Origin of the sequence: Pararhizobium antarcticum (genome assembly GCF_001885585.1) — a bacterium.
GTDB lineage: Bacteria > Pseudomonadota > Alphaproteobacteria > Rhizobiales > Rhizobiaceae > Pararhizobium > Pararhizobium antarcticum.
The window spans coordinates 57,058-220,182 of sequence record NZ_LSRP01000096.1; the positions used below are offsets into that span (position 1 = coordinate 57,058).

At 61.5% G+C, this 163,125-nt stretch carries 159 protein-coding genes, 2 tRNA genes and 1 pseudogene (1 of these 162 only partly in view); 93 read left to right on the plus strand and 69 right to left on the minus strand.

Annotation, left to right across the window (positions count from 1 at the left end):
• Nucleotides 1-6: the start of a hypothetical protein gene (locus tag AX760_RS15770; protein WP_071833880.1), read on the minus strand. It extends 315 nt beyond the left edge of the window; only the first 6 of its 321 coding nucleotides appear in the window; the start codon lies at nt 4-6; its stop codon lies off the left edge, out of view.
• Between the two features lie 158 nt (nt 7-164).
• On the opposite strand from AX760_RS15770, the gene AX760_RS15775 reads away from it, so the two are divergent.
• Both AX760_RS15775 and AX760_RS15780 read left to right on the plus strand, forming a co-directional pair.
• The gene (locus AX760_RS15775; RefSeq protein ID WP_071834030.1) at nt 165-434 is read left to right on the plus strand and encodes a hypothetical protein; all 270 of its coding nucleotides are present in this window, start codon (nt 165-167) and stop codon (nt 432-434) included.
• 117 nt (nt 435-551) lie between these two features.
• Nucleotides 552-1,034 carry a DUF2938 domain-containing protein gene (locus AX760_RS15780; protein ID WP_071833881.1) on the plus strand — a complete coding sequence of 161 codons (483 nt, stop codon included), beginning with the start codon at nt 552-554 and terminating at the stop codon, nt 1,032-1,034.
• A gap of 70 nt (nt 1,035-1,104) precedes the next feature.
• Here the strand turns inward: AX760_RS15780 and AX760_RS15785 are convergent, their stop codons facing one another.
• The gene (locus AX760_RS15785) at nt 1,105-1,419 is read right to left on the minus strand and encodes a hypothetical protein (protein ID WP_071833882.1); all 315 of its coding nucleotides are present in this window, start codon (nt 1,417-1,419) and stop codon (nt 1,105-1,107) included.
• Between the two features lie 261 nt (nt 1,420-1,680).
• Between AX760_RS15785 and AX760_RS15790 the strand changes: the two genes are divergently transcribed.
• A complete protein-coding gene (locus tag AX760_RS15790) occupies nt 1,681-3,981 on the plus strand; it encodes a transglycosylase domain-containing protein (RefSeq protein WP_175552076.1) in 2,301 nt (766 codons plus the stop codon).
• Nucleotides 3,982-4,426: 445 nt separating this feature from the next.
• On the opposite strand, the gene AX760_RS26770 is transcribed toward AX760_RS15790, so the two are convergent.
• Nucleotides 4,427-4,795 (minus strand): hypothetical protein, encoded by a 369-nt coding sequence (locus AX760_RS26770; protein WP_139276070.1) that lies wholly within the window; start codon nt 4,793-4,795, stop codon nt 4,427-4,429.
• Between the two features lie 1,070 nt (nt 4,796-5,865).
• Here AX760_RS26770 and dnaK point away from each other — a divergent pair.
• The 3 genes from dnaK to dnaJ all read left to right on the plus strand — a co-directional run bounded on the left by dnaK (nt 5,866) and on the right by dnaJ (nt 10,428).
• On the plus strand, nt 5,866-7,791 hold the full coding sequence (dnaK, locus tag AX760_RS15800; protein WP_071833885.1) for a molecular chaperone DnaK: 1,926 nt from the start codon (nt 5,866-5,868) through the stop codon (nt 7,789-7,791).
• Nucleotides 7,792-8,025: 234 nt separating this feature from the next.
• Nucleotides 8,026-9,129, plus strand: coding sequence for an acyltransferase family protein (locus AX760_RS15805; protein ID WP_071833886.1), 1,104 nt, complete (start codon nt 8,026-8,028; stop codon nt 9,127-9,129).
• 168 nt (nt 9,130-9,297) lie between these two features.
• Nucleotides 9,298-10,428, plus strand: a complete 1,131-nt coding sequence (dnaJ, locus tag AX760_RS15810; RefSeq protein WP_071833887.1) for a molecular chaperone DnaJ — start codon at nt 9,298-9,300, stop codon at nt 10,426-10,428.
• A gap of 99 nt (nt 10,429-10,527) precedes the next feature.
• On the opposite strand, the gene AX760_RS15815 is transcribed toward dnaJ, so the two are convergent.
• Nucleotides 10,528-12,138 (minus strand): CRTAC1 family protein, encoded by a 1,611-nt coding sequence (locus AX760_RS15815; protein WP_071833888.1) that lies wholly within the window; start codon nt 12,136-12,138, stop codon nt 10,528-10,530.
• Nucleotides 12,139-12,141: 3 nt separating this feature from the next.
• The gene (locus AX760_RS15820; RefSeq protein WP_071833889.1) at nt 12,142-13,467 is read right to left on the minus strand and encodes a vanadium-dependent haloperoxidase; all 1,326 of its coding nucleotides are present in this window, start codon (nt 13,465-13,467) and stop codon (nt 12,142-12,144) included.
• Nucleotides 13,468-13,664: 197 nt separating this feature from the next.
• Here AX760_RS15820 and recF point away from each other — a divergent pair, with 197 nt between their 5' ends.
• Genes recF through AX760_RS15835 form a run of 3 tightly spaced genes read left to right on the plus strand, consistent with a single transcriptional unit; the run spans nt 13,665 to nt 16,030 of the window.
• Nucleotides 13,665-14,789, plus strand: coding sequence for a DNA replication/repair protein RecF (recF, locus tag AX760_RS15825; RefSeq protein WP_071833890.1), 1,125 nt, complete (start codon nt 13,665-13,667; stop codon nt 14,787-14,789).
• 12 nt (nt 14,790-14,801) lie between these two features.
• Entirely contained in the window at nt 14,802-15,566 is a 765-nt protein-coding gene (locus AX760_RS15830) for a molybdopterin-synthase adenylyltransferase MoeB (protein ID WP_071833891.1), read from the plus strand.
• Complete coding sequence (locus AX760_RS15835; RefSeq protein WP_071833892.1) at nt 15,563-16,030, plus strand: GNAT family N-acetyltransferase; 468 nt, start codon at nt 15,563-15,565, stop codon at nt 16,028-16,030. Before AX760_RS15830 ends, AX760_RS15835 begins: the two co-directional genes overlap by 4 nt.
• Here AX760_RS15835 and AX760_RS15840 read toward each other — a convergent pair.
• Entirely contained in the window at nt 16,027-17,028 is a 1,002-nt protein-coding gene (locus AX760_RS15840) for a 2-hydroxyacid dehydrogenase (protein WP_071833893.1), read from the minus strand. The two genes, AX760_RS15835 and AX760_RS15840, sit on opposite strands and share 4 nt — an antisense overlap.
• Nucleotides 17,029-17,224: 196 nt before the next feature.
• Between AX760_RS15840 and AX760_RS15845 the strand changes: the two genes are divergently transcribed.
• Nucleotides 17,225-17,758, plus strand: a complete 534-nt coding sequence (locus tag AX760_RS15845) for an SH3 domain-containing protein (protein WP_071834031.1) — start codon at nt 17,225-17,227, stop codon at nt 17,756-17,758.
• 24 nt (nt 17,759-17,782) lie between these two features.
• Here the strand turns inward: AX760_RS15845 and AX760_RS15850 are convergent, their stop codons facing one another.
• Entirely contained in the window at nt 17,783-18,775 is a 993-nt protein-coding gene (locus tag AX760_RS15850) for an adenosine kinase (protein ID WP_071834032.1), read from the minus strand.
• A 140-nt stretch (nt 18,776-18,915) separates the two neighbouring features.
• Here AX760_RS15850 and AX760_RS15855 point away from each other — a divergent pair, with 140 nt between their 5' ends.
• A complete protein-coding gene (locus AX760_RS15855; protein WP_245295035.1) occupies nt 18,916-19,539 on the plus strand; it encodes a TetR/AcrR family transcriptional regulator in 624 nt (207 codons plus the stop codon).
• Between the two features lie 94 nt (nt 19,540-19,633).
• The gene (locus tag AX760_RS15860) at nt 19,634-20,794 is read left to right on the plus strand and encodes an MFS transporter (protein WP_071834034.1); all 1,161 of its coding nucleotides are present in this window, start codon (nt 19,634-19,636) and stop codon (nt 20,792-20,794) included.
• Between the two features lie 3 nt (nt 20,795-20,797).
• Here AX760_RS15860 and nth read toward each other — a convergent pair whose 3' ends face one another.
• The gene (gene nth, locus AX760_RS15865) at nt 20,798-21,562 is read right to left on the minus strand and encodes an endonuclease III (RefSeq protein WP_071833894.1); all 765 of its coding nucleotides are present in this window, start codon (nt 21,560-21,562) and stop codon (nt 20,798-20,800) included.
• Between the two features lie 22 nt (nt 21,563-21,584).
• On the opposite strand from nth, the gene AX760_RS15870 reads away from it, so the two are divergent.
• The 3 genes from AX760_RS15870 to AX760_RS28070 all read left to right on the plus strand — a co-directional run bounded on the left by AX760_RS15870 (nt 21,585) and on the right by AX760_RS28070 (nt 24,067).
• A complete protein-coding gene (locus AX760_RS15870; RefSeq protein ID WP_071833895.1) occupies nt 21,585-22,082 on the plus strand; it encodes a DUF2244 domain-containing protein in 498 nt (165 codons plus the stop codon).
• A 66-nt stretch (nt 22,083-22,148) separates the two neighbouring features.
• A complete protein-coding gene (locus AX760_RS15875; RefSeq protein WP_071834035.1) occupies nt 22,149-23,021 on the plus strand; it encodes a methylated-DNA--[protein]-cysteine S-methyltransferase in 873 nt (290 codons plus the stop codon).
• A 113-nt stretch (nt 23,022-23,134) separates the two neighbouring features.
• Entirely contained in the window at nt 23,135-24,067 is a 933-nt protein-coding gene (locus tag AX760_RS28070; protein WP_071833896.1) for a GNAT family N-acetyltransferase, read from the plus strand.
• Nucleotides 24,068-24,166: 99 nt separating this feature from the next.
• On the opposite strand, the gene AX760_RS15885 is transcribed toward AX760_RS28070, so the two are convergent.
• The 6 genes from AX760_RS15885 to mepA form a co-directional block, all read right to left on the minus strand.
• Nucleotides 24,167-24,802 (minus strand): 2,3-bisphosphoglycerate-dependent phosphoglycerate mutase, encoded by a 636-nt coding sequence (locus tag AX760_RS15885; RefSeq protein ID WP_071833897.1) that lies wholly within the window; start codon nt 24,800-24,802, stop codon nt 24,167-24,169.
• A gap of 25 nt (nt 24,803-24,827) precedes the next feature.
• Nucleotides 24,828-25,646 carry a 4-hydroxy-tetrahydrodipicolinate reductase gene (dapB, locus tag AX760_RS15890; RefSeq protein WP_071833898.1) on the minus strand — a complete coding sequence of 273 codons (819 nt, stop codon included), beginning with the start codon at nt 25,644-25,646 and terminating at the stop codon, nt 24,828-24,830.
• Between the two features lie 21 nt (nt 25,647-25,667).
• Entirely contained in the window at nt 25,668-27,473 is a 1,806-nt protein-coding gene (locus AX760_RS15895) for an ABC transporter ATP-binding protein (RefSeq protein WP_071833899.1), read from the minus strand.
• Nucleotides 27,474-27,575: 102 nt separating this feature from the next.
• Nucleotides 27,576-28,595, minus strand: coding sequence for a glucokinase (locus AX760_RS15900; protein ID WP_071833900.1), 1,020 nt, complete (start codon nt 28,593-28,595; stop codon nt 27,576-27,578).
• Nucleotides 28,596-28,647: 52 nt separating this feature from the next.
• Nucleotides 28,648-29,028, minus strand: a complete 381-nt coding sequence (locus AX760_RS15905) for a methylglyoxal synthase (RefSeq protein ID WP_071833901.1) — start codon at nt 29,026-29,028, stop codon at nt 28,648-28,650.
• 165 nt (nt 29,029-29,193) lie between these two features.
• Entirely contained in the window at nt 29,194-30,282 is a 1,089-nt protein-coding gene (mepA, locus tag AX760_RS15910) for a penicillin-insensitive murein endopeptidase (protein ID WP_071833902.1), read from the minus strand.
• Nucleotides 30,283-30,480: 198 nt separating this feature from the next.
• On the opposite strand from mepA, the gene AX760_RS15915 reads away from it, so the two are divergent.
• The 7 genes from AX760_RS15915 to AX760_RS15945 all read left to right on the plus strand — a co-directional run bounded on the left by AX760_RS15915 (nt 30,481) and on the right by AX760_RS15945 (nt 38,214).
• Nucleotides 30,481-32,349 carry an extracellular solute-binding protein gene (locus tag AX760_RS15915; protein ID WP_071833903.1) on the plus strand — a complete coding sequence of 623 codons (1,869 nt, stop codon included), beginning with the start codon at nt 30,481-30,483 and terminating at the stop codon, nt 32,347-32,349.
• A gap of 177 nt (nt 32,350-32,526) precedes the next feature.
• Nucleotides 32,527-33,618, plus strand: a complete 1,092-nt coding sequence (locus tag AX760_RS15920) for a microcin C ABC transporter permease YejB (protein WP_071833904.1) — start codon at nt 32,527-32,529, stop codon at nt 33,616-33,618.
• The gene (locus AX760_RS15925) at nt 33,618-34,757 is read left to right on the plus strand and encodes an ABC transporter permease (RefSeq protein WP_071833905.1); all 1,140 of its coding nucleotides are present in this window, start codon (nt 33,618-33,620) and stop codon (nt 34,755-34,757) included. Before AX760_RS15920 ends, AX760_RS15925 begins: the two co-directional genes overlap by 1 nt.
• Before the next feature lie 64 nt (nt 34,758-34,821).
• The gene (locus tag AX760_RS15930) at nt 34,822-35,124 is read left to right on the plus strand and encodes a hypothetical protein (protein WP_071833906.1); all 303 of its coding nucleotides are present in this window, start codon (nt 34,822-34,824) and stop codon (nt 35,122-35,124) included.
• The gene (locus tag AX760_RS15935; RefSeq protein WP_071833907.1) at nt 35,121-35,618 is read left to right on the plus strand and encodes a type II toxin-antitoxin system VapC family toxin; all 498 of its coding nucleotides are present in this window, start codon (nt 35,121-35,123) and stop codon (nt 35,616-35,618) included. The genes AX760_RS15930 and AX760_RS15935 overlap by 4 nt, the downstream gene beginning before the upstream one ends.
• Entirely contained in the window at nt 35,615-37,243 is a 1,629-nt protein-coding gene (locus tag AX760_RS15940) for an ABC transporter ATP-binding protein (protein WP_071833908.1), read from the plus strand. The genes AX760_RS15935 and AX760_RS15940 overlap by 4 nt, the downstream gene beginning before the upstream one ends.
• Nucleotides 37,244-37,254: 11 nt before the next feature.
• Nucleotides 37,255-38,214, plus strand: coding sequence for a 2-hydroxyacid dehydrogenase (locus tag AX760_RS15945; RefSeq protein WP_071833909.1), 960 nt, complete (start codon nt 37,255-37,257; stop codon nt 38,212-38,214).
• Between the two features lie 12 nt (nt 38,215-38,226).
• Here AX760_RS15945 and AX760_RS15950 read toward each other — a convergent pair whose 3' ends face one another.
• The 4 genes from AX760_RS15950 to xseA form a co-directional block, all read right to left on the minus strand.
• Complete coding sequence (locus AX760_RS15950; protein WP_071833910.1) at nt 38,227-39,081, minus strand: C40 family peptidase; 855 nt, start codon at nt 39,079-39,081, stop codon at nt 38,227-38,229.
• 6 nt (nt 39,082-39,087) lie between these two features.
• On the minus strand, nt 39,088-39,438 hold the full coding sequence (locus AX760_RS15955; protein WP_071833911.1) for a MarR family transcriptional regulator: 351 nt from the start codon (nt 39,436-39,438) through the stop codon (nt 39,088-39,090).
• Nucleotides 39,439-39,567: 129 nt separating this feature from the next.
• Nucleotides 39,568-40,158 carry an NAD(P)H-dependent oxidoreductase gene (locus AX760_RS15960; protein WP_071833912.1) on the minus strand — a complete coding sequence of 197 codons (591 nt, stop codon included), beginning with the start codon at nt 40,156-40,158 and terminating at the stop codon, nt 39,568-39,570.
• Nucleotides 40,158-41,756, minus strand: a complete 1,599-nt coding sequence (xseA, locus tag AX760_RS15965) for an exodeoxyribonuclease VII large subunit (protein ID WP_071833913.1) — start codon at nt 41,754-41,756, stop codon at nt 40,158-40,160. The genes AX760_RS15960 and xseA overlap by 1 nt, the downstream gene beginning before the upstream one ends.
• 137 nt (nt 41,757-41,893) lie before the next feature.
• Here xseA and AX760_RS15970 point away from each other — a divergent pair, with 137 nt between their 5' ends.
• Together AX760_RS15970 and AX760_RS15975 are read left to right on the plus strand one after the other, a co-directional pair.
• The gene (locus AX760_RS15970; RefSeq protein ID WP_071833914.1) at nt 41,894-42,157 is read left to right on the plus strand and encodes a spike base protein, RCAP_Rcc01079 family; all 264 of its coding nucleotides are present in this window, start codon (nt 41,894-41,896) and stop codon (nt 42,155-42,157) included.
• Nucleotides 42,158-42,367: 210 nt separating this feature from the next.
• Complete coding sequence (locus tag AX760_RS15975; RefSeq protein ID WP_071833915.1) at nt 42,368-42,598, plus strand: hypothetical protein; 231 nt, start codon at nt 42,368-42,370, stop codon at nt 42,596-42,598.
• Nucleotides 42,599-42,699: 101 nt separating this feature from the next.
• Here AX760_RS15975 and AX760_RS15980 read toward each other — a convergent pair whose 3' ends face one another.
• Nucleotides 42,700-43,686, minus strand: a complete 987-nt coding sequence (locus tag AX760_RS15980; RefSeq protein ID WP_071833916.1) for a Gfo/Idh/MocA family protein — start codon at nt 43,684-43,686, stop codon at nt 42,700-42,702.
• A 279-nt stretch (nt 43,687-43,965) separates the two neighbouring features.
• Between AX760_RS15980 and AX760_RS15985 the strand changes: the two genes are divergently transcribed.
• Entirely contained in the window at nt 43,966-44,916 is a 951-nt protein-coding gene (locus AX760_RS15985; RefSeq protein ID WP_071833917.1) for an aldo/keto reductase, read from the plus strand.
• 29 nt (nt 44,917-44,945) lie between these two features.
• The gene (locus AX760_RS15990; protein WP_071833918.1) at nt 44,946-45,389 is read left to right on the plus strand and encodes a GNAT family N-acetyltransferase; all 444 of its coding nucleotides are present in this window, start codon (nt 44,946-44,948) and stop codon (nt 45,387-45,389) included.
• Here the strand turns inward: AX760_RS15990 and AX760_RS15995 are convergent.
• Both AX760_RS15995 and AX760_RS16000 read right to left on the minus strand, forming a co-directional pair.
• Nucleotides 45,371-46,006: a hypothetical protein gene (locus tag AX760_RS15995; protein WP_071833919.1), complete on the minus strand. Its 636-nt coding sequence runs from the start codon at nt 46,004-46,006 to the stop codon at nt 45,371-45,373. The two genes, AX760_RS15990 and AX760_RS15995, sit on opposite strands and share 19 nt — an antisense overlap.
• A 145-nt stretch (nt 46,007-46,151) precedes the next feature.
• Entirely contained in the window at nt 46,152-47,543 is a 1,392-nt protein-coding gene (locus tag AX760_RS16000; protein ID WP_071833920.1) for a pyridoxal phosphate-dependent aminotransferase, read from the minus strand.
• A 127-nt stretch (nt 47,544-47,670) separates the two neighbouring features.
• On the opposite strand from AX760_RS16000, the gene AX760_RS16005 reads away from it, so the two are divergent.
• Entirely contained in the window at nt 47,671-48,372 is a 702-nt protein-coding gene (locus tag AX760_RS16005; protein WP_071833921.1) for a GntR family transcriptional regulator, read from the plus strand.
• Between the two features lie 28 nt (nt 48,373-48,400).
• Here AX760_RS16005 and AX760_RS16010 read toward each other — a convergent pair whose 3' ends face one another.
• On the minus strand, nt 48,401-49,291 hold the full coding sequence (locus AX760_RS16010; protein WP_071833922.1) for a LysR family transcriptional regulator: 891 nt from the start codon (nt 49,289-49,291) through the stop codon (nt 48,401-48,403).
• A 145-nt stretch (nt 49,292-49,436) separates the two neighbouring features.
• On the opposite strand from AX760_RS16010, the gene AX760_RS16015 reads away from it, so the two are divergent.
• Nucleotides 49,437-50,429: an aldo/keto reductase gene (locus AX760_RS16015; protein ID WP_071833923.1), complete on the plus strand. Its 993-nt coding sequence runs from the start codon at nt 49,437-49,439 to the stop codon at nt 50,427-50,429.
• 912 nt (nt 50,430-51,341) lie between these two features.
• Here AX760_RS16015 and AX760_RS16020 read toward each other — a convergent pair.
• Complete coding sequence (locus AX760_RS16020) at nt 51,342-52,235, minus strand: helix-turn-helix transcriptional regulator (protein WP_071833924.1); 894 nt, start codon at nt 52,233-52,235, stop codon at nt 51,342-51,344.
• Nucleotides 52,236-52,325: 90 nt separating this feature from the next.
• Between AX760_RS16020 and AX760_RS16025 the strand changes: the two genes are divergently transcribed.
• Complete coding sequence (locus tag AX760_RS16025; RefSeq protein ID WP_071833925.1) at nt 52,326-53,270, plus strand: alpha/beta hydrolase family protein; 945 nt, start codon at nt 52,326-52,328, stop codon at nt 53,268-53,270.
• A gap of 405 nt (nt 53,271-53,675) precedes the next feature.
• Here AX760_RS16025 and pheT read toward each other — a convergent pair whose 3' ends face one another.
• From pheT to infC, 6 genes are all read right to left on the minus strand, one after another.
• Entirely contained in the window at nt 53,676-56,102 is a 2,427-nt protein-coding gene (pheT, locus tag AX760_RS16030; RefSeq protein ID WP_071833926.1) for a phenylalanine--tRNA ligase subunit beta, read from the minus strand.
• A 54-nt stretch (nt 56,103-56,156) separates the two neighbouring features.
• Nucleotides 56,157-57,242 carry a phenylalanine--tRNA ligase subunit alpha gene (gene pheS / locus AX760_RS16035; protein ID WP_071833927.1) on the minus strand — a complete coding sequence of 362 codons (1,086 nt, stop codon included), beginning with the start codon at nt 57,240-57,242 and terminating at the stop codon, nt 56,157-56,159.
• A gap of 55 nt (nt 57,243-57,297) precedes the next feature.
• Nucleotides 57,298-58,134, minus strand: coding sequence for a BUD32 family EKC/KEOPS complex subunit (locus AX760_RS16040; protein WP_083531212.1), 837 nt, complete (start codon nt 58,132-58,134; stop codon nt 57,298-57,300).
• An 85-nt stretch (nt 58,135-58,219) separates the two neighbouring features.
• Complete coding sequence (gene rplT / locus AX760_RS16045; RefSeq protein WP_071833929.1) at nt 58,220-58,624, minus strand: 50S ribosomal protein L20; 405 nt, start codon at nt 58,622-58,624, stop codon at nt 58,220-58,222.
• A 37-nt stretch (nt 58,625-58,661) separates the two neighbouring features.
• On the minus strand, nt 58,662-58,865 hold the full coding sequence (gene rpmI, locus AX760_RS16050) for a 50S ribosomal protein L35 (protein WP_071833930.1): 204 nt from the start codon (nt 58,863-58,865) through the stop codon (nt 58,662-58,664).
• Between the two features lie 199 nt (nt 58,866-59,064).
• On the minus strand, nt 59,065-59,601 hold the full coding sequence (gene infC, locus AX760_RS16055; RefSeq protein ID WP_083531213.1) for a translation initiation factor IF-3: 537 nt from the start codon (nt 59,599-59,601) through the stop codon (nt 59,065-59,067).
• 222 nt (nt 59,602-59,823) lie between these two features.
• Between infC and AX760_RS16060 the strand changes: the two genes are divergently transcribed.
• Both AX760_RS16060 and AX760_RS16065 read left to right on the plus strand, forming a co-directional pair.
• Nucleotides 59,824-60,630 (plus strand): alpha/beta hydrolase, encoded by an 807-nt coding sequence (locus AX760_RS16060; protein WP_071834036.1) that lies wholly within the window; start codon nt 59,824-59,826, stop codon nt 60,628-60,630.
• A 226-nt stretch (nt 60,631-60,856) separates the two neighbouring features.
• Nucleotides 60,857-61,477 (plus strand): transglutaminase-like cysteine peptidase, encoded by a 621-nt coding sequence (locus AX760_RS16065; RefSeq protein WP_071833932.1) that lies wholly within the window; start codon nt 60,857-60,859, stop codon nt 61,475-61,477.
• Nucleotides 61,478-61,534: 57 nt separating this feature from the next.
• Here the strand turns inward: AX760_RS16065 and mbfA are convergent, their stop codons facing one another.
• Complete coding sequence (gene mbfA, locus AX760_RS16070; RefSeq protein ID WP_071833933.1) at nt 61,535-62,518, minus strand: iron exporter MbfA; 984 nt, start codon at nt 62,516-62,518, stop codon at nt 61,535-61,537.
• 145 nt (nt 62,519-62,663) lie between these two features.
• On the opposite strand from mbfA, the gene AX760_RS16075 reads away from it, so the two are divergent.
• Nucleotides 62,664-63,509: a C40 family peptidase gene (locus AX760_RS16075; protein ID WP_245295036.1), complete on the plus strand. Its 846-nt coding sequence runs from the start codon at nt 62,664-62,666 to the stop codon at nt 63,507-63,509.
• On the opposite strand, the gene AX760_RS16080 is transcribed toward AX760_RS16075, so the two are convergent.
• Both AX760_RS16080 and AX760_RS16085 read right to left on the minus strand, forming a co-directional pair.
• Nucleotides 63,493-64,734 (minus strand): SAM-dependent methyltransferase, encoded by a 1,242-nt coding sequence (locus AX760_RS16080; protein WP_071833934.1) that lies wholly within the window; start codon nt 64,732-64,734, stop codon nt 63,493-63,495. The genes AX760_RS16075 and AX760_RS16080 overlap by 17 nt on opposite strands.
• Nucleotides 64,735-64,856: 122 nt before the next feature.
• Nucleotides 64,857-65,732, minus strand: coding sequence for an EamA family transporter (locus AX760_RS16085; protein ID WP_071833935.1), 876 nt, complete (start codon nt 65,730-65,732; stop codon nt 64,857-64,859).
• A gap of 188 nt (nt 65,733-65,920) precedes the next feature.
• Between AX760_RS16085 and AX760_RS16090 the strand changes: the two genes are divergently transcribed.
• Both AX760_RS16090 and AX760_RS16095 read left to right on the plus strand, forming a co-directional pair.
• Nucleotides 65,921-66,172, plus strand: coding sequence for a GlsB/YeaQ/YmgE family stress response membrane protein (locus AX760_RS16090; protein ID WP_071833936.1), 252 nt, complete (start codon nt 65,921-65,923; stop codon nt 66,170-66,172).
• Nucleotides 66,173-66,208: 36 nt separating this feature from the next.
• On the plus strand, nt 66,209-66,535 hold the full coding sequence (locus AX760_RS16095) for a hypothetical protein (protein ID WP_071833937.1): 327 nt from the start codon (nt 66,209-66,211) through the stop codon (nt 66,533-66,535).
• A gap of 108 nt (nt 66,536-66,643) precedes the next feature.
• Here AX760_RS16095 and efp read toward each other — a convergent pair whose 3' ends face one another.
• Nucleotides 66,644-67,213 carry an elongation factor P gene (gene efp / locus AX760_RS16100; RefSeq protein WP_071833938.1) on the minus strand — a complete coding sequence of 190 codons (570 nt, stop codon included), beginning with the start codon at nt 67,211-67,213 and terminating at the stop codon, nt 66,644-66,646.
• 197 nt (nt 67,214-67,410) lie between these two features.
• On the opposite strand from efp, the gene epmA reads away from it, so the two are divergent.
• Both epmA and AX760_RS16110 read left to right on the plus strand, forming a co-directional pair.
• Nucleotides 67,411-68,472, plus strand: a complete 1,062-nt coding sequence (gene epmA / locus AX760_RS16105; protein ID WP_071833939.1) for an EF-P lysine aminoacylase EpmA — start codon at nt 67,411-67,413, stop codon at nt 68,470-68,472.
• Nucleotides 68,469-69,521, plus strand: coding sequence for a lysine-2,3-aminomutase-like protein (locus AX760_RS16110; protein ID WP_071833940.1), 1,053 nt, complete (start codon nt 68,469-68,471; stop codon nt 69,519-69,521). Before epmA ends, AX760_RS16110 begins: the two co-directional genes overlap by 4 nt.
• Nucleotides 69,522-69,609: 88 nt before the next feature.
• Here the strand turns inward: AX760_RS16110 and AX760_RS16115 are convergent, their stop codons facing one another.
• Nucleotides 69,610-70,275 carry a YiaD family glycine zipper/OmpA-like lipoprotein gene (locus tag AX760_RS16115; protein ID WP_071834038.1) on the minus strand — a complete coding sequence of 222 codons (666 nt, stop codon included), beginning with the start codon at nt 70,273-70,275 and terminating at the stop codon, nt 69,610-69,612.
• Nucleotides 70,276-70,441: 166 nt separating this feature from the next.
• On the minus strand, nt 70,442-71,227 hold the full coding sequence (locus AX760_RS16120) for a DUF4394 domain-containing protein (protein ID WP_071833941.1): 786 nt from the start codon (nt 71,225-71,227) through the stop codon (nt 70,442-70,444).
• A gap of 257 nt (nt 71,228-71,484) precedes the next feature.
• Between AX760_RS16120 and AX760_RS16125 the strand changes: the two genes are divergently transcribed.
• Nucleotides 71,485-72,039 (plus strand): sigma-70 family RNA polymerase sigma factor, encoded by a 555-nt coding sequence (locus AX760_RS16125; RefSeq protein WP_071833942.1) that lies wholly within the window; start codon nt 71,485-71,487, stop codon nt 72,037-72,039.
• Entirely contained in the window at nt 72,036-72,743 is a 708-nt protein-coding gene (locus AX760_RS16130) for an anti-sigma factor (protein ID WP_071833943.1), read from the plus strand. The genes AX760_RS16125 and AX760_RS16130 overlap by 4 nt, the downstream gene beginning before the upstream one ends.
• A gap of 45 nt (nt 72,744-72,788) precedes the next feature.
• On the opposite strand, the gene AX760_RS16135 is transcribed toward AX760_RS16130, so the two are convergent.
• The 3 genes from AX760_RS16135 to AX760_RS16145 form a co-directional block, all read right to left on the minus strand.
• A complete protein-coding gene (locus AX760_RS16135) occupies nt 72,789-73,118 on the minus strand; it encodes a hypothetical protein (protein WP_087149276.1) in 330 nt (109 codons plus the stop codon).
• A gap of 226 nt (nt 73,119-73,344) precedes the next feature.
• On the minus strand, nt 73,345-73,881 hold the full coding sequence (locus tag AX760_RS16140) for a GNAT family N-acetyltransferase (RefSeq protein ID WP_071833945.1): 537 nt from the start codon (nt 73,879-73,881) through the stop codon (nt 73,345-73,347).
• On the minus strand, nt 73,878-74,465 hold the full coding sequence (locus AX760_RS16145) for a helix-turn-helix domain-containing protein (RefSeq protein ID WP_071833946.1): 588 nt from the start codon (nt 74,463-74,465) through the stop codon (nt 73,878-73,880). Before AX760_RS16145 ends, AX760_RS16140 begins: the two co-directional genes overlap by 4 nt.
• 261 nt (nt 74,466-74,726) lie before the next feature.
• Here AX760_RS16145 and lepA point away from each other — a divergent pair, with 261 nt between their 5' ends.
• The 14 genes from lepA to AX760_RS16225 all read left to right on the plus strand — a co-directional run bounded on the left by lepA (nt 74,727) and on the right by AX760_RS16225 (nt 90,461).
• On the plus strand, nt 74,727-76,553 hold the full coding sequence (lepA, locus tag AX760_RS16155; RefSeq protein ID WP_071833948.1) for a translation elongation factor 4: 1,827 nt from the start codon (nt 74,727-74,729) through the stop codon (nt 76,551-76,553).
• Between the two features lie 447 nt (nt 76,554-77,000).
• Nucleotides 77,001-78,029 (plus strand): substrate-binding domain-containing protein, encoded by a 1,029-nt coding sequence (locus AX760_RS16160; protein ID WP_071833949.1) that lies wholly within the window; start codon nt 77,001-77,003, stop codon nt 78,027-78,029.
• Between the two features lie 69 nt (nt 78,030-78,098).
• The gene (locus AX760_RS16165) at nt 78,099-79,634 is read left to right on the plus strand and encodes a sugar ABC transporter ATP-binding protein (RefSeq protein ID WP_071833950.1); all 1,536 of its coding nucleotides are present in this window, start codon (nt 78,099-78,101) and stop codon (nt 79,632-79,634) included.
• A 28-nt stretch (nt 79,635-79,662) separates the two neighbouring features.
• Nucleotides 79,663-80,655 (plus strand): ABC transporter permease, encoded by a 993-nt coding sequence (locus tag AX760_RS16170; RefSeq protein ID WP_087149271.1) that lies wholly within the window; start codon nt 79,663-79,665, stop codon nt 80,653-80,655.
• A gap of 1 nt (nt 80,656) precedes the next feature.
• Nucleotides 80,657-81,673 carry a sugar-binding transcriptional regulator gene (locus AX760_RS16175; RefSeq protein WP_071833952.1) on the plus strand — a complete coding sequence of 339 codons (1,017 nt, stop codon included), beginning with the start codon at nt 80,657-80,659 and terminating at the stop codon, nt 81,671-81,673.
• Nucleotides 81,670-82,665, plus strand: a complete 996-nt coding sequence (locus AX760_RS16180) for an aldo/keto reductase (protein ID WP_071833953.1) — start codon at nt 81,670-81,672, stop codon at nt 82,663-82,665. The genes AX760_RS16175 and AX760_RS16180 overlap by 4 nt, the downstream gene beginning before the upstream one ends.
• Nucleotides 82,666-82,677: 12 nt before the next feature.
• Nucleotides 82,678-84,426, plus strand: a complete 1,749-nt coding sequence (locus AX760_RS16185) for a glycerol-3-phosphate dehydrogenase/oxidase (RefSeq protein ID WP_071833954.1) — start codon at nt 82,678-82,680, stop codon at nt 84,424-84,426.
• The gene (locus AX760_RS16190; protein WP_071833955.1) at nt 84,399-85,241 is read left to right on the plus strand and encodes a class I fructose-bisphosphate aldolase; all 843 of its coding nucleotides are present in this window, start codon (nt 84,399-84,401) and stop codon (nt 85,239-85,241) included. The genes AX760_RS16185 and AX760_RS16190 overlap by 28 nt, the downstream gene beginning before the upstream one ends.
• Before the next feature lie 157 nt (nt 85,242-85,398).
• A complete protein-coding gene (locus tag AX760_RS16195) occupies nt 85,399-86,940 on the plus strand; it encodes an FGGY-family carbohydrate kinase (RefSeq protein ID WP_071833956.1) in 1,542 nt (513 codons plus the stop codon).
• A 434-nt stretch (nt 86,941-87,374) separates the two neighbouring features.
• Complete coding sequence (locus tag AX760_RS27765) at nt 87,375-87,545, plus strand: YegP family protein (RefSeq protein WP_245295041.1); 171 nt, start codon at nt 87,375-87,377, stop codon at nt 87,543-87,545.
• 282 nt (nt 87,546-87,827) lie between these two features.
• A complete protein-coding gene (locus AX760_RS16210) occupies nt 87,828-88,475 on the plus strand; it encodes a lysophospholipid acyltransferase family protein (protein ID WP_071833958.1) in 648 nt (215 codons plus the stop codon).
• Nucleotides 88,472-89,422, plus strand: a complete 951-nt coding sequence (locus tag AX760_RS16215; RefSeq protein WP_071833959.1) for a phosphatidate cytidylyltransferase — start codon at nt 88,472-88,474, stop codon at nt 89,420-89,422. The genes AX760_RS16210 and AX760_RS16215 overlap by 4 nt, the downstream gene beginning before the upstream one ends.
• Nucleotides 89,419-89,811 (plus strand): hypothetical protein, encoded by a 393-nt coding sequence (locus AX760_RS16220; protein WP_071833960.1) that lies wholly within the window; start codon nt 89,419-89,421, stop codon nt 89,809-89,811. Before AX760_RS16215 ends, AX760_RS16220 begins: the two co-directional genes overlap by 4 nt.
• On the plus strand, nt 89,808-90,461 hold the full coding sequence (locus AX760_RS16225; RefSeq protein ID WP_071833961.1) for a CDP-alcohol phosphatidyltransferase family protein: 654 nt from the start codon (nt 89,808-89,810) through the stop codon (nt 90,459-90,461). Before AX760_RS16220 ends, AX760_RS16225 begins: the two co-directional genes overlap by 4 nt.
• A 1-nt stretch (nt 90,462) precedes the next feature.
• Here the strand turns inward: AX760_RS16225 and AX760_RS16230 are convergent, their stop codons facing one another.
• Nucleotides 90,463-91,161, minus strand: coding sequence for a type 1 glutamine amidotransferase (locus AX760_RS16230; RefSeq protein WP_071834039.1), 699 nt, complete (start codon nt 91,159-91,161; stop codon nt 90,463-90,465).
• A 176-nt stretch (nt 91,162-91,337) separates the two neighbouring features.
• On the opposite strand from AX760_RS16230, the gene AX760_RS16235 reads away from it, so the two are divergent.
• The 10 genes from AX760_RS16235 (at nt 91,338) to AX760_RS16280 (ending at nt 100,458) form a co-directional block, all read left to right on the plus strand.
• Nucleotides 91,338-91,520, plus strand: coding sequence for a hypothetical protein (locus AX760_RS16235; protein ID WP_071833962.1), 183 nt, complete (start codon nt 91,338-91,340; stop codon nt 91,518-91,520).
• Between the two features lie 226 nt (nt 91,521-91,746).
• On the plus strand, nt 91,747-92,184 hold the full coding sequence (gene rbfA, locus AX760_RS16240) for a 30S ribosome-binding factor RbfA (RefSeq protein ID WP_071833963.1): 438 nt from the start codon (nt 91,747-91,749) through the stop codon (nt 92,182-92,184).
• Nucleotides 92,184-92,639 (plus strand): hypothetical protein, encoded by a 456-nt coding sequence (locus tag AX760_RS16245; RefSeq protein WP_071833964.1) that lies wholly within the window; start codon nt 92,184-92,186, stop codon nt 92,637-92,639. The genes rbfA and AX760_RS16245 overlap by 1 nt, the downstream gene beginning before the upstream one ends.
• Nucleotides 92,640-92,642: 3 nt before the next feature.
• Nucleotides 92,643-93,578 (plus strand): tRNA pseudouridine(55) synthase TruB, encoded by a 936-nt coding sequence (gene truB / locus AX760_RS16250; RefSeq protein WP_071834040.1) that lies wholly within the window; start codon nt 92,643-92,645, stop codon nt 93,576-93,578.
• A 184-nt stretch (nt 93,579-93,762) separates the two neighbouring features.
• Nucleotides 93,763-95,478, plus strand: a complete 1,716-nt coding sequence (locus AX760_RS16255; protein ID WP_071833965.1) for a sensor histidine kinase — start codon at nt 93,763-93,765, stop codon at nt 95,476-95,478.
• A 79-nt stretch (nt 95,479-95,557) separates the two neighbouring features.
• Nucleotides 95,558-95,890 carry an SH3 domain-containing protein gene (locus AX760_RS16260; protein WP_087149277.1) on the plus strand — a complete coding sequence of 111 codons (333 nt, stop codon included), beginning with the start codon at nt 95,558-95,560 and terminating at the stop codon, nt 95,888-95,890.
• A gap of 193 nt (nt 95,891-96,083) precedes the next feature.
• Complete coding sequence (gene rpsO, locus AX760_RS16265) at nt 96,084-96,353, plus strand: 30S ribosomal protein S15 (RefSeq protein ID WP_071833967.1); 270 nt, start codon at nt 96,084-96,086, stop codon at nt 96,351-96,353.
• Between the two features lie 382 nt (nt 96,354-96,735).
• Nucleotides 96,736-98,868 carry a polyribonucleotide nucleotidyltransferase gene (gene pnp, locus AX760_RS16270; protein ID WP_071833968.1) on the plus strand — a complete coding sequence of 711 codons (2,133 nt, stop codon included), beginning with the start codon at nt 96,736-96,738 and terminating at the stop codon, nt 98,866-98,868.
• A gap of 132 nt (nt 98,869-99,000) precedes the next feature.
• A complete protein-coding gene (locus tag AX760_RS16275) occupies nt 99,001-100,017 on the plus strand; it encodes a class I SAM-dependent methyltransferase (protein WP_071833969.1) in 1,017 nt (338 codons plus the stop codon).
• A gap of 210 nt (nt 100,018-100,227) precedes the next feature.
• Nucleotides 100,228-100,458, plus strand: a complete 231-nt coding sequence (locus AX760_RS16280; RefSeq protein WP_139276054.1) for a hypothetical protein — start codon at nt 100,228-100,230, stop codon at nt 100,456-100,458.
• Nucleotides 100,459-100,518: 60 nt separating this feature from the next.
• Here AX760_RS16280 and fabI read toward each other — a convergent pair whose 3' ends face one another.
• From fabI to fabA, 3 genes are read right to left on the minus strand one after another with little or no spacing between them, the layout of a single operon-like run.
• Nucleotides 100,519-101,325, minus strand: a complete 807-nt coding sequence (gene fabI, locus AX760_RS16285; protein WP_071833971.1) for an enoyl-ACP reductase FabI — start codon at nt 101,323-101,325, stop codon at nt 100,519-100,521.
• A 4-nt stretch (nt 101,326-101,329) separates the two neighbouring features.
• Nucleotides 101,330-102,553 carry a beta-ketoacyl-ACP synthase I gene (gene fabB, locus AX760_RS16290; protein WP_071833972.1) on the minus strand — a complete coding sequence of 408 codons (1,224 nt, stop codon included), beginning with the start codon at nt 102,551-102,553 and terminating at the stop codon, nt 101,330-101,332.
• Nucleotides 102,554-102,600: 47 nt separating this feature from the next.
• Nucleotides 102,601-103,116, minus strand: a complete 516-nt coding sequence (gene fabA / locus AX760_RS16295) for a 3-hydroxyacyl-[acyl-carrier-protein] dehydratase FabA (RefSeq protein ID WP_071833973.1) — start codon at nt 103,114-103,116, stop codon at nt 102,601-102,603.
• 318 nt (nt 103,117-103,434) lie between these two features.
• Here fabA and irrA point away from each other — a divergent pair, with 318 nt between their 5' ends.
• Entirely contained in the window at nt 103,435-103,851 is a 417-nt protein-coding gene (gene irrA, locus AX760_RS16300; protein ID WP_071834041.1) for an iron response transcriptional regulator IrrA, read from the plus strand.
• Between the two features lie 11 nt (nt 103,852-103,862).
• Here irrA and AX760_RS16305 read toward each other — a convergent pair whose 3' ends face one another.
• From AX760_RS16305 to AX760_RS16320, 4 genes are all read right to left on the minus strand, one after another.
• The gene (locus AX760_RS16305) at nt 103,863-104,498 is read right to left on the minus strand and encodes a trimeric intracellular cation channel family protein (RefSeq protein WP_071833974.1); all 636 of its coding nucleotides are present in this window, start codon (nt 104,496-104,498) and stop codon (nt 103,863-103,865) included.
• 79 nt (nt 104,499-104,577) lie between these two features.
• Entirely contained in the window at nt 104,578-105,366 is a 789-nt protein-coding gene (locus AX760_RS16310; protein ID WP_071833975.1) for a YdcF family protein, read from the minus strand.
• Between the two features lie 108 nt (nt 105,367-105,474).
• Entirely contained in the window at nt 105,475-106,653 is a 1,179-nt protein-coding gene (locus AX760_RS16315; RefSeq protein WP_071833976.1) for a TMEM43 family protein, read from the minus strand.
• 285 nt (nt 106,654-106,938) lie between these two features.
• Entirely contained in the window at nt 106,939-107,952 is a 1,014-nt protein-coding gene (locus AX760_RS16320) for an NAD-dependent epimerase (protein WP_071833977.1), read from the minus strand.
• A gap of 268 nt (nt 107,953-108,220) precedes the next feature.
• Between AX760_RS16320 and AX760_RS16325 the strand changes: the two genes are divergently transcribed.
• Nucleotides 108,221-109,396 (plus strand): acyltransferase family protein, encoded by a 1,176-nt coding sequence (locus tag AX760_RS16325; RefSeq protein ID WP_071833978.1) that lies wholly within the window; start codon nt 108,221-108,223, stop codon nt 109,394-109,396.
• 42 nt (nt 109,397-109,438) lie between these two features.
• On the opposite strand, the gene AX760_RS16330 is transcribed toward AX760_RS16325, so the two are convergent.
• Nucleotides 109,439-109,514: transfer RNA gene (locus AX760_RS16330), tRNA-Ala, on the minus strand.
• A 202-nt stretch (nt 109,515-109,716) separates the two neighbouring features.
• The gene (locus AX760_RS16335; RefSeq protein WP_071833979.1) at nt 109,717-110,103 is read right to left on the minus strand and encodes a TIGR02300 family protein; all 387 of its coding nucleotides are present in this window, start codon (nt 110,101-110,103) and stop codon (nt 109,717-109,719) included.
• A gap of 369 nt (nt 110,104-110,472) precedes the next feature.
• Here AX760_RS16335 and cmk point away from each other — a divergent pair, with 369 nt between their 5' ends.
• Both cmk and rpsA read left to right on the plus strand, forming a co-directional pair.
• Complete coding sequence (cmk, locus tag AX760_RS16340) at nt 110,473-111,105, plus strand: (d)CMP kinase (protein ID WP_071833980.1); 633 nt, start codon at nt 110,473-110,475, stop codon at nt 111,103-111,105.
• Between the two features lie 126 nt (nt 111,106-111,231).
• The gene (rpsA, locus tag AX760_RS16345; protein WP_071833981.1) at nt 111,232-112,935 is read left to right on the plus strand and encodes a 30S ribosomal protein S1; all 1,704 of its coding nucleotides are present in this window, start codon (nt 111,232-111,234) and stop codon (nt 112,933-112,935) included.
• A 71-nt stretch (nt 112,936-113,006) separates the two neighbouring features.
• Here rpsA and AX760_RS16350 read toward each other — a convergent pair whose 3' ends face one another.
• Nucleotides 113,007-114,923, minus strand: coding sequence for a hypothetical protein (locus AX760_RS16350; RefSeq protein ID WP_139276503.1), 1,917 nt, complete (start codon nt 114,921-114,923; stop codon nt 113,007-113,009).
• A 354-nt stretch (nt 114,924-115,277) separates the two neighbouring features.
• On the opposite strand from AX760_RS16350, the gene AX760_RS16355 reads away from it, so the two are divergent.
• The 6 genes and pseudogenes from AX760_RS16355 (at nt 115,278) to AX760_RS16380 (ending at nt 122,973) form a co-directional block, all read left to right on the plus strand.
• Entirely contained in the window at nt 115,278-116,660 is a 1,383-nt protein-coding gene (locus tag AX760_RS16355) for a nicotinate phosphoribosyltransferase (RefSeq protein WP_071833983.1), read from the plus strand.
• A 472-nt stretch (nt 116,661-117,132) separates the two neighbouring features.
• Nucleotides 117,133-117,711 (plus strand): TRAP transporter small permease, encoded by a 579-nt coding sequence (locus tag AX760_RS16360; RefSeq protein WP_071833984.1) that lies wholly within the window; start codon nt 117,133-117,135, stop codon nt 117,709-117,711.
• Nucleotides 117,712-117,721: 10 nt separating this feature from the next.
• A complete protein-coding gene (locus AX760_RS16365; RefSeq protein WP_071833985.1) occupies nt 117,722-119,002 on the plus strand; it encodes a TRAP transporter large permease in 1,281 nt (426 codons plus the stop codon).
• Nucleotides 119,003-119,075: 73 nt separating this feature from the next.
• Entirely contained in the window at nt 119,076-120,092 is a 1,017-nt protein-coding gene (locus tag AX760_RS16370) for a TRAP transporter substrate-binding protein (RefSeq protein WP_071833986.1), read from the plus strand.
• An 81-nt stretch (nt 120,093-120,173) separates the two neighbouring features.
• The gene (locus tag AX760_RS16375; RefSeq protein WP_071833987.1) at nt 120,174-121,055 is read left to right on the plus strand and encodes a shikimate dehydrogenase; all 882 of its coding nucleotides are present in this window, start codon (nt 120,174-120,176) and stop codon (nt 121,053-121,055) included.
• 27 nt (nt 121,056-121,082) lie between these two features.
• Nucleotides 121,083-122,973, plus strand: a pseudogene (locus AX760_RS16380) (bifunctional sugar phosphate isomerase/epimerase/4-hydroxyphenylpyruvate dioxygenase family protein).
• Nucleotides 122,974-122,992: 19 nt separating this feature from the next.
• On the opposite strand, the gene AX760_RS16385 reads toward AX760_RS16380, so the two are convergent.
• Nucleotides 122,993-124,027: a hydroxyacid dehydrogenase gene (locus tag AX760_RS16385; protein ID WP_071833988.1), complete on the minus strand. Its 1,035-nt coding sequence runs from the start codon at nt 124,025-124,027 to the stop codon at nt 122,993-122,995.
• Between the two features lie 92 nt (nt 124,028-124,119).
• A complete protein-coding gene (locus AX760_RS16390) occupies nt 124,120-124,413 on the minus strand; it encodes a hypothetical protein (RefSeq protein WP_071833989.1) in 294 nt (97 codons plus the stop codon).
• 127 nt (nt 124,414-124,540) lie between these two features.
• On the opposite strand from AX760_RS16390, the gene AX760_RS16395 reads away from it, so the two are divergent.
• From AX760_RS16395 to AX760_RS16405, 3 genes are all read left to right on the plus strand, one after another.
• The gene (locus AX760_RS16395; RefSeq protein WP_071833990.1) at nt 124,541-125,167 is read left to right on the plus strand and encodes a ribonuclease D; all 627 of its coding nucleotides are present in this window, start codon (nt 124,541-124,543) and stop codon (nt 125,165-125,167) included.
• A gap of 9 nt (nt 125,168-125,176) precedes the next feature.
• Nucleotides 125,177-126,043 carry a DUF817 domain-containing protein gene (locus tag AX760_RS16400; RefSeq protein WP_071833991.1) on the plus strand — a complete coding sequence of 289 codons (867 nt, stop codon included), beginning with the start codon at nt 125,177-125,179 and terminating at the stop codon, nt 126,041-126,043.
• Between the two features lie 83 nt (nt 126,044-126,126).
• A complete protein-coding gene (locus AX760_RS16405) occupies nt 126,127-127,431 on the plus strand; it encodes a hypothetical protein (RefSeq protein WP_071833992.1) in 1,305 nt (434 codons plus the stop codon).
• Nucleotides 127,432-127,526: 95 nt separating this feature from the next.
• Here the strand turns inward: AX760_RS16405 and AX760_RS16410 are convergent, their stop codons facing one another.
• Both AX760_RS16410 and AX760_RS16415 read right to left on the minus strand, forming a co-directional pair.
• A complete protein-coding gene (locus AX760_RS16410; RefSeq protein WP_083531216.1) occupies nt 127,527-128,252 on the minus strand; it encodes a hypothetical protein in 726 nt (241 codons plus the stop codon).
• A 203-nt stretch (nt 128,253-128,455) separates the two neighbouring features.
• Nucleotides 128,456-128,542, minus strand: a tRNA-Leu gene (locus tag AX760_RS16415).
• Nucleotides 128,543-129,017: 475 nt separating this feature from the next.
• Between AX760_RS16415 and AX760_RS16420 the strand changes: the two genes are divergently transcribed.
• Nucleotides 129,018-129,395, plus strand: coding sequence for a BA14K family protein (locus AX760_RS16420; RefSeq protein ID WP_071833994.1), 378 nt, complete (start codon nt 129,018-129,020; stop codon nt 129,393-129,395).
• 92 nt (nt 129,396-129,487) lie between these two features.
• Here AX760_RS16420 and AX760_RS16425 read toward each other — a convergent pair whose 3' ends face one another.
• Nucleotides 129,488-129,769 carry an Rdx family protein gene (locus tag AX760_RS16425; protein ID WP_071833995.1) on the minus strand — a complete coding sequence of 94 codons (282 nt, stop codon included), beginning with the start codon at nt 129,767-129,769 and terminating at the stop codon, nt 129,488-129,490.
• Nucleotides 129,770-129,947: 178 nt separating this feature from the next.
• Here AX760_RS16425 and AX760_RS16430 point away from each other — a divergent pair, with 178 nt between their 5' ends.
• Nucleotides 129,948-130,397 (plus strand): DoxX family protein, encoded by a 450-nt coding sequence (locus tag AX760_RS16430; RefSeq protein ID WP_071833996.1) that lies wholly within the window; start codon nt 129,948-129,950, stop codon nt 130,395-130,397.
• A gap of 110 nt (nt 130,398-130,507) precedes the next feature.
• Here the strand turns inward: AX760_RS16430 and infB are convergent, their stop codons facing one another.
• The 4 genes from infB to rimP all read right to left on the minus strand — a co-directional run bounded on the left by infB (nt 130,508) and on the right by rimP (nt 136,289).
• Nucleotides 130,508-133,198: a translation initiation factor IF-2 gene (gene infB, locus AX760_RS16435; RefSeq protein WP_071833997.1), complete on the minus strand. Its 2,691-nt coding sequence runs from the start codon at nt 133,196-133,198 to the stop codon at nt 130,508-130,510.
• A 104-nt stretch (nt 133,199-133,302) separates the two neighbouring features.
• Nucleotides 133,303-133,986, minus strand: coding sequence for an RNA-binding protein (locus AX760_RS16440; RefSeq protein WP_071834042.1), 684 nt, complete (start codon nt 133,984-133,986; stop codon nt 133,303-133,305).
• A 28-nt stretch (nt 133,987-134,014) separates the two neighbouring features.
• A complete protein-coding gene (gene nusA / locus AX760_RS16445) occupies nt 134,015-135,622 on the minus strand; it encodes a transcription termination factor NusA (protein ID WP_071833998.1) in 1,608 nt (535 codons plus the stop codon).
• A 49-nt stretch (nt 135,623-135,671) separates the two neighbouring features.
• Complete coding sequence (gene rimP, locus AX760_RS16450) at nt 135,672-136,289, minus strand: ribosome maturation factor RimP (protein ID WP_071833999.1); 618 nt, start codon at nt 136,287-136,289, stop codon at nt 135,672-135,674.
• 368 nt (nt 136,290-136,657) lie between these two features.
• On the opposite strand from rimP, the gene AX760_RS16455 reads away from it, so the two are divergent.
• Entirely contained in the window at nt 136,658-138,307 is a 1,650-nt protein-coding gene (locus AX760_RS16455) for an MFS transporter (RefSeq protein WP_071834000.1), read from the plus strand.
• Between the two features lie 61 nt (nt 138,308-138,368).
• On the opposite strand, the gene hemN is transcribed toward AX760_RS16455, so the two are convergent.
• Nucleotides 138,369-139,721 (minus strand): oxygen-independent coproporphyrinogen III oxidase, encoded by a 1,353-nt coding sequence (gene hemN / locus AX760_RS16460; RefSeq protein WP_071834001.1) that lies wholly within the window; start codon nt 139,719-139,721, stop codon nt 138,369-138,371.
• 299 nt (nt 139,722-140,020) lie between these two features.
• On the opposite strand from hemN, the gene AX760_RS16465 reads away from it, so the two are divergent.
• The 3 genes from AX760_RS16465 to fixJ all read left to right on the plus strand — a co-directional run bounded on the left by AX760_RS16465 (nt 140,021) and on the right by fixJ (nt 142,724).
• Nucleotides 140,021-140,428, plus strand: a complete 408-nt coding sequence (locus tag AX760_RS16465; RefSeq protein WP_245295037.1) for a pseudoazurin — start codon at nt 140,021-140,023, stop codon at nt 140,426-140,428.
• 228 nt (nt 140,429-140,656) lie between these two features.
• Complete coding sequence (locus tag AX760_RS16470; protein ID WP_087149272.1) at nt 140,657-142,117, plus strand: PAS domain-containing sensor histidine kinase; 1,461 nt, start codon at nt 140,657-140,659, stop codon at nt 142,115-142,117.
• The gene (gene fixJ, locus AX760_RS16475) at nt 142,104-142,724 is read left to right on the plus strand and encodes a response regulator FixJ (protein WP_071834003.1); all 621 of its coding nucleotides are present in this window, start codon (nt 142,104-142,106) and stop codon (nt 142,722-142,724) included. The genes AX760_RS16470 and fixJ overlap by 14 nt, the downstream gene beginning before the upstream one ends.
• Before the next feature lie 6 nt (nt 142,725-142,730).
• Here the strand turns inward: fixJ and AX760_RS26785 are convergent, their stop codons facing one another.
• The gene (locus AX760_RS26785) at nt 142,731-143,222 is read right to left on the minus strand and encodes a hypothetical protein (protein ID WP_139276149.1); all 492 of its coding nucleotides are present in this window, start codon (nt 143,220-143,222) and stop codon (nt 142,731-142,733) included.
• 34 nt (nt 143,223-143,256) lie between these two features.
• On the opposite strand from AX760_RS26785, the gene AX760_RS16485 reads away from it, so the two are divergent.
• Entirely contained in the window at nt 143,257-143,898 is a 642-nt protein-coding gene (locus AX760_RS16485; protein ID WP_071834005.1) for a helix-turn-helix domain-containing protein, read from the plus strand.
• Nucleotides 143,899-143,970: 72 nt separating this feature from the next.
• Here AX760_RS16485 and AX760_RS16490 read toward each other — a convergent pair whose 3' ends face one another.
• The 7 genes from AX760_RS16490 to AX760_RS16520 all read right to left on the minus strand — a co-directional run bounded on the left by AX760_RS16490 (nt 143,971) and on the right by AX760_RS16520 (nt 150,430).
• On the minus strand, nt 143,971-144,366 hold the full coding sequence (locus tag AX760_RS16490) for a RidA family protein (RefSeq protein ID WP_071834006.1): 396 nt from the start codon (nt 144,364-144,366) through the stop codon (nt 143,971-143,973).
• Nucleotides 144,367-144,370: 4 nt separating this feature from the next.
• Nucleotides 144,371-144,952, minus strand: a complete 582-nt coding sequence (locus AX760_RS16495; RefSeq protein WP_071834007.1) for an NAD(P)H-dependent oxidoreductase — start codon at nt 144,950-144,952, stop codon at nt 144,371-144,373.
• Nucleotides 144,952-146,358, minus strand: coding sequence for an FAD-binding oxidoreductase (locus AX760_RS16500; RefSeq protein ID WP_071834008.1), 1,407 nt, complete (start codon nt 146,356-146,358; stop codon nt 144,952-144,954). The genes AX760_RS16495 and AX760_RS16500 overlap by 1 nt, the downstream gene beginning before the upstream one ends.
• Before the next feature lies 1 nt (nt 146,359).
• Nucleotides 146,360-147,673: a cytosine deaminase gene (locus AX760_RS16505; protein WP_071834009.1), complete on the minus strand. Its 1,314-nt coding sequence runs from the start codon at nt 147,671-147,673 to the stop codon at nt 146,360-146,362.
• Nucleotides 147,673-148,515 (minus strand): ABC transporter permease, encoded by an 843-nt coding sequence (locus tag AX760_RS16510; RefSeq protein ID WP_071834044.1) that lies wholly within the window; start codon nt 148,513-148,515, stop codon nt 147,673-147,675. The genes AX760_RS16505 and AX760_RS16510 overlap by 1 nt, the downstream gene beginning before the upstream one ends.
• A gap of 5 nt (nt 148,516-148,520) precedes the next feature.
• Nucleotides 148,521-149,345 (minus strand): ABC transporter ATP-binding protein, encoded by an 825-nt coding sequence (locus tag AX760_RS16515; protein ID WP_071834010.1) that lies wholly within the window; start codon nt 149,343-149,345, stop codon nt 148,521-148,523.
• Nucleotides 149,346-149,413: 68 nt separating this feature from the next.
• Nucleotides 149,414-150,430 (minus strand): ABC transporter substrate-binding protein, encoded by a 1,017-nt coding sequence (locus tag AX760_RS16520; protein ID WP_071834011.1) that lies wholly within the window; start codon nt 150,428-150,430, stop codon nt 149,414-149,416.
• Between the two features lie 183 nt (nt 150,431-150,613).
• On the opposite strand from AX760_RS16520, the gene AX760_RS16525 reads away from it, so the two are divergent.
• Nucleotides 150,614-151,552: a LysR family transcriptional regulator gene (locus AX760_RS16525; protein ID WP_071834012.1), complete on the plus strand. Its 939-nt coding sequence runs from the start codon at nt 150,614-150,616 to the stop codon at nt 151,550-151,552.
• Nucleotides 151,553-151,564: 12 nt separating this feature from the next.
• Here AX760_RS16525 and AX760_RS16530 read toward each other — a convergent pair whose 3' ends face one another.
• The gene (locus tag AX760_RS16530; RefSeq protein ID WP_071834013.1) at nt 151,565-152,362 is read right to left on the minus strand and encodes a creatininase family protein; all 798 of its coding nucleotides are present in this window, start codon (nt 152,360-152,362) and stop codon (nt 151,565-151,567) included.
• A 268-nt stretch (nt 152,363-152,630) separates the two neighbouring features.
• Between AX760_RS16530 and AX760_RS16535 the strand changes: the two genes are divergently transcribed.
• Nucleotides 152,631-153,359 (plus strand): Crp/Fnr family transcriptional regulator, encoded by a 729-nt coding sequence (locus AX760_RS16535; RefSeq protein ID WP_071834014.1) that lies wholly within the window; start codon nt 152,631-152,633, stop codon nt 153,357-153,359.
• On the opposite strand, the gene AX760_RS16540 is transcribed toward AX760_RS16535, so the two are convergent.
• Nucleotides 153,337-153,870, minus strand: coding sequence for a hemerythrin domain-containing protein (locus tag AX760_RS16540; RefSeq protein WP_245295038.1), 534 nt, complete (start codon nt 153,868-153,870; stop codon nt 153,337-153,339). The two genes, AX760_RS16535 and AX760_RS16540, sit on opposite strands and share 23 nt — an antisense overlap.
• Nucleotides 153,871-153,999: 129 nt before the next feature.
• On the opposite strand from AX760_RS16540, the gene ccoN reads away from it, so the two are divergent.
• The 9 genes from ccoN to AX760_RS16585 all read left to right on the plus strand — a co-directional run bounded on the left by ccoN (nt 154,000) and on the right by AX760_RS16585 (nt 162,920).
• Nucleotides 154,000-155,610, plus strand: a complete 1,611-nt coding sequence (gene ccoN / locus AX760_RS16545) for a cytochrome-c oxidase, cbb3-type subunit I (RefSeq protein ID WP_071834015.1) — start codon at nt 154,000-154,002, stop codon at nt 155,608-155,610.
• Nucleotides 155,611-155,619: 9 nt separating this feature from the next.
• Nucleotides 155,620-156,351 (plus strand): cytochrome-c oxidase, cbb3-type subunit II, encoded by a 732-nt coding sequence (gene ccoO, locus AX760_RS16550; protein WP_071834016.1) that lies wholly within the window; start codon nt 155,620-155,622, stop codon nt 156,349-156,351.
• A gap of 11 nt (nt 156,352-156,362) precedes the next feature.
• On the plus strand, nt 156,363-156,512 hold the full coding sequence (locus tag AX760_RS16555; RefSeq protein WP_071834017.1) for a cbb3-type cytochrome c oxidase subunit 3: 150 nt from the start codon (nt 156,363-156,365) through the stop codon (nt 156,510-156,512).
• 1 nt (nt 156,513) lies between these two features.
• Nucleotides 156,514-157,380, plus strand: coding sequence for a cytochrome-c oxidase, cbb3-type subunit III (gene ccoP, locus AX760_RS16560; RefSeq protein WP_071834018.1), 867 nt, complete (start codon nt 156,514-156,516; stop codon nt 157,378-157,380).
• 108 nt (nt 157,381-157,488) lie between these two features.
• Complete coding sequence (gene ccoG / locus AX760_RS16565; protein WP_071834019.1) at nt 157,489-159,048, plus strand: cytochrome c oxidase accessory protein CcoG; 1,560 nt, start codon at nt 157,489-157,491, stop codon at nt 159,046-159,048.
• Nucleotides 159,045-159,539, plus strand: coding sequence for a FixH family protein (locus AX760_RS16570; RefSeq protein ID WP_071834020.1), 495 nt, complete (start codon nt 159,045-159,047; stop codon nt 159,537-159,539). The genes ccoG and AX760_RS16570 overlap by 4 nt, the downstream gene beginning before the upstream one ends.
• Complete coding sequence (locus tag AX760_RS16575) at nt 159,536-161,806, plus strand: cation-translocating P-type ATPase (protein ID WP_071834021.1); 2,271 nt, start codon at nt 159,536-159,538, stop codon at nt 161,804-161,806. The genes AX760_RS16570 and AX760_RS16575 overlap by 4 nt, the downstream gene beginning before the upstream one ends.
• Nucleotides 161,806-161,943, plus strand: coding sequence for a cbb3-type cytochrome oxidase assembly protein CcoS (ccoS, locus tag AX760_RS16580; RefSeq protein ID WP_071834022.1), 138 nt, complete (start codon nt 161,806-161,808; stop codon nt 161,941-161,943). The genes AX760_RS16575 and ccoS overlap by 1 nt, the downstream gene beginning before the upstream one ends.
• 143 nt (nt 161,944-162,086) lie before the next feature.
• Nucleotides 162,087-162,920 (plus strand): universal stress protein, encoded by an 834-nt coding sequence (locus tag AX760_RS16585; RefSeq protein WP_071834023.1) that lies wholly within the window; start codon nt 162,087-162,089, stop codon nt 162,918-162,920.
• The last annotated feature ends 205 nt before the right edge of the window (nt 162,921-163,125 follow it).

Genomic DNA, 163,125 nt, shown 5'->3' on the forward strand with positions numbered 1-163,125 from the left:
AGCCATGGTGGTTCTCCACGTTAAATGATGCTGCACCAACGCCTGGCGACGGGATTTGTTCCGCAAGGACGATCGCCTGTGCAAATCCGGGACGGGAGATGTTGTGCCTGTCACGGTGATGGTAGATGCTTGATTCCAAGCGCACGGATCAACAGGACAGACAGATGAACGACAACGAGCCGAACTACGAGCATTCGGACTATGCCGGCGAATTCACGGCCGACGGCATCACGGTGCTTGTCGATATTTTTCGGATTGCCGGCAGCACCGGTGTCTGGTCGCTGGAGGTCATCGATCAGGATGAGGGTCTGACCGTCTGGGAGGAGCCCTTTCCGACCGACAAGGATGCCTATGAGGAATTCCTGGCCACGGTCGAGCGCGACGGTATCGAGTCTTTTCTCGATGATCCGGATCCCGAGCCTACCGTCCAGTAGCGCGGGACCATTGGCTTGCAGGATCTCCGATCCGGCAGAGCATGAGCGGACGGCATTGCAACAACGTCATCCTTGATCTTTCTATTCATCGTGAACCCCCGGGAAAGTGGAATTGCCGTGTTTGACCTTTTATCGCGTGGTGTAGTGATCGGTGTCGGCGCAACCATCCTCATGGATGTCTGGGCGATTGTCCTTTGGAAGGTTTTCGGCGAGCCACGACCGAACTGGGGGCCCGTCGGTCGTTGGTTCTGGCACCTGCCCAAGGGGACGGTTTTTCACGACACGATCGCGCAGGCCGAACCATACGCGCATGAAGTGGCCCTCGGCTGGATCAGCCACTACGCCGTCGGCATTCTCTATGGCATCCTTCTGGCATTGTGGGGCGGCGCGGCGTGGTTTGCGGCGCCGACCTTCCTGCCGGCCTTTGTTCTTGGCATACTGACGGTCGGTGCCGGATGGTTTCTCCTGCAGCCTGGGCTCGGCATCGGCTGGGCCGCGTCGAAACTGCCGCATGCCAACAAGGTGCGGATGCTCAACCTCGTCGCCCACACCGTCTTTGCGGCCGGGCTCTACGGCACCGCGTTGCTGCTCTTGGCCTGAGCGTTCATGTCGCTATGTGTCGGGGTAACGGTTGATCCGGCGACTGCGCCAGCCTGTGGCGCCGTTCGGGTCAGCGCCTGTAGAACAGGAAGGACAGGGCCAGCAGGACAAGGGCTGCAGGCCAGAAGTCTGTCATCTGGTCCCAGTTCCATTGCCACATCAGATAGCCGTCGAGATGCGGCGGCGGCATGTCGACGCTGATTTCATAGTCCCTTTTCTCGCGTCCGTGAAAATGGCCGGCGGCGAAGGCAAGGCCAAGGAGGATGGCGATGCGGCGTTCGTAGAGAAGAGCGGCCGCAAGCGCGAAGATCGCCGCCATCACGATGGCTTCAATGATGTGGCCGAGCCAGTCGAAGTTCTGTTGCAGATAGGTCCAGTCGATCATCCCGCAGCTATCGACTGTCTGGCTGCGTCAGGCAACCGTCACGGCGCCTGATTCCGCGCGCGCGACCGTGAAAGCGACGGACAGGGGCGATGGCGAAGGGCTTGGCAGCGGTCTTTGCTGATCGTTAACGCCCCCTTAAATTGCCGCATTTACAGTGCACCGCACGTTCGAAGGTGGCCTGCGCGTCGCATCGACGTCGGCCGGTCTCGCGGCCGGCAAACAGACACAGAAACCCGACAGATGGGGCAGCGCCGATCCGGCATGGCAGGTCAACGCAAATCAGGTCAGAGAATTGAACCTTCCTTCGAAGGCGGGCGTGGTCGTGGCGACGATGATCTGCACGTTTCGGCAGGCGATCGCATCGGTGGCGGTGGAAAATCGGGTCGCTCCGCATCCTCTTCTGGCAAGGCATCGACAGCCAGGTCCGCCGCATCGAAATCAGCCGGTGATCGCGAGCCCGTCAGGAAGTCAGCGCGCAGGCGCGGTGGCGGCTCGCGGCGTGGTGGTTCCGGCGGTGGACTGTTCGGCCTCGTCCGGTCCCTCTTCTACTGGTGTTTCGTGCTCGGAATCTGGGGCGGTATCGGTATTGCCGGGCTCGTTCTTTATTATGGCGCGCGCATGCCGAACGCCACCAGCTGGACGATCCCCGAGCGTCCACCCAACGTCAAGATCTTGGCCGTCAGCGGCGACATCATCGCCAATCGCGGCGCCACCGGCGGCGAGGCACTGTCGCTCGAAAACATGTCGCCCTACATCCCGCAGGCGGTGATTGCCATCGAGGACCGGCGGTTCTACTCGCATTTCGGTGTTGACCCGCTGGGCCTCGCCCGCGCCATGATCACCAATATCAGCACCGGCCGCATGGTGCAGGGCGGCTCGACGATCACCCAGCAGCTGGCCAAGAACCTGTTTCTCTCGCCGGACCGCACGCTGGAACGCAAGGTTCAGGAAGTCCTGCTCTCCGTCTGGCTGGAGCAGAAATACACCAAGGACCAGATCCTTGCGATGTACCTCAATCGCGTCTTCTTCGGCTCGAACGCCTATGGCGTCGAGGCGGCCTCGCGCCGCTATTTCAACAAGTCGGCGCGCGATGTGAACCTTGGCGAGGCAGCGCTTCTGGCGGGCCTCCTCAAGGCACCCTCACGGCTCTCGCCGGCGCGGGATCCGCAGGCGGCGGAAGCGCGTGCGCAGGTCGTTCTCGGCACGATGCGCGAGGAAGGCTTCGTCACCGATTCTGAAATCAAGACGGCCATGTCGCAGACGCCGACACGGGCCAAAAGCTTCTGGTCCGGCTCGGAGCATTATGTTGCCGACATGGTGATGGACCAGCTGCCGGCGATGGTCGGCGATATCAAGGAAGATCTGATTGTCGATACGACGCTCGATCTCGATCTGGAGAAAAAGGCTGAAGCCGCCATCGCCGCCAGCCTGGGGGAGGACGGCGCAAAACTGAATGCCTCGCAGGCGGCTCTGGTGTCGATCGACGGGACCGGCGCCATTCGCGCGCTGGTCGGCGGCAAGGATTATGCCGAAAGCCAGTTCGATCGGGCCTCAAAGGCCAGGCGCCAGCCGGGATCGGCCTTCAAGCCCTTTGTCTATGCCGCGGCGATGGAGATCGGTCGGACGCCGATGTCGGTGCGCAACGATGCGCCGGTTCGCATCGGCAAATGGACACCGGAGAACTACGATCAGAAATATCGCGGCGAGGTGACGCTGACGCGCGCGCTGGCCGATTCGCTTAACACCATCGCCGCCCAACTGGTGATGGAGGTCGGGCCGCAGAATGTCGCCAAGCTCGCCCACCGTCTCGGCATCGAATCCGAACTCCAGGCCAATGCCTCGATCGCGCTCGGCACCTCGGAAGTCAGCCTGGTCGAGCTGACCTCAGCCTACGCCCCCTTCATGAATGGCGGCTTCAAGGCAACGCCGCATGTCATCCGGCGGATTTCGACGGCCGATGGCAAGGTTCTCTACGAAAACACCTATGATAACCCACCCCGCGTTCTCGATCCGGCAATCGTCAGCGAGATGAACCAGATGATGGTCAAGGTGATCACCTCGGGCACCGGCAAGAATGCCCGGCTGAAGGACTGGGACGCGGCCGGCAAGACCGGCACCACCCAGTCGTTCCGCGATGCGCTTTTCGTTGGCTACACCAGCAACCTGACGACCGGCATCTGGTTTGGCAATGATGATGGCAAGTCGATGAAAAAGGTCACCGGCGGCGGTCTTCCGGCCAAGGCGTGGAATGTCTTCATGACCGCAGCGCACGAGGGCCTGTCGCCATCGCCGCTGTTCGGCACGGTGGGCGTCCAGCCGGTGTTCGAGGACCAGCCCGTCGCTGGCCAGCCCGTCCCCGAAAAGGGCGGCGACGAACTCTTCGACATCATCTCCCGCACGCTCGATGGCAATGAGGCGGGCTCCCGCGACGGACAGGCCGTCACGGCTGAACAAACCGGCGCCGTCCCGCTCAATGACGGTCTCGTTCCACCTGCTGACGTGGGTAAACAGCAGACCGGCACGCGCCGCACGACGCTTCTCGACATTCTTTTAGGTGGGTGAGTTCACCTAACCCCATGCGACAACCACGTTTCGGATGGTCGATCCAAACGCGAACGCGGGTTTTTGCGTACGGTACATGCGCGATGGAAAATTGCGGTTCAAGCGCATCAAACAAGATAAGCTCTTGGTTTGGGGTGTTCAAAATGCCGTCGTAGTCCGGCTCCCTGGCCTCAGTGATCTCGGACGCAGGTCCGAAAGTCACATGCGTGTCTCCATCATTCCAGTAAAGTGCGGGAATATTAATGCAATCCCGTGAGGCGAATATTCCATGCCTATCCCTATGAAGGGGGATATCTACCTTTCGATGTCCCGCGACGTATATGCTTAAATATTCCGAGGTTATCGTGAATGCTTGAGCAGACATAGTTCAGGCCTCCTCTTTAATGATCAACCGCTCTGCAATGGGCGGGCTCCACTTACAGCGTCCGGTGGCCGCCTGGCATGGCTAACCCCAAGCGATAACGACGTTGGACGGCTCCCTTGGGTGATCGATCCATACCCGAATTCGCGTTTTGATCGTCGGCACCGGCAGGCGGGCAAATTCCGGCTCATTGGCGTCGAAAAAAACGAGCCTCTTATCAGGCGTGTTGAGATGGCCGTCGAAGGTCGGTGGTGTCGACATTGGTATCTCCGACGCCTCCCCGACCGTAAAATTGGTGTCTCCGTCATTCCAATATGTGCATGGAATGCTGATGCAGTCAGGAGTGGAAGGAATGGTCCTCTCCCGGAAATTGTGCGGAACATCGCGAATATTCCGGCTTGCCAGGTAAACGCTGTTGTATTCCGGCGCGATGCTAAAGCGAAGAATAGCCATTTCAGAGCCTTCCGCCTTTTATGAGGCCGCCTTGCGAATTGCTACAAAACAGGCAATGAGGATATACGCGCGTAGGCGGACCGAGTGAAGTTGGCATCTGGTGGTCTCCTACGAAATTTCCCCTCTTGGTGCCCGGCACCTTTGTGCCGCATCGGTGGCAGCCGAACTTGCGACCGATTCGGTTGATCTCCTCCTGTTCGGCCCGTGTCAGCTTCCGATTGACCGCGGGCGCCGGTATCCATTCGGACGCAAACGGTCCCGGGCCAACTCGTTTGGATGTCAACTCATATACTCGAAAATGTGCTTCTCGCGCTATTGCCTCATTTGCCCGGATAAGGCCCTCGACGGTTTCGTAAATCTGCGACGGCGGCTTCCAGCTAGGATCGACTTTCCTGACAGCTCGCAATGCTTCCTGCATCCGGCCGGTGCTCACCGCCAGCCGTGCTTCCTGTGCGGGCGTGACGGTCTGCCATCGGCCGAGAACACGAACCTGTCCGCCGCCACGCGGTCCCCGGCGGCTGACGAGGATCGGCCGGGTTTCAGAGCCTTCGCTGGCCCATTGTCCGCCGTCGGGATTGCCCGCGGGGATGCGCGGCTGCTCCGGGCGGAAGCCGGCCTTCAATCGAAGGCGCAGCGTCAGGGCGCGAAGCTCGAAGGCTATCGCCGCAGATCGATAGCGCGATTGTAAAAGGCTTGCTTCCGTCGGGTCCGTCGAGATTATGGGTCACGCAATCCGCTTTCCATTTCGTCGGACAAGTCTGCGCGCAATATCGGGGACGGGGAAAAATTGACGCCGAAATAACGGCAAGCAGGCATACGGTGGCTCGAATCATGTAGGATCAAGCGGTTTGATTGCGGATGACGGCGGCGGGGCGCAAATTTCCGTCTCGGAGGCGCTGATTTCGCAAGCTTTGCGGTTCTGCGGTGTCTTGCAGTCGCAAACGCCGGTCCTTATATAGCCCCTATCACCGCAGCCACCGCTGCGATAACATCCACAGACCCATCCCGTTAGGGGCTGTCAAATGAATGCCTGACCGGGTTCTGACAGTCCGCTGCAAGGAGAGAACGACATGGCTAAAGTAATTGGTATCGACCTTGGAACGACCAACTCCTGCGTCGCCGTCATGGACGGCAAGGACGCGAAGGTCATCGAGAATGCAGAAGGCGCGCGCACGACCCCTTCGATCGTCGCCTTCAACGAGGATGGAGAGCGTCTGACCGGCCAGCCGGCCAAGCGTCAGGCTGTGACCAACCCGGAAAACACGCTGTTTGCCGTCAAGCGCCTCATCGGCCGCCGGTATGACGACAAGTTCGTCGAAAAGGACAAGGGCCTCGTTCCCTACAAGATCGTCAAGGGCGACAATGGCGACGCATGGGTCGAAGCGCACAGCGAAAAATACTCGCCGTCGCAGGTCTCCGCCATGATCCTTCAGAAGATGAAGGAAACCGCCGAATCCTATCTCGGCGAAAAGGTCACGCAGGCCGTCATCACTGTTCCCGCCTATTTCAACGACGCCCAGCGTCAGGCCACCAAGGATGCAGGCCGCATTGCCGGTCTTGAAGTGCTGCGCATCATCAACGAGCCGACGGCGGCAGCGCTTGCCTACGGTCTCGACAAGAAGGACGGCAAGACAATCGCTGTCTACGACTTGGGCGGCGGCACGTTCGATATTTCGGTTCTGGAAATCGGCGACGGCGTCTTCGAGGTGAAGTCCACCAATGGCGACACCTTCCTCGGCGGTGAAGACTTCGACATGCGTCTGGTGGAATATCTCGCCAACGAGTTCAAGAAAGACCAGGGCATCGACCTGAAGAACGACAAGCTCGCCCTGCAGCGCCTCAAGGAAGCTGCGGAAAAGGCTAAGATCGAGCTGTCGTCCTCGCAGCAGACCGAAATCAACCTGCCGTTCATCACGGCAGATGCGTCCGGTCCGAAGCATCTGACGATGAAGCTGTCGCGCGCCAAGTTCGAAAGCCTGGTCGACGATCTCGTCCAGCGCACGGTTGCACCCTGCAAGGCCGCGCTCAAGGATGCCGGCGTCACCGCAGCCGAAATCGACGAAGTCGTTCTGGTCGGCGGCATGAGCCGCATGCCGAAGGTCCAGGAAATCGTCAAGCAGCTGTTCGGCAAGGAGCCACACAAGGGCGTCAACCCGGATGAAGTCGTCGCTCTCGGCGCCGCCATCCAGGCCGGCGTTCTGCAGGGCGACGTCAAGGACGTCCTGCTTCTCGACGTCACTCCGCTGTCGCTCGGCATTGAAACGCTCGGCGGTGTCTTCACCCGCCTGATCGAACGCAACACGACGATCCCGACGAAGAAGAGCCAGACCTTCTCGACGGCCGAAGACAGCCAGAACGCCGTGACCATCCGTGTTTCGCAGGGCGAACGCGAAATGGCCCAGGACAACAAGCTGCTTGGCCAGTTCGACCTGGTCGGCATCCCGCCGGCACCGCGTGGCATTCCGCAGATCGAAGTCACCTTCGATATCGATGCCAACGGCATCGTGCAGGTTTCCGCCAAGGACAAGGGCACCGGCAAGGAGCATCAGATCCGCATCCAGGCATCGGGCGGTCTGTCCGATGCGGATATCGAGAAGATGGTCAAGGACGCCGAGGCCAATGCCGAGGCCGACAAGAAGCGCCGCGAGGCCGTGGAAGCCAAGAACCAGGCCGAAAGCCTGATCCACTCCTCGGAAAAGTCGCTGAAGGAATTCGGCGACAAGGTGACCGAAGTCGAGCGCACTGCGATCTCCGATGCGATTGCCAGCCTGAAGACGGCCGTCGAAGCCTCCGAGCCGGATGCGGAAGACATCAAGACCAAGACCCAGACGCTTCTGGAAGCGTCGATGAAGCTTGGTCAGGCGATGTACGAAGCCCAGTCGGCGGAAGCCGCCAATGCCGATGCCGCAGCAGATGCGGCCAGCGATGGCGACAACATCGTCGATGCCGACTACGAGGAAGTCAACGACGAGGACGACCGCAAGAAGTCGGCATAAGTGTTGCCTGATTTTATTTGAAGAACACAGGATTAAAAACCCGGAACGCATGTTCCGGGTTTTTTCGTTTGCCCGGCCCGTCGGTCTGCGCACGCTGCGCGACGTTTACCGTGTTCGTTCACTTTAACGGTTGATTTGTGAGATCCTGCTAGGATTTGCCGCTAGAGAGAGCCCGCGCCGATAAAGAGGCGCGTGCTGCGGCGTGGTTGACTGCGTCACGGACGGAGATGGCGCATGTACTTCAGACTGTTTGAATCCTGGCGCCTCTTCGCCGCCCTGCTGGTCATGAGCTATCATTTCCTGCGGTTTGGCCCCGGCGATGCGTTGCAATACAATGCCAGCCATATCCTGGAGCGGCTTTTGCCGCTGATGGACATGTTCTTCATGATATCAGGCTTTCTCATCCTTCTTCGTTATGGCGACAGGCTGAAGGACTGGACGAGCTACAGGATCTTTCTCGTCAAGCGCCTGGCGCGCTTCTACCCGCTCTATCTCGTGACGCTCCTGATCTTCATCGCGGTCGGTGTTGCCGTCCATCTTGGCGTGGTCACCTCGACCGTGCCCGAACGTTATGATTTCGCGCTGCTGCCCCAGAATATCCTGCTGCTACAGGGTTGGGGAACGACGCCGGACCTGAGCTTCAACTACGTGTCCTGGTCTCTGTCCGCCGAATGGTTCTGCTATCTTCTGCTGCCGGTCTATGTGTTTGTTATCCAGCGCGGCGGCGTCAAGGGTCTCGCCCTGCTCGCCATTGCCAGCGTTGCCCTGCTCGAGGTGGCGACGCAAGCCGGCATCATCCCGTTCAACAGCTGGCTTGCCGCCGATACCTGGGGTGCCTACAGGGCTTTTGCCGATTTCGCGATCGGCGGCGTGGTCATGCTGCTGGTGCGCGACAGCAAGCTGCAATGGCGCTCGCATGGGCTGGCCTGGGCAGCCTTTGCGCTGGCGATCGGTGCCATGCTGATGCTCTGGCCATCCTATCTGATCGTCGGCCTTCTCGGGCTTGCCATGTTTCTGGGCGCGCTGGTTGAGAGAAACAATCCGAAGGGCGCCCGCTTCCTGGCGCTCCTGTCGCCGATCGGCCGGGTGTCCTTCGGCATCTATCTCTGGCACCCGATCGTCGAAACCGTTCTTCTCGCCGTAGTCTGGCGCCGGCTGGTCGAGCCGACCGGCCTTCTCACTTTCTACCAGTTCCTGATCGTTCCGATCGTCGTCACGTGCCTGGTCGCAATGGCGTCCGACCGCTTCTTCGAAAAGCCGGTCAGCGAAGCACTGAACCGCCTGTTCGGCTGGGGCAGCGCATCTGCCAAGGTGCCAAAGGCGCCGGCTGCAGCCTGAACTGGCGTTTTTCTGACAAAAAACGGCTAGGCCGGACAAAAAACGATCATGATTCTGTCTTGCCTATGGTATCGCGCTTGAAGGTTTACTAAATCCTGTCGCAGGGAAATCGGGCGACCTCCGCGCAGCCGGTTTTGGCGCGCCTATTCAACAGGGCAATCTGCAAGCATGAAACGTGATCTTTACGAAACGCTCGGCGTTGCGAAAACAGCGGACGAGAAAGAGCTGAAAAGCGCTTTCCGCAAACTGGCGATGAAATATCACCCGGACAAGAATCCCGGCGATGCCGAATCGGAAAAGACCTTCAAGGAAATCAATCAGGCCTATGAGACCCTGAAGGACCCTCAGAAGCGCGCTGCTTACGATCGTTACGGCCATGCTGCCTTCGAGCAGGGCGGCATGGGCGCCGGTGGCGCCGGCATGGGCGGCAGTGCCGGCGGCTTCTCCGACATTTTCGAGGATATTTTTGGCGAGATGATGGGCGGCGGTCGCCAGCGCCGGTCTGCCGGTGGCCGCGAGCGCGGCGCAGATCTGCGCTACAACATGGAGATCAGCCTCGAAGAGGCCTATGCCGGCAAGACCGCGCAGATCCGCGTGCCGACCTCGATCACCTGCGACCTCTGCAGCGGCAGCGGTGCCAAGCCCGGTACAAAACCGACGACCTGCGCCACCTGTCAGGGGTCTGGCCGTGTTCGGGCCGCCCAGGGCTTCTTTTCGATCGAGCGGACCTGCCCGACCTGTCAGGGACGCGGCCAGACGATCGCCGATCCCTGCACCAAGTGCCACGGCCATGGCCGGATCACCGAGGAACGGTCGCTGTCGGTGAATATTCCCGCCGGGATCGAGGACGGCACCCGCATCCGCCTGTCCAATGAAGGGGAGGCCGGCATGCGCGGCGGCCCGTCCGGCGATCTCTATATTTTCCTGTCGGTCAAGCCGCACGAGTTCTACCAGCGTGATGGGGCCGATCTCTATTGCAGCGTGCCGATTTCGTTCACGACGGCAGCGTTGGGCGGCAAGTTCGATGTGGCGACGCTCGACGGCACCAAGTCGCGCGTCACGGTCCCGGAAGGCACCCAGGCCGGCAAGCAGTTCCGCCTCAAGGGCAAGGGCATGCCGGTGCTGCGCTCCAGCCAGGTCGGCGATCTCTATATCCAGATGCAGATCGAGACGCCGCAGAAGCTGACCAAGCGCCAGCGCGAATTGCTCAAGGAATTCGATGAACTCTCGTCGAAGGACAACAATCCGGAATCAGCGGGTTTCTTTTCCCGCATGAAGGATTTCTTCGACATCGAGTGACAAGGCTTGCGAGAAAGCAGGCAGATCGAAGATGCAATTGAAAACCGGAGGCAGGATCCTCCGGTTTTTTGTGCGCGATTGTCCCGATGCCGGGGCCTGCTATCGTGGCGTCCAGATCTTTGCCGGCGTTCCGCGTTCGAGCACGTAGAAATTGTTCCCCTCAAGGCTTTCCCAGTCGCCTTCGGTGCCGTCCGGCCAGATGACGCGGACATCGGCTGTGGTGGTGTCGCCAAGCCCGAAATGATGCCATCCTGCCTGGCCGCCGGCATGGCCGCCACCCAGCGTGATCTCGCGGCGCATTACGGTCTCGCCGCGCCGGACTTCGATCCAGGCGCCGATCGCCGCGCGGTTGACGGGCTTTTGCGCAAGCGCGAATTGTATCCAGCGGCCTGTGGTCGTGCTTGCATTGCGCCAGAGCTGCGCCGTCTGCCAGCGGTTCACCACGACGAGGTCGACCAGGCCGTCGAGATTGAGATCGGCAAGCGCAGCGCCCCGCGCGGTGGCCATGCTGGCGACACCGGCCGTGTCACCGACCTCGGCAAACTTGCCGTCCGGTCCCTGCACAAGAAGGTTGTTGGGGTCCTTCAGGGCAAAGTCCGGCATTTCGGCAACATTGCCCTTGGCGATGAACAGATCCACAAGGCCATCATTGTTGACGTCCTCGAACTGCGTATGCCAGGCCGTGCTCGGCTGTACTTCGCCGCCGATATAGGGACGATGCGCGGTCACGCCCCTGGCAAAGGCGATATCGGCATATCCGGGCTTCGGCTTGCCATCGGCAGGGCGCTCAGTCAGCGATTGCAGCTTGTTGTCGGCCATGCTGGTCAGGAAATATTCCGGATAACCGTCGAAATCCAGATCGTAACTGGCAATGCCCATGCCCCAGATACGCAGGTTCTTCCAGCCCTCGTCGGCGGTATAGATGCGCGGCGGCTGACCCGCTTCCACGTGCCAGAGCTGCTCCTGGCCACCCTTGTAGTATTCCCGGTCGTTGGAGATCCGCAGGCTCGGCGTGCCCGATCGGTTCCAGTCGGTAAACAGCATCGACAGCGGACAGAAGCTGGGTTTAAGCGAAAGCGGCGCTGCAAAACGCCGCTCCTCGGTGCCGGCGGGCCGGTGCAGGCGATTGTCCGTGCAGGTTCCCCAGGGGTACATTTCCTCGTATCGGTTGACATAGTTGCCGATCGCGATCGTCGGCCAGTCGGCGCCGCGCTCGAAGGTCGCCGCCAACGCTGTTGACCAGCCGTCACCGCCCCAGAAGCCCCACGTCTCGTTGGCGCGCTCGAAACGGCACCCGCCCAGCCCGCGCATCACGACGTTTTCCCCGACCCGCAACAAAACGAGATCGACAATGCCGTCGCTGTCGATGTCGAGCGGATAGGCGCCGGTGAGCTTGTCGATCTCAAGCCCGCTTTGCTCCTCGGCAAAATGCAGGTCGCCGCCCTGTTTGCTGATGTTTCGATAGAATTTTGCCGGAACCTCGCCTCCTGGAAGCAGCATGTCCGGATAGCCGTCGCCGCTGCAGTCGAAGGTCGCGAGCCCGCCGCCGACCATGTATTGCCAGTCGCCAGCATAGACGCTGCCGACGCCGGCCGTGGCTGTTTCCTCGTGAAAGATGGGCAGCGGCGCTGGCATGTTCGCGGCACCAAGCGGTGTTGCGCCGGCAAGGCAGGCAACCATCAGCGCCAGTCCGAAATATCGCGCCTGCATGGCCTATCTCCGGGTTTTCAGGGCATTGGCATAGGCACCGATGCAGCGGCCCTGATCGAGCCCGCGCTCGATTGCCGAGCGGAAATGAATGCCGCCATAGAGCCGCGATATGCCGGCCTCCTCCGCCGCGTCCCAGAAACTCGCGAAGCTGCGCGGTGGCAGTCCGTCGGCTGCGTGCGTGGCGTCCTCGAAAGCGAAGTTTTCGCCGAACATATGTGCCAGCACGACCGCCGCCGCGCCGGACTGCGTGCTGTGGCCGCTTGGATATTCGGGAAAGGGCGGCGTGTTGAGGGGTGCCTCCCACTTCGGATCGATGACCCGGTGGATATAGGTCAGCGGTCGGACCAGATCGAATTTGAATTTGGCATCCCAGCAGCCGATGAACGCATCGGCCAGCGTGATCCCGAGCCGGGCAAGCACGTCGGCGGTTTTTTCCGCATCGTGCTTGTCGCGGGCAAGGACATGAAGCGCGATCGAAATCCAGTGGCCGGGGGGCGTCGGCGACAGCATCGGGTCATCCGACCAGAAGCGGGCGATGATGCGCTGATCCGCCGTGATGTCGTTGACAGCGGTATAAACTTCCAGCGCTTCCCTGTAGAAATCGGATGCCATGTCTTCGGAATAGGCGGGTGGGTTCGGCAGGCCGCAGGCGGCGCCATCCGGCGTCGCGAAGGTGCGGTTCCTCGCCCAGTTCGGTAAAAGCGGCAATTGCTGCTGCGCCACAAGGCTGGTCGGCACCCAATGTTCGGGCCCTTCCGTCAGGGTATATTCGAGCGGAAATCCCATGTTCTCGACGACCGCGCCGCCGTCATCGAGTGACCATGCGAGAATATGCTGGCCAATCGCCAGCCCATGGGCTTCGCTGCGGGCAAGCACATCCGACGGTAGCCCCGATGCGCTCTTCTCCCGCATCCTCGCCGCCATTGCCTTCAGCGCGCGCTGTCCGGTCGGCCCGGTATTGCTGAAGAAGCTCTTTGCCGCAAAGGCCATGGCGCTGTCGACGACCCGCGCATCATCGTAGAGCGTGCCAGCCTCGCGTTGCGGCAGCGGTGTCAGCCCGTTCAATTGTCCCGCCAGAGATTGCAGCCTGTTCGAACCGCTCGCCACGGCCTCGAACGCGGTCACCCCGAGATAGGCGAAGGCCCGGCTCGCAACCGGTGGCGAATAGGTCGGCGTGTGACGCACGAGTTCGAGAACCAGCCGGTACCAGTGTCGCATCACCTCGTCTGACGTGATCTCACCGGATCCCGTTGCCCGCACCTGCGGCGCCACACCCAGTGCCACGGCGGCAAGCGCCATCCTGATGATCGTTCGACGACTTGCCTTCATGCTTCCCCCAGATCTGCCACTTTGCGTCCCCCGCCGGCAGAGTGCGATAAAACATCTTGCGCGCAGTCTTCGCAAGGGGCGTCTGGCGGTTGCGATCCCGCTTTTGAAACCTGTGTGGCGGCAAACGGCGGCCTGTCGCCTTGCCATCCCCGGCCGTTAGGCTTAGCTCTCTGGCGTCAATCGAATCCGGATGCCGAATGCCGCACAAGGTCTTTCTCTCTCGTCTCAAGCTGACGGACTTCCGCAACTATGCGGCCCTGTCGCTCGACCTCGATGAGCGCCATGTCGTGCTGACCGGAGACAATGGCGCCGGCAAGACCAACCTGATGGAGGCCGTGTCGTTCCTGACGCCCGGTCGTGGTCTGCGCCGCGCGGCCCACGCCGACGTTTCCAGGGTAGGGGCGGACGGCGGCTTTTCGGTCTTTGCCGAGCTGGAAGGCATGGAAGGTTCGGTCGAGATCGGCACGGGAACCCTGGGGTCCGAGGACGGGCAGGCGCGCCGGCTGAGGCTGAATGGCACACCGGCAAAAACCGTCGACGAACTGCTCGATCATCTGCGCGTGCTCTGGCTGACGCCGGCCATGGACGGCCTGTTCACCGGTCCCTCCGGCGATCGTCGCCGTTTTCTCGATCGGCTCGTCCTGTCGCTCGATCCCCAGCATGGTCGCCGTGCGACCGATTACGAACGTGCCATGCGCAGCCGCAACAAGCTCCTGTCGGAGCCACGGCCGGATCCGTCCTGGCTGACGGGTCTGGAGCGCCAGATGGCCGAGCTTGGCATTTCCATGGCGCTTGCCCGGCAGGAAATGCTGGGTCTGCTTGCCGCCCTGGTGGAAAAGAACAATGAGGGCAGCGTCTTTCCCGCCGCCGATCTCGCACTTTCCGGCTTTCTTGATGGTCAATGGCATCGCCCGGCCTTCGATCTCGAGGAGGATTATCTGGTCATGCTGAAAGAGGGCCGCTGGCGCGATGCCGGAGCCGGCCGCACGCTCGATGGTCCGCACCGCAGCGATCTTCTCATCCGGCACCGCGCCAAGGACATGGAGGCGGCGCGCTGCTCGACCGGCGAGCAGAAGGCCTTGCTGGTTGGACTGGTGCTGGCCCATGCCCGGCTCGTCGCCAACATGACCGGCCATGCGCCCGTCCTGTTGCTGGATGAAATCGCCGCCCATCTCGACGAAGGCCGGCGGGCAGCGTTGTTCGACCTTGTCGATGATCTCGGTGGCCAGTCCTTCATGACGGGCACGGATCAGTCGATGTTTTCGGCACTCGGCGACCGCGCCCGCTTTTTCGCCGTTGCCAACGGCACCGTTTCAGGATGAAGGGACGCAAGCATGACCCGGGAACCGCTGACCACGTCTGAAATCGAGCGTTATGCGCGCCATATCGTCCTGCCCGAAATTGGCGGGGCCGGGCAGCAGGCGCTGAAGGCAGCCAGGGTGCTGGTGGTGGGATCCGGCGGGCTCGGTGCGCCCGTGTTGCAATATCTCGCTGCCGCCGGGGTGGGCACGATCGGAATGGTCGACGACGACACGGTGTCCCTGTCGAACCTGCAACGTCAGGTGATCCACGGAACACCCGACATCGGTCGCCCCAAGGTCGACAGTGCCGCAGATGCGATCGCCCGTCTCAACCCGCATGTCCGGATCATCGCCTACCAGCACCGGCTGGACGAGAGCAATGCGGACGACGTGCTGTCCCGCCACGACATCGTTGTCGATGGCTCCGATAATTTCACGACGCGTTACCTTTTGGCCGATACGGCCGAGCGGCTGGAGGTCAGCCTGGTCACCGGCGCCGTTGGTCGGTTCGATGGCTCGCTGACCGTGCTGCAGCCGTGGAAGCAGACCGCCGATGGCCGACAGAATCCGCGCTACCGCGATCTCTTTCCGGAACCGCCGCCGGCCGGTGTCGTTCCCGCCTGCGCCGAGGTCGGCGTTGTCGGCGCGCTGACGGGCGTGATCGGCACATTGCAGGCTATGGAAGTCATCAAGCTGATCACCGGCGCTGGCGAACCGCTGGTCGGACGGTTGCTGATGTACGATGCCCTCGCTGCCCGGTTCGAAACCATCCGCTATCGCCGTTCGGAGACGAAATGAAGCTCGTCCGGCTCGATGAAGACTTTGCCGACTGGCAGGGTTTGTTGTCGCTGGTGGTCGACGCCTTCGCCTTCATGAACGGGCGCATCGATCCGCCGTCCTCGGCCCTTGCCCTGACGATCCCATTGCTGCGCGCCAAGGCCATGACAGAGATCGCCTATACGATCATCGACGAGGGACGGTTGCTGGCTTGTGTCTTCTGCAAGCCGGAACCCGATTGCGTTTACATCGGCAAGCTGGCGGTGGCGCCGTCTTGCCAGGGAGAGGGCCTTGGCCGCAGCCTGTTGAACGCGGCCATGACATGCGCTCGCGAGCGTGGCCTGAGCAGGCTTCGGCTTCAGACCCGGATCGAACTTTCCGAGAACCACGCGGTCTTTTCCGCCTGGGGTTTTGCAAAGATCGGCGAATACAGCCATCCCGGCTATGACCGGATCACCTTCATCGAAATGAGCAAGGCTCTCTAGCGGTTCGGCAGAACGCGATCCGGCGGGCGGTGACCGTCGAAGAAGGCGCGGATATTGATCACCACCTTGTCGCCCATGTCGATGCGGCCTTCAAGGGTTGCCGAACTCATGTGCGGCAGAAGCACGACCTTGCCCTCGCTCGCCAGCTTGATCAGCTTCGGATTGACGGCCGGTTCGTTCTCGTAGACATCGAGGCCGGCGCCGGCGATCTTCCCCTCGCGCAGATATTTGATCAGTGCCGTCTCGTCGACGATACCGCCGCGGGACGCGTTGACGATGTAGCTTGTCGGCTGCATCAGGGCCAGCCGCCGGGCCGATAGGAGATGGTAGGTGGCCGGCGTCGACGGACAGTTGACCGAAACGAAGTCGACGCGCGCCAGCATCTGGTCAAGGCTGTCCCAATAGGTCGCCTCCAGTGTTTCCTCGGTCTCGGCGCTTACCCGCTTTCGGTTGTGATAGTGGATAGAGAGCCCGAAGGCCTTGGCGCGGCGCGCAACAGCGGTGCCGATTCGACCCATGCCGACGATGCCGATGCGCTTTCCGGAAATGCGACGTCCGAGCATCCAGGTCGGCGACCATCCTGCCCATTCGCCCTTGCGGTCCATAAGGATCTGGGCGCCTTCGGTGAGCCGCCGCGGAACCGCAAGGATCAGCGCCATGGTCATGTCGGCGGTGTCTTCGGTCAGCACATTCGGGGTGTTGGTGACGGTGATGCCGTGCCGTGCCGCAGCATCTATATCGATATTGTCGACGCCATTCGAAAAACTGGCGATCAGTTTCAGTTGCGGGCCAGCCTGCTCGATCAGCGCCGCATCGATGCGGTCCGTCACCGTCGGCACCAGCACGTCGGCGCGCTTCACGGCGGCGACCAGTTCCGGCTGGCTGCGTGGCGTGTCATCGATGTTGAGTTCTGCGTCGAACAGTTCCCGCATGCGGGTTTCCACGACGTCAGGCAGTTTTCGGGTGATGTACACCTTGGGCTTTTTCTTCGCTGTCATCGCTGCTGGTCTGGCCTTGTTGACGGGTTTTTAACCAAGATGGGGGATCGTGATCCCTGCAGTACATTTTCTACCAGACCCGGTGGGGAAGACAAACAAAACTCGCATGTCTTCCATGGGATTTGCCGCAGTCCGGTTGGGTCTGTCACGAGGTAAGCTGCAAGTTCCTGATTTGGTTCAGAAAACGGATTTCGTCATGCGTCACTTTGTTTTCAGGTTCATCCTTTCCGCTGTCGCGGCCCTGACCGTGCTCGTTCCGGCCATCGCGCATGCGCAGGCGGCCAAGGGCGCAAGCGGCCTGCCGCTGCCGCGCTTCGTCAGCCTGAAGTCGAAGAGCGTCAACCTGCGTGTCGGCCCCAGCCTCGACTATGCGGTGGCCTGGCGCTATCTGAAAACCGGAATTCCGGTCGAGATCATCCAGGAATACGACAACTGGCGCCGTGTCCGCGATGCCGATGGAACGGAAGGCTGGGTCAATCAGGCCTTGCTATCAGGCGATCGCACGGCGGTTGCTGCGCCGTGGATGCGCGGCAAGGGCGAAAGCATCTTCGTCAACATGCGCCGTGATCCGCAATCGACCGGCGCCATCGTCGCCCGCATCGAGCCGGGCGTCGTCGTGCATGTCGGCGAGTGCAATGGCGACTGGTGTCACGCCGAGGCACAGGGCGTCGACGGCTGGATCTCGCAGGGCGAGATCTGGGGCGCCTATCCGGGCGAAGCCTTCAAATAGACGATTTACAGGGGCAGCCTGGCCTCAGGCGAGGCCCGCTTCCCGGGCCGCAGCCGAAAGCGACACCATCGGCCTTGGGCCAATCTGCTCGATGACGATGCCGGCGGCGAGGCTTCCCAGCTTGCCGCAATCCGATAGCGACCGGCCCGTCGTGTAGCCGAACAGGAAACCGGCGGCATAGAGATCGCCGGCGCCGGTCGTGTCGACGACACGGCTGACCTTCGTCGCCTCCACCTTCACCCGCTCGTCACCCTTGAGGATGATCGAGCCTTCTTCGCTCATCGTCACGGCGGCCAGCTTGCAATCCCTTGCAATCATCGACAGGGCCTGTTCGAAATCTTCCGTCTCGTAAAGCGCCAGGGCCTCTGCGCGGTTGGCGAAGACGATATCGACGGTCCCCGAGCGCATCAGGTCGAGAAATTCAGCCCGGTAGCGGTGGACGCAGAAGCTGTCAGACAGTGTCATTGCCACTTCACGACCATTGTCATGGGCGATTTTCGCGCATTCGCGGATGGCATCCTTGGCCAGAGGCGGGTCCCAGAGATAGCCTTCGAAATAGGTAACCTTGGCATTCGCTACCACTGCGGGCTCGACATCCCTGGGGCCAAGTTCGACGCAGGCGCCGAGATAGGTGTTCATCGAGCGCTCGCCGTCGTCGGTGACGAAGATCATCGAGCGGGCCGTCGGCGGAGCGGTGTCGAGCGGCTGCGTCTGGAAATGCACGCCCTGCGCGCGAATGTCGTGGGCAAAAATCTCGCCCAGCTGGTCGTTGGCCACCTTGCCGAAATAGGCGGCCTTGCCGCCGAGGCTGGCAATGCCGGCAGCCGTGTTGCCGGCGCTGCCGCCCGAGGCTTCGAGGGCCGGTCCCATGCGGGAATAGAGAAGCTCGGCACGGTCGGCATCGATCAGGTTCATGGCGCTCTTGATGATGCCATTGTGCACCAGGAAGGCGTCGTCGCACCGCGCGATAATGTCCACGATGGCATTGCCAATCGTCAGAACGTCGAATGTCGTCATCAGGAACCGCCCGGAATGTTGCCTCAGTCGGTTTCCGGTCATAGCGGATTTCCTGAAGTTTGGAAGGAAAAAGAACAAAATCAACCGCGCAGGAAAATAACACTTGAATTCGGAAATGATCATTTCCTATATGAATCTGCATGATCGAACAAAAAACACGCCCTATGCCGAAAAGCAGGGCACGCGGCCGACCGCGCGAATTCGACCCGGACAGGGCGCTCGATGCCGCGATAGAAATCTTTTCCGAGCGAGGCTATCACGGGACTTCGATCACAGATCTTGCCGACGCGACGGATCTGACAACTGGCAGTCTCTACAAGGCCTTCACCGACAAGCGCGGCATCCTGCTCGCAGCCTTTGATCGATACCGATCGGTTCGCAGCGCAAAGCTCGAGACAGCCCTGGCGCAAGGCGCCAACGGCCGCGAAAAGATAAAGGCCGCGCTCGCCTTCCACGCCGGCGCAGCGCACGGTGTATCGGGCCGGCGCGGCTGCCTGGTGGTCTCGATGGCCAATGAACTTGCGGCCCATGATCCCGTCATTGCCGAGCGTGTGGCAAAGGCGCATGCCGCCAACGAAGCGATCATGCGCGAACTGGTGATTGCCGGCCAGGCGGATGGATCCGTTTCGACATCACTCGATCCCGTTGCGGCCGGGCTTCTGCTGCTTTTCCTGTTGCAGGGCCTGCGGGTGGTCGGCAAGACCAGCCGGCCGGAAGCGCAGATGCTGGCCGCCGCCGAGCTCGCATCCCGCATTCTCGATTGAAATCAATCCGCATGTTCAGACTATGGATTTGGAGACCAAGGTGACCGGTATTGCACCCCCCGATGACGGCACTGTCGCGCCGCACCTGTCGTCGATGATGACGCTTCTTCTCGCAACGGCCTGTGGCCTGATCGCTGCCAATCTCTATTACGCCCAGCCCTTGATCGGGCCGATCAGCCTGTCGCTCGGCCTGAGCCCGGGTGCTGCCGGCCTGATCGTCACGCTGACCCAGATCGGCTACGGTCTTGGGCTGCTGTTCATCGTGCCGCTCGGCGACCTGTTCGAAAATCGCAGGCTGATCCTCTTCGTCATGGGGCTGGGAACGCTGGCCGTCGTCTGGGCCGGTGTTGCCTCGACCCCGGTGCCGTTTCTCGCCTCCGCCTTCTTCATCGGCCTTGGTTCCGTCGCCATCCAGATCATCGTGCCCTATGCGGCGCATATGGCGCCGGAGGCGCATCGCGGCCAGGCGGTCGGCAATGTCATGAGCGGGTTGATGATCGGCATCATGCTGGCACGTCCGGCCGCCAGTGTCATCGCCGAATTCCTGCCCTGGCACATGGTGTTTTTCCTCTCGGCCGGTGTTCTCGTGCTCTTGGCGATCGTGCTCTCCCGCGCCTTGCCGCCGCGCGTCCCGAAAACCGGAATGACCTATGGCGCGCTCCTTTTCTCGATGGCGGGCCTTGTTGCAACAATGCCGGTCCTGCGTCGCCGCTCGGTGTACCACGCCTTCATGTTCGCGGCCTTCAGTCTGTTCTGGACGACGACGCCGCTTTTGCTCTCCGGCCCCGATTTCGGCCTGTCGCAGGGGCAGATCGCCCTGTTCGCGCTGGCCGGTGCAGCCGGCGCGATCGCGGCACCGATTGCCGGACGATTGGCCGATCGCGGCTGGAGTTTCGTCGCGACACGGCTTGCAATGCTCTCGGTTGCCGTCGCTTTCCTGATCACCCACATCGCACAGAGCGGCTCTACCCTCGCATTGCTGCTGCTGACCGTCGCGGCCATCCTGCTCGATTTCGGCGTCACGACCAATCTCGTTCTCGGCCAGCGCGCCATTTTTTCGCTTGGGGCGGACTATCGCAGCCGTCTCAACGGGCTTTACATGGCGACGTTCTTTGCCGGGGGCGCCGTCGGTTCGGCCCTGGGGGGCTGGCTTTATGCCGAAGGCGGCTGGCTCTCCGCATCGCTCTTCGGCCTCTCCTTGCCCGCGGCTGCACTGCTTTATGCCTTGACGGAGCGTCGGCCGGCTCCGCGCTGACGATCAGGTGATCTGCGCGGGCAGTTCGACCAAAGGGGCCGGGATCGCATTGGTCTTTTCCGCCGCCTTGCAGATGTCGGCGATGACGCAGCGCTGGCATTCCGGCTTGCGCGCCTTGCAGCAATAGCGCCCGTGCAGGATCAGCCAGTGATGCGCGTGGTAGAGATACGGATCCGGAATGATCCGCATCAACTGGTCCTCGACCGCATCAGGGGTTTTCCCCGGCGCCAGGGCGAGCCGGTTGGCGATGCGGAAGACATGGGTGTCGACGGCCATGGTCGCCTGACCATAGGCCATGGAAAGCACGACATTGGCGGTCTTGCGGCCAACGCCGGGCAGGGTGATCAGCTCTTCGAGCGTGCGCGGCACTTCGCCGCCAAACTCCGCGATCAGTTTTTCGCACAGCGCAATGACGTTTTTTGCCTTGTTGCGGTAGAGCCCGATGGTCTTGATGAAGTCGCGGACCCTGTCCTCGCCGAGCGCCAGCATCTTTTCCGGCGTGTCGGCGATGGCAAACAGCGCCCGTGTCGCCTTGTTGACGCCGGCATCCGTCGCCTGCGCCGACAGCGCCACGGCCACCACCAGCGTGAACGGGTTGACGTGTTCGAGTTCGCCCTTCGGCTCCGGTCGCTGGATCGAGAGGCGGCGGAAGATTTCGGCAATTTCGGCCTTGCTGTAGGCGCTCTTCGGGCGCCTGACGGCGCGACCGACTGTCGCGCTTCGGGGTTTGGCGGCAGGCAGCGCGGATTTGGGCTTCACGTTTTTCATGTCGCATCTATAATCTCATGCCATGAACCCTGGCAACGCCGAGAGAGTGCCCCATGAACAGCCCGTCTTTTCGGCGGAGCTGACACCCCATCGTTCGCTCGGCCTGCGCGGTATCAGGATCTTTCTGTTGATCGCCGCCCTCTTGACCCTCGTCCACGGTGTGTTTTTCTGGATCATCGGCGCGTGGCCGGTCATGGTCTTCTTCGGGCTCGATTTCGGGCTGCTGTTCGGTGCCTTCTGGCTGAACGACCGTGCCGCCCGTGCCCGCGAGGAGGTCAGCGTCTCGCGGCTGGATGTCTCGGTGCGCAAGTTCACGCCGGCCGGGCGGATGACCGAACATCGCTTCAATCCCTTCTGGACCCGGTTTCATGTTGCGCGCCACGCGGAGATCGGCATCGTGTCGATGTCGCTCAGCGACCGACGCAGGGCGACCGATATCGGTTCCTTCCTCAACCGCGACGATCGCGAAAGTTTCGCCAAGGCCTTTACCGGCGCGCTGGCGACGGTGAAGCGCCGATAACACAAGAAACGGGTGGCCTGGACGGTGTCCGGATGATTATCTCCTCCCATGAAGGAGACGGCAATCATGAGCATCACCATATCCGTTCCAACCGACGTCACGCCGCAGGGCAGCGACTACGAAACCGTCAGCCGCGTTGTCGAACTCCTGACCGAGGACTATCGCGAGCAGCCGTCGCTGGAGAGGATCGCCCACCAGCTTGGCCAGTCGCCGACACAGCTGCAGAAAACCTTCACGCGCTGGGCGGGCCTGTCGCCCAAGGCCTTCCTGCAGGCTGTCACGCTCGATCACGCCAAGCGGCTGCTTGGGCACGAAGGATTGCCGCTTCTCGAAACCAGCTATGAACTCGGCCTGTCGGGCCCTGGCCGCCTGCATGACCTGTTCGTGACGCATGAGGCGATGTCGCCGGGCGAATGGAAGGCGCGGGGTGCTGGCCTCACCATCCGTTATGGTTTCCATCCATCCCCCTTCGGCGTCGCGCTCGTGATGATCACCGATCGCGGTCTTGCCGGCCTTGCCTTCAACGATGCCGGCGCGGAAAAGGAAAGTTTCGCCGATATGGCGGGGCGGTGGCCGAATGCACTTTATGTCGAGGACAGTGCAATGACAGCCGGCTATGCAACGCGCATCTTCAATTCCGACCAGTGGCAACCGGGCGAACCCCTGCGCGTCGTGCTCATCGGCTCGGATTTCCAGATCCGCGTCTGGCAGGCGCTTCTGAAAATCCCGATGGGCAAGGCCGTCACCTATTCGCAGGTCGCCAGCGATATCGGCCAGCCGTCCGCATCCCGCGCCGTCGGCGCTGCGATCGGCCGCAACCCGATCTCCTTCGTTGTTCCCTGCCATCGCGCGCTCGGCAAGAGCGGCGCGCTCACCGGCTATCACTGGGGCCTTACCCGGAAAAGAGCAATGCTCGGCTGGGAAGCGGGGAAGGTATGAAAATGGGCAGCTGAGGTGCTGGCCACCTAGCGCAATGTGGAATCAAGGTGGTCTAGCATCACCGAAAGCGTTAAAATACGGGCCTTGGATGAGGTTTTTGCGAAGGTCTATTGATGGCTGATGAGATGGATTTCGAGTTATTTCTTAAACTCGAACAGGATTTGCATAGACCCGAGGTTCGTTCTTCGCGGGACGCTGTTTCCGCACACTTGGCAGACGATTTTCTGGAGTTTGGCAGGTCCGGCCATGTTTACAGCAAAGCCATAGTCGTTGATGCTTTGGCGGAAGAAACCCTTTCGGGCGACGCTACCTTGCCAGAGCTCCGTGATTTCACCGTTAAGCGGATCGCCAACGACACTGTGCTGGTTCTGTATCGCAGTGTGAGGCGGTCTGGTGGTTCGATCTCGCCCAACGCTACCCTCCGAAGTTCGATCTGGAAGCTTGAAGACGGACGATGGAGGATGGTCTTTCATCAAGGAACGGCGGTGCCACAAGTTGCGTCGCACACAACTGCCGCGATTAGAGGACAGAATGTTGTTCTTCGAACTGCTGGCCCTGATGACATGGAGGCGCGCTTCATACTCGGAAATGACCCTGAAATCTTTCAGATGTTCGGAGTGAGCAGGAACGATGTGAAGCCGATGAGTAGAGAAAGGGCTGGGGGATGGGTCCAAAGCATAATTGAGAATCAGTACGCATGGATCGTTGAGATCGATGGTGCACTCGTCGGCGAAATCAGGCTCAACAATGTGGATCGGACCGACCGACGGGCGAGCATGGCCATCGGCATATATGATGCTAAGGTGCTCAGCAAAGGCTTTGGGAGCGAAGCTATCCGCCTGCTTCTGCACTATGCTTTTACCGAATTAAATCTGCATAGGATTGGCATTCGTGTTCTTGCATTTAACCATAGAGCCATACGTGCTTACGAGAAATGCGGCTTTATCTTCGAGGGGAGGGAGCGGGAGGCTGCCTTCGTCAATGGAGAATGGCACGACGACTTGATGATGGGAATCATTGGTCGGGAGTTCCTGTCGCAAAACTGACTGAAAGTCAGAGTTTCGCGACAGATGTTTACAAACAGTGATTATCCAAACCTCAGCACGGGTTGGTGCCGAGGTGCATTTTTTCCGAAACCGGCCGCTTCAGTGCGCAGCCGACATGTCGCCCAGCACGTCCTTGGACGCGACGGTGGAATCGGCGTTGAGCTTGTAGACCATCGGCACGCCGGTCGCGAGATTGAGGGCAAGGATCTGTTCCTTGCTCAGACGGTCGAGCACCATCACCAGCGAGCGCAGGGAGTTGCCATGGGCGGCAACCAGAACCTTTTCGCCGCGCAGCACGCGGGGCAGGATTTCGGTCAGGTAATAGGGCCAGACGCGGGCGCCGGTGTCGCGCAGGCTTTCGCCACCCGGCGGCGGCACGTCGTAGGAACGACGCCAGACATGCACCTGTTCCTCGCCCCACTTGGCGCGGGCGTCGTCCTTGTTGAGACCGGATAGATCGCCGTAGTCGCGTTCGTTCAGGGCCTGATCCTTGATCGTTTCAAGGCCCTGTTGCCCGAGATTGTCGAGAATGAGTGTCAGCGTGTGCTGGGCGCGCGTCAAAACCGACGTATAGGCGACATCGAACTTGATGCCGTAATCGGCGAGCGCCTTGCCGCCGGCATTGGCTTCCTCGATGCCGAGTGCCGTCAGGTCAGGGTCCTTCCAGCCGGTAAACAGGTTCTTCAGGTTCCAGTCGCTCTGGCCATGCCGCACAAGGACGAGGGTTCCGCTCATGTTGATTTTCCTCCGGGGTGATTGTTCAGGATAGCCCGAGCACGTCGAGCATGGAATAGAAGCCGGGTTTGCGGTCGCGCGCCCAAAGGGCGGCGGTGACCGCGCCGCGCGCAAAGATCGAGCGGTCTGTGGCGCTATGCGACAAGGTCACCTGCTCGCCTTCGCCGGCGAGGATGACGGAATGTTCGCCGATGACCGATCCGCCGCGCAGCGTCGCGAAGCCGATCGTGCCGGCGGTGCGCGCACCCGTATGGCCGTCGCGCACCCGCACGGACTGTGCATCGAGGTCGACGGCGCGGCCTTTTGCTGCGGCCTGCCCGAGAAGCAGCGCCGTGCCGGAGGGGGCATCAACCTTGTGCTTGTGGTGCATTTCGAGAATTTCGATGTCCCAGTCGGCGGCGCCAAGCGCGCGCGCAGCCTGTTCTGTCAGCACGCCCAAAAGATTGACGCCGAGGCTCATATTGCCGGATTTGACGATCCGTGCATGGCGCCCGGCTGCAGAAAACCTCTCTTCGTCGGCCGCCGAGCAGCCGGTGGTGCCGATGACATGGACGATGCGCGCCTGTGCCGATAGCACGGAGAATTCGACGCTTGCCGCAGGAGAGGTAAAGTCCAGGACACCTTCCGCCTCGACGAAGGCTTCAAGGGGCTGGTCGGTGATCGCTATGCCGATCGGTCCCAGACCAGCGACGTCCCCGGCATCGCGGCCGACAAACGGCGAGCCGGCGCGCTCGACGGCGGCAAACAGACGAACGCCCTGCATGGCATGGATGGTGCGGATCAGGGTCTGGCCCATCCGGCCGGCTGCGCCGACCACCACGAGTTTCATATCCTCACCGCTCATCGTTCCTGCCTGTCCTGCGCGTCATTCAAAAGTTGCATCTTCCACGGTCTGCACCGTCTTGTCGTGCAGATTGTGGAGGCGAGCGTAAAGACCGTCGCTGCGCTGCGCAAGCGCCTCGTGCGTTCCTTCCTCGACCACCAGCCCGTCCTTCATGACGATGATCTTGTCGGCGTTGACGACTGTCGACAGGCGGTGGGCGATGACCACCACGGTGCGTCCGTCCATGGCATAGTCCAGCGCCTTCTGCACGGCCGCCTCTGATTCGGTGTCGAGTGCCGATGTCGCTTCGTCGAGAAGCAGGATCGGCGCCTTGCGCACCAGCGCGCGGGCGATCGACAGACGCTGCCGCTGGCCACCCGACAGGGTGATGCCGTTTTCGCCGACGGGGGTGTCGTAGCCCTGGCGTTGGGCAATGATGAAATCATGGGCGAAGGCGAGCCGTGCGGCGTCCTCGACCTCGGCATCCGTGGCGCTGGGCCGACCATACCGGATGTTGTCGCGGATCGAGCCTTCGAACAGATAGGGTTGCTGCGAGACATAGGCGAGGCCGTTGCGCAGAGACTGCTTTGTGATCCCGGCAATGTCCTGCCCGTCGATCAGGATTTCGCCCTGGGACGGATCATAGAAGCGCGGGATCAGGCTGATGACCGTCGACTTGCCCGCGCCGGAAGGGCCGACGAGCGCCGTCGTCTTGCCGCCTTCGGCAATGAAGCTGACCCCCTTGAGAATGTCCTCGTTCTCATTGTAGCCGAAGCGGACATTGTGAAACTCGATCTGCGCGCCCTGAAGCACGAGTTCGCGGGCACCGGGCTTGTCGCGCTGATGCGGAACGGTATCGAGGATTTCGTAGATCATGCGGGCATTGACGACGGCACGCTCGAGCGACACCTGCAGGCGGGCGAGCCGTCGCGCCGGATCGTAGGCCATCAAAAGGGCCGTGACGAAGGCGAAGAATGCGCCCGGCTGCACGCCGCTGTAGATCGAACGGAAAGCGGCATAGGCGAGCACGCTGGAAATCGCGAAACCGGCAAAGGTCTCGGTCATCGGCGCCGTGCGCTCGCTGAGCCGCGCGATGCGGTTGGCGCGGTTTTCGGCCCGGTCGATGATCGTCTCGACCTTGGTTTTCAGCTGGTCTTCCATCGTGAAGGCCTTGACGATGGTAATGCCCTGGATGGTCTCCTGCATGGCGCCGAGGACGTGGCTGTTGATTTCCACGGCTTCGCGTGTCGCCTGCCGCAGACGGCGCGAGATATAGCGCAGGCCGATCAGAAGCGGCGGCGCGATGACGAAAACGATCATCGTCAACAGCCAGTCCTTGCTGATCATCACGCCGATGAGCGCCACCAGCGTCAGCAGGTCGCGGGCGATCGACGTGACGGTCATGTTGAGAACGTCGCGAATGCCCGAGACGTTCTGGCTGATCTGGGCGGAGATGCGGGCCGAGCGGGAATCGGAGAAATAGCCGACGCTCAGGGCCATCAGGTGCGAATACAGCCGCCGCTGATAGCTGGCGACGATGCTGTTGCCGATTTTCGACAACGCCACGGCCTGCCCATAGGTTGCGAAACCGCGCAGCACGAAAGCCGCAAAAATCGCGCCGCAAATATACAGCACGACATCGGCCCGCTTGTTGGCAAAGGCTTCGTTGACAACGGCTTCCATGATCCAGGCGGTAAAGCCGGTGGTGGCGGCCACGACCGCAAGGCAGGCGATGGCGAAGGCATAACCCCGGATATGGGCGCGCCCGTTTTCAGCAAAAACGCGTTTCAGCACGCTTGTGATCGTCTCGCGATCGACCGCCGGCAGCTTTGACTTGGCTTTATTCAACCTGATTTCCTTAACGCGCGGCGCACGGGGACATGGTCGCGTTCCAGCGGGCTCTATAGTCCCTTGATGCCGGTTTGGCGAGTCTGCGCGCTTCCGGCGCCGTCAACTTCTCCAGCGGCGTCCCTCTGTTGCCACACCGAAGCGCACGGGTGTGCGGGCATAGGCGGCAAGGCCGGAAAGGGCGGCGGTCGGATGGGTGACGACGAATGTCGGAATGGTCCGCAGCAGGTCCGAATGCGGCGCCTTGTCCTCGAAAGCCCGACGAAACTCCGGTTTCCGGAGCGCCGGCAGGATCTTTTGCGAGATGCCTCCGGCCAGGAAAACCCCTCCCCGCGCCATGAAGATCATCGCCATGTCGCCAGCCACGCGGCCGAGATAGGTCGAAAACAGCGAGATGGCTTCGACCGCCGCCCCGTCGGTGCCTGCCATCGCATGGGTCGTCACTTCAGCCGGATCGGTAAGCGGCGATTCACGGGCATCGGCCGCGCAGACGGCCTGGTAGATGTTCATGATGCCGCGACCGCAAAGAAGCTGTTCGGCCGAGATGCGACCTTCGATCGGATCGAGGAAGGGCCAGATGCGATAGTCCCGTTCGCTGCGCGGCCCGACATCGACATGGCCGCCTTCGCCGGGAACCGGAAACCAGGTGTGGCGCGCATGCAAAAGGCCGGCGACGCCAAGCCCGGTTCCGGGGCCAAGAACCGCGCAGGACGCCGATTCCAGCACCGAGCCCGGTCCGATCTGCTCGCGCCCGTCATCGCCGAGCGACGCGACGGCCAGCGCCTGCGCTTCGAAATCATTGATGATGATTACATCTTCCAGCGACAACGCGCTCAGCATGTCCTTCGGTTTGATCACCCAGCCGGCATTGGTCAGCGGGATCTCGTCCCCCTTCACCGGGCCCGCGACGGCAATGATCGCCGAGCGCGGCTGCACCGAGGTCTTGTCGAGGATGCTGGTCTGCAGCGCTTCCTCGATGCTGGCATAGTTGGTCGTTGGCAGGATTGGAAACAGTTTTGGCTCTGCAAAGGCATCCAGCAGCAGCGCGAAGCGTGCATTGGTGCCGCCGATATCGCCGATGAGGATGGGAAAGGTGAGGTGGCTGTCGGTATCGGTGAGCATGATGGCGTTCCGTTTTGGTCGTCCTGTATGACGCGCGGCGCTGGTAGCTGTATCAGGGATGCTGGAAGTCGATCAACCGTTCCGCAGTGGCGCGGTTGAGCGCCATCGGAATATCGTAGACCGTTGCAAGGCGCATCAGCGCCTTGACATCCACATCGTGTGGCATGGCGGTCAGGGGATCGGTAAAGAAGATCAGCATATGCACGTTGCCGGTGGCGATCATCGCGCCGATCTGCTGGTCGCCGCCGAGCGGGCCGCTTTTCAGCCGGGTGATGTCGAGGCTCGGACAGGCCTCCTGCACACGCCCACCGGTTGTTCCCGTCGCAACGATCTTCCAGAGGCCAAGCTCCACTTCGTTGGCTTGGGCGAAGGCGGCGAGATCGTCCTTCTTCTGGTCATGCGCAATCAGCGCAACACATTTCCGACTGTCCATATCGAATCCCCCGAATCTGTTCCAGAAGTTGGTCCCAGAGCGTGGGCCCGGACGTCGCCCTGTTCAAACGGGCGGGCGACCCGGCGTTGATTTAAATCGATTTGATCGCCGTGTCCAGCCGAGCGCAGCTGGCTGGCAGTGCTGGCCATAGGCGTGTCGTCGTGCCTACTGGACGGCCGGCCGCGCTTTCGGGACTGGAATATTGCCGGCCGGCAGCACGTCCCGCTGTGCCTGATCGGCCTGGGCATTGATGACCTGCTGGATCGCTGCATCGCTGCCCTGCGTGACCGGCGCGGCGCTATAGGCGGCAGCTCCGAAGGTTGCCGTTCGCGCCGATGCGGCAGGGGCGGCAAGCACGGCGGCGCAGGCCCTTGGCAGGTCGGAGAGCATAACGAAGCGCGGCTTTACCGGCTTTGTGTCCGGTTTCTTGACGGGTTTGGCCCAGGGCTCCTTGGAAAACCACCAGGCAAGCGATTTGTCACAGCCGTCACCGGCGGTCACGGCCGCCTGCGCCTTGCAATTGGCGGCGCCCGGCGGGCAGTGCATCCGGATATGGAAATGTTCGTCATGCCCGTAGACCGGGCGAACCTTGCCGAGAAGCCCGCGATCGCCGGTCCAGGTCTCGCAGAGCTTCTTCTTGATCGCCGGATTGACGAAAACCCGCTCCACCTGGGGATAGCTGGCCGCCTGCATGACAAGGTTTGCATGCGTCCCGGTCCAGCGCTTCGGGTTGACCGTCAGGAACTTGCTCTTGTCGAGCATCGAGACGAAGGGCATGTCCTCGCGCGCTTCGGCCGACAGAGGCTGCGCCGGTTTTGGCTGGAACCAGATATCCGCGTCGAGGCCGATCTGGTGCGAGGCATGGCCGGTCAGCATCGGGCCGCCGCGCGGCTGCGAAATATCGCCAATCAGAATGCCGGAACCCCAGCCGAGCCTGACGGCGTCCTGCGAAAACTGCTCGAGCAGCGAGATCATCGCCGGATTGCCCCAGCGCCGGTTGCGCGAAAGTCGCATGGCTTGCCATGTTGGCCCGTCGGTCGGAATTGCCACGGCTCCGGCCATACAGCCCTTGGCATAAAAGCCGATCGGCGCTGCTGCCGCATTGCTCGGCAATTGCACCTTGCCGAAAAGCTGCTTGGCGGGTGTGCCATCTGCGGCGCGCGCGGCATCGGCTACAACAAGGCTCGATCCAATCGCCAAGCCCAATGCTGCTGCGCCGATCTGCCGCAAAAATCCCCGTGTCGCCAAAGCCATGTCCTGCCATTTCCCGCAATAAGTCGAATCGGTGCGCCGTTTCAGGCACTGTCGCATCCCGCCTTTGTGTCAGCCTTGCGGGTTCACCCGGATGTGATGCAAAAATATGGCCTGTTTTGAGGCAGCGCCTGTCATTTGCCCGTATTTTGCCTATTCTTGCCGTCAAGCATCAAAAACACAAAAACGGGGAATGGCGGAATGCAGCACATTGGCTGGAGACTGAGATCGGCTTTCATGGCGCTGCCCTTCCTGCTTTTTGCGCTGCCGCCCTCTACTTCAGCCCAGGAGCAGCCGGCATGGCAAGTCGGGACCGCAACCGTCGGAGAGCTGAAATACAGGCAAGGCTTCCAGCGCTTCGATTACGTCAATCCCGATGCCCCCAAGGGTGGCGAGCTGAAGCTCACGGCGTCCGGAACCTATGATACCTTCAATTCGCTTCTCGCCAAGGGCGAGATTGCGGCCGGCCTGGCGTCGCCGCCCGCCGCCAATCTCGTCTACGAAACGCTTTTGAAAGGCTCGATGGACGAGATTGCCTCCGACTATGGCCTGCTTGCGGAGGCGATCGCCTATCCCGCCGACTTCGGTTCCGTCAAATTCCGGCTGAATGCCAGGGCGCAATGGGCCGATGGACAGCCCGTCACGCCGGAGGACGTGATCTTTTCCTTCGACATGGCCAAGGCGCACGATCCGCAAAAGGAATTCTACTATAAACACGTGATCAAGGCTGAAAAGACCGGTGACCGTGAAGTCACATTCTCCTTTGACGAGACCAACAACCGCGAACTTCCGAAGATCGTCGGCGAGTTGCTGATCGTGCCGAAACACTGGTGGGAGGGCAAGGACGCCAGCGGCAAGCAGCGGGACATTTCCAAGACCTCGCTCGAAATCCCGATGGGCTCCGGCCCCTACCGGGTTGCAAGCTTCAGCCCAGGCGCCACGATCCGCTACGAACTGCGCGATGACTATTGGGGCAAGGACCTCAACGTGAATATCGGCCAGAACAATTTCGGCTTCCTGTCCTACACCTATTACGCCGATCTCGACGTCTCGTTCGAAGCCTTCCGTTCTGGCAATGCCGACTACTGGTGGGAAAACCGCGCCAAGCGCTGGGCGACGTCCTATGATTTTCCGGCCATGAAGGACGGCCGCATCAAGCGGGAAGAGCTTGAAAACGACAGCCGCAACAGCGGCGTGCTGGTTGGCTTCATCCCCAATCTGCGGCGTGAAAAATTCCAGGATGTCCGGGTCCGCAAGGCGCTCAACCACGCCTTCGATTTCGAGGAACTCCGCCGCACGATCTTCTTCGACCAGTACAGCCGCATCAACAGCTTTTTCTACGGATCGGAGCTTGCCTCCAGCGGTCTGCCGCAGGGGCGGGAACTGGAGATCCTGAATGAGGTTAAGGACAAAGTGCCGCCGGAGGTGTTCACCAGCGAATACGTCAACCCCGTGGGTGGCAACCAGGCCAATGTGCGAAACAATCTCCGGCAGGCCATCGCCCTCTTCAAGGAGGCCGGCTACGAGATCCGCAACAACCGGATGACCAATATCAAGACCGGCGAGCCCTTCGGCTTTGAAATCCTTCTCGATGGCCCGACGATCGAGGTCGTGGCGCTGCCCTATGCACAAAGCCTCCGGAAAATCGGCGTTGCGGTCACGGTGCGCTCGGTCGATGATTCGCAATATACCAATCGCTGGCGCAACCGGGACTTCGACGTGATGTATAGCGGCTGGGGCCAGTCGCTCAATCCGGGCAACGAGCAGGCGGAATACTGGGGTTCGGAATCGGCCAAACGCGATGGCTCGCAGAATTATGCCGGCATCAGCGATCCCGGCGTCGATGCGCTGGTCCGCAAGGTGATTTTCGCCAGGGATCGTGACGATCTGATCGCCGCCACCAAGGCGCTCGACCGGGTGCTGCTCGCCCATCAATATGTCATACCGAGCTACACTGCCCGCATCTCCCGCATTGCCTATTCGACAAAGCTGGTCCGCCCTGAAACCCTGCCCGAATATTCGACCGGTTTCCCGCTGATCTGGTGGTCAAGGTCGGCCGAAGCGCAATGAAAGCCTTGCGCATCGCGCGCCCTGTACACCAAATGCGCAGACGCGAATCAGTTTAGCCATCCGCGCCCGCAGCGACGGGACGTCGAGGGAGACCAGCAGATTGACCGGACAAAGGTACGACGCCAGCGATAGACGGGATCGGCAATCCGCCGGAACCGACGTCCGGGGGTGTTTCTGATGGGTGCCTATATCCTTCGCCGCCTGCTCCTGATGATCCCGACCATCGTCGGCATCATGGCGATTTCCTTTGCCGTCATTCAGTTTGCGCCGGGTGGTCCGGTCGAGCAGGTCATTTCCGACCTGACGGGCCAGAGCCAGGGCGGCGACCGGCTCTCCGGCGGCGGCGGCGATCTGGCCGGGGGTGCCTTCAACGACGAGACATCGTCGAAATATCGCGGGGCGCAGGGGCTCGATCCCGATTTCATCGCCAAGCTCGAAAAGCAGTTCGGCTTCGACAAGCCGCCGCTGGAACGCTTCGGCGACATGATGTGGAACTATATCCGCTTCGATTTCGGCGAGAGCTTCTTTCGCAACACGTCCGTGATTGACCTCATCCTCGACAAGATGCCGGTTTCGATCTCGCTCGGCCTCTGGATCCTGCTGTTTTCCTACGTGATCTCCATCCCGCTCGGTATCAAGAAGGCGATTTCGGACGGATCGAGCTTCGACGTCTGGACCTCGGGCATCATCATCGTCGGCTATGCGGTGCCGGGTTTCCTGTTCGGCATCCTTTTGATCGTGCTGTTTGCCGGCGGTTCGTTCCTCGACTGGTTTCCGCTGCGCGGCATCGTCTCGGACAATTTCGCCCAGCTCAACTGGTGGCAGAAGATCCTCGATTATTTCTGGCACATGACGCTGCCGCTGATCACGCTGCTGCTTTCGGCCTTTGCCACGACAACGCTTCTGACGAAGAACTCCTTCATCGACGAGATCAAGAAGCAATATGTGACGACGGCCCGCGCCAAGGGGCTGAACGACCGGCAGGTGCTCTACGGCCACGTCTTCCGCAATGCCATGCTGATCATCATTGCCGGCTTCCCGAGTGCCTTCATCTCGGCCTTCTTCACCGGCTCTTTGTTGACCGAATACATCTTCTCGCTCGATGGTCTCGGGCGTCTCGGCTATGACGCCGTGGTCAAGCGCGACTATCCGATCGTTTTTGCGACGCTCTACATCTTCTCGCTGATGGGCCTGTTCGTCAGCCTTCTCTCGGATCTGGTCTACACCTGGGTCGATCCGCGCATCGATTTCGAGCGGAGGGATGTCTGATGACCGATCTCGCCTTGACGGGTGCCGCCGTCGTGCCGAAAAAGGGCCTGCTGTCGCCGGTCAACAAGCGGCGCTGGCAGAATTTCAAGGCCAACCGTCGCGGCTACTGGTCGTTCTGGATTTTCCTTCTGCTGTTCGGGCTCAGCCTCTGCGCCGAGTTCATCGCCAATGATCGGCCGGTGATCGCCTCCTACAAGGGCGAAATTCTCGTGCCGGTCCTGGTGAATTATCCGGAAGAGAAATTCGGTGGCTTTCTGGCCGAAACCGACTATCGCTCGGACTTCATTCGCGACGAGATCGAGGCCAATGGCTGGATGATCTGGCCGCCGATCCGCTATTCCTACCAGACGGCCAATTCCAACATTCCGCATTCCGCCCCGACCGCGCCCTTCTGGCTGATGGACGAGACAGAACGGTGCTCGGCCTATCCGCTGGGCAAGGATGATCCGGGCTGCACGCTCGGTAATCTCAACTGGCTCGGCACCGACGACCAGGCGCGCGACGTCATGGCGCGGATGATCTACGGTTTCCGGATTTCCGTCCTGTTCGGTCTGGCGCTGACCATTGCTTCGGCCGCCGTGGGCGTGTCGGCTGGGGCGGTGCAGGGCTATTTTGGTGGCTGGACCGATCTTTTGCTGCAGCGGTTCATCGAAATCTGGTCGTCGATGCCGGTGCTCTATATCCTGCTGATCATTGCAGCCATCCTGCCGCCCGGTTTCTTCGTGCTGCTCGGCATCATGCTGCTGTTCTCCTGGGTCGGCTTTGTCGGCATCGTCCGGGCGGAGTTTCTGCGTGCCCGCAATCTGGAATATGTTCGTGCCGCGCGGGCGCTCGGCGTCGGCAATGCGACGATCATGTGGCGCCATCTCCTGCCGAATGCGATGGTCGCGACCCTGACCTTCCTGCCCTTCATCCTCTCCGGCTCGATCACCACCCTGACCTCGCTTGACTTCCTCGGTTTCGGCATGCCGCCCGGTTCGCCGTCGCTGGGTGAACTGATCAGCCAGGGCAAGTCGAACCTGCAGGCGCCGTGGCTCGGCCTTACGGCCTTCGTCGTGATGTCGGTGATGCTGTCGCTGCTGATCTTCGTCGGCGAAGCCGCCCGCGACGCGTTTGATCCGAGAAAGACCTTCCGGTGATCTCGTCATTTGGCTGCAAGGTACGTATGATAGGCGCAACAGGTTCAGTGTCGAAAGATCTGCAATGAACAAGATTGTCCGCGATCATTATCCAGTCTCTCAGTTGCCTGATGATCTGCGCACCGGGTTCGACAAGGATGCGACCGTGCGTATCGTGATCGAAGAACAGGGGCCGCAAGAGCCCAACGGAAATGCAGATGGCTTGGCGCCGTCTTTCTTTGAATATCGCAAACCTGGAGCTCCGATAAAAGCAGCTGATCTGTTGGAGAGCATCCGCATCTTCAAGGCTAGCCGTCCCCCTTCCACGGACGAGCAGGAAGCAGTCCGGCGGATTCGCGACCTGCGCGATGAGTGGGATGAAGAATGACGGAGGTGCCGAGAATTTATCTCGATACGAACGCGTTCATTTTTGCAGTCGAGGAGCAGTCGGAGCGATCGGACCTTCTGACCAGACTCTTTTCGGTATCGGAAGAGACAGATCGCGTCATTTTCGTAACCAGCGAACTGACGCTTGCCGAAGCGCTTGTAAAGCCATATCGCAACTTGGATGACGACCTGATCACGCGCTACGACAACATGATCAGAGACAGCGCATGGCTGGATGTTCAGGTCGTTGCTCGCCCAGTCTTGTGGTATGCTGGGGTTCTTCGGTCTCAATCACGGATTAAACTGCCCGACGCCATTCATCTGTCGACAGCTCTCGGATCCAACTGCACTCATTTCCTCACGGCTGACAAGGCCTTGAGCACGATCGATGGTCTCCGCCACACCCGCTTTGGCATGAGCAAAATGAGGTCTATCGAAATGCTGCCTGTGGACGTTCCCACGCTCACCACAATTCTGCAAAGCCTCGCCTCATGACAAATCCCATTCTTTCCGTCCGCGATCTCTCGGTTGCTTTTCATCAGGGTGGCAATACATCGCTGGCTGTCGATCGTGTGTCCTTCGATATAGGGCGTGGCGAAGTCGTGGCGCTGGTCGGTGAATCGGGCTCTGGAAAATCGGTTTCCGCCAATTCGATCCTGAAGCTCCTGCCCTATCCGGCGGCAAGCCATCCCGGCGGCAAAATCCTGTTCAAGGGCAAGGACCTGATGACGGCATCTGATGCGGAACTGCGCCAGGTGCGCGGCAACGACATCACGATGATTTTCCAGGAGCCGATGACCTCGCTCAATCCGCTGCACTCGATCGAACGACAGATTGCCGAGATTGTCGAGCTGCATCAGGGGCTCAAGGGACAGGCAGCGCGCGGTCGGGTTCTGGAGCTTCTGCATCAGGTCGGTATCCGCGAGCCGGAAAAACGCCTGGCCGCCTATCCGCACGAACTCTCGGGCGGCCAGCGGCAGCGCGTGATGATCGCCATGGCGCTCGCCAACCGGCCGGAACTGCTGATTGCCGATGAGCCGACGACGGCGCTCGATGTGACGGTGCAGGCGCAGATCCTCGAACTGCTGAAAAAACTCAAGGACGAGCATGGCATGTCCATGCTGTTCATCACCCATGACCTTGGCATCGTGCGCAAGATCGCCGATCGCGTCTGCGTCATGACCAAGGGCAGGATCGTCGAGACCGGGCCGACGGCCGAGATCTTCGCCAATCCGCAGCATGCCTATACCCGCCATCTGCTCGCCTCCGAGCCGAAGGGATCCCCACCGGTCTCCGATGCGTCGAAGCCGGTGGTGATGCAGGCAAAGGACATGAAGGTCTGGTTCCCGATCAAGGCCGGTTTCCTGCGCAAGGTCGTCGACCATGTGAAGGCCGTGGACGGCATAGATCTGACCCTGCGGGCCGGCCAGACACTCGGTGTCGTCGGGGAATCGGGGTCGGGCAAGACGACGCTCGGCCTCGCGCTGACCCGGCTGATTTCCTCGAAGGGCCGCATCAGTTTCGTCGGCAATGACATCGACAGCTTCACCTTCCAGCAGATGCGGCCGTTCCGCAACCGCATGCAGGTGGTGTTCCAGGACCCCTATGGCTCGCTCAGTCCCCGCATGGTGGTGGCCGATATCGTTGCCGAAGGTCTCAAGGTTCATGAGCCGTCGCTGTCGGAAAAGGATCGCGATGCGCGTGTCGCCGCGGCCATCGAGGAGGTCGGTCTCGATCCGGCCACCCGCTGGCGCTATCCGCATGAGTTTTCAGGCGGCCAGCGGCAACGCATCGCGATTGCCCGTGCCATGGTGCTGAAACCGCAATTCGTCATGCTCGACGAGCCAACCTCGGCGCTCGACATGAGCGTGCAGGCGCAGGTGGTCGATCTCCTGCGTGACCTGCAGGCCAAACATGCTCTGGCCTATCTGTTCATCAGCCATGACCTGAAGGTCGTGCGGGCGCTGGCCAATGACATGATCGTCATGCGTCTCGGCAAGGTGGTCGAGCAGGGGCCATCGGAGCGTATCTTCACCGCACCGCAGGAAGAATATACCAAGGCCCTGATGGCCGCCGCCTTCGACATGAAGGCGGTCAATGTGCCAGCCGTCAGCCAGTAGAGACGTGAATCATGCCTGAAAACAGCCCCGTCCTTGTCGACCTGAAATTCATCCCGCGGGAAGTCGAGGAGGGCCTGAAGTGCGCCTTTCCCGGTCGCGAGGTGATCAATCTTGCCGATCCCGCGCAGAAAACTCGCGATCTCTCGAACATTGCCTATGCCGTCGTCTGGAAGTCCGATCCCGATCTCTTCTCCCGCGCGCCCGATCTCAAAGTCGTCTTTTCGGGCGGTGCCGGCGTCGATCACGTGCTGACCCTGCCGGGCCTGCCGGATGTGCCGCTGGTCCGTTTTGTCGATCGCAGCCTGACGACGCGGATGAGCGAATGGATCGTCCTGCAGTGCCTGTTGCATCTGCGCCAGTACAGAGCCTATGAGGCGCAGGCAAGCGCCCGTGTCTGGCAAGACCTCAGCCAGCCGGAAGCGGCAGACATCACCGTTGGCGTCATGGGGCTCGGCGTGCTCGGGCAGGATGCGATCCGCAAATTGCAGGTGATGGGGTTCAAGGTCGCCGGCTGGTCGCGTTCGGCAAAGGCGCTCGACGGGGTCGAAACCTTTGACGCGACGCAACTGGACACGTTCCTTACAAAAACCGATTTCCTCGTTGGCCTGCTGCCGCTGACTGCGGAGACAAGGGGCCTCTTCAACGCGTCGCTGTTTGCAAAACTCAGCCGCAAGGGACCGTTCGGTGCGCCGGTCTTCATCAATGGCGGCCGGGGCGGTAGCCAGGTCGGCGCCGACATCGTCGCCGCGCTTCGGGACGGCACGCTTTTTGGCGCGTCCCTGGATGTGTTCGAAGAGGAGCCGCTGCCCTCAGACAGCCCGTTCTGGGACATGGCCAATGTTTTCGTCACACCGCATGTCGCGGCGTCCTCGGACGTCAGGGCGCTGTTTACCCATGTGGAGGAACAGATCGACCGCTTTGAACGTGGCCAGCCGTTGCAGCATCTCGTGGATCGCAAAGCCGGCTATTGAAGCTCCGCTGCTTTACGGGCGGCGATAGCCCGTCGGCTGGTCGTAGAGCCAGCCGATCCTGTCGATCGCTTCGTTCAATCCCTCATGCGAAACCGTCATCGTGTGGCCATTGGCATGCAGCAGCGTCTTTTCGTCTTCCATGATCGCCACATGCCCGTTCCAGAAGACAAGGTCGCCGCGACGCAGTTCGCTTCGGTCGATCGGGGTGCCAAGACCCGTTGCCTGCATGTCCGTGTCGCGCGGCGCCGTTCTCCCGGTCATCATCATCGACAGTTGCACGAGGCCCGAGCAATCGATCCCGAATCCCGAGCGGCCGCCCCAGAGATAGGGGGTTTCCAGAAAGCGGGATGCGATGCTGACATAGTCGCCACCCAACGGCAGCGACGCTTCGGCGCAATGATTGGCAATCACCGCCTCGCCGCCTTCCAGCAGGAAATAGCGTGTGCCGCGCATGTCGCGCTGGTCCACCACCTTGATCCGGTTCCCCATGGACAGCGCCTGAACCGTCGGCAAACGCAGATCCGGCCCCGAATAGACGAAGGTTCTGGGCGCGGTGATGATGTGCGTCAGGCTGCGCACCACGGGCGTGAATGCATAATCCGGGACATAGCCGACATAATCATCGAAATCCGCCTTGACCCAGGCCCAGCCGCCACCGCTATCCAGCACACGAACAGTTTCGCCAAGCAGGAGCTCGGTATCCGTGCCGCATTCCAGCTCAGGTCTGGACCGCAGCTGAACCACGGGAATGCAGACGACGCAGGTCGTGCCGGTGACATAGTTTGCGGCCTCGACGACACCGCGAAGGCGCTCCTCGGCAAGGTCGGGGCGATAGGCATTCAGCCGGCGGTCGGGGAGATCAGACATCTGTCCTCAAATAGGCAACTTGCGTCCCCGATCAATGATCAGGTCGCCGAGTTTTTCAAGATAGAGCGCGCCGTCCACAGTGCGCCGGATGATGACATTGCGCTTGTCGCGCTCGTCGCGAACCCGCGTTACCAGCCCGAGGTCCCCCATCGTGTCCAAAGCCCGGGTGATCACCGGCTTAGTGACGCCGAGAATGGTTGCCAGCCCCCGCACCGTATGCGGCGGCGGCACAAGGTAGATCTGCAGCAGGATCGAGATCTGCCGCAGGGTCAGGTCGCGCTTGTCCACCCGCACCTGTTCCAGCGATACGGCATGCCAGAGGCCAAGAGCCTGCGAGGGAGACAGTTCGACAGGCACGGAGCACTCCTGACACAGTGATGCTGCAAGACGAGACCGCTGCGCGTTCAACAGAACGCGCAGCGGTCGCTCTAGACTTTAGAATGTAGTCGTCGATCATTACGTAAGCGTTTCGATTTCGGCCAGAATTCAAATTCGCCGGACGGCCTGGCGAACCCGCTCCAGATGCGCCTTGCGGCGCTTCTCATCGGTCCGGTCCATATCGTGCAGCGTGATCATCCGGAAGCCGACGTTTTTCGCGCAGAAGGCAGCGATCCCGCGCTTCAGAAGCCGGCGAACCGGGTTGCCCATGTAGAGCTTCACCACCCACCAGGGTGATCCGGTCGTGGTGAGCGCCCAGAACAGTCTGATATTCGTCAGTCGCGGCACGATGCGACCGCCGGTAAGCTCGTGGTTGAAGGCGACGCCGGGGGCAAAGATGCGGTCGAAGAAGCCCTTGAGGATCGCCGGAAAATTGAACCACCATTGCGGAAAGACAAGAATCAGCCCCTCTGCGGCCTGTAGCCGTGCAACGATGTCTGCAACGGCAGAGACGTCATAGGGCACGTCGAAATAGCCGCGCCGTTCGGCGTCAGTCAGGCGCGGGTCGAAATCCTCGCCGTAGAGATCAAGCAGATCGACACTGTGCCCGCTCTGCTCCAGCGCTTCTCTTGCAGCGCTTGCGACGCTGGCGGCAAAGCTGTCTGACAGCGGATGGGCAAGCACCATCAGGATGTGCATCAGAAAAGGCTTCCCTGCTTGGGTGGCGTCGATGGTACCGGCTTGTCCGCGCGCTTGCGGGAGTGTGGTGCGGGTGCCGGCGGGTCTGTGCCGTTGTCGCCCGTCACTGCGTTGACGGAGCCATCGGCAAATTGCAGGGAGACCGCCATGCCATTGGTCATTGAGGCCGCTTGTTTGATCAACATGCCTCTGTCGTCGCGGACCAATGCAAATCCCCGTTTGAGGACGTTGTCATAGGACAGCGACTGGAGGATGCGGTCTTGGGCAGCCACGGCAATGCGCCGCCGTTGGATGTCCGACACGACAGCCTTGTCGGCGCGCGCCGTCAGGCCGGCGAGGCGATCCTGTGTGCGGTGGATCTGTCCGGAAAGCCGCGCGGGCAGGGCCCGCAGCGAGGCATCCGCCGTCGAAATCCGCGTCCGGCCTCGTTGTAGCAGGCGCTCGACGACGCGGTCTGCACGCATCATCCGCTCCTGCAGGCGCTGGCGCCGGTCGTTGAGCCGGGTAGAGAGCATGTCGGGCCGCAGTTGCAGCGCGGTGCGTTCGAAGTGCCGACGCTTGTTGGCCGTGTTCATCGTCAGGCCACGACCCAGCCCGGCCGAGGCCTCGTCGAAACGGCGGCGCGGCAAGGCCAGCAGCTGGTCCAGCGAGGGCAGGGCCCGCGCCAAAGCGCGCAAGTCCTGCCGCCGTGCATCCATTCGGCGCGTCATGGCTGCCTTCAGCCGGGCGGAAAGCCCGGACACGGCCGCTTCGAGGTCGGCCTTCACGGGCACGGCCATTTCGGCGGCCCCGGTTGGCGTCGGCGCCCGCTGGTCACTGGCATGGTCGATCAGCGTCCAGTCTGTTTCGTGGCCGACGGCGGAGATCAGCGGAATGTTGGACGCGGCGGCTGCGCGGACAACCGCCTCGTCGTTGAAGCTCCAGAGGTCCTCAAGGCTGCCACCGCCCCGGGCGACGATCAAAACGTCCGGCCGTGCGATCGCGCCGCCCGGTTCGAGCGCATTGAAGCCCTCGATAGCGGCTGTCACCTCGTTGCCGGAGCCTTCGCCCTGCACCCGGACCGGCCAGACGATGACATGGACGGGAAAGCGGTCGGCGATGCGATGCAGGATATCGCGAATGACGGCGCCGGTCGGCGAGGTGATGACGCCGATGACCTTCGGCATATAGGGCAGCAATTGCTTGCGGGCGGCATCGAACAGGCCTTCGGCGGCGAGCTTGCGCTTGCGCTCCTCGATCAGCGCCATCAGCGCGCCGGCGCCGGCAGGCTCCAGCGTCTCGATGACCATCTGGTATTTGGACGAGCCGGGGAAGGTAGTGATCTTGCCGGTGGCAATCACCTCCATGCCTTCCTCTGGCCGGAACTTCAGCCGTCCCATCGTGCCTTTCCAGATGACGGCGTCGATGCGCGCCTTGTCGTCCTTCAGGGCGAAATAGGCATGGCCTGAGGAATGCGGGCCGCGATAGCCGGAAATTTCGCCGCGCACGCGCACCTGGTCGAACGCCTGCTCGACCGTCCGCTTGATCGAGCCTGACAGCTCGGAAACCGAATATTCGGTCAGGTTGCTCGGCGAATCTGTTTCGGAGAAAAAGCTCATATCCGCACATTGCCGCGTTCATCGAGCGATTGCCAGCCTTCGCGCGGCGCCCTCAACAGGCCTTTGTTGATCCCCGCGCGTCCCCGGCTGTGCGTGCGGGCGCATCATGGGGCATCGTCAATCAAAGAGGACATCCGATGCCAGACCGTTTTTCCAGCAATGCGCCGTCGCTGACCGGCCCTGCAACCCACGCCTTCGATGTCACCCCGAGTGACACGCTTGATCTCGCTGACGTCACCCGCGCCGTTTATGTCGGCGTTGGCGGCGCGCTTGCAGTCCGCATGCTGTCGGGCCAGACCATCACATTGTCTGGCGTCACCGGCGGCAGCACGCTTCCGCTGAGGATCGATCGCGTGCTGGCCACGGGCACCACGGCGACCGGCATCGTGGGGCTGGTCTGAAAGCCACGTTCCGCCCGTCAATCGCCTGCATGGGTCCGCAAATCACTTAAAAGGGCGGAGCCTTCAAAGGCGGTTTACGGCGAAGAAGGCGGCGATTTTGTCATGAAAACAGCGATATCGGAGATCGCTACAATTTTAGCAATTGACTTAAACCAACTTTAGAAGGCCGCGTGCAATCTTGCGGATGAGAGACATCCACAGGAGAAGCAAATGCTTATTTTGACCGCAACCGCGATTGGCATGCTGGCCGTCGGCACCCGTTCGGTCCTGGGATGCATGATGTGCGGCTTTCTGATCGTCGCAGCCTTTGGTTTTGCAGCTCTGCTCGGCGCGGGATCGGTGTCCTGGGTTTCGCTGGTGTTTGCTCTGCTCGCATACAATGCCGGCATCGCCAGCATGCTTGGCGTGTCAATGCTTTCCGGTTCGCGTCGGCACGCCTGAGCGGCGTCAAAGCATAGGACGCTCGCGCGAAAGCAAGCGTCCATCGATACATGATATTATTGAAACCCATCCCTTGAAAAAAGGGATGGGTTTTCTTTTGCTCAGACCGTTTCCCAACCGTCCTTTTCGCTCGCCCTGTAGATGGCGTCGATCAGCTTCTGGTTCAGCACGGAGCTTTCCAGCGGTACGATCTCCTCCTGTTCGCCAAGGGCAGCCTTCGAGAAGGCTTCGACCTGAAGCTTGTACTGGCGGGCGTCCTGGAAGCGGAAAATCTGCGATTGCGCGTGGCTCTGGTTGGTCAGTTCCACCTCTTCGGCGCCGTAGCGGTCGGCGTTGAACGGCGATTTGACTTCGATGAAACCCTGGTCGCCGTGGAACACCATGACCTGGCGGGCAGCAAGCTGCGTCGAGATATAGAAGCTCAGCTCGAAATCGCCGAAATCCGCCCGGACGCTGGAATAGATGTCGGTGCCGAATTCCGGATCGCGATCGGTCGTGGCTTGAACCCGGATCGGCTCCTTGCCCGTGACGAAACGGGTCGAGATCGAGGGATAGACCCCGATGTCAGGCAGTCCGCCGCCACCGAGCGCCGGCACGTTGCGCATGTTGTCGGGATCGCGATTGAAATAGGTGAACGCGCCCTGCACATGCCGCAAGCGGCCGATTGCACCGTCCGCCAGCAAGGCGCGGACCTTCCGCCAGACGGGGCTGTAGGTCACCATATAGGCTTCCGAGATCAGCACCTTGTTGCGGTCGCGCGCCTCGATCAGCGCGTCGATTTCAGACGCTTTCAGCGAGATCGGCTTTTCGCACAGGACATGCTTGCCGGCATCGGCGGCCTTGATCGTCCACGCCACATGCTGCGAGGTCGGCAGCGGGATGTAGACGGCGTCGATCGTGTCGGAAGCCAGCATCTCCTCATAGGATCCGAAGGCATGCGGAACCGAAAACCGGTCCGCCATCGCCCGGGCCTTGGCGAGGTCCCGGCTTGCGACAGCCGTGACGACGCAGTTTTCCGCATCCTGAATGGCGGGAACAACGAGTTCGCGACCGATCTTGGCCGTCGACAGAATACCGAAACGCAACATGGATTTTCCTCCTGGTAGAAACTGCGCGCACACTAGCGCATAAAACTGGTGAGCGGAATCGATTCCGCAATAAAATTATGCAGCAGATTGAATGTGTTACAGTCGTGTTTACTGATAATCGCTGCGTGCCGGAAGTCTATCGAGGTACGTACCCGGAAAGCCAGCCCGCTTGAAAAGAATATCCGTCGCACCGGTATCAAAACCCATTATCCTGCCTTATGTCAGGCGGAGGCAATCCGGGTTCTGCCGCTCAGATCCCGTGTCAGGGAGGAAAATCAATTGGAAAAGCGCACATTGGGCCGCACCGGCCTTTCAATCGCGCCGCTCGTTTTCGGCGGCAATGTGTTCGGCTGGACGGCGGATGAAAAAACCTCCTTCGACCTGCTGGACGCTTTCTTCGATGCGGGCTTCAACACGATTGATACCGCCGACGTCTATTCGTCCTGGGCGCCGGGAAACAGCGGTGGCGAATCCGAAACGATCGTCGGCAAGTGGCTGAAGCGCTCGGGCCGGTCGCGCGACGATGTGGTTGTTGTCACCAAGGTCGGGTCCGACATGGGACCGGGCAGGAAGGGTCTTTCTGCCCGCTGGATCATCGAAGCTGTCGAGGATTCGCTTCGCCGGCTACAGACCGACCACATCGATCTGTATTTGTCCCATTGGCCCGATGCCGATACACCCTACGCGGAAACAATGGGTGCCTATGACAGGTTGCGTGCACAGGGAAAAGTCCGGTCCATCGGCTGCTCCAATCTCGATGCGGCCCAGTTGCGCGCAGCGCTCGATGTCGCGCGTGCCGCCGACCGGCCGCGGTATGACGTGCTGCAGCCGGAATACAATCTCTACGATCGCAGCGGCTTCGAGGGTCCCTTGCGCAATCTCTGCATGGCCGAGGATATCGGTGTCATCACCTATTACAGCCTGGCTTCCGGTTTTCTCACCGGCAAGTATCGATCGCACAAGGATCTGGGTGGCTCCGTGCGCGGCGGCGGGGTCGAAAAATATCTGGATGGGCGCGGCATGCGTATCCTGGGTGCGCTTGATGAAGTCGCTGCCGATCTCGCTTCAAAACCGGCGGAGATCGCGCTGGCCTGGATCATGGCCCGCAAGGGCGTGACCGCGCCGATTGCAAGTGCCACCAGTCTCGAACAACTGGCGAGCTTGACGAGGTCGGCTGCGCTGGTGCTCTCGGAAGAGCAGATGCAGCACCTCAGTGAAGCCAGTGACTGACCCGTGACAAGAGCCTTTGGAGAATGTGCATGACCATCGAGATCCGTGATGTCCGGCCGGGCGACGAAGCCGAATGGCGCCGTCTCTGGGCGGCCTACGTCGCCTTCTACAAGGTTGCCGTCAGCGACGAGGTGACGGCTGCCACCTGGGCAAAGGTCATGGATCCGGCCGTGCCGCTGTTCATGCGGGTTGCAACAGAGAATGGTGCAGTGCGCGGGTTCGCCAACTGCCTGATCCATGAGGCAACCTGGGTGAAGGAGCCGGTCTGCTATCTGGAAGACCTGTTTCTGGACGAGGCATCCCGCGGAAAGGGCATCGGGCGGGCCCTTCTGGATGACCTCGTCTCGCTCGCGAAGGCAAAAGGCTGGGCGCGCCTGTATTGGCACACGGACGAGGGCAACAGCACGGCGCGGCGGCTCTATGACCACTATACCAAAGAAGACGGACACGTTCGTTATCGCATCAGTTTCTGAACAATGGCCGGTTCGGGATACCCGCGGTAGAGCTCCGCGTGGCTGCCGGCGTGGTTGGCCATTGAGGGCTTGGTCAACAGGCCTCTGGGTTCGACATAGCTGCGGATTTCCCGCCGCGGTCGCTCGTGCCACTGGATGTTGAAGGCCCAGAGCTTTGGAAAGAAGCAGAGTGAGGCATAGGGCAGGTGGTCATGGATCCACCAGGCCAGCGACTGCCAGCCAGCGACAGTGTCCCTGCGGTCCCATGACCAGGGCACAACGATGCAGGCCGTGGCGCCCATGCAGCCATCCGCGTCGCGCAGGTCCCAGATATGATCGGCAGCGCTTGCCGCATTGGTCGCGCAATTCAGCCCGTTGCGATTGCCGAACGCGTTGACCTGCCGCGATCGGTAGCCGGAGCGGATATGCAGCCGCCCGAACGTCGCCTGCAGCGGTTCCAGCAAGTCTTCACAAAGCCATGTGCCGGCTTCAATCGCAAGCTTGGGATCATCGGGAATATTGGCCATGCCTTGAATGCTGGCGATCTCGGAATGCAGGAAATCGCGCAGGAAGAAATTTTGGGACAGGCGCACCCGCCCCAGATCTTCCAGACCGCGCATCGATCTTGGTGCTTTCATCGGTGCTTTCCCCGAAAAGCCCAAGTGTAGCTGCAAAACGCCGGCCCGCCACCCGATCCTTGTCAGTCGTCGGTGTTCCCGCTTGCCGCAGAGGAACAGGAAAACGGCCCGCCATCCCGATGTGCGCGTGCCGTTCTTTGGGTCGTTATTCCGCCGCCTGCAACTGCGCCGCCTGCGCCCGCCGCACGGCAATCTGGTCGATGATGACGCGGCCGCGCGCTGTGCCGGCCTTTTCGAAAAACTGCGCAACGGCCTCGACATACAGACCGGCCTGCGCTTCGGCGATCGCCTTGGGCAGCGCCGTGCGGAAGGTCTCGAAGCAAGCGATGTCGGGATGCGAATAATTGAGCCGCAGGTAGTCCGCCGCCTTGACGTCGCCGAGCCCGTCGCCGGGAATGACGGCAATCTTTTCCTTGAGCAGGCCGACGGTGATTTCCTGTGCCGTCACCCCCGTTCCCGAGACATCGACCATCATGCAGAAGCCGTAGGATGGTGTTACGGGGATCGAGACGCCCTCGGTCATGGCGATGGTCTCGGCGATATGGGCGTAGTTGCGCCGGATCGTCTGCGTGCTCGTCGCCAGATAGTCCGTGTCCTGCATGGCGGCAAGCGCTGCATACTGGCCGGGATAGTTGATGTGGATCTTGGTGATTTCCATCTTGGTCAGGAATGCGCCGCGCAAAAGCGCCGGGTGGCCGGCCATGAAGCCGACGCGGATCGCTGGCATGCCATAGCCCTTCGACATGCCGCTCACCGAAATAACATGGTCCATTGGCGTCTCGTCCGAATGCAGCGAGGCCATCGGGATCTGCTCGGCGGCATCGTCCGTCTGGTGCGTGTTGTGGGTGACGTTGTTGAAGATCACCAGATCATGGCGCCTTGCAATATCGGCGAGCGCCAGAAGTTCCTCGCGGGTCTGCACCGTGCCGAAAGGGTTGATCGGATCGCAGACGACGATCATCTTGGTGCGCGGGGTAATCTTCGCCTCGACCTCGGCCGGCTGCAGCCGGTAGCCGTTGCCGGCGTTGAGTTCGATCGGCACGACCTTGGCGCCGCAGGCTTCGGCTGCGGGCACGAAATGGAAATAGCCGGGATCGGTGACGATCACCTCGTCGCCCTCGTCGAGGAAGGTCAGGTAGGTATAGCCGATGCCGCCCTGCGCGCCCTCGACGCCCATCACCTCGAAGTCAGGCCCGAGGCTGCGCCCGAACTTCTTCGTTGCGACCAGCACCTTCAGTTCCGGCATGCAGTCCGGCGGGTAGATCGCCAGCTTTTCATGCGTCGATGCTTTCAGGAAGGCGTCCAGCGCCGATTTCGAGGGCCCGATATGGTTGGCCATATAGCCCATGTCGAAATAGCCTGACCCCGTGACATTGTAGACGCCGCCTGGTGCGACATCGTTCCAGTCGAGGCCAAGAATGTCGATCGCCGTCTTGAAGGTGAAATAATTGCCCATGCCCTGCGGATGGTGGAGAAGCGTCTTGGCGCGCCTGGACAGAAGTTTTTCCTGGAGGGCAGCGACATTCTCAGGTGACATGCGGGTTCCCTTTCACGATCGGCTTATCTGCCGACCAGGCTGTCGACAGCGCTGACGAATGATTGTTCGATTTGTTGTGTGAGTCAAGCCGCCGTGATACTCGGAAGAGACAAGCATCGGAAACGCCATGAACGACGATACGAAGTCCGCCAAGCCAGTCCCTGAAAATACCGTCGAGCGCGCCTATCTCCATCTGCGCGACCGGACCGTAAGCTTCGGTTACCGCCCCGGCGAGCGGATCAATGAGGTGGAACTCGCGGCGTCGCTTGGCATGAGCCGGGCGCCGGTGCGCGAGGCGCTGAACCGGCTGATCGCCGATGGTCTCGTCGTGATGGAGCCGGGGCGCGGTTTCTTCTGCCGGAAACTAAGTGCCAAGGAAATTGCCGACCTGTTCGCCGTGCGGGCCGATCTCGAAGTGTCTGCCGTGCGCGCCGCCTGCGGTCATGCCGATCCCTTGGCCTTGGAGACCCTGACGAAAGACTGGGAGGAGGTCCTTGCCAAACAGGCCGGTCTGTCGGTGGATGCGCTGGTGACGGCGGACGAGGATTTTCATATCCGGCTGGCAGGCCTTGCCGGCAATGCCGAGCGCCTGCGTTATCTCGGCAATATCAATGCCCGCATCCGCTTCGTCCGGCGCATCAATCTGGAGGAGGAGGGCCGCCGCGCCGCCTCGCTTGCGGAGCACGCCCTCATTCTTGCAGCCGTCAGGGCGGGGGATGCGCAGGCTGCGGGACATCTGGTCGCCCGACACCTGTCGATCAGCGCCGAGGAGGTGCTGGCCCATATCCACACCGGGCTTGCCCGCATCTATGCCAGCGAAGTCGCGTGAGGCACCTGCCGGCAATTCATCCCTGATATCAGTCGGAAAAGCGGAAAAACTCTATGAAGGCCCGAAGCGCCGGGCGCATCTGGCGGCGGCTGGGATAATAGAGGCAGGGTCCGGGATAGGGCTCGCACCAGTCGTCCAGCACCCGCACTAGCCGGCCATCGGCCAGTTCGCTGCGGACCCGGGTTTCAAACGAGAAGGCCAGGCCCGCGCCGGCCATGGCCGCAACGATGATCGGCCGGTCCTCGCCAAGGATCAGCGGGCCGGTGATCGGCACGGTGATCTCCTGGCCTTGCTTTTCGAACTCCCAGTTGTAGATCGTGCCATTGGAAAAGCGCCGCCGGATGCAGCGGTGCTGCAGCAGGTCACGCGGATGCAGCGGCCTCGCATGGCTCTCGAAATAGGAAGGCGCTGCGATGATGGCGCTGCGCATCGGCGGACCGATCCGCACGGCGATCATGTCGCCCTCGACGCTTTCTTTGAGCCGGATGCCGGCATCATAGCCGGCCGCGACGATATCGGTAAAACCGTCTTCATCCGTCAGTTCTAGCGTGATGTCCGGAAAGGCCGAGAGAAAGTCGCCCAGCCGCGGCGCAATCAGAAGATCTGCTGCAAAGCGGGGCGCGGTGATGCGCAGATTGCCGGCCGGCCGGTTGCCGGCCTCCGTCACCGCATCGAGCGCAAGATCGATTTCGTTCAGGGCCGGCCCGAGACGCGCAAGAAGCAGGGTGCCCTCCTCGGTCAGCGAGACGCTGCGGGTGGTGCGGGCCAGAAGCCGGACGCCGAGATGCTGCTCGAGGCTCGAAACCGCATGGCTGACCGCCGAGGGCGCAATCGCCAGTTCCTGCGCTGCCGCACGAAAGCTGCGATGCGCAGCGACGGCGGAAAAGACGGCCAGATGGGTGAGCTGATTCCGGTTCATTGTTCTATCTCATAGATCAACCTGTTGGGATTTGCACCCATTATCAAACGATGCGCAGGGCGTTAGGTTTGCTCCTGCCGGACATGACGCGGTGAAGCACAAGCAAGCCCGTCCGGCCTGCACGATTTCCCGAAAGGACAATCCCATGAAAAAACGAAATCTCGGATCAGACCTCAGCGTCTCCGCCATCGGCCTTGGCTGCATGGGCATGAGCCATGCCTATGGCGGTGCCGAAGAGGCGGACTCCATCAAGGCCATGCACCGGGCGATCGAGATCGGCGTGAGCTTTTTCGATACCGCCGAGATCTACGGTCCCTTTACCAACGAAATCCTCGTCGGCAAGGCGCTCGGTCCCTATCGCGACAAGGTGACGATCGCCACCAAGTTCGGTTTCCGGGTCTCGACCACGGACAGCCTGATCAAGCAGCTGACCGGCGTCAACAGCCGCCCGGAAAACGTCAGGGCGGTTGCCGAAGCCTCGTTGAAGCGGCTCGGCATCGAGGTCATCGACCTCTATTACCAGCACCGCGTCGATCCCGACGTGCCGATCGAGGAAACCGTTGGCGCAATGGCCGATCTGGTCAGGGCGGGCAAGGTCCGGACCCTCGGGCTTTCGGAGGCGAGTTCTGCAACGATCCGCAGGGCCCACGCCGTTCATCCGATCGCTGCCGTGCAGAGCGAATACTCGCTGTGGACCCGCGATCCCGAAGAAAACGTGCTCGACACCTGCCGCGAACTCGGCATCGGTTTCGTGCCCTTCAGCCCGCTCGGGCGCGGCATGCTGACGGGCACGCTCAAGGTCGACGACCTCGGACCCGACGATATGCGCCGCGGCCTGCCGCGCTTCCAGGGGGAGAATTTCGACGCCAATGCGGCGCTTGTGGCCAAACTCGGCGAGATCGCCTCGGCCAAGGGCGTGACGGCGGCGCAGCTGGCGCTGGCCTGGGTGCTGGCCCAGGGCGATTTCATCGTGCCGATCCCCGGCGCCCGAAAAATCCGCCACATCGAAGACAATGCAGCAGCCGCCGAGATCGTCCTGTCCCCGGATGAGGTTGCGACGCTGGGCGCGATCATTTCGCCTGATATGGCGGCCGGCGCACGCTATACCGAGGCGATGCAGGCGATGACCAATCGATAGGGCGCGGCAGCAAACCGAACTCCGCCCTCCGGGGTGCCGTCTTCTTCCGTCATCCCGGACCTGTTCCGGGATCCAGCGCGCCGCGTCTGCGGCGCAAAAACCCTTTTCGGCAGGACATGGTTCTCTCACCGCGCCGACGCGCGGTGGGTGGTTCCCCGCCACAAGGGCGAGGAAGACGGCGTGTGAGGAAAGCGCACCGCAAAACAATGATCTTCTGGAAATTCGTGGCGGATGCAAATGCCTCAGAGGAGGCCCCACTTCACCGAGCCTCATCCATCCATGTTCAAAGAACACGCGTTCACGTCCACGCCGGTGGCGGCGCGGTTCAAACGTTCAGTCGGAGGGCGCACGCAGATGCGGAGCCGGATTGGATTTTGAGTATGGGGCTCCGCAGCTGCGTGGCCTCGGTGTCTTCAGGGCTTCCGGCCCCTTGCAATGCCCGCACTGTCTCGCTGCACAGGAACACTTGCTCCTGCTTGCATGGACGTCCCAAGCCGGAACCTTGGAAGGCCCGGGGGAGACATATCAGGGAGAACACCCTGGCGAACATCGCCCCGGCATCGGCCGCACGTTACGGCTTCAGGCACGAGGCACCGGCTTCCCCCTGCCCGCGACCGTCTCGCGCAACACTCCGGCGGGGGAAACAGCGCCAGTATGCGACAGGATGTCAGGGCGGGGAAAACGGGGGTGAGTTTTTTGGGGAGGCGAAGGGCGGATGGCGTAATGTCGCCTTCTGTCCTCGCTGCTGAATATGCGGCTGCTTTGCGCCTCCAATTCAGACGTCGAGGTCATCACCTCGCGTCCCCGAAAGCGGACATGCTCCACGGCGGTCTTGTGTCGCCTGTGCGCCTTCGAAGCGGACATTGCAGGGCAGAACCAGCGCAAAATGGGCGGCGAGGCAGGCTGTCGAGGTCAGTCTGTTCGGGCGAAAACGCCCGGCGTCACGCCGACATGCCGTGTGAATGCGACGCTGAACGCGCTGGCGGAAGCATAACCGATCCGTGTTGCGATCTCGACCAGCGGCGCCTCCTGCCGAACCAACAGGTCTTTTGCAAGCGCCATGCGCCAGCCCGTCACGTATTCCATCGGAGGGACGCCCACCTGCCTTCGGAAGCGGTCGAAGAATGCCGACCTTGACATTGCGGAGGTCTCTGCCAGTTCCTCGACGGACACGCCTGTGCTCGGGTCATGATGAATGCGTCGCAGCGCTGGAGCCAGCCGGATGTCGGAAAGGCCACGCAACAGTCCGGGAGATGTCTCGGCCCCTCCTGTACTCCGCAGAGCGTCGATGAAGAGAACTTCCAGCAACCGGCTCAGGATCATGTCCCGCGCTGCAAGTCCGCCGACCATCTCGGCGTGAATCATCCCGACGAGAGCCATGAGCCGCCGCTCGCCGCGGGCATGAACGATGTCCGGCAGCAGCGAGCTCAGCAACTGCGTGTCGTTCGCCAGGAAGGAACAGTGACCCACCATGGCCGTTACGTCGGCCGGTGCGTCCGGATCGCCGAGGCGGAAGACGCCGGGACCGGTCTCCAGCCGTCGCGGTAACGTGCCCGGCGGAGGCGGTTGAAAGCTGCTCATCGTGAATGCGTGGATTTGCGGCACGAGAACGAAATCCCCGGACTCAAGGATGATCGGCGATCTGCCGGCGATGGTCAGCAGGCAGCGTCCTTCCACAATCGCACAATAGAACGGACTACCAAGCTCGCGACGCTCGACCGACCATGCCCCGCCGGCCGTAACCAGCTTGGCGATCGATGGCACGGGCTTGAGAAGCGAGACGATCTCGGCGAGTGGGTCGGGCATTTCTGGACCTTTACTAAATAGGTGCGTACGTTCAGATATAGATAATCCTGTTTCCGTCGTCCATCCTAGTGCTGCACAAGGAGACCACACATGACGACGAACAATCTGATCGACACCGCGCGCCGTATCCCGACCCCCGAAGGAGCCCTCACGATAGCCTACTCGCCGATCCGCCTCGAAATCGACGGACGGCCGCCTCTGGAACTGCGTTTGACGGCACCCGCAGAAGGCGATCGCCTTCCCGTCGTCATTCTGTCGCATGGATTGGGACCGTCATTCTACGTACCGTCGAAGGACGGCTACGCGCATTTGGCGCAGTTCTGGGCGGAGCGCGGCTTTGCCGTCATCCAGCCCACCCATGCGAGCTCCCGCGTCGGCGGCCTTTCTGAAGACGCCGAAGGAGCGCCCTTCTTCTGGCGCGAGCGCGTCGCTGAGATACGGACAGTCATCGACCGGCTGTCAGAGATCGAAGCGCGCGCGCCGGCCGTCTCTGGCCGACTTGACCATGACCGCATCGCGGCGGCAGGACATTCTTTCGGTGGCCACACCGTAAGCCTGCTATTGGGTGCACGACTGCACGGAGAGACTTTTCGCGATCCACGCATCAAGGCCGGGATTCTTCTCACCACTCCCGGACGTGGTGGAAAGGATCTAACGGAAGAGAACGCCGCACGCTTTCCGTTCTTCGACCTCGACTTCGCACACCTGACGACGCCAAGCCTGGTCGTTTGCGGGGCAGACGACAATCCGCATTTTACGCCCCGTGGCCCGGATTGGCACGCCGATGCTTACCATGACGCTGTTGGTGGGCATGCGCTTCTGACCCTTCACGGAGTAGGCCACGGCCTTGGCGGCATCGCCGGGCTCGACGCCAAGGAGACCGAGGTCGAGGCGCCGGATGCGCTGGAAGCGACGAAGCGCATGACGCTGGCCTGGTTGAGAACTGCCCTTGGCGATGACGCCAATGCCTGGGTCTCAGCATGTACGGCGCTGAAGGCTCCGGCAAGCAGCCTTGGAACCGTCGTCGAGAAGTAACCGGATAGTTGAGACCACGTAATTGGATAGGCTTCCGGCAGTATCGGTGTGTCATCGAGGCGGGAGCTAGACGTTGCTTACGCTTCGTTAGCTCTCCGCGACGCCGTTCACTAGAACAGCCTCACCCGATGTCACTGCGGGGAATGGTAGGGCCTCAAGTCGAAATGACTTCAATGGGTTGAACGCGGACAGTTGCGCATGATGCGCGAACGTCGGCTCTTCCCCTACTACACTCCAACATCGGATAGTCTGCTCCCGGCTCCAAATCGGTCAGTCATTTGAGCCGTGCCAGTGTCTGCCTCTGGTGCAACAGACCTTTGCTCCGTGGTCATCGCGACAGCACGGCGGCGAGTCGCAACCAGAGTATCGAGAGGGGCGAAAAATCGCCCCTCTTAACTAACTCACTTACCCCCGCAGAACCCCACCCGTGTTCTTCGTCACATTGGCAATGATCTTGGCCGTCAAAGCTTCGAAATCCTCGTCCGTCAGGGTGCGGTCCGCCGGCTGGATGACGACTTCGATGGCGACCGATTTCTTGCCGTCGCCGAGCGAAGCGCCCTCGAAGATGTCGAAGACGTTGACGCCGGTGACCAGTTTGCGGTCGGCGCCGGAGGCGGCTTTGAGGATGGCGCCGGCTTCGACGGACTTGTCGACCACGAAGGCAAAGTCGCGCTTGACGGCCTGGAAGGGCGAAAGCTCCAGCGCCGGCTTGGTGCGGGTCGCCTTCTTCTTCGGCTCGGGCATGGCGTCGAGAAAGACTTCGAAGCCTGAGAGCGCGCCGGAGACGTCGAGCGCTTCCAGCACCTTCGGATGGAACTCGCCGAAATGGCCGAGAACGATCTTCGGGCCGAGCTTGATCGTGCCGGAGCGGCCGGGATGATACCAGGACGGGCCGCCGGCTTCGAACTGGACATTGCCCATCGGCACGCCGCAGGCTTCGAGAACCGCAATCGCATCGGCCTTGGTGTCGAAGACGTCGACCGGCTTGCCGCCGCCCTTCAGGCCGTTCGACCAGGAGCGACCGGCCCCGGCGAGCGAAGCCGTGCCACGGCGGATGCCGCCGGCAACGCGGCGCTGGCCCGAGGGTGTGTCGTTTTCATAGGTGCCGGAGACTTCGAAGATCGCCACGTCGCCAAAACCCTTGTCGGCATTGCGCCCGGCTGCCGTCAGCAGGCCCGGCAGCAGCGACGGCCGCATGTCGGACATGTCGGCGGCGATCGGGTTGGCAAGCGACAGCGCGGCGGAACCGCCGCCGAACAGTTCGGCCTGCGCCTTGGAGATGAACGACCAGGTGACGGCTTCCAGCATGCCGCGCGCGGCAAGCGCCCGCTTGGCGACGCGCGTGCGGATCTGCAGCGTCGTCAGGATCTTGCCGCTGACGGCGCCGTGGCTTTCGAGCGGCGTCGGCGCGATCTTGTCAACGCCGTGGATGCGCAGAACTTCTTCGACCAGATCGGCCTTGCCATCGACATCCGGGCGCCAAGAGGGCACGGAAACGCTCACCGTCTCGCCCGAGCCCGAAACCCCGAAACCGAGGCTTTTGAGAATCGCGATGCTCTCATTCGCATCGACCGTCAGGCCGGTCAGGCGCTTGACCTCGGAGATCGGGAAGTCGATCTGTTTCGGCGTGTAGCCTGCGTAACCGGTGACATCGGCTTTTGCCGCCGTGCCGCCGCAAAGGTCGAGCACCAGTTCGGTGGCGCGCTCGAGACCGGGCACCATATATTCAGGATCGACGCCGCGCTCGAAACGGTAACGCGCATCGGTGATGATGCCGAGGCCACGGCCGGATTTCGCGATGTTCATCGGGTCCCAGAGGGCCGATTCGATCAGCACGTCGACGGTGTTTTCGTCACAGCCGGAATGTTCGCCGCCCATGATGCCGCCGATCGATTCGATGCCGTTCTCGTCTGATATCACGACATTGGCCGGCGACAGCGTGTATTCCCGGGTATCGAGCGCCAGAACTTTTTCGCCTTCGACGGCACGCCGCACGACGAGATCGCCCTTGACCTTGGCGGCATCGAAGACGTGCAGCGGCCGGCCCTGGTCGAAGGTCATGTAGTTGGTGATATCAACCAGCGCATTGATCGGGCGAAGGCCGATGGCAATCAGCCGCTGCTGCATCCAGCGCGGGCTTGGGCCGTTTTTCACGCCGCGCACGAGGCGAAGGGCAAAGCCGGGGCAGAGATGGGTATCTTCGCCGAGGTCGAGCTTGACCTTGACTGGCGTCTCGCCGGAAACCGTGAAGGATGGCGTCTTTGCGGCCTGCAGCGTGCCGAGGCCGGAGACGGCGAGATCGCGGGCGATCCCGAAAATGCTGGTGCAGTCCGGACGGTTCGGCGTCAGGTTGATCTCGATGATCGGATCGTCCAGACCGGCATAGGATGCAAAGCTGGTTCCAACAGGCGCGTCCTGGGGAAGATCGATGATGCCGTCGTGACTGTCGGACATGTCGAGCTCTTTTTCCGAGCACATCATGCCACGGCTCTCGACGCCGCGGATCGTGCCGACCGACAGCGTCACAGCGATGCCGGGCACATAGGCGCCGGGCGCCGCAAAGGCACCGACGAGGCCGGCGCGCGCATTCGGCGCACCGCAGACGACCTGCACCGGGCTGCCGGCACCGGTATCGACCATCAGCACCTGCAGCTTGTCGGCCTGCGGATGTTTTTCCGCCGAAACGACCTTGGCGATCACGAACGGCTTGTAGGCCGCCTTGTCATCGACATGCTCGACCTCCAGCCCGATCGCCGTCAGGCGCTCGCAGATCTGTTCGAGGGTGGCATCCGTGTCGAGATGCTCTTTCAGCCAGGAGAGTGTGAATTTCATCGGTCTTCTCTTCTCGTCAAACAGGCGGCCTGGCGGCCAGAAATAGCGCTGCGGTTAAACGCTCAACCCACCGAACAGCGTCGGCATGTCGAGTGGCCTGAATCCGTAATGGGTCATCCAGCGCACGTCGGCGTCGAAGAAGTTGCGCAGGTCCGGCATGCCGTATTTGAGCATGGCGATGCGGTCGAGACCCATGCCGAAGGCAAAGCCCTGGTAGACGTCGGGATCAAGCCCGCCTGATCGCAGCACGTTCGGGTGCACCATGCCGCAGCCGAGGATTTCCATCCAGTCGGTGCCTTCGCCGAACTTGACGATCGGCCCCGACGATCGGTCGCACTGGATGTCGACTTCGAAGGATGGCTCGGTGAAGGGGAAGAAGGACGGGCGGAACCGCATCGTCACCTTGTCGACCTCGAAGAAGGTCTTGCAGAATTCCTCCAGCACCCAGCGCAGATTGGCGACATTGGCCTTGGTGTCGACCACCAGACCTTCGACCTGGTGGAACATCGGCGAATGGGTGGCGTCCGAGTCCTGCCGGTAGGTCTTGCCGGGAATGATAATGCGGATCGGCGGCTTTTGCGCTTCCATCGTGCGGATCTGCACCGGCGAGGTGTGGGTGCGCAGCACCTTGCGGTCTCCATTCTCGTCCGGCTGGAAGAAGAACGTGTCGTGCATCTCGCGGGCCGGATGGCCCTCGGGGAAGTTGAGCGCGGTGAAATTATAATAGTCTGTCTCGACGTCGGGACCCTCCGCCATGGCAAAACCCATGTCGGCGAAGATTGCCGTGATCTCGTCGACGATCTGGCTGATCGGGTGGATGCGGCCGCGCTCGGCCGGCGAGGAGCGGACGGGAAGGCTGACATCAACCGTTTCGCGCGCCAGCCGCGCGGTGATCGCGGCATCCTTGAGGTCCGCCTTGCGCGCCGTGATCGCCTCGGTCACCAGCGTCTTCATCGCGTTGATGGCCGCGCCCCGGGTCTGGCGTTCCTCCGGCGTCATCGTGCCCAGCGTTTTCAGGAGATCGGAAATCGAGCCCTTCTTGCCGAGCGCTGCGACGCGCACCGCTTCGATGGCCGCCTCGTCGCCGGCTTCGGCAATCTCGGCCAGCAGTGTCCGTTCAAGTGTGTCCAGTTCGCTCATGCTTGTCGTGCCTCGATGCGGGAAGAGGAAATCATCCGTCAGTGTGTTTGTGCGATTATTGCGTTTGGGGTCGGGACGCCGTGGCGGACGCCAGAAAATCGGTGGCCGCGATAAAGCGGACAAGGTCGTGGCCGCGCCGCAGCCGCAGCAGAAAACGGGCCAGCGGCAGAAAGCCTGCAAACAGCGGCATGACCTGGCGCAGCGCGGTTTCCGCCTCGGCCGGGGCGACGGTCTTCCACGCGGCATAGGCACGCTGTGGCGTTTCCGGCTTCAGGCAGCGGCTGGCGATCTGCAGGAACAGCAGCCAGACATCGCGCGCCTGCGCCACCGCAAGCGGCATGACGGCGGCCGGCTCTTCCTCGAAATCGAGAAAGCCGAAGCGCCCGTCGTCCAGAATGAAATCGCGGGGATGCGGGCGGCCATGGCAGAGACCGGCGGCATGCAGATGGCCGAGTTCCAGCGCGCAGCGCACCAGGAGTTCGTCATGGGCGTCGCTGTCTGCAGCCGCCAGCATGCCCATCTGCTTGCTGATCGGGCGTCCGAGATGCGAGAGGATGAGCGCGGTTTTGCTGCGGTAAAAGATGGTCGGGGTGAGGAAGCCGGCGCGGCTGAAGGCTGCGATCTGGCGCACTTCGCGGTCGATTGCCTGTTCGGGTGTCAACAGTGGCGACGAGCGAAGGATAGGCTGTCGCGTCAGAGCCGCGACAAGCCCCTGCAGGCGTGCGCCCAGCCTCAGGCCCGATCCGCGATAGCGCTTGATCCAGACGATCCGGTCCGACAGCTGAACCCGTTCGACACGCAGCGACCCGCCGGCAAGCGCTGCCAGCATCGTCGCTATATCGCCGTCGCTGAGTTCGGGCACCCTGACGGCACCCTGCGATTTGTCGTCCACGTCCGGTCTCATCCCATAAAAAAACCCGCGCTAGCCCTGCCAGCGCGGGTTTCCCAATACTAAATCAAGGTTGGGAAGCGCTGACTTACTTGATCGCGCTTTCAAACTCGTTGGTGGTGCCTGCGTCCTTGAGGTATTCAAGCGCCTTCTTTGCAGCGGCGACGAGCGCGCCGAAAGCTTCTGCTTCATGGATCGCCATGTCGGAGAGAACTTTGCGGTCGACTTCGATGCCAGCCTTCGACAGACCATCGATGAAGCGGCCGTACGTCAAGCCGTGTTCGCGAACGGCAGCGTTGATGCGCTGGATCCAGAGGGCGCGGAAGTTGCGCTTGTTGACCTTGCGGTCGCGGTAGGCGAATGCCTTCGAACGGTCCACAGCAGCCTTGGCGGCGCGGATGGTGTTCTTGCGGCGGCCGTAAAAGCCCTTGGCCGCCTTCAGTGTCTTTTTGTGCTTGGCGTGAGCAGCTACGCCGCGTTTTACACGTGCCATGTCATGATCTCCTTAATAATCCAAAAAGCCGATGATCTCAGAGACCGTTGGGCAGGTAGTTCTTGATGACCTTCTTGCCATCAGGCTCAGCCAGCACCATGGTTCCGCGCGCATTGCGAATGAACTTATTGGACCGCTTGATCATGCCGTGACGCTTGCCTGCGGCAGCTGCACGGACCTTGCCGGTCGCGGTGATCTTGAACCGCTTCTTGGCAGAGGATTTCGTCTTCATCTTGGGCATTTTGCTACTCCATTTTTCTTGATATCGAGATCGACTGACGAGGTCGTCTCCAGCGTAAAGAACGGCCACGGCATGCCCTGCCGGACCGTTCGGACGGCGGCTTATACCCGCGCTGTCCGAAAAGTGCAATGGGATTCTCCGAAAACGCGAAAAGCCGCCCTGCGGCGGCTTTTCAATCCTGTCGGTCCGGTCGCCCGGTTTATTTCGGCGCGAGCACCATCATCATCTGGCGGCCTTCGAGCTTTGGCTCGGCTTCCACCTTGGCAATGGTCAGCGTGTCTTCCTTGACCTGCAAGAGAAGCTTCATGCCGAGTTCCTGGTGGGCCATTTCACGGCCACGGAACTTCAGCGTCACCTTGACCTTGTCGCCTTCTTCGAAGAAGCGGTTCATCGCCTTCATCTTCACGTCATAGTCATGCGTGTCGATGTTGGGACGCATCTTGATCTCCTTGATCTCGATGATCTTCTGCTTCTTGCGCGCTTCGGCCGCCTTCTTCTGGGTCGAATATTTCAGCTTGCCAAGATCCAGGATCTTGCAGACTGGCGGTTCTGCATTCGGCGAGATTTCCACAAGGTCGAGGCCAAGTTCTTCCGCCATGCGGATGGCCTCGTCGGTCGGAACGATGCCCTGGTTGTTGCCTTCGGCGTCGATGAGCTGAACCCGGGCAGCCCGGATGTCCTTGTTTGAGCGGGGCCCGTCTTTTGTCGGGGCGTCCGTTTTGAACGGTCTGCGAATGGTCGTACTCTCCTCGAGCTGTTTCGATATGTCGATGTCGTGAGCAATAGGCGCGTTTTTCGGAAAAAATCCCGAATATCTGCCGTTGTTTGCACTGTCTGAATTACTGCGGTCGAGTCAATAGCACAGCTCTTCTTGAAAATCACCACCTGTCAGATAGGTCGCGAATCTGTTTTAGAAAGAAATTCAGCAAGAAACGTCATTTTTGAAGAGGAAATGCCGATGTCCGCATCGTTTCCGGCCCCAGCACTCTCCCATATCGACGTTGCCGGCGGCGGTTCGCCCCGACGGATTGCCCTGTATGTGCTACCGGCTGCGGCAGGCAACGATCTGCCCTGCCTCGTCTGGTTCGGCGGCTATCGCTCGGATATGACGGGCACCAAGGCAATCGAACTGGAAAGCCATGCGGCTGCGATCGGGGCCGGCTGCATCCGTTTTGACTATTCCGGCCATGGATCCTCCGGCGGCGCTTTTTCCGAGGGAACGATCTCGCGCTGGCTGGAGGAAAGCCTGGCGGTTCTCGATCATGTCGGGGCGGCGCGCATGCTGTTCGTCGGCTCGTCCATGGGCGCCTGGATCGCGCTTCGGGCGATCGCCGAGCTGCGCAAGCGGGGCGAGGGTGGGCGGATCGCCGGCCTTGTGCTGATCGCGCCGGCACCGGACTTCACGATCGACCTGATCGAGCCGGCGCTGACCGAGATCGAACGAAGCTCGCTGGTCGAGCGCGGCTATTTCGAGGAGCCGTCCGAATACAGCGCCGAGCCCAACATCTTTACCCGGGCCCTCATCGAGGACGGGAGAGACAACCGGGTTCTGACCGGGATCGTCGAAACGGGATGCCCGGTCCACATCCTCCAGGGCATGGCGGATCCGGACGTGCCCTATACCCATGCCCTGAAACTGATGGAGCATCTGCCGTCCGACGATGTCGTCATGACGCTCATTCGCGATGGCGATCACCGGCTGTCGCGCCCGCAGGATATATCAAAGCTCAAGGAAGCGGTGAGCGCGATGCTGGGCATTGCATGACCGCCGCCGAACCTCCGATGATGCGGTTTTTGCCGCAGTTCTTAACCATATAAATCAATCCCCATTTCTCAAGATTGACTCAAACGCCGCAAAGTCATTAACTCTTTGTTAACGAATAGAGCAGTGCCCGGACCAAGTTCGCGGAAGCTGGCGTCGAAACTGAAGAGACTGCGCGGCGTTAAACAGGGGCATGAACGCCCCTTTAGCCGAGCCACAGGGGACGTGGATGGCGAAGGTTACAGGGATCAAGGGGACCGTTGCAGCGCTCGCTGCCGTGTTCGCATCGGCCGGCGCCGCCGTTCCGGCGCAAAGTGCAACATCCCTCTGGATGCAGACCGGCAGCGTGACATCGCAGCCGATCGGACATTACGAATTCTGCCAGGCATACAAGTCCGAATGCCAGATCAAGTCCCGGTCCTCGGTTGCGCCGCGGGTCACGGATTTCGGTTGGGACACCATTCGCGCGGTCAATACCGCCGTCAATCGCGAAATCACCCCGATCACCGACATGGACCTCTATGGCCGCGACGAAGTCTGGGCCTATCCCGACGGTGCCGGCGACTGCGAGGATATTGCCCTTCTGAAACGCAAACGTCTGCTGGAAAAGGGTTTTTCCATCGGTGATCTCTTGATCACCGTCGTCCGCAAGCCCGACGGCGAAGGCCATGCGGTCCTAACGGTGCGCACCGCGCAGGGCGACTACATCCTCGACAATCTCGAAGATGACGTGAAAATCTGGACCAAGACACCCTACCGCTTCCTGAAGCGCCAGGCCTCCTTCAACACCGGCCGCTGGGTCACGATCGAAAATGGCGCCGAAGTTCTGGTCGGTTCCGTCGGGAACTGATCGATCCGGAAGACATGGCTGAAAATGCGCCCATTCGGGCGCATTTTGCGTTGCGGCTCAAGCGTTGCCGATCAACACGCCTGCTGCCAGCACCAATCCACCACCGAGAACAACCTGGAAAGCTGCCCTAAGAAACGGCGTCTCCATATATTTGTTCTGGATGAAGGCGATGGCCCAGAGTTCGACGAAGACGACAACAGCGGCAACGATCGTTGCGGTCCAGAAATGCGGAATGAGATAGGGCAGGGCATGACCGAGACCGCCGAGTGCGGTCATAATGCCGGAGGCCAGTCCGCGCTTGAGCGGCGAACCGCGACCGGAGAGTTTGCCGTCATCATGGGCAGCTTCGGTAAAGCCCATAGAAATGCCGGCACCGACAGAGGCCGAGAGGCCGACGAGAAAGGTCTGCCAGGTATCCTGCGTCGCGAAGGCGGCAGCAAAGATCGGCGCGAGCGTCGAGACGGAGCCGTCCATCAGGCCGGCAACCCCCGGCTGCACATAGGTCAGCAGAAACTGGCGCCGCGCGGTCTGGTCCTCTTCTTGCTTGACATCCACAGGCGTGTGCTCTTCGCCAAGCCTGCGCGCGAGCGATTCATGGGATTTTTCGGCAAGTGCGAGGTCCCCGAGCAGCTTGCGTGTCGTGGCATCGCCGGTGCGGCCGGCGGCCTCGAGATAGAAACGGTGCGCCGCTTCTTCCATCGCTTCAGCCTGCGTCCGCGCCGTCTCGATCGACATGTTGGCGATCAGCCAGTCGGGCTTGCGTTCGGGAAAGTCACGGATGTATTCGCGCCGGATCAACGGAATACGGTCGCCGAAGCGGGCGATATGCAGGTCGATCAGCATCTGCCGATGCTGGCTTTCCTCTGCAGCCATGTCCTCGAAGACCCTGGCGGAGTTCGGGTAGGCGGCGCGCAGGGCGTCGGCATAGGCAAGGTAGATCCGCCCATCGTCCTCCTCTGCGGAAATGGCGAGGCCGAGGATTTCCTGCTCGCTCAGCGATTGCAGCGGGCGCTTGGTGGGGCGAAGGACGCGTGAGAGCATGGCCGAATTCCTGAATTTAGAATAATTCTAAACTAGGAACTTCGCGCGCGCCTGTCAATGCCGGGGCGCCCTGAAACGAGCACTGCTCTCGACTCGCCGGGGTGGCGGTGGATAGAATGACCTGCAACGACCGGGAGGCTCCTTTTTGACATCCGCCATCAAGCCGTTTTCCTCGGGCCGCGACACCTTGCTCGATTGTTTCGGGCGCGTGGTCGCGGGGCGGCTCGAAACCAAGACGTCCGGCTATGAGCCCTATACGCCGTCGGATCCGGAAACGCTGGCGCGAACGCTGCGGCCCGGCGATGTCCTGCTCGTCGAGGGCAATCAGAAAGTATCCGCGTCGATCAAGTACCTGACGCAGTCGACATGGTCGCATGCGGCCTTCTTTGCCGGCGACCAGATTCCCCTGACGCTTGATCAGGCGGCTTTGCCGATCATCGATCGACCGCAACTGATCGAGGTCAATCTGGGCGAGGGCTGCGTCGCCGTGCCGCTGCACAAATATGCGACCTACAACACCCGCATCTGCCGGCCGATCGGCCTGACGCCGGACGACCGCACCATGCTTGTTTCCTTCATGATCGCGCGGCTTGGCCTCAAATACGATCTCAAGAACATCTTCGACATGCTGCGCTATTTCCTGCCGACGCCACCTGTGCCGGTGCGCTGGCGCCGCCGCATGCTGGCTTTCGGGTCCGGCGATCCGACGCGGGCCATCTGCTCGACGCTGATCGCGCAGGCCTTCGAGGGTATCCGCTACCCGATCCTGCCAGAAGTGACGCGGGCGCCGGGACGCGCGGCAGCGACCTCGACCTATTCCCGCTCGGAGATCCTGCACATCCGCCACCACTCGCTCTATACGCCGCGAGATTTCGATCTCTCGCCTTACTTTGCAGTGGTCAAGCCGACGCTCGAATACGGTTTCGATTACAAGCGGTTGCAGTGGTCCGCACAGCCGCATGGCGCGGACGCGGTCACAGGGACAGATTGAGCGTCTTCTCGCGCACCCTGTAGGCCTTCTGCCGGTCGGTGATGTAGTCGCGCACGATCGGTGCTGCATCGCGGTTGCGCGACAGCTGCATGTGGAAGACCAGCTGGCTGCCGGTGCGGAACATCATCTCGCAGCTGATCAGGTAGAACTCCCACATGCGGGCGAACCGCTCGTCGTAGAGTTCGACCACCTTGTCTCGGTTTTTCTCGAAGCGCTCGACCCAGTGCTTCAGCGTCGTTGCGTAATGCACCCGCAGGAATTCCAGATCCGTTACCCACAGGCTGTTCTGCTCGACCACAGCAAAGACTTCCGACAGGGCCGGCGAATAGGCGCCGGGGAAGATATATTTGCGCAGCCAGGCGCTGGCCATGCCCGGCGGGCTCATATGGCCGATCGAATGAAGGACCGCGACGCCGTCGTCGGGCATCAGACTGTTCAGCTTCTTGAAGAATTCGTCGTAATGGCTGACGCCGACATGTTCGAACATGCCGACCGAAACGATCCGGTCGAAGCGTTCATCGACGTCGCGATAATCGCGAAGCTCGAAACGCACGCGGCCCTCGAGCCCGGCATCCCTGGCCCGTTGCGAGGCCAGCGCCTGCTGCTCCTTCGACAGGGTGACGCCGAGAACCTCGACATCCTCGAGCTTGGCCAGGTAAAGCGCGAGATCTCCCCAGCCGCAGCCGATGTCGAGCACTTTCATGCCCGGCCGCAGGCAGAGTTTCGCCGCCAGAAGCCGGAGCTTGTTGCGCTGCGCCTGCTCCAGCGTCTCGCCGTCCTCGCAAAAATAGGCACAGGAATAGAGCATGTTCTCATCCAGGAACAATTTGTAGAATTGATTGCCGACATCGTAGTGATGGGCGACGTTCTGCTGGGCCTGTCCCTTGCGGTTGGCTTGCTGCCGGTTGCGAAAGCGCATCTTGACGGCACGCAGCGCCTTCTGGATCGGGTAGGAGCCAAGCGACAGGCGGTTCATCGAAAACAGCGCCAGGAAATCGCGCAGGTTAGATCCGTTTTCGAAACGCATCGTCCCGTCCATATAGGCTTCGCCAGCGGCCAGTTCGGCATTGAAGACCAGGGTGCGGTAGAGCTTTTTGTCGGTCAGCCGCATGGTGACTTCGGGTCCCGGCTCTCCGGAAAAGACATGGGCCTTGCCGTCGGCATCGATGACCGTCAGCCGGCCCTTCCTGATAAACGCTTTCATCATGTGGGACAGCAGGAACATGCGCACCTCAAAGCGGGAAAACGGACCTTTCGGCCATATCCTAGCATCGGCTCTGCAAAATGCGCGCGCTAAATGCACCTGTCCGTGGTGGTGGCGTTAGACGGTGATCTCAGAGGTTGGCTTCAGGCGGTGGTGGCCGTTGCGCCGGCCGAGGCTGCGACAACCAGGACCGTGCCGGCGATCTGCGCCATCGTCATCGGCTGGCTCAGCACCAGAAAACCCGCCAGCGCGCCTATGGCCGGCTCCAGGCTCATCAGAATACCGAAAGCCGACAGGGTCATGCGCCGAAGCGCGATCATTTCCAGCGCATAGGGCAGGAGCGGCACGAGGATCGCGAGCCCGACGATGCTGAGCGAGCCCTCCACAGTCATCCGTGCGCCGTCCAGAAGCCCGAACGGCGTTGCAACGACGGCAGCGATGATCAGCGACATCGACAGGCCCTGCAGCCCTTCGAAGGCTTTCCCCGCCTTTTTCATCAGAACGATATAGAGAGCCCAGCCGATGGCGGCACCGAAAGCAAAGAGGATGCCGGTCGTATCGCCGATCCAGCCCTCGCCATCGTGCGCAAGCATCAGCACCCCGGCGCCGGCAACCAGCGGCCAGGCCAGCCGCCAGCCGAGCCCGAAGGCAAAGGTCGCGACCGCCAGCGGCCCGAGAAAATCGATCGCGACGGCCAGCCCAAGCGGGATGCGCTCGATGGCGGAGAAGAAGCAGAGCGTCATGCCGGCCATGGCGGCACCGAGAAGCCCGGCTGCCTGCCATTGCGCCCGGGAATAGCTTGAAATCGGCGGACGCACGATAATCGCCAGGATCACGGCCGCCCAGAGAAGCCGCATCCATGTCGTGCCGAAGGCGCCATGGGCGGTGATCGCCGGGGCCGAAAAGGCGGAGCCGAACTGGACGCTTGCCATGGCCAGAAGACAGAGCAACCCGCCGGTCAGCGCGCCAGCGGTGCCGACGCCGCGTGTGACCGGTTCGATCTCAATCCGCTGTTCCATGCTGTTTCGCCTGCGTTTGCGCGTCGTTTCGTTGGATCGCTCTAGCGGAGCAGGGCAGGCGCTACAAATTCAATTTCGTGGTCCTTAGCATCAGTGGCGCTTATGCAGCGGCGCGGCCGCTGGAACAAAATCCGGACCAGTTCGTTTTAATGCTGAAGAAAATCATTGGTTGAACCCAGGAGACAAGTATGGACGTGAATGGTGTGGGCTGGATTGCAGCCATTATTATCGGCGGTTTTGCAGGCTGGATGGCCGAGCAGTTCATGAAGTCCAATATGGGCCTGTTCATGAACATCCTTCTCGGCATCATCGGTGCCGTGGTGCTGAACGCGATCCTGACATTTGCCGGCATGAACTTCACCGGCTGGCTCGCCTATCTGATCATCGGCTTCATCGGCGCATGCCTGCTGATTGCCGTCGGACGCGCCGTCAAACGTTAGGCGTGACCGCGCCGATCCGCGCAAGGAGAAATGACAATGCTGACTTTTGCAGACGAAGGTAACGGGAGCGGAATGCTCGAAATCAACGGTCATTCCCGGCCCGTTTCCTACGAACTGGTCGTCGCCCGCGAAGAGGACGACACGAAGCAGGTTCGCATTCGCCTCAAGGCGCCGCGGGACTGGCTGCTGGAGCAGGGCTTCAACGGCGAGGCGATCCTGGTTCGGGACAATGGTGCGCGCATCCCGGTTCGCCGGGAAGGCGGGTTGAGCGTCGAGGACAATGTCGCCGTCACGCTCGAGGGCTACGATGAGACCGAAGCGGGCGTTGCCGCCACTGAGGAATATCCCGAGCTCAAAAACTGACATGCGGGCATCGAACCAAGATGGTTCGGACCTCAAGGCCTGGAAATGAAAGGGGCGCCCTGCAATCTGCACGGCGCCCTCTTTCGTTCGGCAATGTCTGTCAGACGGTCAGTCCTTGGCGCGCTCGACGTAGGATGCGTCTTCGGTCAGGATCACCACCCGGGTGCCGACGCCGATATGCGGGGGCACCATGGTGCGCACGCCGTTCGACAGGATCGCCGGCTTGTAGGAGGAAGAGGCCGTCTGGCCCTTGACGACCGGTTCCGTCTCGATGATTTCGAGCGTCATGCGGGTCGGCAGTTCCAGCGCCAGCGCCAGGCCTTCGAACATCTTCAGCTGAACCACCATGCCTTCCTGAAGATAGGCCTTGTCATCGCCGATCACGTCAGGCGAAACCGCGACCTGGTCGTAGGTCTGCGGGTTCATGAAGTGGTAGCCTTCGCCGTCTTCATAAAGATACGTATGGTCGCTGTCCTCGACAAAGGCGCGCTCCACCTGTTCGGTCGTGCGCCAGCGCTCGGAGACCTTCACGCCGTCGGAGATGCGGCGCATGTCGACCTGGGTCACAGGCGTTCCCTTGCCGGGGTGGAAGTTCGCGGCGGTCAGAACGGCATACAGCTTGCCGTCCACTTCGAGAACGTTGCCCTTGCGGACAGAGGAGGCGATTACCTTGACCATAAGTCTTCCTTGTAACTGTGCGGGATGCGTCGTAGAGGAGCGCACGAAATATGCGCGTCAAGGACGCCAGAATATGTTTTCGGGCCGCAACTAACCTATATTTGCGCAAATTGCCAGTGTGACGGCGGCGACACGTCGAAGAATCCGTCGATGCCGGGCAAGGCCGAAAATGCGAAAGAGTTGAACACAGGACTGCCATGCCCGTCGCCTCTCCCTGGTGGACACCCGATGTCCATGCCGATCGCCGTGGTTTTCTTCTCGGGCGCAACCGGATTCAGGCGGCCCTGCGCGGATTTCTGGCGGATCGCGATTTCATCGAGGTCGATACCGCGACGCTGCAGGTCTCTCCGGGCAACGAGGCGCATCTTCATGCCTTTGCGACAGAAGCCATCCATCACGACGGCAGCCGCACCCCGCTCTACCTGCACACATCGCCGGAATTCGCCTGCAAGAAACTCCTGTCGGCCGGCGAAACACGCATCGCCTGTTTTGCCCATGTCTATCGCAATCGCGAGCGCGGGCCGCTGCACCACCCGGAATTCACAATGCTGGAATGGTACCGGGCCGGCGAGCCCTATGAGGCGCTGATGCGGGATGCCACGGAGTTGCTGGCGCTCGCGGCTGAGACCGTCGGGTCGAAACACCTGTCCTTCAAGGGGCGTCAGGCGGATCCGTTCGTCGAACCGCACCGCCTTTCCGTGGCCGAGGCCTTCCAGCGCTTCGCCGGGATCGATCTCCTGGCCTCGATCGGCGCTGATGGTGCAACCGATCGCGGTCATCTTGCTGCGAGCCTGAAGGTTGCCGGCCTCCGGGTGGCCGATGACGATATCTGGGCGGACCTGTTCAGCCGGGTGATCGTCGAGAAGATCGAGCCCAATCTCGGCATTGGCCGCGTGACGATCCTGGATGAATATCCGGTTGCCGAGGCAGCCCTTGCCCGGCCGACGCCCCATGATCCACGGGTGGCCGAACGGTTCGAGCTCTATGCCTGTGGTGTCGAACTCGCGAATGCCTTTGGCGAACTGACCGATGCGGCGGAGCAACGCCGCCGCTTCACAATGGAAATGGCCGAAAAACAGCGCGTCTACGGCGAGACCTATCCGCTCGACGAGGATTTCCTCGCGGCACTGGCGATCATGCCGCAAGCCAGCGGTATCGCGCTCGGCTTCGACCGTCTGGTGATGCTGGCAACCGGCGCGCCGCGCATCGAGCAGGTCATCTGGGCGCCGGTGCCTGACATGGCTGGCGAGGTTTCATGAACGCCATCCGACCGCTGCGCACCGCAACCGACCTGCGCGATGCCCGCCTGATCGATACGGACCAGATGCAGGCTGTCGATGCGGTTGCTGCGCGCTACGCTGTCGCGATCACACCGGCGATGGCGGCGCTGATCGATCCGTCCGATCCGAACGATCCGATTGCCCGCCAGTTCGTTCCGGATCCTGCCGAACTGACGCACCTGCCGGAAGAGTTGCAGGATCCGATTGGCGACGCCGTCCATAGCCCGGTCGAAGGCATCGTGCATCGCTATCCGGATCGCGTGCTCCTGAAGGCGGTGCATGTCTGCCCGGTCTATTGCCGTTTCTGCTTTCGCCGCGAGATGGTCGGTCCGCAGGGGCTTGGCACGCTGACGCCGGATGCCATGGATGGGGCTTTCGCCTATATCGCCTCGCGCCCGGAAATCTGGGAGGTCATCCTCACGGGCGGCGACCCGCTGGTGCTGTCGCCGCGCCGGCTTGCCGAGATCATGCAGCGTCTGGCGTCAATCGATCACGTCAAGGTCGTGCGGTTTCACACCCGCGTGCCGGTGGTCGAGCCGGCGCGCATCGACGAAGACCTGATCCATGCCCTGAAGGCGAGCGGCAAGGCGACCTATCTGGCGCTGCACGCCAATCATCCGCGCGAACTGACGGCCGCGGCGCGCGACGCGATTGCAAAACTGGTCGATGCCGGGATTGTCCTGATCAGCCAGTCGGTGCTGCTCAAGGGCGTCAACGACGATGTCGAGACGCTGGCGGCCCTGATGCGCGGTTTCGTCGAAAACCGCATCAAGCCCTATTATCTGCACCATCCCGATCTGGCACCCGGTACCGGTCATTTCCGCCTGACGATCGCCGAAGGGCAGGCGCTGGTCGCCGCCCTGCGCGGCCGCATCTCCGGCCTCTGCCAGCCCAGTTACATTCTCGATATCCCGGGCGGTCACGGCAAGGCGGTGGTGAGTTCGGCCAGCATCGCCGACCAGGGCGGCGGCTGTTTCACGGTGACGAATTTCAGGGGCGAAGAACACGCCTACCCGCCGACAGTCTGAACTCCGGCCGCGTCGCTCCTCAAAGCAAAAAAACCGGCCACCTTTCGGGGGCCGGTTTGGTGAGAAGGCGAAAAGGCAAAAAGAGCCGTCAGCCCTCCTTGATTGGTGCGATCGAGATTTCGACGCGGCGGTTCTGCGCGCGGCCTTCCGGGCTGGCATTCGAGGTGATCGGGCGATCCGGGCCATATCCGACGGCCGACATGCGGCGCTGGTCGACACCCCGCGAGCCGAGATAGTTGGCGACCGAAATGGCGCGCCGTTCCGAAAGGCCCTGGTTGTAGCCGGCACCGCCGGTCGAATCCGTATGGCCATCGACATCGATCAGCGTCTTGTTGAACTTGCGCAAGACGATCGCGACTGAATCGAGCGTCGGGTAGGCGCGCGGGTTCATCTGGTCCTGGTCGGTGGCGAAGGTGATGTTTTCCGGCATGTTGAGAACGATGCGGTCACCGACGCGGGTCACCGATACGCCGGTGTTCTGCAATTGTGCGCGCAGTTCGGATTCCTGGCTGTCCATGTAGTTGCCGATCAGGCCGCCACCGAGCGCGCCGATGCCGGCGCCGACAAGCGCTGCATCGCGCCGTCCGGCAGCGCTGCCACCGACGAGCAGGCCGGTCGCGGCACCGAGGCCAGCGCCGATCAGCGCGCCACCGGCCGTGTTCGACATCTTCTGTTCACCGGTATACGGGTCCGTCGTCGTGCAACCGGACAGATAGACGGCGGCGATCGCCAGGACGGTAAATCTCTTGATCATGGAATCGATGGTCCCCATTGTGCTCACTTTGCTTCATACTACCGATTGCGGCGGGAAGATGAAGGGCCAGGGACGGACAGTCCGAAAATTTTGATTTTTGTTGAAAAGCCCCGGGATCGTCCGGAACCGGCGTCAGATGTCGCCGATCCCGGATGATTGCGATCGTTTACATGGCAGGCAGGACCGCGATATCGCGAATGTCGCCGCTGGCGCCGGTGATGTCGCCGGCAGCGGTGGCTGCTCCGGTTTCGAGGTTCACCGTGTACAGCTTCGCGCCGTTGACCAGCCAGGCCGTGTTCGTGCCGTCCTCTGTCGTCTGGACGTCGAAGGCGTAGTTGGCTGCGGCGCTTTCGATGCCGAGCTTGCCGATGGCCTTCAGCGTGCCGTCATTCGGCTTTGTCTGCTGGATCAGCCCGCCGATCGTCGCGTCGATATTGAACATGCCTGTTTTCTCAGGCTTGCCGAAGGAATTGATATAGGCGGCGGCGACAATGTTCGGGGTCTCGCCCTTGTGCATGTCGGTGTCCTCGAAGGCGAGCGAACCATCCACGGTGACTTCGCCCGTATCGGGATGCACCCGGTGGTTGGTCGTGCCGGTCATGTAGCGCAGGCGGTCGGCCATCGGGTTGAAATCGACGACGACAGCGGCATCATCGATGGACAGCGGCGTGTTCATCTTCGCGACCTCCGTCGCTGCACCGGTGGCAAGGTCGATAGAGACGATCGTGCTGTCCGGCGTGACGCCGATGACGGTGTTGTTCGCAGGGCGGAAATCAATGCCGACGAGGCTGTCGACGCCGGTCACATCCATCGTCTTGCTGACAGCCGGGCTTGCGGTATCGAACATCACAATCGTCTTCTCGCCCGTCAGGCCGAGAACCGGAGCGGCGAAGCCTACGCCGGCGCTGCCGGCAAGAAGGGTGGATGCGATCAATGCGGTCTTGAAGGTCATCAGAGGTCTCCGTTTTGGTTTTGAATTCTTCGGGTGGAAGCAGGCCCTCCGACATGCTTCCATGGTGTAGACACACGGGCGGTGCGATCTGGATGCAGCGGCAGAAGATTTATTTTCATTTCCCGCATCCGTCGGACCTGTTGGCGTGTAAACCTGTCATGAACAGCGCCCAGACAATGCCCTGCTTGCCGATGTGCGACCCGCGCACTAGTTTTGCGCGGGGGATATGCCCGCCACGGGGAGACAGCGGAAAATCGATGCAGCAGAATGACCAGACGATACTGGCGGATGCGCTGAGCGCCTGTGCTCAGGGCAAGCGCGATGCATTGCGGCTGATCTTCGAGCGCGAAGGCGGACGGATGATCGCGGTTGCCCAGCGCATTCTGCGTCGGCGCGAACTCGCCGAGGACGTCGTGCAGGAGGCGTTTATCGTGATCTGGACGAAGGCCGACCAATATGCGCCAGAGCGTGGATCGGCGCGGGGCTGGATTTATGCCATCGCCCGCAACCGCGCCCTCAACATGCTTCGCGATGGACGGCGACTGGAATTGACCGATGCCGACAGCCTCGCGGATCTCCAGGATGCCGCCAGTCTCGATCATTCTCTCGATGTCTGGAGCGATCTCGAACAGCACGATCGTTTGCGCGAATGTCTGTCGCGCCTTGACGAGGCAAAGCGCCAAAGCATCCTGATGGCCTATATGTCGGGCTATACCCATGGCGAGATCGCCGGCCGTCTCAGGGTGCCACTGGGCACGGCCAAGGCCTGGGTGCGCCGCGGCCTCGCCTCTCTGCGGGAGTGCATGGTATGAGCACCGCAATCGAAAACATCAACGAGCTTGCCGACGAATATGTGCTCGGTCTGCTGGACGCCGCAGACCACGCGCTGGTCGACGAGCGCATCGAACACGAGCCGGAATTGAGAGCGGCAGTGGCCGCGAGCCGCGACAGGTTCCTCGCCCTCGATCTTCTGTCTGCCGCTGGCGCCGGGCCTGATGGATTGTGGGACCGCATCGCCTCCGGGCTGGACGAAACAAGGGCCCCGGCTTCAGGCGGCCCGGCCAAAGTGGCGGCAAACGACAATCGCGAAACAGTGTGGCGCCTGGCAGCGCTGGCCGGCATGGCCGCGTCCCTGCTTCTTGCGATCGGCCTTGGTTTCAGCCTCCTGCTGCGGCCGGAGCCGCAGGTCATCGCCGTGCTTGTGAATGATGCGGGAGAGCCCCTCGTTTTGGTCGAGGATTTCGGCGATGCTTCGGCGCGGATCACCCCGCTTGTCGCGTTCGACGTCCCGGAAAATCAGGTCATGCAGGTCTGGACCTTGCCCTCGAAGGAGATGGGGCCGGTGTCGCTCGGGCTCTTGCCACGGTCCGAGACCATCACGCTCGATGGTCCCGACCTGCCGCAACCGCAGGAAGCGCAGCTTTACGAGATCACGATCGAACAGGCTGGCGGCTCGCCGACCGGCCGTCCGACAGGGCCGATCCTGGTCAAGGGCTTTGCAAAGCAGCCCCGCTAGGAAAACGACCGGAGCACCCGCTAGCGGCGTGCTCCGGTCTATCCGCTATTCCGTCAGGTTGATTTCTTCGGTGCTGCCGCCTTCGCAGGTGTAGCAGCAATCGTCGCATGTTTCGGCGTTTTCAGGGCCCGTGCCCCAATAGGTGGCCTTGTCGCCGGAAACCCAGGCGCCGTAGCAGATTTTCTCGCCCTCGTCGCAGGACAGCGGGATCTGCTTGGTTTCGCCGTCATCGAGATAATAGACCTGGTTGTTGCCGGGCCAGATATGGTTGCGATCCTGGCTGTAGAGTTCGACCTCGACGGCGTTCGGATGGCTGTTCATCATCTGGAAGGTGACATCCGCGGCTGTCGCCGACTGCAGGCCGCCGGCCAGCATGAAAACGGACAGGGCGAAAAGCCGCGCGCGGTTGGAAATGTTCGTCATGGGGTCCCCTCTGAATACAAGCCTCTCGGCTAATATTCGCCTATCACGAACCCCTGGCCCAAGGAATGGCAGAGCGTCTGAAAACCTGGCTTGTTCCGCCTGCCGATGCGGACATTTTTGGGGAAAAGCAGAGGTGGCACCGGCGTTCCCGCCTATGGGTTTACGTGCACTTTGCTGTCTAGCCGCTTGTAAAAGCCAGTCGCTTGTAAAAAAAGGTCGAGCCGCAATAGCTGCCATCCGGCATCATCGCATAGTCCGGGATAATGCCGGCCCGGCTCCAGCCGAGCCGCTCATAGATGGCTTCGGCTGGGCTGTTTGTCGCGGTGTCGAGGACAAGGATATGCTTGCCGATCCGCGCGGCCTGCGCTTCGGCGGCTTCCATCAGGGCGCGCCCGAGGCCCAGGCCGCGCGCCTTCCGGTGCACCAGAAGCTTCTTGAGATCGGCGCGATGCGGCTGGTTCGGCGGCAGCCTGATGCCGAGCTGCACCGTGCCGAGCATGGCGCCATCGACTTCGGCGACCAGAAGCACCGTTGCCTGCTCCCCGACGGCTGTGCGCACGCCGTCCCAAAACGCGAGGGCGTCCGCCTCCGTATAGGGAGACAAAAACCCCACGGACGCGCCGCCATCGACGCAATCGACGAGGATCGACGCGAGCGCCGGCAGCGCCTGGCGGGTCTGGTCTTCGGTGAGAATTCGGATGCGGATTTCGGTCATCGTGTCTTGACGGTCCTGCGGTTGAGAATGACGGCGTAGCGCGCCGTCTCGGGATACGGATTGGAAAAGCTGTGACCCCTTCCAAGCGTCATGAACAGGCAGTCGCCGGGCGCGAGCGCGTGCGTTTCGCCTTCGCTGGTCATCACCAGCCGGCCTTCGAACAGCCAGACATGCTGGGTCATCTCGGTCTCCGGCGGGTGTGGGTCGAAAACCACGCGGGCGCCCGGCGGAAAGTCCACGGCCACGATATCCACCGGCGTGGGCATGCCCTCCGGCGAGACCGCGCGGCGGATATAGCCCGAGGCCGGATCCTGCCATCGGCGCTGGTCGGCTTGCCGCGACAGCGGGTTTGCAGTCGTCTCCTGGAAGGCGAAGAACCGCGACAGCGTCGTTCCCAGCGCGCTGCAGAGCCGCGCCAGCAATTGCGCCGTGGGACTGGCCTCCCCCCGTTCGATGCGCGAAATCATCGCCCGGCTGACGCCGGACTGCCGTGCCAGATCATCCAGGGTCAAGCCCTTTTCCAGCCGGTTGAGCCGGACCCGCGCGCCGATATCGGTTTCGAAAGCAGGGCCTGTATTTTCCATTATCAGAGATCTAAATGATCTTATAGTGGAGTCAACGAGAAAGAGGCTGTCTCGTTGCAAAATCGGGCCGACGCTTCGGCGCGTGCCGGGCGGCCCCAGCCCAGGCCCCACGAAAGCAACAGGGTGCAAATGCGGAACGCCGGGGCGCTGTTGGACCGGTCGGAGCCGGCCGATCCGACGAACGCCTGACCGCCAATTATAGTGAACAAAGCCTGCATTTCCCGCTTTGCGGCTTGGGTCCGCGCTGCTATATGCGGGCCCATGAGCACAACACCTTCAAAGACGCCCCTGTCGCACATTCGCAATTTCTCGATCGTTGCCCACATCGACCACGGCAAGTCGACGCTCGCCGACCGGCTGATCCAGTCGACCGGCGGCCTCGCCGATCGCGAGATGTCGGAACAGGTTCTCGACAGCATGGACATCGAGAAGGAGCGCGGCATCACCATCAAGGCGCAGACCGTGCGCCTGCACTATGTCGCCAACAATGGCGAAGCCTATGTGCTGAACCTGATCGACACGCCCGGCCATGTCGACTTTGCCTATGAAGTCTCGCGCTCGCTGTCGGCCTGCGAAGGCTCGCTTCTGGTCGTCGACGCCAGCCAGGGCGTGGAAGCGCAGACGCTCGCCAATGTCTATCAGGCGATCGACAACAATCACGAGATCGTCACGGTCTTGAACAAGATCGACCTGCCGGCTGCCGAGCCCGACCGCATCCGCGAGCAGATCGAGGAAGTCATCGGCATCGACGCATCCCAGGCCGTGCTGATTTCGGCCAAGACGGGCCTCGGTATTCCCGACGTTCTGGAAGCGATCGTCCATCAATTGCCGGCGCCCAAGAGCGAAGGCGGCGAGAACGGGCCTTTGAAGGCGCTGCTCGTCGACAGCTGGTACGACACCTATCTCGGCGTCATCGTGCTCGTGCGCATTCTCGACGGCGTGCTCAAGAGGGGCCAGACCATCCGCATGATGGGCACGGATGCCAAGTATCAGGTCGAACGTGTCGGCGTCATCACGCCGAAGATGGTCACCGTCGATGCGCTCGGCCCGGGCGAGATCGGCTTCATCACCGCCTCGATCAAGGAAGTGGCCGACACCCGCGTTGGTGACACGATCACCGAGGACAAGCGCCCGACCGCCAACATGCTGCCAGGCTTCAAGCCGGCGCAGCCGGTGGTGTTCTGCGGCCTGTTCCCCGTCGATGCTGCCGATTTCGAGGACCTGCGCGCCGCCATGGGCAAGCTGCGTCTCAACGACGCGTCGTTCTCGTTCGAAATGGAATCCTCCGCGGCTCTGGGCTTCGGCTTCCGCTGCGGCTTCCTCGGTCTCCTGCATCTTGAAATCATCCAGGAGCGCCTCGAGCGCGAATTCGACCTCGACCTGATCGCGACCGCCCCGTCCGTCGTCTACAAGCTGTTCATGAATGACGGCACGGAGCGCGAATTGCACAATCCGGCCGATATGCCTGACGTGGTCAGGATCGCCGAGATCCATGAGCCGTGGATCCGCGCCACCATCCTGACGCCGGATGATTATCTCGGCGGCATCCTGAAGCTTTGCCAGGACCGCCGTGGCCTGCAGATCGAGCTCACCTATGTCGGCAAGCGCGCCATGCTGACCTACGACCTGCCGCTCAACGAAGTCGTCTTCGATTTCTACGACCGGCTGAAGTCGATCTCGAAGGGCTATGCTTCATTCGACTATCACCTGACCGATCACCGCGAAGGCCAGCTGGTCAAGCTGTCGGTCCTCGTCAATGGCGAGCCGGTCGATGCACTGTCGATGATGGTGCACCGCATGGCCGCCGAACGGCGTGGCCGCGACATGTGCGAAAAGCTCAAGGAGCTGATCCCCAAGCACATGTTCAAGATCCCGATCCAGGCGGCCATCGGCGGCAACGTGATCGCCCGCGAAACCATCTCGGCGCTGCGCAAGGACGTCACCGCCAAGTGTTATGGCGGCGATGCATCCCGAAAGCGCAAGCTGCTCGACAAGCAGAAGGCCGGCAAGAAGCGCATGCGCCAGTTCGGCAAGGTCGACATTCCGCAGGAAGCGTTCATTGCTGCGCTGAAGATGGGCGACGAGTAGCGGGGGGCAATTGCTCCTCAGACTCCAACACCTATTTTTCGGCCAGCTGCGATGACTGTCAGTTGACCCGACGGACGTCGGGTCGCTGGATCCCCGCCACAAGGACGAGGAAGACGCAGAGTGCGGTTGCCGCATCGGTCGCCAGGGCATCCACGGGTTTTCAGCGGTCTGCGCGCCAGCCTCTTCACCTTCATCCGGAATGCAATTGTTGCCCGAGTCCGCTCGTCGCTGCGCACATCCGTGCGTATCCAATATGAGGCAGCTTATTTCCCGACCACTTCACGTGAAATATATTTCTTTGTATGAATTATATTGACACGACGCTTCCGTCGCGGTTATCTCCCCCTATCGGACTTCGAGGAGGAAGTTCGGTCTTCATGGGATCATCGGCCGCCCAAAAGCGCGCCACCGGATAGTTGGGAGGGGCTTCGGCCTCGAGGAGGAAACTTGCGCAATTTTCTAAGCACGACCGCATTGGCGGTCCTTGCAACCACGCTGTTTGCCGGCGCAGCCGCTGCTGAAACGGAAAATCCGTTCCGCTGCAAGCCGGGCGAAAAATATGTCATGAACGTTATGGTCTCGGGCGTCGAATACTGGTTCCCGGTCTATGAAATGTTCAAGCAGGCCGGCCAGCAGCTCGGCTGCGAGACCGCCTATACCGGCACGCCGGAATATGACGTCAACAAGCAGATCGCCACCTTCGACCAGGCGCTCGCCCAGAACCCGGCCGGCATTCTGGTGCATCCGATGAATTCGGACCCGTTCATCGAGCCGATCAACCGGGCGATTGACCAGGGCACGGCGGTCGTGACCTTCGCAGCCGACGCGCCGCTCTCCAAGCGCATCTCCTTCATCACCTCGGATAACACCCGCGAAGGCACCTATGCGGCCGATGCGATCGCCGAAAAGATGGGTGGCAAGGGCGAATATGCGGTTCTGGAAAACCCGGGACAGGACAATCACGACAAGCGCATCGCCGCCTTCATCGCGCGTATGACGGAAAAGTATCCGGATATGAAGCTCGTCGGCCGCGCCGCATCCAACCAGGATCCGACCAAGGCCTATCAGGCCCTGTCGAGCCTCATCCAGGCCAATCCGAACCTTGGCGCCGTGTTCATGCCGGAAGCCAATTCGGCCATCGGCGCTTCGCAGGCCAACAAGGAAAGCGGCGGCAAGATCCTCGTCATGTGTGCCGACGTGAATGCCAATATTCTCGACATGATCAAGGCGGGCGAAGTGTTCGGCTCGATCAATCCGAACCAGGGCATGCAGGGTTACATGGGCTTTATGCTGCTTTGGCTCGCCAAGCACCCGGAACTCATCGACCCGATGAACGACGCCAAGCGCGTCGGCTTCAACCCGATGAGCATTCCCTTCGTCGACAACGGCCTGTCGATTGTCACGGCCGACAATGCCGACGACTTCTACTGGGACAAGTATCTGAAGCGGCGCGGCACCAAGGGGATCGAGGAGTAAGCATTTCTAAAGGCTGCCCGGGGTGATCTGCCCCGGACAGCCACCGCAAGCATTCAGGAGGAGACTGCAATGGCGTCGGTGCCGGTTCTGGAAATCCGCAATGTCAGCAAGCACTTCGGTGTTATCAAAGCCTTGACGGATGTCAGCTTCGGCCTGGAAAAAGGCGAAGTCCATGCGCTGTGCGGCGAAAACGGTGCCGGAAAATCGACGCTTATGAACATTATCGCCGGTGTGCTGCAGCCATCGGAAGGTGAAATCCGCATCAATGGCAAGCCTGTGAAAGTGCCGTCGCCATCCGCAGCGCAATCACTGGGGCTCGGCCTCGTGCATCAGGAAATCGCCCTTTGCCCGGATGCAACAGTGTCGGAAAACATGTTCATGGCGGCCACCAACCGGCGGCGCATGCCTTTCATGAATTATCGCCGGCTGGAGCGGGACGCACAGGTCGTGATGAACCGCCTGGCACCGATCGACGTGCGGCGCAAAGTCGGCGACCTCTCGATTTCCAGCCAGCAGCTTGTCGAGATCGCCAAGGCGCTGACGCTCGAGTGCCGCGTTTTGATCTTCGACGAGCCGACGGCGGCCCTGACGGAATCGGAAGCGCAGGTGCTGTTCGGGATTATCCGTGACCTGAAGGCACAGGGTATCTCGATCATCTATATCAGCCACCGCATGGCCGAGATTTTCAGCCTCTGCGACCGGGTCACGGTGTTTCGCGACGGCCGTTACGTCTCGACGCAGAAGGTGGCGGATGTAACGCCGGATGACGTGGTCCGCAGCATGGTCGGACGCGAGATCACGCAGCTCTATCCGGAAAAACAGGCGCTGGCCGAGCGGACGCCGGAGACCATTCTCGGCGTCCGCGATCTCGGCGACAGCGGCCGCTTCCGTGATGTCAGCTTTGTGCTGCGCAAGGGCGAAATCCTCGGCATAGGCGGCCTGATCGGCTCTGGCCGCACCGAGATCGCCGAAGGTATTTGCGGCTTGCGGCCCGTCACGCAAGGCGAAGTCCACCTGCATGGAAAACGGCTGCGGGCCCGGTCCTATGCGCAGGCCGTCAAGGCCGGCGTCGTCTATCTCTCGGAAGACCGCAAGGGATCCGGCGTCTTTCTCGATCTGTCGATCGCGCAGAATATCGCCGTTCTCGACCTGACATCGCTGACCGGGCCGCTGGGCCTTTTGAACAGAAAAGCCGAAGCCGATCGGGCGCGGGATCTGGTCCTGCGGCTTGGCGTGCGCATGGGCGGCATCGACATGCCGGTCTCGTCGCTGTCGGGCGGCAACCAGCAGAAGGTGGCGATTGCCAAGCAACTGGCCGTCAATCCCAAGGTGATCCTGATGGATGAGCCGACACGCGGCATCGATGTCGGGGCAAAATCGGAAATCCACCGGCTCTTGCGCGATCTCGCGCGCTCGGGCATCGGCATTGTCGTCATTTCGTCCGAACTGCCGGAGCTTCTCGGCCTGTGCGACCGGGTGCTGGTGATCCGCGAAGGCCGGGTTGCCGGCGAAGTCGAAGGTGAAGCGATGACGGAGGAGGCGATCATGCGGCTTGCATCCGGCATCGGTCACAGGAATTCAAAGGCATCAGAGCATGCCGCGTAAAGAGCAAGCAGGGGCAGGAGACACGGCCATGGCGGACGCGACGATGACGGGGATACACGAGGCGCGCGCGCCGGGCTGGAAACGGCTGGGAACGATGCGCGAGGCGGGCCTGATCGCCATCATCCTTTCGCTCTGCATCGTCATGAGCTTTGCGTCGCCGCATTTCCTGACGCTCGGAAACTTCCGGGCGATGATGATGTCGTTCTCCGTCGAGGGTATCGTCGTCGTCGGCATGACCATTTTGCTGATCGTCGGCGGCATCGACCTGTCCGTCGGCTCGGTCGTCTGCTTCTCGATGGTGCTGTCCGGATCGCTGTTCCTGATGGGGCTGGACCCTTGGAGCGCCTCGCTGATCGGCATCATCGCCAGCGGCCTGATCGGCTGCGTCATGGGCTTCTTCGTGACGGTGGTGGGGCTCAATCACTTCATCACGTCGCTTGCCGCCATGGTGATCGTGCGTGGCCTCTGCCTGATCATCACCAAGGGCACGCCGCTCTCACTCTTCACCCTGCCGCCGGCGTTCAAGGCGGTCGGGCAGGGCACGTTCCAGGGCGTGCCCTATGTGATCCTGATCTTCATCGCCATCGTCGTGCTGTTCGATTTCCTGCTGCGCCGGGCGACCGCCTTCCGCAAGGTGTTTTATACCGGCAGCAACGAGAAGGCGGCGCTCTATTCCGGTATCAAGACCAACCAGGTGAAATTCTGGGTCACGGTGCTCTGCGCCACCCTATCCGGTGTGGCCGGCGTCATCTACATGTCCCGCTTCGGTGCCGCGACCCCGACCTTCGGCGTCGGCATGGAACTGAACATCATCGCTGCCGCGGTGATCGGCGGCGCCTCGCTGAACGGCGGCTCCGGGACCATTCTCGGCGCCATCCTCGGCATCGCCCTGCTTTCCGTGGTCACCAGCTCCTTGATCCTGCTTGACGTCTCCGTCTATTGGCAAGACATGATCAAGGGCTGCATTCTCCTGACTGCGGTTTCCATCGATCATTTTCTCCACAAGCGTAAGGCTGCCTGACATGTCGCCCAATCGGCCGATCGCCAAACTCAAACCCGCCAATGCACCGCGCGAGGAAATCGTCATCGCCCGGCAGATGCACCAGGCGCTGGTCCTGCATTTCCTTGAAGGACTGACGCAGGCGCAGATTGCCGACCAGCTCGGCATCTCGCACGCCACCGTCAACCGGCTGATCAAGCGTGGCCGCCAGCTTGGCCTCGTCGAGATCAAGATCAAGTCGCCGGTCGAGCCGCAGGTCGAGATGGAAGAGAAACTCGTCGCGCTCGGCGGCATCAGCCGCGCCATCGTCGTGCCGACCGTCTCCGACAATCTGCAGACGGCTCTCCAAGCCGTCGGAGAGGCGGCAGCGCGTTTGCTGCTGGAGGAGATCGTCGATGGCGACACGATCTGCATCACCGGCGGCAAGGGCGTCAGTGCCGTGGTTGCCGGCCTGCAGGCGCAGCGGCGTTTCGATGTCGAGGTCATTCCGGCAACCGGCTGTGTCCAGGGCAAGCATTATACGGACGTCAATCACGTCTCGACGATGATGGCCGACCGGCTGGGCGGGCGCTCGTTCCAGATCCATGCGCCGCTGTTTGCCGATAGCGCGACTGAGCGCGGCATGCTGATCAACATGCGCTCCGTCGCTGATGTCTTTCACAGGGCTCGCGAAGCCAAGGTCGCCATGGTCGGCATCGGTTCGATCCTGTCGGACGACTCAAGCTACTACGACCTTCATCCCTCCTCGAGCACGGATCGCGCGGCGATCGAGCGCTCCGGTGCGTCCTGCGAATTGCTGGCCCACCTGCTCGATGATCAGGGGCAGGTCTGCGACTACAGTCTCAACCGGTCACTGGTCTCGCTGACACTGCCGGAATTTGCCTTGATCCCGACCAAGATCGGGGTTGCCAGCGGACCCAACAAGGCGGGACCGATCCTCAGCGTCCTGCGCGGAAAACATCTGGATACGCTGGTTACCGACGAGGCAACGGGTGCGCGGGTTCTCGCACTGGCAAATGGCGAAGGAAAATGGGCATGAGCAGCCAGCAGACAACACGCGAAATTGGTCAATCCGGCGTTTTCGCCTCTGCGGTCGGGCTCGGCACCTGGGCAATCGGCGGCTGGATGTGGGGCGGGACCAATGAGGCTGAATCCATCGCCGCGATCCAGGCCTCGCTTGATGCCGGCGTGACGCTGATCGATACGGCGCCGGCCTACGGGCTCGGACGCGCCGAGGACATCGTCGGCAAGGCGCTGGCCGGTCGCCGGGACAGGGCTGTCATTGCCACGAAATGTGGCCTTGTCTGGCATACGCAGAAGGGCCGGCATTTCTTCGACCAGAATGGCAAGCCGGTTCACCGCTATCTCGGCCGTGATGCGATTTTCCACGAGGTCGAGGAAAGCCTGCGACGGCTTTGCACCGACCATATCGATTTGTACATCACCCATTGGCAGGATCCGACGACCCCGGTCGAGGAGACGATGCGGGCGCTGGAAGACCTGCGCACATCCGGCAAGATAAAGGCAATCGGCGCCAGCAATGTCAGCCCGGCCGATCTCGACGCCTACAGTGCCATTGGTGGTCTCGATGCGATCCAGGAACGGTTCAGCATGATCGACCGCGAAATCGAGGCCGAAATCCTGCCGCGCACCCGGGCCAACGGCATCGCCACGCTCAGCTATTCGTCGCTGGCGCTGGGGTTGCTGTCGGGAACGGTCGGTCCGGACCGGGTGTTTTCCGGTGACGATCAGCGCAAGGACAATCCGCGTTTCTCGGTCGGCAACCGCCAGAAGGCAACGGCCCTTGCCGAAGCCATCGGGCCGGTTGCTGAAAAACACGATGCCAGCATCGCCCAGACCGTGATTGCCTGGACGCTGGCGCAGCCCGGCGTGACCTTTGCGCTCTGCGGCGCACGCAACCCGGCACAGGCCATCGACAATGCGCGGGCCGGGACCATCCGGCTCGATGCGGAGGATCTTGCGGCCATCGACGGGGCCATTTCGGCAAAACTGACGGACATGGACAGGTAGCGGGCAGCCATCATGAAACGGCAAGAGATATTGGACGGGCTCCGCCAGAGCCCGAAGGTGGACGTGTGTGTCATCGGCGGCGGCATCAACGGTATCAGCGTCTTCCGGGAGCTGGCGCTGCAGGGGCTGACCGTGCTGCTGGTGGAGAAACACGACTATTGCTCGGGCGCCAGTTCGGCCCTGTCGCGCATGGTGCATGGCGGGCTTCGGTATCTGGAAAATGGCGAGTTCAAGCTGGTGCAGGAATCGCTGGCCGAGCGCGACCGGCTGCTGCGCAACGCCCCGCACTACGTCGCGCCGCTGCCGACGACGGTGCCGGTATTTGATCTCTTCTCGGGTCTCGGCAACGGCATCGTCCGCTTCCTAGGCCTCAGCCGCAGGCCGAGCCGGCGTGGCGCGATCGCCATCAAGGCGGGGTTGAGCATCTATGATTTCCTGACGCGCAAGCGGGCGCTGATGCCGCGCCACCAGTTTCGCGGACGGCGCGCGACGCTTGAGAAATGGCCGGCCCTCAACGGGGGCATCAAGAGTTCCGCCACCTATTTCGACGCCTGGGTCAGCCATCCGGAACGGCTGGGCCTCGAATTGCTGCAGGATGGTCTGTCGGCCAAGGTCGGGTCGATGGCGCTGAACTATGCGCAACTGCGCCGCATGGAGAATGGCGCATATTTCGTCGAGGACCACATTGGCGGTGCATCGCTTGCCGTCGAACCGGCACTGATCATCAATGCCACCGGTGGCTGGATCGACATCGCCAATCAAAGCCTGTTTTCGCCGGAGACACGACCGGCACCGCTGGTCGGCGGAACCAAGGGCTCGCATCTGATCATCGACAATGCGGCCCTGCGTGCGGCCCTTGCCGATCACATGATCTACTATGAAAACGAGGACGGGCGCATCTGCATCCTCTTTCCCTATCTCGGCAAGGTGCTGGTCGGCTCGACCGATATCCGCGTCGATGACCCGGAGGCGGTGCGCTGCGAAGACGATGAGCGCGACTATATCCTGCAATCCCTGGCCTTCGTGCTGCCGGGGCTCGTCATTCTGCCGGAGGAGATTGTCTTCCAGTTTTCGGGCGTCCGCCCCTTGCCGGCCAGCAGCGACAGTTTTACCGGCCGCATTCCGCGCGATCATTTCTGTACTATCGTGGAGCCTGACAATGGTGGCCCGCCGGTGCTCTGCATGATCGGCGGCAAGTGGACGACATTCCGCTCCTTCGGGGAGCTGGCGGCCGACATGGCGCTGGATCGGCTCGGGCACCCGCGGCATGTCGCAACAACGGACCGGCCGATCGGCGGCGGGCGGGGCTATCCTGCGAATGTTCCCGCCTGGCTCGCGCAGGTGGCAGCGGACAAGGGCCTTCCCCTGCCGCAACTGGTCCGGCTGTTCAGCCGCTACGGCACGGATGCCGAAGCGATCGCCGGTTTCATCGCTGCTGGCCCCGATGCGCCCCTGCCGCATGTCGGTTACTCGGTGCGGGAGTTGCAGTGCCTGATCCGCGATGAAGCGGTCGAGCATCTCGACGATCTGCTTTTGCGGCGCACGACGTTGGCCATTTCGGGCGAACTCTCGCTGACCATGATGGATGCCGTGCTCGACCTGCTGGCACAGGAAAAGGGCTGGACGCCGGCGCAGCGCGCCGGCGAGCGCGATCGTTTTCTCACCCTTCTCAACGGGCGCCACGGCGTCGATGAGACCATGCTTTCCGCAAGGAACGAACGAAGGAGTATACCATGCGATACAACAGCAAAGTCCGGATGAACCGGCTGTTCGGCGGCGGTCGCTGCCTCGACGTGGCCATCGATCACGGTGTCTGCAACGAACCGTCTTTCCTCGATGGCCTGGAGGATATCCAGGGTGTGGTCACCGCACTCGTCTCTGCCGGGCCGGATGCGATCCAGATGAACTACGGCCAGGCTGACCTGCTGCAGGACGTGCCCGGCAAGGACAAGCCGGCGCTGGTCATGCGCATCGACATGGGCAATCCCTACAACCGCATTCGCCACCGCGACATGTGGGCGGTGCTGCAGAACGAGGCCGAACCGCTGATCGGGGCGATCGAGATGGACGCGGCCTGCGTCGTCGTCAACCTGTTCATGCTGCCGGACGAACCGGACCTGTTTCGCCAGTGCGTGCAGAACATTGCCCGGGTGCGGGCCGATTGCGACCGGTACGGCATGCCGCTGATGATCGAGCCGCTGGTGATGCAGCCGGTCACGGAAAAAGGCGGCTACATGGTCGATGGCGATGCCGACAAGATCGTCACGCTGACGCGACTGGCGCGCGAGATGGGCGCTGACATCGTCAAGGCCGATCCGACAAGCAATGCGGAGGATTTCCACCGTGTGGTCGAAGCGGCGCGGTGCCCGGTCCTGGTGCGCGGCGGCGGCAAGGAGGATCTGCGTGCGGTCTTCGACAAGTCCGCGGCCTTGATGCGGCAGGGGGCAATGGGCATGGTCTACGGGCGCAACATCTACCAGCATGCCAATCCGAGCGCCGTGGTGCGCGGGCTGATGGCGATCGTGCATGAGGATGCCAGCGGCGAACAGGCTTTCGCGCGATATCAGCAGGGCTGATCGCGGCCATGAGGGGACGGCGAACGTTGACTGTGCAGGCAGACCCCCTCATCCGGCCCTGCGGGCGACCTTCTGCCCGCTGGGGAGAAGAGGGGATCGGATCTGGGCATTCTGCTCGAACCACCTGAAACTGTCAGAGCCTTGGGAGGGGTTCGGAATGAAACACTATCTTTTGGGGCTCGACGCCGGAAACACTGTCATCAAGGCGGTGATCTTCGATCGGGCCGGCAACGAAATCGCGGCTGCCTTCGAAGAGGGACACAGCCGCATGCCGCACCCCGGGCATGTCGAGCGCGGTCTTGATGAACTCTGGACCAATGCACGGCAGGTCATTCGCACCTGCATCGAAAAAGCAAAGATCCGGCCGGAGGAGATCGCGGCGATCGGTTGCGCCGGCCACGGCAACGGCCTTTATGCGCTGGACCGCGACGGTGCGCCGCTTCTCGGGATACAGTCCATCGATACGCGGGCGACCGGTCTTGTCGAACAATGGGCGGCGGAAGGTGTGGGCGAGCGGACACAGCCGATCGCCCGGCAGCGTCCCTGGCCATCGCAGACGCCGACCTTGCTGGCCTGGCTGAAGCTTCACCGGCCGGAGCTTTTCAAGCGCATCGGCACCGTGTTCTGTTCCAAGGATTTTGTCGTCAATCGCCTGACTGGAAAGCGCGTCAGCGATGTCTCCGACATGTCCGGTGCCGGGTTGCTCGATCTCGCCACGCGCCGCTATGACAGGACGCTGATGGATGCCTATGGTCTGGGCGATTGCATGGATCTGTTGCCGACGCTCATCGAAAGCGCCGACATTGCCGGCACTGTGACGGAGGAGGTGGCGCGCGAAACAGGGCTTGCCGCCGGCACGCCTGTCGTCGGAGGCCTGTTCGATGTCGTCGCCTCGGCGCTCGGCTCGGGCGTCACGCGCACCGGCAGTGCCTCGATCATCGCCGGCACCTGGAGCATCAACCAGGTCATCATCGACGCACCCGACCTCGAGGGACCGGTCTTCATGTCCTCGACCTTCGATCGCAGCCGCTATATGGCGATGGAAAACAGCGCCACCTCGGCTGCCAATCTCGAATGGCTGGTGCGCGAGTTCTTCGACGGCGTCCATCAGGACGGTCTTTCGCCTTTCGACGCGGCTTGCGCGCTCGCCGGAGCCATCGAACCGGCATCGGACGATCCGCTCTACCATCCCTATCTCTACGGCGCCCAGCAGGACGGTCATGCCCGCGCCGGCTTTTACGGGGTTGCCGGCTGGCACAGCAAGGGCCACCTCGTTCGGGCGCTGCTCGAAGGTGTGGCATTCGGTCATCGCCAGCACATCGAGACGATCCGCAAGGCGGGCGCCGTCTTCAACGAAGCCGTGCTCTCCGGCGGCGGGTCGCGCAGCCTGATCTGGCCGCAGATCTTTGCCGATGTGCTCGGCGTTCCCGTCTCCGTGGCCCGCTCGCGCGAAACCGGGGCGCTCGGGGCTGCGATCGCGGCCGGAACCGGCGTCGGCCTGTTCGCCGATTTCGGCGAAGGGGCGGCGGCCATGGTCAAGACCGAGCGGCATTATCGTCCAACTATCGCGATGGAAGCCCATTATGCCCGGCGTTACGCGCTCTATCAGGATATCATCGCGGCGATGGAGCCATTGTGGCGACGTCTGGCGGCAAAGCAGCCCGCAGTGCCGCCCACAGGAGCAGGAGTGGCAGCGTGATCAGCGTGTGACGGAAGCGGTTGTCGATGCCTCGATCATGCCGACGGCAGTTTCCGGCAACATCAATTCGCCTGTGATCATGATCGCGGAAAAGGCGGCGGAATCGATTCTGGCCTGAAACCGGAAGGCGCCGGCCATAGGCGAAACTTGAACTCCCGATTCCTCTCCGTTACACCTTGAACTGCGCAGGGCCGGAGGGTGTTCTGCCGGAGCGAGGAGAGGTGTCTGCAATGCACAAGTTCAAGATCCTGAAGAACGAGAAGGGCGAGTATCGCACCCAGTTCGTCTACAATTCCGAAGTCATGGTCTGGTCGGAAAACTACGCGTCCAAGGCGAGCGCCAAGAATTGCATCGAATCGCTCAAGAAGAATGCGCCCGGTGCTGCGACTGTCGATCTCTCCAAGGAGGAAACCGGTTCCGGCTATCGCTTCGAGATCGTCGAAAGCAAGGACGGCCAGCATTTCGTGCGCTTCAAGGCGTCGAACGGCGAGACCATGGTCCGCTCCGAAACCTACGCCTCCAAGGCCAGCGCCAAGAACTGCATCGACTCCGTGAAGAAAAACGGCCCGGATGCACCGACGGAAGACGAGACGGCCAGCGCCTGAGAAAAGTGCAACTGCTCCGGTATCGCGGTGTCGGTTGCACCTCTTGTGCCGTCCGGGGGCGGCGGCCGTTTGCGGCTTGCTGTCACCTAGATTGAGGCTCTCAACCCGTCTTGCCGAATAAACCAAGCCCGAAGGCCGTTTCCAAAACACGGCAATGGTTGCGCGATACGGCGGTTTCATCGTTCCCTGCCAGAGAATGGCGGGGAGTAAGGGTTGGATGGCGATGGGTTGGATGGGGATGGATCTGGGGCGAAGCATGAAAGAAGGGGGGAGGCGAAGATCATGAAGGCGCTGTTTGCGAGAGCCGTTTCCGTGATGATCGTCGTCTTCGCACGCGCTGTCACGGCGGTGCGCGCCATCTGGCCGGAGAGCGGGCCGCCGCAAGGCCAGTGTATCTATTTCGCCAATCATTCCAGCCATGGCGATTTCATCCTGATCTGGTCGGTGCTGCCCCCGTGGATGCGGGTGCGGACGCGACCGGTTGCCGGCGCGGATTACTGGCTGAAGTCGAGCCTCAACCGCTTCATCGGCTGTGATGTCTTTGCTGCGGTGCTGATCGAGCGCGATCGGGAAAAGCGCCTGCAGGATCCGATCGCGGTCATGAGCGACGCGCTGGATGCCGGCTCCTCGCTCATCCTGTTTCCCGAGGGAACCCGCAACGAGACCGAGGCGCGGCTCCTGCCGTTCCGCAGCGGGCTTTACAATCTTGCCATGGCAACAAGGCCGGACATTCCGCTTGTGCCTGTGTGGATCGACAATCTCAACCGCGTCATGCCCAAGGGTGAAATCGTGCCCATTCCACTGATCTGCACCGTAACCTTCGGCGAAGCGCTGATCATAGCGCCCGACGAGGCGCGCGAAATTTTCCTTGCGCGGGCGACCGATGCGCTCCTGGCGCTTGCGCCGAAACCCCTGGGAGACGGGCAATGAGTGCGGCCGGTTCCGATCTCCTGCTTCTGCTGTTCGGTGTTGGTGGCGTGCTGATCCTGGCATCCAGCATCGGCTTTGTCCTCAAGCAGCGCCTGTCGCCGGACGGCTCGAATGCCGTCATCGAAAACCTTAATGCCCGGATCAATGCCTGGTGGATCATGGTGGCGCTGATCGGCATCGCCTTCCTCGCCGGCCGCGTCGGCGTCGTCATCCTGTTTGGCTTCTGCTCGTTTGCGGCGTTGCGCGAATTCGTGACGCTGACCAATACGCGGCGCGCCGATCACTGGGCGCTCGCCTGCGCCTTCTTCATCATCCTGCCGGTCCAGTATTATCTTGTCGCCACCGAATGGTATGGGCTCTATTCGATCTTCATCCCGGTCTATGCCTTTCTCTTCATGCCGATCATGGCGGTGTTCCGTGGCGATACGGAACGCTTTCTGGTTCGCATTGCCGAAGTGCAGTGGGCGTTGATGATCTGCGTCTTCTGTGCCAGCCACGTGCCGGCGCTGCTCAGCCTCGATATTCCCGGCTATGAAGACCGCAACGTGCTGCTCATCGCATTCCTCGTCATCGTCGTGCAACTCAGCGACGTGCTGCAATATGTCTGGGGCAAGCTGTTCGGAAAGACCAAGATCGCACCGAGGCTGTCGCCGTCAAAGACGGTCGAGGGCTTTGTCGGCGGGGTGGCCAGCGCCACTTTGATCGGTGCCGGTCTCTGGTGGATCACACCGTTTTCGGTGCTCCAGGCCGGACTTCTCGCCTTCACCATCGCCATCATGGGCTTCTTCGGCGGGCTGGTCATGTCGGCGATCAAGCGCGATCGCGGCGTCAAGGACTGGGGCCACCTGATCGGCGGGCATGGCGGGTTGATTGACCGGCTGGATTCCGTCGTCTTCTCCGCGCCGATCTTCTTCCACCTCGTCCGTTTTGGATGGTCGCTGACATGAGCCTGCGGCTGCGCGCCCTCGCAGGCTCCGGCGTCGTGCATGGGCTCTTTGCCTTTCTGGCCATGGGCGGCTGGGCGGTGTTTGCCAATCGGGCCTATCCGATGCCCAAGCCGCTTCTGGCCGGACTGGTACAGGGCGCGTTGTCGGCCATACTGACCCTGTTCCTGAAGGCCGGGATCGAGCATCTCTCGAAACGGTTTCAAGGCAGCGCCGCCTATTGGGCGCCGCCGCTCTTCACCTGCCTCGCCTCGACGTCTGTTCTCGTCGCCATCCATGCGCTGAGCGGCACGCCGGAAATCGCAAGGACCATCGCGGTGCCGCTGGCGGTCTCGACCACCTACGCAGTGCTCTACAGCTATTCGATAGCCGGCAAAGGAAATCGTCCATGACCGAAAATGCCGGAGATCGCCGTCCGCTGGCCAGTCGCAACACGCGCTGGGCACAGGGCATTGCCAGATGGCTGGCGCAACGCGCCGTCACCCCCAACCAGATTTCCCAGGCCAGCATGCTGGCCGCGGCCCTTGCCGGCGGCGCTTTCTGGTGGGCCGGGGATATGCAGGGTCCCGGACGCATCGTCCTTCTGGTCTGCGCCGCCCTGTTCTGCCAGTTGCGGCTGCTCTGCAATCTGTTCGACGGCATGGTCGCGGTCGAAGGCGGCAAGGGCGCGCCGGACGGGCCGTTCTGGAACGAATTCCCCGATCGCATCGCCGATATCCTGATCCTGACCGGCGTCGGTTACGGCATCGATGTCCCGGAACTCGGCTGGGCCGCCGCAAGCTTTGCGGTTCTCACCGCTTATGTCCGGGAACTGGGCCGGGCAAACGGCCTGCCGAGCGACTTCTGCGGCCCGATGGCAAAACCGCAGCGCATGGCGATAATCACCGCCGCTGCTCTGCTGTCGATGCTGGAGCCGCTCTGGAAAGGCCAGGACGAGGTTCTGGCGGTTGCATTGTCGGTGATCGCGCTGGGTGCGGCCATCACGGTTCTGCGCCGCAGCCTGCGGATCGTCCGCGCCCTGAAGCAAGCCCGGCCGCTGTAGATCAGATCGTCCTGACCCAGGCGCGCGCGATGGCAAGGCCGGTCGCATCGGCTGTTTCGGCGTGCCGCGCGGCATGGTCCGGATAGGTTGCAAGCCAGGTCGGGTCGATGCCCTCGATCACGCCGGCAAATGTCCGGTTCCAGTCGTCCACCACCTTCTTGCTTGCCTCGAAATGGAATTGCGTGCCGTAGGCGGCGCGGCCGATCCGGAACGCCTGATGCGCAGCCGTGCCATTGGTGGCGAGGTGCACAGCCCCCTCCGGCAAGGTGAACGTATCCGAGTGCCATTCGAAAATCGGGAAACTATGGGAAATGCCGCCGAGCAGCACATCCGTCGTGCCGTCATCGGTCAGGTGCACGTCCTTCCAGCCGAATTCCCGGGCAGCCCCCAGAATATTCGCTGCGCCATAACCACGGGCGAGCAGCTGGCTGCCGAGGCAGATGCCGAGCACCGACTTGTCGGCATCCCCGAACGTCCGCATCAACGCCGCAAGACCGGCGAGATACGGATGGGTGTGGTCGTCGAGCGCGCTCTGGCCGCCGCCGAGAACGACGATGGCATCGTGTTCATCATGCCCGCCGGGAAGCGCATCACCGGAAAAGGGTTGCCGCAGATCGATCTCGATACCGGCCTCCGAAAGTGCCACGCCGACCAGGCCGAGATCCGACCCGGCCATGTTTTCAACCACGAGAACCCGCATTTCGCCTCCGCTACCGACCAAGCTTGAAAGATTGACCATGCGGCGCCCGGTCTTTCAAGGCAGGTCCCGGTTTTTTAGTCCTGTTCCATGCGAAACAGCACGCTCCCACGCGGCATTGCATTGTCGGGTCACTGGATGAGACGCCCTCATCCGCAACCGGATCAAAGGATTGCCCCATGCGCAAGATCGTTCTCTCCGCCGCCATCGCTGCCGTCGCCGCGCTCTCGTTCGCCGCTCCTTCGCAGGCCGGTGGCTATGGCTACAACGGCTACCACCAGCAATATTGCTTCATCAAGAAGATCAAGTCCTACGACTACTACGGCAACCTGGTCATCAAGAAGATCCGCATTTGCAAGTAAGGCAATTACTGTTTCAACGAACCGACTTCCTCCCTGAACCCGGTCGTCCCTGCGGCCGGGTTTTGCTGTCGAAGCGCTTGCAAGATGCTGTATTCGGCGGGATGGTTGATCGGCAAGGGGGGCGCGAAGGCGGGTTCGTCTTGACCTTTCGGCCCGAAAGTTGCATTGGACCGGCTTGGTCGCGTTCCAGAAAACGCCAGAAAAGATAAAGCCCAGCGGAAAAACCATGAGCAAACCCACATCCTCCGCCCCCTCGCAGCGCATGCTGAGGGTTGGCGAACAAGTCCGCGCAGCCCTGACCCAGGTCCTGCAGCGCGGCGAGGTGCGCGATCCGCTGATCGAGACGACCGTGCTCTCGATTTCCGAAGTCCGCATGTCGACCGACCTGCGCGTCGCCACCGCTTTTGTGACGCCGCTTGGCGTTGCCGATCATGCGGCGCCGATCGAGGCGTTGAACCGGCACGCCAAATATATCCGCGGTCGCCTGACCCCGCACCTGCGCCAGCTGAAATACATGCCGGAAGTGCGCTTCAAGGATGATACCAGCTTCGACAACTACAAGAAGATCGACGCTTTGCTGCGCTCGCCGGAAGTCATGCGCGACCTCACGGATGATGCCGACGCAGACGATAAAAACGGCCCGAACGACAAAACCGGGGCGTGATGGCAAAGCATATCACGCTCGACGAACTCAATGCCTGGACCTTCGAGCAGCGCCAGGCCTTCTACCGCAGCGGCCTTACCCGCTTCGACAATGCCGAGGCTGTGCGCCTGGTGGAAATGATGGTCGCCTCCGGTCTTCCCTATCGCCCGGGCAAGGAAATTGCCCATGGCGATCGCGAGATGAAGGCGCTCGAAGCCATTATCTATTCGCCCTATAACGAGAAAATGCTGCTGGAGGCCGCCGCGTCCGGTAAGCCCCCGCTGGGCGCCCTCGAACCGCTGATCGTCGAGACCCTGCGCGATGACTACCGCGTCGACAATGGCGGCACCATCGCGGCCGGATACCTGATTGCCCGGAGGCTTTACGCGCTGGGTTTTGAAAAGAGCAGCAGCCAGAAAATGCCGGATGGCAGTGTCGCGAGGACCGCCGCGACCTTTCGCAAAAAAAGAGCTTGATTGATGTCCAGACCTCGCAAACCCAAGGGCCGTGCCGTTTCCGGCTGGCTGATCCTCGACAAGCCGCTGGATTTCGGCTCCACCGAGGCCGTCTCGAAGATCAAATGGCTGTTCAAGGCACAGAAGGCCGGCCATGCCGGCACGCTCGATCCTCTTGCGTCCGGCATGTTGCCGATCGCCTTGGGCGATGCCACGAAAACCGTTCCCTATGTCATGGACGGCCGCAAGATCTATGAATTCGCCGTAGCCTGGGGCGAGGAGCGCGCGACCGACGATCTTGAAGGCGCGGTGACGCAATCCTCCGACAATCGTCCGTCCGAGGAAGAGATCCGCGCCCTGCTGCCGGCCTATACCGGCGTCATCAACCAGGTGCCGCCGCAGTTTTCGGCGATCAAGATCGATGGCAATCGCGCCTATGATCTGGCCCGCGAAGGCGAAACCGTCGACATTCCTGCCCGCGAAGTCGAAGTCTTTCGTCTTTCGCTGCTCGGCTGCACGCCGCATCTGGCGCATTTCGAAATCGAATGCGGCAAGGGCACCTATGTGCGCTCGCTGGCCCGTGACTTCGGCCGGGATCTGGGTTGCTACGGCCATATCGCCTCGCTGCGCCGCAGCTTCGTCGCCCCCTTTGCCGAGGAAAGCATGGTGCCGCTCGCGGATCTGGTGGCGCTTGAAGGCATCGAGAGTGACGAAGAACGCCTGGCCGCCCTCGACGCCTTTCTGATCGATACCGGCGAGGCTCTGTCGAGCCTGCCGCATATTGCGGTGACCGACGAGCAGGCGCACCGCCTGAAAATGGGCAATCCGATCATCGTGCGCGGACGCGACGCCCCCTTGTCGGAGCCGGAGGCCTATGCCACCGCCCGGGGAAAGCTGATCGCCATTGGTGAAATCGGCGAAGGCGAGTTTCGCCCGAAGCGGGTTTTTGCCACGGGTTGAAAATCACCCCGCTCGTACCATTTGCCTTCCCGGGCACACCAACGCATGATGTTCGTCAGTCCCAGGGAGATTCTTACTGCCCAGGCAGACGTACGCAACGGCGAGGATCGCACTGCGCCGGACGCAAGGGCGGCGGCAGTGCAGCACATTGTAACATGACAGGCGGAATCCGAGTGGGGACGGTTTGAACGAGGCTCAGAACAGGCAGGGTCCCCGGACCAGTGGGCGACTGCGGGATTTCCTGCAGCTTGCGCGACAGCGTCGCTTCTCGTTCTATCTGGCCTTGCTCTTGCTGGTCGCCATCGTTCCATCGTTCATTTTTTCCATGGTCATCCTCAAGCGCAGTTCCGATGCGCAGGAGCAGGTGGTTGCTTCATTGCTGAAGGCATCGACCGGCTCGGCGACACGGATCATCGAGCGGGAAGTCGAAGGCATGCTGACCACGCTCAGGGTGCTGTCGATGACGGGATCCGGCGACGCGCATGATCTGCCCAGCCTGTATCAACGCGCTTTCTCCGCTCTTGCAGGAACCGATTCCAACCTTCTGGTCATCGACCGGTCGTACAACCAGCTGTTCAACACCCGCGTCCCCTTTGGCACGCCGTTGCGGAAGTCGTCGGATCCGAAGTCGGTGGATGAAGCGTTTGCCAAGGATGGACCACTGATTTCCAACGTGTTCTTCGGAAATACGGCAAAGAAGTGGGTCTACAATGTCTATCTGCCGCTCAACGCTCCCAATGGCAAAACCGACTATCTGCTGACCCTGACACAGGATGCCGAAAGCATGGCCAAGGCGGTCAACCGGGATACGTTATCGCCGGGCTGGGACGCTGCCTTGATCGACGGCGTCGGCAACGTGATCGTTTCCTCCGACACCAAGGTGGCTGTGGGGAAGCCGTTCTTCATGGAGATCGTGCCGGCCCTGCAGATTGGTATCGGACGCGCCACGCATGACGGTGTCATCTACAGAACGGTAACCGAGTTCTCCGTCGCGACGGGCTGGCGGGTGGTCGCCTGGGCCAAAAATTCGGATGTCGATGCGCCGGCGCGCTGGTCCTATCTCTGGCTGACGATTGGCGGCGTGGTCTTTGCCGGCATTGCCCTTGCGGGTTCGGCGGCCATCGCACGTATCCTCTCCCGCGGCATCAAGCAGTTGGCACGGGATGCACATCTGCTTGGTCTTGGCCGACCGATTCCGGCTCGACGCCACCTGATCTCCGAGCTTGAGGTGGTCTCGACCGCACTGGCAGAGGCGGCGCAGTCGCGGGCCAAGGCGGAAAACGAGATCCGCTTCCTGATGCGCGAGGTTGCCCATCGCTCGAAGAACCAGCTGACGGTCATCCAGTCGATGCTCAACCAGTCGCTGAACGCAGCTGAAAATCCGACGGACTTTGCCGATGCCTTCCGCAAGCGGATCGCCGGGCTGGCCCGTTCCACCGACCTGATGATCGCCAATGCGGCGCAGGGCGTGGACCTGCGCGAACTCGTGCAGAACCAGCTGCAGCCCTTCACCCCGGATGATCCGTCCCGCGTCCGGCTGTACGGGCCGGCCGTCAAGCTGGACACGCAGGTTTCGCAGACGCTCGGCATGGCGCTGCACGAGCTTGCCACCAACGCCACAAAGTATGGTGCGCTTGCCAACAGCAAGGGCGTGGTTGCCCTCGACTGGTCCCTGACATCGACGCAGCTGTTGATTGTCTGGCGGGAAAGCGGCGCCGATCTCAATCCCGAGACACAGGCGCCTGTCCGAAAGGGTTTTGGGACCATGGTCCTTGAGCGCATGCTCGGCATGGCGCTGGACGCGAAACTGGAGCGACAGATGCACCGGGACGGCATCGAATGGCGTGTCACGATCCCGCGGGACAGGCTCTACGCCTATCCTGTCGCTGACGCGGATTGACAGCAGCTGGACGGCACACCGGCCGGCCCCCCAAGGCACGCGGAAACGGATCTTGTGTTTGACCGCGATGGAGGATGGAATGCAAAGACTGCGTTATCTCTTGCGGCTTGCCTTCCTGGTGGCCCTGGCCGCCCATCCTGCGCAAGCGGCCTGCACGGTTGCCGATCCGACCGGGACGCCCCTGAATGTCCGGGATGCACCGAATGGCAGCATTGTCGGAGCCCTGCCGAATGGCCTTGAGGTCGAGCAGCTGGAAGAGCACCGCCTCGGCGCGAAGACATGGATCCGGGTTTCGGTCGACGGCGCGCCGCGCGGCTGGGTCTTCGGGGCCTATGTCATCTGCAGCGGCGACGACGGAGACATAGACAGCCAGAAATCTGCGCCCATGCGCCCCCGCGCATCCCCGAATTGAGGCCTGAGGCGCTGCAAGTGCCACCGTTGGGGCATCGCTCGGCAGGGCTCTTTCTTTTTGGTCCGGTATGGTTTATAGGCAGCGCCAGCAAAAGACCGACGTCGAAGACCAAGGCATTCTGCTTTCATGGCCGCAGCTGGACGACATCCCGGCTGCTGGCGACCCGAAATCCTAAAAATTGAAAGGATACACGATGTCGATCACTGCAGAGCGCAAGGCTGCGCTCATCAAGGAATACGCAATCGTCGAAGGCGACACCGGTTCCCCGGAAGTCCAGGTTGCTATCCTCACCGAGCGGATCAACAACCTGACCGGTCACTTCAAGGGCCACAAGAAGGACAACCACTCGCGTCGTGGCCTTCTGGCAATGGTTTCCACGCGTCGTTCGCTTCTTGACTACGTCAAGGGCAAGGAAGAAGCACGGTACACCAAGCTGATTGCTGCCCTCGGCATCCGCCGCTAAGCCTTAGCCCGGCGGGCGTTCCTCTTGATGGAGGGCGCCCGTCGGTCGTTTTTTTGCGGAACAAACGTTCCGTCACTGCCGCCTTCCTGCACGCCAAGCCGGCGTATGCAAAAAGGGCGGACTGTCCAGCAGGCCGGAAGGGCCGGACCTGCGGAAACAACCGATGACCTGTCATGGGGCAGGATTGCAGGGTGCTTCGGCGCTTGCCCGTTTTTCAAGCCCGCAGGCCTTTCGGCTTTCATGGGCGGAATGACCCGCCAGCCAGAATGGAAGCCCCCCGCTGTCTTGCCCGTGATATGTCATATCCGCGGCATCTCTCCATCGCCCGCGCCAAAAGATGGCTGCGGCGCGAATGGACCGATCCACACACGAAGGACAAAATATGTTCGATACCCACACGGTCGAAATCGAATGGGCAGGCCGCCCGCTCAAGCTCGAAACCGGCAAGATCGCCCGTCAGGCTGACGGCGCCGTTCTCGCCACCTACGGCGAAACCGTCGTTCTCGCCACCGTCGTTTCGGCCAAGTCGCCGAAGCCGGGCCAGGATTTCTTCCCGCTGACCGTCAACTACCAGGAAAAGACCTATGCCGCCGGCAAGATCCCGGGCGGCTACTTCAAGCGCGAAGGTCGTCCGTCGGAAAAGGAAACGCTGGTTTCCCGCCTGATCGACCGTCCGATCCGCCCGCTGTTCCCTGATGGCTACAAGAACGATACCCAGGTTGTCGTCACCGTCATGCAGCACGATCTGGAAAATGATCCGGACGTGCTGGCCATGGTCGCCGCTTCCGCTGCCCTGACGATTTCCGGCATCCCGTTCATGGGCCCGGTCGGCGGCGCTCGCGTCGGCTACATCAACGGCCAGTATGTGCTGAACCCGCATCTCGACGAAATGCCGGAATCGATCCTCGATCTGGTTGTCGCCGGTACGCAGGACGCCGTCCTGATGGTTGAATCGGAAGCCAAGGAACTGAACGAAGAGATCATGCTCGGCGCCGTCATGTTCGGCCACAAGGGCTTCCAGCCGGTCATCGATGCGATCATCAAGCTCGCCGAAGTGGCTGCCAAGGAACCGCGCGATTTCACGCCGGAAGATCATTCCGCTCTCGAAGCCGAAATGCTCGGCATGGCAGAGACCGAACTGCGCGCTGCCTACAAGAACACCCAGAAGGCAGAGCGTTATGCTGCCGTTGACGCCGTCAAGGCCAAGGTGAAGGCTCACTTCTTCCCGGAAGGCGCAGAACCGAAGTACACGAACGAAGTTATCGGTGCCGTCTTCAAGCACCTGCAGGCCAAGATCGTTCGCTGGAACATTCTCGACACCAAGAGCCGCATCGATGGCCGCGATCTCGATACGGTTCGCAAGATCGTCTCGGAAGTCGGCATCCTGCCGCGCACCCATGGCTCGGCGCTGTTTACCCGCGGTGAAACGCAGGCGATCGTCGTTGCCACGCTCGGCACCGGCGAAGACGAACAGTACGTTGACAGCCTGACCGGCATGTACAAGGAAAAGTTCCTGCTGCACTACAACTTCCCGCCCTATTCGGTCGGTGAAACAGGCCGCATGGGCTCCCCGGGCCGCCGCGAAATCGGCCATGGCAAGCTTGCCTGGCGCGCTATCCGCCCGATGCTGCCGGCTGTCGAGCAGTTCCCCTACACGCTGCGCGTCGTCTCCGAGATCACCGAATCGAACGGTTCGTCCTCGATGGCAACCGTCTGCGGCACCTCGCTTGCACTGATGGACGCCGGCGTTCCGCTGGCCAAGCCGGTCGCCGGTATCGCCATGGGCCTGATCCTCGAAGGTGAGCGCTTTGCGGTTCTCTCCGACATCCTCGGCGACGAAGATCACCTCGGCGACATGGACTTCAAGGTTGCCGGCACCACGGATGGCATCACCTCGCTGCAGATGGACATCAAGATCGCCGGTATCACCGAAGAGATCATGAAGGTCGCGCTCAGCCAGGCACAGGGCGGACGCAAGTACATCCTCGGCGAAATGGCCAGCGCCATCAGCCAGGGCCGTTCGGAACTCGGCGAATTCGCACCGCGCATCGAAGTCATGAACATTCCGGTCGACAAGATCCGGGAAGTCATCGGCACCGGCGGCAAGGTCATCCGCGAAATCGTCGAAAAGACCGGCGCCAAGATCAACATCGAAGACGACGGCACGATCAAGATCGCCTCCTCGTCCGGCAAGGAGATCGAAGCGGCCCGCAAGTGGATCCACTCGATCGTTGCAGAACCGGAAGTCGGCCAGATCTACGAAGGTACTGTTGTGAAGACCGCCGACTTCGGCGCCTTCGTCAACTTCTTCGGCCCGCGTGACGGCCTCGTGCACATCTCGCAGCTGGCCTCCGATCGTGTTGCCAAGACCTCCGACGTCGTCAAGGAAGGCGACAAGGTCTGGGTCAAGTTGATGGGCTTCGACGAGCGCGGCAAGGTTCGCCTGTCCATGAAGGTTGTCGACCAGGCAACCGGCAAGGAAGTCGCCAAGGGCGAAGGCGAAGCTGCTGAATAAGCGGCCTGCCTGAAACAGGACTGCCGGGCGCGGAGCAATCGTTCCGCGCCCTTTCTATTCCTCCGGAATTCAAACTCGAGCGTGGTCATCCGAAACAGCTGGTTTTCGGCTCATGCTCAAAGGACCTCGACCATGAGCCGCGACGCGCTGAAAACCCTGTTCTATCCGTTCGACAACGGCGTGCTGCCTGCACCCGCAGAAGGCGAGCGCGTGCTGTTCCTGGGCGCCGAGGCCGGCTACAGGCTGCCGCAGGGCTTTGAAGCCTCGATTGCCGCCGTGCAGGCCCTGCGCCCGCTCTACCGCGGCCTGGAGGCTGCCCGGGCCGATGTCTCAGCCGTTGTTGATGGCGAAGACTATGACGCGGCCCTGGTGCTTCTGTGCAAGCACAAGGGCGAGAACGAGGATCGGCTGGCCGAGGCGCTGAAGCGCACCAAGATCGGCGGACTGATCGTCGTTGCCGGTTCCAAGGAAGATGGTGTCCAGTCACTGCGCAAGCGTGTCGCCCAGTTTGGCTGGGGCGGCGACAGCCTGCCGAAATATCACGGCGTCGCCTTCTGGTTCGGCCGCCCGGAAGATCCGCAGGACGTGATTGCCAAATTCTCCAAGAAGCCGGTCCGCGTCGAGGGCCGCTTCGATACCGCGCCGGGCATGTTCTCCCACGATCGCATCGATGACGGTTCGGAACTTTTGGCCTCGCGCCTGCCGGACGATTTCAAGGGCCACGCCGCCGATTTCGGGGCCGGCTGGGGCTATCTCTCCGTCATGCTTGCCGCGCGCGCGCCGAACCTCAAGGGCATCGACCTTTTCGAGGCCGACCACCATTCGCTGGAAGCCGCGAAGATCAACCTAAAGGCCAATGCTCCGAAAGTGCCGACACGGTTTTTCTGGCATGACCTGACGAGCGAAGATACCCGCGACAAATACGACCTGATCGTCATGAACCCGCCCTTCCATGAAGGTCATGCGGCCGAGCCTTCGCTCGGCGTTGCGATGATCAAGGCGTCGGCAAAGGCGCTGAAGATCGGTGGCAAGCTCATGCTGGTCGCCAATCGCGGCATGCCCTATGAGGCCGTCATGGGCGAAACCTTCAAGGAATGGGGCGAGACCTGCCGCAATGCCCGCTTCAAGGTCCTCTGGGGCAAGCGCTGAACCTGAGCCGCAGCGCCGTGCTTTGGGCACGGCGGGATAGGACGCGGGTGCTGCGCGATTGCACATCAGATAGAGAATTCAATCCGGCAATCAAATGCGGTTGCGGGAATGGCACGCTAGCGATTGCGCTTCCCTCGATTCGGGTCCACCCTTGGTCTGTCGCGCCCAGCTGCGCCCTTTCGGGCGCAGGGCCTGTGACGGGAGAAAATCATGGGATTTGGACCTGCCCGACCGCCTATGACCGAAGGTGTCGCCGAAGTCATCGTCAAGGACGTGCACAGCGGCATCGGCAAGGGATTGACCTCGGAGGTGCCCCTGGCCTTCCAGACTGCCGCCCGCGCACCCACGGACCCTGCTTCCCGCAACCGGACGCGCAAGGCACTGGTCGTCTTCGCGTTGCTCGGGGCGGCGGGTCTTGCGGTGCTTTGGTTGATGGTCTGAAGACGCGGCGAAAGCGATCAACAAACATCATCGCCAGCGCCGACTGACGTTTGTCCGTTCCTACTCGCTGTCGGCCTTGTTCAGCGTGTCCAGGACCGGCATCGAGGTGATGTTGTAGCCGGAATCGACATAGTGGATCTCGCCGGTGACGCCGCTGGAGAGAGGCGACAGCAGGTAGAGAGCGGAATTGCCGACGTCCTCGATCGTCACAGTGCGGCGCATCGGCGAGTTCTTCTGCTGCCAGGACAGCATGGCGCGGGCATCCGAAATGCCGGCGCCGGCGAGCGTGCGGATCGGGCCGGCGGAAATCGCGTTGACGCGGATGCCGCGCTGGCCGTAGTCGGAGGCGAGATAGCGCACGGACGCCTCAAGCGCCGCCTTGGCAACGCCCATGACGTTGTAGTTCGGCATCACGCGCACCGAGCCGCCATAGGTCAGCGTCAGCATCGTGCCGCCGTCCGTCATCAGCTCTGCGGCGCGTCTTGCGATTTCGGTGAAGGAAAAGCAGGAGATCAGCATGGTGCGGCTGAAGTTTTCGCGCGACGTGTTCGCGTACAGGCCCTTCAATTCGTTCTTGTCGGAAAAGCCGATGGCATGCACGATGAAGTCGAGCTTGCCCCATTTTTCCTTGAGCGCGTCGATCACGGCGTCGACGGATGCGATATCCTCGACATCGCATGGCAGCAGAATGTCGGAATTGACCTCCGCCGCCAGCGGCTTCACCCTCTTGCCAAGCGCTTCGCCCTGGTAGGTGAAGGCAAGCTCTGCACCCTGTGCCGCAAGCGCCTGCGCGATGCCCCAGGCGATCGAGTGGCTGTTGGCGACGCCCATGATGAGGCCGCGTTTTCCGTTCATGATGCCGGTCATCGAATTATCCGTTGTAGCGCTGGAAAACGAGCGTTGCGTTGGTGCCGCCAAAGCCGAAGGAGTTCGACAGGGCGGTGTTGATCGTGACATCGTCGATGCGCTTGCGCACGATCGGCACGCCGTCGAATTCCGGGTCGAGCTCGGTGATATGCGCGCTTTCGCCGATGAAGCCGGCCTGCATCATCAAAAGCGAATAGATCGATTCCTGCACGCCGGCCGCGCCCAGCGAATGGCCGGTCAGCGACTTGGTCGACTGGATGTGCGGGATCTTGTCGCCGAAGACTTCACGGATCGCGCCGATTTCCTTCGAATCGCCCACCGGCGTCGAGGTGCCATGCGTGTTGACGTAGTCGACGTCGCCATCGACGGTCGCCAGCGCCTGGCGCATGCAGCGCACCGCGCCCTCGCCGGATGGAGCGACCATGTCATAGCCATCGGATGTGGCACCATAGCCGGTGATTTCGGCATAGATCTTGGCGCCGCGGGCCTTGGCGTGTTCCAGTTCTTCCAGAACCAGCACACCGGCACCGCCGGCAATCACGAAGCCGTCGCGGGACTTGTCATAGGCGCGCGAGGCGGTGGAGGGCGTGTCGTTGTATTTCGAGGACATCGCGCCCATGGCGTCGAACAGGTTCGACATGGTCCAGTCGAGATCCTCGTGGCCTCCGGCAAACATCACGTCCTGCTTGCCCCACTGGATCATCTCCATGGCATTGCCGATGCAATGCGCCGAGGTCGAGCAGGCCGACGAGATCGAATAGTTGACGCCGTGGATCTTGAACCAGGTCGCGAGCGTGGCGGACGCCGTCGAAGACATCGCCTTCGGCACGGCAAACGGGCCGATGCGCTTGGGCGAATTGTTCTTGATGGTGATTTCGGCTGCTTCGATCAGGGTCCGGGTCGAAGGGCCGCCGGAGCCCATGATGATGCCGGTGCGCTCGTTGCCGCCGATGTCCTTGTCTTCAAGGCCCGAATCGGCGATCGCCTGCTTCATCGCGACATGGTTCCACATGCCGCCCTGCGACAGGAACCGCGCGGCACGACGATCGACAAGCTCGGTGACGTCGAGATCAGGGGCGCCCCAGACCTGGCAGCGGAAACCGTGCTCGGCGAAATCGTTCGAGAACGAAATGCCCGACTTCGCTTCACGAAGGGACGCGGTGACTTGTTCCGCATCGTTCCCGATGGAGGAAACGATACCCAGACCCGTGACAACAACCCGTCTCATGTCGATGACCTTTTCTCTAATCTCTCTGCGTGCAACGGCGCCTTGGTTCAGGCCGCTTTTTCCTTGGACAGACCAACGCGCAGGTCGCTTGCCTGATAGATAACCTCACCGTCCGCCTTGAGCCAGCCATCGGCTGTTCCAAGCACAAGCCGGCCGCGCATCACGCGCTTGAAGTCGATGCCGTATTCGAGCAGCTTGGTCGTCGGGCGAACCATGCCCTTGAACTTCACTTCGCCGGTGGACAGCGCCATGCCGCGCCCGGGCTCACCCAGCCACCCGAGGAAAAATCCGGTCAGCTGCCACATGCCGTCGAGACCCAGGCAGCCAGGCATGATCGGATTGCCGGCAAAATGGCAGGGGAAATACCAGTCGTCCGGACGGACATCATATTCGGCCCGGATGTAACCCTTGTCGAAGGCGCCACCCGTTTCGGAGATCTCGGTAATCCGGTGGACCATCAGCATCGGCGGCAGCGGCAGTTGCGCATTGCCCGGGCCAAACAGTTCACCACGACCGCATGTCAGGATTTCTTCATAGTTGAAGCTGGATTGTCTGGTCGTCATGAACTGTTGTTTCCCCACTAGACAAGATTTTTCGTTGACCTGCTTTAGAGCAAGTTCGCTTTGAAATGAAGCACAAGCATGCAAACTTCATCCCGGTCTGTCCCATTCCTCCGTTCGAGGATAAGGCTAAATTCCGCCGTCGCATACATGATGGAGGTCTCAACAGCCAGAGATAAATGGCTTTGCCCCCAGATTCGACCCGTTTTCGGACCGCATGCGGCTCCAGTTCGGCTCTGCACTATTGAAAGCATTCGCAGCAAAAGTTATATCGGCAGTGGAAAAGCATTCTGCAATAGCTTGACGATCTGGATCTGCTGCATGGCAACTGCACTCGACACCTGTTCGGAAGAACGTCTGCGCCACTCGGGCCTTCGGCCGACGCGACAGCGCATGGCGCTTGCCGACCTGATTTTTGCCAAGGGTGATCGCCATCTGACGGTGGAAGAACTTCACGAGGAAGCGGTCGCGGCCGGTGTGCCGGTGTCGCTGGCGACGGTGTACAACACGCTGCACCAGTTTACCGAAGCCGGCATGATCCGGGTGCTGGCCGTCGAGAGCGCAAAAACCTATTTCGACACGAATGTCTCGGACCATCATCATTTCTTCGTCGAGGGCCATAACGAGGTTCTCGACATTCCCGTCAACAATATTTCCATCGGCAATCTTCCTGAGCCTCCCGAGGGCATGGAGATCGCCCATGTCGATGTTGTCATCCGTCTGCGCCCGAAGCGCTAGGCTGCCGTCCGCTACATGACATCGTCAGGATGCCTGCCGGGGCCGGCTCTCCCCGTGGGCAGCGTCCATCCGTAGCGCAGCGCCCCGCCGCGAACCAGGAACGCGGCCAAAATTCCGATCGCCGATGCGACGATCAGCGGTGCACCGAGCGCCGTTGCCCCGGTAAACATGCCCGAACCCACCAGTGCCGCCGTCACATAGATCTCCGGACGCAGGAGAACGGACGGCTCGCCGGCCAGGAGGTCGCGCAGGACGCCGCCAAAGGTCGCGGTCAGCATGCCGGTGACCATCGCAACGGCCGGAGAGCCCGTGGCCTCCAGTCCCTTTGCTGCCCCCATCACGCAATAGGCCGAGAGCCCGACCGCGTCGAGCCAGACCAGCAGCCGGTAGCGGGAGTGCATCAGGTGCGCCGACAGGAACACGGCAATACCGGCTGCCGTACAGACCAGAAGATAGATCGGGTTCGTGACCCAGAAGACGGGCGTGGCGCCGAGGATAACATCGCGCAACGTGCCGCCGCCAATACCCGTGACGGAGGCCAGGAAGACATAGCCGATGATGTCGAGCTGCTTGCGCGAGGCCGAAAGCGCGCCGGTGACGGCAAACACGGCAACGCCGGCATAGTCGAGAATTTCCAGTATCGGCATGGTCAGGCTCCCTCATTCAAGGGCAGAAGGACCACATGGGACCGGTTGCGTCAACGGCCGGAACCGCCTTGCGGCGGTGCTATTGCGGGAAGATCGCATGCGTACGGCCACTGATGTAGTAGGCCAGAAGTCCGGTCCATTCGCGCAGGGCGGTGGTCGTCAGCTGTGCATTGAGCGATGGCTGGCTGAAGTCCGGCCAGAGGCTGACGCGACCGCTCGTCCGGTAGTCGGTCGGCCAGGGCACGACGGGGATGCCCAGCTTGCGGAACAGGCCGACCGACCGGGGCATGTGGAAGGCGGAGGTCACCAGCAGACAGTTGCTGAGCGCGTTTCTCTCCAGCAGGTCCTTCGTATTGGCCGCATTCTCGAATGTCGTGCGCGACGTCTCGTCGCGAATCAGCCGGGCGGGGTCGATGCCGAAAGTTGAGAAAAAGGTGGTGGAGGCCTGCGCATCACCCTCATAGGCGCCGCTGAACGAGCCGTCACCGCCGGATACCAGGATACGGGCGTCGGGATAGAGCCGAGCCAGGCGCAGCCCCTCGATGAAGCGATCGGCAGACTGGTTGAATTCCAGGCCGCCGCGGGTGGCCATGACCTCGTTTTCGAAGGCGCCACCTAGAATAATGACGCAGGAGACGCTGTTCGGCGGATTTTGTGGGCGCGGAAAGCGGTTTTCAAGCGCCTGCAGCGCATAGCTGCCGGTGCTTGTGAACAATGTCAGGAACAAGAGCGTGACAGCCACCGCCGAAAAGAAACCGCGGGTTCGCTCAAATCCGGCTGCATCGAGCAGGATCGCGATAATCAGGCAGACGAACACCAGCGACAGCGGCTGGGCAAGCAACCAGAAAAGTTTTGACGCGAGAAACATGATGCCTGAAGCTTCCGGTTTGAGGGCGACAACGTGCTGTTCTATCCGGGGGTGGACCACGAAACCCGCGCAACTGGCTGTCCGTTGCGCGGGAAATGCTGGCTCGGATCAGGCGGCGGTTGCCGGTGCTGGCACTGGGGTTGCGCGATGGCGCCTCAGATAAAGGATCGCCGCCGCGAGCAGCGCACCGACGGCGATAATGGCGATCGCCAGAAGCGGCCGATAGGCGATCCATGCGATGGCAATGACCAGCGGCCCGAGCAGCAGGGTCAGGATCAGGGCAATTGCCGACGTGCCGAAGCCGACGATCGAGCCGACGAAGGGAATGACATCGGCAAGGATGCGAAGGATCGACAGCATCATGGCAAAGCCGATGAACATGCCGACCAGTCCGCCAACGCGAACGAGCCATGTAATCATCGTGTTTTCGCTCTGTGCCGTCTCGAACATTTCGGCGGAGGAGGCGTTGCCGGCAGCGCTGAGGAACAGCGAGCGCCCGTTCGATGCCTTGTATTCGCCCAGCGTCGTCGCCTTCTGCGCGCCAACGAAGCTCGCCTGTGTGACGTCCTGCCGGGTGAAGCTGATCCGCAGGTCGCCGATTGCCGGGTTCTGGCGGTTCTGCGAGACATAGACGGTGACTCCATCGGCATTGACCGGCCTGTCGGTGCCAAGCGCTGCACGGATGCGCGCAATCGCGTCCGGGGTCAGTTTTACGGCGCTGTCCTCTCCCAGGTTCGCAACGGCCGCGCCATCCACGGTGAAGGCGCCGATCGTGGCGCTTTCAACTGTGAAGCGCTCGTTTTCGAAGGGCATTTGCGGGTTCTGATGGCCGTCCTGTATCCGGAAATCGGAGGAATCGACCTGGCTCGAACGCCAGGTCTTGCGGTAGCTGTAGGTGGTCACGGTCTCTTCGCCGCCGCCCAGCTTGGTTTCCGTCTTGCTCTCGCTCTGCTGCTCCCACTGGAACATCTCGACCTTACGCTCGATGCCCGCGGCGCCGTCCGCCGCAACGCCGAACATCGGATCCTCCGGCGTGCCGTCGGGTTTGACGGGGCCGGAAACATGGATGAGCTTGCCCTCATTGGCCGGATCGATGGCGCCGTTGTCGACCGAAACGACGATCCCTGCCCCTTCCGCAAGCGCCCTGTAGGTCTGCACCGAGCGACCCTCGTTCCACGACAGGAGCCAGATCATTCCCAGCACCAGCAGCGGGCCGATCAAAAGGCCGACAAGGCCGCTCTTCAGGCGCGAAAACCAGGAGGTCGTTGTCGTCTCGGTAAAGCTCATAATATGTCCCCAATGGTTCCCGTCTAACAGAACGGGTGATGTCGCCAGCTTATTCACGTCGTGCTGTGCTATCAGAAAATAAGCAAAACTGAATAGACAGCCTGTCCCGGGAGGTAAAAACAATCGGGACGGATGTCGTTTTTCTGCCGGCGTGTTGCGCTCAGCACCACCGTGCGGCTCTCCGCCGAATGCCCGGCCGCGACCTTCAGCCCCGCTGCACAATCCGTCAGTGCGCGATCAGGTCTGGTATCCGGCTGCGTCCTTGCGAAAGGTGCAGTCTCTCCGTCAGGCCGCGGTCATTTCCGCGCGGTACCAGTCGACGAAGCGCTTGACACCGTCCTCGACGGAAATCGTCGGCGTGAAGCCGGTCAGCGCCTGCAGCAGGTCGGGGGCGGCAAAGGTACGCGGAACGTCGCCCTGCTGCATCGGCAGCATGACACGGATGGCCGCCTTGCCAACGGCAGCCTCTACCGTTTCGACAAACCGCATCAATTCAACCGGTTGCCCGCCGCCGATATTGACGATGCGAAACGGCGCATGCCGCGACAGTGTATCGCCGAAAGTGTCGGCGACCGCGCGATTGTCCGGCGCAGGAACCACCTGCATCAGCCGGACGATGGCTTCGACGAGATCGTCGATATAGGTGAAATCGCGGCTCATCCGGCCTTCGCCATAGATCTCGATGGGCCGCCCGTTCAAAATCGCATCGACGAATTTGAACAACGCCATGTCGGGGCGCCCCCAGGGGCCGTAGACCGTGAAGAACCGGAAGGCGGTCGTCGGGATCTGGTGCAGATGCGCATAGCTGTGCGCCATCAGTTCCATCGATTTTTTCGTTGCCGCATAGATCGTCATCGGCTCGTCGGCGCGGTCGGTCTCGGCGAAGGGCACCTTTTCATTGGCGCCGTAGATCGACGATGTCGAGGCGAGCAGCAGGTGCTGCGGCTTCAGCTTGTGCGCCAGTTCAAGCACGTTCCACGAACCGGTGAGGTTGGAATCGACGTAGGCCTTTGGGTTTTCCAAGCTGTAGCGAACGCCCGCCTGCGCCGCCAGATGCACGATCACATCCGGCTCGCCAAGCTCTGCCGCCCGGTCCAGCGCGTCCTTGTCCTCGAGCATGCCGATGACGGGCCTAAAGCCGTTGGAGCGTGCAAGGATGGCGTGCCGCCGCTGCTTCAGCCGAATATCGTAATAGGGCGTCATGCCGTCAAAGCCGGTGACGAAATGGCCGTCGTCGAGCAGTCGCTTTGCCAGATGGAAACCGATGAAACCTGCCGTTCCCGTAATCAGATAGCGCACGTCCGCTCCTTGATGCTCAGCCTGCGCGTTCCGTCTGGTTTGTCAGGCACCCGTCTTTTGGCGATATCACATGCCAAACGCAAGGGATTTGCTGGACAAGCGCTGCGTCTGCCGACGGAATGAACCGCTCCGCATGAGGAAACCAAAGTCGTGCTGGTGGAGGATTGGTGGAGACAGGCGGGATCGGAGCTACCCGTGCTTACCTTTCGTTGAATAATACACCGTAGGTTGCGGGCATTGATGCGGTGTGAAGATTGCGGAGAATGCCATGAAGAGCTTTGGAGCGATGCTGGTTATTTATGGGGGCTTTGGCCCCGGCTTCAATTTCGTGCGTATTGCGCTGGCTTTTTCCATTGTTTTCTACCACGTTCTTACAAATTCCGGCCACTGGGCGTTGGCGCATGGCCCAGTGCTGTGGTTCTTGGAATACAGCTTGGTGCCGATGTTTTTTGCATTGAGCGGCTTTCTGATTACCGGAAGTGCCCAGCGTCTCAGTCTGGAGAATTTCCTGCTTAATCGTGCACTGCGCATCGTTCCAGCGCTTGCGGTCGATATTCTCGTCTGCGCCTTCATCATCGGTCCAGCCGTCACCACGCTGTCGCTTGGCGATTATTTCACCGATGCAGGCTTCTACTCTTATATGCTGAACATAATCGGCTTAGTGCATTTTCAACTGCCAGGCGTCTTCACGGACCTGCCGATGCCGCAGGTCAACGGTGCGCTGTGGACCATTCCCTGGGAGATCAACTGCTACATTGTCATGTCGGTCTTGATGCTGACCAGAATGGTGCGCCGCGCAGAAGCGACCGTGCTACTTCTGGCGATCTTCATCGTCGCGGGCCTTGCAATCGAGCATTTCGGGCCCGCTGAGACCGGTGACGGTATCCATGTGCTTTTTGTTGGACGTGGCGCCCAGCTTATCACGCCTTTCCTGTGCGGGGTCCTTGCTTATCAGTTGCGCAACAGAATCCCCATGACAAGACTACTGTTTGTTGTCTGTCTCTCCATTGCACTTGCGGCGATGGTCCTTCTCGATACGAACGCAACCGAAAGTGTCGCAAGCCGCCTGATTGTGATGCCTGTCCTGACCTACATCACCATTTACGCAGGTCTGACGCGGCTGCCACTTCCGAAGATAGTGGAGGGCGGCGATTATTCCTATGGCGTCTATCTCTATCACGTACCCTTGATACAACTCGCCATCCTGCTCGGGCCGCCTGTCCTTGTCGGGACGGCACTCGGTATCGTCGTGTTGACAGTGCTGGTGAGCGCCACGGTCCTCTGCGTCGCCGCAGGCTCCTGGCACTTGATCGAGAAGCCGATCCTGTCTCTGAGGAAGCGGTATTCGCTGGCAGGCAGAATGATCGGACACAGCGGTCGCTCCGGCCTGACATCAGACCAATCAGGCGCCAAGTCCAAAGTTGAGCCGCAGAAAGCAACGTAGAAAAAAACCTACTGCTTCGAATATTGGCAGGAAAAAGGAGTTTGGTGGAGCTAAGCGGGATCGAACCGCTGACCTCTTGCATGCCATGCAAGCGCTCTCCCAGCTGAGCTATAGCCCCATAACGGGTCCGGCAAGGCCGGTTTCCGGGAAGTCCGCTTCGGCTGTTCGCCTTGGCGGGTGGCGGCTTAATACTTCCGCTTCCGGAAGATGGCAAGCCTTAAAAAGACGACCGCGACGATTTTATTACAAGACCGCGGATGCGGCTTCCGCTTTGCCGTGAAATCGGCACGCGGAAGCCATTCTCAAGATTTTCGAGGCGGTTAAACCTCGTCGTCGTCGTCCGAAACGCCGATCAGGTCGCTCAGTTCGTCATCATCGTCATCTTCGTCGGCTTCGAGAAAGGTGTCGTCATCATCGGCATCGATCTCGACATCGTCGTCGCCCAGATCCGGGATGTCGTCGCCGCTGGCTTCGCCATCGGCTTCTTCCAGCGAAACAAGTTCGACTTCAGTGTTCTCGGTATCGACTTCTGCGACTTCCTCTTCCTCGGCCTTTTCAAGAACCTTGGCGACCGATGTCTCTTCGAAATAAGACAGCGGATAGGATTTGCCGGTATAGGGGGAAACGATCGGATCCTTGTTCAGGTCGTAGAACTTACGGCCTGTCTCCGGATCGATGCGCTTTGTTCCAAGTTGCGGTTTTGCCACGCTTCAAAGCCTCTTGAATGGCCGGTGGAACCGGCATTTGCCGGTTTCCCGGCGGTTGAAGGGTAAAAGAATTAGCCGGTCCCCATAATCGTCTTGTCCCGCTCTGTCAAAGGCTAACTTGGTGGCGGGGCGGCCAGCCCCTTGTTTGCCGGCCAAGATGGCCGTTATGCCACGTAAAGACCCCGCCGGGCGACTATCGCCGCCTCAGACAATTACAATTGCATGGCCTGCACGCTGTGCCTGGAAACTGGGGGCCTGGAAACTGGGGGCCTGGAAACTGGGGGCCTGGAAACTGGGGGCCTGGAAACTGGGGCTTGAACTTCACGGCGCGGACTGGTTTAGAGGCCGCTTCAGACTACCGGAGGTTCCATGACGTTCATCATCGCCATCGACGGACCCGCTGCAGCGGGCAAGGGCACGCTGTCGCGCCGGATTGCGGAGGAATATGGCCTCCATCATCTCGATACGGGCCTCACCTACCGGGCAACGGCCAGGGCGCTGCTGGATGCCGGCTTGCCGCTTGATGACGAGCTGGTGGCCGAGGGCGTGGCGCGCGATGTCGAACTGGCCGGGCTCGATCGCTCGGTTCTGTCTCAGCACTCGGTCGGCGAGGCGGCTTCGAAGATTGCGGTGATGCCGGCCGTGCGTCGGGCGCTGGTCGAGGCGCAGCGGGCATTTTCGGTGCGCGAACCCGGCACGGTGCTGGATGGCCGCGATATCGGCACGGTCGTCTGCCCCGATGCGCCGGTGAAGCTCTATGTCACGGCATCGGCCGAAGTCCGGGCCCGAAGGCGCTTCGATGAGATCGTCGCAAACGGTGTTCCTGCCGATTTTCTCGAGATCCTCGCCGATATCGTCAAGCGCGACGAGCGCGACATGGGCCGGGCAGACAGTCCTTTGCGCCCCGCCCCCGATGCACACTTGCTAGATACCTCCGAAATGAGTATAGAGGCGGCGTTCCAGGCGGCGCGCATGATTATCGACGCTGCCCGAAACAAATAAGCATTCGCATGTTCCGTCCCCGCGCCGGCTTGGCTCCTCCTCACGGAGAGAGCGGATGGACCATCGGATTTGATCAACACCAGCCACCGGCGCCTGTGCCCCTCGCGGCACACACCAGGAGTTTTAATGTCTGAAGCAAACCCTACCCGCGATGATTTTGCAGCCCTGCTGCAGGAATCCTTTGCAACCCACGATCTCGCCGAAGGCTACGTTACCAAGGGTATCGTGACGGCGATCGAAAAGGATGTCGCGATTGTTGACGTCGGCCTCAAGGTCGAAGGCCGCATTGCGCTGAAGGAATTCGGCACCAAGGGCAAGGACGGAACGCTGAAGGTCGGCGACGAAGTCGAAGTCTATGTCGAGCGCATCGAAAATGCGATGGGCGAAGCCGTTCTGTCGCGCGAGAAGGCTCGCCGCGAGGAAAGCTGGATCCGTCTCGAAGTCAAGTTCGAAGCCGGCGAGCGCGTTGAAGGCGTTATCTTCAACCAGGTCAAGGGCGGCTTCACGGTCGATCTCGACGGCGCTGTTGCCTTCCTTCCGCGTTCGCAGGTCGACATTCGCCCGATCCGCGACGTCACCCCGCTGATGCACAACCCGCAGCCCTTCGAAATCCTCAAGATGGACAAGCGTCGCGGCAACATCGTCGTTTCGCGTCGTACGGTTCTCGAAGAATCGCGTGCCGAGCAGCGTTCGGAAATCGTCCAGAACCTCGAAGAAGGCCAGGTTGTTGACGGCGTCGTCAAGAACATCACCGATTACGGTGCGTTCGTTGACCTCGGCGGCATCGACGGCCTGCTGCACGTGACCGACATGGCATGGCGCCGCGTCAACCATCCTTCGGAAATCCTGAACATTGGCCAGCAGGTCAAGGTGCAGATCATCCGCATCAACCAGGAAACCCACCGCATCTCGCTCGGCATGAAGCAGCTCGAGTCGGATCCTTGGGATGGCATCGGTGCCAAGTACCCGGATGGCAAGAAGATCTCCGGTACCGTCACCAACATCACAGACTACGGTGCATTCGTAGAGCTGGAGCCGGGCATCGAAGGCCTGATCCACATCTCCGAAATGTCCTGGACCAAGAAGAACGTCCATCCCGGCAAGATCCTGTCCACGACACAGGATGTTGACGTGGTCGTTCTCGAAGTCGATCCGACCAAGCGCCGCATCTCGCTCGGCCTCAAGCAGACGCTCGAGAATCCGTGGCAGGCCTTCGCGCACAGCCACCCGGCTGGCACGGAAGTTGAAGGCGAAGTCAAGAACAAGACCGAATTCGGCCTGTTCATTGGTCTCGACGGCGATGTCGACGGCATGGTTCACCTGTCGGATCTCGACTGGAACCGTCCGGGCGAACAGGTCATCGAAGAGTTCAACAAGGGCGACATGGTCAAGGCCGTCGTTCTGGATGTTGACGTCGACAAGGAGCGCATCTCGCTCGGCATCAAGCAGCTCGGCAAGGATGCGGTCGGCGACGCCGCTGCTTCCGGCGACCTGCGCAAGAATGCCGTCGTTTCCTGCGAAGTCATTGCCGTCAATGACGGTGGCATCGAAGTGAAGCTCGTCAACCACGAAGACATCATCTCGTTCATCCGTCGCGCCGACCTGTCGCGTGACCGTGACGAGCAGCGTCCGGAGCGGTTCTCGGTTGGCCAGGTTGTTGACGCCCGCGTCACCAACTTCTCCAAGAAGGATCGCAAGGTCATGCTTTCGATCAAGGCGCTGGAAATCGCCGAAGAGAAGGAAGCCGTCGCACAGTTCGGTTCGTCCGATTCGGGCGCTTCGCTCGGCGACATCCTGGGTGCTGCCCTGAAGAGCCGCAACAACGATTGATCGTTGATCGACTGAAATGAAAAAGCCCGCGGGAAGCTATTCCCGCGGGCTTTTGTTTGCCTGGAGGGTGATCAGCCAAGACCACCCATGCGCATGTAGACGGCATAGGCATCCTGCGCCGTGTCGTCATCGTCCGTTGTGGCTTCAGGCTCCGATGGAGCAGCGTGCTGTTCGTCATCGTCGGCAGTGGCGGGATCCTCGTCCTGTTCCTCTCCGTCGGTCGCTTCGCCGTCGTCCGATACCTGTTCCTCTTCCATCTGTTCGGCAAACAGCGCGTTGTCGATTTTTGCTGGCAGATAGGGGATGATGGCAAAGGGAATGGCGTCGCGCCCGGCCATGCCTTCGACAAGACGGTTGTGCAGCAAGGGGTCACGCAGCGCGTCGTCCGGCTTTGCCAGGGATGCCCAGGCCGGTCGGGTTTCGCTTCCGTCTTCGGTGCCGGCATCGGCCAGCGTCACCCAGCTGTCGATTTCGTCGGAAAGTTCCGCCGTCCAGCCGGCCGTGCTTTCGATGGCCGCGGCATCCAGCATGGTCTCAAGCCCCGGCATATCATGCAATGGAATGCCTGCAGCCAATCCGGCAGAAGCGCTGGTCATCATCTGGCGCGGCAATGCTGTGGTCTCCCACTGAGCCCCATCGGGGAATGGCAGCGTGTTCTGGACCAGTCCTTTGAGGGTTTCGGCGAGAATGCGCGCCGGCTTTTCAGCGGGCCGATCCACAGAGGGCGAGAGATTTTTCGCCCTCTGTGGATCGCCGGTTTGGTTGTCGGAACCTTCATCGCCGGTGGAATGCCCGTCCGGTTGCACGCGTCGAACCTGCTCCTCATTGCCCTTTGACGGTATCCGCGCGTCTGCTTCGTCGGGCATGGCCGTCGCCTCGCTGCGCTGGCCGGATATCGTGGCAGATGGCTTTTCGTCGCGTGTTTCTGTCGCCTGCTGCTCCGCCGTTGTTGCCTGGTTTTCGCCGTCGTCTTTGGATGCGACCGTCGGCCCCGCTTCGATGTCTATGTCAATGTCGGGTTGCAGGCCTGCCTCGGCTTCGGCGCTGGTGGCATGGCCAGCGTCCGGTGATGCTTCCTCGCCGGGTTGCGCTGCAAACGTCATCTCGACCTGTGGGTCAATCTCGCCCTGTGCAATCGCGGAAACGAGCGAAAGGGCCTCAGGGTCTGCGGCGAGGAAGGCGGCAGCGGCGCGCAGTTGCGGTATCGCGTCCGTTGTCGTTGCCGGTCTTGGTGCCGCCAAAGTGGCGGTCTGCTGCGTCAGTCCTGTCCTGGGAGCATTGTCGCGCGGCCGCCTGGACGGTGCTGAAGCTTCGGTCTCGCTCTTGCCGTCATCCGTGTCCGCAGCCTGTGCTGAACCAGCCTGTTCCGTTTCGGCACCGAAGGTTTCGCGCAGAACGGCCTGCAGCAGGGCTGCTTCCACCGGCGCGCCGAACATCCGAGGTGCGGAGCCGGCCGTCAGGGTTGCCAGATGCTGCGCCGGCAGCGCAGGCTGGGGCAGGGGCGAGCGAGCCTGTTGCGCGATGTCGGTGCGGGCGGGATTTGTGAGGACGACGGAAGTCTGAAACTGTGCCCGCAGGCTGCCGGCATCCAGGCGCGCCGGATGGTTCAGGGCTTGCGCCAGAACCCGAACCTGGAGCGCAAGGGTCCGCTGGCCAAGCTGTTTTTCCAGAACAGCCCGGGCCTCGGGAGGCAGTTTTTCGAGAAAACCGGCAAGCCGCTGGCCGAAATCATGCGTCGTTTCCTGCGGCAGGGGCGGGAATTTCAGGATACGCGCCAGCGTCTCCATCAGCTTGACCAGCGCTTCCCGCGGAAGAACCTCGCTGCCGTTCAGATGGCGGCCAAGCGTCTCGAGAATCTTGAGAATGGCATCCGCGCGGGGGCCGGAGATGGAGTGCGCGAGGGCATTCAGGCTGTGCCGGGGCTGGCTTGCCTCTTGCGGGATCGCCTGTGCCGTCTGGGCCGGCACGCGGGCTGTGAGAATGGGCATCAGCATCGCAATCTCCTTCAGCTCATCCGTCGAGGGTCCCGCCGGGATCGGCTGTTGCCAGCCAGGTTCAAAGATCGTCCTGCGACCCGACACGCGGGAAAGCGGACGTAGAACTGCCATGTCGGTGAATGGGGCGCTTCATGCGCTGCCCGGCGGCATCGGTGCCGGACCAGACTGCGTGTCGCACGGACGCAGTCAGCGGACGCGCGTGATTGTCATAAGACTAGCGTGAAATGATTGACGGAATATTAACCATGGACGGGAATTCTTTGCGGCTTTATGGGTCACGGCTGGTGGCGTACATCTGATCTCGGCTGCAATGCTTCGGACTGTATTGCCTTCGGGAGAAATGTGATGAACCTGACGAACCTGATCCTGAACACTGACAGCTACAAGTTCAGCCACTTCCTGCAATACCCGCCTGATACCAGAGGGATTTCCGCCTATATCGAGGCCCGCGGGCAGGCCGATCAGCCGGACGTCGTGTTCTTCGGACTTCAGATGTTCCTCAAGGCGTATCTGTCCCGACCGCTGACCATGGCGGATGTCGACGAGGCCGAGCCGATCGTTCTTGCCCACGGGCTGCCGTTCAACCGGGCCGGCTGGGAACGCATCGTCACTGTGTTTGGCGGGCTGCTTCCGCTCGACATACAGGCCCTGCCGGAGGGCACGCTGGTGCGCCGCGGTGTGCCCATGGTGCAGGTGGTCAACACCGACCCGCAATCCGCCTGGCTGACCACGTTTGTCGAGACGGCCCTTTTGCGCGCGGTCTGGTATCCATCGTCGGTCGCCAGCAATGTCCGCAAGATCAAGCAGATCATCCGTCCGTTTCTCGAAAAGACCTGCGACCATCCCGAAGCGTCACTGCCCTTCCGCCTTCATGATTTCGGTGCCCGTGGCGCAGGCTCGCTGGAGCAGGCAGGGCTTGGTGGCGCTGCCCATCTCGTGCATTTCATGGGTACGGACACGATGACGGGCGTGCTTTATGCGCGCCGCTATTATGGTGCGAAGATGGCTGGATTCTCGATCCCTGCCTCGGAACATTCGACCATGACCGCCTGGGGCATCGAGCGCGAGCCGGAAGCCTATGGCCACATGATCGACAACTTCGCCAAAGGCGGCACGTTTGCGGTGGTGTCCGACAGCTATGACATTGACTATGCCGTCTCGGAGATCTGGGGCAAGCAGCTGCGCGAAAAGCTCAAGGCAAGCGGCGGCACCGTGATCATCCGTCCGGACAGCGGCGATCCGATCGAAACGCCGGTCCATGTCATCAAGCAGCTCGACTATCAATTCGGTTCGAAGCTCAATGCCAAGGGCTATAAGGTCCTCCATCCCAGCGTTCGCGTCATTCAGGGCGATGGTATCTCGACCTCCGATATCAGCCTCATCCTTGGCCGCATGGAGGCCTTCGGCCTTTCCGCCGAGAACATCGCCTTCGGCATGGGATCGGCGCTGCTGCAAAAGGTCAACCGCGATACCTATTCCTTCGCGATGAAGGCCAATGCCCGGCGGGATGACACAGGCACCTGGCACGACGTCTACAAGCGCCCGGCGACCATGAACCTCAAGGCCTCCAAGGCTGGCCGCCAGGCGGTGGTCAAGGGGCTTTCCGGACTGGAGGCTGCACGGCTCGACGACCTTGGCGACCGGCGCAACTACCTGGCCACAGTCTGGAAAGATGGTGTGCTCCTGAAGGACCTGACCTTCGACGACATTCGCCTCCGCGCCCTTTAACACCAGGGCGCGCCTCCGGCCGGGGCAACCCGCGTGTTGACCATCAAGACCCGTTGCACATTCTGCCGGCGCGCATGACGCTGCGGCAAACCTAGCCGGCTGGCCTGATCGCCCGGTGGACGATGTCGTGTGTCGCCGGGGTCGCGGATACCAGCCGTCTCGGCTGCGACCCGCGAGCAGAGTGCTGTCCAGCCTTCGCGTCGGTTCATCCCTTACATCGCTGTTTTCGCTCATAAATCACCCCGACACGGACATGCGCGCCCAGTGCTTTCGGCTGCCTCGGCTCTGCCTTCTCGCCCAGCAAGGTCTGCTTTCCACAGTAGCCCGCTTGACTTTCGAACTGGTTCGTACATTTTAACGACAGTCGATTTGCCGAGGAGGGCGCATCGACTGGCGGATGGCTGCGATGCAACAGCATGGCCATGCGCCGGCAGACGCAACAGCCGAAGCCCAACCCGCTGGAGGAGACCGGATGACGCGGATCATCGATTTCTATTTTTTCGCCCTGAAGGTGATGATTGCGCTTTTGCTCGCTGGCATGGTTGTGCTGGTCTTCGGCAATGTCGTGCTGCGCTATGCCTTCAACCAGGGCATCACCGCCTCGGAAGAACTGTCGCGCATCTTCTTTGTCTGGCTGACCTTTCTGGGGGCTGTGGTGGCGATGCGCGAGCATGGCCATCTCGGTATCGATTCGCTGGTGAAGCGCCTGCCGAAGAGCGTCGCCAGGGCCGCCGTTCTGGCAGGCTACGGTCTGATGCTCTTTGCCACCTGGCTGCTGATCAGTGGCAGCTGGACACAGATGCTGATCAATCTGGGAACGACCATGCCGGCGACCGGCCTGTCCATGGGTCTTCTTTACGCAGCCGGGATCGCCTTCGGTGTTCCGACCTTCCTGATCATCCTCGCGGATGCCTTCGCCGTGATCACGGGCCGCGTCGATGTCACGACGGCCGAATTTGTTCGCGATAGCGAGGAACAGGCCAGCCATCCGGGCAGCCCGGCACTATCGACGACACCCGTTGTGACGACACACCATGAGCGCAAGGTCTGAGGAAAAAACAATGACGTTGACGATTTTCCTCGGTGCATTGCTCGGTCCCATGGCGCTCGGCGTCCCGATCGCCTTCGCCCTGATCCTGAGCGGTATCGCTTTGATGCTGTTCATGGGGCTTTTCGACGCACAGATCGTGGCGCAGAACGTGCTCAACGGCGCCGACAGTTTTCCCTTGATGGCCGTGCCCTTCTTCATGCTGGCCGGCGAAGTGATGAACACCGGCGGCCTGTCGCGACGCATCATCAATCTTGCCATGGTCATGGTGGGCCATGTTCGCGGCGGTCTTGGCTTCGTTGCGATCTTTGCAGCCTGCATCATGGCCAGCCTGTCCGGCTCTGCCGTGGCGGATGCAGCCGCGCTCGGTGCGCTGCTTTTGCCGATGATGCTGAAATCAGGGCATGATCCGGCGCGCGCCGGTGGCCTCATCGCCTCCGCATCGATCATCGGCCCGATCATCCCGCCCTCCATCGGTTTCATCCTGTATGGGGTTGTGGGCGGTGTTTCCATCACCAAGCTGTTTCTGGCGGGCATCGTACCCGGCCTGATGATTGGCATGGCCCTCTGCCTCACCTGGCTTCTCGTGGCCCGCAAGGAAAAGCTGGTGCTTCCACCGCGCGAGAGCGGCGCCGTGCGCCTCAAGGCCCTCAAGGAGAGTCTCTGGGCGCTGATGCTGCCGGTCATCATCCTGGTCGGCCTGAAATTCGGCGTCTTCACGCCGACGGAAGCGGGCGTTGTTGCTGCCGTCTATTCGCTTTTCGTCGCCATGGTCGTCTATCGCGAATTGCCGGTCTCAAGGCTTTTCGAGGTGTTCGTCGCGGCCGCGAAAATCACCGCCGTGGTGATGTTCCTTGTTGCCTGTGCGTCCGTCTCCGCCTGGCTGATCACCGTGGCCGACGTGCCGGGCGCGCTCGTCGACCTGATCGAACCGCTGATGGACAACCAGACGCTGCTTCTGCTTGCCATCATGGCGATCGTCATTGTCGTTGGCACGGCCATGGACATGACGCCGACCATCCTGATCATGACGCCTGTGCTGATGCCGGTCATCAAGCAGGCTGGCATCGATCCGGTCTATTTCGGCGTGCTCTTCATTATCAACAATTCGATTGGATTGATCACACCGCCTGTCGGCACCGTGCTGAACGTCATCTGCGGTGTCTCGAAGCTATCCCTGGGCGATCTGACGAAGGGTGTGATGCCCTTCCTGATCGCCGAAGTGATCGTTCTTTTTCTGCTTGTTCTGTTTCCGCAACTGGTGACCGCACCTGCGGCCTTTTTCGGACATTGAACCTGAACCGCCTCTTTCAGGGCAAGACAGCAACCGGCCGGCAGGAGAAACCGGCCCACTACGGGAGGACTATATGCTGAAAAAACTTTTAAACCTGGCGATGGGCATCGCGGTACCGATGGCGCTTCTGACGGCCGGTCCGGCATGGGCCGAAATTCGCGAGCATACGCTCAAGTTTGCCGCGGCGAACAACAAGGGCCACCCGCAGGTCACCGGCATGGAAAAATTCTCCGAGCTGGTCAAGGAAAAGAGCGGCGGCAAGATCGATGTGAAGCTGTTCCCTGGCGGCGTGCTCGGCGGCGACGTGCAGACCATTTCGGCGCTGCAGGGTGGCGTCATCGAGATGACCGTGCTGAATGCCGGCATTCTCGCCAGCAACGTCAAGCCCTTCGGTGCGGTCGACCTGCCGTTTCTTTTCAACAGCGGCGAGGAAGCCGACAAGGTCATGGACGGCGCCTTCGGCACGGGCCTGATGGATCTGCTGCCCGATACCGGCCTGGTCGGTCTTGGTTACTGGGAGCTCGGTTTCCGCAATCTCACCAACAACCGCCGTGCGGTAACCAAGCTGGAGGATATCGGCGGCCTGAAGATCCGCACGATCCAGTCGCCGATCCCGATCGAGCTGTTCAACAGCCTCGGCGCCAATGCGGTGCCGCTGCCCTATACGGAGCTTTACACGGCGCTGGAAACGGGCACTGTTGACGGCCAGGAAAATCCGGCGGCCAATATCCTGAACGCCAAGTTTTTCGAAGTGCAGAAATATATGACGGTGACCCGTCACCAGTACAATCCGCAGATCGTGCTGATCAGCAAGACATTCTGGGACGGCCTCAACGACGAGGAAAAAGCCGTGTTCCAGGCGGCGGCGAGCGAGGCACGCGACTACCAGCGCACGGTTTCGCGCGAGGCAGACGCCAAGGCGATCGAGGAGATCAAGGCAACCGGCATGGAAGTTACCGAACTCAGCCCCGAGGAAACCCAGAAGCTGCGGGATGCCGTCAAGCCGCTGATCGAAAAGTTCAGTGCCGAAATCGGCGCGGAGACCGTCGCACAGCTGATGAAGGAACTCTCTGCCGTTCGCGGCCAGTAAATAAGCGGCCCGGCCCGCGAAAGCGGGCCTGGCCTTCTTCTGCCAGCAGAGCCGCAAGCCAGCAAGAGCATGGAAAGACAGATGACGGATACAATCCTGGAACAGATGAAAGCGGGCCTGAAGCCCCTGAAGGCCGGATTGATCGGTTCGGGAATCCAGGCCTCCCTGACGCCGGCCATGCACATGCAGGAAGGGGCAGCTCAAGGGCTCGCCTATGACTACGAACTGATCGACATGCACCCAAGGGGCGCAACCGTATCCGACCTGCCGCGGCTCCTCAAAGAGGCGGAGGAGAGGGGACTGTGCGGCCTGAACATCACGCATCCGTGCAAGCAGGTCGTCATCGACTATCTCGACGACCTCTCGCCCGAGGCGCGATCGCTGGGTGCCGTCAACACCGTCGTGCTCCAGAAAGGCCGGCGGCATGGACACAACACCGACTGGTGGGGCTTTGCCGAGAGTTTCAAGCGCGGCCTGCCCGATGCCGACCTGAACTGTGCCATCCAGCTGGGTGCCGGTGGGGCTGGCGTTGCAACGGCCTATGCCATCCTGTCGCTGGGTCTTAAGCGGCTTTTTGTCTTCGATCGCGAGCAGGATCGCGCCGAAGCACTGGCCGAAACCATGTCGGCATTGTTTCCGCAGGCCGTGATTTCCGCCGGAACGGATCTGGCCTCCGCGATGGCTGCTGCATCGGGCCTGATCCATGCGACGCCCACCGGCATGGCCAAATATCCGGGCATACCGCTTTCGCCGGATCTGCTCGAACCAAGGCACTGGGTGTGCGAGATCGTTTATTTTCCGCTTGAGACCGCACTTCTTGCGCAGGCGAAACAGCGCGGCTGCCGAACGCTCGACGGTGGCGGCATGGCGGTTTTCCAGGCGGTGGGGGCGTTTGGCCTGTTTACCGGGCATCCGCCGGATGCGGCACGGATGCTGAAGCATTTCAAGACCATGACGCGCTGAAACGAGACCCGCAGGAAGGACGACAGGATGAAAACCTCGATTGCCACCGTCTCGCTGAGCGGCGACCTGCGCGACAAGCTCGATGCCATCGCCAAGGCTGGCTTCGATGGCGTCGAAATCTTCGAGAACGACTTCCTGGTGTTTGATGAAAGCCCGCGACAGGTCGGCCGTATGGTTCGCGACTTCGGGCTGGAGATTACCCTTTTCCAGCCGTTTCGGGATTTCGAGGGCATGCCGGACGGGTTGCGTGCCCGCACGTTCGATAGGGCCGAGCGCAAATTCGACCTGATGCAGGAAATGGGCACCGACCTCGTTCTGGTCTGCTCCAACGTCTCGCCGGCCGCACTGGGCGGTCTTGATCGTGCCGCTGCCGATTTTCATGAGCTTGGCGAGCGGGCCGCGAAACGCGGGCTGCGGGTGGGCTATGAGGCGCTCGCCTGGGGGCGTCACATCAACGATCACCGCGACGCCTGGGAAATTGTCCGGCGCGTCGATCATCCGAATATCGGGCTCATCCTCGACAGCTTCCACACGCTGTCGCGCAAGATCGACGTCAATTCGATCCGCTCCATTCCCAAGGAAAAGATCTTCATCATCCAGCTCGCCGATGCGCCGCTGATCGACATGGACCTGCTCTACTGGAGCCGGCATTTCCGCAACATGCCCGGCGAGGGTGACCTCCCGGTGCTGGATTTCATGAATGCGGTCGCCGCCACCGGTTATGACGGCTATCTTTCTCTGGAAATCTTCAACGACCAGTTTCGTGGCGGCTCGCCCACTGCGATCGCCGTCGATGGCCGTCGGTCGCTCGTCTACCTCGGCGATCAGGTGAAGCGCGCCGTCCCGGAAAGCCGGCTGATGACAAAGGACATGCCGCCGCGTGCCCGGGTAGACACGGTCGCCTTCATCGAATTCGCGATCGACGAGACCGAAGCGCCGCACCTCGACATTCTGTTGCGGTGTCTCGGCTTTGCCGTGGCGGCCAGGCACAAGACGAAAAATGTCGTGCGCTACCGGCAAGGGCGACATCAACATCGTCGTCAATATGGACGAGCGCGGCTTTGCCAGCGCGTCCTATCTCGTGCACGGCGCGTCCGCCTATGCGATGGGTTTGATGGTCGATGATGCCAATGCCGCCGTCGAGCGGGCAGTGGCGCTCGGCGCCGAACGCTTCGAGCAGCCGGCGGGTCCCGGCGAGACCCAGATGCCGGCGATCCGCGGTGTCGGCGGCGGCGTCATCTATTTCCTCGATGCGTCCGCCGTACTGGCAAGCATATGGGACGCGGAATTCGTTCCGGTCGAGATGACATCCGGACCCGCCGATGCCGGACTGCAGTCCATCGATCATGTTGCGCAGAGCATGCGCTATGAGGAGCTTTTGACCTGGCTCCTGTTCTACACGGCGATCCTCGATACACGCAAAACGCCGATGGTCGATATCATCGATCCCTCCGGGGTGATCCGCAGCCAGGTGGTCGAAAACGCAAAGGGCTCGTTGCGCATCACCATGAACGGCGCGGAAAACCGCAACACGCTGGCCGGCCATTTCATTGCCGAAACCTTCGGCTCCGGCATCCAGCATCTGGCTTTCGCCACAGACGATATCTTTGCAACCGCTAAGGCGCTCGCCGAAAACGGCTTCGTGCCGCTTTCGATCTCACCGAACTACTATGACGATCTCGAGGCTCGTTTCGGCCTGGAACCGGAGCTGACGGAGCGCCTGAAGGCCCATAACATTCTCTACGACCGCGACGAGCATGGCGATTATTTCCAGCTCTACAGCCCGACCTATGGCGAAGGCTTCTTTTTCGAGATCGTCGAGCGCCGGGGGTATCGCGGCTATGGGGCGGCAAACGCCATCTTCCGGATCGCGGCGTTGCGCAAGCACCTGCGGCCCGCGGGCATGCCGCGCACCTGATGTTGCGTGCCGGCTGGGTTCAGTTGACGCTGACCGGCTTCGAGCGCATCCGCGAAACGGTTTCGCGCTCGGCCCGCTTGCACCGCATCGGCGGCAGGTTGCGGTCCATCAGGTCCATGTCTTCCAACACCATGTCGCCCATCTTCTTGAAGGCGCTGTCGAGCGCGCCGGCCCGGTGGGCGGAGCGCAGGAAGCCATTCAGCGAACGGACGGGATGGTCGAGCGACAGGGGTTCCTGCGGGTAGACGTCGCTTGCCGCAACGATATGCCCACTTTCGACCGCCGCCATCAGGGCCTCGAAGTCGACGACATTGGCGCGGCTGAGCAGAATGAAGGCCGCCCCCGGCCGCATCGCTGCAAAGGCCTGCGCCCCGAGAAAACCTTCATTCTCGCTGGTGACGGCAGCCACCACGAAAAGGAAGTCGCTCGTGGCCAGCACATCCTCGAGCGTCGCCGGCTGGACGCCATTGTCGATCAGGATCGAGGCCGGCATCCAGGGGTCATAGACCTTGATCTTTGTGCGGAAGCCGGAAAGCACCCGGTTCAGCGCCTTGCCGAGATCGCCGAAGCCGATGATGCCGACATTCGAACCGGACAGCAGCCGGGCCTTCGCGTTTCCATCGCCGCCCCAGAGTTCCCGTCCATGGCGGAAATCGACATCCGCATCGACGATGCCGCGGGCGATGTTGAGCGCCATGGCAAGGCCGAGTTCTGCGACCGGTTCGGCAAAGACCTGCCCGGTGGTGACGACATGGATGCCGCGCGCAAACAGCACGTCATAGGGCATGTTGTTGATGAGGTTGCTCTCGACATTGAGGATCGCCCGAAGTTGCGGCATGCGCTCCAGCGTGTTGTGATCGAGCGGCGGCTGGCCAATGATGAAGCGGGCCTGCGAGAGTACGTCGTCACCCAGCGCGGCAATAGCATCGGGATCGGCCTCGATGATGCGATATCTCGCCTCCAGGGCGACGCGGGCTTGCGGCGTGAAGATCAGATCGAGCGTGCGCGGTTCCGGTGCGCTGATGACCAGTGGCCTGTCGATTTCAGTGGTCACGCTTCGTTCCTCCCTTCGCCACGAAGATGCACCTCCGCTGGCCTCTTTCCCGTGTTCTATGGCGTGACGCAGCATTTTGCAAAGGCGCAGAGTTAATAGTTGAGGCCGCGTTTCTGGCGCTCCAGCGAAGGCGGTGGCTGGTTGCTCAGGATGCTCAGCCCGCCCTGCCGGCAGGAGTAGGCGTAGGTGTAGCGAGGACCGTTGGTCGGCTCCGCCCATTTGTTCCTCCGGACGAGCACCTGCTCGCAAACACGGGATTGGCGGGCTTCGATTTCTTCCGGCGTTTGCACACCCGGAAGATCCGTGTAGGCCAACACCTGTCCCGGCAGGACAAGCACCATGGCAAGAGCCGAAAGGGAAAGTTTCCTGCGGATTTCGAGGGGCATCAGGCTGGTCTCTCCGCGACGGCAAGCCTTGAAAGGGCCGCATCGCTGCGTTTCAAAAGTTCGGTATCGTAACGCCTGGACATGCGGTATAGCGCAGCCAGCACTCGAGGTTGATGTGGGGATTTCAATGGCAAATGCAATACGGCTTCACGACGGCGATATATCGACAGCGGATGCCGGGCGCTATACCGGCGCCATCGCCATCGATACGGAAACGCTCGGCCTTGTTCCACGCCGCGACCGGCTCTGCCTCGTCCAGCTTTCGCCCGGCGATGGTACAGCCGACGTGATCCGCATCGCCCGTAACCAGAGCCAGGCGCCAAACCTGACCGCCATGCTGGAAGACCCGGCGCGCCAGAAGATCTTCCATTTCGGCCGTTTCGACATCGCCGTGCTCTTCCACACCTTCGGTGTTACGACCAACCCGGTGTTCTGCACCAAGATCGCCTCGCGGCTGACCCGCACTTATACCGAACGCCACGGCCTCAAGGACAATCTGAAGGAACTGCTGGAGATCGACATTTCCAAGCAGCAGCAATCGTCCGACTGGGCCGCGGAAAAACTGTCGCAGGCACAACTGGAATATGCCGCCTCCGATGTCCTGCACCTGCATGCCCTGCGCGAAAAGCTGACGACACGGCTGATCCGCGACGGCCGGCTCGATCATGCCGATGCCTGCTTTGCCTTCCTGCCGACCCGCTCGAAGCTCGACCTGCTCGGCTGGGACGAAACCGACATCTTCGCCCATAGCTGATTGCGCGCCATGAGCGAAGAGCGCACTGCACATCCCACCGGCCCGGCGCTCGAACCGCTGCGATTGGCGATCCGCAGGGTTCTGTCCCGCCTGCCGCCAGGCCTTTCGGAATTCATCCTGTTCGGTCTCAAGCAGGCTTGGGCCTGCCTTTTTGGCGCCCTTGTGCTGTTCCTCATCATTGCGACCAAGCTCGTGTGGCAGCCGGACTGGGCGATCAACCGTTACGACGCCCTGTTTGTTGCTGCGCTGTCGATTCAGGTCGTCTTCCTCTATCTGAAGATGGAAAGCTGGGACGAGGCCAAGGTCATCCTGATCTATCATGTCGTCGGCACCCTGATGGAGATCTTCAAGGTCCATATGGGCTCCTGGATCTATCCCGAGGATGCCCTCATCCGGATTGCCGGCGTGCCCTTGTTTTCCGGTTTCATGTATGCCGCCGTCGGCAGCTACATGGCGCGCGCCATCCGCATCTTCGACATGCGCTTCACCCGCTACCCGCCATTCCCCCTGACGGCGCTGCTGGCGATCGGCATCTATCTGAATTTCTACACGCATCACTATATCGTTGATCTTCGCCTCGGCCTGTTCCTTGCGACCATCGTGCTGTTCGGACGCGTTCGCATCTATTTCACCGTCGAGAAAAAGCCGCGCTGGATGCCCCTGGTTCTCGCAGCCTTGTTGACCAGCGTGTTTCTCTGGATCGCCGAGAACATCGGAACGGCGACCGGCATCTGGCTATATCCGGGACAGACGGACTGGCACATGGTGTCGCTGCAGAAGCTCGGGTCCTGGTATCTGCTTCTCTATGTCAGCTTCGTATTGGTGACGATCGTCTGCAAGCCGCAGCCGCCAGACATGCAAGAACCCCCCCGCTAAATCTGGGCCACACGGTTAAGTAGCGGTTAACGGGTGTGTTCTATCGTTCGCATACGCCTTTTATCAACGCCGGAAGACCGTCGATGAACATCACCTCTCTGCAAGCCGGCGGCGGCGTTGCCACCTCGCTCGTCCAGTCCCTGCTGAATGATATCGAGAAGCGCCGGCTGGAAGAAGAAGAGAAGGCCAGGGGCAAAAAAGACGACAAGATCCTCAAGGCCAAGGTGGCTTCCGATGACGTCGCCCGGACCGCCAATGCAAAGATCAACGAGCATTTCTTCGGCGCGCTGCAACGCGACGAGAACCCCCTGGCGACGTTGATTGCGCGCTTCACCGCCGTCATGGGCGTGACGCAGGACGTCGACGAATCCGCCCTCGATTTTGGCACGCGTCTGGAGGACGCGCTGTATCTCGCCGACTACGTGACGAAAACCGACATTGATGGAAAGCCGATGGACATCGGGCTTTCCACCTTCCGTGTCACCGTCGGTGACATCACGGCTGCGCTCGATGGATCCGCCAAGACGCCGACGGCCGAAGCGTCCTTCCTGGCGCGTTTCGTCACCCGGAATGGCCTGGAGCAGGTATCCGGCGAAGAGGATGCCGATTATAGCCTGCGCATAAAGCAAGCCTTGACCGCGGCCCGCCAGGACGTGCCCAACAGTGTGGCCGAGGTGGAAAACCGCACAGGGCTGAGTGCGCTTGGCATCAGTGCCGCCGAGATGATCGAGGCGATCAAGCGGCCCTATGGTGATGTTGCACAGGCCATCAAGACCATGCTGGCCGACAAGGCGGCAGAAGACAAAACGCTCACCAGCGAAACCACCAAGGTGCTGCAGCGCCTGGAACAGATCGCCGACCCGAAGACCGAGGAAGAGCTGAAGCTCGAGCAACTGGAAAAGGACCCGACCCGCGTCGAGGATGCCGAAACACGCAAGGAGCGTGAAGACGACATCCAGACGCTGGAAGCGGCCGACAAGCTCGAAGACATCGAAAAGCTGCAGGAAGCGCTCAAGGAAGGCAACGACGCCGCGACGGAGGGCAAGGTAACAGAGGGTGTCGCCGGACCGGATGCGGTTGCCGCGGCACTCGAGACGATCCAGCTTCTCGCTGCCGGTGCCGAAGTGGCCCAGACCGAAGCCGAAGCGGATGCGGAAGCCACCGTCGGCGGTACAGGCAGCGGCATCCCTTCCACGGCTGCAGAAGACGGCACTGGCGCGCCCGCCACGCAAGAGGAGACCCGGCAGGCCCAACTGGTCACCCTTGCCCGCGCCGGTCAGGGATCGCAGGCGGAGGTCGACAATGCGTCTGCCCAACAGGAAATCTTTGCCGTCGGTATCGACGAGGATGGGCTCTACGACTATCTCGCGCGCCGCAAGGCAGCCTGATCCCTGATCCCTCTCGAAGATCGTCGCTTCACGCGCTGTGCTGGCTTCAAAGCCGGCGCTGATCGCGGCAGCGGATATTGAAAATTGCCGGCTGCCTACATCCTGTAGAGATACAGCCTGGTCTTCCTGCCATCCGCGACATCCTTGATCCCGGTCGGTTCCTGCCCAGGCACGGCAAAACTGTTGCTGACGAACAGCGTACCCGGCCGCATTTCCGCTTTCGCTTTCGCAAACATGCGTGGCATCGGAACCGGCGAGAGAAAGCAGTAGACGATGTCATGGGCGGCAAGATCCTCGTCCCAGATGCTTTTGTAGATGACCTGCGCATTGGCCCGGGCGGCGAACAGGAGGCGGATCCTCGAGGCGAGGAACACCAGAGGCGCCGTTTCAAGACCGATGGCGCGAAGACCCGGATGCGCACCCGCGAGAGCGGTGACCACGCCGCCCATGCCGCTTCCGAGGTCGACGAAGGTTTTCGCGTTTTCCGCCGTCACCAGGTCGCCCAACGCCTTCCATGTCCGACGATTGGTCAGATAGAGCGGCACCTGTTCGGAAGCGCTGTTCCAGTAGATCAGCAGGCAAAAGACGAGTGCGGCCGGATAGACCCAGGACGGCACACTCGAATTATAGGCGATGGCAAGGGGCAGCAGAAACTGGATCGGTATCCACAGCAGGGACAAACCGACGATCCGACCGATTGCCGCAGCGGCCACCCCCTGAAGGACAAGGATCAGGGGCGCGCCGGGCAGGATGCCGGACGGCAACAGGTAAAGGCAGCCGAGCGCCAGCCCCTGCGACAGAAGAACCTTGATCCAGGGCAAAAGTTGCTGACGCAGAATGGTCTTGGCCTCCGCAACGGTGTCATGCGCTCCAGCGCACGGCAGGATTGATACCGGTCCATTCCGTATCCTTGTTCATCCGCAACAGGCAAGACAGGTGCCTGAACGTCAGACAAGAAAAAAGCCCGGAGAACCGGGCTTTTTAGGTGTTTCCGGACCGTCTGAAACGGTCTGAAACGGGAATTTGGTGCCCAGAAGAGGACTCGAACCTCCACACCCTTTCGAGTACCAGCACCTGAAGCTGGCGCGTCTACCAATTCCGCCATCTGGGCGACGGACCGGGGTGTAAGGGGCGCTTGGCCGGGTGTCAACAGCGATTCTGAAGTTTTTGCGTCAGGCACGGAAAAAATCATGTAGAGCCCGTCTTCCTTGGCCGAAAGCGCGTGCCAAGCCGCTGATCTGCCAAGGTGTTTTCCGGTAGACGACTGCGGGCCTTGGCTATGTTGTGGCTGTTTCTGAAGTGGCAAGCCGGTGCGATGGGCCGTTCAACCATCGACAAATGCCCCCTATGCAACAGATTTATCTGCGCCGCTCCTTACGGTGCCCCCGGCTGTTTTTGAAAAGACCTGGGTGACTCTCGGGGCGGAGTGGCGCATTCTGGGCATGCAGCGGCCAAAGCTGCCGCGCCGGATGTCCCGCATCGTTACAAAACGTGATCGCCGGCCATGAATAGAACTGAAATATCGAACGTTATGTACATCAGGGACACAATCGAAAAACCCTTTTGGGAGAAGTGAGGAGACAAAAATGACGAGATTGCGCAATTTCGTTGTCGGCTGCGCTCTTTCTGCAGCGTCGATGATCACAAGCATTGCCCCAGCGACAGCCGTGCCGCTGTCGGTGCCCGATATCAAGATCGAGCGGCAGGCCGATGTCCAGAAGGTCTGGCACAATGGTCGCCGGCATTATAACCGCGATCGTTATTACGGACGCCGCCACCACAGACCGGGCTTCAGCGTCTATATTGCGCCGCGTCCCGTCTACCGGGACCGCTATGTACGGCGCGGAGGCTATAATGCCCATGTGAACTGGTGCCTGCAGCGCTATCGCTCCTATGACCCGGGCAGCAACCGCTTCCTGGCCTATGGCGGCAACTACAAGGTTTGCCGTTCGCCGTATCGGTAAGCGCTAACGGCTAAAACTTCCATCGGAAGAGCAGAGACAGCGGGGCATGCCCCGCTGTTTTCAGTGGTGAGGGTAACAAGCGCATGCTTGCGTCAGTTGCGATCGGTATGCCCGAGATCGCGCTGTGGATCGATCAGGTCACGGATCTTCTGCTTGAGGTCCTTCGGTCCGGGAAAGCCGCCATCGCGCTTGCGCTCCCAGACGAGCACATCGTCGAGCCTGATTTCGAAATTACCGCCGGTCGCCGGAATGAGCGCGACTTCACCGATGCTGTCCGGGAAGGTCGAGAGCAGTTCCTGCGCCATCCATGCGGACCGCATCAGCCAGTGGCATTGGGTGCAGTAGAGAATGGAGATTCTGGGTTTTTCGCTCATGACGCTCGTCCGTTGCCTGTTTCCGGGTTGAGTTTAGAGCCCGCTCCGCATGGCGGCAACCTGGGCGCTCACAATAATGTTAACTAAAGTTATCATGTTTTATGTGCGGGGATCTTGCGCTGGCTCGGAGGGGCGGCAACAGAGTTGCTGCACTGCAAACGTCCAACAAGGATTGCCCATGACAGAAATCACCGCCACCCCCCCCCGCGCCATCTTCCCGTCCCTGCAAAAGCTCTACATGCCCTTCGACACGCTCGCGGAAACGCTGTTGCGTGTCATGGCCGGCCTCCTGCTCGTCACCCACGGCTATGGCAAGATCATGGACCCCTTCGGGACGGTCGGCATGGTCGAGGGGCTGGGTTTCTATCCGGGTGTCTTCTGGTCGCCCCTCCTGGCCGCGACCGAATTTTTCGGCGGCATCCTGGTTGCGATCGGCCTGTTCACGCGCCCGGCGGCCTTCGCCTCGATGATCGTGCTTCTGGTCACCGTGTATTTTCACGGCGTCGTGCTGGATCAGGGCCTTGGCGGTTCGGAAAAGTCCATTCTCTGGGCTGCGATCTTCCTGTTCTTCGCGGTCCGCGGCTCGAATGCCCAGTCTGTCGATGCCAAGCTCGGCAAGCAGATCTGAAGCGCGCAATATGATTTTCAAGCTGTGCATTCTGCATGGCACCATCAACGAGAAATGGCGGCCCGAAGCCGCCATTTTTCATGTCTGTCGCACCTGCGTCCGCGTTGGTATCAGAGCGTACGGGTGATGTGCTCGACGCGGAAGCACTCGATCGTGTCTCCGGCGCGGATGTCTTCGTAGTTCTCGAAGGCCATGCCACACTCCTGGCCCATCGGCACATCGGAGACTTCGTCCTTGAAGCGCTTGAGGGTCTTGAGCTTGCCTTCGTGGATGACGACGTTGTCGCGCACCAGGCGCACACCGGCCCCACGCTCGACCTTGCCTTCGATGACGCGGCAACCCGCGACCTTGCCGGTCTTGGTGATGTTGAACACCTCCAGAATTTCGGCATTGCCGAGGAAGGTTTCGCGGCGTTCCGGCGAAAGAAGACCGGACATCGCTGCCTTCACGTCATCCACCAGATCGTAGATGATGTTGTAGTAGCGGATCTCGATGCCGGCACGTTCAGAAGCCTGACGGGCCTGAACATTGGCACGAACGTTGAAGCCGATGATGGCTGCGTTCGAGGATTCGGCGAGCGAGATATCCGATTCGGTGATGCCGCCGGCGCCCGAATGCACGATGCGTGCCCGGACTTCGTCGGTGCCGAGCTTGTCGAGCGCGCCGATGATGGCTTCGATCGAACCCTGCACGTCGCCCTTGATGACCAGCGGGAACTCCTTCAACCCGGTGTTCTGGAGCTGGCTCATCATTTGCTCGAGCGAGCCGCGCTGGCCGGATGCACGGGCAACCGCCTTGTCGCGCGTCAGGCGCTGGCGATATTCGGAGATTTCGCGGGCGCGGCTTTCGTTTTCGACGACCGCAAACTTGTCGCCGGCAAGCGGCGTTCCGGAAAGACCGAGGATTTCCACCGGCGTTGCCGGACCCGCAGCCTTCACATGTTCGCCCTTGTCATTGACGAGCGCGCGAACGCGGCCCCACTGGTCGCCGGCAACGATGATCTGGCCGGGCGCAAGCGTACCCTTCTGGACGAGAACGGTGGCGACGGCGCCGCGGCCACGATCGAGCTCGGCTTCGACGACAACGCCTTCGGCGGTGCGGTTCGGATTGGCCTTCAAGTCGAGAATTTCGGCCTGCAGCAGGATGGCTTCGAGCAGCTTGTCGAGATTGACGCGGTTCTTGGCCGAGACTTCGACGTCGAGAACCTCACCCCCCATCGATTCGACGAACACCTCATGCTGCAGAAGCTGCATGCGCACCTTCTGCGGGTCGGCTTCGTGCTTGTCGATCTTGTTGATCGCCACGATGATCGGCACGCCGGCAGCCTTGGCATGGCTGATGGATTCGATCGTCTGCGGCATGACGCTGTCGTCGGCTGCGACCACCAGGATGGCAATGTCGGTCGCCTGGGCGCCACGGGCACGCATCGCGGTAAACGCGGCGTGGCCGGGAGTGTCGATGAAGGTGATCTTCTGGCCGTTCTGTTCGACCTGATAGGCACCGATATGCTGGGTTATGCCGCCGGCTTCGCCAGAAACAACGCTGGTCTGGCGGATGGCGTCGAGCAGCGACGTCTTGCCGTGGTCGACATGGCCCATGATCGTGACGATCGGTGGGCGCGAAACGAGTTCGCCATCGTCGTCGGTGACGTTGAAGATACCTTCTTCGACGTCGGATTCCGAAACACGCTTGACAGTATGGCCGAATTCGCCGGCGATCAATTCTGCCAGGTCGGCATCGATGATGTCGCCGGGCTTCATCATCTGGCCTTCCTTCATCAGGTACTTGATCACGTCGACGGCCCGTTCGGACATGCGCTGCGACAGTTCCTGGATGGAAATGGTTTCCGGAAGCACGACTTCGCGCAGGACCTTTTCACGGGTCTCCTGCATCTGGCTGCGGCGGAACTTCTCCTGGCGGCGACGCATCGCGGCCATCGAGCGGCCACGCGGATTGCCATCATCGTCAAGGGCAGCCGTCAGCGTCAGCTTGCCCTTGCGGCGCTCTTCTTCGGTTTTCGGACGGGCAGGGGCCTTTGCAGGCTCCGGACGCACGACCTTGCCGCGGATCGGGGCGGCATTGCCGCGCGCCGGACGGTTCTCTTCTTCTTCCGTATTGACCTTGCGGCCGCGAGCGGCGGCTTCTGGCACGGCGGCCGGTGTCGCTGTCTTGGTCGCAGATTGCGGGCGTGCCTGTTCGGCACGGCGCGCTGCAATGGCGGCGGCGGCCAGTGCGGCTTCCGCTTCGGCAGCCTGAGCCGCTTCGACAGCGACCTTTTCGGCTTCGCGCTCGGCTGGCGTACGGGCAGCCTCTTCGGCTGCGAGACGGGCGGCTTCTTCCTGCTCGAGTTTCAGCCGTGCGGCTTCCTCGACCTGGCGGCGTTCCTCTTCGGCAGCCCGGCGCTTGGCGTCTTCGGCGTCGCGGATCTGGGCCTCTGCAAGCGCACGGCGGCGCGCGTCGATCTCACCAGCCGAAAGCTGGTTGAGGACAACGCCGACGCGTGGCCGGTTCTCCTGCGGGCGTGGCTGCTGGGCCTGCGGCTGTGGTGTCTGCCGGACAGGCTGCTGGACCGGTGCCTGGCGCACATCCGGTGCTTTCTGCACGACGGGTGGCGCTGCAACGATCGGCTTTTCGTCTTCGGGGCGTATCGGTCGCCGCTTGCGGGTCTCGACCACGACAGCTTTCGTCCGGCCACGACCCATGTCCTGCCGAACTGTTCCCTGCTGAACCCCCAAGGGCTTCAGGGTCAGCGTCTTCTTGCCCGCTGCGCCGTGTGTCTTGTCGTCGTTGTTGTCGGTCATTCCGTTCCGTTCCTAAGATCAGGGCCGGATGCGTATCACCAGACCCCGCCGTTCAATTTCTATTCTGTACTCGCGGTGTTTCCGACATGTGCCGGTCACCCGCGTCATTGTGTCGGCAGGCCAGTTTCGGCGCCAACGGCTCGAGCGGGGACGGTTCCCCGGTACTTTTCGAGCATGTTTGCGCGCTTCACTACACCCTCACCCGCCTGCCCTGCAAGCGCTGCGGCATGGATAAAAGCATTCTGGCCCAAAAGCCCGTCCATTTCGGCCTCGGTAAAGAAGCGAAACGACCGTATTTCCTGTCCGCCCTCGACAACAAAGCTCATCGCCTTGCGTGCCTGGTCAATCTTGCGCACGCCATCGGCAGCCGCATCGACCGCGTGAAACGTGGCGAGCGCCGCCAGGCTGCGGACGGCCTGATCGACTTTCGACGCGCCACTGATGAACTGGCCAGCCTTGCGTGCCAGGTTCATCATGCCGGCCAGTTGCAGAGCCAGAAGTCTGTCGACATCGTCGGCAAGCTCAGGCCCTGCACTTGCATCCCGTTTCAGGGCCCGGGCAAAAGCCTTCTTGGCAATCGCCTTTTCGACGATTGCGCGTTCGGCCGTCACCCAGCAACCGCGTCCCGGCAGCTGCTTCTTCAGGTCCGCGACGACCCGTCCGGCGGGATCGGCAACGAAGCGGATAAGTCCATCCGTCTCGCCGCTCTGCCGTGTCACGATGCACATCCGGCCGTTCACTTCGCCTTCGTCCGCATCGTCTGTCGTTTCTGTCTCTTCAACCGGCATGGGAGCCTGGATCACGGTCAGCACGCCCTCAGGCGTCCTGTTCCGCGCCTTCCACGACGTCGAGAGCTTCCAGTTCCGTGACCAGTTCGTCTTCGGTGATCCAGCCGGCCGCAACGCGGGCCTGAAGGATCATCGTTTCGGCTTCGGTGCGCGAGATCTCGATCTTCGAGAACAGGCCGTCGAATTTCTTCGTCTCGCCGTCCTTGCGTTCCGACCAGCCGACGAGATCGTCAGCCGCACAACCGGCAAAGTCCTCGATCGTCTTGATGCCGTCTCCGCCGAGCGCAACCAGCATCTGGCCAGTCATGCCGTTGATCGTGCGCAGTTCGTCGGCAACGCCGAGTTCCTTGCGCTTGGCATCCATTTCCGATTCAAGCCGCTCCAGATATTCGCGGGCGCGGGTCTGCAACTCGCTGGCCGTATCGTCGTCGAAACCGTCGATCGATGCAATTTCGTCGAGTTCCACATAGGCAAGCTCCTCGACGGCGGCAAAGCCTTCGGAAGCGAGAACCTGGCCGACCATCTCGTCGACGTCGAGCGCTTCCATGAACAAGGCGGTGCGCTCGTTGAATTCCTTCTGGCGGCGCTCGGACTCGTCCGCTTCCGTCATGATGTCGATGTCCCAGCCGGTCAGCTGCGAGGCGAGACGAACGTTCTGGCCACGGCGGCCGATGGCCAGCGACAGCTGCTCGTCGGGAACCACGACTTCGATGCGCTCGGCATCCTCGTCAAGAACAACCTTGGTGACTTCGGCCGGCTGCAACGCGTTGACGATGAACGCTGCCGGGTCCTGCGACCACGGAATGATGTCGATCTTTTCGCCCTGAAGCTCGCCGACGACGGCCTGGACGCGCGAACCGCGCATACCGACGCAGGCGCCGACCGGATCGATCGACGAATCGTTCGAGATCACGGCGATCTTGGCGCGCGAACCCGGATCGCGGGCAACCGAGCGGATCTGGATGATGCCGTCGTAGATCTCGGGCACTTCCATGGTGAACAGCTTCACCATGAACTGCGGATGGGTGCGTGACAGGAAAATCTGCGGGCCGCGCTGTTCGCGGCGCACGTCGTAGACATAGGCGCGGACGCGGTCGCCATACCGCATGTTCTCGCGCGGGATCATTTCGTCGCGACGGATGATGCCTTCGCCACGGCCGAGGTCGACGATGACGTTGCCGTATTCGACGCGCTTGACCGTGCCGTTGATGATTTCGCCGACGCGATCCTTGAATTCGTCGAACTGGCGGTCACGCTCGGCTTCACGGACCTTCTGCACGATGACCTGCTTGGCCGACTGGGCAGCGATACGGCCGAAATCCATCGGCGGCAGCGGATCGGCGATGAAGTCGCCGAGAATGGCGTCCGGGTTGCGGTCGCGGGCCAGTTCCAGCGGGATCTGCGTCGAGTAGTCTTCCGCGACTTCCACCACTTCGAGCAGGCGCTGGAGACGGATCTCGCCGGTCTTCGAATTGATGTCGGCGCGGATGTTGCTCTCCGAACCGTAGCGCGAACGTGCGGCCTTCTGGATCGCATCGGCCATGGCGGCCAGCACGATTTCGCGGTCGATCACCTTTTCGCGCGCGACGGCATCCGCAATCTGCAGAAGTTCGAGCCGGTTAGCACTGACTGCCATTTCATGTCTCCGTCTGATTGCCGGGGGCTTTGAATGCCACCCCGTGCCTTTAGTCGATGGGTGAGTTTTCGTCTTCGAAATTCTCGTTCGCGGCCTGCTGGGCTTTTGCCTTCTTGTCGGCAACCAGCGCATCGCGGATCAGTTCATCAGTCAGGATCAACCTGCCCTCGGCCAGTGCCGTGAACGGAATGACCACCGTTGGCTCCTCGCCATAGGCGGGTTGGTCCCGCTCGATCGTAAAGCCGTCGTCGTCTGTCGAAACGATCTTGCCGCGAAAACGCTTGCGATTGTCGACAAGGATCGATGTCTCGCACTTGATGAGATGGCCGGACCAGCGGGAAAAATCCGACTTGCGCACCATCGGGCGATCGATGCCAGGCGACGACACTTCCAGATGATACTGCTTTTCGACAGGATCTTCCACATCGAGCACGGGCGAAATTGCTGTCGAGATCGCTTCGCAATCCTCGACCGTCATGGTGCCGTCGGTACGCTCGGCCATGATCTGTAGCGTCGCACCATTCTGCGACGAGAGGCGCACCCGCACGAGCTGATAGCCCATCGGCATGAGCACAGGTTCGATGATGTCGGCAATGCGACGGTCGAGCCCTGTCTCGGTGATCAGCCGTGGTTCCTGTGTCTGTTCTGCCGTTGTCGTATCGGACAAACGTTTTCTCCCTGAGCGTCCGCTGGCCCTGCCGCTACGGGCTTGAAAGGGCGGAGCGGATCGAAATCTGCCTGCGTGCGTTGCGCCCCGGCATAAGACCGCGGCGGGTCGCACAGACTTGAAGGTAACAAAAAAGAGCGGGTCCTGACGGGCCCACTCTTCATCAACCGATCAAGAATTTGAGGGTCATATACGCCCGATCATCGGCAAATGCAAGATATGCCGAATTGCGTCCACAAATGCGTTGGAACAGGCCACCGCGCGCTCACCAGCTGTTCTCCCGATATCGCCGCTGCGACGAATTCTGGCCGTGTCATGAGATGCCCGGTTGTCCTCGACATCCGCTGGACTACATTGCAGTGCGTATCATGACACAAGGGGAACGCGTTTTGCCGGATCGATTATCGCCTTTGGCGCCTTTCAGGCATGACACTTTCCGCACCCTCTGGCTGGCAAGTCTGGCGTCGAATTTCGGCGGGCTGATCCAGGCCGTCGGTGCCGGCTGGATGATGACGTCGATCTCCGATTCGGTGAACATGGTGGCGCTGGTCCAGGCCTCGACCTCGCTGCCGATCATGCTGTTTTCCCTTGTTTCCGGTGCCCTGGCGGACAATTTCGACCGCAGGCGGATCATGCTGATTGCCCAGTCTTTCATGCTGGTCGTCTCGGCGCTTCTGACCGCCTGCGCCTGGTTCGGCTTCATTACGCCCTGGCTGCTTCTGTTCTTCACCTTCCTGATCGGCTGCGGTACGGCGCTCAACAATCCGTCCTGGCAGGCTTCCGTCGGCGACATGGTGCCGCGCGAGGTGCTGCCGGCTGCGGTGGCGCTGAACAGCATGGGCTTCAACCTGACCCGGTCCGTTGGTCCGGCGATCGGCGGTGTGATCGTCGCAGCGGCCGGGGCGGCGGCAGCGTTCGCCGCCAACACGGTGAGCTATTTCGCGATCATCTTTGCGCTGCTGCGCTGGCGGCGTGATGTCAGCCTGAGCAAGCTCCCGCGCGAATCGATGGGGCGGGCGATTTCCGCCGGTCTTCGCTACGTCGCCATGTCGCCCAATATCGGCAAGGTGCTTCTGCGCGGATTCGTTTTCGGCCTGTCGGCAAGCGCCATCCTCGCGCTTTTGCCGCTCGTTGCCCGCGATCTCGTAGCCGGCGGTCCGTTCACCTTCGGTGTCTTGCTCGGTGCCTTCGGCCTCGGTGCCATCGGCGGCGCCCTTCTCAGCGCCCGCCTGCGCGAGCATCTGTCGAGCGAGGCGATCGTGCGCATCGCCTTTGCCGGCTTCGCCGTCAGCAGCCTGCTCACCGCCCTCAGCCCCTATAGCTGGCTCACCTGTCTTGCACTTCTTCTCTCCGGCTGCGGCTGGGTGTTGGCCCTGTCGCTGTTCAATACGACGGTGCAGCTCTCCACACCGCGCTGGGTGGTCGGACGGGCACTGTCGCTCTACCAGACCACGACCTTCGGGGGCATAGCGGCTGGCAGCTGGATCTGGGGTCAGCTGGCAGAGGCGCACGGTCCGGCCAACGCGCTGATGATTTCCGCCGGCGTGATGGTGGCCGGGGCTGCGATCGGCCTGCGCCTGCCGCTGCCGGAGTTCCAGTCGCTCAATCTCGATCCGCTCAACCGCTTCTCGGAGCCGCCGCTGCAACTGGACCTCAAGCCGCGAAGCGGCCCGATCGTGGTGATGATTGACTACGAAATCGCCGATGAGGACGTGCCTGAGTTCCTGACCGCCATGGCCGAGCGCCGGCGTGTCCGCATCCGCGATGGGGCCGGCCAATGGGCCCTGATGCGTGATCTCGAAGTTCCGACGCTGTGGACCGAGACCTATCACGTCCCGACATGGGTGGAATATGTGCGTCACAACCAGCGCCGCACGCAGGCCGACGCGGCCATCGGCGACCGGCTGATGGCCCTGCATCGCGGCCCCTCACCGCCGCGTGTCCATCGCATGATCGAACGTCAGACCATTCTTCCCTACGACTACGAACGCTACAAGCAGCAGATGGACATGCATTAGCGCGTGCTTCCCCGATGTTGCACGACGTCGAATGCCGGGCATATGTCCGCAGCATCCGGTCTCAGGCGGCCTTGCTGAAACTGCGGCCGGAGCTATCGAGATAGGCGTCGAAGGCGGAGGCGACGGCGCGGATCATGAAACGATGGCCGTCGCGCACCTGCAGGATGCCCGCTTCAAGATCCACGACACCATCATCGATAAGCGCTCTCAACCTGTTGTTGTCGGCTGACAACAGCATCGGATCGCAGCCGTGGGACAGAGCGATGGACGTCAGATCGACACGGAAATCGCACATCAGCCGTTCGATCACTTCGGCACGAAGCCGGTCTTCCGCCGTCAGGGCATAGCCGCGCGTCGTCGCCAGTTCCCCCGCCGCGATCCGCTTGCCGTAAAGGCCGAGCGGCACCTCGTTCTGGACATAGCCTTCGGCAAAGCGGCCGATCGAGGATGCGCCCAGGCCGATCAGGGTCGTGCATTGGTCGGTGGTATAGCCCTGGAAATTCCGGTGCAGCCGGCCATTGGTGGCGGCAATCGCCAGCGCGTCTTGTGGAAGGGCGAAATGATCGAGACCGATGCGCTGATAGCCTTTCGCGACGAGCGTCTGCGCGATGGCTTCCGCCTGCTCGTTTCTTGCCTGCGCGCCCGCAAGCACCTGTTCGTCGATCAGGCGCTGGTGCTTCTTGAACCCGGGAACATGGGCATAGCCGAAGACCGAAAAGCGGTCCGGCCGCATCGCGATGGCGGCTTCCACGGTCTCGACACAGGACCGGACGGTCTGGAAAGGCAGCCCGTAGATGAGGTCGAAATTGATGGCGTCGATACCATTAGCACGCAGGTCTGAAACCGCCCTGGCGGTCGTCTCCACCGATTGTACCCGGTTGATCGCTTTCTGGACAACGGGATCGAAACTCTGGACCCCGAGGCTTGCCCGCGTCACGCCCGCCTCCGCCAGTGCCCCGGCCATCTCGCTGCGCAGCGTCCGTGGATCGATCTCGACCGCGATCTGCGTGGCGGCATCGATCGCGAAATTCTCCCGCAGAACGCCCATCAGCGCGAGAAAGTTGTCGGCGCTGATGATTGTCGGCGTGCCCCCGCCAAAGTGGATATCGGCGATATCGAGCGGCTCTCGCCGCGTTGCACCGACAAGGCGGATCTCCGCCTTCAGCGTCTCGAGATAGTCGAGGATCGGCTGATCCCGCTCCGTGATCGTCGTATGGCAGCCGCAATACCAGCACATCGCACGACAGAAGGGGACATGCAGATAAAGCGAGGCGCTGGATCCGGACGGAACGGCGGCCAGCCACCGGGTGCAGTCGCCAGACCCGATCGCGGAGGAAAACAGCGGTGCCGTCGGATAGCTGGTGTATCGCGGCAGGCGTGCCTCGCCATATGTCTCGATCAGCGTCTTGTTCATGGCGGCTCCTTCCTCGCGCGTTCGGCTTTGTGCAGCGATAGGCAACCGGCAATGGCGCGTCTTTGATCCAGCGCAAGTCGGCACGCTGAAAACGGCCTCTCGCCGGCCCCCCGTCACGCCTGCTGCAGAAAAAGCAATCTGGTGGAGCGCCGGTTGATCGAGAACAAGGACCGGGGCTCCGGAAAACGCCACCCTCATCGGGCACAAGCAGGCGGACAGCTATCGGGCGTCCCGGCTGGCTTGCGACAAGGAGCTTGAAATTGCTTAGGATTATGACGTCATTCGTCGGCTGTGCTTTTATGGCCGCTTCGTTCGGTTTCGCCGCCAATGCGGCCGATTTTGAAATTCACATGCTCAACAAGGGTGCAAACGGTGCGATGGTTTTCGAACCGGCCGGCATGAAGATCGCCAAGGGCGACAGCATCACCTTTATCCCCACGGACAAGGGCCACAATGCGGAGACCATCAAGGGACTGATCCCAGACGGCGCGAGCCCGTTCAAGAGCAAGATCAACGAAACCGTCAAGATCACTTTCGATACGCCCGGCGCCTATGCAATCAAGTGCGCACCTCACGTCGGCATGGGCATGGTTGCCGCCGTGATCGTTGACGATGCACCGGCCAACCTTGCCGCCATCAAGACGGCCAAACTTCCCAAGAAGGCACGGGAACGGCTGGATGCGGAGATCACGGCGCTCGGCCTCTGAGCCGAGCCATCGTAGGGTATCGTTCCTGCCATCGGACGTGCAGGCTCAAGGAATGTCCACGCGCTGGCAAGACGCGTGGACACTTTCTCTTGGCACGTGCTACACCCGCCCTGTCGGCATGCTTCGTGACGATGACAGAGTGCAAGGCAACGGGTGTAGCCTCATATGATGCCGCATAGAAACGATGCGCCCTTGAGGAGCGATGCTTCTCAGATACTCGACGGCAGGATGTCCCGAAGCGCAGCCTATCTGCTCGTTGCTCTGGTCCTCTGTCTTTCTCTCCTGCTTGCCTTTTTTGCGCAGACCGTCCTGGCTGGCCACGGCACGTTCAGTCTCTTCATTCCCGCCGTGCTTATCACTTCGGTCCTGCTTGGGCTTTTTCCGACACTGCTCGTCGTGGCGCTTTTGATGGCCGCTGCGATGCTGATGGAAGCACAGTCGAGTGCCGGCTTCCAGACGCCCTGGTTCGAACTGGGGCTGTTTGTTGTTGCGGCCTTTGCAATTGCGGCGATGGGCGAAGCGCTCAGACATGCGCGCGCGATCCGCAAAAACGCCGAGTTGGCGCTTGATACACGCGAGGCGCACCTCAAATCCATTCTGGACACGGTGCTCGATGCGACCATTGTCAGCGAGCAGGATGGCACGATCGTTTCTTTCAATGCGGCTGCCGTCCGACAGTTTGGATATGCCGAGGACGAGGCCGTCGGGAAAAACCTGCGGATCCTGATGCCGCAACCCTATCGCAGCGGACACGACGCGTACCTGCAGCGCTATCTGGCGACGGGCGAAAAGCGGATCATCGGTGTCGACCGGGTGGTCGTCGGCCAGCGCAAGGATGGTTCGACCTTCCCCATGAAGCTTGCCGTGGGTGAAATGCGTTCCGGAAACAAGACGTTTTTCACCGGCTTTATCCGGGACCTCACCGAGCGCCAGGAATCGGCTGCCCGCCTCGAGGAAATACAGGGTGAACTGGCTAGGCTTGCGCGTCTCAACGAGATGGGCGAAATGGCATCGACGCTCGCCCATGAACTGAACCAGCCGCTTTCGGCGATCGCCAATTATGTGCACGGCTGTTCGCGGCTGCTGCGGGGTATCGACACCGATGCTGCTGTGATGATGCGTGAGGCGCTCGACGAGGCGGCCAGCCAGTCGCTGAGAGCCGGACAGATCATCAAGCATCTCCGCGAGTTCGTCACGAAAGGCGAGACGGAAAAGGCCCCGCAGAACATCCGGCAACTGGTCGAGGAAGCGGGTGCGCTGGCATTGGTCGGATCGCGTGAAAAGGGCGTGCGGACGGTCTTTGATTATCGTCCGGGTGCCGAGATGGTCCTGGTTGATCACATCCAGATCCAGCAGGTGCTGATCAATCTCATGCGCAATGCCATCGAGGCAATGAACCAGGCGACCAACAAGGAATTGATTGTTCGGACGCAACCGAGCGGTCCAGGCGAGATTGCCGTGACCGTGGAGGACACCGGCAGCGGCATTCCGGAGGAGATCGCGGCACAGCTCTTCAAGCCGTTCACGACCACCAAGCCCGGCGGCATGGGCATCGGCCTGTCCATATCCAAACGCATCGTCGAAGCCCATGGCGGAACGATGACCGTATCGCACACTGCCTCTGGAGGCGCGAGTTTCCGCTTTACCCTGCCATCCTACGATGAGGAGGAACACCATGTCGCAGGATGATTTCACCGTCCATATTGTCGATGATGAGGAACCTGTCCGGAAATCCCTTGCTTTCATGCTGACCGTCAACGGCTTTGCCGTGCGCATCCACGAATCGGCAACGGCTTTCCTGCAGTTTGCGCCCGGTGCACGCGATGCTGTGCTGATCACGGACCTGCGAATGCCAGACATGAGCGGTGTGGATCTGATCCGCAGGCTTGCCGCCATGCAGGCCAGAATTCCGTCGCTCGTCATCACCGGGCACGGCGATGTGCCGATGGCCGTCGAGGCCATGAAGGCAGGCGCGATCGATTTCATCGAAAAGCCGTTCGAGGACAGTCTGATCATCGACGCCATCGGCAGGGCCGTCGTTCAGTTGCGCGACAGCAAGGTCAGCACGGATTCGGTCGAGGATGTCCGCGGTCGCCTGGCAACGCTGAGCGAGCGCGAGCGGCAGGTGCTGTCTGCGGTGGTGGCCGGTTTGCCGAACAAGGCAATCGCCTATGATCTTGATATCAGCCCGCGCACGGTCGAGGTTCACAGGTCCAATGTGATGGGCAAGATGAATGCAAAGAGCCTGCCCGAACTTGTCCGGATGGCAATGGCCGCTGGATTCGGTCCCGCCTGACGGTCTTCAACGGTTTTCTTGATCTAGAGCAAGGCGCCGCACCCCTGGCAGGGGATAGATCGGCGTTTGCGACGGGCTTTTCTCGTCTGCGAACAGCGGAACATCGAGTTGCAGCCATCTAAGACCATTGTCGCGATCGCCACGGACGATGCCCTGTTGCATTCGCTGGCTTTTGCGCTGGGTGTCGAGGGCTATAGCACCCGGTCCTTCAATGCCTGGCAGTCCGCCAGCGAACTGATGGCGACAGCGGTGTGCGTGATTGTCGATGTCGACATCTGTCGCAATGACGCCGCCGCACGGCAGGCTTTGATGGCGGCCGGAAGCAGGATTATTCTTCTGTCCGACGGCATGGCCCAGCCGGCCGTATCGCCAAGTGTCTGTATTGTCACCAAACCACTGGACGGAAAGGATATTCTTGCGGCCGTGGAGCATTTTCGCCCGGCAACTACGCAAGAACCCGTAGTGGTACAACCGAATTTCACCGACGGTCTCGCGCATCCATAGTCCTCTCACCAGAACGAGGGACACCACCATGTATGCAGGCGTATTTCCGGCAAGCAACCGCTCCAGACAAACTCCCGGCACGACGGCGCCCTCCTATCTCGCGCGTCCGCGGCAGATCAGTCTTTTCTCCCCGGATGCCGAAATCTACCGGCAGGGCGACAGGTCCGGCCTGGTGTATCGGGTCGAATTCGGTGCCGTTCGGGTCTACAGGCTTCATGCCGGTGGTCGACGGCAGGTCGTCTCGTTTCATCTTGCCGGTGAAACCTTCGGCCTGGAAGCCGACCGCACCCGTCGCTTCTTCGCCGAAGCCATGGTTCACTCTGGGCTCACTGTCGTTGGAAATGCGTCGGCTGAAACGACATCCGAGGACCTGCTGGCGCTGGCGCTTCGCCAGATGATCAGCGCGCAGGAACACCTGCTTGTTCTCGGTCGCCAGAGTGCTTTGGAAAAACTCGCGGCATTCCTCTTGGATATTGCCGAGAGACAGGGCGATCTCGACCCGATCGATCTGCCGATGACCCGCATCGATATCGGCGATTATCTCGGTCTGACAATCGAAACCGTGTCGCGCAGCTTTTCGAAGTTTCGCGACGAAGGCATCCTGCGGCTGCACGGCGCGCGAACCGTCGAACTGCTGAAGCCGGACCGGCTCCGCCTGCTGTGCCAGTAGTCGGTCGCGGCTGCAACAGGGCGCGTTGAACGACGAGAACCGCCGTGTTTTTGACCAGGAGATAATCCGTTCTCAGACAATCCTGGCCGCGGTCACTTCCACCTCGACCAGAAATTCCGGCCGTGTGAAGCCGGAGACGATGATCAGCGTCGACACCGGCTTTGGCTCCAGCGTGTAGCGGTCGCGCACCGCCATATAGGCCGGGAAGTCCTCCCGTTTCGTAACGAAGCCGCTGATGCGGATGATGTCCGCGAAGCTCATGCCGGCCTCCGCGAGAATAGCGCCAATCGCCTCGAAGCAAAGCTCTGCCTGCGCGGTCACGCCGTCCGGAACACTGTCGTCGAGGGCAATGCCCAGTTGCCCCGAGGTCACCAGCAGGCTTGCACCCGGCGGCACCAGCAGGCCGTGATTGTAGTTGCCGAACGGACGACGCACAGAGGCCGGATTGAAGACGATCTTTTCCGACATCGGCTCAGAACCTTTCCATCTTGTCCTTCACCTTCGCCATGAAGCGCGCCCGGGTATCTTCGGTGCAATTGTTCATGTCGTAATGGGCGAGGAAGGTCACCGGCGACCACGGATTGATCTGTCCGCGCAACACGCGCTTGACGATCTTCTTTGGCGGGTTTCCGGCGACAAACGCCCGGAAGGGCGTCGCGCCATAGGTCATGACAGCGCCGAGCTTGCGGATATGGCGCAAGCGCGACTGGACCTTGCCATCCACCAGTGCAAAGGAAATCCCCGGCAGCCAGACGCGGTCGAAATAGCCCTTGAGGATCGCCGGAAAGCCGAAGTTCCAGACAGGCGTGACGATCACCAGTCCTTGCGCGGCCAGAAGCCGGTCGCAATGGTCCTTCACCAGCGCCGTATTCTCAGGATGGTCGTGATAAATCAACCGGTCGTGTCGCGACAGGACAGGATCGAAGCCTTCCGCATAGAGATTGCAGTCGTCGACCTCGTGACCCGCTGCTTGCAGGCTTTCGCGGGTCAGCCGGTGAAGCGCGCCGCCGAAGCTTTCCTCGACCGGGTGGGAATGGAGCAACAGGACACGCATCAGACCCCCATCGCCGCCAGGCCGGGGAAGAGGTAGTTCTTGCCGGCGTTGAAGTCGAAATCCGGATTGTCCCAGGCGATCATCTTACCCGGATTGAGCAGGCCCTTGGGGTCTGTCTGCTGTTTGAAGGCGAGCTGCGTCCTGTCCGTCTGCTTCATGCCGCCTTCTTCCAGCGTGTAGCGATGCGGATTGAAGATCGGGCAGCCATTGTCCTCGTGGATGCGGATGATCTCTTCCAGCCGCGCCTCGCTCGTATAGCGCACCAAAGGCAGGCCGGCGCACTGGATGGCCGCATCGAACCGGATAAATTCGAGATGCCCCGGCACTTCGTCACCGAAGATCTCAACCAGTTTGCCGACCTTGGCGACATGGTCGGGGCTCGGATACTGGACCTGCAGATAGGTGAAGGTCGGATCGACCTTCAGGGCGCGCAGCGTCGTGTGGTTCCAGGCCAGCTCATAGGCATGCGGAATGCCCTTCATGCTTTCGACCATGTCGGAGCGAAACAGGATCTCGCCCTTTTGCTGGGCGACGAAGGCGGCAAACGGGTCCATCGCATGCGGCGCGATCATGATCACCACCACCGACTGGCCGCGATCCCGCAGATAGGGCTTGTGGCGGGTGAAATAGTCGTAAGGGATCGGTGCCGCGACCGGCGCCACTTCCTTCAGCAACAGGCCGTTCATATGGCTGAGCGCATCGGAAAAACGCACGGCATCCATGAAGTCGTCATAGCCGACCAGAACATCCACCCAGTCATAGGCCGGGGCGAGCGGCATTTCGACTTCGGTGATGATGCCGTTGGTGCCATAGGCATGGCTGACCTTCTGCAGGTCCCAGCCGGTGAGGTCGAGCACCTGCGGTTCGGCCTCCATGGTGACGACGCGCAGGCGCAGAATATTGCCGAGGTCGCGAAGACCGCCCCAGGTGATCGAGCCGACGCCGCCCGAACCGCCGGCGATGAAGCCGCCGATGGTTGCAGTCTGGGCTGTGGAGGGATGGAACCGCAATTCCTGGCCGGAATGGGCCTTGGTCTGTTTGTCGAGCTGGGCGATGATGACGCCGGGCTCGCAGACGACCTTTCCGGGCTGAATGGATTTGATCTTGTCCATGCCGGCGAGGTTGAGGATGATGCCGCCCGAAAGCGGCATGGCCTGACCGTAATTGCCGGTGCCGGCGCCGCGCGGGGTCACCGGTGCGCCATGCGCATAGGCGACCCTCAGGGTGTGGATGACCTCTTCCTCGGATGTCGGTGAAACCACGAGGTCGCCGGTGACGTTTTCGAGCTGCGCCTTCAGGATCGGCGAATACCAGAAGAAATCGCGGCTCTTCTGGCGCACCAGCGCCGGATTGTCCTCGACGGCAATGCCTTCGAGTTCCTTCTTGATGGCGGCATAGTCGGGCATGTCATGCTCCAAGGATCGGGTCGAGTTCACGGTAGTCCGGCAGGCTGCGGTCGATGCCCATGCCATTCCGCATGACGATGCGGTCGGCCTGCGGACGGGAGAGGAATTCGCTCCAGCGGCGGGCGCTGAAAAGCACGAGATCGGCAGGCCCGCCGACGGCGATGCGGCCAAGGTCCGGGCGGCCGAGAATATCGGCGGGCGAGGTCGTGACGACGCGGGCGGCATCCGTCAGCGGATGGTCGAGGTGCAGGATGCGCACCGCCTCGCGAAAGACTTCCACCGGGTCGAGGTCACCATAGGCATAGAAGGGGTCGCGGGTGTTGTCCGACGAAACGGCCGTTGGCACCCCGACTGCCGCCAGTTCGTGAAACAGCGTCACCCCGCGCCAGCGTGGCGTGCGGCCGGCATGCCTGTCCTGCAGATACATGTTGCACATCGGCAGCGACACGACGGAGATCCCAGCCCGGGCCACGAGGTCGATGGTCGCCTGTGCAAGGTCCTCGTCCTGCCTTGCCAGCGAGCAGCAATGACCGACCGTGACGGCCCCCTCGAACCCGTGGCGAAGCTTGGCCTCGGCGATGGTCTTCAGCGTCAGCACCTGCCGGTCCTCGGTCTCGTCGACATGCAGATCGATGTCGAAGCCGTTGTCGCTGGCAGTGCGAAACAGCAGGTCGAGGCGCGCCTCGAGATCCGGCATCAGGTAGGTGACCCCGCCGAGAATGCCCTTGTGTTCGCGAATGACCGAGACAAGATCATCGAAAAACGCGGTCTCGAAAATCTTGTCGATCGGAAACAGCGCGACAGCCTGCAGCGCGATCCTGTCTTTCCAGGCCTCGCGCAGCGCCGAGAAGACTTCGAAGGAAATACGGTGCTGCGGTGCGATGGAATCGAGATGGGTCCGGATCAGGTGGGTGCCGTGCGCATAGGCCGAGCGCAGCGAAAACTCCATCCGCGTCCGGACGTCCTCGGCCGACCAATTGGCCTCGCGGTCGATGCCGACATTGTCGAGGGCGCCCATGAAGGTGCCGTCCGGGTTCGGGCGGCGCGGCCAGATATGGCCCTTGTCGAGATGGGTGTGCATGTCGGCAAAACACGGCCAGACCATACCCTGGCGCAGGTCGACTTTTGGCACGCCCGCCGGCGCGGCGCCGGCCGGCAGCACGGCCTCGATCTTTCCACGGGAAATGACGATATCGACCGAAGCCAGCCCTTCGATGGCGGGACCCGTCGGCGCCGTCACCGCAATTGCCGGAACGGTGGCGTTGCAGAGTACGAAATGCGGGCTATCCGGCAGCGTCAGGAAGGGGCTCGACATCAGTTTTCCCTTTTCAGGCTGCTCTCGTGCCAGCGATGCAGGCTCAGCCATGAGATGAAAGAGGTCAGGGCGAAGATCATCACGCCGAGCAGCGACAGGAGGATCAGCGCCGCAAACAGCCGCGGAATGTTCATCCGGTACTGGGCTTCGAGCAGGCGGAAGGCAAGGCCGGAACCGGCACCCGCCGAGCCTGCCGCAAATTCCGCGACGACGGCAGCGATCAGCGCCAGCCCGCCGCCGATGCGAAGCCCGGTCATGAAATAGGGCAGGGATGCGGGAAGCTTGAGATAGAGCAGCGTCTGCCAGCGCGAGGCGCCGTAGAGATCGAACAGGTTGAGCAGGTTGTGATCGACACTTTTCAGGCCCTGCACCATGTTCGACAGGATCGGGAAGAAGGCGACGAGGAAGGCGCAGATCAGAAGCGCCACCTGGGTCGAGGGCGCATAGATCAGGATCAGCGGTGAGATCGCGACGATCGGCGTGACCTGCAGGATGACCGCGATCGGGTAGAAGGCAATTTCGACCCAGCGTGATTGCACCAGGAAAATCGCAAAGCCAACGCCGCCGATCAGCGCAAGCAGAAGCGACAGCAGCGTGATCTTGGTTGTCACCCAGAGCGCTGGCGCCAGTGTATGCCAGTCGGTGAAGAGCGCTGTGGCAACGGCAAGCGGGCTTGGCAGGATGTAGGGCGGAACGCCGGACACCGTGACGCCGATATGCCAGGCCAGAACCAGGGTCGCGAGCACGAGGAACGGAACGAGGATGCGCAGCAGAAGGTCGCGGTTCCCTTTGCGGAGCGAGGACGAGACGACGGGTGCGCTGTCCGGTGCTGTGCACTGCATGCGCATCAGTGCTCTCCCGATCCGATGGCTTCGAGCAGCATGGTGGAGACTTTTTCGCAGGCCTGCCGATAGTCCTCCGAGGTGCGGTAGTGGGCGTCGCGTTCCAGGCTGGTGCGCAGCGGAAAATCGGCATGGACGCGCCCCGGCCGTGCCTTCATCACAACGATGCGATTGGAGAGATAGGCGGATTCGAACACGGAATGGGTTACAAAGATCACCGTGATGCCGGTCTCCTTCCACAGCCGCAGCACGTCGTCGTTGAGCTTCTGGCGGGTGATCTCATCAAGTGCGGCAAAGGGTTCGTCCATCAGCAAGAGCTTTGGCTTCGTCACCAGCGCACGGGCGATCGAGACACGCATCTTCATGCCGCCGGAAAGCTCGCGCGGATAGGCATCGGCAAAATCCGCAAGCCCGACGGTTGCCAGCGCATCGATGATCTGGGGGCGGGCGGCGGCTTTAGAGATGCCCCGCAGCTTCAGCGGCAGATGCACATTGCCGAAAACCGTCTGCCAGGGCATCAGGGTCGGTTCCTGGAAGACGAACGAGATATCGCCGTCCGGAAGGCCCTTCGCATTGATCCGCGAACTCGGCCAGTCGATCTTGCCCGAGGAGGCGTCCCCCAGGCCGGCGATGATGCGCAGTGCGGTCGACTTGCCGCAACCGGATGGCCCCAGCAGGCTGACGAACTCGCCGCTTTCGACGACCAGCGACATGTCGGACAGTGCCAGCGTACCGCTCGAAAAGCGTTTCGAGACCTTGTCCATGGCAACAAGCGGCCGTTTCCGTCCCTCGGTGGACCGCTTCGGCGCGCGCGCGTCTCCTAAAATCATTTCTGTCCCGGCTGCTTGACAGTTTCTGTGTCCCGCCGCCGGGTCGGCGGCGGGATGATCTGCGGCTGCTACTTCTTCAGCGCCATGCCGACGCCCTTGCAGGCGAACTGCGCGGAAAACGCCTTCTTGTAGTCGGTCTCGGCCTTGAAGAGCTTCATGGCGACACCATCCTCGAAGAACTTCTTGTAGTGCTCTTCGGTGATGCAGCCGATGCCCTTTTCAAGTGCGGCGCCGGATTCGAGAATGCCATATTCCTTCATCTTGGCGATCGAATAGGCGATCTGGCCATCGGTCATTTCCGGATTGTCGGTCTTGATCAGCGCATTGGCCTTGGCATTGTCGCCGTAGAGATAATTGTACCAACCCTCGATCGAGGCATCGACGAAGCGCTGCACCAGCTCCGGCTTGGTTTCGACAAGGGCCGTCTGCGTGGTGATCATCGTCGAATAGGGCGAATAGCCGCTGTCGGCCAGAAGGAAGACTTTCGGCGTCCAGCCGGCCTGCTTTTCGATCTCGTAGGGTTCCGACGTCAGATAGCCCTGCTGGGCGGATTGCTTGTCGGCGAGAAAGGGTGCTGGGCTGAAATTATAGGGCTTGTACTGTTCGTCCTTGAAGCCGGGAAAATTCGCCTTCATCCACTCGAAATAGGTGAGGTAGCCGTCCTTGCCCATGAAGATCGTCGGCAGCTTGGCCAGGTCCTCGAAGGTCTCGATGCCCTGATCCGGATGGGCGATCAGAACCTGCGGATCCTTCTGGAAGATAGCGGCGACATCGACGATCGGGATGCCCTGCTCGACGGCGGAAATCTCGCTCTGCGGGCTGCCCATGTAGAAGTCGATCTTGCCGGAAATCAGCAATGCGCTGTTGGCCGCATTGGGTCCACCCTGCACGATCGTGACGTCGAGGCCGTATTTTTCATAGGTGCCGTCGGCCACCGCCTGGTAAAAACCGCCATGCTCGGCCTGCGCCAGCCAGTTGGTGCCATAGGTCACCTTGTCGGCAGCCCCGGCCTGGGTGAAGGACGCCGCCATGGCTCCGAGGCCGACGAGGACGGGAAGTGCGTTCGATTTCAGTAGAGTGCGCATTCTGCGTCGTTCCCCTTTGATACAACGGACCGTCGTCATTGACCGCTCGTTTTCTTCATTTGAGCGGTTGCCTTGCTCTTTGAAAAGCATCAAAATTCGTCCGCATTGATGCCTTTTAGGCATCTCTATGGGGACGGCGCCGAAAGCGCTGGACCGCGTCGCGCACGATGGAAGAACAAACCGATGCTGCATTCCCGAAAGCTGCACTATATCAACGAAATCGCCCGGTGCGGTTCCATTCGCAAGGCCGCAGCACGGTTGAATGTCGCATCGTCGGCGATCAACCGGCAGATCCTGGCGCTCGAGGCGGAAATCGGCGTTCCAATCTTCGAGCGACTGCCGCGCGGTCTGCGGCTCACCGCGGCCGGCGAACTTTTCATCGAGCACATCCGCGACGTGCTGAAGAACTACGAACGGCTGGAATCGCGCATTCGCGGGCTGAAGATGCCGCAGGCCGGCAAGGTTTCGATCGTCACGACCGTGGGTCTTGCTGCCGGTCCGCTGCCGGATATCATCGCCCGGTTTATCGCGCAGCATCCGCGTGTGCGGGTGCAATTGCGCAATGATGGCGGTTCGACGACGCTCAATCCTGTTCTGACAGGCGAGGCCGATCTTGGTCTCGGCTTTAATATCCAGGCGACGCCCGGTATCCGCACGCTGGCCAATTTCGATGTGCCGATCGGCGTCGTCCTGCCACCCGGACACAGGCTGGCAGGCACCGGCCCGATCAGCCTCGCCGATGTGGTGCAGGAAAGGCTGGTTCTGGCGCAGACCGGCACCAGCCTGCGCGATGTCATCAATCTGGCGCTCGCACCATTGCCGGTCTCGGTGGAGCCCGTGGTGGAAACCAATGCCTCGGAAATGCTGAAGCAACTGGTCAAGGCCGGCACTGGCCTGACGCTGCTCAATCCGCTCGATGTGATCGTCGAATGCCGGCGCGGCGAACTGGTGTTTCGCCCCATCGCCGAAACCCACTCGCGCCAGCCGATGAAGCTGTTTGCGCGGGCGCGGGCGCCGCTGGATGCGGCCACCAGCCTGTTCGTCGAATATCTGATGACGGAATTGCTGGGGCTGATGCAGGAATTGCAGGCCAACGGTTCCATTCTTGCCCAGGACAAGTGAAGCCGGACGCCGCTATTTCGAATAGAGACTGGAGAGCGGGTAGTGGGTCAGGTCGTGGAGAAGGTCGATGAAGCCCCGGGCCTGGTGTCTTGCGATCAGCGCACCCTTTTCAGCCGTTCCGAGCGAGGCATCGCCAACGACGCCGTTCGGGTTGAGATCATGGGCGATCCAGGCCAGGGAATGCGGCGGCAATGGCTGCAGATAACGGGTGTTGTCCTTCATCCATTCTGCTTTTGAGGCAAAATTAGCGGCTCTGTCCATGCGCACCAGGTCGGGGCGAAAATGCAGCATCATCGAGGTTTCCATATCGCCGCCATGGATGCCGAATGTCTGCTCATGGTCGCTGATCAGGCCCTCCGGGCTGCCGAACCTCGACCACTGGGTCGCAACCACCGCCATCGAAAACCGCACGCGCAATTCCCGCGCGACGATGTTCATGACGTCGAGATTGCCCCCATGCGAGTTGACGATCACCATCTTGCGGATCCCGGCTTCCGCCACCTTGCCACCGATTGCGGTCCAGACCGGAATGAGGATCTCGGCGCCGAGCGACAGCGTGCCGGGTCCGTGGACATGTTCGTTGGCCTTGCCGATTTCCTGCGTGGGCAGAACGAGAATGTCGAGTGTCTCAGGCAGTTGAGCGCGTAGTTCGGCCAGCATGCCGTTGGCGATGGTGACGTCGGTTGCGATCGGCAGATGCGGACCGTGCTGCTCGGTGGAGGCAAGCGGCAGGATGGCGATGGTCCGGTCGACCGAAAGATCGGCGAAATCGCCCGTATTCAGCTCGTTCCAGAAAAATGGTTTTCCCATGACCGCTCGCGCCCTTCCGTCATCGCCCATTCGAGGAATACGGGAAGAAGGCAGACAACGAAAAGCATCAATTTGCGTCCGGGATGATGCTTTTTTGTGTTCAGTATAGGTCCGGGCCATGGTGAGCATGGATCAGCTTGCGGGACCAAAGGACGCATCCTGGGCGGCTGCATGTCTGCCGGAATCTTGATTTCGATCAAACTGCCGGGGAGGAATTCCAGACTATAAGGCGAGGACCGGCTCAGGAGAGGAAAAGGACGGATGTGCGATGAGCGAACGAAAAGACGTGCAGCCTTCCGGGGTGCCCGTTCCGTGCCTGACCTGTGACGCAAGGAGCGGCGGGGTCTGCGGCACGCTCGACGCGGAACAGCTTGCGTCGCTTGCCAAGGCATCGTCGAAGAAGCGGCTGGAAAGCGGCGCTGAGCTGATCGGTGACGCGCAGACCGTCGAAGCCTATTCGAACATCCTGTCAGGCGTGGTCAAGCTGACAAAGGGCCTGCCCGATGGCCGCGAACAGATCGTCGGTTTGCAGTTCGCCCCGGATTTCCTGGGACGACCCTTTCAGGATGAAAGCGCCATCACCGCGCATGCCGCCACGAATGTGGTGCTCTGTTCATTTCCCAAGCGCACGCTTGAAATGCTGATCAAGCAGTCGCCGCGGCTTGAGCACTTCCTTCTGAACCAGACCCTGCGGGAACTCGACGAAGCCCGGGACTGGATGCTGACGCTGGGACGCAAGAACGCCTTGGAAAAGGTCGCAAGCTATCTGCTGCTCATTGCCAGATACATTGATCCCGCCGTCGATCCGGATTCGCAATCCATCGCCTTCGACCTGCCCATGTCACGGCTGGAGATCGCGGATTTCCTCGGCCTGACGATCGAAACCGTCAGCCGCCAGCTGACGAAACTCCGCATCGATGGCGTCATCGCGGTCAGCCAGAACAGGCATATCGTCGTCGCCAATCCCGAACGCCTCAGGATGCGCTCCGGCTGCTAGCTGTCCCCAAAGCTCCCTGGCGAATGGCCGGTACGATGTGTTCATTCTCGAACGCGACATGGCGACGAAGGCCATCGAAAAACCCCCGCAGCATGAAGCCGAAGGTCTCTGCCTGATCGACCGGCGCGCCATGACCGATTTTCAAAAGCATGTCGGTCAGGTCTGCAGCAAAACACTGGTCTGAGATATGCTCGGCCCGCAACCTGTCAGTCGACAGGCTGGCGGACACGACGAGCTTCTCATAGGCCGGAAAAATCACCGCCTCCTCATAGGCATGCGCCCGCCGCAGCAGAGGCAGCAGTCTTGAAGCCATGGAAAGGCATACCAGTGCATCCGTCGCCGCAGGCAGGCGGTCAGCGATATCCTCCAACGCCTGGCACAGTGCCACCTTGCTGTCGTGAATCAGTTTCATCGCCTCGATGACGTCCCGCTTGGCGAACGCATCCTGCGACAGGACTTCGATCTCGCAGCATGCCGGATACACGGCGCGTTCCCTCCGACTGGCTGGCATGCTTGCCTCCTGCTCCCCTTTGATGCCCGATCGTGCGTCATCATCAATGTGGATTCATTGATATAGATCAATGCCGTGTCCGGCCGGATAGGGGACATCTCCGACCATCAAAGAGTCGGGGACCGTTTCATGAGGCACGCATCGTCAATCATCAGCCTGGGGCTGTTCAGCTTCCTGGCCATCCTTGCCGCAGCCTTCGCGCACGATCAGGCATTCGCCAATCACATGTGGGTGCTGACGATCGTGCTGGTGATCTCGGTCATCGTGCTGTTGCGGCGGGAGAACTTCCAGCCTGCTGCGCCCGTCGATCCATCGGCCTACATGGACGGCCCGATCCGCTACGGCGTGATCGCCACCATCTTCTGGGCGGTTGTCGGGCTGCTGGTCGGCGTCGTCGTCGCGTTGCAGCTGACCTATCCGGTCCTGAACATCGAACCCTGGTTCAATTTTGGCCGGATGCGTCCCTTGCATACCTCCGGGGTCATCTTTGCCTTCTGTGGCAATGCGCTGATCTGTACCTCCTTCTACGTCGTCCAGCGGACATCGCGGGCGCGCCTGTTCGGTGGTGATCTCGCCTGGTTCGTCTTCTGGGGCTACCAGCTCTTCATCGTCATGGCGGCCACCGGCTACCTGCTTGGGATCACCGAAAGCCGCGAATATGCAGAGCCGGAATGGTATGTCGATCTCTGGCTGACCGTCGTCTGGGTCGCCTATCTCATCGTCTTCCTGGGCACCATCGTCAAACGCAGGGAGCCACACATCTACGTGGCCAACTGGTTCTATCTCGCCTTCATCGTAACGATCGCGATGCTGCACATCGTCAACAATCTCAGCATGCCCGTGTCGTTCCTCGGATCGAAGAGCTATTCCGCCTTTTCGGGTGTTCAGGACGCGCTGACGCAATGGTGGTACGGCCACAATGCGGTCGGCTTCTTCCTGACCGCCGGCTTCCTAGGCATGATGTATTATTTCGTGCCCAAGCAGGCCAATCGTCCGGTCTATTCCTATCGCCTCTCGATCATCCACTTCTGGGCGCTGATCTTCCTCTACATCTGGGCCGGGCCGCACCATCTGCATTTCACCGCGCTGCCCGACTGGGCGCAGACGCTGGGCATGGTGTTCTCGATCATGCTGTGGATGCCCTCCTGGGGCGGGATGATCAACGGCCTGATGACGCTGTCGGGTGCCTGGGACAAGCTGCGCACCGACCCGATCATCCGGATGATGGTCGCTGCCATCGCCTTCTACGGCATGTCGACCTTTGAAGGGCCGATGATGTCGATCAAGACGGTCAATTCCCTGTCGCACTATACCGACTGGACCATCGGACACGTGCACTCCGGCGCACTTGGCTGGAACGGTCTCATCGCCTTTGCCGCCCTCTACTACATGGTGCCGAAACTCTGGGCCCGCGAACGTCTCTATTCCTTGCGCATGGTCAGCTGGCACTTCTGGCTCGCGACACTCGGTATCGTGGTCTACGCCGCGGTCATGTGGGTCTCCGGCATCCAGCAGGGCCTGATGTGGCGCGAGCATGACGAGCAGGGCTTCCTTGTCTACTCCTTCGTCGAAAGCGTTGCTGCTCTTCATCCCTACTATCTCATTCGTGCGCTGGGTGGCGTGCTCTACCTGGCGGGTGCGCTGGTGATGGCCTGGAACCTGACGATGACGATCCTTGGATATCAACGCGACGAAGCGCCGATTGGCGGAACGTTTCCCTCGCTGCAGCCTGCCGAATAGGAACCCGACATGGCCTTAATGGACAAACACGCGATCATCGAGCGCAATGCTACCCTGCTTCTGCTCGGGTCGCTGCTCGTGGTCACCATCGGCGGCATCGTCGAGATCGCTCCGCTCTTCTACCTGCAGAACACCATCGAGAAGGTCGAGGGGATGCGGCCCTATACGCCGCTGGAACTGGCGGGTCGCAACATCTATGTACGGGAAGGTTGTTACGTCTGTCACAGCCAGATGATCCGGCCGTTCCGCGACGAGGTCGAGCGCTACGGTCACTACAGTCTTGCAGCGGAATCGATGTACGACCATCCGTTCCAGTGGGGCTCGAAGCGCACGGGACCGGATCTTGCACGGGTTGGCGACCGCTATTCCAACGAGTGGCACGCCCAGCACCTGGCCGATCCGCAGTCTGTGGTGCCTGAATCGATCATGCCGAGCTACGCCTTCCTGAAGACAACGCCTCTGCCGATCCAGGATCTGTCTGCGCATCTGGTCGCCAATGTGCGGGTTGGCGTTCCCTATTCGCAGGACATGATCGACGCGGCCGTCGAAGACGCCAAAACCCAGTCGACGCCGGACAGCGACACCACGGCCTTCGATGCCCGCTATCCGAAGGCGAAAAGCGGTGATTTCGATGGCGATCCGGCGGCGTTGAGCGAGATGGATGCGCTGATCGCCTACCTGCAGATGCTGGGCACGCTGGTGGACTTCAAGACCTACGACGAGACCGGTGGAGACCGTTAAGGAGAACGACCATGGACTATCACATCATGCGAACATTCGCCGATAGCTGGGGGCTTCTGGCCATGCTGGCCTTCTTCGTCGCGGCCTCCGCCTTTGCGTTTCGTCCAGGAAGCAAGGAACTCAGCCAGGATGCGGCCAGCATCCCCCTGAAGGACGATTGACATGAGCGAGAAGCACATTGACGAAGTTTCCGGCGTAAAGACCACCGGTCACGAATGGGACGGCATCCGCGAACTCGACAATCCGATGCCGCGCTGGTGGATCTGGACGTTCTACGCGACCATTGTCTGGTCCCTCGGTTACGTCATCGCCTATCCCGCCTGGCCGCTGCTGACATCCTCGACCCAGGGCATCCTCGGTTATTCGAGCCGGGCCGAGGTGCGCAATGATCTGAAGGCCGCCGATGATTCGATGGGGGCCTACAGGCTGGCCATCAAGGACAAGTCGGTTGCGGACATTCTTGCTGACGACCAGCTGCGCAGCGTCGCTGTCGCTGCAGGGGGGGCCGCGTTCAAGGTCAATTGCGTGCAGTGTCACGGTTCCGGCGCTGCGGGCTCGCAGGGCTTTCCGAACCTCAATGACGACGACTGGCTCTGGGGCGGCAAGCCGGACGAGATCCAGCACACGATTGCCCACGGCATCCGCTTCACCAAGGATGATCAGACGCGGGATTCGCTGATGCCCGCCTTCGCCGAGGTTCTCGATGGCGAGCAGATCTCCCAGGTGAGTGCGTTCGTCGCAAGCCTTTCGGGCCCCGTCCGCGACACATCGATGATCGAGCCGGGCAAGACGGTGTTTGCTGAAAACTGCGTCGCCTGCCATGGCGACAATGCCAAGGGCAACAGGGAACTGGGCGCACCCGACCTGACCGACGCGATCTGGCTGTACGGCGGAAGCGAACAGGCGATTGTCGCGCAGGTCCGCGCACCGCGCATCGGGGTGATGCCGGCCTGGAATGCCCGTCTCGGGGAAACCGCCATCAAGGAACTCGCGACCTTCGTGCACGCGCTGGGCGGTGGCGAAAAGTAGTTTGCTTGATCTTGATCAACATTGAATGGCGATGCGGCGGGCATGGTGGACCGTGCCTGCCGCTCATGTCGCGGGCTTTGTGAGATTTCGACGGAAGGTTGGCAGTTCATGCAAGATCAGGATGTGACACGGCTGGAGGCCGTCGCAACCAACTCGGCCGCCAACCGACAGCCGCTCTACGCCCGCCGCACCAAGATCTTTCCAAAGCGGGCGTCCGGTTCGTTCCGGCAATTCAAATGGATTGTCATGGCGATCACGCTTGGCATCTACTATCTGGTGCCGTGGATCCGATGGGACCGGGGTCCGTTCGCGCCGGATCAGGCCGTGCTGATCGACATGGCCCATCGCCGCTTCTACTTCTTCTTCATCGAAATCTGGCCGCAGGAATTCATCTACATTGCGGGCCTGCTCGTCATGGCCGGCATCGGCCTGTTTCTCGTCACCTCGACGGTCGGCAGAGCCTGGTGCGGATACACCTGTCCGCAGACCGTCTGGGTCGATCTCTTTCTGGTCATCGAGCGCTATTTCGAAGGCGACCGCAATGCGCGCATGAAACTCGACGCCGCGCCCTGGTCCTTCACAAAACTTCGCATCCGCATCATCAAACACGTCTCCTGGCTTGTCGTCGCGGTTCTGACAGGCGGTGCCTGGATCTTCTACTTCGCCGATGCGCCGACGCTTGCCGTAGATTTCGTGACCGGAAATGCCGCTTTCATCGCCTATGCCACCGTCGCCGTCCTGACGGCAACGACCTATACGTTCGGTGGCCTCATGCGCGAGCAGGTCTGCACCTATATGTGCCCCTGGCCGCGCATCCAGGCAGCCATGCTCGACGAAACATCGCTCACCGTCACCTACAATGACTGGCGCGGCGAACCCAGGTCGCGGCATACCAAGAAGGCGATGGCCACAGGCGCGAGCGTCGGCGATTGTGTCGATTGCAACGCCTGCGTCGCCGTCTGTCCGATGGGGATCGACATTCGTGACGGCCAGCAGCTCGAATGCATCACCTGCGCGCTCTGCATCGATGCCTGCGATGACGTCATGGGGCGGCTTGGCAAGGAGCATGGGCTGATCAGCTATTCGACGCTCAACGACTACGATGCCAACATGGCGATTGCGACCCGTTCGGGAAGCTGTTCCATCACCCCTGAACTGATCCGCAAGCCGGACGGGCGTTTCTCCGAAAAGCTCTCGCATTTCCACATCCGCAAATTGTTGCGGCCGCGCACATTCCTCTATTTCGGGGCATGGAGTGCCGTCGGGGTATCGATTGCCTTTGCCCTTGCCACACGCGATCGCCTCGAGCTCAACGTCCTCCACGATCGCAATCCGCAATTCGTCCTGCTCTCGGACGGTGCGGTTCGAAACGGCTATACCGTCAAGCTTTTGAACATGGTGCCACAGCCGCGGACCGTGGTTCTGAAACTCGATGAGAGCTTCGAAGGCGCGTCGATGACGATCGTCGGTGCAGGCGACGCAAATGTACTCGAAACGGACGTCGCGCTGGAGCCCGACAGGTTGAAGACCATCAAGGTTTTCGTCCGGGCCGATCCGCAGGCTCTTGATGGCACCACGCGCTCCTTCTCCTTTGTCGCCACGGATAAAGCGACTGGCGAGCGCGCGGACTACACCGCCACCTTCAACGCACCGGAGAAACGCAAGTGAGCACGAACCCGCAAGGCGCAGAATTCACCGGCCGGCACATGCTGTTGATCATGCTGGCCTTCTTCGGCGTCATCATCGCCGTCAATCTCGGCATGGCCAGGCTGGCGGGCTCGTCCTTCGGCGGGCTCGTCGTCAAGAACAGCTATGTCGCCAGCCAGGAATTCAACGGCAAGCTGGAGCAGAGCCGGCAACAACTGGCACTGGGCTGGACAACGGCGTTCAGCGTGGCCGACGGCACGATCACATATCGACTGACAGACCGCGACGGCAGAGCCGTGCAGGCCACGGCCGTTTCCGTCCAGTTCCGCCATCCCTCCTATGAGGCGGCGGACTGGAGCGTTGCGCTGAAACCGGCTGGCGACGGCCGTTTCGAGGCTGCACATACAGCGCCCAACGGGATCTGGATCGTGCAGATCGACAGCGAGGTCGGACGCGTCGCGCCCTATCGCGATGTCCGCCGCATCACCATCCGCAACGGAGCGTTCCAATGAGCTGCTGTGGAACGTCGGCCGGGCTGGCGATCGACATCGAAGCTGCAAAAACTGCGGGGCCGTCAGCCGACGAAATCCTCTTTGCAGCAAAGACGCTGGGCGATGGAACGCTGCAGACCGATCTCTCGATACCCTCGATGCACTGCGCCGCTTGCATGCGCGCCATCGAAACAGGACTTTCGTCACTGCCGAACGTGATCTCGGCGCGCGTCAATCTCTCGACGAAGCGGGTCACCGTCAAATGGACGGGAAACGAGGCGCCCGCCTTCCTGTCCCGCCTGCAATCGCTCGGTTACCCTGCGCACCTGACGGATGAATTTGTCTCCGGCAAGGACAAGACGCTGTCCGAATTGCTGCTCGCGGTCGGCATTGCCGGGTTTGCGACGGGCAACATCATGCTGCTTTCGGTGTCGGTCTGGTCTGGGGCCGAGGGCGCGACCCGCGATCTGTTCCATTGGGTATCGGCCCTGATCGCCATTCCCGTCATCGTCTTTGCCGGACGCATCTATTTCCGCTCTGCCTGGAACGCCCTGCGGCACGGCCGGATGAACATGGATGTGCCGATCGCCATCGGCGTCTCGCTTGCCTATGCCACAAGCCTCTACGAAACCATCACCCATGGCGAGCACGCCTATTTCGATGCATCGGTCTCGCTCCTGTTTTTCCTGCTGATCGGCCGGACGCTGGATCACGTGATGCGCGACAAAGCCCGCGCCGCAGTCAGCGGCCTTGTCCGGCTTTCGCCGCGCGGCGCGGTCCGCATCGGCAAGGATGGCAATCGTGATTATCTTCCGCTCGGCGAGATCGAGCCCGGCATGCACCTGGCGATCGCGGCCGGAGACCGGATTCCGGTGAATGCGACGGTCATCGATGGCGTCTCCGAGCTCGATTGCTCGCTGGCGACCGGAGAGAGCGTCACGCGCGCCATTTCGCCAGGATCAGACATCCTGGCCGGCACGCACAATCTGTCCGGCCCGCTGGTCATTCGCGCCACAGCCGCTGCCAGGGATTCGTTTCTGGCCGAGATGGTGGGCCTGATGGAAGCGGCCGAGCAGGGGCGGGGAACCTACCGCCGGCTCGCAGACCGCGCATCGGCGATGTATTCGCCGGTCGTCCACATCACCGCTCTTGCAACCTTCATCGGATGGATGATCCTGACGGGCGACTGGCACCACGCCATCACCGTGGCGACCGCCGTTCTTATCATCACCTGCCCCTGCGCGCTCGGCCTTGCCGTTCCGATCGTCCAGGTCGTCGCCGCGCGGCGGCTGTTTGAAAACGGCGTCATGATGAAGGATGGCGGTGCACTCGAGCGGCTCGCCGAAATCGATACCGTCGTCTTCGACAAGACCGGCACGCTGACGACGGGAAGCCCGGTCCTGCAGTCGCAATCCACGCTCGACGACACGCAAATGCGCATCGCAGTCGCCTTGGCCCGCTCGTCCAAACATCCCTTTTCCCGGGCGATTGCCAAGGCGCATTCCCACATTCCAGACACTGTCCGCCTCGAGGACGTCAAGGAATATCCTGGCCTGGGCGTCGAGGCCAGATCCGGCGGACATGCCTGGCGGCTGGGTCGCGCATCCTGGGCGATGGCACCCTTCGTGCCGAACCGCACGACAAACGGCACGGTCCTTTCCAGGGACGGCGTGCTGCTGCTCTCCTATGATTTTCTCGATATTCTCCGGCCGGATGCCGTGGCGGCGACCGGCGCACTGCGCGAAGCCGGCATGCAGCTTGAAATCCTCTCCGGGGACCGGAAATCGGCCGTCGCACACGTCGCGTCCATGCTGTCCATCCCCGCCTTCAGTGCCGGGGTCCTGCCCGTCGACAAGGTCGATCGCCTGCACCACCTGAAAGCCTCCGGCGCACGGGCGCTGATGGTTGGCGACGGTATCAACGATGCGCCGGCGATGATGGCCGCCCATGTCTCCATGGCCCCGGCATCGGCCGCCGACATCGGACGAAGCGCCGCCGACTTCATCTTCCTGCGCGACAGCCTGAAGGCCGTTCCGCTTTCCCTGAAGGTGGCGAAACATGCCGAAAGGCTGGTCAAGCAGAACTTTGCCCTGGCGATCGGCTATAATCTCATTGCGGTTCCGATCGCCGTGATGGGCCATGTCACGCCGCTTATCGCGGCCATTGCCATGTCGGGTTCTTCGCTTCTGGTGATCGGCAATGCGATGCGGTTGACGGCCGGGGAGGGCTGGTGGACGAGACGCCTTGCTTCCCTCGCCTGGACACGCCGGAAAGTGGTGGATGCCTGATGGAAACCCTTCTCTATTTGATGCCGATCGCGCTGCTGCTCGGCGGCCTCGGCCTTGGCGCCTTCGTCTGGGCGCTGCGGTCCGGACAGTATGAAGACATGGACGGCGCAGCCGAACGCGTGCTGGTCGACGATTGAGCGTTCCGCTCTGCGGGCTTGCCTGGCGCAGCCCCCTCCCGGAATGGCTCAATGACTTCCCGTTGATGCAGATCAAGTCGCCGCGTCGCATCATCGGTAAACTCATCTCCATAGGCGGAAACGTCGCTCTTGGGAGATCAGACATGTCGTACAAATCTATTCTTGCCATCGTTGGCGTGGACCAGGACGCGCGTGACCTGCAGGTGGCGGTCGAGCTCTGCCGCGAACTTGATGCGCATCTGTCGGTCGTCGTGGCGCAACTCGCACCGCCACCGCCGATGGGCGATGCCGGGATTATCGCGACCGTCTGGCTGGAGCAGTCGAGGGCCGAACAGGATCGTCTCGAGGCTGATGTTGTCAGGCTCAACATGCTTCTCTCACAAACGGGCATTTCGTTTTCTGCGGAAGGCATGTTCGGACCGATGGCGAATGCCGGTGATGATCTGGGCGAGCGGGCCCGCTATTCGGACCTGACGATCATCGGGGCCGCCTTGAAGTTTGATCCCGATCTGAAATCGCGCGCCGTCGATGGCTGCCTGTTCAATTCCGCGCGGCCTATCCTTCTGATGCCGGAGACGGGCACGGCCTCCCTGAGGCCGAAGACGGTCATGATTGCCTGGGATTCGAGCCTTGAGGCGGCTCGTGCCGTCGGCGCGGCGCTGGATCTGATCATCCAGGCCGAAACCGTGCATGTCGTTCTGGTCGATCCGAAAGCGGCGACACGGGAAAATGGCGAGGAACCCGGCGCGGATATCGCCCGCTATCTTGCCCGCTATTCTGATGCCGTCAGCATCGACCGGATTCCGTCGATGGGGCGCCCGGTCGCCGAGGTCCTGCAGCAGCATGCCGCAGACATATCGGCGGGCGTTGTTGTCATGGGCGCCTATGGGCATTCGCGGATTCGCGAACGGATCTTTGGCGGCGCGACGCGGTCGATGATCGAAGGTGTCGCGGTGCCTGTGTTCATGGTGCATTGAGCAGCGGACGCTGTTCACCCTTTTCGATTGATCTGCATCAAACCGCCGCGGCGGTTGGCGGCTAAGCTTTGCGAATCGGGTTCTGGAGACGATAATGGATTTCGAGGGTTTCTTTCAAAGCGCGTTGGACGGCCTGCATCAGGAAGGCCGCTACCGCGTTTTTGCCGATATCGAGCGGCAGCGCGGCAACTTTCCGAAGGCGACG

Coding starts and splice junctions, on each gene's coding strand:
- AX760_RS15775 (WP_071834030.1), top strand. CDS start 165: ATGAACGACAACGAGCCGAACTACGAGCATTCGGACTATGCCGGCGAA.
- AX760_RS15785 (WP_071833882.1), bottom strand. CDS start 1,419: ATGATCGACTGGACCTATCTGCAACAGAACTTCGACTGGCTCGGCCAC.
- AX760_RS15790 (WP_175552076.1), top strand. CDS start 1,681: ATGGCAGGTCAACGCAAATCAGGTCAGAGAATTGAACCTTCCTTCGAA.
- AX760_RS26770 (WP_139276070.1), bottom strand. CDS start 4,795: ATGGCTATTCTTCGCTTTAGCATCGCGCCGGAATACAACAGCGTTTAC.
- dnaK (WP_071833885.1), top strand. CDS start 5,866: ATGGCTAAAGTAATTGGTATCGACCTTGGAACGACCAACTCCTGCGTC.
- AX760_RS15805 (WP_071833886.1), top strand. CDS start 8,026: ATGTACTTCAGACTGTTTGAATCCTGGCGCCTCTTCGCCGCCCTGCTG.
- dnaJ (WP_071833887.1), top strand. CDS start 9,298: ATGAAACGTGATCTTTACGAAACGCTCGGCGTTGCGAAAACAGCGGAC.
- AX760_RS15815 (WP_071833888.1), bottom strand. CDS start 12,138: ATGCAGGCGCGATATTTCGGACTGGCGCTGATGGTTGCCTGCCTTGCC.
- AX760_RS15820 (WP_071833889.1), bottom strand. CDS start 13,467: ATGAAGGCAAGTCGTCGAACGATCATCAGGATGGCGCTTGCCGCCGTG.
- recF (WP_071833890.1), top strand. CDS start 13,665: ATGCCGCACAAGGTCTTTCTCTCTCGTCTCAAGCTGACGGACTTCCGC.
- AX760_RS15830 (WP_071833891.1), top strand. CDS start 14,802: ATGACCCGGGAACCGCTGACCACGTCTGAAATCGAGCGTTATGCGCGC.
- AX760_RS15835 (WP_071833892.1), top strand. CDS start 15,563: ATGAAGCTCGTCCGGCTCGATGAAGACTTTGCCGACTGGCAGGGTTTG.
- AX760_RS15840 (WP_071833893.1), bottom strand. CDS start 17,028: ATGACAGCGAAGAAAAAGCCCAAGGTGTACATCACCCGAAAACTGCCT.
- AX760_RS15845 (WP_071834031.1), top strand. CDS start 17,225: ATGCGTCACTTTGTTTTCAGGTTCATCCTTTCCGCTGTCGCGGCCCTG.
- AX760_RS15850 (WP_071834032.1), bottom strand. CDS start 18,775: ATGACGACATTCGACGTTCTGACGATTGGCAATGCCATCGTGGACATT.
- AX760_RS15855 (WP_245295035.1), top strand. CDS start 18,916: ATGATCGAACAAAAAACACGCCCTATGCCGAAAAGCAGGGCACGCGGC.
- AX760_RS15860 (WP_071834034.1), top strand. CDS start 19,634: ATGATGACGCTTCTTCTCGCAACGGCCTGTGGCCTGATCGCTGCCAAT.
- nth (WP_071833894.1), bottom strand. CDS start 21,562: ATGAAAAACGTGAAGCCCAAATCCGCGCTGCCTGCCGCCAAACCCCGA.
- AX760_RS15870 (WP_071833895.1), top strand. CDS start 21,585: ATGAACCCTGGCAACGCCGAGAGAGTGCCCCATGAACAGCCCGTCTTT.
- AX760_RS15875 (WP_071834035.1), top strand. CDS start 22,149: ATGAGCATCACCATATCCGTTCCAACCGACGTCACGCCGCAGGGCAGC.
- AX760_RS28070 (WP_071833896.1), top strand. CDS start 23,135: ATGGCTGATGAGATGGATTTCGAGTTATTTCTTAAACTCGAACAGGAT.
- AX760_RS15885 (WP_071833897.1), bottom strand. CDS start 24,802: ATGAGCGGAACCCTCGTCCTTGTGCGGCATGGCCAGAGCGACTGGAAC.
- dapB (WP_071833898.1), bottom strand. CDS start 25,646: ATGAGCGGTGAGGATATGAAACTCGTGGTGGTCGGCGCAGCCGGCCGG.
- AX760_RS15900 (WP_071833900.1), bottom strand. CDS start 28,595: ATGCTCACCGATACCGACAGCCACCTCACCTTTCCCATCCTCATCGGC.
- AX760_RS15905 (WP_071833901.1), bottom strand. CDS start 29,028: ATGGACAGTCGGAAATGTGTTGCGCTGATTGCGCATGACCAGAAGAAG.
- mepA (WP_071833902.1), bottom strand. CDS start 30,282: ATGGCTTTGGCGACACGGGGATTTTTGCGGCAGATCGGCGCAGCAGCA.
- AX760_RS15915 (WP_071833903.1), top strand. CDS start 30,481: ATGCAGCACATTGGCTGGAGACTGAGATCGGCTTTCATGGCGCTGCCC.
- AX760_RS15920 (WP_071833904.1), top strand. CDS start 32,527: ATGGGTGCCTATATCCTTCGCCGCCTGCTCCTGATGATCCCGACCATC.
- AX760_RS15925 (WP_071833905.1), top strand. CDS start 33,618: ATGACCGATCTCGCCTTGACGGGTGCCGCCGTCGTGCCGAAAAAGGGC.
- AX760_RS15930 (WP_071833906.1), top strand. CDS start 34,822: ATGAACAAGATTGTCCGCGATCATTATCCAGTCTCTCAGTTGCCTGAT.
- AX760_RS15935 (WP_071833907.1), top strand. CDS start 35,121: ATGACGGAGGTGCCGAGAATTTATCTCGATACGAACGCGTTCATTTTT.
- AX760_RS15940 (WP_071833908.1), top strand. CDS start 35,615: ATGACAAATCCCATTCTTTCCGTCCGCGATCTCTCGGTTGCTTTTCAT.
- AX760_RS15945 (WP_071833909.1), top strand. CDS start 37,255: ATGCCTGAAAACAGCCCCGTCCTTGTCGACCTGAAATTCATCCCGCGG.
- AX760_RS15950 (WP_071833910.1), bottom strand. CDS start 39,081: ATGTCTGATCTCCCCGACCGCCGGCTGAATGCCTATCGCCCCGACCTT.
- AX760_RS15960 (WP_071833912.1), bottom strand. CDS start 40,158: ATGCACATCCTGATGGTGCTTGCCCATCCGCTGTCAGACAGCTTTGCC.
- xseA (WP_071833913.1), bottom strand. CDS start 41,756: ATGAGCTTTTTCTCCGAAACAGATTCGCCGAGCAACCTGACCGAATAT.
- AX760_RS15970 (WP_071833914.1), top strand. CDS start 41,894: ATGCCAGACCGTTTTTCCAGCAATGCGCCGTCGCTGACCGGCCCTGCA.
- AX760_RS15975 (WP_071833915.1), top strand. CDS start 42,368: ATGCTTATTTTGACCGCAACCGCGATTGGCATGCTGGCCGTCGGCACC.
- AX760_RS15980 (WP_071833916.1), bottom strand. CDS start 43,686: ATGTTGCGTTTCGGTATTCTGTCGACGGCCAAGATCGGTCGCGAACTC.
- AX760_RS15990 (WP_071833918.1), top strand. CDS start 44,946: ATGACCATCGAGATCCGTGATGTCCGGCCGGGCGACGAAGCCGAATGG.
- AX760_RS15995 (WP_071833919.1), bottom strand. CDS start 46,006: ATGAAAGCACCAAGATCGATGCGCGGTCTGGAAGATCTGGGGCGGGTG.
- AX760_RS16000 (WP_071833920.1), bottom strand. CDS start 47,543: ATGTCACCTGAGAATGTCGCTGCCCTCCAGGAAAAACTTCTGTCCAGG.
- AX760_RS16005 (WP_071833921.1), top strand. CDS start 47,671: ATGAACGACGATACGAAGTCCGCCAAGCCAGTCCCTGAAAATACCGTC.
- AX760_RS16010 (WP_071833922.1), bottom strand. CDS start 49,291: ATGAACCGGAATCAGCTCACCCATCTGGCCGTCTTTTCCGCCGTCGCT.
- AX760_RS16015 (WP_071833923.1), top strand. CDS start 49,437: ATGAAAAAACGAAATCTCGGATCAGACCTCAGCGTCTCCGCCATCGGC.
- AX760_RS16020 (WP_071833924.1), bottom strand. CDS start 52,235: ATGCCCGACCCACTCGCCGAGATCGTCTCGCTTCTCAAGCCCGTGCCA.
- AX760_RS16025 (WP_071833925.1), top strand. CDS start 52,326: ATGACGACGAACAATCTGATCGACACCGCGCGCCGTATCCCGACCCCC.
- pheT (WP_071833926.1), bottom strand. CDS start 56,102: ATGAAATTCACACTCTCCTGGCTGAAAGAGCATCTCGACACGGATGCC.
- pheS (WP_071833927.1), bottom strand. CDS start 57,242: ATGAGCGAACTGGACACACTTGAACGGACACTGCTGGCCGAGATTGCC.
- rplT (WP_071833929.1), bottom strand. CDS start 58,624: ATGGCACGTGTAAAACGCGGCGTAGCTGCTCACGCCAAGCACAAAAAG.
- rpmI (WP_071833930.1), bottom strand. CDS start 58,865: ATGCCCAAGATGAAGACGAAATCCTCTGCCAAGAAGCGGTTCAAGATC.
- AX760_RS16060 (WP_071834036.1), top strand. CDS start 59,824: ATGTCCGCATCGTTTCCGGCCCCAGCACTCTCCCATATCGACGTTGCC.
- AX760_RS16065 (WP_071833932.1), top strand. CDS start 60,857: ATGGCGAAGGTTACAGGGATCAAGGGGACCGTTGCAGCGCTCGCTGCC.
- mbfA (WP_071833933.1), bottom strand. CDS start 62,518: ATGCTCTCACGCGTCCTTCGCCCCACCAAGCGCCCGCTGCAATCGCTG.
- AX760_RS16080 (WP_071833934.1), bottom strand. CDS start 64,734: ATGTTCCTGCTGTCCCACATGATGAAAGCGTTTATCAGGAAGGGCCGG.
- AX760_RS16085 (WP_071833935.1), bottom strand. CDS start 65,732: ATGGAACAGCGGATTGAGATCGAACCGGTCACACGCGGCGTCGGCACC.
- AX760_RS16090 (WP_071833936.1), top strand. CDS start 65,921: ATGGACGTGAATGGTGTGGGCTGGATTGCAGCCATTATTATCGGCGGT.
- AX760_RS16095 (WP_071833937.1), top strand. CDS start 66,209: ATGCTGACTTTTGCAGACGAAGGTAACGGGAGCGGAATGCTCGAAATC.
- efp (WP_071833938.1), bottom strand. CDS start 67,213: ATGGTCAAGGTAATCGCCTCCTCTGTCCGCAAGGGCAACGTTCTCGAA.
- epmA (WP_071833939.1), top strand. CDS start 67,411: ATGCCCGTCGCCTCTCCCTGGTGGACACCCGATGTCCATGCCGATCGC.
- AX760_RS16110 (WP_071833940.1), top strand. CDS start 68,469: ATGAACGCCATCCGACCGCTGCGCACCGCAACCGACCTGCGCGATGCC.
- AX760_RS16115 (WP_071834038.1), bottom strand. CDS start 70,275: ATGATCAAGAGATTTACCGTCCTGGCGATCGCCGCCGTCTATCTGTCC.
- AX760_RS16120 (WP_071833941.1), bottom strand. CDS start 71,227: ATGACCTTCAAGACCGCATTGATCGCATCCACCCTTCTTGCCGGCAGC.
- AX760_RS16125 (WP_071833942.1), top strand. CDS start 71,485: ATGCAGCAGAATGACCAGACGATACTGGCGGATGCGCTGAGCGCCTGT.
- AX760_RS16130 (WP_071833943.1), top strand. CDS start 72,036: ATGAGCACCGCAATCGAAAACATCAACGAGCTTGCCGACGAATATGTG.
- AX760_RS16135 (WP_087149276.1), bottom strand. CDS start 73,118: ATGCTGGCCGGCGGCCTGCAGTCGGCGACAGCCGCGGATGTCACCTTC.
- AX760_RS16140 (WP_071833945.1), bottom strand. CDS start 73,881: ATGACCGAAATCCGCATCCGAATTCTCACCGAAGACCAGACCCGCCAG.
- AX760_RS16145 (WP_071833946.1), bottom strand. CDS start 74,465: ATGGAAAATACAGGCCCTGCTTTCGAAACCGATATCGGCGCGCGGGTC.
- lepA (WP_071833948.1), top strand. CDS start 74,727: ATGAGCACAACACCTTCAAAGACGCCCCTGTCGCACATTCGCAATTTC.
- AX760_RS16165 (WP_071833950.1), top strand. CDS start 78,099: ATGGCGTCGGTGCCGGTTCTGGAAATCCGCAATGTCAGCAAGCACTTC.
- AX760_RS16170 (WP_087149271.1), top strand. CDS start 79,663: ATGGCGGACGCGACGATGACGGGGATACACGAGGCGCGCGCGCCGGGC.
- AX760_RS16175 (WP_071833952.1), top strand. CDS start 80,657: ATGTCGCCCAATCGGCCGATCGCCAAACTCAAACCCGCCAATGCACCG.
- AX760_RS16180 (WP_071833953.1), top strand. CDS start 81,670: ATGAGCAGCCAGCAGACAACACGCGAAATTGGTCAATCCGGCGTTTTC.
- AX760_RS16185 (WP_071833954.1), top strand. CDS start 82,678: ATGAAACGGCAAGAGATATTGGACGGGCTCCGCCAGAGCCCGAAGGTG.
- AX760_RS16190 (WP_071833955.1), top strand. CDS start 84,399: ATGCGATACAACAGCAAAGTCCGGATGAACCGGCTGTTCGGCGGCGGT.
- AX760_RS16195 (WP_071833956.1), top strand. CDS start 85,399: ATGAAACACTATCTTTTGGGGCTCGACGCCGGAAACACTGTCATCAAG.
- AX760_RS16210 (WP_071833958.1), top strand. CDS start 87,828: ATGAAGGCGCTGTTTGCGAGAGCCGTTTCCGTGATGATCGTCGTCTTC.
- AX760_RS16215 (WP_071833959.1), top strand. CDS start 88,472: ATGAGTGCGGCCGGTTCCGATCTCCTGCTTCTGCTGTTCGGTGTTGGT.
- AX760_RS16220 (WP_071833960.1), top strand. CDS start 89,419: ATGAGCCTGCGGCTGCGCGCCCTCGCAGGCTCCGGCGTCGTGCATGGG.
- AX760_RS16225 (WP_071833961.1), top strand. CDS start 89,808: ATGACCGAAAATGCCGGAGATCGCCGTCCGCTGGCCAGTCGCAACACG.
- AX760_RS16230 (WP_071834039.1), bottom strand. CDS start 91,161: ATGCGGGTTCTCGTGGTTGAAAACATGGCCGGGTCGGATCTCGGCCTG.
- AX760_RS16235 (WP_071833962.1), top strand. CDS start 91,338: ATGCGCAAGATCGTTCTCTCCGCCGCCATCGCTGCCGTCGCCGCGCTC.
- rbfA (WP_071833963.1), top strand. CDS start 91,747: ATGAGCAAACCCACATCCTCCGCCCCCTCGCAGCGCATGCTGAGGGTT.
- AX760_RS16245 (WP_071833964.1), top strand. CDS start 92,184: ATGGCAAAGCATATCACGCTCGACGAACTCAATGCCTGGACCTTCGAG.
- truB (WP_071834040.1), top strand. CDS start 92,643: ATGTCCAGACCTCGCAAACCCAAGGGCCGTGCCGTTTCCGGCTGGCTG.
- AX760_RS16260 (WP_087149277.1), top strand. CDS start 95,558: ATGCAAAGACTGCGTTATCTCTTGCGGCTTGCCTTCCTGGTGGCCCTG.
- rpsO (WP_071833967.1), top strand. CDS start 96,084: ATGTCGATCACTGCAGAGCGCAAGGCTGCGCTCATCAAGGAATACGCA.
- pnp (WP_071833968.1), top strand. CDS start 96,736: ATGTTCGATACCCACACGGTCGAAATCGAATGGGCAGGCCGCCCGCTC.
- AX760_RS16275 (WP_071833969.1), top strand. CDS start 99,001: ATGAGCCGCGACGCGCTGAAAACCCTGTTCTATCCGTTCGACAACGGC.
- AX760_RS16280 (WP_139276054.1), top strand. CDS start 100,228: ATGGGATTTGGACCTGCCCGACCGCCTATGACCGAAGGTGTCGCCGAA.
- fabI (WP_071833971.1), bottom strand. CDS start 101,325: ATGACCGGCATCATGAACGGAAAACGCGGCCTCATCATGGGCGTCGCC.
- fabB (WP_071833972.1), bottom strand. CDS start 102,553: ATGAGACGGGTTGTTGTCACGGGTCTGGGTATCGTTTCCTCCATCGGG.
- fabA (WP_071833973.1), bottom strand. CDS start 103,116: ATGACGACCAGACAATCCAGCTTCAACTATGAAGAAATCCTGACATGC.
- irrA (WP_071834041.1), top strand. CDS start 103,435: ATGGCAACTGCACTCGACACCTGTTCGGAAGAACGTCTGCGCCACTCG.
- AX760_RS16305 (WP_071833974.1), bottom strand. CDS start 104,498: ATGCCGATACTGGAAATTCTCGACTATGCCGGCGTTGCCGTGTTTGCC.
- AX760_RS16310 (WP_071833975.1), bottom strand. CDS start 105,366: ATGTTTCTCGCGTCAAAACTTTTCTGGTTGCTTGCCCAGCCGCTGTCG.
- AX760_RS16315 (WP_071833976.1), bottom strand. CDS start 106,653: ATGAGCTTTACCGAGACGACAACGACCTCCTGGTTTTCGCGCCTGAAG.
- AX760_RS16325 (WP_071833978.1), top strand. CDS start 108,221: ATGAAGAGCTTTGGAGCGATGCTGGTTATTTATGGGGGCTTTGGCCCC.
- cmk (WP_071833980.1), top strand. CDS start 110,473: ATGACGTTCATCATCGCCATCGACGGACCCGCTGCAGCGGGCAAGGGC.
- rpsA (WP_071833981.1), top strand. CDS start 111,232: ATGTCTGAAGCAAACCCTACCCGCGATGATTTTGCAGCCCTGCTGCAG.
- AX760_RS16350 (WP_139276503.1), bottom strand. CDS start 114,923: ATGCCCATTCTCACAGCCCGCGTGCCGGCCCAGACGGCACAGGCGATC.
- AX760_RS16355 (WP_071833983.1), top strand. CDS start 115,278: ATGAACCTGACGAACCTGATCCTGAACACTGACAGCTACAAGTTCAGC.
- AX760_RS16360 (WP_071833984.1), top strand. CDS start 117,133: ATGACGCGGATCATCGATTTCTATTTTTTCGCCCTGAAGGTGATGATT.
- AX760_RS16365 (WP_071833985.1), top strand. CDS start 117,722: ATGACGTTGACGATTTTCCTCGGTGCATTGCTCGGTCCCATGGCGCTC.
- AX760_RS16370 (WP_071833986.1), top strand. CDS start 119,076: ATGCTGAAAAAACTTTTAAACCTGGCGATGGGCATCGCGGTACCGATG.
- AX760_RS16375 (WP_071833987.1), top strand. CDS start 120,174: ATGACGGATACAATCCTGGAACAGATGAAAGCGGGCCTGAAGCCCCTG.
- AX760_RS16390 (WP_071833989.1), bottom strand. CDS start 124,413: ATGCCCCTCGAAATCCGCAGGAAACTTTCCCTTTCGGCTCTTGCCATG.
- AX760_RS16395 (WP_071833990.1), top strand. CDS start 124,541: ATGGCAAATGCAATACGGCTTCACGACGGCGATATATCGACAGCGGAT.
- AX760_RS16400 (WP_071833991.1), top strand. CDS start 125,177: ATGAGCGAAGAGCGCACTGCACATCCCACCGGCCCGGCGCTCGAACCG.
- AX760_RS16405 (WP_071833992.1), top strand. CDS start 126,127: ATGAACATCACCTCTCTGCAAGCCGGCGGCGGCGTTGCCACCTCGCTC.
- AX760_RS16420 (WP_071833994.1), top strand. CDS start 129,018: ATGACGAGATTGCGCAATTTCGTTGTCGGCTGCGCTCTTTCTGCAGCG.
- AX760_RS16425 (WP_071833995.1), bottom strand. CDS start 129,769: ATGAGCGAAAAACCCAGAATCTCCATTCTCTACTGCACCCAATGCCAC.
- AX760_RS16430 (WP_071833996.1), top strand. CDS start 129,948: ATGACAGAAATCACCGCCACCCCCCCCCGCGCCATCTTCCCGTCCCTG.
- infB (WP_071833997.1), bottom strand. CDS start 133,198: ATGACCGACAACAACGACGACAAGACACACGGCGCAGCGGGCAAGAAG.
- AX760_RS16440 (WP_071834042.1), bottom strand. CDS start 133,986: ATGCCGGTTGAAGAGACAGAAACGACAGACGATGCGGACGAAGGCGAA.
- nusA (WP_071833998.1), bottom strand. CDS start 135,622: ATGGCAGTCAGTGCTAACCGGCTCGAACTTCTGCAGATTGCGGATGCC.
- AX760_RS16455 (WP_071834000.1), top strand. CDS start 136,658: ATGACACAAGGGGAACGCGTTTTGCCGGATCGATTATCGCCTTTGGCG.
- hemN (WP_071834001.1), bottom strand. CDS start 139,721: ATGAACAAGACGCTGATCGAGACATATGGCGAGGCACGCCTGCCGCGA.
- AX760_RS16465 (WP_245295037.1), top strand. CDS start 140,021: ATGGCCGCTTCGTTCGGTTTCGCCGCCAATGCGGCCGATTTTGAAATT.
- AX760_RS16470 (WP_087149272.1), top strand. CDS start 140,657: ATGTCCCGAAGCGCAGCCTATCTGCTCGTTGCTCTGGTCCTCTGTCTT.
- fixJ (WP_071834003.1), top strand. CDS start 142,104: ATGTCGCAGGATGATTTCACCGTCCATATTGTCGATGATGAGGAACCT.
- AX760_RS26785 (WP_139276149.1), bottom strand. CDS start 143,222: ATGCGCGAGACCGTCGGTGAAATTCGGTTGTACCACTACGGGTTCTTG.
- AX760_RS16485 (WP_071834005.1), top strand. CDS start 143,257: ATGTATGCAGGCGTATTTCCGGCAAGCAACCGCTCCAGACAAACTCCC.
- AX760_RS16490 (WP_071834006.1), bottom strand. CDS start 144,366: ATGTCGGAAAAGATCGTCTTCAATCCGGCCTCTGTGCGTCGTCCGTTC.
- AX760_RS16495 (WP_071834007.1), bottom strand. CDS start 144,952: ATGCGTGTCCTGTTGCTCCATTCCCACCCGGTCGAGGAAAGCTTCGGC.
- AX760_RS16500 (WP_071834008.1), bottom strand. CDS start 146,358: ATGCCCGACTATGCCGCCATCAAGAAGGAACTCGAAGGCATTGCCGTC.
- AX760_RS16505 (WP_071834009.1), bottom strand. CDS start 147,673: ATGTCGAGCCCCTTCCTGACGCTGCCGGATAGCCCGCATTTCGTACTC.
- AX760_RS16510 (WP_071834044.1), bottom strand. CDS start 148,515: ATGCAGTGCACAGCACCGGACAGCGCACCCGTCGTCTCGTCCTCGCTC.
- AX760_RS16515 (WP_071834010.1), bottom strand. CDS start 149,345: ATGATTTTAGGAGACGCGCGCGCGCCGAAGCGGTCCACCGAGGGACGG.
- AX760_RS16520 (WP_071834011.1), bottom strand. CDS start 150,430: ATGCGCACTCTACTGAAATCGAACGCACTTCCCGTCCTCGTCGGCCTC.
- AX760_RS16525 (WP_071834012.1), top strand. CDS start 150,614: ATGCTGCATTCCCGAAAGCTGCACTATATCAACGAAATCGCCCGGTGC.
- AX760_RS16530 (WP_071834013.1), bottom strand. CDS start 152,362: ATGGGAAAACCATTTTTCTGGAACGAGCTGAATACGGGCGATTTCGCC.
- AX760_RS16535 (WP_071834014.1), top strand. CDS start 152,631: ATGAGCGAACGAAAAGACGTGCAGCCTTCCGGGGTGCCCGTTCCGTGC.
- AX760_RS16540 (WP_245295038.1), bottom strand. CDS start 153,870: ATGCCAGCCAGTCGGAGGGAACGCGCCGTGTATCCGGCATGCTGCGAG.
- ccoN (WP_071834015.1), top strand. CDS start 154,000: ATGAGGCACGCATCGTCAATCATCAGCCTGGGGCTGTTCAGCTTCCTG.
- ccoO (WP_071834016.1), top strand. CDS start 155,620: ATGGCCTTAATGGACAAACACGCGATCATCGAGCGCAATGCTACCCTG.
- AX760_RS16555 (WP_071834017.1), top strand. CDS start 156,363: ATGGACTATCACATCATGCGAACATTCGCCGATAGCTGGGGGCTTCTG.
- ccoP (WP_071834018.1), top strand. CDS start 156,514: ATGAGCGAGAAGCACATTGACGAAGTTTCCGGCGTAAAGACCACCGGT.
- ccoG (WP_071834019.1), top strand. CDS start 157,489: ATGCAAGATCAGGATGTGACACGGCTGGAGGCCGTCGCAACCAACTCG.
- AX760_RS16575 (WP_071834021.1), top strand. CDS start 159,536: ATGAGCTGCTGTGGAACGTCGGCCGGGCTGGCGATCGACATCGAAGCT.
- ccoS (WP_071834022.1), top strand. CDS start 161,806: ATGGAAACCCTTCTCTATTTGATGCCGATCGCGCTGCTGCTCGGCGGC.
- AX760_RS16585 (WP_071834023.1), top strand. CDS start 162,087: ATGTCGTACAAATCTATTCTTGCCATCGTTGGCGTGGACCAGGACGCG.